Origin of the sequence: Amycolatopsis sp. lyj-23 (assembly GCF_046549135.1) — a bacterium.
In the GTDB taxonomy this organism is placed as follows: Bacteria; Actinomycetota; Actinomycetes; order Mycobacteriales; family Pseudonocardiaceae; genus Amycolatopsis.
Window position 1 is genome coordinate 334241 of the sequence record NZ_JAJPWN010000001.1, and the last position, 230686, is coordinate 564926.

The 230686-nt window shown below is 73.9% G+C and carries 117 protein-coding genes and 4 pseudogenes (2 of these 121 cut by a window edge); 46 read left to right on the forward strand and 75 right to left on the reverse strand.

What is annotated here, in order from left to right; genetic code table 11:
• From ACLJPY_RS01570 to ACLJPY_RS01580, 3 genes are all read left to right on the forward strand, one after another.
• Positions 1-134, forward strand: partial view of an alpha/beta hydrolase gene (locus ACLJPY_RS01570; protein ID WP_410586153.1) — the end only. It extends 775 nt beyond the left edge of the window; the window shows 134 of its 909 coding nt (coding positions 776-909); the start codon falls outside the window, past its left edge; the stop codon is at positions 132-134.
• Between the two features lie 11 nt (positions 135-145).
• The gene (locus ACLJPY_RS01575) at positions 146-1105 is read left to right on the forward strand and encodes an AraC family transcriptional regulator (RefSeq protein WP_410586154.1); all 960 of its coding nucleotides are present in this window, start codon (positions 146-148) and stop codon (positions 1103-1105) included.
• Positions 1106-1187: 82 nt separating this feature from the next.
• Positions 1188-2030, forward strand: a complete 843-nt coding sequence (locus ACLJPY_RS01580; protein ID WP_410586155.1) for an NAD(P)H-binding protein — start codon at positions 1188-1190, stop codon at positions 2028-2030.
• 68 nt (positions 2031-2098) lie between these two features.
• On the opposite strand, the gene ACLJPY_RS01585 is transcribed toward ACLJPY_RS01580, so the two are convergent.
• Together ACLJPY_RS01585 and ACLJPY_RS01590 are read right to left on the reverse strand one after the other, a co-directional pair.
• Positions 2099-4957 (reverse strand): AAA family ATPase, encoded by a 2859-nt coding sequence (locus ACLJPY_RS01585; protein WP_410586156.1) that lies wholly within the window; start codon positions 4955-4957, stop codon positions 2099-2101.
• Between the two features lie 75 nt (positions 4958-5032).
• Positions 5033-5659 (reverse strand): response regulator transcription factor, encoded by a 627-nt coding sequence (locus ACLJPY_RS01590; protein ID WP_410586157.1) that lies wholly within the window; start codon positions 5657-5659, stop codon positions 5033-5035.
• Positions 5660-5958: 299 nt separating this feature from the next.
• On the opposite strand from ACLJPY_RS01590, the gene ACLJPY_RS01595 reads away from it, so the two are divergent.
• Both ACLJPY_RS01595 and ACLJPY_RS01600 read left to right on the forward strand, forming a co-directional pair.
• Positions 5959-9303, forward strand: a complete 3345-nt coding sequence (locus ACLJPY_RS01595; protein WP_410586158.1) for a hypothetical protein — start codon at positions 5959-5961, stop codon at positions 9301-9303.
• Positions 9304-9323: 20 nt separating this feature from the next.
• Entirely contained in the window at positions 9324-10439 is a 1116-nt protein-coding gene (locus tag ACLJPY_RS01600) for a lytic murein transglycosylase (RefSeq protein ID WP_410586159.1), read from the forward strand.
• Between the two features lie 144 nt (positions 10440-10583).
• Here the strand turns inward: ACLJPY_RS01600 and ACLJPY_RS01605 are convergent, their stop codons facing one another.
• Together ACLJPY_RS01605 and ACLJPY_RS01610 are read right to left on the reverse strand one after the other, a co-directional pair.
• Entirely contained in the window at positions 10584-10982 is a 399-nt protein-coding gene (locus ACLJPY_RS01605; protein WP_410586160.1) for a PAAR domain-containing protein, read from the reverse strand.
• Positions 10983-10985: 3 nt separating this feature from the next.
• Positions 10986-11597: a Pvc16 family protein gene (locus ACLJPY_RS01610; protein WP_410586161.1), complete on the reverse strand. Its 612-nt coding sequence runs from the start codon at positions 11595-11597 to the stop codon at positions 10986-10988.
• Positions 11598-11737: 140 nt separating this feature from the next.
• Here ACLJPY_RS01610 and ACLJPY_RS01615 point away from each other — a divergent pair, with 140 nt between their 5' ends.
• Positions 11738-13009 (forward strand): hypothetical protein, encoded by a 1272-nt coding sequence (locus ACLJPY_RS01615; protein ID WP_410586162.1) that lies wholly within the window; start codon positions 11738-11740, stop codon positions 13007-13009.
• A gap of 103 nt (positions 13010-13112) precedes the next feature.
• Positions 13113-14077 (forward strand): annotated as a pseudogene (locus ACLJPY_RS01620) (IS481 family transposase).
• Positions 14078-14164: 87 nt separating this feature from the next.
• Here the strand turns inward: ACLJPY_RS01620 and ACLJPY_RS01625 are convergent.
• Genes ACLJPY_RS01625 through ACLJPY_RS01685 form a run of 13 tightly spaced genes read right to left on the reverse strand, consistent with a single transcriptional unit; the run spans position 14165 to position 27398 of the window.
• Positions 14165-14689: a phage tail protein I gene (locus ACLJPY_RS01625; RefSeq protein WP_410586163.1), complete on the reverse strand. Its 525-nt coding sequence runs from the start codon at positions 14687-14689 to the stop codon at positions 14165-14167.
• A gap of 16 nt (positions 14690-14705) precedes the next feature.
• Entirely contained in the window at positions 14706-16127 is a 1422-nt protein-coding gene (locus tag ACLJPY_RS01630) for an NADase-type glycan-binding domain-containing protein (RefSeq protein ID WP_410586164.1), read from the reverse strand.
• 17 nt (positions 16128-16144) lie between these two features.
• The gene (locus ACLJPY_RS01635; protein ID WP_410586165.1) at positions 16145-18100 is read right to left on the reverse strand and encodes a putative baseplate assembly protein; all 1956 of its coding nucleotides are present in this window, start codon (positions 18098-18100) and stop codon (positions 16145-16147) included.
• 2 nt (positions 18101-18102) lie between these two features.
• Positions 18103-18507, reverse strand: a complete 405-nt coding sequence (locus ACLJPY_RS01640; protein WP_410586166.1) for a GPW/gp25 family protein — start codon at positions 18505-18507, stop codon at positions 18103-18105.
• Between the two features lie 11 nt (positions 18508-18518).
• Positions 18519-20324, reverse strand: a complete 1806-nt coding sequence (locus tag ACLJPY_RS01645) for a VgrG-related protein (protein ID WP_410586167.1) — start codon at positions 20322-20324, stop codon at positions 18519-18521.
• Positions 20321-21427, reverse strand: a complete 1107-nt coding sequence (locus ACLJPY_RS01650) for a phage tail protein (RefSeq protein WP_410586168.1) — start codon at positions 21425-21427, stop codon at positions 20321-20323. The genes ACLJPY_RS01645 and ACLJPY_RS01650 overlap by 4 nt, the downstream gene beginning before the upstream one ends.
• Before the next feature lie 3 nt (positions 21428-21430).
• Positions 21431-21910, reverse strand: a complete 480-nt coding sequence (locus tag ACLJPY_RS01655; RefSeq protein ID WP_410586169.1) for a phage tail protein — start codon at positions 21908-21910, stop codon at positions 21431-21433.
• A gap of 13 nt (positions 21911-21923) precedes the next feature.
• On the reverse strand, positions 21924-24257 hold the full coding sequence (locus ACLJPY_RS01660) for a DUF4157 domain-containing protein (protein WP_410586170.1): 2334 nt from the start codon (positions 24255-24257) through the stop codon (positions 21924-21926).
• Positions 24258-24267: 10 nt separating this feature from the next.
• Positions 24268-24456, reverse strand: coding sequence for a DUF6760 family protein (locus tag ACLJPY_RS01665; protein WP_410586438.1), 189 nt, complete (start codon positions 24454-24456; stop codon positions 24268-24270).
• Positions 24450-24878 (reverse strand): phage tail assembly protein, encoded by a 429-nt coding sequence (locus ACLJPY_RS01670; RefSeq protein ID WP_410586171.1) that lies wholly within the window; start codon positions 24876-24878, stop codon positions 24450-24452. Before ACLJPY_RS01670 ends, ACLJPY_RS01665 begins: the two co-directional genes overlap by 7 nt.
• 34 nt (positions 24879-24912) lie before the next feature.
• Positions 24913-25380 (reverse strand): phage tail protein, encoded by a 468-nt coding sequence (locus ACLJPY_RS01675; protein ID WP_410586172.1) that lies wholly within the window; start codon positions 25378-25380, stop codon positions 24913-24915.
• 25 nt (positions 25381-25405) lie between these two features.
• Positions 25406-25843 carry a phage tail protein gene (locus tag ACLJPY_RS01680; RefSeq protein WP_410586173.1) on the reverse strand — a complete coding sequence of 146 codons (438 nt, stop codon included), beginning with the start codon at positions 25841-25843 and terminating at the stop codon, positions 25406-25408.
• A 10-nt stretch (positions 25844-25853) separates the two neighbouring features.
• A complete protein-coding gene (locus tag ACLJPY_RS01685) occupies positions 25854-27398 on the reverse strand; it encodes a phage tail sheath family protein (protein ID WP_410586174.1) in 1545 nt (514 codons plus the stop codon).
• Between the two features lie 310 nt (positions 27399-27708).
• On the opposite strand from ACLJPY_RS01685, the gene ACLJPY_RS01690 reads away from it, so the two are divergent.
• The 4 genes from ACLJPY_RS01690 (at position 27709) to ACLJPY_RS01705 (ending at position 32232) form a co-directional block, all read left to right on the forward strand.
• Complete coding sequence (locus tag ACLJPY_RS01690; protein ID WP_410586175.1) at positions 27709-28854, forward strand: peptidoglycan-binding domain-containing protein; 1146 nt, start codon at positions 27709-27711, stop codon at positions 28852-28854.
• A 35-nt stretch (positions 28855-28889) separates the two neighbouring features.
• Complete coding sequence (locus tag ACLJPY_RS01695) at positions 28890-29255, forward strand: hypothetical protein (protein WP_410586176.1); 366 nt, start codon at positions 28890-28892, stop codon at positions 29253-29255.
• A gap of 21 nt (positions 29256-29276) precedes the next feature.
• Entirely contained in the window at positions 29277-31742 is a 2466-nt protein-coding gene (locus tag ACLJPY_RS01700; RefSeq protein ID WP_410586177.1) for a hypothetical protein, read from the forward strand.
• Positions 31743-31953: 211 nt separating this feature from the next.
• Positions 31954-32232: a TetR/AcrR family transcriptional regulator gene (locus tag ACLJPY_RS01705; protein WP_410586178.1), complete on the forward strand. Its 279-nt coding sequence runs from the start codon at positions 31954-31956 to the stop codon at positions 32230-32232.
• A 20-nt stretch (positions 32233-32252) separates the two neighbouring features.
• Here the strand turns inward: ACLJPY_RS01705 and ACLJPY_RS01710 are convergent, their stop codons facing one another.
• A complete protein-coding gene (locus ACLJPY_RS01710; RefSeq protein WP_410586179.1) occupies positions 32253-32831 on the reverse strand; it encodes a TetR/AcrR family transcriptional regulator in 579 nt (192 codons plus the stop codon).
• Positions 32832-32893: 62 nt separating this feature from the next.
• On the opposite strand from ACLJPY_RS01710, the gene ACLJPY_RS01715 reads away from it, so the two are divergent.
• Together ACLJPY_RS01715 and ACLJPY_RS01720 are read left to right on the forward strand one after the other, a co-directional pair.
• Complete coding sequence (locus tag ACLJPY_RS01715) at positions 32894-33775, forward strand: oxidoreductase (protein ID WP_410586180.1); 882 nt, start codon at positions 32894-32896, stop codon at positions 33773-33775.
• Between the two features lie 260 nt (positions 33776-34035).
• Positions 34036-35478, forward strand: a complete 1443-nt coding sequence (locus ACLJPY_RS01720; protein WP_410586181.1) for an FAD-dependent oxidoreductase — start codon at positions 34036-34038, stop codon at positions 35476-35478.
• Here ACLJPY_RS01720 and ACLJPY_RS01725 read toward each other — a convergent pair.
• The 3 genes and pseudogenes from ACLJPY_RS01725 to ACLJPY_RS01735 form a co-directional block, all read right to left on the reverse strand.
• Positions 35432-35581, reverse strand: a pseudogene (locus tag ACLJPY_RS01725) (acyl carrier protein); the annotation flags it as partial. The gene ACLJPY_RS01720 and the pseudogene ACLJPY_RS01725 sit on opposite strands and share 47 nt — an antisense overlap.
• Entirely contained in the window at positions 35553-35696 is a 144-nt protein-coding gene (locus ACLJPY_RS01730) for a hypothetical protein (protein WP_410586182.1), read from the reverse strand. The gene ACLJPY_RS01730 and the pseudogene ACLJPY_RS01725, both read right to left, overlap by 29 nt.
• Before the next feature lie 108 nt (positions 35697-35804).
• Positions 35805-36668 (reverse strand): LysR family transcriptional regulator, encoded by an 864-nt coding sequence (locus ACLJPY_RS01735; RefSeq protein WP_410586183.1) that lies wholly within the window; start codon positions 36666-36668, stop codon positions 35805-35807.
• Between the two features lie 141 nt (positions 36669-36809).
• On the opposite strand from ACLJPY_RS01735, the gene ACLJPY_RS01740 reads away from it, so the two are divergent.
• Positions 36810-37667 (forward strand): NAD-dependent epimerase/dehydratase family protein, encoded by an 858-nt coding sequence (locus tag ACLJPY_RS01740; RefSeq protein ID WP_410586184.1) that lies wholly within the window; start codon positions 36810-36812, stop codon positions 37665-37667.
• Positions 37668-37681: 14 nt separating this feature from the next.
• Positions 37682-38308 carry an alpha/beta hydrolase gene (locus ACLJPY_RS01745; RefSeq protein ID WP_410586185.1) on the forward strand — a complete coding sequence of 209 codons (627 nt, stop codon included), beginning with the start codon at positions 37682-37684 and terminating at the stop codon, positions 38306-38308.
• 51 nt (positions 38309-38359) lie between these two features.
• Here ACLJPY_RS01745 and ACLJPY_RS01750 read toward each other — a convergent pair whose 3' ends face one another.
• The 10 genes from ACLJPY_RS01750 to ACLJPY_RS01795 are packed head-to-tail and all read right to left on the reverse strand — an operon-like array spanning position 38360 to position 49374.
• Positions 38360-39979: a class I adenylate-forming enzyme family protein gene (locus tag ACLJPY_RS01750; RefSeq protein WP_410586186.1), complete on the reverse strand. Its 1620-nt coding sequence runs from the start codon at positions 39977-39979 to the stop codon at positions 38360-38362.
• The gene (locus tag ACLJPY_RS01755; RefSeq protein WP_410586187.1) at positions 39976-41538 is read right to left on the reverse strand and encodes a CoA transferase; all 1563 of its coding nucleotides are present in this window, start codon (positions 41536-41538) and stop codon (positions 39976-39978) included. The genes ACLJPY_RS01750 and ACLJPY_RS01755 overlap by 4 nt, the downstream gene beginning before the upstream one ends.
• Positions 41535-41684, reverse strand: a complete 150-nt coding sequence (locus tag ACLJPY_RS01760) for a hypothetical protein (protein ID WP_410586188.1) — start codon at positions 41682-41684, stop codon at positions 41535-41537. The genes ACLJPY_RS01755 and ACLJPY_RS01760 overlap by 4 nt, the downstream gene beginning before the upstream one ends.
• Complete coding sequence (locus ACLJPY_RS01765) at positions 41681-42466, reverse strand: class I SAM-dependent methyltransferase (RefSeq protein ID WP_410586189.1); 786 nt, start codon at positions 42464-42466, stop codon at positions 41681-41683. The genes ACLJPY_RS01760 and ACLJPY_RS01765 overlap by 4 nt, the downstream gene beginning before the upstream one ends.
• Positions 42467-42476: 10 nt before the next feature.
• Positions 42477-44033: a class I adenylate-forming enzyme family protein gene (locus tag ACLJPY_RS01770; protein ID WP_410586439.1), complete on the reverse strand. Its 1557-nt coding sequence runs from the start codon at positions 44031-44033 to the stop codon at positions 42477-42479.
• 11 nt (positions 44034-44044) lie between these two features.
• A complete protein-coding gene (locus ACLJPY_RS01775) occupies positions 44045-45406 on the reverse strand; it encodes a protoporphyrinogen/coproporphyrinogen oxidase (protein ID WP_410586190.1) in 1362 nt (453 codons plus the stop codon).
• Entirely contained in the window at positions 45403-46359 is a 957-nt protein-coding gene (locus tag ACLJPY_RS01780; RefSeq protein ID WP_410586191.1) for a UbiA family prenyltransferase, read from the reverse strand. Before ACLJPY_RS01780 ends, ACLJPY_RS01775 begins: the two co-directional genes overlap by 4 nt.
• Positions 46356-47027, reverse strand: a complete 672-nt coding sequence (locus tag ACLJPY_RS01785; protein ID WP_410586192.1) for a class I SAM-dependent methyltransferase — start codon at positions 47025-47027, stop codon at positions 46356-46358. The genes ACLJPY_RS01780 and ACLJPY_RS01785 overlap by 4 nt, the downstream gene beginning before the upstream one ends.
• Before the next feature lie 5 nt (positions 47028-47032).
• Complete coding sequence (locus ACLJPY_RS01790; RefSeq protein ID WP_410586193.1) at positions 47033-48172, reverse strand: DegT/DnrJ/EryC1/StrS family aminotransferase; 1140 nt, start codon at positions 48170-48172, stop codon at positions 47033-47035.
• Positions 48169-49374, reverse strand: a complete 1206-nt coding sequence (locus ACLJPY_RS01795) for a DegT/DnrJ/EryC1/StrS family aminotransferase (protein ID WP_410586194.1) — start codon at positions 49372-49374, stop codon at positions 48169-48171. The genes ACLJPY_RS01790 and ACLJPY_RS01795 overlap by 4 nt, the downstream gene beginning before the upstream one ends.
• A 254-nt stretch (positions 49375-49628) precedes the next feature.
• On the opposite strand from ACLJPY_RS01795, the gene ACLJPY_RS01800 reads away from it, so the two are divergent.
• Genes ACLJPY_RS01800 through ACLJPY_RS01825 form a run of 6 tightly spaced genes read left to right on the forward strand, consistent with a single transcriptional unit; the run spans position 49629 to position 55087 of the window.
• Positions 49629-50615 (forward strand): hypothetical protein, encoded by a 987-nt coding sequence (locus tag ACLJPY_RS01800; protein ID WP_410586195.1) that lies wholly within the window; start codon positions 49629-49631, stop codon positions 50613-50615.
• Positions 50605-51459: a sugar phosphate isomerase/epimerase family protein gene (locus ACLJPY_RS01805; RefSeq protein WP_410586196.1), complete on the forward strand. Its 855-nt coding sequence runs from the start codon at positions 50605-50607 to the stop codon at positions 51457-51459. Before ACLJPY_RS01800 ends, ACLJPY_RS01805 begins: the two co-directional genes overlap by 11 nt.
• A complete protein-coding gene (locus ACLJPY_RS01810) occupies positions 51453-52721 on the forward strand; it encodes a M20/M25/M40 family metallo-hydrolase (protein ID WP_410586197.1) in 1269 nt (422 codons plus the stop codon). Before ACLJPY_RS01805 ends, ACLJPY_RS01810 begins: the two co-directional genes overlap by 7 nt.
• Entirely contained in the window at positions 52702-53793 is a 1092-nt protein-coding gene (locus tag ACLJPY_RS01815; RefSeq protein ID WP_410586198.1) for an Ldh family oxidoreductase, read from the forward strand. Before ACLJPY_RS01810 ends, ACLJPY_RS01815 begins: the two co-directional genes overlap by 20 nt.
• Positions 53790-54686 (forward strand): Gfo/Idh/MocA family protein, encoded by an 897-nt coding sequence (locus ACLJPY_RS01820; protein WP_410586199.1) that lies wholly within the window; start codon positions 53790-53792, stop codon positions 54684-54686. The genes ACLJPY_RS01815 and ACLJPY_RS01820 overlap by 4 nt, the downstream gene beginning before the upstream one ends.
• Complete coding sequence (locus ACLJPY_RS01825; RefSeq protein WP_410586200.1) at positions 54683-55087, forward strand: DUF6917 domain-containing protein; 405 nt, start codon at positions 54683-54685, stop codon at positions 55085-55087. Before ACLJPY_RS01820 ends, ACLJPY_RS01825 begins: the two co-directional genes overlap by 4 nt.
• Positions 55088-55144: 57 nt before the next feature.
• Here the strand turns inward: ACLJPY_RS01825 and ACLJPY_RS01830 are convergent, their stop codons facing one another.
• From ACLJPY_RS01830 to ACLJPY_RS01845, 4 genes are all read right to left on the reverse strand, one after another.
• Positions 55145-55678 carry an EF-hand domain-containing protein gene (locus tag ACLJPY_RS01830; protein ID WP_410586201.1) on the reverse strand — a complete coding sequence of 178 codons (534 nt, stop codon included), beginning with the start codon at positions 55676-55678 and terminating at the stop codon, positions 55145-55147.
• A gap of 79 nt (positions 55679-55757) precedes the next feature.
• A complete protein-coding gene (locus ACLJPY_RS01835; RefSeq protein WP_410586202.1) occupies positions 55758-57011 on the reverse strand; it encodes a nucleotide sugar dehydrogenase in 1254 nt (417 codons plus the stop codon).
• Entirely contained in the window at positions 57008-57325 is a 318-nt protein-coding gene (locus tag ACLJPY_RS01840; RefSeq protein WP_410586203.1) for a hypothetical protein, read from the reverse strand. The genes ACLJPY_RS01835 and ACLJPY_RS01840 overlap by 4 nt, the downstream gene beginning before the upstream one ends.
• 496 nt (positions 57326-57821) lie before the next feature.
• Positions 57822-58271, reverse strand: a complete 450-nt coding sequence (locus tag ACLJPY_RS01845) for a hypothetical protein (protein WP_410586204.1) — start codon at positions 58269-58271, stop codon at positions 57822-57824.
• A gap of 141 nt (positions 58272-58412) precedes the next feature.
• On the opposite strand from ACLJPY_RS01845, the gene ACLJPY_RS01850 reads away from it, so the two are divergent.
• On the forward strand, positions 58413-59582 hold the full coding sequence (locus tag ACLJPY_RS01850; RefSeq protein WP_410586205.1) for a sensor histidine kinase: 1170 nt from the start codon (positions 58413-58415) through the stop codon (positions 59580-59582).
• A 21-nt stretch (positions 59583-59603) separates the two neighbouring features.
• Complete coding sequence (locus ACLJPY_RS01855) at positions 59604-60248, forward strand: response regulator (protein ID WP_410586206.1); 645 nt, start codon at positions 59604-59606, stop codon at positions 60246-60248.
• On the opposite strand, the gene ACLJPY_RS01860 is transcribed toward ACLJPY_RS01855, so the two are convergent.
• The 5 genes from ACLJPY_RS01860 to ACLJPY_RS01880 all read right to left on the reverse strand — a co-directional run bounded on the left by ACLJPY_RS01860 (position 60129) and on the right by ACLJPY_RS01880 (position 65273).
• Entirely contained in the window at positions 60129-60704 is a 576-nt protein-coding gene (locus tag ACLJPY_RS01860) for an RDD family protein (RefSeq protein WP_410586207.1), read from the reverse strand. The two genes, ACLJPY_RS01855 and ACLJPY_RS01860, sit on opposite strands and share 120 nt — an antisense overlap.
• An 80-nt stretch (positions 60705-60784) precedes the next feature.
• Positions 60785-62125, reverse strand: coding sequence for a GH1 family beta-glucosidase (locus ACLJPY_RS01865; RefSeq protein ID WP_410586208.1), 1341 nt, complete (start codon positions 62123-62125; stop codon positions 60785-60787).
• A 33-nt stretch (positions 62126-62158) separates the two neighbouring features.
• Positions 62159-62998 carry a carbohydrate ABC transporter permease gene (locus ACLJPY_RS01870; protein ID WP_410586209.1) on the reverse strand — a complete coding sequence of 280 codons (840 nt, stop codon included), beginning with the start codon at positions 62996-62998 and terminating at the stop codon, positions 62159-62161.
• Positions 62991-63950: a carbohydrate ABC transporter permease gene (locus ACLJPY_RS01875; protein ID WP_410586210.1), complete on the reverse strand. Its 960-nt coding sequence runs from the start codon at positions 63948-63950 to the stop codon at positions 62991-62993. The genes ACLJPY_RS01870 and ACLJPY_RS01875 overlap by 8 nt, the downstream gene beginning before the upstream one ends.
• A 6-nt stretch (positions 63951-63956) precedes the next feature.
• The gene (locus tag ACLJPY_RS01880) at positions 63957-65273 is read right to left on the reverse strand and encodes an ABC transporter substrate-binding protein (protein WP_410586211.1); all 1317 of its coding nucleotides are present in this window, start codon (positions 65271-65273) and stop codon (positions 63957-63959) included.
• 162 nt (positions 65274-65435) lie between these two features.
• Here ACLJPY_RS01880 and ACLJPY_RS01885 point away from each other — a divergent pair, with 162 nt between their 5' ends.
• The 3 genes from ACLJPY_RS01885 to ACLJPY_RS01895 all read left to right on the forward strand — a co-directional run bounded on the left by ACLJPY_RS01885 (position 65436) and on the right by ACLJPY_RS01895 (position 68506).
• A complete protein-coding gene (locus ACLJPY_RS01885) occupies positions 65436-66605 on the forward strand; it encodes an ROK family protein (protein WP_410586212.1) in 1170 nt (389 codons plus the stop codon).
• 28 nt (positions 66606-66633) lie between these two features.
• Positions 66634-67584 (forward strand): Leg1-related protein, encoded by a 951-nt coding sequence (locus ACLJPY_RS01890; protein WP_410586213.1) that lies wholly within the window; start codon positions 66634-66636, stop codon positions 67582-67584.
• A gap of 121 nt (positions 67585-67705) precedes the next feature.
• On the forward strand, positions 67706-68506 hold the full coding sequence (locus ACLJPY_RS01895; protein ID WP_410586214.1) for a methyltransferase domain-containing protein: 801 nt from the start codon (positions 67706-67708) through the stop codon (positions 68504-68506).
• A 133-nt stretch (positions 68507-68639) separates the two neighbouring features.
• On the opposite strand, the gene ACLJPY_RS01900 is transcribed toward ACLJPY_RS01895, so the two are convergent.
• Positions 68640-69152 (reverse strand): hypothetical protein, encoded by a 513-nt coding sequence (locus tag ACLJPY_RS01900; protein ID WP_410586215.1) that lies wholly within the window; start codon positions 69150-69152, stop codon positions 68640-68642.
• Positions 69153-69385: 233 nt separating this feature from the next.
• Positions 69386-70114: an SDR family NAD(P)-dependent oxidoreductase gene (locus ACLJPY_RS01905; RefSeq protein ID WP_410586216.1), complete on the reverse strand. Its 729-nt coding sequence runs from the start codon at positions 70112-70114 to the stop codon at positions 69386-69388.
• Positions 70115-70200: 86 nt separating this feature from the next.
• Here ACLJPY_RS01905 and ACLJPY_RS01910 point away from each other — a divergent pair, with 86 nt between their 5' ends.
• Entirely contained in the window at positions 70201-70803 is a 603-nt protein-coding gene (locus ACLJPY_RS01910; protein WP_410586217.1) for a TetR/AcrR family transcriptional regulator, read from the forward strand.
• On the opposite strand, the gene ACLJPY_RS01915 is transcribed toward ACLJPY_RS01910, so the two are convergent.
• On the reverse strand, positions 70800-71708 hold the full coding sequence (locus ACLJPY_RS01915) for a LysR family transcriptional regulator (RefSeq protein ID WP_410586218.1): 909 nt from the start codon (positions 71706-71708) through the stop codon (positions 70800-70802). The two genes, ACLJPY_RS01910 and ACLJPY_RS01915, sit on opposite strands and share 4 nt — an antisense overlap.
• Positions 71709-71791: 83 nt before the next feature.
• Between ACLJPY_RS01915 and ACLJPY_RS01920 the strand changes: the two genes are divergently transcribed.
• The 3 genes from ACLJPY_RS01920 to ACLJPY_RS01930 are packed head-to-tail and all read left to right on the forward strand — an operon-like array spanning position 71792 to position 73811.
• Entirely contained in the window at positions 71792-72400 is a 609-nt protein-coding gene (locus ACLJPY_RS01920; RefSeq protein ID WP_410586219.1) for a nuclear transport factor 2 family protein, read from the forward strand.
• Between the two features lie 41 nt (positions 72401-72441).
• Positions 72442-73419 carry an alpha/beta fold hydrolase gene (locus tag ACLJPY_RS01925; protein WP_410586220.1) on the forward strand — a complete coding sequence of 326 codons (978 nt, stop codon included), beginning with the start codon at positions 72442-72444 and terminating at the stop codon, positions 73417-73419.
• Positions 73420-73469: 50 nt separating this feature from the next.
• A complete protein-coding gene (locus ACLJPY_RS01930; RefSeq protein ID WP_410586221.1) occupies positions 73470-73811 on the forward strand; it encodes an SDR family NAD(P)-dependent oxidoreductase in 342 nt (113 codons plus the stop codon).
• Positions 73812-73881: 70 nt separating this feature from the next.
• Here ACLJPY_RS01930 and ACLJPY_RS01935 read toward each other — a convergent pair whose 3' ends face one another.
• From ACLJPY_RS01935 to ACLJPY_RS01975, 9 genes are all read right to left on the reverse strand, one after another.
• The gene (locus ACLJPY_RS01935) at positions 73882-74223 is read right to left on the reverse strand and encodes a hypothetical protein (protein WP_410586222.1); all 342 of its coding nucleotides are present in this window, start codon (positions 74221-74223) and stop codon (positions 73882-73884) included.
• A gap of 174 nt (positions 74224-74397) precedes the next feature.
• A complete protein-coding gene (locus ACLJPY_RS01940; protein WP_410586223.1) occupies positions 74398-74970 on the reverse strand; it encodes an alkaline shock response membrane anchor protein AmaP in 573 nt (190 codons plus the stop codon).
• Positions 74967-75494 carry a DUF6286 domain-containing protein gene (locus ACLJPY_RS01945; protein ID WP_410586224.1) on the reverse strand — a complete coding sequence of 176 codons (528 nt, stop codon included), beginning with the start codon at positions 75492-75494 and terminating at the stop codon, positions 74967-74969. The genes ACLJPY_RS01940 and ACLJPY_RS01945 overlap by 4 nt, the downstream gene beginning before the upstream one ends.
• Positions 75491-75865, reverse strand: a complete 375-nt coding sequence (locus ACLJPY_RS01950; RefSeq protein WP_410586440.1) for an Asp23/Gls24 family envelope stress response protein — start codon at positions 75863-75865, stop codon at positions 75491-75493. Before ACLJPY_RS01950 ends, ACLJPY_RS01945 begins: the two co-directional genes overlap by 4 nt.
• The gene (locus tag ACLJPY_RS01955; RefSeq protein WP_410586225.1) at positions 75862-76038 is read right to left on the reverse strand and encodes a hypothetical protein; all 177 of its coding nucleotides are present in this window, start codon (positions 76036-76038) and stop codon (positions 75862-75864) included. Before ACLJPY_RS01955 ends, ACLJPY_RS01950 begins: the two co-directional genes overlap by 4 nt.
• Positions 76035-76343, reverse strand: coding sequence for a hypothetical protein (locus ACLJPY_RS01960; RefSeq protein ID WP_410586226.1), 309 nt, complete (start codon positions 76341-76343; stop codon positions 76035-76037). Before ACLJPY_RS01960 ends, ACLJPY_RS01955 begins: the two co-directional genes overlap by 4 nt.
• Positions 76340-76810, reverse strand: a complete 471-nt coding sequence (locus tag ACLJPY_RS01965; RefSeq protein WP_410586227.1) for an Asp23/Gls24 family envelope stress response protein — start codon at positions 76808-76810, stop codon at positions 76340-76342. The genes ACLJPY_RS01960 and ACLJPY_RS01965 overlap by 4 nt, the downstream gene beginning before the upstream one ends.
• A gap of 142 nt (positions 76811-76952) precedes the next feature.
• Positions 76953-77816 (reverse strand): oxygenase MpaB family protein, encoded by an 864-nt coding sequence (locus tag ACLJPY_RS01970; protein WP_410586228.1) that lies wholly within the window; start codon positions 77814-77816, stop codon positions 76953-76955.
• Positions 77817-78037: 221 nt separating this feature from the next.
• A complete protein-coding gene (locus ACLJPY_RS01975; protein WP_410586229.1) occupies positions 78038-79408 on the reverse strand; it encodes a glycosyltransferase in 1371 nt (456 codons plus the stop codon).
• Positions 79409-79464: 56 nt separating this feature from the next.
• On the opposite strand from ACLJPY_RS01975, the gene ACLJPY_RS01980 reads away from it, so the two are divergent.
• Together ACLJPY_RS01980 and ACLJPY_RS01985 are read left to right on the forward strand one after the other, a co-directional pair.
• The gene (locus tag ACLJPY_RS01980) at positions 79465-81516 is read left to right on the forward strand and encodes a glycosyltransferase (protein WP_410586230.1); all 2052 of its coding nucleotides are present in this window, start codon (positions 79465-79467) and stop codon (positions 81514-81516) included.
• Positions 81513-82892, forward strand: coding sequence for a DUF2867 domain-containing protein (locus ACLJPY_RS01985; RefSeq protein ID WP_410586231.1), 1380 nt, complete (start codon positions 81513-81515; stop codon positions 82890-82892). The genes ACLJPY_RS01980 and ACLJPY_RS01985 overlap by 4 nt, the downstream gene beginning before the upstream one ends.
• A gap of 45 nt (positions 82893-82937) precedes the next feature.
• Here the strand turns inward: ACLJPY_RS01985 and ACLJPY_RS01990 are convergent, their stop codons facing one another.
• Complete coding sequence (locus ACLJPY_RS01990; RefSeq protein ID WP_410586232.1) at positions 82938-83348, reverse strand: response regulator; 411 nt, start codon at positions 83346-83348, stop codon at positions 82938-82940.
• Positions 83345-85072: a PP2C family protein-serine/threonine phosphatase gene (locus ACLJPY_RS01995; RefSeq protein WP_410586233.1), complete on the reverse strand. Its 1728-nt coding sequence runs from the start codon at positions 85070-85072 to the stop codon at positions 83345-83347. The genes ACLJPY_RS01990 and ACLJPY_RS01995 overlap by 4 nt, the downstream gene beginning before the upstream one ends.
• A gap of 100 nt (positions 85073-85172) precedes the next feature.
• On the opposite strand from ACLJPY_RS01995, the gene ACLJPY_RS02000 reads away from it, so the two are divergent.
• Together ACLJPY_RS02000 and ACLJPY_RS02005 are read left to right on the forward strand one after the other, a co-directional pair.
• The gene (locus ACLJPY_RS02000; protein ID WP_410586234.1) at positions 85173-87437 is read left to right on the forward strand and encodes an ATP-binding protein; all 2265 of its coding nucleotides are present in this window, start codon (positions 85173-85175) and stop codon (positions 87435-87437) included.
• Positions 87438-87916: 479 nt separating this feature from the next.
• Positions 87917-88678 (forward strand): DeoR/GlpR family DNA-binding transcription regulator, encoded by a 762-nt coding sequence (locus tag ACLJPY_RS02005; RefSeq protein WP_410586235.1) that lies wholly within the window; start codon positions 87917-87919, stop codon positions 88676-88678.
• A 138-nt stretch (positions 88679-88816) separates the two neighbouring features.
• Here the strand turns inward: ACLJPY_RS02005 and ACLJPY_RS02010 are convergent, their stop codons facing one another.
• Positions 88817-89596: a DeoR/GlpR family DNA-binding transcription regulator gene (locus tag ACLJPY_RS02010; RefSeq protein WP_410586236.1), complete on the reverse strand. Its 780-nt coding sequence runs from the start codon at positions 89594-89596 to the stop codon at positions 88817-88819.
• A 205-nt stretch (positions 89597-89801) separates the two neighbouring features.
• Between ACLJPY_RS02010 and ACLJPY_RS02015 the strand changes: the two genes are divergently transcribed.
• Positions 89802-90992: a macrolide family glycosyltransferase gene (locus tag ACLJPY_RS02015; RefSeq protein WP_410586237.1), complete on the forward strand. Its 1191-nt coding sequence runs from the start codon at positions 89802-89804 to the stop codon at positions 90990-90992.
• Between the two features lie 27 nt (positions 90993-91019).
• Here ACLJPY_RS02015 and ACLJPY_RS02020 read toward each other — a convergent pair whose 3' ends face one another.
• Both ACLJPY_RS02020 and ACLJPY_RS02025 read right to left on the reverse strand, forming a co-directional pair.
• Positions 91020-91811, reverse strand: coding sequence for a PIG-L deacetylase family protein (locus ACLJPY_RS02020; protein ID WP_410586238.1), 792 nt, complete (start codon positions 91809-91811; stop codon positions 91020-91022).
• An 8-nt stretch (positions 91812-91819) separates the two neighbouring features.
• Entirely contained in the window at positions 91820-93016 is a 1197-nt protein-coding gene (locus ACLJPY_RS02025) for a cytochrome P450 (protein ID WP_410586239.1), read from the reverse strand.
• 145 nt (positions 93017-93161) lie between these two features.
• Between ACLJPY_RS02025 and ACLJPY_RS02030 the strand changes: the two genes are divergently transcribed.
• Both ACLJPY_RS02030 and ACLJPY_RS02035 read left to right on the forward strand, forming a co-directional pair.
• Positions 93162-94988: an ABC transporter ATP-binding protein gene (locus ACLJPY_RS02030; RefSeq protein ID WP_410586240.1), complete on the forward strand. Its 1827-nt coding sequence runs from the start codon at positions 93162-93164 to the stop codon at positions 94986-94988.
• Entirely contained in the window at positions 94985-96868 is a 1884-nt protein-coding gene (locus ACLJPY_RS02035; protein WP_410586241.1) for an ABC transporter ATP-binding protein, read from the forward strand. The genes ACLJPY_RS02030 and ACLJPY_RS02035 overlap by 4 nt, the downstream gene beginning before the upstream one ends.
• Positions 96869-97289: 421 nt before the next feature.
• Here ACLJPY_RS02035 and ACLJPY_RS02040 read toward each other — a convergent pair whose 3' ends face one another.
• The 5 genes and pseudogenes from ACLJPY_RS02040 to ACLJPY_RS02060 all read right to left on the reverse strand — a co-directional run bounded on the left by ACLJPY_RS02040 (position 97290) and on the right by ACLJPY_RS02060 (position 169703).
• Entirely contained in the window at positions 97290-113378 is a 16089-nt protein-coding gene (locus ACLJPY_RS02040; protein WP_410586441.1) for an SDR family NAD(P)-dependent oxidoreductase, read from the reverse strand.
• Positions 113352-113432, reverse strand: a pseudogene (locus ACLJPY_RS02045) (polyketide synthase docking domain-containing protein); the annotation flags it as partial. The pseudogene ACLJPY_RS02045 and the gene ACLJPY_RS02040, both read right to left, overlap by 27 nt.
• Before the next feature lie 116 nt (positions 113433-113548).
• Positions 113549-119017: an SDR family NAD(P)-dependent oxidoreductase gene (locus ACLJPY_RS02050; protein ID WP_410586242.1), complete on the reverse strand. Its 5469-nt coding sequence runs from the start codon at positions 119015-119017 to the stop codon at positions 113549-113551.
• Between the two features lie 20 nt (positions 119018-119037).
• Positions 119038-146091 (reverse strand): type I polyketide synthase, encoded by a 27054-nt coding sequence (locus ACLJPY_RS02055; protein ID WP_410586243.1) that lies wholly within the window; start codon positions 146089-146091, stop codon positions 119038-119040.
• 74 nt (positions 146092-146165) lie between these two features.
• Positions 146166-169703, reverse strand: coding sequence for an SDR family NAD(P)-dependent oxidoreductase (locus ACLJPY_RS02060; protein WP_410586244.1), 23538 nt, complete (start codon positions 169701-169703; stop codon positions 146166-146168).
• A 218-nt stretch (positions 169704-169921) separates the two neighbouring features.
• Between ACLJPY_RS02060 and ACLJPY_RS02065 the strand changes: the two genes are divergently transcribed.
• The 6 genes from ACLJPY_RS02065 to ACLJPY_RS02090 are packed head-to-tail and all read left to right on the forward strand — an operon-like array spanning position 169922 to position 175262.
• Positions 169922-171301, forward strand: coding sequence for a glycosyltransferase (locus ACLJPY_RS02065; protein ID WP_410586245.1), 1380 nt, complete (start codon positions 169922-169924; stop codon positions 171299-171301).
• Between the two features lie 32 nt (positions 171302-171333).
• Positions 171334-172371: a DegT/DnrJ/EryC1/StrS family aminotransferase gene (locus tag ACLJPY_RS02070; RefSeq protein WP_410586246.1), complete on the forward strand. Its 1038-nt coding sequence runs from the start codon at positions 171334-171336 to the stop codon at positions 172369-172371.
• Positions 172372-172405: 34 nt separating this feature from the next.
• Positions 172406-173626 (forward strand): cytochrome P450, encoded by a 1221-nt coding sequence (locus tag ACLJPY_RS02075; protein ID WP_410586247.1) that lies wholly within the window; start codon positions 172406-172408, stop codon positions 173624-173626.
• On the forward strand, positions 173616-173828 hold the full coding sequence (locus ACLJPY_RS02080) for a hypothetical protein (protein WP_410586248.1): 213 nt from the start codon (positions 173616-173618) through the stop codon (positions 173826-173828). Before ACLJPY_RS02075 ends, ACLJPY_RS02080 begins: the two co-directional genes overlap by 11 nt.
• A 29-nt stretch (positions 173829-173857) precedes the next feature.
• Positions 173858-174046, forward strand: a complete 189-nt coding sequence (locus tag ACLJPY_RS02085) for a ferredoxin (protein ID WP_410586249.1) — start codon at positions 173858-173860, stop codon at positions 174044-174046.
• A 37-nt stretch (positions 174047-174083) separates the two neighbouring features.
• Positions 174084-175262: a cytochrome P450 gene (locus ACLJPY_RS02090; protein ID WP_410586250.1), complete on the forward strand. Its 1179-nt coding sequence runs from the start codon at positions 174084-174086 to the stop codon at positions 175260-175262.
• A gap of 307 nt (positions 175263-175569) precedes the next feature.
• Here ACLJPY_RS02090 and ACLJPY_RS02095 read toward each other — a convergent pair.
• The 6 genes and pseudogenes from ACLJPY_RS02095 to ACLJPY_RS02120 all read right to left on the reverse strand — a co-directional run.
• Positions 175570-181947 (reverse strand): annotated as a pseudogene (locus ACLJPY_RS02095) (SDR family NAD(P)-dependent oxidoreductase); the annotation flags it as partial.
• A gap of 40 nt (positions 181948-181987) precedes the next feature.
• Positions 181988-194341, reverse strand: a complete 12354-nt coding sequence (locus ACLJPY_RS02100; RefSeq protein ID WP_410586251.1) for an SDR family NAD(P)-dependent oxidoreductase — start codon at positions 194339-194341, stop codon at positions 181988-181990.
• An 11-nt stretch (positions 194342-194352) separates the two neighbouring features.
• A complete protein-coding gene (locus ACLJPY_RS02105; protein ID WP_410586252.1) occupies positions 194353-217347 on the reverse strand; it encodes a type I polyketide synthase in 22995 nt (7664 codons plus the stop codon).
• Between the two features lie 156 nt (positions 217348-217503).
• Entirely contained in the window at positions 217504-218538 is a 1035-nt protein-coding gene (locus tag ACLJPY_RS02110; protein ID WP_410586253.1) for a GDP-mannose 4,6-dehydratase, read from the reverse strand.
• A gap of 109 nt (positions 218539-218647) precedes the next feature.
• Positions 218648-219808 carry a hypothetical protein gene (locus tag ACLJPY_RS02115; protein WP_410586254.1) on the reverse strand — a complete coding sequence of 387 codons (1161 nt, stop codon included), beginning with the start codon at positions 219806-219808 and terminating at the stop codon, positions 218648-218650.
• Positions 219809-219833: 25 nt separating this feature from the next.
• A complete protein-coding gene (locus ACLJPY_RS02120) occupies positions 219834-222809 on the reverse strand; it encodes an amino acid adenylation domain-containing protein (protein ID WP_410586255.1) in 2976 nt (991 codons plus the stop codon).
• 176 nt (positions 222810-222985) lie between these two features.
• Here ACLJPY_RS02120 and ACLJPY_RS02125 point away from each other — a divergent pair, with 176 nt between their 5' ends.
• Both ACLJPY_RS02125 and ACLJPY_RS02130 read left to right on the forward strand, forming a co-directional pair.
• On the forward strand, positions 222986-223765 hold the full coding sequence (locus ACLJPY_RS02125) for a thioesterase II family protein (protein WP_410586256.1): 780 nt from the start codon (positions 222986-222988) through the stop codon (positions 223763-223765).
• 50 nt (positions 223766-223815) lie between these two features.
• On the forward strand, positions 223816-224028 hold the full coding sequence (locus tag ACLJPY_RS02130; protein ID WP_410586257.1) for a DUF5988 family protein: 213 nt from the start codon (positions 223816-223818) through the stop codon (positions 224026-224028).
• Positions 224029-224171: 143 nt separating this feature from the next.
• On the opposite strand, the gene ACLJPY_RS02135 is transcribed toward ACLJPY_RS02130, so the two are convergent.
• The gene (locus ACLJPY_RS02135; protein WP_410586258.1) at positions 224172-224771 is read right to left on the reverse strand and encodes a LuxR C-terminal-related transcriptional regulator; all 600 of its coding nucleotides are present in this window, start codon (positions 224769-224771) and stop codon (positions 224172-224174) included.
• An 894-nt stretch (positions 224772-225665) separates the two neighbouring features.
• Between ACLJPY_RS02135 and ACLJPY_RS02140 the strand changes: the two genes are divergently transcribed.
• Positions 225666-226427 (forward strand): DeoR/GlpR family DNA-binding transcription regulator, encoded by a 762-nt coding sequence (locus ACLJPY_RS02140; protein WP_410586259.1) that lies wholly within the window; start codon positions 225666-225668, stop codon positions 226425-226427.
• Positions 226428-226777: 350 nt separating this feature from the next.
• Here the strand turns inward: ACLJPY_RS02140 and ACLJPY_RS02145 are convergent, their stop codons facing one another.
• The 6 genes in view from ACLJPY_RS02145 to mtlA are tightly spaced (at most 57 nt apart) and all read right to left on the reverse strand, a layout consistent with a single transcriptional unit that may run on beyond the window.
• Positions 226778-227062, reverse strand: a complete 285-nt coding sequence (locus ACLJPY_RS02145; protein WP_410586260.1) for an HPr family phosphocarrier protein — start codon at positions 227060-227062, stop codon at positions 226778-226780.
• A gap of 57 nt (positions 227063-227119) precedes the next feature.
• The gene (ptsP, locus tag ACLJPY_RS02150; RefSeq protein ID WP_410586261.1) at positions 227120-228787 is read right to left on the reverse strand and encodes a phosphoenolpyruvate--protein phosphotransferase; all 1668 of its coding nucleotides are present in this window, start codon (positions 228785-228787) and stop codon (positions 227120-227122) included.
• A 33-nt stretch (positions 228788-228820) separates the two neighbouring features.
• Positions 228821-229879, reverse strand: a complete 1059-nt coding sequence (locus ACLJPY_RS02155) for a zinc-dependent dehydrogenase (RefSeq protein WP_410586262.1) — start codon at positions 229877-229879, stop codon at positions 228821-228823.
• The gene (locus tag ACLJPY_RS02160) at positions 229876-230331 is read right to left on the reverse strand and encodes a PTS sugar transporter subunit IIA (protein ID WP_410586263.1); all 456 of its coding nucleotides are present in this window, start codon (positions 230329-230331) and stop codon (positions 229876-229878) included. The genes ACLJPY_RS02155 and ACLJPY_RS02160 overlap by 4 nt, the downstream gene beginning before the upstream one ends.
• A complete protein-coding gene (locus tag ACLJPY_RS02165; RefSeq protein WP_020638014.1) occupies positions 230321-230629 on the reverse strand; it encodes a hypothetical protein in 309 nt (102 codons plus the stop codon). Before ACLJPY_RS02165 ends, ACLJPY_RS02160 begins: the two co-directional genes overlap by 11 nt.
• 47 nt (positions 230630-230676) lie before the next feature.
• On the reverse strand, positions 230677-230686 hold the final stretch of the coding sequence (gene mtlA, locus ACLJPY_RS02170) for a mannitol-specific PTS transporter subunit IIC (RefSeq protein WP_410586264.1). 1100 nt of this gene lie beyond the right edge of the window; the window shows 10 of its 1110 coding nt (coding positions 1101-1110); the start codon falls outside the window, past its right edge; the stop codon is at positions 230677-230679.

Consider the following 230686-nt stretch of genomic DNA (forward strand, 5'->3'; position numbering starts at 1 on the left):
GGTTCCAGGACGCGGCACCTGAACCCAAGGAGCTCGTCGTCGTGGACGGCGGGCACTACGACCTCTACCCGGCCGGCGATGCCTTCGACCAGGCAATGGACGTGACGACGCGATGGTTCACCAAGCACCTCTGACCCGTCCGCCGGTGCCGCCCCAGGACCGGGCGGCCGACCCGTACGAGGAGCTCATCGCGCTGATGCACCTGCGGACCGTGATGTGGAAGCGGGTCGAGGGCCGCGGCCGGTGGGCGCTTCGCTTCCGCGGCACCGGCCACGTCAAGTTCGGCGTCGTCGCGGCCGGAACGTGTGTCCTGACCGGCGTCGGGCCGCCGCGCGAACTCGCACCGGGTGACTTCCTCCTGCTCGCCGCACCACCGGAGGACGCGTTCGTGGGCACCGCGGACGTCGAGGCGGCCGGGCGCGACGAAGTCCCGTCCCACGCGTCCGGCACCGTGCTCACGCTGGGCACGGGCGGCGGCGAGCCGGCGCAGCTTCTCTGCGGCCACGTGGAACTCGCCACGGCCAACGCGAACCTCCTGCTCGACCTCATGCCCGACGTCATCCACCTGCGCGCGGCGGACCGCGCGGCCGAGCGGCCCACGCGGCTGATCCACCTGCTGAAGGACGAAGCACTCGCCGAGCGGCCGGGCAGCGGGCTCGTCCAGGAACGGCTGGCCGAGGTGCTGCTCGTCGAGGCGCTGCGCAGCGGGCAGCCGGCGGCGGGGCCGATCGCGCCGGGGCTCCTGCGCGGGCTCGCCGACCCGCAGACAGCCGCGGCGCTCACCGCGTTGCACGCCGACGTCCGCCACCCGTGGACGGTCACCGAGCTGGCGGCCAGGGCGCACCTGTCCCGGTCGACGTTCTGCCGGCGGTTCCTGGATCTGGTCGGCACCCCGCCGATCGACTACCTGGTGGCGTGGCGGATGGCGCTGGCCAAGGACGCCCTCGTCCGCGGCGCGACCGCGGCCCAGGTCGCCGCCGCCGTCGGGTACGGATCGGCGAGCGCCTTCAGCTCCGCCTTCCACCGGCACGTCGGGATCCGCCCCGGCCGCTTCGCCCGCACGGACGAACGCCGGGACCTCGCCGCGGCGGTGCGCTCCGCGTAAGGCCACCGGGCAGTCGATGACCACTTCGGACACACGAACCATTCGACGGGCGCCGCGCCTGAGCGCCACTTGGGAGAACATCATGATCTTGATCACCGGTGCGACGGGAACGGTCGGGCGCGCGGCGACCAGGCTGCTGCTGGAGCAGGGGCAAGCGGTGGCGGCGGTGACGCGCGACCCCGCGCGGGCCTCGGTCCCCGAGGGTGCGCACGTCGTCGCGGGCGACCCGGCGCACCCCGCATCGCTCACCGACGCCCTTGCGGGTGCCGAGGCGATCCTGTTGAGCCCGCGCGCCGCCGCCGGTGCCGCGCCGGAGCTCCTGGCCCGCGCGTCCGAGCGCGGGGTGAAACGCGTGGTGGTGCTGTCGGCGACCACCGTCGAACACCCGGCGGGAGAGCCGCGGTTCGCCCAGGAGTTCGCGGCGGCCGAGGCGGCCGCCCGGGCGTCCGGTCTGGAGTGGACGGTCCTGCGGTGCGCGGACTTCGCCGCGAACAGCCTCGCGTGGGCTCCGCAGATCCGTTCGGCCCGGGTCGTGCGCGGCGCCTACGGTCAGGCGGCGACCTCGCCGATCCACGAGCGGGACATCGCCGCGGTCGCGGTCCGCGCACTGGTCGATCCCGCCCACGCCGGGCGCTGCTACCTGCTCACCGGCCCGGAATCGCTGACCCAGTACGACAAGGTCCGGCTGATCGGCGCGGCGATCGGCGCGGACGTGCGCTTCGTCGAGCTCCCGCCGGCGCAGGTTCGCCAGGGGATGCTGGCCGCCGGCCTGCCCGAGGACGTCCCCGACCGGCTGCTCGGCTCCCTCGCCGACTACGCGCGGCGCCCCGGCCCGACGTCACAGGTCGTCGAGCAGCTGCTCGGCCGGCCGGCGCTGACCTTCGCGGACTGGGTCGCCGGCCACGCCGGTGCGTTCGGTGGCTGAGCGGGCACGACCCGGCGGCGACCCGGAGCACGATGTCCACAAAGGACTTCCTCAGAGGGCCGCCGCCTTCACGCCGAGGGGCTGTGCGGGAACCCGCTGTCGGGGCCGCGCAGCACCGACCCCATTCCGCGGAGCTGGCGGCGGGAGGAGATGCCGAGCTTCGCGAACACCTTGCCCAGGTGGTACTCCACCGTCTTCTCGCTGACGAACAGCGTGGCGGCTATCTGGTTGTTGGTGAGGTTCTCACAGACCAGGGCGGCCACCTGGCGCTCCCGTTCGGTCAGTTCGGTGTGGCGCAAGAGCGGCGCCCGGGTGATCGTCATCAGTGCCTGGTCGCAGCGCTCCACGAACGGCACCGCGTCCAGCCGCACCAGCCGTTGGCGGGCCCGGCGCAGCCAGACCGACGCCGTGCGGTCTTCGCCGCGGCCGTGCCGCATCAGCCCGTAGGCCAGTTCGGCTTGCCCGCGGCTGAGGGAACCGGCGACCTGCTGGGTGAGGGCCTGTTCGTAGAACCAGCGGGCCTGCTGCTGGTCGCCGGCGCGTTCGGCCAGCCGGCCGGACAGCCACAGCTGGGTGAGCCGCAGGTACCCGGCTTCCTCCGCGAGCTGCCCCAGCCGCACCAGCTCGTCGCGGGCCTGCTCGGGCTCACCCGCCTCGACCACGGCCTCGGCCAGCAGGGGCCGCCAGAACTGCTCGGCCACCCACGGCAACCGGGACTCACCGGAAACCAGCCCCGCCGTCTCGGCGAAAGCGGCGATCACGAGCGGGTGGTCACCGCGCGCCCACGCCACCGCGGCCCGCGCCAGGGCCAGGTACCGCTGGCGCTGCTCGGGACGCACGTCCGGGGCCCGCTCGATGCGGGCGATGTGGTGTGCGGCCCGCTTCCACCGCCCGCACACCGCCGCCAGCCGGGTGGCCTGCACCAGCGCGGCCGGGACGGCGGCGGCGGGCAGGCCGCCGTCCTCGGCCATCCGCAACGCGATCTCGCCCGCCTCGTTCGCCCGTGCCCAGGCGCCGAGCTGGTAGCGCGCTTCGGCGAGCACGAGCGCGGCACCGTGGTGGACGGTGTCCCCCGCCGGGTGACCGGTCACCTCCAGCGCGGCTTCGGCCAGGCCGGCGGCCTCGGCGAGCTTGCCGGTCAGCAGCAGCAGCGTGGCGCGGTCGAAGTCGAACGCCGGCTCCGCCCCGATCCGGCCCACCTGACGCAGTTCCGCTTCGGCGTGCCCCAGCACGGCCAGCGCGGTGCCCGGCCCGTCCCGGTGGAGCACCGCGCAGATCAGGGTCCGCACCGTGCGCACCGGCACCGAGCGATCGGTCTGAGCGGCGTGGTCGAGCACCAGCCGGGCGTGCCGCACCGCCTCGTCGGGCCGGCCGAGCGGCACCTGCACCTGCGCGAAGACCGCGGTGACGAGCAGGGCCAGCCAGTCGGGCACGTCCGAGCCGTCGGCCAGGGCCGGCAGGGCCGCCCGCAGCAACGCGTCGGCCTCCGCCTGCCCGTCGGCCTGCCGGCTGCGGAGCACGCCGAGCGCGGCGTCCCGCAACGGCGCCGGATCGGTGCCGAGGACGGTCCGCTCGACCTCTTCGAGGTCGCCGCGTCCCCACCACACGTCGAGCACGGCCGCGGCCAGCACGGCACGCTGGTGCTCGGCCCGGGTCGCCCCCAGGTCCGCGGCCCAGCGCAGGTACTCGACGGCCTGTTCGACCCGGCCGTCGAGGACCGCGGTACTCGCCTGCGCTGCCAGCTCGGCGGCCAGCGCCGGGCTCGCCCCGACCGCCGCGGCCCGCCGGTGCCGCCACCGCCGGGTGTCCGCGACGAGCTCGGCGGCCGCGGAGTGCAGGTCGCGCCGGCGCGGTGGGCTGAGCAGCTGGTAGACGCCGTCGGCCAGCAGGGGGTCCGGGATCTCGAGCACGGCGGGCAGGTCCCGCGGCGACCAGGTGAGCAGCCCCCGGCCCAGCAGGACGTCCAGCGACGCCACGTGATCGGCGGACCCGGCGAGCTGGGCCACCTGGGCGATGCGGGCGGGGCCGCCCAGTACCGCCAGTGCGTCCAGCATGTCCCGCGCGTGCGCGGGCAGCGAGTCCAGCCGGGCGGCCAGCGCGGCCAGCAGCGACGGCGGCAGCACCGGGCCGCTCGCGCCGTGGTCGGCTTCGGCCCCGTCGATCAGCAGCCTCGCCAGCCGGGGGTTGCCCCCGGAAAAGCGGGTCAGCCGCTCGGCCAGGCGCTCGTCCACCGGACGCCCCGCGGCTGCCCCGGCCAGGGTGAGGACGTCCTCGGCGGGCAGCGCTTTCAGCCGCACCGTCACCGTGTCCAGTGTGGCCGGATCCAGGTGCCGCCGCACCGGGTCGCCGGGCGGCGGCGCGGCGCCCGCGGCCGCCAGCACCGAGCGCCCGCGGGCGGCCCGGGTGGCGATCAGCAGCACCCGCCCGACGCGCAGCCGTCGCACCAGGAACCCGAACCCGGCCAGGGATTGCTCGTCGCACCAGTGCGCGTCGTCCAGCACGATGGTGGTGGGGTGCACCCGCTGGACGCGGTCCAGCAAGGCCAGCAGGCACCGGCCGGTCGCGGCGGGGTTCGGCTCCGGCACGTCGACCGGGGGGATGGCGACCCCGCGGGTGGTGGCCATCCGGCGCAGGCCGGAGATGGCCTGGGCGGTCACGCCGAACGGGTTGTCCCGTTCGGACTCGTGGCAGGCGATCCACAGCACGAGGAACCCGGGCAGGCGGTCCACCGCCGCCCGGGCCACGGCGGTGCGGCCCATGCCCGGCTCGCCCTCGAGGTGCGCGAGGGCCGGTTGCCCGCTGAGCGCCGCCTTGGCGGCTTGCGCGATGGTGCCGAGTTCGCCGTCCCGGCCGGTGAGTCCGGAGTGGACGTCCCAGTGATCTTCCGGCCAGTCGCCGGGGCCGAAGGAATCGCCGTCCGCGGTCACGGCCGTACCCGGACGCCGTGCCGACCCCCCGCAAGCCGGTTCGGCCGTTGTCTGCCGTTCATCGCCGTCCTTCGGTCAGATCAGCCCTTCGCGCATGGCGTAGGCCACCGCGTGCGACCGGTTGCGCAGGCAGAACCGGGTGGTGACGGCGTGCAGGACGTTCTTCACGGTGCGGGAGGAGTAGGCCAGCCGGGCCGCGATCTCGTCGGTGTCCAGCCCGTCGGCGACCAGGCGCAGCACCTGCGTTTCGCGGGTGGTCAGCCCGGCGAACGGCAGGGCACGCCGTGGGACGCTGTTGTGCTCGTGGTCGGACACCTGCTGGAACAGGCGGGTCAGCAGGGTGGTCGGCAGCTCCGACTCGCCGCGGGTGGCTTTGACGACGAGCTGCTCGAGCCGGCTCGGCGTCGCGTGCCTGCGTTCGACCACCGCGCAGACCCCGATCGCCACCGCGGCGCGCAGCTGCTCGTCGTCGAGGGCCGCGGTGACCAGGATGAAGCGGCTGCACCCGGTGTGCCCGAGCTCGCGGGCGCGGTGCACGATGCGGTCGTCGATCCGGTCGACCACGAGCACGACCACCGTGTCCGGCGTGATCGCGTCCCGGCCGACCAGGGTCAGCTCGGCCGACTGACCTAATTGGGCCGTCACCCCGAAGCTGAGCACGGGGTCATCCGCCTCAGTCCAGACTGTGATTCTCTCGCCCATGTGGGTGCTCCTCCCGACCCGGCCCGCGTCTCCCGTGCGGACTCCGCCGCTTAGCTTGCCCCCGGCCCCGACGGGCAGCCCTGGGGAACAGCCCCTAGTCCCTTCCCTAGCTTCACGAGTCCAGTAACGCGCACCCCTAGGGCGAGGTTGCGCGCTTTCCGGGGAGTCACGCGAACGGCGGCGGGCGCCCGATGGCGCAGGCGGTGTGCCCGATCCCTTGTCTCCGAGGCGTACGCACCGGCCCACCGGCGGGAGCAGACTGCCGCCGACGGCTCCGCGAGCGAGGAACGGGGATGGCTATGGGAAGTCCTGCGTCCGCGACGACGTACCGGGTCCGGCCGGTCCGCGGCCGCCGGGGTCCGGTCCGGTGGCGCGGACGGCGGTGGGTGCGGGTACTGGCCGCCGCTGGGGCGGCGGCGCTGGCCGGCGCCGTGCTCCCGCTGGCGGGCGACGGCGGCCCGGTGGCACTGGCCGCGTCGCAGGGCAAGTTCGACTGCACCACCGGCGGCGGCAGCTACCTGGTCCCCGCGGGCACCACCCACCTGCTGGTCCGGCTGGCCGGGAGCAAGGGCGCCGACGCCGACGGTGGCGGCGGTGGCACCGGGGCGGTCGTCTCGGCCGTCGTCCCGGTCTCGGGCGGCCAGGCCATCACCGTCTACGTGGGATGCGGCCAGAGCGGGTACCACCGCGGCGGGGCCGCCGGATCCGCCGGGAGCGGGCCGGGCTGCTCGCGGAGCGTCCGAAGTGGCGCGGGCGGAGGCGGTAGCAGCGCACTGATCCGCGGGTCGGCCACCCTCGTCGAAGCCGCGGGTGGCGGCGGCGGCGGCGGTGTCGGCGGCTGCAACGACGACGGCGGGGGCGGCGGCGCCGGCAGCGAGCACGGCAGCGCGGGCGGCAACGGCGGCGACCACCTGGCCGGCCAGCACGGCGGCAGCGGGGGCGCGGCCGCCGTCACCGCGGGCCCCGGCGGCGACGGCGGGGGCGGCGGGTCCTACGGCGGCGGAGGCGGCGGCGGAGGCGGCGGCTGCGCGGGTGGTGCGGGCGCCGGCGGCGGCAGCGGCTCCGGTGGCGGCGGGGGCGGCGGCGGGGGCGGCAGCTCGTGCAGCAGCTCGGCCGACACCGTCTACGAGACGTCCGGCAACGACGGCGGCGGGTCGGTCACCATCGACCCCATCGCGCTGGCCGTCGCCAAGACCGCCTCGGCGGTGATCGACGACAACGCCGACGGCGTCCAGGACGCCGGCGACACCATCCAGTACACCGTCACCGTCCGCAACGACAGCAGCGTGGCGATCAGCGACACCGGCGTGGTCGACACGATGACCGCGCCGTCCGGGGTGCCGGTCGACCTGTCGTGTCTGCCTCTGCAACCGCCCACCACCCTGCAGCCGGGCGACACGATGACCTGTTCGGGCCGGTACACCCTGGTCGCCGCCGATCTCGACCGTGGCTCGGTGACCAACGGGGTCACCGTGACCGGACGGCTCCCGGCCCTGCCCGGCGCCGGCACCGGCCTGCCCGTGACCGGCACGGCCGCGGTGACGAGCTCGCTGACCGACAGCCCCAAGCTGGTCCTCACCAACTCCGTGTCCGGCATCGACGACACCAACGGCAACGGGCTCAACGACGCCGGAGACGTGATCAACTACCGGGTCGAGGCGACCAACGCGGGGAACTCCACCCTGGCCGGCGCCACGGTCACCGAGCAGGTGACCGGGAGCGCCGGGCACCCGGTGACCCTCACCTGCGACCCCGCGGTGCCCGGCCGGATCGTCGTCCACGGCACGATGACCTGCACCGGCACGTACACGATCACCGCGGCGGACGTGGACACCGCGGGCGGCACGATCACCGCCTCGGCGAGCGCGAGCGCCACGACCCGGAACGGCGCGGGGGCGACGACCGCCGCCGGCCCGGTGGAGGTCAAGACCCGGCTCACCCAGCACCCGGACCTGACCGTGCAGCTGATCGCAGCCGCGCCCGCCGACACCAACGGCGACGGCCGGACGGACACCGGGGATTCGATCACCTACTCGGCCACCGTCACCAACAGCGGCAGCGTCACGCTGACCGACGTCGGCGTCACCGTGGCCATGACCGCGCCCGCCGCGCCGGCGCCCACCCTGACCTGCACCCCGGGCGCCGGGTCGACGCTCGCGCCCGGCGCCCGGCTCTCCTGCACCGGCACGTACTCGATCACCCAGGCCGACCTGGACCAGGGCGAGGTGGTCGCCGCGGCGACGGCGACCGGGAACTCCGGCGGCACCGCCGTGACCTCGCCGTCGAGCACCGCGACCACCCCGCTGAAGCGGACGTCGGGGCTCACCGTGAGCAAGTCGGTCTCCGGCATCACCGACGTCAACGGCAACGGCGACCTCGACGTCGGCGACACGATCAAGTACGCGATCGCCGTCACCAACTCCGGCTCCGTGTCGCTGACCGGCGTGTCGGTGGTCGACCAGATGGCTTCCCCGGCCGGCCCCGACCCGGCCCTGGCCTGCACGCCGAAGCAGCCGGCCACGCTGGCCGCCGGCGCCGTGCTGACCTGCACCGCCGCGTACACGGTCACCCAGGCCGATGTGGACAGCGGCGGCGTGACCAACACCGCCACGGCCACCGGGGCCGGTCCGGGCGGCGACTCGGTCAGTTCGGAGCCGGCCACCGTCACCGAGCCGATCACCGGTGCTCCCGCGCTGGCCGTCAGCAAGACCGTCACCGGGATCTCCGACGAGAACCACAACTCGGTCACCGACGCCGGCGACGTCATCAGCTACTCCGTCGTGGCCACCGACACCGGCGCGACGACGCTCGGCGCGGTGGCGATCAGCGACCAGCTGACCGCGCCCGCCGGTCCCGCCCTCGCCCTGCAGTGCTCGGCCGACGCGCCGGTGACGCTGCAGCCGGGCGAAAAGCTGTCCTGCACCGCGCAGTACAAGATCACGCAGGCCGATGTGGACAAGGGCAGCGTGGTCAACACGGCCGTGGCGAACGCGAAGGCTCCGGGCGGCCGCGCTGTCACCTCCGGGCCCGGCCAGGCGACGACGCCGCTGGCGGACAAGGCCGCGCTGAGCGTGGTCAGCGCGGTGACGTCGATCGAGGACCGCAACAGCGACGCCGTCACCGACCAGGGCGACGTGCTGGTCTACGCGGTCACCGTGACGAACACCGGCAGCGTGTCCGTCTCGGGCGTGGCCGCGGCGCTGACGCTGGCCGCCCCCGCCTCCGGCGCGCCGCACCTGACCTGCGATCCCACCGCGCCCGCCGCGCTGGCGCCGTCCGCGAAGATGACCTGCACCGCCTCCTACCCGATCACCGCCGCGGACGTGCGCAAGGGCACGGTCGCCGCCACCGCCTCCGCGGCGGGCACCACCGCGGCCGGCGCCGCTGTCACCGCGGCGCCGAGCGTGGTCAGCACGCCGGTGCAGGCGAGCCCGGCGGGCGCGGGCACCGGGGGCAGCTCCGCCGCCCCGCCGGCCGGGGCCACCGGCGGACCTCCCGGGGGCACCCGCTCGCCGGGCACCGCGGGACGGCTCGCCTACACCGGCGTGGACGCGGGTCCGCTGGTGGGCGCCGGCGTTCTGCTGGTCGCCGCCGGGGCCGCCCTGGTGCTGACCGCGGCCCGCCGGCGGCGGAGCCGGCCCTGATCCGATTCCGAGGAGACACCGTGCACACGATCGGCGAGGTACGGGCCCGGCTGGCGGCCGCCACCCGGGCCCGGGACACCGCACTGGTCGCCACCGCGACCGCGCTCACCACGTGCCTGTGGACGGCCACCGTGCTGGTCGTGACCGGTCAGCCCGTGCGGAGCGTGCCGGTGGCCGAGACGAGCGCGGCCGCGCCGTCCGGCCGGACCGGCCCGGTCGTCACGGTGCCCGACCAGCCGGTCGAGCTGCCGGTGGCGTTGCTCCCGCTCGCGGTCCCACCGGTCCCGCTGGCGGCGCCGGACCCCACGGCGGACCAGGCGCTGGCCGCGGGCCTGTCGGCCGGCGGCATCCCCCAGGTCGCGCTGAGCGCCTACCAGCACGCGGCGGCGACGCTGAGCGGCAGCCGTCCCTCCTGCCACCTCGACTGGCCGCTGATCGCCGCGCTGGGCCGGGTGGAGAGCAACCACGGCCGCTTCGGCTGGGCGGTGCTGACCGTCTCCGGGCGCAGTGCACCGCCCATCCGCGGTCCCCGGCTCGACGGCGGCCGGTTCGCGCTGGTCCGCGACACCGACGGCGGCCGCCTGGACGGCGACCCGGCGTTCGACCGCGCGGTCGGACCGCTGCAGTTCCTCCCGCAGACCTGGCGGGCGATCGGCGCGGACGGCGACGGGGACGGCACGGCCGACCCGGACGACATCGGCGACGCCGCGTTGGGCGCCGGAAGTTACCTGTGCAGCGGCGGGGCGGACCTCGCCGACCCGGTCGCTGTGCGGGCGGCGGTGTACCGCTACAACCACTCGGACAGCTACGTGTCACTCGTGCTGTCGCTGGCCGAGCGGTACCGGACCGGCGTCACGGTCTCCGCCTCCGGTGGAGCGGACGGCGTGACCGCGTCCGGACCCGGCACAGCGGCCGTGGGCTCCGGCGCCGCGCCGGTCCCGGGTACGCCAGCGTTGGCTTCGCCGGCCCCGCAGCCGCCGGCGCGGACGACCCTTCCGCCGACCAGCGCGCCCGCCCCGACCAGCAGCACGGTCCCGAGCACCTCGCCCGGCGTTCCCGCACCGGCTCCCCCGGCCCCGGCCACGCCGACGTCCAGCGCCGGTTGTGTGCCCGTGCTCGGGCTGCTCTGCCTCTGAACACCCGGTCGGGCGGACCGGACGCCGCGCATCCGGCCCCCGCACACCGGCCGCGGGTTCCGGCGCCGCGCCGGAACCCGGTACGCCGGCCCCGAGGCGTTCCCCCACCGGCTCCCTCTTCGACCACCCGGGGCGGACGCGCGGTCACGGTCCGATGTGGACGGTTCCGGTCCCCACGATGGTGCCGTTGGGAGCGGGCACCGGGTCGGCGCAGGTGAGCACCTTGTCGCCGACCCGGGCGGCGGGCTTGCCGCCGATCAGCACGGTCGGGCTGCCGGCGAGCACGGTGCCGCGGTTGTCCGGTGGCCGGGGGAACGAGCCCGGTGCCGGTGGGATGTGCGGCGGCACGTTGAGCGCCACCGAGCCCGCGGTCGCCGCCGGGCGGCCTTCGACCAGCACGGTCGGGCAGCAGCCCTGGGCAATCCGGCCGGTGAACGGGAGCGGGGTGGGCGTGGGCACCGGACCGCCCGGGGACGGCACCAGCACGACGTGCGTGTCCACGCCGGTCACCTGGTCGCCTTGCTTCGCCGCCGGTTTTCCCACGGCTCACTCCCGGATCCGCCGGGCCGGCGGGACGGCTGCCGCCTCGGGCACCGGCTGCGGTGGCGGCCCACCGGCCACCCCGAGGTCCACAGTGGACGGCGCCGCGGGCAGCGGCCCGAGCGCGGCCGGGGTCATCGTCACGGTCAGCACCACGTCCAGGCCGGTCCGCGGCGGCACGCCGAACGAAGTCCACAGGTCGGCGGCCACCCCCGGGAGGTCCGGGTGCGCCACGTCCAGGCCGACCGCGGGCCCGGCGCGCAGCGGGGCCGGCAGATACTCGCCCGGCACGTGCAGGAGCGGCGCCATCGCGGCCAGCACCGCACCGAGGCGGGCGTGCTCGGCCTCGCGGGCGGGCGCCCACGCGGTGATCAGGTAGCAGAACCGGTAGCGACGCGGCGGCAGCACCCGGGCGACCACCCGGCCCTGCTCGTCGAGCTCGTCGCTCCACGCGGCCGCCCGCGCGGTGAGGTCCTCGACCACCCGGTGCAGGAACACGCTGAGCACTTCGCCGTCGCCGCCCAGGTCCGGTCCGGGCGGGTCGGGCCGCAGGGTCACCCCCGGCGGCACCGCGGCCCGCACCAGCGCGGTCAGGGCGGCGTCGACGTGTTCCAGCACCCGTCCAGTGTCCGCTCCGGCGGACGGTCCGGCCCCGGCCGGACGGACAAGCGTGCGCGCACACCACGGCGGGCGAGTCTGCGCGATCGGCTGGCTGCGGGCGTGTTCTCCTGCGCCGCGGCGGGGTCGAAGCTGGAACCATGACCGCCTTCACGCTGCTCGGAAACCCGGCCCTGCCCGTCGAGGCCGGCGAGGAGACCACGTGCGAGGTGCTGGTGCGCAACGAAGGCGCCGTGGTGGACCAGTTCGGCATCGACGTCGTCGGCGACACCCGGGAGTGGACCACCGCGAGCCCCGAGGTCGTCAACCTGATGCCGGGCGGGGAAGCGACGGTGACCGTCCACTTCGCACCGCCGCGCGGTCCCGGAGTGACGGCCGGCTCGCACGCGTTCGGGGTGCGCATGCGGTCGCGGGAGTACCCGGAGCTCTCCGCGGTGGTCGAAGGCCACGTCGAGGTGGTCCCGTTCCTCGCGCTGGACGCCGAGCTGCTGCCCGCCAAACGCCGTGGCAGCCGCAAGGCCAAGTACCGTCTCGCGGTCGAGAACGCCGGCAACACGCCGGTCCGGATCGAGGTCGAGCCGTTCGACCCCGAGGACGACCAGCTGCGGATCCGGCTGGACCGGTCGCTGTTCACCGTGCCGCCGGGAACGGTGGCGCTGCTGCGGGTGCTGGTCCGGCCGTACGAGCGGTTCCTGCGCGGCGACCCGCAGCCGCACCCGTTCGAGCTGAAGCTGATCCACGAGTCGGTGGACGGCACCCTGCTCGGCGACCCGCTGACCGTCAAGGGCCTGCTGACCCAGGAGCGGATGCTGCCCAAGTGGGTGCTGCCCGCGCTGGCGCTGCTGTCCGCGCTGGCCATCGTGCTGACCACGCTGTGGTTCGCGGTCCTCGCCCCCAACGTCAAGGAGATCGCGAGCTCCGAAGTGGCCGGCCAGGTGAGCGCGGCGAGCAGCGCGGCGGAGGCGGCCAACGCAGCGGCCGCCAAAGCGAACACCGCCCAGGAGGACGCGCACGCCCAGCTCAGCGCCGCGGCGGCCGCGAACGCGGCGAACACGCCGACGTCCCTGGACTTCCGCATCGCGACCTTCGCCGGCCCGGTGACCGACAGCTCCTTCCAGCAGTTCAGCTACTCCGCGCCGCCGGGACGGGCCATGGACATCTTCGCCATCACGCTGCAGAACCCCCGGCAGGACAAGGGGTTCATCCGGGTCTCGGTGGGCACCAGCGTGCTGCTGGAGTCCGGGCTGGCCAACTTCACCGACCAGCCCTACAGCTACGCCAAGGGGTTGCACGTCCCCAAGGACGTGCCGGTCACGGTGTCGGTCGACTGCGTCACGCCCGGCGCGGGCTCGGTGCGCTGCACCCCGTCGGCTTCCTTCTCCGCCCAGGTGCTGCCGGCCGGCGCCGCCTAGGTGTACTTGGCCAGGACGTTGGTGGCGGCAGGTCGTGGTTGACGTGGGGAGAGCCTCCGGTTGAGGTGTGGCTTGTCTAGGACCCACGTCGACCGGAGCTCTCGTGTCTCACCGTAATGCCCGGACCACTTTTCTGGGCAGGTTGCTGATCGTCCAGCGTCACCAGGCCGGATGGCCGCAAGCGCACATCGCGTCCGCGATGGGGATCTCCCGCAAGTGCGTGAAGACCTGGCTGGACCGCTACGCCAGCGAGGGCGAGTCCGGCCTGCGTGACCGGTCCTCGCGACCGCATACCTCACCCCGGCGGACCGCTGCCCAGCTTGAGCAGCAGATCATCGCGTCGCGGCAGCGTGAACGCCGCGGACCGGCCTGGCTGGGCTGCGAGCTGGGTGTCCCGGCGCGCACGGTGTCGCGGGTACTGGCCCGCCACCAGATCCCCCGGCTGGCTGCACTGGATCCGATCACCGGAGAGGTGATCCGGGCTAGCAAGACCACAGCAGTGCGCTACGAACGAGAACGGCCAGGCGAACTGGTCCACATGGACGTCAAGAAGATCGGCCGCATCCCCGATGGCGGAGGCTGGCGAGCCCACGGCCGGGCGCAGCGGGAAGCGACCCGCGACCGCGGCACCAAGATCGGCTATGACTACGTCCACTCCGTGGTCGACGACCACTCCCGCCTGGCCTACTCCGAGATCCACCCGGACGAGAAGGGGCCGACCTGCGTCGCCTTCCTCGCCCGCGCGATCACCTACTTCGCCGGCCATGGCATCACCCGGATCGAACGGCTGATGACCGACAACGCCTGGGCCTACCGCTGGTCCCTACGTCAGGTCTGCGCCGAGCACGGCATCCGGCAGAAGTTCATTAAACCCCACTGCCCCTGGCAGAACGGAAGGTCGAACGCCTCAACCGCACCCTGCAAACCGAATGGGCATACCGCCAACCCTTCACCAGCAACACCGAACGCACCACAGCCCTTGCGCCCTGGCTCGAGCACTACAACACTCAACGCCGCCACAGCGCACTCGGCGGCCACCCACCCACCAGCCGACTGCCAGCAACCTGATGGCCAAGTACACCTAGGGCGTCTGCCGGGTCACGGCCCGCCCGAACGCTCCCGATCGTGGGCAAAAGTCCACGACCGCCCGTGAAATCAGTCGACCAGCTCGATGCGGTGCGGGACGTGGGCGGGCTTGGCCCAGGCCACCAGCTCGCGCACCGCCGCCAGCTCCGCGTCCGGCACACTGCCCCGCCGGATTCGCACCACCAGCGACGGCTCCTCCGACGGCGGCGGGGTGCCCGGCGTCCGCGACCAGTGCACGCCGCCGCTTTCGACGACCTCCGCCTGGCCCCGGGTGGCCAGCTCGAGCTGCCACCGCAAGCCGCGGACGGTGCCTCGCACGCCGTGCAGTTCGACCGCGTGCCGGATCACCTCGCGCTGCTGGTCGTCAGTCCAGTTCTCGTCCAGGGTGACGCCCAGCCACGCGGCGAGCCGCGCCAGGAAGTCGGCCGGCGCGAGGCTGGGGTCCCAGTAGGCGTCCAGGCAGTCGAGCACGGCGTAGGCCGGGGCGAGCACCTCGTCCAGGCCCGCGGTGAGCCCGGCCAGCACCGGGTCCTCCTGCAGCACCGCGGGCAGCAGGTCGATCATCGGCCGGGGGGTGCGCACCCCCGGGGTCATCCCGCGCATGGTCCCCCTACCCGACGCCGAAGAACTGGAACTCGGTCACGGCGACGTCCTTGGCCCCCGGTGACTCCTTCACCTGCAGGACCTGCACCTGGACCAGCTTGGCGGCGAGACCGTTGCGCAGGGTGAACGTCTGCGGGCTCTTGGAGTCCTGGAGCGTCAGCGTGTCCGACTTCTCGTTGGAGTAGCTGAACACGATGATCGACGGCCGGTCGTGCCCGACGAAGTCGTCACTGGCGCCACCGGTGATCACGACCTTCGCCAGCGCGGTCGGCTTGCCCAGGTCGACGGTCACCTGCGGGGGCTTGCCGTTCGCCGCCCACGGCGCGGCCCAGTAGGTGTTGGTGAACCCGTCGAACGCCGCGGTGGCCGGGTGGCCGGGCAGCTGGGTGTCGGTGCCCTGCACCGCGGTCGGCCGCACCGGGCTGACCGTGGCGTCGCCGGCCAGCCCGGTGGCCCAGGACTTGAGGTGGTCGGCTTGCCGCACGACGTAGGTGCGCAGCGGCGGGTAGAGCCCGGCCAGCAGCCCGAAGCCGAGCACCGCGACGAACGTGTAGCGGCGGACGCCGGTCACCACCCGGCGGCCGACGCGCCGGTTGCCGCCGCGGCCGGCGGTCTTGGGTCGTTTCGCCGCGGCCACCAGCTTCGGGCCGCCCCGCCGGCGGAGGCGTTGCCACCACGGCGCGCGCTGCACGACCGCGCTCGTGAGCGCCTCACCGCAGCGGCTGCAGAACTTGCGGGTCGGCGGGTTGCCCTCACCGCACTCGCCGCAGATCCGGTCGCCGGGCCGGATCTTGCGGGTGGACGGCGCCCGGTGGGCGGGCGTGGCCGCCGGAGCCACCTCCTGCGGCAGCACCTCGGCCGGCTCGCCGCCGCCCGGCGCCGGTTCGACCGGTGCCACCAGGTCGTGCCCGCCCGAGGACTCCTCGGCCGCGCGATGCCGGCCGCGGTCGGGCTCCGGGGCGGGAGGTGGTGGCGGCGGGTCACCGAACGAAGGCGGTGGAGGCGGCGGGTCACCGAACGAGGGCGGCGGGGGTGGCGGGTCACCGAACGAGGGCGGCGGGGGCGGCGCACCGGACGAAGGCGGCGGCGGTGGGGGCGGCGGAGGCGGCGGCGCGGCCGCCGATGGCGGTGGAGGCGGCGGAGGCAGCGCTGGCGCTCCGCCGGGGGGAGGCGGCGGGACCGGTCCGGGTGGGACGTCCCCGGCTTCGGGCACCGGCTTGCCGTCGATCGTCGTGAGCGGCCCGACGATCGCCGAAGCCACCCGCCGCAGCAGGCCGGCCTTGCCCGGCGCCTCGGCCTCCACCGCGACCACGGGCGGCGCGGCGGCCGGCGCCGTCTTCTGCCCCGTCCACTCCAGGAAGCCGCCACAGGAGCCGCAGAACGTGTCGGTGTCCCGATTGGACTGACTGCATTCCTTGCAGACGATCATCGCGAGTACCTCCCGGCTCAACCGGCTTCGACGCGGACGTGGTGGTCGAACGAGAACACCAGGCTGTTGGCGTCCAGGTCGACCCGGCCGGTCTCCCCGCCGCGCTCGCCCGTCACCGGGTTGGCGCTGAACAGCCGGACGTCCTCGACCGTCTCCACGCCCGCCACCCGTTGCAGCAGCGCGTGGATCTCCCCCACCCGCACCGCGCGGCCGAACGGCCAGCCGGTGCCGTCCGGGCCGCCGCCGGGCAGCGGGCTGAGGTAGCCGGCCAGCGCCCGCAGCGCTTCCTCCCGCACCGCCGCGGGGCGGCGGCGGGGCCGGGCCACCAGCCGCGCCACCACGGTGACCCCGCGGTAGCGCGGCGGCTCGACCAGCACAGTGGTCCCGATCAGGCGCACCGTGTCCAGGTGCCCGGCCAGCCGGGCGAGCAGTTCGTCCCCCGGCACCAGGTCGGCCAGCCGCACCCGGCCGTCCTCGTCGGCGGGCGCGTCCGGCACGACCAGCACCCGGACCGCGGCAGACGGCACCCCGGCTTCGCCGGCGGCGATGCAGCGGATCCGGGCCGCTTCCGGCACCGCTTCGCGGGCCAGTGCCTCGTAGTCCTCGGCGGTGACCGCCCGGCCCCGGGTGCGCAGGGCGAGCCCGCCGCGGTCGCGGGCCTGCGCCAGGGTTTCCGCGTCGGTGCCGCCCCGCGCGCCGGCCGCGTTGCCCACCGCGGAGACGAACGGGATCGACGAGCGCAGCGTGCTCAGGGTGCCGGCGGCGACGTTGCCCGCCGCGCCGCCCCCGATCGCGTAGTGCCGGATCCGCACGGCCGCACCCGGTTCGGGCACGGCGCCGTGCTGCTCGGTGCCGCCGTCGGCGAGCCGCACCACCGGGCCGAACACGACCTCGCCCGCGTGGCCGTCGAGGACGAAGTGGCGATCGGCCGCGGTGCTGCCGGCGAAGTCGGGCACCGCGGTCCAGTCCAGCCAGCCGTCGTCCGAACTGGTTTGCACCACCGGGGTACCGAGGCCGGCCAGCACGGGGGCGGCGGCCGTCCGGAACACCTGGCCCGGCGAGCCGTCGGCGGTGCCGAGCTGCTCGACGTCGACCAGCTCGGCGTGCACCGCCGGTCCGCTCACCCCGACGGTGCAGGCGCCGGCCCGCGCGATCGTCGGCGCGGCGTGGTAGCCGGGCTGCCCCTGCGCCGGGTCGGCCACCCGGGCCCGCAGCCAGGCCGCGCGCAGGCCGTCGAGCAACGCCACCCGGTGTTCGGCGGGCACGTCGAGCACCACCGCACCGGCGCTGTTGAGGCCGCCGGTCTCGTCGCGCAGCACGCGGCAGCCGAGCCAGCTTTCGCCGGTGTAGGCCTCCCAGACCAGCGGCGGGTGCCGCGGGTCGACACCGACGCCGTCGATGCGGCTGTCGAGGTCGAGCTGCACCGCACCGCGCGGCACGGCCACGTCCAGGCCGAACAGCACCGCGTCACCGGCCCGCGGCTCGGCGGAGAACACCGGCACCGGGCCGGCGCGCAGCTCGGTGGTGCGGTCGACGGCGAGTTCGGCGTCCGCCGCCCGGGTGCGGACCGCGACCAGCTCACAGGGCAGCGCCACGGCATCCGCTTCGGTGCTGAACACCACCGGGTCGACGGCTTCGGCGTGCTGGGTGCCCACTTCGGTGCCGGCCGGGATGACCAGCGGGGTGGTGGCGGGCGCCGACAGCCAGAACGTCACGTCGGTCCGCGCCGGCGTGGGCGGGTGGAGCCGGACCCCGATCAGGTCGAGGAACTTGACGTGCAAGCGGTCCGGCACCTGGTTGAGCCGGCCGATCAGCTGGTCGACCAGGAACGCGAAGGCTTCGATCAGCGTGGTGCCGGGGTCGGACGGCTGGTGGTCCGTCCACCCGGGACAGTGCCGGCGGACCAGGCCGGTGGCGTCGGCCACCAGGTCGGCGAAGCGCCGGTCGTCGAGGTTCGGTGCGGGCAGGGCCATCGCTACTCCTCCTCGCCGCCGGGCACGGTGTAGAACGGGAACACGAGGTTCCGCTCGTCGCCGGTGCCCACCAGCCGGTAGCCGATTTCGATGTGGAGGAGGCTCGGCTCCTCCGGGTCCGGCAGCGTGACCACCTCGGTGATCTCCGCCCGCGGCTCCCAGCGGGTGAGCGCCCGCCGCACCTCCGCCGACAGCTCGGTCGCGGTGTCCAGCGAGACCGCGGCGAAGACGTAGTCGCGCAGGCGGGAGCCGAACTCCGGGCGCATCGGCCGTTCACCGGGGTAGGTGGTGAGGATCAGCCGCATCGACTGCTCCAGCTTGCGGACGCCGCGCGCCAGGTCGAAGCCGCCGCTCGGGGTGTACCCGAGCGGGAACGCCCACCCCACGCCGATCGGGTCGGTCGACATCGTCACTCCCGCTAGTTGAGCTTGATCGGGTTTCCCTTGATCTCCACCGGTCCCCGGCTCTCGATCTTGATCGAGACCTCGGCGGTCAGGTTGAGCTGGGCGCCGCCACCGACGTTGACCACCCCGCCCCGCCCGGCCTGGACGTCGATCTTGCCGCCGTCCGCGCACTTCACCGTCACGGTGCCGGCGATCTGGTCGATGACCAGTGCGACGTCCCCGCGCTGCGTGCCCAGGACGATCTCCCCCTTGGTCGGCGTCGGCTTGGCCCCCGGCGTCCGCTCGTCGTGGAAGGCCAGCCGGTTCCCGTTGGGGGACACCAGGCCCCGCCAGGCCACCGTGGACGTGTGCCCCCGGGTCAGCACCGGTTTGCCGCCGAGGTCCGGCTTGCTCTTCCCGGTCAGCAGCCCACCGAGGACGTACGGGCGACGCGGGTCGCCGAACTCGAACGCCACCAGCACCTGGTCACCGACTTCGGGCAGGAACACCGCCGCCGCGGCGGCGCCCGCACCGGCCAGCGCGACCGGCGCCCAGTCGGTGACGAACACCGGCGACAGCCACGGCAGCACCACCTGGACCCGGTTCAGGCCGTCGGGATCGCCGATGTCGCTGACCACTCCGCACACGACCCCCGGGATGGCCGGCGCCGGGGCCGGGCGCGCGCCGGCCGCCAGCCCCAGGATGGACCGCTCCTGCCGCCCGGTCACCTCGAACGTCGTGGCGTAGCCGTCCACGTCGTAGGTGTGCACCGCGCGGGTGACCAGCCAGCGGCCGTCGAAGGCCGGACCGATCCCGCCGACCTCCACGACCGTCCCGGCCCGCAGGCGCGGGTCGCCGACCGCCTCGCCGTCGGCTTCGGCGACCGTGCTGCCCAGCCGCTCGGCCGCCCCGGCCACGGCTTCCCGGGCCGCGGCGTCGATCCCGCTGCCGGTGCCCACGGGTGCGGTGGTCACCGCGAACGCGTTCGGCCGGGGTGCCGGCCCCAGCTCGCCGAGGGCCGGGTCGGCGGCCCCCTCCGGGGCGGGCCGCGGCCGGAACGGCTCGGTGAGCGTGGCCGGGTCCGCGCCGGGCAGCTGGACCGACGCGGTCCGCGTCGGGGCGGTGGCGGCCTTCGCCTGCCGGGCCGCCGGGTCCCACACCCGCACCTCGGTGGTGGCCGCCAGGTTGCCCGCCGTGATCCGCGGCCGGAACGCCCGCAGGCCGATCGGGAACTCCAGGGCCAGATCCGCCTTCCCGCGGCGCACGTCGACGGGCCGGGTGAAGCAGAACTTGCCGTCGACGACGCCGACGTCGTAACCGAGCGCGTCGGCCCGGCCGCGCAGGAACTCCCAGTCGGTCTGGTTCACCTGCCCGATGTGGGCGTGCACGGTCCGGGTCTGGTGGATCGTCCCGAGCGGCAGCTCGTACTCGCGGACCACGTCGCGGACCACGGCGGAATCCTTGCGGTTGCGGAAGGAACGGCTCCGCCGGGACCGCTGGAGCCGGTGGTCCTGGGTGTAGCCGCGCACGACCGTGCGGCTGACCCGGCCGTAGGAACCCTCGATCGCGGTGATTTCGCCCGTGATCAGCCGGACCTCACGGCCGCCGGCCACCGATCCCGAGCTGACGTCGACCGCGGTGCCGATGGACAGCACGGACGAGCGGGCCACGGTCAGGTCCCGGTCCAGGAAGGTGATCTCGAACATGTCCGGCCAGAGCCGGTGGGTGTCGACGACCACCCGCTGGATGCGATCGGCCAGTTCCGCCGGCAGCGGACGGCCACCGGCTCGCACCCGTGGGAGCACCCTCGTCCGGTCGCCGATGTCGTAATGGGCGGTCACAGCTCGGCCGCCTCGGTTTCCTTCCGCTCGACCACGAGGAGGGTCAGCGTGACCACGGCCCGGCACGGCACCCCGGACGCGGTGAACCGGCTGTAGGACACCTTGGCCGTCTTGATCACGACCTGCTCGTCGAACCCCCGCCCGACGCCGGCGCCCATCTTCAGCGCCACCCGCTTGGGCGCCCCGTTCTCGAGTTCCGTCCAGTCCCACAGCTTGCCGCAACTGTCCGCCACCTCGGTCACCCCCTCGATCTGCAGGGCGGAGAGGGTCAGCTTCCGGCGGTCGTAGATCAGCTCCTCGCCGTTGATGGTGAGGGTCTGGCCGTCCTTCTCGGTGCCGACGCGGGTCGTCCGCTCTTCACCGACCTCTTTCGGGTTGAACTGGAAGACCAGGTCCTTCTGGCCGTAAGAGAGCTTGAGCTGGCCCTGGCCCTCGCTGGGCAGCGGGGCCGAGCCGGTTCCGGCGGCGGCCGTGGCGAGGAAACCGCGGTGCACCAGCACGAGTTTCTCGGTCGCCACGCCGCCACCGGAGGCCGACAACGCCGGTCCCGACCACGACACCGGGATCGCGTCGGTCAAGTGCCACTCGGCCACCACGCGCCCGGAACTCCCGGCCGGAGCGGTCCCGTCGCCGGACAGCGCCGAAAAGAGCGTGACGTCCACGGTGGTGCCCTTGAACGACGGCCCCGGGGACGTGCCACCGCTCTCCCTCTGCACCTGGCCCGCGCCGCCCTCCGCGCCGCTGATCCACTGGCGGGCGACGCGTTCGAGCCACTTCCGGACCTGGGCGGCGGACCTCTCGTCCATCGCCCGCTCCAGGGTCACGTTCGGGTAGGTGAGCTGCTTGGGCGTCAGGTAGGGCGCCAGGTACTGCCCGCCCGCCCACACCGGTTCGGTCTCCAGGTTGACCGCCAGGCCCGAGCAGCCCGACCAGTGGCCGAGGTCCTTGACGTCGCCGCCCGGGTCGGTGACCTTCACGCCGAACCACATGGTCATGCCGTAGCGCGGCGGCGCGGTCACCGGGTCACGGGCCGGCAGCGAGGTACGCACGCCCGCCGCGCTGAGCGCGCCCATCGGAGCCTGCAGGAGGTTGGGGATCGTCACGGGTCACGACCTCTTCTCGTCGTCGAGGAACCCGGTGTGCGCGAGCTCCAGTGTCTCGATCGCCGGACGGCCGCTGGTGGAGTCGAAGTCCGAAATGGACCAGCCGACCGGGAAGAACTGCTTGAGCTCCCACGTGATCACCGGCACACCGAGGTAGTCGAGCATGTGGATGCCGCCGCTGAGCACCGTGTGGCTGCGGGAGGTCCGCTTCAGCCACTCCTGCACGTTGGCCGACTTCGAGCTGGCCGCCCGGCTGAGCTTGATCGTCGGGTATTCGACGTTGCCCGGGAAGATCAGCTCGTCGTTGTTGTCGCCGGGCCGGTACTTGTGCTTGCTCCAGGTGACCTGCAGCCCGGCCACCTTGGTCCAGGTGCCGAGGTCGTACTCCTCCAGGTCGATCTGCACCACGAACCGGTGCGTCATGGCCACCTGGTCGAAGAGGAACTCCGACAGCTTCGTGTTGAGCTTGCCCACGCCTACCACGTCCGAACTCCTCTCACCACAGGTCCGCCAGCGTTCCCGCGCGTTCGCGGTCGACGATCAGTTCCGCCCGCAGCCGGGCGCGGACGTGCCGGTAGAGCCGGCCGGCGAGGTCGTTGAGATCGAACGCCGGTGGCGGTTCCGGCTCCCGGTCGCGCAGCTCGAGCAGCGACGCCCGCAGGTCGGCGATCTGGTCGAAGGCCATGGCCACCGCCGTTCCCGGCCCGGTCGACGGCGCGGAGCTGCCCGGCGCCGGCGGTGCCCCGGCGGCCGGCGGCCGGTCGGTGAACCCCGTCTCCCACGACCAGGAGACGGCGGCGGGCGCCGCGGGCTCGTCCGGCGACGCGTGCGGCGCGGCGACGGCGGCTTCGGCGGTCTGGACGATCGAGCCGGGCGGGCGGCCGGGGTCCGGGTGACCCGGGTCCGGCCGAGCGGGGGCGGCCCGGTGCAGCAGGGCCGGCGGCCGCGGCCCGGCCCCGGCCACCCAGTGCTCGACGAGGCCCGCCGCGGCTTCCAGCTCGCGGCCCTCGGCGGACTCGGCCGAGGGCTGGGTGTCGCCGAGCACCCGCTGCTGGACGGCGTGGGTGAGCTCGTGAGCGAGCAGCGCGCGCACCGGCCGCTCGGCCAGGTCGCCGGCGTGGTGCGGCAGGAACACCTGCCCGGCCTGCGCGTAGGCCCGCGCGCCAAGCTGCCGCGCGCGGACCCCGGCGGCCCGGCCGCGGTGGACCGGCACCGAGCTGACGTCCACGCCCAGCTCCCGGGAGAACAGGGTGACCAGCTCGCCGGGCACCGGTATGACGAGGGTGTCCGGCAGGGCGGCACTGTCGGCGGCCGCCGGCGGTGGGAGGCCTTCGTCGAGCACGGCCCGGTACACCGGTCCGGCCGGCTCCGGCGGCTCCACGAGGGGCTCCCGAGGCGACGCCGGCGGGGTGACCGGCTCGGGCGGGGGTTCGTCCGGGCCGGGTGGCTGCTGCGGGACCGGCGGCTCCGGCCGCGCGGGTGATTGGCGACGGGTCGACGGCTCCGGCCGGGCCGGTGGCTCCGGCCGGGCCGGCGGCTCCTGTCGCGCGGGTGATTCGGGCCGGGTGCGGGTCGGCGACTCGTGCCGGGCCGGCGGGTCCTGCCACGCGGGCGGTTCGTGCCGGGCCGGCGGCTCCTGCGGCGCACGGGTTTCCGGCGCAACGGCCGCGCTGTCTTGCGGAGCCTTGCCGGCTCGTGGGAGTTCCGCCGCGGGCGCGCTGCGACGGTGGGCCGGCCGGGGCCACAACGGCGCCAGCGGGGTTCGCGGCCGCACCGGGACGTTGCGGGATGCCCGGCTGCCCGGCGTCGCCGGGGACCGGGGGCCGGGTCCCGCCGGGACGTCCGGAACCGTCGCGGGATCCGCGACGGACCGGCCGAGCGCCCCCGCGGTCGACAGCCCGGCAGGCTCGGCGGACGCTGCCGGTGCCACGGGATCGGCGGGACCGGCGGGCTCGACCGGCGGAGCAGCTCCGCGACGCGCTGACTCCGGCGTTCCCTCGGCCGAGGCGGGAACCGGCGGGCCGGGCCGTGCCTCCGCACCGGCCTCGTCGCGGCCTTCCCGTTCCCGGTCCAGCTCCGGCACATCGTCCATTTCGGACGGTCGCGGCCCGTCCGGTTCGGCGCTCGCCACGTTGAGCCCGCGCCGCCGGCTCTCGGCCAGGTTCGGCCGCCGCAGGACCGGCCGCCCGGGCGCGCCGCCCGCGGTGGCCGGCGCCGGAGCCGGTGGCGCGGCCACGGGCAGCGGGTCGCCGAGCCCGCCGAGCAAGCTCATCGCCTCGGCCACGCCGAGCTGCTCGTACTGCGCGGCCAGCCGGTCGAACTCGGTCATCCCCCGGAACGGCGTCTCCGGTTCGACCGGCTCGGACACGTACTCCGGGCTCGCCTCGGTGAGCGGCCCGGCCGGCGTGGGTGCGGGCCGCACCGGCAGCCGCGGCACCGGCACCGGGAATTCGCCGGCCGCGTCCGGCTCGGCCGGGCCGGCCAGCGCGACCGCGCCGTCGTCCGACCAGACCGCGCGCACCGGGCTCGCGTCCGGCCGGCTCACCTCGATCGGCTCCGCCGGGCGCACCGAGACCACCCCGGACATCCGGCCGGGCGCGACGCCCGGCGCCGGTACCCGGCGGGGCCGCCGGTGCTGCAGCGGCGGCAGGTCGCGGACCAGCCGCCGGGTGCCGGCCACCCGCGGCAGCGTGAACAGCGGCGTCAGCGCCGGCGCGCGGACGGCCAGCGTCAACCGCAGCGGCGGCAGGGTCCGCCAGTGCCGCGCGGCGCCCGGCCGGTCCCCGCGGGCCGGCTCTCGCCCGTGCCGCCTCCGGAACGGCCACCACATCGTGCCTCCACTAGATCGGGTCTGAACCGGCCGGCGGGCTGTCACCGGTGTTGAGCTGCTCGTTGATCCGGCCGACCTCCGCGATCACCCGCGTGCGCGAGTGGTGGTCGAGGCCGGCGAGCTCGCCGAACGGCCAGTGCAGGTAGTAGGCGAGGTACGTGATCTCCTCCCACAGCCGGGAGACCCCGTACGTCAGGATTCCCCCGGGGCATCACCGGCGATGTCCACCGCGAACTCGTGGCCGCAGGCGGGGCAGGCGACCTCGGCTTCGGTGTGCCCCTGCTGGTTGATCCGCCGGTACAGGTCCTGCAGGAAAGCCAGGTCCGAGGAGAACAGGCCCTCGATCACCGGAGCGTCCACGGTGGACAGCTCGCCCAGCCGGACCACCGTGCGTTCCAGCAGCAGCACCGTCAGGTACGCGGGGTTCTGCCGGACCCGCGGATCGACCTGCGTGCTGATCTCGTCCCGGGCCGTGGACAACCGCATGGCCCCTTCGCGGTGCACGCGGCCGTGCTCGTCGACGAAACCGCGGGGCAGCACGAACGGGAACTCGGTCCGCAGACCGGCGTCGGCGCTCGCCGCCGCCGGCACGGCGGCGAACGAGGTTTCGGCGGGAAACATCGGCGGGGCACCCCTTCCGTCGGGATCCGGGCGATCAGCTGGTGGCCGGCGGGGTCACCACGATGCTCTCGCAGGTGACCTTGCACTCGATGGTGGCGACCGCCGAGTCACCGGCCTTCATGCCGCTGACCACCAGTTCCGAACACCAGGCGTGGTGCAGCGTGTAGACGATCTGCCCCTTGCCCTGTGCGTCCATGATGGTCAGCGTGCCGTCGCCGCGGGCGGTGGGATCGCCGTTGCGCGCCAGTGCGTGCCAGGCCATCAGCTTGGCGTTGCCGGACGCGTCCAGACCGCGCTTGAGGGTGATCGTCGGCGGTTCGGTCTTGCCGAACTGCTTGGTGTGGACGGTGTTGCCCTTGTCGTCGTTGTAGATGTACTCCTGGGAGCCCACCTTCGACGTGATGCCCTGCAGCTCGGAAAACGCGATGGTGCCGAGGTTGCTGAAGCTCAGGTAGAACCTGGCGGCGGAGATCACCTGGGCCTGGGTGGTCGCGGAGGTCATCGGGAACCGGTCCTTTCGGCGGCGGCTAGATCAGCAGCACCGCGTCGCATTCGATCGTCGTCTTCATCATCACCACGTTGGACGACCCGGCCGTGGCCGGATCGAGGTCCAGCTTCGCGCACCAGGCGTTCTCCAGCAGGACGTTGGCGGTCACCGTGCCGGCGGCGTCCATGATGGTGAAGGTGGCGGGCACCTTCGCCAGCGGCGAGTTCACCCGGGCCAGGGCGTGCCAGGCGAACAGCTGCCCGAACCCCGTCGCGTCCAGTGCCCGTTTCAGCGTGACGGACGGCGGTTTCGGCCGGCCGAACTGCTTGGTGTGGATGTTCCCGAGCTTGCCGTTGTAGGAGTACTCCTGGTGTTCGACCGTCGAGCTGAACCCCGCCAGTTCGGAGAAGCCCAGCCCGGCCGCCCAGCCTTCGCAGGTGATGAGGAACCGCGCGGCGCTGACGTACTGCCCGGTCATCGCCCGTCCTTCACTCCTGCAGCGCGGTGCCCTCGGCGTACTGGGACAGCCGGAACACCACGAACTCGGCCGGTTTCACCGGGGCGATGCCGATGTCCACGGTCAGCACGCCGGCGTCCCGGTTCTCCGGCGGGTTGTTCTCCGCGTCGCACTTGACGTAGAACGCCTGCTCGGGTGTGTCGCCGAACAGCGCGCCGCTGCGCCAGACGCGGCGCAGGAACATGTTGATGGTCCGGTGCACCGAGCTCCACAGGTACTGGTCGTTCGGTTCGAAGACCACCCAGTTCGTGCCGTTGAGGATCGACTTCTCGACGTAGTTGAACAACCGCCGCACGTTCAGGTACCGCCATTCCGGGTCGCTGGAGAGCGTGCGGGCCCCCCAGATCCGGATGCCCTGGCCGGGGAACGACCGGATGCAGTTGACGCCGACCGGGTTCAGCGTGTCGTGTTCCCGGCGGGTCAGCCCGGACGGCAGGTCGAGCACGCCGCGCAGCACCTCGTTGGCCGGGGCCTTGTGCACTCCGCGCGTGTCGTCGTTGCGGGCCCAGACCCCGGCCACGTGGCCGCACGGCGGCACGGTCATCGGCCGCCCGTCCTGCCCCATGATGGTCAGCCACGGCCAGTACAGCGTCGCGTACTTCGAGTCGTAGCCGGCGTCGTTCATCCGCCAGTCCTTCAGCCGCTGCGGCCGGAGGTCCGGCAGCGGGTCGAGGATGGCGACCCGGTCCGACATCAGCTCGCAGTGCGCGATCATGGCCAGCTGCACCGCCTTGACGCCGTCGGCGTCGAGGATGCCCCGCTGGTAGGCGCTCATGAGGTCGGGCACGCACAGCATGGTGATGTCGTCGATCGCCTCCAGCCCGGCGAACCCGGTGCGGTCCCCGGCGTCGCCCACGTAGTCGTCGGGACCGACCGGGACCGGCTCGGCCGCCTCTCCTCCGCTGAGCGTCACCGCGGTGCCCTTCGCCGGCACCGCGAGCGTCCCCGCCTTGGTCTCCTCGATGGTGATCAGCTTGGACTGCCGGACGGCGGTGGCCACGTTGGCCGGACCACGCCGCACGGTCACGTTGTCGTAGATCTCCTCCACCCCGTGCGCGCGGACCACGAGCTTGAAGGTGTCCTCCCCCGGCTCGGAGGCGTCCTGCACGTCGACGACGACCTTGTTGCCCGCCGGGCCCGGTTCGCGGGCGCGCACGACCAGCGGCCGCCCACCGGCCCCGGCGAGTTCCGCGGCCGCCGCGCGCCCGGCTTCCAGCCGTGGCGGCCCGGCACCGTCCGCGCCGGCTTCGCCGTCCGCGCCGATCCGGACCACGTAGGCCGCGCCGCCGCCGTTGAGGAAGAAGCCGTACACGGAGTGGGCCAGGTAACCGCCGTCGACGAAGCCGCCGAACGTCTGGCCGAACTGGGTCCAGTTGGTGACCAGCACCGGCTCGTCGACCGGCCCCCGCTCGGCGAACCCGACGAACCCGGCGACCGCGGTGCCCACGCCCTCGATCGGCTTCGAGCCGGAGGACAGTTCCTCGGTGTAGACGCCAGGCGACAGGTAGTTGGGCATCGCGGCCTCCCGTGGGGTTTCGATGGTGTCCACTGTGGCCGCGGACCCGGGTGATCGCGCAGAAGCCGACGGGCCATCCATCGCGCACCCCGGTGCGCGAACGCGCAGGCCCCTCCAGGCAAACCCGCTCGCCCGGACGCCCGTGCCCGAACGGGAACCCCTGCTCGCCTTCTTACCCCGGCAGCCGTCGCCCCGGCCGGGCACGGACGCCCAGGATGACGTGAACCCAACCGGGCTCGTGCCGAGGTGGCGCACCTGGACGTGCCCCGTTCGCCGCGAGGACGGCCCACAAGCGAGGAGTGGTTGTCACATGGACAAAAGCATGCTCGACCGGGTGATGACGGCGTTGTCCTCGGTGGAGGAGAACACCTGCCGGAAGTGGCTCGCCCTGGTCCGCGCGGATCTCGCCGACGTCCTCGACTGGACCGAGTTCAAGAGCGACACCGTGCCGACGGCAGGCAGTGACGCCGGCCTGAGCGACGCGGCCGGTGCCGCGTTCGTCCAGGCCCTCGAGAACAGCTCCTCGGATCCGCTCGCGGAACTGGAGTCGATGTTCTCCCAGTGGTCCGACGACCAGCTGGTGGCGGCCCGCCGGCCGGCCGGCGGGGCGGCACGGTTCGCCGGGGAGGTGCTGAGCCGCATCCCGGAGTGGTTCACCGGCTCACCGGAGCACTGGGCCACGTTGCGCCCGTGGCTGCTCGACGCGGCCGGGCGGGCCGGGCTCGCCGTCGAGGCGAGCCGCTTCGCCGGGGAGGTCGACGCCGCCGCGGACAAGCGGGCGGTGTTCGCCGGGTACGGCGTCGTCCTCGCGGGTGGCGCACCCGCGGACCCGGGCGCCGGCCGGACCGAGGACGTGCCCGGGTTCACCCGTGCGGTGCTGAGCCAGGTCCCCGGCGGTTTCACCGGTTCGGCGGAGCACTGGGAAAGGTTGCGGCCGTGGTTGCTGGACACGGCGGCGCGCGCCGGGTTCACCGCCGAGGCGGCCCGGTTCGCCGGAGAGGTCGACGCCGCGGCCGACAAGCCCGCGGTGTTCACCGAGTACGGCGTCACGCTCGCCGGCGCGCCCGCACCCGCGCTCGCCGGGACAGCCGCACCCGCCGGGGCACCCGCCGAGCAGAGCACCGAGCCGGAGTCGCTGGCGGACCTGCTGGCCGACGTCGAGAACGATCCCGACCTCGCGCCGGAGACCCCGGCCGAGACGGAGCAGCGGCTCGCCGCCGCGGAAGCCGCCGACGTGGACGCGGCCGGCCGGCCGGTGCTGGACGACACCGACCTGGACGGCGACCTGTCGGAGAAGGTGCGGCTGGCGCAGGAGCAGCTCGGGCTCGTCCCCGACGGCGTGGTCGGCGAGAAGACCTGGGCGGCGTTCATCGCGAAGGTCGGCACGGACTTCGCCGACGAGATCGGCGAAGACGAGGAAGCCGACGCCGAGGCCAGCGAAGAAGTCTCCGTCTGATCCGACCGACTACAGGAACACCGAGGTGATTTGACGTGTCCGAACCCACGAGCAACGAGGGAAGCGCCGCGGCCGGCGAGCCCGAAGAACTGGCGCAGCAGTGGCTGGACCACGAACTGAGCGCTTATCAGGACGCTCAGGCCGGCAACCTGGACAGCGCCATCGAGAAGTGGAACGCCATCCTCGCCGACGACCGGCAGCGGACGTTCTTCGCCGAAGGCGGCGACGGCGGCACCCCCGACGGCCCGCTGCAGGAGATCGCCGCCGGCCTCGCCGACGCGTACCTGCGCAAGGCCGGTCAGGACGGCGACGACGGCAGCCGGGCCAAGGCCATGGCCCTGGTCGACGAGTACCACCTCGAGCTGACCCCGGCCGGCGACAACGCCGGGCCGAACCTCTGATGCCCGCAGGAGAGTGAGCCCATGTCCCAACCCGTCGCGACGCAGCAGCAGTCCTGGTGGGCCGATCTGAGTGCGCAGCAGTTCCGGCTCATCGTGGAGAGCGCGGTCGCCATCCCCGGCATCGACGACATCCTGCCGACCGACGACGTGTCGGTCGGGCGGGTGCTCCCCGACCGCGTCCCGGACGACGTGGCCACGGTGTTTTCGGCGAGCATGCGGCCCGAGGCGTTCCGGCACGCGTACTGGAACGCGTTCCGCGCCTACGTGGCCGCGCACCCGGAAGCCGGCGACGACGGCAAGCGGGGTGTCGTCAAACGATGGCCGCTGCTGACCAACCTGGAACCGCAATCCGACCGGCAGACCGCCGCCCGCAAGCAGCTGCTGACGAACCTCGGTCCGCGGTACAAGAACTTCCGGCGCGAGCTGATCAAGCTGTGCACCAAGATCGGCAAGGTCGTCAACGACGAGAGCGTCACCGGGGAGCGCAAGCCGGGCCGCGTCTGGCTGCGCCACCAGGGAATCGACCCGCTGGTCAAGGTCGGCGGGAAGAAGGTCTACCGCACCGCCGAGGGTTACCTGGCCCACAAGCGCGGGCCGGTGCAGCTCACCTCCGGGGGCCGGGGCCGGGAGGACTGGATGATCATGATCGACCGGGCCACCCGGCACGTGCAGACCATGGAAGCCACCGAGGACGCCGTCAAGGGACTGCTGGGCAAGTACGGCGACGAGGACGGCAACTTCGAACCGGCCGAGGCCTGGAACGTCATCACCGAGGTGCGCGACATGATGCTCGCCATGAAGGCCGCGAGCCTCGACGAGACGTTCCGCGGCGCTGTGGCCAACGCGTACGAGGTGTGGTTCAAGGCGGCGGACAAGGCGCACGGCAAGTTCGCCGAGATCCCCCGGTACGCGGCCGGCCGGATCGAAGGCACCATGGTGATCCTCCGGTCGAAATCGGCCGGTGTCACCGAGTTCTGCGCCACCACGTTCCCGAAGTTCGCCGACGCGCACAAGGCGGAGATCCAGGGCGGGAAGTTCACCGACCTGGACGCGTACGAGGAGTTCCTGGTCGACGCGGCGAGCGTGCTGCAGCAGTACCTGAACGCCTTCCAGAGCGTTTACGACGCCATTGTGGACGGTGGGCAGCAGTTCTACGACTGGCTGTGCGCGTGGACCAAGGAGCAGAAGGAGAAGGGGCTCCGCACCGAGCACGTGTGGGTCTGGGCCTGTTGCGAAGCGGCGAAGCTGACCCTGCAGGCCGCGTCCCTCGCCGCGGGGCTCACGTTCACGGTGCTCAGCATGGGCACGGCGGCCGTGATCAGCGCCCCGCTGTTCGTCGGCGCCGACGTCCTGTGCGAGAAGCTGACGGACAAGATCAAGCAACGCTTCATCGACGAGGACATCGAAGCGCTGGACAAGCGGGCACGAGCCGCCGAGTACCTCGGCGAGGAGTACCGCACCGCCGGAGAACGGGTGCTGGGCAAGGCGTACGGCGTGTACGAGAAGGTGGCGAAGGGCGGCAAGGCGCTCGAAACGCTGGACGAGTGGCGCGAGCGGGCGGCGGTGGCCGTGGAGGTGACCGGCGCGATCGCCGAGAAGATCCAGGAAGCCATCGACGCCGAAGGGCTGGAAAAGCTCAAGGAGGGCCAGGAGCTCCTGGAGAAGATCACCGACCCGGCGAAGGCCCTGGGCACCCAGGCGGACATCATCACCGGCGGCGTGGTCGGCGGCCTGAAGCTCGGCATCGCCGTGGTGGGCGACACGATCACGCTCGTGTGCCCGCCGAAGCTGACGAAGGTGGTCGGCGACGCGGGGGTCAAGGTCCTGGAGCGCGCCCTCGACCACGCGCTCGACGCGATGAGCGAGGAAGAACGTCAGACGCTGAAGGGCGAACTGCGCAAGAACAAGGCGCGGGAGGCGATGATCGTCAAGAAGGACCGGGACTTCACCCTCACCATCACCTTGCCCGACGGCACGCCGTGGCAGCCTAACGTGCGTCTGGACGAGAAGGGCCACACGGTCTGGGAGACGGGCGAGACCCTGGCGATCGTCCTCACGAGGAGCGCACCCCGCGCGATGGCCGCGCGGCTTCCGGGAGGCTGGGCACCGGACTTCGCCCAGTACATCTACGCCGTGCACAAGGACAGCACGGTGGCCGGCGACGACTACGACCCCGCCGACGCCGACCAGGCGGCCATCGTCCGGTTCGGCTTCACGGACTTCTGGGACGCGGCCGACGACAACGGCACGATCGAGAAGCAGGTGTACGTGGTGCACTCCGTGCAGGGCCAGCCGCTCAAGAAGGACGGCAGCCCGTGGGGTTCGGCGCAGTCGTACCAGGAAGTGCAGGTGACGGTCGAGGGCAAGGTCAGCTACGTCGGCCCCACCCGGGCTTCGGTGAAGCACCGCCCGCGGACCAAGATCCGGCGCAAGGGCGTCAAGCAGGTGACGAAGCTCGTCGACGTGGTGCTGACGTCGGGCAACTGACCGGAGAGCGCTGCCGTCCCGGCCGGTACCGGGACGGCAGCCACCGCGTCCGGCGCCTCTTCGGCGGCGAGTGCAGACAGACCCGACCCTGTCTTCGATGTGGGACCGGCCGCTTTGAGTTCCGATCGGTGCAGAACACTATTCGCAGACTGCAACGTTCGGCCGCCCCAGGGAGTTCGACGTCGAAGAGGCGCTCGAGCGCGCCACGCAGGTGTTCTGGGCTCGGGGGTACGACGGCAGGAGCCTGACGGATCTGACCGGGGCCATGGGGATCACCAAGTCGAGCATGTATGCCGCGTTCGGCGACAAGGAGCAGCTCTTCCGCAAGGCCGTGAAGCGCTACGCCGAAGGGCCGGCCTCCTACGCCACGCGCGCCCTGCGCGAACGGCACGAGGGGCGGCCGAGGCGTTCCTCCGCGGAGCCGTCCGGACCACGACAACGCCCGGCGCCCCGGCCGGCTGCCTGTCCGTCCAGGGCGCACTGGCGCTGAGCAAGCAGGGCCGTCCTGCGTCAGCTTCCGGAGAAGATCGCGACGACGTCGCGCAGCAGATCCTTGGCTGTCGCTTCGGCTATCCGCCCGGAAGTGGCGAACGCGGCGATTCCGTGCAGCATCGCGACGAACAGCATCTGCAGGCGTTCCGGATCGCCCTTCGGCAGCGTGCCGTCCCGCTGCGCGGCCTCGATGATCTCCCGCGTGGTGCCGAACAGCCGATCGGACGCCTCGATCAGCCCCGGTGACGGCTCGCTCTTCCGCGTCGTGAACATCAGGTCCAGCAACGCCGCATCGCGGAGGGCGAACTCCAGGTAGCCCGAAGCGACCGCGTGCAGCCTGGCTTCGCTGTCGTCTTCGCTGCGGTCGAGCACCGCGCGGGCCTCGGTGGCCAGCCGGTCGAAGCCGGCCTCGGCCAGTGCGTCCAGCAGCGCCCGCCGGTCGGGGAAGTGCCAGCGAGGGGCGGCGTGGCTCACCCCGGCTTCGCGGGCCAGGTCGCGGAGGGACAGGCCGTCGACGCCCTTTTCGCGCAGGACGCGCTGAGCTTCGTCGAGGAGCACGGTCCGCAGCCGGCCGTGGTGGTAGGAGCGCTCGGGCACGACCGGCAGCCTAACAGTAACTAGTCGTTGACTAGTTACTAGCCACTGACTAGTTTGGCGGCATGATCGATTTTTCTGTGTCCCACCTCCCCGATCTCACCGGCCGGCGCGTGATCGTGACCGGCGCCACCAGCGGCATCGGCCGGGCCACGGCTCGGGCGCTGGCCGGCGCGGGAGCCCGGGTGGTCCTCGCGGTGCGGAACCGTGCCAAGGGGGAAGCCGTCGCGACGAGGATGCCGGGCGCCGTCGAGGTGCGGGAGCTGGATCTGGGCGACCTCGCGTCGGTACGGGAATTCGCCGCGGGCTGGCGGGGTGACATCGACCTGCTGATCAACAACGCCGGCGTCGCGGCCCCCACCCTGCAGCGGACCGCGCAGGGGTTCGAGGCTGACTTCGGGGTCAACCACCTCGGCCACTTCGCCTTGACCCTGCTCTTGCTGGAGCACCTGACCGGCCGGGTCGTGACGGTCGCGTCGCAGGCCGAGCGCATGGGGCGGCTCGACTTCGACGACCTCGGCTGGGAGCGGCGGCCCTACCGGAAGTCGCGTGCGTACAACGACTCCAAGCTGGCGAACCTCCTGTTCACCGCCGAGCTGCACCGCCGGCTGGAGGCTGCGGGATCGGCGGTCGCGGCGCACGCGGCTCATCCGGGCCTCGTGGCGACCGACATCTACCACCGGCCCGGACCGCGCCGGGTATCCGGCGTCGTCACCGATCTCGTCGTCCGCATGCTCGCCCAGGACGCGGAACAAGGGGCGTTGCCGACGCTGTACGCGGCGGTCGCCGACATCCCGCCCGGCAGCTTCGCCGGTCCGGCGCGGTTCGCCCACATGCGCGGCGCACCGGAACTGATCAGCCGTTCGAGTGCTGCGCGCGACCCGGAACTGGCCGGCCACCTGTGGCGGGCGTCCGAGCGGCTCGTGGGTGTTCCGGCCCCGCTTTGACGAGCTCGTTCTTCCATCTCCTAAGCGACGTCCCGCTTCCGGCGATGAGCGTTGGGGCAGCGCGGTTGACCGAAAATCCCTTCGCCGGAACGCGATCGCAACCACGACCCGGAGCCGAGGGCTACTGTGCCCAGGTCGTGTTCCTCGACGGAACGCGAGCGGGCTCGGATCTTGTGGGGAGAGGTTCCGGTCATGGTCTTCGCTGTCATCGACGCCGCCGTCACCGCGGCCGGCCCGCGCTCGGCGGCGGGAGCCCGGTAGTGGCCGCGACAACGCCGGAGCCGTCCCGGGTGGAGCGGACGACGTGCTGCATCGTCGGCGGTGGCCCGGCCGGACTGGTGCTGGGCCTGCTGCTCGCCCGGGCCGGGGTGGACGTGACCGTGCTGGAGAAGCACGGCGACTTCCTGGATGACTTCCGCGGGGACACCGTCCACCCCGCCACCCGCGACCTGCTCGACGACCTCGGGCTGGGCGAGCGGTTCGCGAAGCTGCCCCAGTCGAAGGTCACCGAAGTGGTGCTTCCCGACGCCCGCGGGCGCACCCGGCGGATCGGGGACTTCGGAGCACTGCGGCGGTGGGGTGTGCGGCACCCGTACGTCACCATCGTCCCGCAGTGGGACCTGCTGACGTTGTTCGCCGACGCGGCTCGCGAAGAGCCGGGGTTCCGGTTGTGCACCGGCGTCACCGCGACCTCGTTGCTGACCGAAGACGACCGGGTGACCGGGGTCCGGCACCGCACGGTGAACGCCGACGGCGAGTTCGCCGACGGCGAGATCCGCGCGGACCTGACCGTGGCGTGCGACGGACGTGACTCCGTCCTGCGCGCCGCGTCCGGTCTCGAGGTGGCGGAGTCCGCCGTCCCGTTCGACACCTGGTGGTTCCGGCTCTCCCGCCGCGACGGCGAGCAGATCGGCGAGCTGACCCGCCGGCCGGGGCGGGGCCGGTTCGCCGTCGTCATCCCCCGGGAAAGCTACTTCCAGATCGGGTACGTCGCGCCCAAAGGCACCGACGCCCAGCTGCGCGTCCGGGGCATCGAGGCGTTCCGGGCCGACGTCGCGGAACTGCTGCCGGAGTACGCCGACCGGATCGGCGAACTCGTCACGATGGCCGACGTCAAGCACCTCGACGTGCGGCTCGACCGGCTGCGCCGGTGGCACGTCGAAGGGCTGCTGTGCCTCGGCGACGCCGCGCACGCGATGTCTCCGGTCGGCGGAATGGGGATCAACCTGGCCGTGCAGGACGCCGTGGCCGCGGCACGCATCCTGGCCGGACCGTTGCGCCGGGGTGACGTGCGCGGCACGGACCTGGACCGGGTCCGGCGCCGCCGCCTCCTGCCGACCGTGCTGGTCCAGGCCCTGCAGCGGGTCATGCACGCTGACCTCGCCCGGTCCTTGCGCGCCGGGAAGAGCGGCGGATCGGCGGGCCCGCTCCTCTGGGCCGCCCGGTGGCTGCCCTTCGTTCGCCTGGCGGCGACGTACCTGGTCGGCGTGGGGTTCCGGGTGGAGCGGGCGCCCGCTTTCGCCCGCCGTTCCCCGGGAAGTGGCGCGACGACGGGGGTACCGCTCGTCCAGGAATTCAACGCGCCGCCATCGCGCCGAGGTAGCGCGTCAGCGCCGCCGGTGTGGGATGGGTCCACAGGACGCTGGCGGGTAGCTCGATCCCGGTGCTCTGCTGCAGCTTCCCGCGGACGGCGATGCCCATGACCGAGTCCAGGCCGATTTCCGAAAACGGCCGTTCGGGCTCGATCCGGTGCTCCGGCTTCCGTCGCCACAACGCTCTAGTGTTCGAACAGCGCGCGGCGGCCACCCGGCGGCGTGGTCGGCTTGACCACCAGCGCGTAGCCGTCATCGGTGGTGTGCAGGCAGTCGCACACCCGCAGCGCCTCGGACGGCGTGATGTCCCCGAAGCCCGGGGCCTCCATGCTCTGGAGTCCGTTCGCACGCAAAGAGCGACCTCGTGCGCATCAACCGGGCCAATCCAACGGCCCAGCCACAAAGTGTTGTGCCCGTTCGGCGCGAATTGCCGAGAACTAAGGCACGAGGCTGGCCGCGGCGTCGAGGAAAGCGTCGATCAGCGGTGACCGGCGCGTCGCGAGCCAAGCCAGGCAAACGTGGTTCGGCCCGATGTCCTCGACCGGGATGCCGATCACGTCCGAGCGGGTGTAGAACGCCGCCGTCGACAGTGGGATGACGCTGATGCCCGCTCCGGCGGCCACCAGTTCCAGTTTCTCTTCGACGCTGTGGATGCGCGGGACTTCGGGGCGGTCCGGCTTGCGCAGTTCGAGGGCGATGTCCCGCCACTCCGGGACGGCGTCGGGGTCCTGCAGCAGGTGCTCGTCGGCGAGTTCGGTGACCGACACGGACTCCTTGCCGGCCAGCCGGTGCCCCGCGGGCACCATCACGACGCGGGGTTCGGTGAACAGCGGCCGGACGGTCAGGCCGCGCTGGTCGACCGGCAGCCTGATGATGCTGACGTCCACCCGGCCGTCGTGGACGACCTCGACCTGGTCGTGCCAGCTGGTGCGCAGCAGCCGGACGCTGACGTCCGGCCGCCGCCGGGCCAGTGCCTGCACTGCCGGGGTGACCACGATGCCCGGCATGAACCCGACCGTGAGCACCGGCTTCGCCTCGGCCGCGGCCGCGACCCTCCGGTGCACGGCCTCGGCCGCCGCCAGCAGGTCCCGGGCGTCGGCGAGGAGCTGTTCGCCCGCCGCGGTGAGGACCGTCGTCCGGCGGTCGCGGACGAACAGCGGCGTCTTCAGCTCGTCCTCGAGGGCGCGGATCTGCCGCGACAACGCCGGCTGGGCGATGTGCAGCCGCGCCGCCGCCCGCCCGAAGTGCAGCTCTTCGGCGACCGCGACGAAGTACCGCAGCTTCCGCAGGTCGAAGTCCACGTCGGCGCACCTCCCGTCACCCCCATCATCGCAGGTCCGTGATGCCGTCGCGGCATCACAGCGCGCGGAACGGGTCTTGGACGCGCCGCGGGTGCCCGGGTCACCGTGGAGGAGGAACGGAACACGAGTGATGGGACAGCGATGAAGATCTTCCTCACGGGCGGCTCGGGCTACATCGGCCGCGCGACGATCGGCGAGCTGGTGCGGCACGGGCACACCGTCGAGGCGCTCGCGCGCAGCGAGCGCGCCGAGGCGGCCGTGGTCGCCGCCGGGGCGAGCGCGGTCCGTGGTGGCCTCACCGACCTCGACGTGCTCAACCAGGCGGCGGCGCGGGCGGAAGCCGTGATCCACCTCGCTCAGGCCACCAGCGGCGAGGAGGACCTGGCGGCGGCCACCGCGATGCAGGACGGCGTCGGAGGCGGCACCTACGTGCACACCGGCGGCAGCTGGGTCTACGGCGACACCGACGGGGTCCAGGACGAGACCGCGCCGTGGAACCCGCCGGCGGTGGTGGCCTGGCGCAAAGCCGTCGAAGACGCGGTGCTCGCCCGGGCCGCCGACGGCGGACGGCCGGTCGTCGTCCAGCCCGGCCTCCTCTACGGCGGTGACAACCGCCTGATCGACATCTTCTTCGTCCAGCCGGGCAAGCAAAGCGGCGCGATCCCGTACATCGGCGACGGCACCAACCACTGGGCTTTGATCCACCTCGACGACCTCGCCCGGCTCTACGTGGCGGCGGTGTCCGCGCCGGCGGGCTCGGTGTACCTCGGCGTGGGCGGGGTCAACCCGACGGCCAAGGAGGTCGCCGAGGCCTGCGCCCACGCCGCCGGGCTCGACGGGAAGACCGTCTCCCTCGGCCTCGAGCAGGCCCGCGAGCAGATGGGCCCGATCGCCGACGCCTTCGCGCTCGACCAGCAGCTGACCTCGGCCAAGGCGCAGCGCGAGCTGGGGTGGACTCCCGTGCACACCGACCCGCTGAACGAGTTCGCCGCGGGATGAACCGGGAACCAGGCATGGACCGCGAAGCGGTGCTGTGGTCCGAAGAGGAGCGTGCACGCAGGTCACGGCCGTTGCTGGTGATGCTGCACGGCTGGAGCTACGACGAGACGCACCTGCACCGGCTGATCACGCCGCGCCTGCCGGACGAGGTCGTGGTCGCCTCGGTACGGGCGCGGATTCCCGAAGCCGGCGGGTACGCGTGGTTCCCCAGTGCGGGCAACCCGATCGGTGATCCTCGGCCGGCAGTGGCGAACGCCGCGGCGCTGGACGTGCTCTCGTGGCTGGAGACCATCGAGGCGCCGTCGATCGGGCTGCTCGGTTTTTCGCAGGGCGCCGCCATGGCGCACCAGCTCATGCGGTGGGCGCCGCACCGGTTCGCCTACTGCGTGAACCTGGCGGGGTTCGTCGTACGCGACGAGCAGCCCGGCGACGAATCGCTGAGCGTCACGCGGCCGCCCGTCTATTGGGGACGGGGCCGGGAGGACCGGGTCATCCCGGCCGGCGCGCTCGCGCGGACCGAGCGGTGGCTGGCTCGCCACGCCACCGCCGAGGTGCGCGTCCACCCCGGACTGGGCCACGACGTCCGCGGTCCGGAGATCGACGACGTCGCCGGCTTCGTCGGCAAGCAGATCCGCCAGTGAGTTGCCGAGGAGAATGATCATCGAGTCGACGCCGAAGGAGCCACGACTGGGTCAGCGGCGATCTGCCTCTGGCGAGTCTCTCGATGAGCCGCGCCTCATCGCCTCGGCCGGGCGCCGACTGTCGCAGGTGGCGAGCCGGATGAGGGTGGGCCGGCAGATCTTGCCGGTCGGGCCCAAAGGCAGGCTCGGAAGGACGATCAGGCTCTCCGGGAGCTTCACCGGTTCGAGGTCGTGGTGGGTGCGGAGGTAGTCGGTCAGCTCGGCCAGGTCGGGTTGAGGGTGGTCCCGGTGCGGCACGATGCAAGCGCACAGGCGCTCGCCGAGGTCCGGGTCCGGGAGGCCTACGCAGGTGACCTCGGCCAGGGCGGGATGGCCGGCGAGGCACAGCTCGACTTCGGCCGGGCTGATCGTGCGGCCGCCGCGGAGGATGATCTGGCTGGTGCGGCCCGTTACGTGCAGTGCGCCCTGCTCGTCGAGGAAGCCTTGGTCGCCGGTGCGGACCCAGCCGGTGAAGGTGCGGTGCCGTGCGTTCAGCTCCTGATCGGCCACATAGGACAGTGGTGTCATCGGGCCGCGCGCGTGGATTTCGCCGGTCGTGCCGGGTGGGAGGGGCCGGCCGGCTTCGTCGGCGATGGTGATTGCGGCGACGGCCGGGGCGGGGCGGCCGTCGAGTGCGTTGTGGCAGTTCACGCCGTCGGTTGAGCCGTAGACGAGGATGACCCGGGTGTGGAAGCAGGCGCGGATCCGGCGTTCGGCTGGAGGCGGCATGGGCGCTCCGCTGGACACCAGCGCGCGGAGGCCCCGCGGGCGGCGGCCGGGGTGGCGTTCGGCGAGGCGGCTCAGCATCGTGGGTACGCCGAACACGTGGGTCGGCTCGTGTTCGGCGATCGCGCGCAGGGCGGTATCCGGGTCGAACCGGCGCTGCACGATGAGTGTCGCGCCGAGGGCCGCCACCGTGACCGGGATCCCGCACGAGCCGAACGACGACGACAGCGGCACCAGCACCAGGTTGCGCATCGGGGCGTCGTCGCCGTGGAGCGCGCGCACGTAGTTCGCGCGCCCACCGAGGAACGCGTCGTGCGAGTAGGCGACCATCTTCGGTTCGGTCTCCGAGCCGGAGGAGACGAGGATGCGCGCCGGGTCGCCGGAAACCACCTCGGGCGTGGGACGAGCGGCCGCCGCGGAGGTGGCGAAGTCCTCGGGGGCAAGGGTCGCCCGCAGCCAGGGCAGCGTCGGCAAGTCGGCGCCGGTTCCCCGGTCGACGAGCAGACCGGTCGCCCTGGCCCGGCCCAGGAGACTGAGCGCGTCCTTGCTGCCCCGCCCGGCGGGGAACGGCAGGGACACCGCGCCGATGGCGGCCACCGCCAGCTCGGCCGCGACCGCGTGCCTGCTGTTGACCATCCGGATGCCGATGACGTCGCGACGGCCGAGCCCGGCGGCGAGCAACCCGGCCGCGGTGGCCGAGACGACGTGGTCGAGTTCGGCGTAGGTGACCGGGCCGGCGTCGTCGATCACCGCCTGCCGATCCGGGTGCGCATCCACGTGCCCGGTGAACGACCGGTAGATGTCCGTGCCGGGACACAGCCCTTGCCGCACCCACGCGCGCCGCAGCTCCTCGGGTACGAGGTCCGGGATCGGGACGCCCGCCGTCGACGTCCAGACCGCGCTCACCGGAATTCCCACGGTGGCCGGTTCAGGGCGGCGGCGAAGCGGGGATCCACGCTCAGCGCGCCGAGGTCGGTCGTCACGGCCACTGCGGGCACACCGGCCGCGCGGAGCCGGGTCAGCAACTCCTCGGACGTCCATTGTGGAGTGTCCTTGTGTGTGGCGGACACGGCGACGTAGCCGTCCGCGGTCCGCACCGGACGGCGGAACTCGCTTCGGGTACGGGGAACCGCGCTCGCCGCGGACAGCAGCGACGTGTCGGCCCGGCAACCGGCGCCAGTGCGTTCCCGGCGGCCGAGCCCGGCGAGCACACCGACCGCGCAGACCAGTCCGCCGAGCACGTCGGTGATCGTCATCAGGGACGGGGCGGGTGGCTCGCCCGGCGGACGCAGCGCCGCAGCGAGCCCGCTGTGCGCCTGCACGACGTAGTCCGTGCCGAGCGGTGGACGCCGGCCGAGGTGCGGGCCCCAGCCCGACGCCGCCGCGTACACCAGCCCGGGACGCACCGCCGCCAGGTCCGGCGCGTCCAGGCCCCACGCCGCGGCCTTGCCCGGCGCCCAGTTGTGCAGGAACACGTCCGCGCGGGCGACCAGTTCCTTCGCCGCTGCTCGCCCGGCCGGCTGCGTGAGGTCCAGTTCCACCGCGTCTTTGCCCGCGTTCAACGCCGCGAACCGCGCGGACACGCCGCCGGCCAGCGGAGGTACCCCGCGCGCCGGGTCGCCGCCCGGCGGCTCGATCCGCAGCACGTCCGCGCCGAGCAGCCTCAGCACGTGTCCCGCCAGCGGTCCCTGGACGCGCCGCGCCGACTCGACCACTCGTGTCCCCCGCAGCGGCGTGTCGAGGCCGGGGTCGGCCCCCGATTGCGGAGCGCCGCCCGGCAACGGCGTGAAGGTCCACACCGGTACCGGCGGCGCGGTACCGATGGGCACGACGCTCACCTCGCACGCGGTACCGGCGCGGTGGATGTCGGTGAACGAGTGCGCGGACAGCACGTCGTGCAAGGCAGCGGGCAACGGGCAGGTCGCGGTCGCGAACCGGTGCTGGAACGGCGGCCAGCCCCGGCGCAGCGCCGGTTCCGCGGCCCCCATTGTCCGCCAGAACCGTTGCCAGTCCTCGGCCCGGAGGGTTTCGATCTCGAAGCGGACGCCGTCGCCGGACACGAACGGCGGCGGAACGCCGACGGCGTGGGGCGTGTCGTCCGGCCAGCACGCGAGGTACTGGCCCACCGACAGCAGCGCGGCTTCGGCGACGGAGGTGCGCACGGCCGACACCTGCACCCCACGGGCGCGGGCGAATTCCGCGGCGAGCATTCCGGCCGCGGCGAGCACGCCGGCCACCGCGGTCGCGTAGTCGACGGCCAGCGGCTCGGGGGCGCCGCGGGCCCGGCCGTGGACGTGCATGATCCCGCAGGCCGCCTGGACGAGCACCTCGTCGGTGAGCGGCAGGTCGACCGGACCGGCCCAGTCGACGACCGGCTCGACCGCGCCGCTACTCGCGCCGAGCGTGGCGAGGTGGCCACCGGCGAGCCGTGCCGCCGGGTGGGCGGTCGAAAGGGCCGCGGTCATGCTGGCCGCCGCCCACGGAAAGTGCCGAACACGCATAAATACGCGCCGACGACCGGCTCGACCGCGCCGACACTCACGCCGAGCACCGCGAGGTGACCACCGGCGAGCCGCACCGCCGGGCGCGCGATCGACAGAGCCGCGGTCATGCCGGCCGCCGACCGCGCACGGTGTAGAACACGCACGAGCACGCGCGGAAGTCCTCGTGCGTCATGACGTCTCGCACGCGGGCGAGGTCGTCGTCGGAGAAGCCGACCGCGAGGAACTTGTCCCGTAGGTGGCGGGTGTGGTGGACCAGCAGCTGCAGGCCGGCGGAGTCGCGGTCCCACAGGGTCACGTGCGGCCGCGCCTCCATCTGCTCCAGACCGGCCGACGTCATGGCCGCGCCCGCCGAACTCCCCCACGTGCCCAGCGCGCCCGCTTGCCGCATCAGCTCGGCCTTGGCGTCGAGGAACCGTTCGTACACTTCGGTTTCCGGGCCGGCCAGCGCCGGTCCGTAGGCGATGTCGAACTCGTCGAGCTGCAGCCAGCCGCCCGGTTTCAACGCCCGCACCAGCTTGCCGAGCACGGCGATGCGCTCGGGCAGGTGCAGCAGGACGAGCCGGGCGTGGATCAGGTCGAACCGCTGCTCCGGCAGGGCGTCCCGGACGATGTCGTGCCGTTCGGACGTGAGGCCGGGAGCCGGGCGGATGTGCCGGGGGTTGATGTCGGTGGCCAGGACCCGGCCCGTGGGAGCGACCCGTCCGGCGAGCCAGTGCGCGATGCTGCCCCCGCCCGCGCCGACCTCGAGGCACTGCCATCCCGGGCCCACGCCGGTCGCGGCGAGCGATTCCGTGGTGGCGGGGTCGTAGGCCGCGGCCAGGCAGCGGTGCTGCTCGTCGCTGTGGGTGCTGTCGTTGTCGAAGACGTAGCGCCGGTCGGCGAGGGTCATCGTGCTCCCTTCAGGTCCAGCGACCGGAACCCGCGGTTGCGGCGTTCCCGGTGAGCGCGGCGAGCAACGCGGTACGGCGGACCTTCCCGGTCCCGGTGCGGGGTACGTCGTGCCACGGCAGCACCACGGGAGCGGCCAGGCGCGGCAGGTCCGCGACCGCGGCCGACCAGGCCGCCTGGTCCAGCGTGCCGTCGGCCGTGACGACCACCGGCAGCGGCGGGGCGTCCGACCGGCCGAGCACGACGCACTCGACCACGGTGTCCAGGCGGTCCTCGACCACGTCTTCCACGGCGAGGCAGCTCATCCCCGGCACGGTGTCCACCTCGCGGTCCAGCAGGCGCACGGATCCGGTCCGGGTCAGCACCCCGACGTCGCCGGTGTTCCACCACCCGCCCGCGCACTTGCTCCGGAACCGCTCGGCCTCGCCGACGTACCCCAGGCAGCGCGCCGGCGTGCGGACCTGCACGACACCCGGACGGCCGCGCGGAACCGGGTCGAGTGTCGCCGGGTCGACGACGCGCAGCCGCGTGCGCAGGGGAATGGGGCGGCCGGCGTTCCGCCAGGCAGCCGACTTGCGGCCCAGGAAGCGGAACGTGATCGGGCCGGTTTCGCTCTGCCCCCAGCCGTGCATCCACAGTGGACGCCGGCGAGCCGACGCGGCGAGGTAGCCGCGGACGGTCGGCGGGTGCACGGCGTCGTAGGTGCTCGCGAACAACCGGACGTCGCGGAAGGCGTTGTCCAGCCGTGTGGTCAGTGGTTGCAGCCGCACGTAACCCGCGGGCAGGGCCTCGATCACCGTCGGCGGGTGGGCGCGCAGCACGGGGTCGGCCCGGTCCGGGTCGGTGTCGGTCAGCACCACGATCTTCCTCGGGGCGAGGCAGAGCACGCTCGCCGTCCAGCAGAACGTCCGGCCGTGCGCGTACGAGCTGACGTTTGCCACCGTGTCACCGCGGCGCACGCCGGCCACCGGCAGGCGGCCGGCCTCCAGCCGGGCGAGGGCGCCGATGATCGTGCGGGTGGAGTGCGTGACCAGCTTGGGGAGGCCGGTCGTACCCGAAGTGTGCATGATCACCAGTGGCTCGTCTTCGCGTGGCCGGACCGGTGGCGGAGGGACGGCGTGGCGGAATTCGCCGACGTGGGCCGCGCGCGGGTGGCCGCGGTCGACGGTCACCGTCACCCGGCAGGCGGCGGTCAGGTCGACCCCGGCCGAATCGGCCGCGGTCAGCACCTCGGCCGTGGTGACCAGGACGGCCGGGGAGAGCCGGCCGAGCAGGACGGCGAGGGACTCGGGCGCCAGGTGCCCGGACAGCTTCGCCGGCACGGCACCGATCCGCACGGCCGCGCAGGCGAGCAGGTCGTAGTCCCAGTGGTTGTCCTTGACGATCGCGACGCGGTCGCCGCGCCGGGCCCCGGCCACGGCCAGCCAGCCCGCGGCCGTCCGCACCAGCTGGGCGAGTGCGGGCACGTAGTGGGTTGTACCGGCGTCGGGCGCGATGTCGAACGGCCGGTCGAGGTGCACCACAGTCGGCACGCCGCGGTCGGCGCACTCGTCGAACAACAGACCCATGTCGTACGGCTTCACACCAGCTCCTTCGCACGAACCGGCGCCCGGAGATACGCGAGCACCCGCGACACGGCGCGGGCCGCGGAGCGCACCGCGCCCTCGCTGCTCGGACGCAGGAACTCCCAGTCGCCCGCGTAGTCCACCGGATACCGGCCGCTGCGGGCGGCGAACCCCGCCCGCAGGCGCAATGCCTCCGGGGTGGCCTCCGGCAGTCCGTGGCGGAACCGGTGGGTGAACGTCGTCGTGACGGCGTCGGCCAAGCCGGGTACGTACCGCGTCGCCGGCTCGACGAGGGCGGCGGCGACGGTGTCGTCCGGGGCATCCAGGAGCCCGGGGATCGCCGTGGGGTTGGTCATCAGGGTGAGCAGTCCGCGGCCCGCCGGCGCGCGGCCACGGTGTTTGACGTGGTCGAAGATGATCCCGGCCAGGACCGGTTCCTCGGCGGCGGGGGTCAGCAGCGTGTAGAGCGCCTTGCGGCTGTGGAGGGCCAGTGGGCGGTCGAGCAGGCAGCTGACCTTCAGCGTGGGGGTGAACGTGCACGCGTCCACGAACCGGCGTACGGGTTCGCGCCCGTCGGTGTGCAGCTGCGCGGCGGCGGGTGCGGGAACGCAGAGCAGGGCGACGCCGGCGGTGACCGGGCCGCGGTCGGTGGTGAGCACGGCGATCCCAGTCTCGGCAGCCACCTGCGTGACGGTGGTCCCGGTACGCACGTCGAGGTGCCCGGCGAGCTGGCGGGCGAGGGTGTCCATGCCGTCGCGGTAGGTGCGCCACGTCGAGGGCGGGCCGACGTCGAGCATGAGGCTCACGAACGGCGCGGCGGCCGAACGTTCCGGCTGCCAGCCGAAGAAGCTGCCGACCACGGGCTGGAACAGGTAGTCGTGGAGGTCGGGGTGGTACCGGCGGGCGAGCGCCGCGACGGTCGTGTCCCCCAGCGGACTCGACTCGGGCACGTCGGGGTCGAACCGAGGCCGGTGCCGGGCCGCCCAGGCCAGGAACCGGGCCAGGTCGACGCGGGCCCGCCCGCCCAGGCCGGCCCCGCTGACGAGCCCGCGGGGGTCGGACACCCCGCTGTGCGCGGCGCCGTCGCGCCACATCGCGATGGGGCCGCCGATCCGCGGTACATCCGCCTCGGCCAGCGCGGTGCGGCGCAGCAGCTCCCACGTCGCGCGGTACCCGCTCGACGGGATCTGTTCCGCGCCCTCGTCCATCGTGTAGCCCACGTGGCGGTGGCTCGCCATGCGGCCGCCGACGCGGGGGCGCGTCTCGAACACCCGCACCGCGAGGCCCGCCCGAGCCAGTTCGTGCGCCGCGGTGAGCCCGGCGATCCCGGCTCCGACCACGGCGACGTCGACGTCCGTCGCCCGTCCTCCGGTCATTGCGTGACCGCCAGGATGAGGTTCGCGGCCACGAGCAGCGCGGCGCCCACCCGGTGGGCGGTGAACCCGATCGCCCGGGCGCGCAGGATGTCGCCGCGTGGGCCGAACCCGGTGCCGAACTGGCGGATGCGCAGGACGGTGACGGGCAGCATGAGCAGGACGAACCACCACGGGGCCACGCCGGTCGCCGACGCCACCGCGCCGAGGAGGAACTCCCCCAGTGACACGGCCGCGACGAACCGCCGGTTGCCGCGAGGGGTCGTCAGCGCGGCCACCGTCGGCCGGCCGACCGCGCGGTCACCGGCGATGTCGTTGGTGTTGGAGTACACGCCGAACAGCAGCGGCCCGAGCCCGAACAGCAGCGCCTGGACGAGCACGAAACCGTCGGAACGGCCGGTGATCAGGCCGTAGGGCGCGAGCACCATGACCCAGCCCAGTGCGGCGATGTACGCCTCCTGGAAGCCGTGGTAGCTGATCTTCAGCCCGTACGAATACTGGATTCCGACGACGAAGTTGGCCACGATCAGCCAGATCGTCCACTGTGGAGCGTGCGGGGCGGTCACCACCGCGACGGCGAAGACGGCGGCGCCGGCGATGGCCGTCAGCCAGCCGAAGCACACGACCTCGGGTTCGGTCAGCGCCCCGGTCACCAGGGGTTTGCGCCGGGCGCGGCGCAAGGTCGGGTTGGCGCGGTAGTTGGCCGTGTCGCTGCCGTCGCGGTATCCGGTGAGGTCGTCGAACGCCACCAGCGAGGCGGTCATGAGGACGGCGCCGAGCCCGAACAGGCCGAGCGTCACCAGCGCCGCGACGTCGAAGTCACCGATCGGCAGCAGGACCGCGGACAGGACGACCGGCAGGCTCAGGTAGTAGTCGAACACGTCGAGTTTCGCGAGCCTCGCGTAGGTGACGGCCTTGGACTCGCGCGCGGTGGACGGCAGTGCCCGGACGGTCATCGGCCGGCCTGCCCGCCGAGGGCGATGAGCGCGGCGAACGAGCGGTCGCCGCCGTAGTCGACCATCCGCTCGTCGACGACTTCGGCTCCCGGCAGCAGCCGGACGTACTCCTCGAGCGAGCGCAGGCGCGACCACTTGCTCACTGGGACACTCGCGTGTTCGTACTCGATGAGCGTGAGGTACCGGGTGGATTCCGCGATCACCCGGCAGGTGTCGGCGAGCCGGCTTTCGTCGAGCACGTGCATCAGGACCCACACGCACACCGCGGCGTCGTACCGTTCGGGTGGTGGCCGCAGGCGGTCGGCCCGGACGCAGGCGAACTCGACGGCGGGCAGGTGGCGGCAGGTATCCCGGGCCTGGTCCAGCATCGCCGGTGTCATGTCGATGGCGTGTACCCGCTCGGCGTGGGCGGCGATGGTCGGCGTGAGCCGTCCGATGCCGCACCCGATTTCCAGGGCCTGCCGCGGACGCCGGCCGAGGCGCTCCGCGACGAGCGTGAGCTGGTGGGCCACGACACCACGGGTCTGTTCGGTCACGCCGGCGTTCAGGCTGTCCGGTTGCGAGCACCGCATGACCCGGCGCAGGCCGGTCCGCCGCGCGCGCTCCCGCCACTCCTCGGCGATCTCGTCCTCGGTCGCTTCCCGGGTGCCGCCTGCCGCACTCGTCATCGTGTTCACGGTCTCGGGTCCTTCCGGTCGGCGAACCGGCACACCGCGGCGGCGATGTGCTCGACCTGTGCGTCAGTCAGGTGGGGGTAGACGGGCAGCGCCAGGATGGTCTCGCTGGCGGCCGTCGCGTTCGGCCACTCCGCTCCCGGTGGGGCGTATCCCGCGAACGCGGGCTGGGCGGGCAGCGGGGCCGGGTAGTACACGTGCGTGCCGATGCCGAGCGCGGCGAGGTGCGCCGCCAGCTCGTCCCGGCGATCGGCCCGCAGGCAGTAGACGTAGTAGCAGCGTCCGTCCCGGCCGGCCAGTGGTGGCGTGATGCCGCGGTCGGCCAGTGGCGTGAACTGCCGGGTGTAGTACTCGGCGATGTCGGCGCGGCGCGCGAGCCGGGCGGCGAGGCCGGGGAGCCGTCGCAGCTGGAAGGCGGCCTGCACCTCGTCGAACCGGCTGTTGTACCCGACGCGGTGGTGGACGAACCGCCGCTGCCCGTCCTGCCCGTGGTTGCGCAGCATCCGGACGGTCCGGGCCAGGCCGGGGTTCCGGGTGACCACCACGCCGCCCTCGCCCGGCATCCCGAACGACTTCACCTGGACGAAGGAGAAAACTCCCGCGTCTCCCCACGTTCCCGCCGGCCTGCCGCGCAGGGTGGCGCCTTGGGCGACCGCGGAATCCTCGACGAGACGCAGTCCGCGGCGGGCGGCGATGTCCTCGAACGCCGGCATGTCGGCCATGACCGAGAACTGGTGGGCGGGCATGATCGCCTTGGTACGCGGGGTGATCGCCGCTTCGGCGAGCTCAGGGTCCAGCGTCATGGTGTCGGGCCGTACGTCGGCGAACACCGGGGTGGCGCCCGCGGTGACCACGGTCGCGGCGAGCGGCGCGCAGCCGAAGGCCGGCACCACGACTTCGTCGCCGGGGCCGACGTCCAGTGCGGCGAGCACGAGCGACAAGGCGGACGTGCCGCTGCCGCAGGCCACCACGTCGGCGCCGGCGACCGTGTCGCGCAGCGCCTCCTCGAAGCGTGCCGTGTGGTCGCCGAGGATGAACCGCTGCGCGGGGGCGGTGCCGAGGTCGTGGACGATCCCGATCAGCGCGGCGCGGTCGGCCTCGAACAGGTCCGGCGGGAAGAACGGCAGCGTCGCGGTCATGACGCACTTCCCGTGTAGTGGCGGCGGATCTCCGCACACACGCGATCGACCTCGGCGAGCGTGAGATCCGGGTAGAGCGGCAGCGCGATCGTGCGGCGGCAAGCGTCCTCCGCGTGCGGGAAGTCGCCCGGCCGGTGGCCGAGGCCGGCGAAGCACGGCTGCAGGTGCAGCGGCACCGGGTAGTAGACCTCGGTGCCGATCCCCGTGGCGGCCAAGGCGCTCGCCAAGCCGTCCCGGTCGTCGACCTCGGCCACGTAGACGTAGCAGACGTCGCGATCGTCCCCGCCGCCGGTGACCGGACCCGGCACCCGGCGCACGCCGGGGGTGCCGGCCAGGCGCTCGGTGTAGGCGGCGGCGAGCTCCGCCCGCCGGGCGATGTCCTGCTCCAAAGCAGACAGTTTCGCGAGGAGCACGGCGGCCTGGACGTCGTCCATCTTGCTGTTCACCCCGGCCAGTTCGCTGCCGGTCCTGATGGCGGGGAAATCGCCGAGCGTGGCGCCCGGGCGCCCGTGGTGCCGCAGCGCGGCGACCTTCGCGGCGATCCCCGCGTCATCGGTGAGCACCGCACCCGCGTCACCGAGGGCGCCGAGTGTCTTGCTGGGAAAGAACGACAGCACGCCACCTGCACCGTGCAGCCCCGCGTGCTTGCCCTGTCGGCGCATGCCGATCGCCTCCGCGCTGTCCTCCAGCAGCGTGAGCCCGTGCCGGACCGCGAGCGTGGCGAACGCGGCGACGTCGGCCATCCGGTCGAAGAGGTGCACCGGCATGACCGCACGCGTGCGGGCCGTGATCGCCCGCGCCGCCGCTTCGGGGCACATCTGGTACGTCACCGGATCGATGTCGGTGAACTGGGGCCGTCCGCCCGCGTGGACGACCGAAGTCGCGGTCGCCACGAACGTGAACGCCGGGACGAGCACCCCCGCGCCGTCGCCCAGCCCGCACGCGCGCAGCAGCAGGACCAGTGCGTCGGTGCCGCTGTTGACGCCGACGACGTGGGCCGCGCCGGTGTACTCGGCCAACCGGCGCTCCAGCCGGGCCACTTGGGCACCATGGGAGAACTTCCCGCTGTCGACCACTTCGTGCAGCCGCGCCTCGATCTCCGGCCACAGCCGCCGGAAACCGGCCGCCTGCGTGAAGAACGGGACCGGCGCGGATCCGGCAGCGGGGTGCTTTCCCTTGTGGGGCAGGGAGGTTACGGACATGGCTCCTCGTCGGTCGCGGATGGACGCCCTTCGAACGTAGCCCGCCACGGGCGAGTGCGGCGAGGGATTCAGCCCGGAATCATCCGGTCGAGGCGCGGGCGTGCCTCAATGGATCAACGCCCGGCGACGCAGTGCGAAGGCGGACAACCGGTCGCGGCGGCCGGACTGTCGCAACGGACCGGACACAGCGCTACGGTCGGTCGTGTTCCCGTTGCCGCACATGGCGAATCCCACGTCACGACGAAAGGACGGCGATGCCGCACACCGTGGTCGCAGGGCTCGGGCGTTCGGGCGCGGGCCTGCACGTGCCGGTACTGCGGCGCTTGCGCGCGAAATTCCCGGAACTGCTCGGATCTCAGCCGATCGTGGGTTTCGATCCCGCGGCCGGAATGGCTCTGCGTGACGGCGGCGTGGACATCGTCGCCGACTCGCTCGACCGGCTCACCGCGTTCGTCCCGCCGGACGACACCGTCGTGCACGTGTGCACTCCGCCCGCCACCCGGGTCGACGTGCTCACATCGCTTGCCGCGCAGGGGTTTCGGCGGCTGGTGGTCGAGAAGCCGGTCGCCGGGGACCTCGACGCGCTCGCGTCGATCGAGCGGCTCCGCACCGGGCACGGCCTCGACGTGGTCGTCGTGACGCAGTGGCTCGCCTCCGCGCTCACCCGGCGGCTCGCACGGCTGGCGCGGGCCGGGAACCACGGTCCGCTCGCGTCGATCACCGTGCGCCAGGACAAGCCGAGGTTCGCCCGTGCGAAAGACCCGGCGCACACCGATGCGTTCGACGTGGAGGTTCCGCACGCCCTGGCGGTGGCGCTCACCATCGCCGGACCGGCCGAGCTGACCGGCGCCGGGTGGACCGACCCGCACGCCGGACCGCTGGCCGGCGCCTGGTTGTCGGTGCAGCACCACGGTGGCCCGCGCACGACCATCCACTCCGACCTCACGTCCCCGGTCCGCCGTCGCGAAATCACCTTGCGCCTGCGGGACACGACCGTGGTGGGGCACTACCCGGTCTCCGCCGACGACCACCACGCGCAGCTGCGGGTCGGGGCCGGTCCGCGGGCGGTGTTCGAAGACGAAGCACTCGGCGCCTTCCTGCTCGCGGCCTACCGGTACTTCTCCGGCGCCGCGGCCGCGCCGCCCGGCGAGTTCGCCGTGCACGCGGCCGTGGTGCGGTTGCTGGCCGCGGCCCGCGACGCCGCCCGTTCGCCCCGGATGGAGCCCGTCCGTGCGCGCTGAGACCTGGCCGGCCGGTGGACTGGCCGGAATCGGTGACGAAGCGGCCCCGGACCTCGACGGCCAGCTCGCCGCCGTGCGGACCCTCGGCTGGGACGCGCTGGAACTGCGGACCGTCGACGGGCACGCCGTCGCCGACCTCGACCGGGCCGGGCGCGACCGGCTGGTCCGGGCGGTGCACGCGGCCGAGCTCACCGTGGTGTGCCTCGACTCCCGGATCGGCGGCTGGGCCGGTTCCGTGCTCGACCCGCTCGACCGGGACACCGCGGAACTGTCGGCACTGGCCGGGCTGGGCGCCGAGCTGGGCACGCCCTTCGTGCGCATCATGTCGTATCCGAACGCCGGGCTGCCGGAGGACGCCTGGCGGCGGGCGGTCGTCGAGCGGATCCGCGTCCTCGCCGACCTGGCGGCCGAAGCCGGGATCACCCTCCTGCACGAGAACTGCGCGGGCTGGGCCGCGACCAGCGCCGAACGCGGCCTCGAACTGCTCGACGCGGTCGGCAGCCCGGCGCTGCGGCTGCTGTTCGACGTCGGCAACGGGGTCGCCCACGGCTACGACGCGCCGGCCCTGCTGGCCGAGCTGCTCCCGTTCGTGGCGCACGTCCACGTCAAGGACGCCGTCGACGGCGAGGCCGGCCCGGTCTACACGCTGCCGGGCGACGGCCGGGCCAGGGTGGCCGATTGCCTGCGGCTGCTGCGCTCCGGCGGGTACACCGGCGCGCTGTCCCTCGAGCCGCACCTGGTTACGCGCCCGCACGAGGGCCGGTGGGCCGACTCGGCGGGCGCGTCGCCGTTCGTCGCCGCCGGACGCCGGCTGGCGAAGCTGGTCGAGGCGACGCCGTGCTGAGCCCCGCCGACCACGACCTGCTCCTCGAGCTGCTGCGCATTCCCACGGTCAACCCGCTCGAGGGTGCGGGCGAGGACAGCGACCTGCCGGCGGCGCAGCGGGTCTTCGCCGCTGCCGCCGCGGCGGCCGGGCTCACCGCCGTCCACCACACCGCGCCGGATCCGGCCGTCCTCGACCGGGACGACGTGCCCCTGACCGTGCGGGAACGCGCCGGAGACGCGAGGTTCCTCGCGGCGCAGCCGAGCCTCGTGCTGCGCCGCGGACCGGCCGGCGCGCCGGCCGTGATGTTCAACGTGCACCTCGACACCGTCGCCGGGATCGAGCCCGCCGGCTTCGACGGCGTCCGGTTCACCGGCCGCGGGGCCATCGACGCCAAGGGCCCGGCGGTGGCGATGCTCGCCGGGGTGCGGGCCGCGCTGCCCGTCCTCGGCGACCGGGTCGCGGTCCTGGTGCAGGCCGTCGCCGGAGAGGAAGGCGGCGCCATGGGCGTCTACGGCACCCGCCCGCTCGTCGAGGCGGGGCACGTCGGGCGGCTCAACGTGTTCTGCGAACCCACCGGCCTGCGCTACCTGACCAGGTCGACCGCGGCGATGACGGCCTGCGTGACCGTCGACGGCACCGGCAGCATCGACGACGAGCCCGGCGCCGGGCACAACGCGACCGTGCTGCTCGGTTTCCTGGCCCAGCACTTCGCCACCGCACTGGACGGCGCGGAACCGGGTGGGCGGGTGTGCGTCGCCGGGCTGCACACCGGCACGGCCCACAACCGCGTGTACGGCACCGGCCGCCTGCTGCTCAACCTGTCCTACCCGACGGCCGCCGCGGGCCGCCGCCTCGAGGAGCGGGTCGCCCGCGCGCTGCGGTCCGGGCTCACCCAGTTCCGCTACCGCTTCCACGCGACCCGGGAGCTGCGCCGGACCGCCGAGGACGCCGCGAAGATCGTCTCCCTGCGGTGGCACAAACGGGGCCTGCCCGCCCTGGACTGCCGTGACCGGTGGGCGACCGGGCTGCTCGACGCGGCGGGCGTCGCCGCCTGGCCGCCGGCCGAACCCGGCTTCACCTGCGACGCCATCTGGATGCACGACGTGCCCGGTACGGCCACCGTCGTCCTCGGGCCCGGCGAGCTCGCGGGCAACAACGCCCACGCCACCGGCGAGTTCGCCGAACTGGCCCAGCTCGACGCCTTCGCCGCCACCGTCACCCGCGTGCTCACCGAGTTCGCGGCGCGCCACGAGGAGGACCATGTCCCTGACCCTGCCTGACACCGGCATCCGCGTGCCGTACGCGGACCTGCTGTCGTTCACCACCGGGTTGTTCCACGACCGCGGCGTGCCCCCTGCACGAGCGGAGACCGCCGCCACGGCCCTGCTGTACGGCGACCTGCACGGGCTCGGGTCCCACGGCCTCGCCAACCTGCGCCGGCTGTACCTCCCACTGTTCGACGCCGGCCGGTGCGACCCCGCAGCCGAACCGGAAGTGGTCCGCGACACCGGCCCGGCCGCGGTGGTCGACGCCGGCACCGCGCTCGGGCTGTGGGCGGCCACCGAAGCCGTGGAGCTCGCCGCGGACAAGGCGCGCGAGCACGGCGTCGGGCTCGTGTCGGTGCGCGGGGGCACGCACTTCGGCTGCGCCGGGCACCACGCGGCCGTCGCCGCCGCACGCGGCATGATCGGGGTGGTCGCGAGCAACTGCGGTGGCCAGCGGATCGCGCGGCCACCCGGAGGAGCGGTGGCGATGCTGGGCACCAATCCGCTGAGCGTCGCGGCACCGGCCCGCCCCGGCCGCCCGTTCGTCCTGGACATGAGCACGACCGTCGTGCCGACCGGCCGCGTCCGGGCCGCCGCGCGAGCGGGCGAGGCGATCCCCGGCGGCTGGCTCGCCGACGAGCAGGGGCGCCCCGTCACCGACCCAGCGGCGTTCGACCGCGGCCAGGCCCACCTGCGGTGGCTGGGCGGTGTTCCGGAAACCGGTGCCTACAAGGGTTTCGGCCTCGCTCTCGCGGTGGAGCTGCTCGCCGCGGCGCTGTCCGGCGCCGCCCTCGGGCCGGGCCCCGCGGCACTCGGCGGCGACGGCGGACCGCACGGTGTGGACGACGACATCGGCTACCTGGTGCTCGTCATCGCCCCGGAGACGCTGCGGCCCGGTGGCGGGTTCGCCGGCAGCGTCCGCACGATGTTCGGCACGCTGCTGGACTGCCCGCCCGCGGCGGACGCGGACGCGGTGCGCTACCCCGGGTGGCTGGAGGCGGAGCGGGCCGCCCGGCACCGGGCAGAGGGCGTGCCCCTCGCCCGGGACGTCCACGAAGACCTCCTCGCGCTCGGACTGCCGCGGTGATCCGGGTCGGTTTGGTCGGTCTGGGCGTGATCGGGGCGTTCTACCGGGCGGCGATCGCGGCGCGGCGCGACCTCGGCCTCGCCGCGGTGTGCGACCTGCGGCCGGAACTGCTCGACGATCTCCTCGCCTGCTACACCGACCACCGCCGGATGTTCGCCGAAGCCGGCTTGGACGCGGTCGTGGTCACCGTGCCGAACGACGCGCACGCCGCCGTCTGCCGGGACGCGCTCGCCGCCGGTCTCGCGGTGTGCGTCGAGAAACCGCTGGCGACCACGCTGTCCGACGCCGTCGACCTCGAGCGCCTGGCGCAGGCGGTGGGACGGCCGTTGTTCACCGCGTTCCACCGCCGGTACAACGACAACCTGCTTGCGCTGCGGGCCGCCGTGGAGGTCCCGGTCCGGCACGTGACCGTGCGCTACTTCGAACGGATCGAGGACCACGTCGGGGTGGACGCGTGGTACCTCGACCCGGTGCGGTGCGGCGGCGGCTGCGTGGCCGACAACGGGCCGAACGCGTTCGACCTCGTCCGGCTGTTCCTCGGCGACGTCACGGTCACCGACGTCGAAATCGAGCGGGACGGCGGAGTGGACCGGCGGGCCGTGGTCGCCTTGCGCGCGTCCTGCGGGGCGACCGCGCGGGTGGAGCTGGACTGGTCGTTCCCCGGCGAGGTGAAGGACGTGCGGGTCGTGTCGGCGGACGGCACCGTCCGGTACGCGGACCTGCTCGCCGGCCACCCGGGTTTCAAGCAGTCGCTGAACCACGAATACCGGGGTGTGGTCGCCGAGTTCGCCCGGCTCCTGCGGACCGGCGCCGTCGTCGCGGGCGATGGCCTCGCGGCGCTCGAACTCGTGGAGTCCTGCTACCGCGCGGAAAGCCGGGTGAGCCGAGCGTGACGGACGAGAACGGTGCCAAACGCACGGTCCGCGGTGCGCTGGTGAAGGTGTTGCTGCACCGGCGCGACGAGCGCGGCATGACCCTCGAGCCGCACGCGAGCCGGTGCGTGCGCGAGGGCGAGGTGCACGAACTCGTGACCACCGATCACGCCGAAACCGCACCGGGTGCGCGGATCGACCGGGTGGGCTTCCTGGGGTTCGCCGAGCTGCACAACGCGGGCGTGATCGACCGCGGCGACGAGGTGCGGATCGGTGGCCGGCTGGTCGGGACCGTGCACGGGTTCGACGCCTGTCACTTCCCCAACCACTACAACATCCTCATCGCGGTCCCGGTGCCGGTCTCCGGTGGTGACCTCGCGCTCGCGCCCGAACTGCCGGTGACTTTCGGGCCGGTGGGCTGAGCGGCCCGCGGGCGGGACGGCCCCCGACAGGGCCGCCCCGCTCCGCGTCACGGCTGCTCAGCCCAGCAGGGGCACGTCGAGCTTGCCGTAGTGGAAGTTCCGCACCGCCGCGAGCAGTTCGTCGACGGTCAGCTCACCGCTGTTGTCGGTGTCGATCTGGCGGAACGCCTCCTGTGCGGCGGACTGGTCCACCCCGACACCCCGGAGGTAGGTGAGGAACTCCTGCCGGTCGATCACGCCGTCGTCGTTGCGGTCGCAGAGCCCGACGATGGCCTGCATCACCGGCCGCAGGACCCGGTTGAAGCTCGCCTCCCCCTCGGAGAACATGAGCCTCTCGTTGATCCGGATGAACTGGTCCTCGGTGACCGACCCGTTCGGCGGAACGCCCGCCTCCCGGGCGTGGAAGTCGAACAGGTTGCGGAAGGCGTCCCGCAGGGCGCGGGCCTCCTTCGACTCGGGCTGGGCGCCGAACGCGCCCGCGACGCGCTCGGCCTCGCGCTCGAAATCGGTGCGTTCGAGCGTGCCGTTGCCGTCGACGTCCCACTTGGCGAACCGCTGACGGAGCCGGTCGGCGGAGATTGCGGTGGTCATGGCAGGGGAATCCTTTCGCTGGTTTGACGCAGTCGGTCGTTGACGCATCCGCCCGGGCCGGTACCTGGACCCGGGACGATCACAAAACCCTGACGCGGCACCCGGCGGCTTTTCCCCGGGTGTCCAGCAGGAGCCGGGCCGAGTTCACGAGCGCGGCGAGGTCGTACTTCCGGTGGTCCTGCAGCAGAATCGTCAGGTCGGCGGCCGCCGCGGCGGCGCACGCGTCGGTTTCCTCGCGCAGCGACCGGCCGGCCACCTCGAACCCGGACGCGTACGGGTCGTGGTAGGCGACCTCCGCGCCCCGGGCGAGCAACTGCGCCGCGATCGGCCGGGCCGGCGACTCACGCACGTCGGGCACGTCCGCCTTGTAGGTCACGCCCAGGAGCAACACGGAGGCGCCCCGCAGGTCGCCCAGCAGCGTCTCCGCCCGGTCCACCACCCGTACAGGCAGGCCTTCGTTCACCTGCGCGGCCGCCTCCACCAGGGAGAAGGTGAAGCCGTCCTGGCCGGCACGGGTGGTCAGGTACACCGGGTCGACGGGAATGCAGTGCCCGCCCACGCCGGGGCCCGGCGTGAACGACGCGAAGCCGAACGGCTTGGTCCCCGCGCAGTGCACCACGTCCCACACGTCGATCCCGGTCGTGGCGCAGTACCCGGCGAACTCGTTGACCAGCGCGATGTTCACGAACCGGTAGGTGTTCTCCAGCAGCTTGGCCAGCTCGGCCTCCCGCGTCCCCCTGGCCACGACGACCGAGTCGACGAACCGGCTGTAGAACGTGGCGCAGTACTTGGCGCACAGCGGCGTGTACCCGCCGATCACCTTCGGTGTGTCCGCGAGCCCGAACCGCGTGTTGCCCGGATCGATCCGTTCCGGCGCGAACGCCAGGTAGAAGTCTTCGCCGGCCCGCAGCCCGCTGCGCCGCTCGAGGATCGGCAGCACGACCTCCTCGGTCGTGCCGGGGAAACTGGTCGACTCGAGCACGACCAGCGTGCCCGGCCGCAACCGGTCGCCGAGGGTCGCACACGCCGCGCGCAGCGGTCCGAGATCCGGCACGCGATCGGCGGTCAGGCCGGTCGGCACGCAGATCACGACGGTGTCCGCGGCGCCGAGCCGGGCCGGATCGGCGCTGGCGGTGAACCCGGAGTCCAGCATGGCGGCCACGTCGGCGTCGGACACCCCCGCCACGTGCGACCGGCCCGCCGCCAGCGTCGCGACAACGGCGTCGTCGACGTCGAACCCCCTGGTGCGAAGGCCCGACCGGCAGGCCGCCTCGGCGAGCGGCAGGCCGGCGTAGCCCAGCCCGATCACCGCCAGGTCCCGGCCCGGACTCACCCGCCGACCGAGAACGAGCCAGTGCCCGGGGCCACGTGCGTGCCGTACCCCGGCTGCACCGCAACGCTCGGCGTCGCGCAGAAGGGGTCGACGTAGGTGTTGACGACTTCGTCGGTCTCGTTGACGAGCACGTGCGCGGCGGCCGGCAGCCGCTGGCAGCCGGCCGGGTCGTCCCACTTGTCGAGCGCTTGTGCTTCCGTGGAGAACACGACGACCCGGCCGCCGTCCGCAGGATCGGCCGACGCGCTCGGCCCCACGGCGAACACGAGCGCGAAGAACACGATTACCGCGCCCGACGCCAGTACTTTTTTCATCATTACCTCCACCAATTGCGCAGCTCTCCGGCCGAATTTAGCAATGGTGGAGCGACGCGTCAGGAGGTTCGACGGCAATCGCCCGGAAAGGGTGGAAGCCACGGTGACAGCGCCCCGAAGACGAACACTCTGCGTTGTTTCTGAGGCGGTTCCCACTCGCAGGTCGAGTACTCAGGGCGAGTTCGGACGTGCACACGGTAGCCGGATCTTCGCCGTGGCCGCAGATCCGATCCGCGGATCAGCAGCTCGGCCCCGGGTCGCCGCCGGCGTTCCGCAACTGCAGCCGGGGTAGCCGATGTGACACTCCGTAGCGGTGACGTACCGCCCACCCAATAAACTCGCATAAAGTCGAACGGCCCGCAGAAAAGTTCCGGTGAGCAGTGACAATGGGGCCGGTATCGGGCTCGTGCCGCCGACCGGCGTCCGGAGAACCAGCGATTTCCGCCCGCCGCCGTCGCCGGGATCGGATCGCGGCGGCTCACGCGGGGCAGCGTCGTCACGTCTGCCGGTTGACGACCCGCAGGATGAGCCACTGGTCGAACCAGGCGCCGGCGGTGGTCACGACGAGCATCACGAGGCCGAGGATCAGGTGCGTGTAGCTGTGCAGCGGCGCGGCGCTGTCGGTCAGCTTCGCCAGCCCGAACTGCAGGCCCAGCCGCAGCGCGAACAGCACGGCGACGAGCGCCAGTGCCTGCTTGCTGCGCCAGACCGCGCGCAGGTACTTGCGGCGCCGCGACAGCAGCGTGAACCACAGCGTCAGGTGCACCGCGACGAGCACGAGCGGCAGGAAGACCACCCAGCTGTACCGGTCGCTGAACTGGAGGCTCAGGTCGTTGCTCGCGACCAGCAGCCCGACGAGCACGAAGTACCAGCCCGGCAGCCCCTCGATCTTCTCCGGCCGGGTTCCGGCCACCGCCGTGTCCTCTCGCGTCAAAAATCGATCCATGCTCGTCAGCTTCGCGGAACCGGCCGCGGGAGCGATCAACCGGCGGTACGAAGTTGCCGTCGCCGGCTCATACCCAGGTACGAACTCCGGTCCCGGTCCCGGACGCGACGCCGGGCCGCCCGGTGCGGCACCATCGGGCAGGTGACCGACCGCATCCCGTGGACCGGCCGCCGCGGCCCGCTGGTGGCCGAGGCGGCCGTGCTCGGCGTGCTGGTCGTGCTCGACCTGGTCTTCGCGGCCCGCGCGGTGCCGGGCCGGGGTGAGCTCACCACCGTCGCGATCGAGTTCGCGCCGGGGGCCGGCCCGGTCGTCGCGGTGCTCGCCGTGCTCCGCCGCCGCTTCCCCGACCACGTCGCCGGGCTGGCCAGCGCCGTCTCCGGGCTTTCCCTGCTGGGCTCGGCGATCGCGGCGGCGGTGGCCGTCGCGGGCACGCGGCTCCCACCGCAACCCGGCGCCGCCGAAACCCTCGCGATCGCCCTGCTGGTCGGCGCCTCCTGCCACCGGCTCTCCCCGCGCGCGGCCACCGTCCAGGCCGTGCTCGGCGGCTGCGCGGCGACGCTCGCCCCGATCCTGCGCTACGGCACCGGCTCCCCCGCCGCGCTCTACGCCGCCGGCGCCGCGGTGATCTGGGGCGGCGCGCTGGCCGGCGGCCTGGTGCTGCGCGACGCCGACGTCCGCCACCGCGTCGACGTCCTCGAACTCCGCTCCGCCGAACGGCTCAAGCTGGCCCGCGAGCTGCACGACCTCGTCGCGCACCAGATCACCGGCATCGTCGTGCGCGTGCAGGCCGCGCACCGCGTCGCCGAGCGCACCGGCGGTGACACGGCGACGTTCGCCGAGCTGGAGACCGCGGGTGCCACGGCGCTGTCGGCGATGCGCCGGCTGGTCGGCGCGCTGCGGACCGGCGACGAAGACCTCTTCGTGCCGCCCGCCGACCTCGCCACCGCCGTGGATCGCGCGGTGCCGGACGACGACCGCATCCACCTCGACGTCAGCCCGGACCTCGGCGAGCTCGCCGTCGCGCCGGAGGTCGTGACCACCGCGCACCGGCTGCTCACCGAGTCGCTCACCAACGTCCGGCGGCACGCGCCCGACGCCGCCGAAGTGCGGGTGCTCGTCCACCACGAGCCGCCGGGCGAGGTCCGCGTCGAGGTGGTCAACGACGGCGCCGCACGGCCCGCGCGCCGGGGCGGCTACGGCCTGCTCGGGATGGCGGAGCGGGTCGCGGCGGTGGGCGGTACGGTGCACGCGGGACCGGAGGACGGCCGGCGCTGGCGGGTGGTCGCGCGGCTGCCGCTGCGGCCGGACTGACCGCGGCGGAGGGGAGAGCGGGTGCCGACGCGAGTGTTGATCGCCGACGACCAGACGATGGTCCGCGCGGGGTTCCGGCTGATCCTCGAAGGCGAGCCGGACATCGAGGTCGTCGGCGAGGCCGCCGACGGCGACCAGGCGGTGCGGCTGGCCCGCGAGCTGCGCCCCGACGTCACGTTGATGGACATCCGGATGCCCGGCGTGGACGGGCTGCGCGCGACCGAGCTGCTGGCCGGCCCGGACGTCCCGGACCCGCTGCACGTGGTGATGGTGACGACGTTCGGGCTCGACGAGAACGTGCACGCGGCCCTGCGCGCCGGGGCCTGCGGGTTCCTGCTGAAGGACGCCGGGCCGAACCTGCTCGTCGAAGCCGTGCACGCGGCCGCCCACGGCGAGGCGCTCGTCTCCCCCGCGATCACCACGCGGCTGCTCGCGCACTTCACGCGCGGAACGTCCCGGCCCGCGCCGGAAACCCCGCTCACGCCCCGGGAACTGGACGTCGTGCAAGCCGTGGCGCGCGGCGCGACCAACGACGAGATCTGCCGCTCACTGGTGGTTTCGCTGCCCACGGTCAAAACGCACATCGGCGCCGTCAAACGCAAGCTGGGGGCCCGCAACCGCACCGAAATCGCCATCTGGGCGTGGGAAAGCGGCCTCGTCCGCTGACTCTTCGGTCCGGCGCTTCGGGACGCGCTCGACGACCGTGCGCGCCACGACGTCGCCGAACCGCTGCCGGCGGCGCGTCACGAGCATCACCACGGTGCCGGCGAGGCCCCAGGCGAACCCGTCGACCACCATCAGCAGCTCGCGGACGAGGAACGCACCCAGCGTCGGGTGGCCGCCCTCGAGGGTCCGGACCCGCAGGCGCAGCCAGCGCATCGCCGGCGTCTGCCCGCCGTGCCGGTGGGGCCACCACACAGTGACGAACATGAGCCCCGCGAAGTCCAACGCCAGCATCGCGTAGACGACGACCTTCAGGAACGTCAGCAGGCCCGGGCCGTGCGGGTGGAACAGCCAGACCACCGCGATCGCGAGCAGCAGCACCGGGACGAAGACGAGCAGCTCGTCGAGCAGGAACTGCACCAGGCGGCGGCCGACAACACCGATTCCCGGACGGGTCATCCGCCCATGATCCCACCCCCGCGCGCCGGCGCGCGCTGAGCGGGCTCATCCCCGGGGCCGGGGCCGCCACGACGCCGGTGTCAACGGCGGCCCCGGTGCTCGGCGATCAGATCGGCGTAGAAGTGGCCGCTGGCTTTGACGGTCCGCAGCTGCGTGCCGTAGTCGACCCGGACGAGGCCGAACCGCTTGTCGAGGCCGTTGTCCCACTCGAAGTTGTCCAGCAGGGACCAGGCGAAGTACCCCTTGACCGGGGCGCCCGCCTCGACGGCCGACGCGACCGCCGTGAGGTGCTCCTCGAAGTAGGCGATGCGGTCGTCGTCCCGGACGGAGCCGTCCTCGGCGACCTTGTCGTCGAACGCGGCACCGTTCTCCGTGATGTAGATGGCTTCCGCGCCGTAGTCGTCGTGCAGCCGGTGGATCAGGTCGGCCAGCCCCGGACCGTGGATTTCCCAGCCCATGGCGGTGGTACCCGCGCCCTCCGCCGGCACCTGCCTGGCGAAGGGCGCGGGGCCGGTGGGATCGTCCTCGACGATCTGGCGGAAGTAGTAGTTGAGGCCGTGGTAGTCCGTGGGCGCCGCGATGACGTCGAGGTCGTTGCCGAGCACGGGCGGCTCGACACCGTAGACCTCGAGCATGTCGGCCGGGTAGCCGCGCCCGTTGGCCGGGTCGAGCCACCACCGGTTGACGTGCCCGTCCATCCGCTTCGCCGCGGCGACGTCTTCGTCGCGGTCCGAGGCGGCTTCGATGCCCGACAGGTTGCAGACGAGGCCGATGCTCGCGGGGCGGGCGGCGTGCGCCCGGACCGCTTCCACACCGAGCCCGTGGGCCAGCAGCAGGTGGTGCGAGGCGGCCACGGCCTGCTTCAGATCCTTGACCCCGGGCGCGAACCGGCCCTCGAGGTAGCCGAGCCAGGCGGCACAGAGCGGTTCGTTGATGGTGCTCCAGTCCCGCACCCGGTCGCCGAGCCGGGCGGCGACGACCGCGGCGTACTCCGCGTAGGCGTAGGCGGTGTCCCGCTCGGGCCACCCGCCCGCGGCCTGCAGCGCCGACGGCAGGTCCCAGTGGTAGAGGGTGACGAACGGGCGGATCCCGGCTTCGCACAAGGCGTCGACGAACCGGTCGTAGTGGTCGAGGCCCCGGGGGTTGACCTCGCCGCGGCCGGTGGGGATCACCCGGGGCCAGGCGATGGAGAAGCGGTAGGCGTCGAGACCCAGCTGCTTCATGATCGCCAGGTCTTCGGGCCAGCGCCGGTAGTGGTCGCACACGACGTCACCGGTGTCGCCGTTGTCGATGGCCCCGGGTACCCGGCAGAAGTCGTCCCAGATGGACGGCAGGCGGCCGTCGACGTCGACGGCGCCCTCGACCTGGTACGCGGCGGTGGCCGCACCCCAGAGGAACTCCGCGGGGAGAGAAAGCTTCAAGGCAGGACCTCATTCAGGGAGTGCGTGGGTGGGCTACTTGACGGCGCCGGCGGTGAGCCCGGAAACCAGGTAGCGCTGGAAGAGGAGGAACCCGGCGACGATCGGCACCGAGACGATCAGGCTCGCGGCCATGACCTGGTTCCAGTACACCTGCACCTGGGTCGAGTACTCCTGGAGGCCGACGGCGAGTGTCCTGGTGTCCGAGTCCGTCATGACGGAGGCGAACAGCACCTCGCCCCAGGCCGTCATGAAGGAGTAGATCGACACGGCGACGATGCCGGGGACCGCGGCGGGGATGACGACGCGGATCAGTGCCCCCACCGGCCCGTTGCCGTCGACCATCGCGGCTTCGTCGAGCTCCTTCGGGATGGAGTCGAAGTAGCCCGCGAGCATCCAGATCGCGAAGGGCAGCGAGAAGGTCAGGTAGGTCAGGGTCAGGCCGAGGCGGGAACCGTACAGGACGATACCGGTGGTGTTGCCGATGCTGACGAAGATCAGGAACAGCGGCAGCAGGAACAGGATGCCGGGGAACATCTGGGTCGACAGGACGGTCATGGCGAAGAAGTTCCGGCCGCGGAACTTGTACCGGTTGATGGCGTAGGCCGCGAAGATGGCGATCAGCACCGAGCAGATGGTGGCCGCGCCGGAGATGACCAGGCTGTTCAGGAAGTACTTGGCCAGCGGGATGGTCTTCCAGATGTCGAGGAACGGCTGGATCGTCAACGTCGTCGGAATCCACTGCCACGCGCCTTGGACGTCCCCGAGCGGCTTCAGCGACGTGGACACCATCACGTAGAGCGGCAGCAGGGTGAACAGCGCGAGGAAGCCGAGGACGATGCGGCGGGCCCACGGGACCCAACGGGGCTCAGACACTGGCCGTCCTCCTCCGGCGGGCGGTCAACGCGAGGTACCCGGCGCTGACCAGCATCAGGAACAGCAGCAACAGCACCGACATGGCGGAGCCGAGGCCGAAGTTCCAGGTCACGAACGAACTCTGGTAGATGTGGATGGAGATCAGCGACGCCTCGCGCGGGGCGGACTTCCCGAACAGGACGTACGGGGTGTTGAAGTCGTTGAACGTCCACAGGAACAGCACGAGCAGCAGCACCTGGTTGACCGGCCGCAGCATGGGCTGCGTGATCGCCCGGAACTGGGTCCACCAGCCGGCACCGTCGATCGAGGCGGCTTCGTAGAGCTCGCCCGGGATGTTCTGCAGCCCCGCCATGACGATGAGGAAGGCGAACGGCCAGTTCCGCCACACCGAAACGGTGACGAGCGACCAGAAGCTGTTGTCCCCGATCAGCCAGAACGAGTGGGTGCCGAGCAGGCTGTTCACCAGGCCGGTGTCGCGTTGGAACATGAACGACCAGGTGATGACGGCGGCGTACATCGGCAGCGCGTACGGAACGAGGAACAACGTCCGCAGCAGCCCGCGCCCGCGGAAGCTGCGCTGCATCAGGACCGCGGCGGACGTGCCGAACAGCCAGCAGAACCCCACCGACAGCACCGTGTACTCGACGGTGATCCCGAACGAGTGCGCCAGCGCCTTGCCCGTGGCGGTGTCGAAGTCGAGGACGAACTTGTAGTTGTCGAGGCCGGCGCCCGGGGCCGCCGACCAGTTGCGGATGTAGTACTGGGTCAGCTTGACGAAGCTCATCACGACGCCGACGAGCATCGGGATGACGTGGATGAGCAGTTCGAGCAGCAGTGCGGGCAGCAGCAGGAGGTACGGGAGGGCCGGGCGGCGGCGCTTGCGCCGCGGGCTGCCGGGCCGGGGGGCTCCGGCCGCCTCAGCGGCCGGAGCCCCCCGAACAGCGGTCGTCATTCCGGGTCAGCTCCCGGCCGCGATCTGCTGGTCGGCCTGGGCCAGCTGGTCCTTGATCTTGCCGGCCTCGACCGTCCGGCCCGCCGCGACGTCGGCGAACATCGTCTTCATCGCGGTGCCGATGAGCGTCTCGAACTGCGACTCCTGGGGCACCTGCGGCATGGGCTCGGCGGTGGTGCTCAGGACGGACTGGAACACCTTGACGTCCTCGGTCTGGAAAGCCGGGTCACTGTAGGCGTCCTGGACGGTGGGCAGTGAGCCGTAGGTCTTGTTCAGCTGTGCCTGTTCGGGTGCCGACACCATGAACTTCACGAAGTCCAGTGCGGCTTGCTGGTTCTTGGTGCTCTTGAACACCGACAGGTTGATGCCCGCGACGAAGCTGGTGACCTTCCGGCTGTTCGCGGGCGGGCTGGCCGGCAGCGGGATCGGCGCGACGCCGATGTTGGCCAGGTCCGCCCCGATGTTCTTGAACGAACCGGCGGACGCCTGGTTCATGAACATCGCGGCTTTGCCGTCCGCCAGGTCCTTGAGGGACTTGGCCGTGTCGGCGTACTCCGCGTTCGACGGGTTGACGATCTTGTCCTTCTGCATGAGGTCGACGTACTGCTGGACGGCCGCGACCGCCGGGTCCGACGCCAGCTGCGGCTTGCCGTCCGGGGTGAAGAAGCTCGCCCCGTGCTGGGCGCCGAGGATGGCGGCGTGGTGGCTGTTTTCGGTCACCTGGCCCGCCTGCAGCGACAGTCCCCACTGCCCCTTCTGCGGGTCGGTGAGCTTCTTGCCGTCCGCGACGAGCTCTTCCCACGTCGCCGGGGGCGCGGTGATACCGGCGTCGGAGAACAGCTTCTTGTTGTAGTAGAGACCGTAGGCCTGACCGTAGAGCGGAACGCCCACCGGGGGCTGGCCGTTCGCGCCGGTCGCGGCCAGCGAGGGCCCGAGGAACCGGGACTTGCCACCGACCTTGTCGAGGGTGGCGTCGTCGAACGGCAGGAAAGCGCCGGTCGCCTGGAGCGACGCCGACCACGTGTTGCCGATGTTGAGGACGTCGGGCCCTTGGCCGGAGGTCGTGGCGGCCAGGATCCGGTTGAGCAGGTCCGACCAGGGCACGACCTCGAGCTTGACCTTGACGCCGGTGGCCTTCTCGAACTTGTCGAGCTCGGGCTGCAGGACCGCTTTGTCGTTGTCGAGGCTCGTGCCCTGGTTGGAGGCCCAGTAGGTGAGTTCCTTGGGGCCGTCGGCCGATGTGGAGTCGCCGCCACCACAGGCGGCGGTGGTGGCGGCGGCCAGCGCCAGGACGAGCGCTGACGCGGTGGTTCTCATTCGCATCTGAAGTCCTCGGGGTGCGTGGACGAGCCACGAAGGGTCTCTGTGACTCAGGACACAGCTTAATTCGCGCCTTGATTTAACTCGTGTGAACAAGAAGAGTCAAGGGTGTGAACCCGCTTCGTTCACGCCGTAGAAGAAGTGGTCACCGGGAGAATCCAAGCCATGACGCAGCGCCAACCGAACACCGTGGGCGCTGTCGGCCGGGACAACCGCTCGCTGCTGCTGCGCGCGCTGTACTTCAGCGCTCCGGCCAGCCGGCACGCGCTGGGAGCGGCCACCGGGCTGAGCGCGGCCTCGGTCGGCAAAGTGGTGCGCGAGCTGGTCGGCGAAGGCGTCGTGATCGAGGCCGGCTCGCTCGACTCCGACGGTGGCCGGCCGCGAAAGCTGTTGCGCATCGCTCCCGGCTACGGCTTCGTGGCCGGCGTGGACGTCGGCGAAACGAAGATCCGGATCGGGCTGTTCGACCTGGCCATGACCGAGCTCGCCGGAGCCGGCCGTTTCATCGACCTCCGCCGAGACAGTCCGGAAACGGTCGCTTCGCACATTCTCGCGGGCTTGACGACCGTGCTGGCGAAGAGCGCCGTTCCCCCCGACGCGGTCATCGGAGTCGGCGTGAGCCTGCCCGGCGGTGTACGGCGGATGCCCGGGATGACCGGCGACCCGCAGAGCCCCGGCTGGGACCCGGTTCTCCTCGAGGAGCTGCTGGGCAAGGGAACGGACCTGCCGCTGCACTTCGGCAGTCGCGCCGGCACCGCGGGACGGGCCGAGCTGTGGTTCGGCGGCGGCCGGGAAACGCCCGGCACGGTGGTCGCATGGCTGGGGTCGAACGTGGAAGCCGGTCTCGTTTCCGAAGGCCCCACCGCCCACGCCACCCCGGCGGGCGAGTTCGGGCACACCGTCCTCGTCGCCGGCGGGCGTCCTTGCCGGTGTGGCAGCAAAGGCTGCCTCGAGGCCTACGTCGGCGCGGAGGCGATCCTCGACCGTTTCCGCGAAGCGGGCGGGATCATCGCCGAAGACGCCGGCCTCGAACCAGCCCTCGCCGCCATCGTCCACGACGACCAGGGAACCGGAGTACTGGCCGAGACCCACCGCTACCTCGGCGCGAGCATCGGCGGCCTGATCAACCTGCTCAACCCCGCCCGCGTCGTGCTCGGCGGCTGGGCCGGCCTGCTCCTCGGCGAGCGCCATCTCGACGCCATCCGCGACGCTGCCCGCCGCCATTCGCTGAAGCACTCGTTCGCCACGGCCGAAATCGACCTGAGCAGCCTCGGCCCTGACGCCGCGACACGCGGTGCCGCCACCCTCCCCCTCGAGCACTTCCTGAACGGCTGAGGCAGGTCAACCGCGCTACATTCTGCGGATGACCTCAGCCCATCCGCGGGAGCTGGCCGACCTCGACCTGTACGCGGTCTGGGTCTCCGCGGCGGAGTTGACGGACCGGTTCGACCCGTTCCGGTTCGAACACCGGATGGCGGCCTACCGGCGCCTGATCGACGTCACGAACGCGAGCGGGCTGTTCGGGGCCGACAACCGGGACAACCCCCTGTGGGCCTGGACGTTCCAGCTCCAGTGGCAGTGCCGCACGGGGCGGCTGGGCGCCACCACCCGCGCCGACGGGACGATCGACCCGGACGCGCCCTGGGCCTACGGCAACTACACGCTGAGCGTGATCCCGTGGCTGGGCGCGGAGCGGGCCGGTGTGGTCGCTCCGCTCGAAATCGCCGACGCCCCCGGCACGGCCCGGTTCCGGTACGTGCGGGGCGGCGTGGTCCCGGCCGAGCTGGAGCCCAGCGTCGAGCAGTGGCGGCGCTACTTCGCGATGGTCACCGGCACCCGGGCCACGGCCGACTCCGAACCGCTCCGGATCGCGCTGTGGAAGGCGCACAAGACCTGTCTCGACGTCGTGGTCACGACGATCGCGGACATCGACCCGGCTCCGTATGCGCCGCTCGAACTGACGTTCCTGCGCGGCTGGTGCCGGATGGTCGACTACCTCGGGGCGGCGGCCTGGCGGACCGACTTCGGCTTCATGACCGAGCACGGCCTGGACGTGCTGCCGGAAATGCTGCTCGAACAGCGTTCCGACCTGCGCACGCTGCCGGACCGCGTCCGGCGCAACGTCGCCAACGTCATCCGCCTGGCCACCACCCCGCCCCGCCGCCACGCGCTGAACCTGTGGCTGTGGCGGCGGATCATGCGCACCCGGGCCGCCCGGGACGAGGTGCTGACCCTGCTCGACGCGGTGTTCGACCCCCGGCGGGACAACGCCACCGCCCGCCGGCGGCTGCTCGGCCACCTGCTGCGTCCTTGACCCAGGCGGGTTCCCCGTACTTCACCCGCCGTCCGCGGCACTCCATTGCCCGGAAACGGCGACCGGAGTAGCGTTCATCATGCGGACACATCGTCTCAATATCTGAGAACAGGAGTGGGCCATGGCCGGGAAGGACGTCTACACCCACGGCCACGCCAAGGTCGTCGTGGCGAGCCACGCGGCGCGCACCGCGGCCAGTTCGGCGGCCTACCTCCTGCCGCTGCTCCGCCCGGGCCTTGACCTGCTCGACGTCGGTTGCGGGCCGGGCAGCATCACGGCCGACCTCGCCGAAGCCGTCGCCCCCGGACGGGTGCGCGGGGTCGAGATCACCGAAGACCCGCTCCCCGCCGCCCGGGCGAACGCCGCTCGGCGCGGGGTGTCGGTCGAGTTCGCCGTCGACGACGCGTACTCGCTCTCCGACCCCGACGACAGCTACGACGTCACCCACGCCCACCAGGTGCTCCAGCACCTGTCCGACCCCGTCGCCGCACTCCGCGAGATGCGGCGGGTGACCCGCCCCGGCGGAGTCGTCGCGGTGCGCGACGCCGACTACGGCGCGTTCCGCTGGTGGCCCGAGGATCCACGGCTCGACGACTGGCAAAACCTGTACCGGGCCGTGGCCCGCGGCAACGACGCCGAGCCCGACGCCGGCCGGCGGCTGCTCGCGTGGGCCCACGAAGCCGGGTTCACCGAGGTCACGCCGTCCGCATCGGTGTGGTGCTACGCGACCCCGGAGGAACGCACTACGTGGGGCGACATGTGGGCCGAGCGGATCCACTCCTCCGTCGGCCGGATGGCCCTCGACCGCGGACTGGCCACGCAAGCCGACCTCGACGCCATCGCCGGGGCGTGGCAGAACTGGGCGGCACACCCCGACGGCTGGCTGATGATCCCGCACGGAGAAGTGCTCGCCCGCGCCTGACCGCGTCGGTCATTTCGAAGCAACGAAGCCGGATCAGCCCGGCCGCGGGGTACCGGACATTCTTCAGACCGGCGTGTCGGACGGCCACGTCGTGCCGGTCGCACAGCATGGTCTGCCACGTTCGTACGGCTGCCTATCCGCCGTGCCACCAAGGCACATCCGACTCGCCGAAGAGCAGCACGAACGTGGACACCGGGAAGCGCCCGTCCGGCGGGTGGAAGTCCACGGTTGCCTCGATTTCTTCGGCGCTGAGCAAGGTCAGCCCCGCTTCCCGAAGCATCTCGATGATCCGGTTCTCTTCCGCAGGCCTGTTCTCGGCGGAACCGGTGACCACGTCGGCACGCGCCAACGGCGTATCCGGATCTTCGCCGTAGGCCAGGAACGCGTACGGCCCCACGGCCGACAGCCACAGCAGCCAGGCCGACCGGCTCCGGCGATGCGGCGTCAGAACGTACGAGAAACTCACGTCGTCCGTCCGATCGGTCCACTCCTCGACGCTGAGGAATTCCGCGAACCGGCGCAGGAGTGACTTCCACGGGTCGTTCTCCTGAGCGTCGGCGAAGAATCCGTAGTACGGATTCCGAAGATCCCCGTAGGCACGGCGGGCATGCTCGAGGAACTCCCCCGACCGGTCTTCGTTCCCCATGGCGGACCGTGCATTCCTTTCCCGGACTGGGTGCTGACCCGGCGCCGACGACGGCCTCACCCCAACGATCCCGCCAGTGACGCGCGCGAAGCAAATGATTTGCAGCGCGTGCGAATTCTCGGGACGCTCACGACAAACCGGGGGGCCCATGAGATAGGCGCCCACGGTCCCTCCGCCGACGAGCAAGACATTGCCGGCAGGACGCGTCCGGCACACTCACCCCGAGGAGTCCGTCACCCGGCCAGTGCGGCGAGGTCGAACGCCTGCGGTGCACCGGCGAGGGTCGCTTTCGCGTCGGCGCCGATGCGGTCCAGGATTTCGATCTCGCCCGCTTCGAGTCCGTCGAGCGCCGATCGGGCGATGTCGGCCGGGTCGATCATGACCTCCTCCGGAAGCTCGAGCCCGGCCGCCCGCACGTAGTCGCGCAGGGTCTCGGTCGCGATCAGGCCGGGGACGAGCGCGGCCACCAGGGTGCCCTGCGGCTCGAGCTCCACGCGGACACCGTTGGTCAACCCCCACTGGGCGGACTTCGCGGCGGCGTAAGACGTGTTGCCGTCGACCGTCGTCCACGCCGTCGCGGACAGGACGTTGAGGATGGCGCCGCCGCCGTTGCGAGCGAGGATCGGGGCGAACGCCCGGATCATGGCCAGGGTGCCGTAGTAGTTCGAGTCCATCACCTGCCGGATCGCCCCGAGGTCGCCGGTCGTGAGGTTGCCCCCGGCCGTGAAGGCCGCGTTGTTGATCAGGACGTCCACATCCGGGGCGGCCGACGCCGCCGCGTCCACGCTCGCCTGGTCGGTGATGTCGAGGCGCAGCACTTCGGCGCCCGGGAGGTCGACGAGCTCGGGACGGCGTGCGGTGGCATAGACCTTGGCGCCCCGCCGCAGCAGTTCCTTCGCGAGGTGGTGGCCGAGTCCGCGGTTCGCACCGGTGACGAGCGCGGTCGCGCCGTGCAGCTTCATGATCTCCTCCATAACATGACCGTCTGGTCAACTTAAGCCGAAGCTACACCTAAAATGACCAGGGGGTCAACTTGCTAGAGTGAGGCATGCCGTCAACCGCCCGTCGCCTGCGCTCCGACGCGATGCGCAACCGTGAACGCGTCCTGGCCGCGGCCGAGGAAGAGTTCGCCGAGCACGGCATCGAGGCGTCCGTCTCGGACATCGCCCGGCGCGCCGGGGTCGCCAAGGGGACCGTGTTCAGCCACTTCGCGACCAAGGAGGAGCTGATCGTCGCGGTCGTGGCGAACCACCTGGCGGAACTGAAGGACGTCGCGGAGCGGCTGACGGAAGCCCCGGACCCCGGCGCGGCGCTGCTGGAATTCCTGACGGTGGCCGGAAACCGCCGCCGGCAACGCGACCTGACGTTCCTCATGTCGGCCAGCGCCGACGACGCCACGGTCACGGAGATCAGGAACAGCCTGCACGCGGACGTGACCGCGCTGGTCGACCGGGCGCGCGCCGGCGGGGCCATCCGCCCCGACGTCACGGGCACCGACGTGTTCCTGCTGATCTGCGCCCCGGTGCACGTCGTCGAATACCTGCCCGGAGCCCCTGCGGACCTGTGGCTGCGCTACCTCACGATCATCTTCGACGGCCTCCGGCCGGAGGGCGCCAGCCCGCTCCCCCGTCCGGCACCGGACTGGACCTAGGGCCCCGAGCTGGGCACTCGGGAACGTTCCTCCGGCACCTCGAGCGCTCTCAGGTAGGCAAGAACGGGTCCCAGCGTCTCGCCTCGCCGGGAGACGACGATCAGGTCGGGACCGCTGACGTCGGCGATGGGCCGGTGGACGAGCCCGGGGATCGGGACCGGTTCGAGGTCCAGCGGGACTACCGCCGCCCCGATACCCGCGGCGGCCAGGGTGAGCACCCCGAGAGTGGACGGCACGAATCGCACGGGGCCGCTGTGCCCGGGCGGGCGGAGCTTGTCGAGGAGCAGGTTGCCGTCGTCTTGCGGGCTCGCCGGGAGAATCAGGGTCTCGTCGATCAGATCGGCGCTGGTGACAACGGGGTTTCGAGCCAGCGGGTGTTCTTCGAAAAGACCGGCGCTGAGTTTGATGGCGCGCCGGAAAGTGGAGACCGTGTCGTCGTCCGGAGTGAGGTCGAGGTTCGGGGTGTAGCCGAGCTCGATGCTGCCGGCGTGCAGTTGTTCGAGGACAGCGGCGGGCGACAACTCGACGACGTCGAGCGCCACGGCCGGGTGCCTTCGGCGGAACGCGCGCATGTCGAGGGAAAGCACTCCGCTGAACGCGGCAACACCCGCGAACCCGATGCGCAACGAGCCCGCCTCGCCCAGGACGAGCTGCCGCGCGACGTGCACGGCGCGGTCGGCTTGGTCCAGGATCCGGCGCGCTTCGGCATCGAACACGCGGCCGGATTCGGTGAGCTCGACCGACCGGCTCGACCTGATCAGCAGCGGGCCGCCGATCTCGGCCTCGAGCTGGCGTATCTGCGCGCTCAAGGTGGACTGCGTGACGTACAGCCGAGCCGCCGCGCGGCTGAAGTGCCGCTCGTCCACCACCGCGGTGAAGTACCGGAGATGGCGAAGTTCGACCATGCTGCTCCTAGCATCGTTGCGAGCGATTGGTTGATCGTATCCATCGGTTGGACCGATTGTCGAGGACGCGCCAGGCTGAAGGCATGACGCACTCAGGGACGGCGGCGGGCCTCCAGGACGAGCACGACATCGCCGCGTTGATGACCGGCTGGATCCACCGCGACGTCGGCGACTGGAACGCCCTCGCCGGCCTCTTCCACCCCGGAGCGACGATCAGCCTGAGCTGGTTCACCGGGACGTCGAGCGAGTTCATCGCCGGCTCGGCCCGCATGGCGGACACCGACCTGCGGACCAAGCACGTCGTCGCGTCGCCGGTGATTCGCTTCGATCCGGCCGGAAACCGTGCGGTCACCGAGACCAACGCCATCGTGGTCGCGGAAAACACCGCCATGCAGCTCGGGGCGGTCGCCCACACCCGGTTCCTCGACCGCGTCGAACGCCGCAACGGTCGGTGGGCGATCAACGAGCGGTCGGCCTTGTACGACTTCAGCTACTTCACCTTCCCGGCCGGCCCGGTGCCCGTCGCGTCCGACCAGCTGAGCCGGTACCGCCCGGAGTGCGCCGCGTTGGCCTATGTGCTGGAGCGAAGCGGCTTCCCGGTGACGGAGACCTTCGTCGTACGCGGCAGTACCACCGAACGAGATCTCAAGAGCGCAGCGGCCATGTGGCTCGATGCGGCCAGCGCCCGCTGACCGGAATCAGTTCGCCCCCTTTTCTCGGCAGGAGAACCATCATGAGCTACCTCGAGGCAGCAGACCACGCCGACATCTTCGTCGAGCACCGGTTTGCCGAACACACCGTCGACCTCGGCGAAATCCGCATGAACTACGCCGTCGCGGGAGACTCCGGCAAGCCGGCTGTGCTCCTGATCCCGGCCCAAACCGAATCGTGGTGGGGCTACGAGGAAGTCATGGCCGTGCTTTCGCAGGACTACCAGGTCTTCGCCGTCGACCTGCGCGGGCAAGGCCGCTCCACCTGGACCCCCGGCCGGTACAGTCTCGACCTGTTCGGCACCGATCTCGTTCGCTTCATCGACACGGTCATCGGCCGCCCCGTCATCGTGTCAGGCCTGTCGTCCGGTGGCACGATTTCCGCCTGGCTGTCGGCTTTCGCCCCGCCCGGACAGGTCATGGCGGCTGTCTACGAGGACTCGCCTCTCTTCGCCTCCGAAGCCAGTCCCGCGGTCGGCCCATCCGTCCACCAGGCCATGGCGCCCGTGTTCCGGCTCTGGCACAAGTGGCTCGGCCCGCAGTGGAGCATCGGCGACTACGCCGGCCTGCAAGCCGCGCTCCCCCGGGAACTCCCCGGCTGGATGCTCGCCGCGTTCTCCCGCATGTCCGGCCGGTCCGGCCCGCCGAGCCCGCAGATCCCCCAGACGATGCGCGAATACGACCCGGAATGGGGCGATGCGTTCGCGTCCGGCCGCGCCACCGCCGGCTGCGACCACGAAAACCTGCTGCGCCACGTGAAGGTGCCCGTCCTGTTCACCCACCACTTCCACCACATCGACCCCGGCACCGGGAATCTGCTCGGCGCACTGACCGACCTGCAGGTCGCCCGGGTGCGCGAACTGGTCGAAGAGGCGGGCAACAGCTTCACCTACCGCGCCTTCCCCACGATGCCGCACTCGATGCACGAAGCCGACCCGGCCACCTACGTCGCCACGGTCACCGAATGGCTGAGCACCCTCGACCTCCCACCCGCCCCCTGACAGCGGTCTTCTCGCCGACACACCGGAACCTCGAGATCAGGAGTCCCCTCATGGAACTGACCGGACGAACCGTCTTCATCGCCGGCGCCACCTACAGCGCCACCAAGGCGGCCGTGCACTCGTTCACCGAGAGCCTGCGCGCGCAGCTGGCGGGGACGTCCGTCGAGGTCGTCGAGCTGATCCCACCGGCCATCCGCACCACGTTGATGAACCAGCAAGATGATGAGCGCGCCCTGCCGCTGGACCAATTCGTCGACGAGGCACTGGCGATCCTCGGCCAGGACGGCACTACCGAAGTCCTGGTGCCAGCGGTGATGCGGCTGCGCAACGCGACCGTCGACGGCAGTTACGACGCCACCTTCGCCGCGCTGTCGAGCTACACCCCGCAGTGACCCTGCGGTCGGTGCTTCGCCGTACTTTCGGTCGCACAGGAAGCCGCGCCGGAAGGCGCTCTGCGCAGTGCTAGTTCCGGTCGAGGTTTCCGACGACGGATTTGGCCATTTTCGCGACTCCGCCGCAGCGGTCGCCGGCCCAGTAGTTGCCGGGCAGGTCCTTCCCGGTGATCTCGAAGGTGAGCATCGCGTTCACATCGCCGATGGGGTCGGCCACGAGGGCGGCGACCTGGTCTTTCGTCAGCAGACTGCACGGGTCGGCGTCGAACTTGGCCAGGTCAAAGGGGTTTGTCGACCTGATCGAGTGGCAGTGGCGCACCGGTCTGGGCCGGGGCGCGGCACAGCCGAGGGCTCGTGTCCTCATGCCGGAGCCGCGGTGGGTTCGATTTCGCCATTGCTTCTCGTTGTCCATTCCGGCTTGCTGCTGCATAAACCGCAACTCCCGCCCGGGTGCAGTCATGACAGCATCACGAAGCAACGCATTCGTCCCCCTACTCCAGGTCCCGCCAACGTGACGGAAACTGCCCACCCGGCACCCTACTGTGCGACCAGTCCGGCGCTCGCGGGCCGTGACCTCGGGGCCCTTTCAGGCGAGGCTGCGCCCGCTCGCGGAGGCGAACCGGAACTCCACGCTCACCGGCAGAGCCTCCAAGTCAAGCGCCTGTTGCAACCGGGGCAGCGGCTCCGCCGCCAGGTGTTCCTGGAACTCCTGCGGGTCAGCGTCGTGGTTCAGGGTGATCACCAGGGCGAGTGCCGGAGCTTCACGTGATCCCGCCAGTGTGGCGCGCGCCTGGTGGACGCCGGGATGGGCGCGCAGTTCCTCGGTGAACGGGACGACGGCGGTGCCTGCGGCCAGTTCGGTGCGGCCGCGGTCCGGTTCGGTGTCGAAGCGCCACGTCCGGGCCGACGGCCGGCGGGTCAGCTGGGCGAGGATCCACCGCAGGGCCGGCAATCCCAGCAGCACCGCGGCCGCGGTGGCGGCGTACCAGCCCCACGTCGGCGGTGCGGCCGTGCCGGGCACCAGCGTTGCCGCCGGGTCGAGGACGTGCAGGCGCCCGAAGTGCGTCGCCAGCGCGAATCCGCCTGCCGCCAGCAGGAGCAGCCCGAGCAGGGCCAAGACCGTGCGGTTGAGCCGGGCCGGTCGGTTGAGGTCGGTCATGTCGTCCTCCTCGGGGCGCGGACCCGCACCTTCACCGCGGGACTGGTGGCCGGGCCGATCCGGTCCAGCCGGTCGGCGACCGCCGTGCGGACGGTCTCGGCCAGGCCGTCGGGACGGGTGCGGGTGGTGTCGATGCGGACCTTGATCCGCCGCCGGCCGAGCCTCACCCGGGCCGTGGAGACGCCGTCGACGCCGGCTGCCGCGGTGCGCAGGGCCGTGCGGTAGCCGCCGCGGGCGACGCCGGAATCGAATCGCCCGGCCAACGGCAGCACCGTGGCCGTCCCGGGCACGATCGCGGCGAGCAGCAGCACCACGCCGGCCAACGCGAGCAGGCTTCCGGCGACGGCCGTCGCGAGGTCGGTCCAGTGCAGATTGTGCAAGGTGGCAGCGACGGTGTCGTAGTCGATCCAGGCGCGTTCGCCGAGGATGCGCTGGATGGCGCTCACCGCGACGAGCACGCAGGCGGCCAGCAGCACGAGCGCGCTCAACAGGGCCGGGACGCTGCGGCGTGGACGGCGTTTCATTCGACCCTCCGGGACCTGGCGGCGGCGCTGTGCAGGGCGGTGACGGTGATGTCGACGCGGGTGACGGTGAGGCCGGTCAGCTCCTCCGTGCGGCGCTCGAGGTGACGGCGGGCCCGCTCGGTCGTCCGGGTCACCGAGGCGGGGTAGGCGATCGAGAGGCGCACGTCCAGTGTCACCTCGCCGCCGGTGACGTGGGCGGTGACCTTGGCGGACCGGTCCGGGTCCTCGGCACCGAGGCTGACGCCGAGGACCCGGCCCGCGGCGCCCCCGACATCGTCGACTTCCCGCAGCGCGTGGGCGGCCAGGCGTTGCACGGCCTGTTCGGCGATGGTGAGGGCGCCGCGTTCGAGGGTGGCGGTCACGGTGCTCAGCCCCGGTCGCGCCCGGACAGCCGGGACAGGTCGAGCTTGCCGTCGAGGACGCGGCCGGCCAGGAACCCGATCGCGCCGAGGACGGCGACGGCGGCGAACGCCCCGAACCCGCCGAACGCGACGGCCAGGCCGAGCACGAGGCCGGTCAGCAGGCCGAGCTGGGTGGAATTCACGACACCTTCTCCTTCGCTTGTTGCTCCACAGTGGACTGTTCGACGAGGTCCGCCAGGATGACGTGCACGGCCCGCCCGCGGACGCCCGCCGCGGCCCGCACGGCCGCGGCGAGCTCGGCGGCCACCACCGGAAAGCGTGCGGTGACGGCGATGGTGACGTCCTCCTCGCGAACCCGGACGCCCGCCACCCGCCGCGCCGGGCCGAGGGTGGCGACCTCTCCGAACCGGCCGCCGTGCAGGCCGGCCACGCCGGGCACGGCCAGCACGGCGGCGGCGATCCGGGCGGCGTCGGGCTCGGCGGTCACTGCACCCGGCCGGTGTCGGTGTGCTCGCCCTCGTCGTCATCCGAGGGCAGGTGCAGGTCGCCGACGTGGATGTTCACCTCGACCACCTCCAGGCCGGTCATCTGCTCGACCGCGCCGATGACGTTGCGGCGCACCGAACGCGCGAGGTCGGCGACGGAGACGCCGTACTCGACGACCAGCTGCAGGTCGACGGCGGCCTGCTTCTCCCCCACCTCGACCGACACGCCCTGGCCGGCCGAGGCGGTCGCGCCCGGGATCCGCTCCCGGATCGCCGAGAACGCCCTCGCGGCACCCCCGCCGAGGGCGTGCACGCCCGGGATTTCGCGGGTGGCAAGGCCGGCGATCTTCTGCACCACGACATCGGAGATCGACGTCGAGCCCTGAGCGCTCACGAGCGCACCTTCGGTCTTCACGGCGGGCTGGGCGGAGGTGGTCTGCGCGGGAACCTTGGCGGCAGCAGCGGTCATCGTGGCGTCTCCTTCGCACGGGTCTGATGTTTGTGTCGGCGGAGGAACCGGCTTCGGTTTTCTCCACACAGGACAGACACCCGTGCGGGAGGATCGTCACGACCGAATCGTGTGAACCACGCCACTTCGCGGCGATGGCTGTTCAGGCCTCGGTCATCGCCCAGCGCACGACCTTCACCAGGCTGTGCCCGGCGAGCCGGACGACGGTCGCTTCGGCGACCGGCAGCCGCGGGAGGCGCAGGTGCGGGCGCGTCCACGCCGGCAGCGTCGCCACCGCCGAGGCCGCCAGTGCCGCATAGGGAAGCCGCGCCGGCCACGGAACCGGCGGGGTGAGCAGCAGGAACCGGGCGGCTTGCCGGGCTTCCGGGGTGCCGCGCAGCTCGGGCCGGTACGCGGCCAGCGCCAGGTCGAGCCCGGCCCGGGTCACCGGCGGGTCGGGCACCCCGAGCGCCCGGGCGATCACGGCTGTCTCGGCGACGTAGGAGTCGCAGCCCGCCTCGTCGAGGGGCTGCGCGCCGTACCGCTGGTGGGCACGCAGGAAGCTGTCGACCTCGGCGATGTGCACCCACGCCAGCAGCCGCGGGTCGTCGGCCCGGTAGGGCCGCCCGTCCGGGGCCACTCCCCGCACCCGCCGGTGGACCGCACGCACGGTCTCGACCGCGCGCCCGGCGTCCTCGGCCGTGCCGAACGTCGTCACGGCGAGGAACGTGCTCGTGCGCTGCAGCCGGCCCCACGGATCGCCGCGGTAGCCCGAGTGCGCCGCCACCGCCGCCATCGCCAGCGGGTGCAGCGACTGCAGCAGCAGTGCGCGCAGGCCGCCCACGAACATGGCCGTGTCCCCGTGCACCCGCCGGATCGCGCTGTCCGGCGCGAACCAGCGTTCTCCTGGGGCGCCGTGGATGCGGGCGCGGTTGCGCGGCCCGTCGGGCCCCGCCACCCGGGCGAAAAGTGCGTCGCGCATCCGCGCACGGACCAGCGAAACCCCCGGCGGGAAGTTCGGCGGCATGGCACCTCCACTGCGTGGCGTCGAGCCGTCACCGGAAAACGCGATGCAAATCCGATGCAGGTTCGAGCCCATCTCTAGAGTCGGGCGGCCTCCACGGCGGGTCGCCCAACCCTGACTCTACCTGCCTTTATCCCGTTCAGCGCGCGAACAGACGGCCAGCAGCGCCACGGGCTCCGAGCGGACGACAGCCTCTCTCGTTAGGCAGTCACGGTCGCGACGACTTAGGTTTGCACCGATACTGCATCGATAGGGGAAGGACGTCGCATGACCGACAGCAGCCCGCGCGCCGCGTGGTGTGGTCCTCGTCCCGCGAGCAGCCGGTGTGCGGCGTCCCGGATCTCATGAGCCCTCGCCAGCACGTCGGTGACCGCGTGGACCACCGCCTGCGGGGTCAGCCGGTGCGGGTCGAGCACGCTGCCGGTTCCGCTGCGTTCGAGGTCGTGGGCCACCGCGAACTGGTCGCTGGAGAACGGCAGGGCGACCGCGGGCACCCCCGCGGCCAGGCATTCGGTGAACGAGTTGTTGCCGGCGTGGTGCACGACCGCCGACGTCCGCGGCAGCAGCGCCCGCTGCGGCACCTGGTCGGCGACCTCGACGCGGGGCTCGGCGGCGAACGCCGCCCGCACGCTCGCCGTGCGGTTCCCCGCGGCCACCAGCACCGCTACGCCGGGTACCTCGACCAGCCCCCGGACGACGGTGCTCAGCACGTCGTCGCGGGCGGAGAGGAAGGTGCCGAAGGACACCAGCACGAGCCGGCGCCGTCCGCCGCCGGTCAGCCGGTCGACCCGGCCGGCCCACTCCTCGGGCAGCCGCGCGTCGCCGACGTCGCTGCAGTGCCCGGCGAAGAGCCGGGCCGGCGCCGGTGGCAGCGGGGGCAGCCAGCGCAGGTCCGGGTAGTTGAACAGCACCGCCTCCGGCGAGGTCAGGCCGAAGGCGCTGCGCGGCACCGGACGGCCGGGTGCGTGCTCGGCCAGGAACCGGGCGAACAGCTCGGTGAAGAGCCGGTCGTTCGCTTCGACCTCGGCCCGCAAGCCGGCCAGGTCTTCTTCGGCAGGCCGGAGGGCGCGCGGCCAGTACGGTGGCAGCCCGAAGAACCGGCCGGGACCGTCGATGACGTAGCCGGGGTGCCCCGGGCAGTAAGCCGCCCAGCGGCGGCCGAGCGCGTGCACGGCCAGCGTCACGGCGTAGGCGAGCTGGTCGACCAGGTACCAGTCCGGGCGAAGGCGGTCGTCGAGCGCCCGGACCGACGCCAGGACGCCTTCGGGGTCGGGCAGCATGTCCGCCCGCCGGTGCCGGGCCTGCGCCAGCAGCGCCGGTACGGCACCGGCGCGAGTCGCGTCGAGGAACTCCGCCAGCCGTCGCGCGCCGGCCGCCTCCTGGCGGGTGCGCTCGGCGATCCCCGTGTTCGCGTTGTCCCCGAAAGCGAAGGGCTCGAAGGGCAGCCCGTGTTCGAGGGCGAGTTCCGCGAACGCCGGGGCGCAGGCGAACGTGACGTCCGCGCCTTCCGCCGCGAGCGCTGCGGCAACCGTCGCCATCGGCCGCGCGTGCGACGCGAACGGCGGACTCACCACCACGACCCGCGATCCCACCACACCGAACTCCTTCCCGAGCCCCGCCGACCCTACGGCCCGACTGCCGGAGCAGCACAGTGACCATTCCGAACCTCGGCACCGCCGTCCCGGCCGACCCGCTGGCGGCTCTTCGGGACTGGCCGAGCACCCCCGATCCCGCCGCGCTCAACGAGATCCGCCGGGCCTTCCACCCGGACTTCGCGGGCCTCGCCCTCGTCGAGTACGCCGGCGAGCGGCCCGCACCGGACGACCCGGACGCGCAGGTGGCCGCGTTCCGGGCGATGGCTCGCGAAGCGCGCCGCCCCAGCCCCGGCGAGGTGCTCGAGGCCGTTCCGGCGACCGGCACCGGCCTGCCGGGCGAGCTGGCCGCATCGATCGCCGTCGACCTCTTCGCCGCCGCGGTCGCCGCACACGGTCCGCTCGCCGCCGCGGCCGCGATCCGGGTGGCCTTCGAGCACGCCACGCCGAGCCGGGCCGCCCTCCTGCTGGAGCTGGCCGAACGGCACGGTCTCCGCTGCCTGCCGGCCGGCGCCGTGCTCGCCGGCCGGCTCGACGACCGCCGGTACCGGCACGCCGCCTGGCGCTACCTGTCCCAGTGCGGCGGGCAGCCGGCGGCGACGGACGCGCTGGCCTCGGCCCACGAGCGGGCCGAAGACCCCTACGAGCACGCTCTGACCGCGGTTTGCCTGGCCCGGCAGGACGAAACCGCGGCGAACAGTCCTTTGTGGACCTGCCCGCCGGCGGACCGGCCCGGGCTGACCGTCGCGCAGTCGATGCTGCTGGGTTCGTTCGACCAGCCCGGCGCCGGGGCCAGCGGCGGCCTCACCGTCCTCTTGCGACACCTGGGGAACGCCCTGCCCCGCCACGCGGGAATCGCCCGGGTCGTCACGGTGACGCTGCTCGGCCACGACCGGCTGCGCGAGCGCACCACGCTGCTGGACGCCGGCGGTGACGGGCACGTGGTGCTGCGGCTGCCGGTCGACGCGCCCGGCCAGCCGGCGCAGGCAGAGCTGTCCCGGCTCCGGCCGTCGATCACGTTCCTCGCCCGGCACCTGCTGCGCCTGGCGGGCTGCACTCCCGACGTGGTCCACGTGCGCTACGCCGACGACGGGTCCGTCGCCATCGCGGACGCGGCCCGGGCGATGGGCGCGCGGACGGTGTTCACCCTCACCGCCGATCCGCACCGCTCGCTGGCCGAACGGCACCGGCCCGGCCCCGCCGGCGACCGGGCCGCCGCCCGGTTCGACCTGCACCGGCTCTACGCCGCGGACCGGCTGGTCGCGGCCGCCGACACGGTCCTGGGCCTGCCCGGGCGGCCGGACGGCGAACTCGTGAAGTACTTCCCGCAGCTACGCGGACGCGAGGAGCCGGAATCCCCGGCCGAAGGCATCCCCCGGCTGTTCCCGACGGCCACGGCCGAAGCGCGCCAGCAGCAGCTCACCGCCTCGCTGTTCGCCCCCGGCGCCGGGCTGCCCCGGCTCACCGAGGCCGCCCGGGCGCTCCCGATCGTGCTGTGCGTGGGCCGGCTGCACCCGGTCAAGCAGCAGGACCTGCTGGTCGAGGCCTGGCTCACCCGCGGCCTGTGGCAGCACACCGCACTCGTGCTCGTCGGCGGGGACACCACGAACCCGACCGGCGAGGAAAAGCAGCTCCTCGACCGGATCCTGGACCTGTACCGGGGGTACCCGGACGCCGCCGGCCGGCTCGCGATGCTGGCCGCGCTGGACAACGACGACGTCCGCCTGCTCGAACACGGCCTCACGCACCGGCTCCCGGCGCCGACGCCGCACCTCTACGTCTGCCCCAGCCGCAAGGAGGAGTTCGGCATCGCGGTGGTCGAAGCCATGGATGCGGGCCTGCCGGTGCTCGGGCCGCGCCGCGGCGGTCTGCGCCACTACATCGAGCACGGGCGCAACGGCCTGCTCGCCGACACCTCGGGCCTCACCCCGTTCGGGGACGCGCTCACCGCGTTCGTGCGCGGGGCCGCCGACGACCCGGCGCGGGCCCGCGCGATGGCCGCCGCCGGGCGCGACACCGTCGCCGGCCGCTTCGGCATCCACGAGGTCGCGGGGCGGTTCGCCGCGGTCTACCGGCGCACCGCAGGCCGGCCGGTCCGGGACTCGCGATGACGTCGGCTCCGCACGCACCCCGCTGCGCGGTGCTGGGCGCGACCGGGTTCGTCGGCCGCGCGCTCGTCGCCGACCTCGCCGCCGCGGGGCACCCGGTCCGGGTCCTCTCCCGCACGGCGGAGCACGGCTTCCCGCACCGGATCGGCGTGACGCTCGGGGACGCCGCGGACCCGCGCGCGCTCGAGACCGCGTGCGCCGGCGCGGACGTGGTCTTCCACCTCGTGCACTCGCTGGCCCACGCGGACTTCGCCGGCCGCGACCGCGTCATCGCGCAGCGCCTCGCCGCCGCGGCCGCGGCCGCCGGGGTCCGCCAGCTCGTCTACCTTGGCGGGCCACGGCCGGCGGACACGACGTCGCCGCACCTGGCGTCCCGCTCCGAGGTGGCCGGCATCCTGCTCGACGGCGAGGTCCCGGCGATCGCGCTGCAGGCGTCGATGATCCTCGGCCGCGGATCGGCCGGCGTCGAGTTGCTGTCGCGCACCGCCCGGCTGCCGGTCCGGCCGCGGCCCCCGTGGACGGCCCGCCGCAGCCGCCCGGTCGCACTCGCCGACGTCCGCCACTACCTGCAGGCCGCGGCCGGCCACCCACCGCTGCGGGGCCGGTTCGACGTCAGCGGGCCGGAAACGATCAGCTACGACGACCTGGTGCGGCGGTGCGCCCGCCTCTTGCGGCGGCCCGCCGCGCTCGCCCTGCCGTCGCCGTTCTGGTCCCACGGAACCGCCGCGCGGATCGCCGGGCTGACCTCTCCCGTGCCCGCCGCCGTCGCGGGCCCGTTGTTCGCGTCGCTGGAGCACGACCTGCTCCCGGCCGACACCCCGGTCGAAGCCGTTCTGCCGCCACCGCCCGGCGGACCGGCCAGCCTCGACAACGCCCTGCGCGCCGCCCTCGGCGTTCCGGTGCCGGAGGCCCCCGCCGGTCCGGCGTACCAGGAGGAGCACACCCGGCTCGCGAACGCCGGCCGGCATCGGCTGTGGCAGGCGATCACCGCCCTCGGCGGCGACCACGGCCGCTTCCCGCCCGCACTGCCGTGGGCCCTGCGCGGCCTGCTCGACGGGCTGCTCGGCGGTCCGGGGGCCTACCGCGGACGCCCCGACCGGCCGGTGGCCGGGGACGTCGTCGACTTCTGGACCGTCCGCCGCCGCGACGACACCCGGTGCGAGCTGGTGCTGACCGCCGACATGCGCCTGCCCGGCGACGCCGAGCTGACCCTGCGCGCGGACCAGGCCGGCTCCGGGAGCCTGCTGCGCCAGCGAGTGCGGTTCACCCCAGCCTCACCGCTGGGCCACGCCTACTGGCACCTCCAAAAACCGGCACACGACCAGGTGTTCGCGTGGCTCGCCCGCTCGATCGTCCAAGACGCCGAACGCCGAACCTGACAAGCCCGCTCGGCTCGCCCCAGAGCGGTCACCCGGGGCGAAACCTCACGTGTGCTGGGACTGCCAGTAGTCCATGGCGCCTTGCAGCACCGTGCGGAACAGGTGGAAGTTCACCGGCTTGAAGACGTAGCTGTCCGCGCCGAGCCGGTAGCAGCGGTCGATCTCCGCCGGGCTCGTGGACGAGGTGAACACGATGATCGTCACCGCGGCCAGGTCCGGGTCGGCGCGCAGGTCGGCCAGGACCTGGTGCCCGTCCCGGCCCGGCAGGTTCAGGTCGAGCAGCACCAGCGCCGGCCGGTCGGCGCCGGCCTCGGTGAGCCGGGCGATCGCCGCGTCGCCGTCGCCGGCGAACTCCAGCTCCAGCTCCGGGTGGCTGCGGGCCAGCGCCCGCCGGATCGCCTCCTGGTCTTCGGCGCTGTCCTCGACCACCAGGACCAGCCGCTCGTTCGGCGTCACGCGACCGCTCCCGTGTGCCGGATCGCCAGTACCGCGGCGTCGTCCCCGACCAGGTACCGGCCGCCGCCCGCGACCAGCGCCTCCAGCAGGTCCGGCAGCTCCAGGCCGGACAGGCCCGCCAGGGTCGGCGCGAGGTCGGTCTCGAAGAACCGGCCCTCGGGGTCGCGGGCTTCGGTCAGCCCGTCGGTGTAGAGCACGAGGGTGTCCCCGGGACCGAGCCGGGCGGCAGCCGGGCGCAACCGCAGCTCCGGCAGCACTCCGACGAGCCGACCCGAGCAGGCCGGCTCGTCGACGGTTCCGTCGCGGCGCAGCACCAGCGGGGGTGGGTGGCCCGCGGCGAGCAGGGTCACCGCGACCCCCGTCGCCTCCACCGGGCGGAACGTCGCCGTCGCCAACGTGAGGAAGCGGGTCACGTCGTGGCGAAGCAGCTTCGCGTTCAGCCCCACCAGCGCGTGCTCGGCCGAGCCGCCTTCTTCCAGCGTCGTCTCCAGCGTGTGCCGGGCCAGGCCGGTCAGCGCGGCGGCCGGCGCGCCCCGCCCGCAGACGTCGCCGATCAGGGCGGTCACCGTCCCGTCGGAATGCGGCACCACCCCGTAGAAGTCGCCCCCGACCTCCAGGCTGTGGTCGGCGACGTTGTACGTGGCGGCCAGCTGCAGCCCCGGCACCGACGGCAGCACCGCGGGCAGCAGGTGCTGCTGCAGGGAAAGTACGTCGCGACGACGGCGGTCGTACAAGGTCGCGTTGTCGATCGCCAGCGCCGCCCGCCCGGCCAGGTTGCGCAGGAACGAAAGGTCGGGGCGCCGCCGGGAGCGCGCGCCGTGGAAGAAGCTCAGCAGGCCGACATCGCGGCCGTGCGCCCGCAGCGCGCTGATCGTCACCAACGGCAGCCGGATGTCCGCCGGCAGCCCGGAGGGCCGCGGCAGCTCGTCCCACGGCGCCGCATCCGTGCCGTCCACCACCTTCTCGCCCGCCCAGCGCCCGGCGCGCACCGCACCGGCCAGAGCCTGTTCGCGGTGGGCGTCGACGTGGGCGACCGCGATCGGCACCATCCGCCCGTCCCGGCGGACGTGGATCACCGCGCCGTCGGCGAGGCCGGGCACGGCGATCCGGACCACCGCGCGCAGGGTGTCGTCGATGTCGAGCGACGCGCTCATCCGCAGTGAGGCTTCCGCGAGGATGGCGTCACGGGCCTGGCGATCGTCGAGCTCGCGCAGCCGGCTGGAGTGCTCGTCGGTCGCCACGATCACGTCCACGACCTGGTGCAGCGCGGCCACCAGGGACTCGGCCACCGGCAGCTCCGCGGCCGTGCCGAGCGCGAGCACCCCCCGCTCCCCCTCCGCGATCGCGAAATCCACCACCACCAGCCCGGTGGCCCCGGCTCCGGCCAGCCGCCCGGCCAGCGCGGGCGTGACCACGGCGACCTCGGCCGACGACAGCTGTGCGATCGCGCGCTCGGCCGGCGAGGGTCGTCCGGCCACCCAGTCGAGCACTTCGGCGGCCAGGCCGGGCGGCTGCGTGCGCAGCCCGGTCCCGTCGGCCCAGCGGGTCACCAGCACCGTCCCGTCGGCGCCGAGCCGGGCGCCGAGGACGGCGCGGGCCCCGGGCAGCGTGAGCAGCCCCGAGTACAGCTCGTCGGACAACCCTTTCGTGTTGACTGCTTCGAACGCGGCACGCCACAGTGCGTGCAACCGGACCGTCCACGAGTCGTCGGGATGGGTGGACACGTCGGCGGCTCCGCTCCTTCGAGGTGCCGCGACTGCGGCGAGCCCACTGTAGAGTTCCGCCACGGTCGCGGCCGCACGCCACGGCCGGACGAGGAGCGAGATGGACGACACGGCGGGGCCCGAGCCGACCGAGCGGGAACGGGCCGCCGAAGCCGCGTTCGACCTGTCCGTGTGCGTGAACGAGCCGATCCACCGGCTCGGCGGGATCCAGTCGTACGGAGCGCTGCTGGCCGTCGACGACGGCGGGCGCATCGAGGTCGCCAGCTCCACCACCACCCGGCTGCTCGGCCGCGCGCCCGGCGAGCTGATCGGCACGCGACTCGCGGAGCTGCTCGGCGGCGACGGCGTCGCCGCCGTCGAACAGACGCTCGCCGCCCCGACCGGCGACCGTGGTCTGCTGCCGCTGCGCGTCCCCGCCACCGGGCCGGAGTTCGACGTCACGGTCTACCGGGCCGACGGGCGCCTCGTCCTGGAGCTGGAGCCTCCGGCCGCCGAGCGTCCCTTCCGGTTCTCGCAGTTCTACCCGTCCGTGCGCGCCGCGCTGACGCGGCTGCAGCACGAACGCACCGTGGTCGACGTCTGCGCGGCCGCCGTCGCCGAGATCCGGGCGCTGACCGGGTACGACCGGGTCGTCGCCTACCGGTTCGAGGGCCGGTCCGGGCCCGGCGAAGTGATCGCCGAGGCCGTCGCCGACGGCTTGGAGCCGTGGGCCGGGCTGTGGTTCCCGGCCAGTGACATCCCACCCCAGGCCCGCCGGCTCTACGAACGCAACTGGATCCGGGTGATCCACGACGTCGACGACGACACCGCCGCGCTGCAGCCGCCGGTCCTGCCCGGTGGCAGCGTCCCGCTGGACCTCTCCGACTCGACGCTGCGCACGGTGTCTTCGTTCCACCTGGAGTACCTGCGCAACATCGGCGTGGCGTCGTCGATGTCGGTGTCGCTGCTGCACGAAGGATCCCTGTGGGGGCTCATCGCCTGCCACGGGCTCCTCCCGCGCCGGCTCGACGCCGAGGTCCGGGCGGCGTGCGAGTTCTTCGGCGTCACGTTGTCCCTGCAGCTGGCCGCGCTCCAGGAAGCCGAAAACGCCCGGGCCCGCCAGGCGGCCCGGACCGCGCTGACCGAGCTGATCCCCGCGCTCGAAGCGGAACCCGCGCTGTCGCTGCCCGGCAACGGCGGGCTGCTGGCCGCGCTGGTCCCCGCCGACGCCGTCGTGGTCCGCCTCGGCGACCGCGCTTCGGTCGTGCACGGCGACCTCGCCGCGGCTGCCCTCGATGCGCTGTGGTCCGCGCTGCCCGGCCTCGCCGCCGGGGAGCTCTGGGCGTCCGAGTGCCTCGGCGAGCACGCTCCCGCGCACGCCGAGGCCGTGAGCGGGGTGCTCGTCCTGGCGCTGGGCAACGGCGACCTGATCGCCTGGACCCGGCGCGAGCGGCGCGCCGGCCGCACCTGGGCCGCCGACCCCGCCGCACCCGTGCGGCTCGGACCGCACGGCGAACGGCTCACCCCGCGGGGCTCCTCCGCCGTCCACCAGGCGGTGATCCGCGGCCGGAGCCTGCCGTGGACGGCCGCGGACCGGGCCGTCGCGACCGACCTCGGCCGGGCGTTCACCACGATCGCCCTGCGGCAGGCCGCCCGCCTCACCGAGCTGAACGCCCAGCTGCGCCGGGCCAACCGGGACCTCGACACCTTCGCCCACGCGGCCGCGCACGAGATGAAGGAACCCCTGCGCGGGATCGCCGCCAGTGTCGCGTTCATCGGCGAAGACGCCGGCGAAACCCTCGACGCGACCACCCTGCGCCGGCTGGAGACGGTGGAGAGCCTCGCCAACCGCATGGACGAGCTGGTCAACTCGCTGCTGCACTTCGCCCAGCTCGGGCAGGCCGAGCTGCAGCGGGAACCGGTCGGCCTCCGTGCCGCGGCCGGCCGGGCCGTCGAGATCGCCGGCCCCCGGCTCGCGGAGAACGACGTCGAGCTCACCCTGCCCGCCGCCGAAGCCGTGGTGTCCGCCGACCCCGCCCGCCTGGAAGAGATCCTGATCAACCTGCTCGTCAACGCGGCGAAGTACGCCCGCGCCGAGCACCCGCGCAGCGTCGAAATCGGGCTGGCCGCCGAGCCGGGACGGGCGCCGGCGGTGTTCGTGCGCGACAACGGGATCGGCATCCCCGAGGTCCACCACGACGACGTCCTCAAGCTGTTCCGCCGGCTGCACGCCAAGGACGCCTACGGCGGCGGCCACGGCGCCGGGCTCGCGATCGTCGACCGGATCGTCGACCGCCACGGCGGACGGCTGTGGCTCGACTCGGCGCCCGGACGAGGCACCACCGTGTGGTTCACCCTGCAGCCGGAACCCGAAGTCCTGAGCTGACCGGGCCGGCGTTTTCCGACCGGAGCAAATACCGGACCGGCGAAGACCCATCACTGGAAGCCGTTCGGACGACGGACCGGGGCGAACTGCGCGGAGACCGTGAGGGGCCCGCGCTCATGACCTGCGCGTGTGCCCAGCTTCCGCGCGTGAGTGCGGTGAGCAACACGGAGTGCACGCGAAGGGGCGGGAACGACCTGGGCTTCAACGGTGGGTGGCCAAGACACTCCCATCGCGCCGACCGGCCGGCGAGCACTGGCGACCTACCGGGTGGCGAGCCGGGAATTCCCGAGACATTGCCGTGCCGGCACCGCAGCGAACCGCGGCAACCGGACAATTGCGCCCCGGTGAACCACCGAACCGCGGCTCGTGCCCGCCGGAGCGATGTTTTCCCGCGTTTCCCCGGGAAACCGGGGACGCCCGCTGCCGGTCCCCTTAAGCTGCGGCATCGGCACGCTCGCGAGGGGAACGAGGAAACGGCGTTGTACGCGGAAGAGCGGCAAAGGATCATCGTGGAACGGTTGCGCGTGCACGGCCGGGTGGAAGTCGTTCCGCTGGCGGCGGAATTCGCCGTGACCGCCGAAACCATCCGCCGGGACCTGACCGCCCTGGAACGGATGGGGCACGCCCGCCGCGTGCACGGTGGCGCGATTTCCCTGGACCGGCTGTCCTTCGAACCCGCGGTGGGCGCGCGGCGGGCGGTGATGACCGCGGAGAAGACGCGGATCGCGCGCGCCGCGCTGGGTGAACTGCCCGAAGTGGGCACCATCCTCATCGACGCCGGCACCACGACCGAATGCCTGGCCGCGGAACTGCCGGCGGACCGGGAACTGACCGTGGTGACGAACTCGGTGAACGTGGCGCTGTCGCTGCACGCGCGGCCCAACCTGCAGGTGGTGCTGGTCGGCGGCCGGCTGCGCAGCACGACACTGGCCACTGTGGATGACTGGGCGCTGCGGGCCCTGCGGGACACGTTCGTGGAGGTCGCCTTCATCGCCACCAACGGCGTCTCCGTCGAGCGCGGGTTGACCACACCGGACCTCGACGAAGCGCTGGTGAAGCGGGCCTCGATCGACTGCGCCCGCCGCCGCGTCCTGCTCGCCGACCACTCCAAGGTGGACAACGTCTTCCTGACGCGGTTCGCCGACCTGTCGGACATCGACACCTTCATCACCGATGCCGGGATCGACCCGAAGACGCGGTCGGACATCGCCGCCGCCGGACCGCGGGTCATCGCCGTCTGATTTGCGGCCGGCGCATTCGCGCGCGCCATTACTCCGTTCGGCGTCGCCAATTCCGCGAAATCGTCGAATTCCCCGGATTTCCCGGCGACGCACCCGGGGCAATGGCCGCGCTTTTCACCGACCTGAATCCAGGCCGGTTCAGACCACGAGCACGCGCGGTCCGGCGGCGGCGATCGCGCCGACGCACTGCGGGTCGGCGTGGTCGTCGGTGATCAGGGTGTCGACCTCGCCCAGCGCGCCGAAGCGGGCCAGCCGGTCCTGGTCGAGCTTCGTGTGGTCGGCCAGCAGCACGGTTCGCTGCGCGGCCACCATGGCCGCGCGTTTCACCATCGCCACCGCCCCGTTGCGCACGGTCATCCCGTGCCGCACGGACACCCCGTCGGCACTGAGGAAGGCGACGTCGACGCGGGTGTCGGCCAGCGTGCGCAGCGCCCAGCTGTCCACCAGGGCCAGCGAGCCGCCGCGGACCCGGCCGCCGACCAGCATCAGGTTCAGGTCCGGGCGCGCGCTCAACGCCACGGCCACGGCCACCGACTGCGTGACGATGGTCAGGTCGCGGCCGGACGGCAGCAGCCCGACCAGCTGCGCCACCGTGCTGCCGGCGTCCAACAGTATCGAGCCGCCGTCGGGCACCTCGCCGACCGCGGCCTTCGCGATCCGTTCCTTCTCCGCGTGCATCTCGCACAGCGAGCCCCACTCGCCGGGCGCGTCCGGGGTGCCCGCGCCCGGCCGCACCGGCACGACGGGGATCGCGCCGTCGGGCACCCGGCGCAGGGTGCCCTCGTGTTCCAGAGCCGTCAGGTCGGACCAGACGGCCTCGGTGCTGACGCCGTGCTGCTCGGCGAACTCCGGGACGGTGAGCCCACCGTACTCGCGCACCCAGCGCGCGATCGTCCGACGACGTTGCTCCCCGTCCACTCTCACCACCCCGTTGTTGCTGAGACCTGCGTGATCGTAAGTCAAAAACCGGTGGGGGCAACCCGTGCGGCGGCACAGTTGCACGCGCGTACCGATCCGGTGGGCCCGATGGCCACTGTTCCGGTCTGGGGGAAGCCCTACACCCTCCCGGCCGATAATCCCGGTACCGCTCGACGCGACCACGAACGCGAGGGGAAGCACCCGCATGCACGTCCTGTTCGTCACCGTTCCCGCGCTGGGTCACCTCCGGCCGACGCTGCCGCTGGCCCGCGAACTGCGGGACCGCGGCCACCGGGTCACCTACGCCGCCCACGACAAGTTCCGCGCGGACGTCGAGGCGTCCGGAGCCGCCCTGCTGCCGATCCCGGTGGCGCTGCCGCCGCGCTCGGCCACGCCCAGCGCCCGGCACACGGTGGCGACCGCGGAGGCGCTGCTGGCGATGACCAAGGTCAGCGGGCGGCTGCTCAACGAGCTGTTCGAGAACGACCGGCCGGACGTGCTGTGCTACGACGCCCAGGCGGCGCCGGCGACCATGGTGGCCGAGCGGTTCCACGTGCCCTGCGTCGCCCTCCACCCGACCTACGCCAGCAACGCCCACTTTTCGCTGGACGAACTGCTGGCCGAGGGCACGGACATGTCCGACCCCCGAGCCGTCGAAATCTTCACCGAGATCTTCCGGAGCCAGCTGAGCACCGCGGCCGAGTTCGGCCTGACGCCCCTGCACGAGCGGGAGAACTGCGCCCCGCTGAACCTGGTGTTCCTGCCGCGCTCGTTCCAGCCCGCCGCGGACACCTTCGACGAACGGTTCCACTTCGTCGGCCCGGCACTGGGTGGCTGGGCCGACGACAGCGCCTGGCGGAAGACCGGCGACCGCCCGCTCCTGTTCGTTTCGATGGGCAGCTTCCTGGACGGCACCACCGGCTTCTTCCGGCAGTGCTTCGAAGCCTTCGGCGACACCGGCTGGCAGGTGGCGATGGCCATCGGGGAACACGTGGACCCGGCGGAGCTGGGCCCGGTGCCGGCCAACACCGAGGTGCGGCCGTACTTCCCGCAGCTGTCGGTGCTGCGGCACGCCGAAGCCTTCGTCTCCCACGCCGGGATGAATTCCGTGCTGGAGTCGCTGACGGCGGGGGTACCGCTGGTCACCGTGCCGCAGCAACGCGAAGAGCTGCGAACCGCGCGCACCGTCGCCGACCAGGGCCTCGGCGTGCTGCTGGAACCGGAGACGCTGACCGCGCAGGGGCTGCGGGAGGCGGTGGAGACAGTGCACACCAGCGACCGGATCCGCGCCGCCGTGACCGCCCTGCGGGACGAGCTCCGCGCCGCCGTCGCGGCCGCGACGCGGTCGGCCGACCTGATCGAGCACCACCTGGCCGCCCTCAGCCGGACAGTGTGACCCCAGCGGGCACCCCTCCCCGCCGGGTCAGGCGGCGGGGAGGCTCCAGTAGCGTTCGGCCGGCTCGCCGTCCGCCAGGGACTCGGCGTACATCGTGAGCCACTTCGGCAGTTCGGTGTTGCCGCCGAGGAGGATGGGGGCCTGCGAGGCGTAGCAGCCGATCCCCCGCAGCTTGGCCTGCCACTGCCGCCGGGTGAGCCGGACGGTCCGGGGGTCGGTGTGCGACTCGTCGAACGGCTCGAGCAGGTCCTTCGGGAAGATCACGTACGGCGCGTCCTCGTACCACCAGATGGTGTCGGGGTCGCGGTCGAGCAGGCGGGCCGCAGCGCGGGTGATCCGGTGGTCGATGTGGTTGCCGATGGCCAGCGGGGCCAGGACCAGCTCGGCGTCGCGCACCGACGGCTCGGCGGCCAGGGCGGCGGCCAGCCCGGTGATCAGCTCGGTCTCCGCCGCCAGCTCGGCCCGCGAGAGCTCGTCGTCCCGCGGATACCGCGGGTGGCCCGCGGAATCCTTGCGGTACAAGGCGTCCGGCACCCCCAGTCGAACGGGAGCGGCCCCCACCACGGTCAGGGCGCGGTCGTCTTCCGCCGCCCGGCACGCGATGGCGTCGGCGTCACCGAGGCCGCACGCCCGGTGGAACTTCCGGGCCGCGGCCGACAGCGGGGGTTCGGGCGCACCGGAGAACACCGTGACGACCGTGCCCGGCGTGCCCGCTTCGGCGCAGGCCGCGAGCAGCCCGCCGCACGAGAGGACGCCGTCGTCGTAGTGGGCCGACAGCACGGTGGGCGCTCGCCCGGCCAGCGCTTCGAGTGCACCCACGGCTCGGCTCACCACGCGACGGGGAGCGCGCTGATGGACGCCGCGAGCCGGTCGGTCCCGTCTTCGCCGTCGACGCGGTTCAGCTTCTCCAGCGTGGTGGTCAGGGTCAGGCCGGGGAACTTCGCCAGCAGGGCGGTGAACACCGCGTTGAGCTCCAGCCGGGCCAGCGGGGCCCCGACGCAGTGCCAGGCACCGTGGGCGAAGGTGAGGTGCTGGTTGGGCTTGCGGCCGAAGTCGATCCGGTCCGGGTCTGTGAACGACCGCTCGTCGAAGTTGGCGATGGCGAAGTCCGGCAGCACCAGGTCCCCGGCCCGGATGGTGACGCCGCAGATCTCGATGTCCTCGTGCGCGTAGTGCGGCTGGGCGCCGCCGCCGAAGTTGGCCGTGCGCAGCAGCTCCTCCACGGCACCGGCCATCGCCGCCGGGTGCGAGCGCACCTCGGCCAGCAGGTCCGGCCGGGTCAGCAGCCGGGCGACGCCGTTGCCGATGTGCGTGGCCACGCTCTCGTGCCCGGCGAACAGCAGCATGCAGATGATGTTGGTGACGTCCGAGTCCTTCAGGCCGGCCTGGCAGATCCCGGAAATCACGTCGTCGCCGGGGTTCTCCCGCTTGCGCGCGGCCAGCCCCATCAGGTAGCCGATGAACTCGGCCTGGCCGGCGTTGGCGTCTTCGCCGATGCCGTGGACGTGGTCGAGCAGCTCCCCCAGCCGGTCGCGTTCGTCCTCGGGTACGCCCATCAGCTCGCACAGCACCTTCAGCGAAACCGGGAGCGAGAAAGCGGTCTGGAGGTCGACGGGCGGGGTGAGCGCGGCCAGCTCGTCCACCATGCCGCGCACGATGCCCTCGACCCGCGGTTTGAGGGACTGCATCTTCTTGTGGGAGAAGTGCGGGATCAGCAGGGCGCGGAACGCGGCGTGCAGCTCGTGCTCGTCCCGGCCGGCCGCGACCCCGACGATCATCGAAAAGATCGGGTTGTCGGCCAGCTGCGCGGCCTCGGCGGGCTTCGGGTGCGTGCGGCCGATGCGCTTGTCCAGCATCAGTTCCTTGATCTCCGGGTACCCCACCACCAGCCAGCCTTCGTCACCCGTGTCGGTGCGCACCCGCCAGATCGGCCGCTCCGCCTGCAGCTTGCGCAGGTACGGGTTGTCGCCCAAGACGGGCGAACGCAGCGAGGCGAGCGTCGGCAGCTCTTCGGATGTCGTCATGGCCGGTTCCTCTCCGAGGTTCGTGCGGGGCGCACCCGGTGCCGAGTGTCATCGCGGCGCCGCCCGGAATTCCCTAGATTCCCCGGCCACCGCGGGAATTTCCTCTAGGCCCTTCCCTACCGGCCGCTCCGTAGGGTCCGTCGGTATGGCGCAGAACGCGGACCCGGCCGGCGAGCACGGAGACGAGCGCGGGGTGCGCCCGCGCCGGAAGGCGCCACCGGTCCTGCGGGCATTGCTGAGCGAGCGGCTTCGCCCCTACCGCGGCCGCATCCTGGTCCAGGCCGGGCTCCAATTCGCGCAAACCGTCGGCATGCTGCTGCTGCCGACGCTGAACGCCGCCATCGTGAACCAGGGCATCGTCGCCGGCGACACCGGGGCGATCCTGCGGCTGGGCGGCATCATGATCGCCGTTTCCGTGGCCCAGCTGGCCACCGCGATCGTCGCCGAGCTGATGGCCGCGCACACCGCCGCCGACGTCGGCCGCGACCTGCGCTCCCTCGTTTTCCGCAAGGTACAGGGATTTTCCCCGTACCAGGTGGCGCGGTTCGGCACGCCGTCGCTGACCAACCGCACCCTCAACGACGTGCAGCAGCTGCAGACGCTGGTGATCTCCACGCTGACCTCGCTGCTGACCGCGCCCATCATCTGCGTCACCAGCCTCGTCATGGCGGTGCGGCAGGATCCGCCGTTGTCGGTGCTGACCGTGCTGACGATCCCGGTCACCGCGCTCGTGGTGCTGGTGATGCTGGCCCGGCTGAGCCCGCTGTACGAGCGGATCCAGGCCTCGCTGGACCGGCTCAACCGGATCCTGCGCGAACAGATCTCCGGCGTGCGGGTGATCCGCGCGTTCGTCCGGGACGACCACGAGAAGCAGCGCTTCGCCGAGGCCAACCGCGGCATGTTCGCGGCGTCGGTGCGCGCCGGGCGGCTCGGCGCCACGCTGTTCCCCGTCGTGGTGTTGATCAGCAACGTGTTCTCGATCGCGCTGGTGTGGTTCGGCGGACGGCGGATCGCCGGCGGCGGGATGCCGGTCGGCGCGCTGAGCGCGTTCCTCGGCTACCAGGTGCAGATGCTGACGGCGCTGGTCATCGCGTTGTACGTCTGCCTGACCGTCCCGCGCGCGCGGGTGTCGGCGCGACGCGTCCACGAGGTGCTGAGCACCGAGCCCGAGCTGACCGCACCCGCGCGGCCGGTCACTCCCCCGAGCCGCCGCGGCCACCTGGAGCTGCGTGCGGTGGAGTACCGCCATCCCGGCGCCCGGGAGGCGTTCCTGTCCGGCGTGAGCCTGTCCGCCCAGCCCGGCCGCACCACGGCCCTGGTCGGCAGCACCGGCAGCGGCAAGACCACCGTGCTGAACCTGGTGCTGCGGCTGGCCGACGTGACCGCCGGCTCGGTGACGATCGACGGCGTGGACGTCCGGCAGCTCGCCCCCGCCCGGCTGGCCGGAACGGTCGGCCTGGTGCCGCAGACTCCGTACCTGTTCACCGGCACGGTGGCCGAGAACCTGCGGTACGGCGATCCGGACGCGACCGACGCGCAGCTGTGGCACGCGCTGGAGACCGCGCAGGCCGCCGACTTCGTGCGGAAGATGCCGGGCGGGCTGGCCGCGCCGATCGGGCCGGGCGGCGGCACGGTCTCCGGTGGCCAGCGGCAGCGGCTGGCGATCGCGCGCACCCTGCTGCGGCGACCGGCGATCTACCTGTTCGACGACTGCTTTTCCGCGCTGGACTACGCGACCCGCGCCCGGTTGCGGGCGGCGCTCGCCGTCGAGACGGCGGGCTCGGCCGTGGTGACCGTGGCGCAGGAAGTGCGCCTGGTCGAGGACGCGGACACCATCGTCGTGCTGGACCAGGGCCGGGTGGCCGGCTCCGGCACGCACCGGGAACTGTTGCGCGACAACGAGGTCTACCGGGAGATCGCCGGCTCGCAGCAGAGCGAGCCGGCGCGGGAGCTGAAGCAGGAGGCGGTGTGAGCAACGGCGAGGCAGGCGCCCCGCGTGGCACGACGCGCCGGTTGTTCGGACTGCTCGAGCCGTACCGCGGCCAGGCGGCCCTGGTCCTCGCCGCCGGAACCGTGTCGATCCTGATGAACGTGTTCGGGCCGTTGCTGCTGGGCAAGGCGACCAACCTGATCTTCGGTGGCCTGATCAGCGCCGGGCTGCCGGCCGGGTCGAGCCGGGACGAGGCCGTCGCCCGGCTGCACGCCGAAGGCAAGGACGCGCTGGCCACCGGGCTCGGTGCGGCCGACGTCGTGCCCGGCGAGGGCATCGACTTCCGGAAGATCGGCCTGCTGCTGGCGGCGGTCGCGGCGCTCTACCTCGCGGGCACGGTCTTTTCCCTGGTGCAGGAGCGGCTGGCCGCCACCGTGGTGCAGAAGGTGGTGCTGCGGCTGCGCGGCGACGTCATGGCCAAGCTGTCCCGGCTGCCCCTGCGTTACTTCGACGACCGTCCCCGCGGCGAGCTGCTCAGCCGCGTCACCAACGACATCGACAACATCCAGAACACGTTGCAGCGCACGCTGAGCAAGCTGGTCACCGCCACGATGTCCGCGCTCGGCTCGCTCATCCTCATGTTCGCCATCTCGCCGCTGCTGGCCTGTGTGCTGCTGGTGGTGCTGCCGATGGCGGGGGTGGTCGCGGCCCGGATCGGCAAGAAGGCGCAGCCGCAGTTCGTCGAGCAGTGGACCGCCACCGGCGCGCTGAACGCGCACATCGAAGAGATGTACAGCGGGCACGCCCTGATCACCGTGTTCGGCCGGCAGGAGCAGGCCGCGCGGATCTTCGACGAGCACAACGAGGCCGTGCGCCGGGCCACCGGCAAGGCCAACGCGCTGTCCGGCGTCATCGAGCCGAGCACCAACCTGGTCACCGACCTGGTGTACATCCTGGTGGCGGTGGTCGGCGCACTGCGCGTCGCCGCCGGCGCGCTCTCGCTCGGCGACGTGCAGGCGTTCATCCAGTACACGGCGTACTTCGGCGGCCAGGCCGCCCAGATCGGCAGCATCACCGGCGACCTGCAGTCCGGCGTCGCCTCCGCCAAGCGCGTGTTCGAGCTGCTGGACGCGGCCGAACTGGCCACTGTGGAGCGTCCGGCGCGGCCACCGGCCCGGCTGCGCGGCCGGATCGACTTCGAGCACGTGAGCTTCCGGTACGAACCGGAGACACCGCTGATCGACGACCTGTCCTTCAGCGTCCTTCCCGGGCAGACGGTGGCGATCGTGGGTCCGACCGGAGCGGGCAAGACGACGCTGGGCAACCTGCTGATGCGCTTCTACGAGCCCGACGGCGGCCGCATCCGGCTGGACGGCGTGGACATCGCCACGATGACCCGCGAGGACGTGCGCCGGCAGACCGCGCTGGTGCTGCAGGACACGTGGCTCTTCGACGGCACCATCGAGGAAAACATCAGGTACGGCAACCCGCACGCCACTCCGGCGGACGTCCGCCGCGCAGCCGAGGCGACCCGGGTCGATCACCTGGTGAGCACCCTGCCGGACGGCTACGAAACGGTCCTCGGCGAAACCGGCGGGATCAGCGCGGGCGAACGCCAGCTGATCGCCATCACCCGCGCGTTCCTGGCCGACCCGGCGATCCTGATCCTCGACGAGGCGACCAGTTCGGTCGACACCCGCAGCGAGGTGCTGGTCCAGCGGGCGATGCAGTCGCTGCGCGAGAACCGGACCAGTTTCGTGATCGCCCACCGGCTGTCCACGATCCGCCACGCGGACCTGATCCTGGTGATGGACGCGGGCCGCATCGTGGAGCGGGGCACACACCTCGAGCTGATGGCGAGCCAGGGCGCCTACGCCCGGCTGCACGCGGCCCAGTTCGCCGGTCCGGTCGCGGCTTCCTGACCTCTCGGCTGCACCCCGCTGCGCTTTTCGGCGCACCTTCGCAGCCATTGCCGCGAGCCGGGATCGCCGGTCCCGTCACGGCCTTCTGCCCACGACCGCGACCTCGGGGCTTCCGTAAGCACACGCCCGCAGGGCCCCGCAGCCGTCGCCGCGAGCCGGAGCGCCGGTTCGGTGACCGCCTCCTACCCGACAACCGGTTGGGACCTTCCCCGCACACCGCCCAGCAGCCGTCGCCGCGAGCCGGAGCGCCGGTTCGGTGACCGCCTCCCACCCCACAACCGGTTGGGACCTTCCCCGCACACCGCCCGGCAGCCGTCGCCGCGAGCCGGAGTTTCCTGCTCGCCCCTACCCCTCGCGCTGGCTGCGTAGTTGGAGCCCGCCCGGCGCCGCGAGCGAGTCCGTCGCGACGCCAGGCGGGTGGTCAGTGGCCGAGCTGCTGGTCCAGCAGGGAGAACAGCTCGTCGTCGGAGGCCGTGTCGTAGTCGAGAGCCTCGGCTTCGTCCGACTGGCGGCCGGACCAGCGGGTCTTGAGCACGTCCAAGCGGCCGGCGACCTTCTGGTGCAGGACCTCGTCGGCGGCCAGGCCCGCCAGCAGCTCCTGCAGCCGGTCCAGCTCGGCCAGTACCGCTTCCGCGCTGTCCGCTTCGGCCGGGGCCAGCAGGCCGAGCAGGTAGCCGGCCAGCTCGGCCGGGGTGGGCCGGTCGAACACCAGCGAGGCCGGCAGTTTCAGGTCGGCGGCGGCGCCCAGGCGGTTGCGGAACTCGACCGCGGTCAGCGAGTCGAAGCCGAGGTCGCGGAACTGCCGGTCCGGCTCGATGCCGTCCGGGTCCGGGTGGCTGAGCACCAGCGCAGCCTGGCCGCGGACCAGCTCGAGCACGACCTCGTACCGTTGCTCGGCGGTCTTGCCCGCCAGCGTCTCCCGCAGCGGGGCGGCCGGTTCCGGCGCCGGTCCGGCGGCGTGCCGCACCGGCGGGCCGGCCAACCCGCGCAACAGCGGCGGGATCACGCCCTTGGCGCGGATCCCCGGCAGGTCCAGCGAAACCGGGACCAGCAGCGGCTCGGGCCGGGCCAGCGCGGCGTCGAACAACGCGACGCCCTGCTCGGCCGTCAGCGGGATCGCTCCCGAGCGGCGGATCCGGTCCAGGCCGGCCGCGTCGAGCGTGCCCGTCATGCCGCCCGCCGGCTCCCACGGGCCCCACGCCAGCGCGGTGGCCGGCAGCCCGGCCGCGTGCCGGTGCGCGGCCAGCGCGTCGACGTAGGCGTTCGCCGCGGCGTAATTGCCCTGCCCGGCGCCGCCGAAGACCCCCGCGACCGAGGAGAACAGCACGAACGCCGTCAGCTCGCGGTCCCGGGTGAGCTCGTGCAGGTGCCGGGCGGCGTCCGCCTTGACGCGCAGCACGGTGTCCAGGCGCTCGGGGGTGAGCGTGTCGATGGTGCCGTCGTCGAGCACCCCGGCGGCGTGCAGCACCGCCGTGACCGGGTGCTCGGCCAGCACCGCGGCCAGCGCGGCGCGGTCGGCGACGTCGCAGGCCAGCACGGTCGGCTCCGCGCCGGCCGCGGTGAGGTCGGCCACCAGACCGGCCGCGCCCTCGGCGGCCGGGCCGCGGCGGCTGAGCAGCAGCAGCTTGCGGACGCCGTGCTCGGTGACCAGGTGCCGGGCCAGGATGCCGCCGAGCCCCCCGGTCCCGCCGGTGATCAGCACGGTTCCGGTCGGGTCCCACGGCGAACCGGCGGTCGCGGGGACGTCCGCGCGGGCCAGCCGGGCGGCCCGCAGCTCGCCGTCGCGCAGGGCCAGTTGCGGCTCGTCGGTCGCGAGGGCGTCGGCCAGGGTGGCCGGCGCGGGGCCGTCCAGGTCGAGCAGCCGGAACCGGCCGGGCTGTTCGGACTGGGCGGTGCGGACCAGCCCCCAGGACGCGGCCGCGGCCGGGTCGCCCCCGCTGGCGGCGTGCCGGGTGACCAGGACGAGCCGGGCCCCGTCGAGCCGGTCCAGCGCCAGCCAGTCCCGCACCAGGGCGAGGGTGGCCGCGGTCCGCTCGTGCACGGCGGCCGGGTCATCGGTGACGGCGGTGGCCAGTACCAGGTCCGGGAAGGCGGTCTCGTCGGTGGCCAGTGCGGCCAGGTCGGAGTGGGTGGTCACGGGAACCCCTTGGGCGGTCAGCGTTTCCGCCAGGCCGAAGGGGTCGGCGCCGAGCACGGCGACCGAGCCGGGCGCGGTGGTGCCGGCGGGTACGGACGGCCAGTCGAGCCGGAACAGCGCATCACGCGGGGTCGGGCCGGAGCCGGCCAGTGCCTCGGCGGCCAGCGCCCGGACACGCAGGGCGCGGATGTCGGCGACCGGGCCGCCGGCCGGGTCGGCCAGCGCGAGGGACATCGTCCCGTCCTGCTCGTCGCGGGTGAGGCGGACGCGCAGAGCGCCGGCCCCGGCGGCGTGCAGCCGCACACCCTCCCAGGAGAACGGCAACCGGACGGCTTCGTCCGCGCCGGTGAGCATCGAGGCGTGCAGGGCGGCGTCCAGCAGGGCGGGGTGCAGGCCGTAGTCCGCGGGCCGCAGCTCGGCACCGGTCTCCTGCGGCGCGACCTCGGCGAACACCTCGCCGTCGCGCCGCCAGACGCGACGCAGGTTCCGGAACGCGGGTCCGTAGCCGAAACCGGCTTCGGCGAAGGCCGGGTAGCAGTCCGCGACCGGCACCTCCACCGCGCCCGGCGGCGGCCACTCCCCCACCGCGAACCCGTTGTTGGTCAACGGGTCGCCCGGCAGCAGGGTGCCGGTCGCGTGTTGGGTCCAGGCCGCGTCGCCGGTGTCCGGGCGGGCGTGCACGGTGACGGTGCGGACGCCCGCCTCCCCGGCCGGGCCGGCCCGCAGCTGCACCTGGACCGCCCCCTGTTCGGGCAGCACCAGCGGCGCGCCCAGGACCAGCTCCGCCACCTCGGCGCAGCCGCAGTCCTGGCCGGCGCGCAGCGCCAGCTCGACGAACACGGCGCCGGGCACCAGGATCCGGCCGAAGACGGCGTGGTCGGCGAGCCACGGGTGGGTGCCGACGGACAGCCTGCCGGTGAACAGCACCCCGTCGTCCTCGGCGAAGCGGGCGGCCGCGCCCAGCAGCGGGTGCCCGGCGGTGCTGAGGCCGGCGGCGGTGACGTCGCCGCGCCGGCCGGTCACCGGCGGCCAGTAGTGCTCGTGCTGGAAGGCGTAGGTGGGCAGCTCGGCCGGGCGCGCGCCGGGGAACAACGCCGGCCAGTCCACGGTCGCCCCGGCCTGGTGCAGGCGGGCCAGCGCGGTCAGCGCGGCGGTGACCTCGTCCTGACCGGCGCGTTGCAGCGGCAGCACCAGGGCGGCCGGCTCGTCGAGGCACTCGGTGGCCAGTGCGGCGAGCACGGCGTCCGGGCCGATCTCCAGGAAGATCCCGGCGCCGGCGGCGCGCAGCGCGGCGACCGAGCCGGCGAACCGCACCGGACGGCGCACGTGGTCGACCCAGTAGCCGGGTTCGCGCATCCGGGCCGTGTCGGTCAGTGACCCGGTTTCGTTGCACACCAGGGGAATGCCCGGCTCGGCGATGGTGATGCCGTCGATCTCCGCGGCGAAGGCGGCCAGCATCGGCTCCATCAGCGCGGAGTGGAATGCGTGCGAAACCGCCAGCCGCTTGGTCTTGTGCCCTCGCTCGGCCAGCCGGGCGGCGACGGCCAGCACGGCCGCTTCGGCGCCGGCCAGCACGACCGTGCCGGGCGCGTTGTACGCGGCGATGTCGACCGGCCCGGACAGCAGCGGCGTGACCTCGTCCTCGGTGGCCCGGACCGACACCATCGCGCCCCCGGCGGGCAGCGCCTGCATCAGCCGGGCCCGGGCGGCCACCAGCCGGCAGGCGTCGGGCAGGGTGAACATCCCGGCCACGTGCGCGGCGGCGATCTCGCCGACGGAGTGCCCGGCCAGGTGGTGCGGGGTGATGCCCCAGGACACCACCAGCCGGTAGAGGGCGACTTCGACCGCGAACAGCGCGGGCTGGGTCCAGCCGGTCCGGTCCAGCAGCTCGGCGTCCGTGCCCCAGACGACCTCGGTGAGCCGGCCGTCGAGGTGCCGGTCGAGCTCGGCCACCACCTCGTCGAAGGCGGCGGCGAACACCGGGAAGCGGGCGTGCAGCTCGCGGCCCATGCCCAGGCGCTGCGCGCCCTGGCCGGAGAACAGGAACGCGGTGCGGCCCTCGGCCGTCCCGGAGCGCACCACGGCGGCGTCGGGTTCGCCCGCGGCCAGCGCGCCCAGGGCGCGGACGGCTTCGGCCCGGTCGGCGGCCAGCACGGTGGCGCGGTGCCGGAACCGCGAGCGGGTGGTGGCCAGCGCCAGGCCGACCCCGGCCAGCCCCGGTCCGGCGGTGCGCAGGTGGGTGCGCAGGCGAGCGGCCTGCGCCCGCAGGGCGGTCTCGGACTTGGCCGAGAGCACCAGCGGCACGAGCCCGGATTCCACCGGTGCGGGCCGGTCGGGAACGGGAGCGGGTGCTTCCAGGATGGCGTGCGCGTTGGTGCCGCTGATCCCGAAGGCAGAGACCGCCGCCCGGCGCGGCCGGCCGGTCTCGGGCCAGGCCACCGCTTCCCGCACCAGGTCGACCGCGCCCCCGGCCCAGTCGACCTGGCTGGAGGGCTCGGTGACGTGCAGGGTGCGCGGGACCACGCCGTGCTGCATCGCGGTCACCACCTTGATCACCCCGGCGACCCCCGCGGCCGCCTGGGCGTGCCCGATGTTGGACTTGATCGACCCCAGCAGCAACGGGGTCTCGCGGTCCTCGCCGTAGGTCGCCAGCAGCGCCTGCGCCTCGATCGGATCCCCCAGCGTGGTGCCGGTGCCGTGGCCTTCGACGACGTCGACGTCCGATGTGGACAGTCCGGCCGACGCGAGCGCCTGGCGGATCACCCGCTGCTGCGACGGACCGTTCGGGGCGGTGAGCCCGTTGGACGCCCCGTCGGAGTTGACCGCGGAGCCGCGCAGCACGGCCAGCACCGGGTGCCCGTTGCGCTCGGCGTCGGAGCGGCGCTCCAGCACCAGCATGCCGACGCCTTCGGCCCAGCCGACGCCGTCCGCGCCGTCGGCGAAGGACTTGCAGCGGCCGTCCGGGGCGAGGCCGCCCTGGCGGGAGAACTCGACGAAGGTGCTCGGCCGGGACATCACGGTGGCCCCGCCGGCCAGCGCCAGCGAGCACTCGCCGGCGCGCAGGGCCTGCGCGGCCCAGTGCAGGGCCACCAGCGAGGAGGAGCAGGCGGTGTCCACGGTGACCGCCGGGCCCTCCAGGCCGAAGACGTAGGCCACCCGGCCGGAGGCGACGCTGGCCGCGCTGCCGTTGCCGCGGAACCCTTCGAACTCGGTCCCGTCCAGCAGGCCCGCGTAGTCGCTGTACATGATGCCGGTGAACACGCCGGTCCGGCTGCCGCGCAGCCCGGCCGGGTCCACCCCGGCCCGTTCGAGCGCCTCCCAGGACACCTCCAGCAGCAGCCGCTGCTGGGCGTCGGTGGCGAGGGCTTCGCGACGGCTCATGCCGAAGAACTCCGCGTCGAACTCCGCGGCCTGGTGCAGGAAGCCGCCGGAGCGGGTGTAGGACGTGCCGGGGTGCTCGCGGTCGGGGTGGTAGAGCGCGTCGAGGTCCCAGCCGCGATCGGCCGGGAAGCCGGTGATCGCGTCGGTTTCCCCGGCCACCAGCCGCCACAGGTCCTCCGGGGAGCCGACCCCGCCGGGGTAGCGGCAGCCCATGCCGACGATCACGATCGGGTCGTCGGCGTCGGTGCCGCGCACGGATTCCACGACGACCGCGGCCGGACCGCCGCCACCGAGTTCGGCCAGCAGGTGACCGGCCAGCGCGGCCGCGGACGGGTAGTCGAAGATCAGCGTGGCCGGCAGCCGCAGGCCGGTGGCCGCACCGAGCTGGTTGCGCAGCTCGACCGCGGTGAGCGAGTCGAAGCCCAGATCGCCGAACGAGCGGTCCGGCTCCACGGCGTCCGGGCTGTCGTGGCCCAGCACGGCGGCGACGGCTCGCCGCACCAGCGCGCCGACCTCCTCGGCCGCGTCGACGGCGGGCAGTCCGGCCAGCCGGCGGTCCAGGCCGTCCTCCGCCGCGACGGCCAGGGCGCGGCGGCGCGGGGCGCGGATCAGCCCGCGCAGCAACGGCGGGATGTCGCCCCTGGCCCGGATCACCGGCAGGTCCAGCCGCACCGGCAGCACGGCGGCGGCGTCCACGGCCAGCGCGGCGTCGAAGAGGGCGGTGCCCTGCTCGACGGTGAGCGGCGGCAGGCCGAGCCGGGCCATGCGCTCGCGGTCGGCGTCGGTGAGAGCGGCGGTCATCCCGGTTTGCGGCGCCCAGGCGCCCCAGCCCAGCGAGTGGGCGGGCAGGCCCTGCGCCCGGCGGTGCTCGGCCAAGGCGTCCAGGAAGGCGTTGCCGGCGGCGTAGGCGCCCTGCCCGGCCGAGCCGAACACGCTCGCGGCCGAGGAGAACAGCACGAACGCGGCCAGGTCGAGGTTCCGGGTGGCCTCGTGCAGGTGCCAGGCGGCGTCGGCCTTGGGGCGCAGCACCGCGGCCAGCCGGTCCGGCGTGAGCGTGGTCAGCACGCCGTCGTCCAGGACGCCGGCGGCGTGCACGACGGCGGTGAGCGGGTGTTCCGGGTCGGCGGCCAGCTCGCTGACCAGAGCGTGCACGGCGGGGCCGTCGGCGAGGTCGCAGGCGACCACCCGGGCGTCCGCGCCGAGTTGGGCCACCAGCTCGGCGGCGCCCTCGGCGGCCGGGCCGCGCCGGCCGGCCAGCACCAGGCGCCGGACGCCGTGCCGCTCGGCCAGGTGCCGGGCCAGCACGGTGCCGAGGCCGCCGGTGCCGCCGGTGATCAGCACCGTGCCGTCCGGGTTCCAGCCGGGCGCGGCCTCGCCCGGAGTGCGCCGGCCGAGGCGGGCGGCCAGCACCCGCCCGCCGGCCAGCCGCAGCCGGGGCTCGGTGCTGCGCAGTGCCTGCGGCAGCAGGGCGGGAAGGTCGGCGCCGGCGGCGACCTCGATCAGGCCGATGGTTCCGGGGTGTTCGGACTGGGCCGAGCGGATCAGACCGCTCGCCGTAGCCGACGCCAGATCGTCCCCGGCGAGGAAGACCAGGCGCGCGGGCGGCGGTTCGGCCAGCCAGTCCTGCAGGAGGGCCAGGGTTTCGGCGGCGCGTGCGTGTGCGGCCGCCGGGGTGTTGCCGGGGGTGAGGGGCACCAGCACCACGCCGGTGAGGTGTTCGCGCACCGCGGCCGGGTCGGTGTCGGTGGGGACGTCCGCCGCCGTCCCGTCCGGAACCAGGCCCACCCCGGTGCCGCCGTGCTCGCGAACGGCAGCCAGATCGGTGAGGGTGGGCGCCGCGGCCGGATCGGTGTGGGTGGGCACGTCGAGGCCGGGCACCGGGGCACCCAGCACGGTGACAGAGTCTGCCGCCGTGCCGTCCGGGTCAACGCCCACCCCGGTGCCGCCGTGCTCGCGCACCACAGCCGGGTCGGTGTCGGCGGGGATATCCACCGACGGCCCGTCCTGAGCCCTGCCCACCCCGCGACCGCCGCGCTCGCGCACCGCAGCCAGATCGGGGTAAGCGGGCACGTCGAGGCCAGGCACCGGATCACCCACCACGGCGACCACGTCCACCTCCGGCCCGTCCGGGGTGACCGGGGTCCAGTCCACGCCGAACAGGCTGTCGGCCGAGCCGGTTTCGGCCAAATCGTCGACGGAAACGGCGCGGACCCGCAGCGCGGCCACCGAGGCGACCGGGGTTCCGGCCGGGTCGGCCAGGGCCAGCGCCACGGTGTCGGGACCGTCCGGGCGCAGCCGGACCCGCAGCGCGGTGGCGCCCGCGGCGGAGAACCGGACGTCTTCCCACGAGTACGGCACCCGGCTCTCCCCCGGCCCGGCCAGCGCGAGGCCGTGCAGGGCGGCGTCGAACAGGGCAGGGTGCAGGCCGAAGCCCGCGTCCGCCTGGTCACCTTCGGCGGTCTCCGGCAGGGCTACCTCGGCGTAGAGGTCGCCGCCGCGGCGCCAGCCCGCTCGCAGGCCGCGGAACAGCGGCCCGTAGGCGAGGCCCTGGTCGGCGAGGATCCGGTACAGGTCGGTGACGGCGACCGGCTCCGCGCCGCGGGGCGGCCAGTCGGTGGCGTCGAAGCCCGGGTCGGCCGGTTCGGCGTCCGGGGTCAGCGTGCCGGTGGCGTGCCGGGTCCAGGGTGCGTCCGGCTCGCCGGCCGGGCGGGAGAACACGCCGACCGTGCGGCGGCCGGCCTCGTCCGCAGCGCCCAGCGCGACCTGGATCCGCACCGCCTCGTCGTCGGCGAGCACCAGCGGCGCGGCCAGGGTGAGTTCCTCGATCCGGCCGCAGCCGGCCTCGTCGCCGGCGCGGATGGCCAGCTCGACGAATCCGGTTCCGGGGAACAGGGTCCGGCCGAAGACCACGTGGTCGGCCAGCCAGGGCTGGGTCGCGGTGCCGATGCGGCCGGTGAACAGCAGTTCGCCCCCGGCCGCCTCGACCGCGCCGGTGAGCAGCGGGTGCTCGACCTCGGTGAGGCCGCTGTCGGAGCGGGCGGGGCTCGGCGCCGGCCAGTAGGTGCGGTGCTCGAAGGCGTAGGTGGGCAGGTCGATCCGGCGGCCACCCGGGTACCAGGGGGTCCAGTCCACGGCGGCGCCGTGCACGTGGGCCTCGGCCAGCGCGCGGGCCAGCCGATCCGGACCACCCTCGCCGCGGCGCAGGGTGCCGATCGCCGCGGCCGCCACGCCCGCCGTCTCGCGGATGCCGGCCACCAGCACCGGGTGCGGGCTGACCTCGACGAACAGCTCGTGCCCGGCGTCGGCCAGCGCCCGGACGGCGTCGGTCATCCGCACGGTCTCGCGCATGTTGTCGTACCAGTACTGCGGGCCCATCGTGGTGGTGTCGCACCAGTCGCCGGTCACGGTGGACAGGAACGGCACCTCCGCGGCGCGCGGTGCCAGACCGGCCAGGCCGGCCAGCATCCGTTCGCGAACCCGCTCGACCTGGGCCGAGTGGGAGGGGAAGTCGCCGGCCACCTTCTTGGCTTGGATCCCGTCGGCGGCCAGGGTTTCGGTGAGCTCGTCCAACGCCGCGTACTCGCCGGAGACGACGACCGAGCCGGGCGCGTTCACCGCGGCCACCGACAGCCGGCCGGCCCAGCGGTCCAGCCGCTCGAGCACGTCCTCGTGCGGCAGCGGCACCGAGACCATGCCACCGCGGCGGTACAGCTCCTCGGCGATCAGCTTGCTGCGCAGGGTGACCACCCTGGCACCGTCCTCAAGGGACAGTGCGCCGGCGACGCAGGCCGCGGCCACCTCGCCCTGCGAGTGGCCGAAGACCGCGGCCGGGCGCACGCCGTGGGCGCGCCAGACCTCGGCCAGCGAGACCATCACGGCCCACAGCGCGGGCTGGGCCACGTCGAGCCGGTCCAGGCTGTCCGCTTCGCGCAGCACCGCGGCCAGCGACCAGTCGACGTGCGGGGCCAGCGCCTCGGCGCAGCGCCGCATGCTCGCGGCGAACACCGGCGAGGTGTCCAGGAGCTCGGCCGCCATCCCGGCCCAGTAGGCACCCTGACCGGGGAAGGCGAACACGGTGCTGCCGCCGCCGGCGGTACCGGTGACGGTGCGGGCGGCCGGTTCCCCCGCGGCGAGGGCGCGCAGCCCGGCGGTGAGTTCGGCGGTGCCGGCGCCGAGGACGACGGCCCGGTGTTCCAGCGTGGCCCGGGAGGTGAACAGGGAGTGGCCGACGTCGAGCGGGTCGGCTCCGGCGACCTCGGCCATCTCGGCCAGGCGGGCGGCCTGGCCGCGCAGGGCCGCCGCGGAACGGGCCGAGAGCACCCACGGCACCGGCCCCGCGGGCGCCGCGGGCGCGGGCGGCGCAGCAGCGGGCTCGGCCACCGGACCGGCGGCCTCGAGCGGCGCAGCGGCCGACTCGGTCACCGCAGCAGCCGACTCGGCCACCGGACCAGCGAGATCGGCTGGCGCAGCAACAGACTCGACCACCGCGGCAGCGGGCGCGGCCACCACAGCAGCGGGCTCGGCCACCGGACCGGCGAGATCGGACGGCGCAGCAACGGACTCGGCCACCACAGCAGCAGGCGCGGCCACCACAGCAGCCGACTCGGCCACCACAGCAGCGGGCGCGGCCACCACAGCAGCGAGCTCGGGCGGCGCCTGCTCGATGATCGTGTGCACATTGGTCCCGCTGACACCGAAACTGGACACACCGGCCCGACGCGGGCGCCCGGTTTCCGGCCACGCGACGGCCTCGGTGAGCACCCGGACCGCGCCGGCCGACCAGTCCACATGGGACGAAGGTGACTCGGCGTGCAGGGTTCGCGGGACCACGCCGTGCCGCATCGACTGGACCACCTTGATGATCCCGGCGACGCCGGCGGCGGCCTGCGTGTGGCCGATGTTGGACTTGACCGACCCGAGCAACAGCGGCGTCTCGCGGTCCTGGCCGTAGGTGGCCAGCAGGGCCTGGGCCTCGATCGGGTCGCCCAGCGTCGTTCCAGTCCCGTGCCCCTCCACCACGTCGATGTCCGATGTGGACAGACCGGCGGCCGCCAGTGCGTCGGCGATCACCCGCTGCTGAGAGGGGCCGTTGGGGGCGGTGAGGCCGTTGGACGCGCCGTCGGAGTTGACCGCGCTGCCGCGGACCAGCGCGAGCACCGGGTGGCCGTGGCGGCGGGCGTCCGACAGGCGCTCCACCACGAGCACGCCGACGCCCTCGGCCCAGCCGACGCCGTCCGCGCCGTCGCCGTAGGCCTTGCAGCGGCCGTCCGGGGCCATGCCGCGCTGGCGGGAGAACTCGACGAACACGTGCGGGGTGGACAGCACGGTGACCCCGCCGGCCAGCGCCAGCGAGCATTCGCCGGTGCGCAGCGCCTGCACGGCCAGGTGCAGGGCCACCAGCGAGGACGAGCACGCCGTGTCGACGGTCAGGGCCGGGCCCTCCAGGCCGAACGCATAGGCGACCCGGCCGGAGGCGATACTCGGTGAGCTGCCGTTGCCGCGGAAGCCCTCGAAGCCGCGGCCGCCCAGCAGGCTGGAATAGTCGTTGTACATGACGCCGGCGAACACGCCGGTGCGGCTGCCGTGCAGCGACGTCGGGTCGATGCCGGCTCGCTCGAACGCCTCCCAGGACGCCTCCAGCAGCAGCCGCTGCTGGGCGTCGGTGGCGAGCGCCTCGCGGGGGCTCATCCGGAACAGGGCCGCGTCGAACGCCCCGGCGTCGCGCAGGAAGCCGCCGGAGCGGGTGTAGCTGGTGCCGGGGTGGGCCGGGTCCGGGTGGTAGAGCGCGGCGGTGTCCCAGCCGCGGTCGGCCGGGAAGTCGGAGATCGCGTCGACGCCTTCGCTGACCAGCCGCCACAGGTCTTCCGGGGAGGCCACCCCGCCGGGGTAGCGGCAGCTCATGCCGACGATGGCGATCGGCTCTTCGGTGCTCGCCGCGGTCCGCGCCGGGACGGCGGTGACCGGGCCCGAGTCCAGTAGCTCGGAGAGCAGGTAGCCGCTCAGGGCGTGCGCCGTGGGGTGGTCGAAGACCAGGGTGGCGGGCAGCCGGACGCCGGTCGCGGCGCCCAGCCGGTTGCGCAGGTCGACCGCGGTCAGCGAGTCGAAGCCGAGGTCGCCGAAGGTGCGGGCGGGGTCGACCGCGGCCGCTCCGGCGTAGCCGAGCACGGTCGCGACCGCGCCGCGGACCAGCCGCAGCACGTGTGCGGAACGCTCGTCGGCGGACATCCCGGCCAGCCGCCGGGCCAGCTCTCCCCCGGCCGCCGCCCGGCCTGCCGTCCGCCGTCCGGGGCGCACCAGGCCGCGCAGCAGCGGCGGCACGGTGCCGGCCGCCCGGATCGCGGCCAGGTCCAGCCGGGCCGGCAGCACCACCGGCGCGCCGGTGCCCAGTGCGGCGTCGAACAGGGCCAGGCCCTGCGCCACGGTCATCGGCGGCAGCCCCTGCCGGGCCAGCCGCTCGCGGTCGGCGTCGGTGAGAGTGGCCGTCATCCCGGCCGTGGGTACCCAGGCGCCCCACGCCAGTGCGGCGCCGGGCCGGCCGAGGGCGTGCCGGTGCCGCGCGAGGGCGTCGAGGTAGGCGTTGCCCGCGGCGTAGTTGCCCTGTCCGGCGCCGCCGAAGACACCGGCGACGGAAGAGAACAGCACCAGCGGCGTCGTCTCGGGCAGGGCCTCGTGCAGGTGCCAGGCGGCGTCCACCTTGACCCGCAGCACCCGGTCCAGCTGCTCGGCGGTCAGCGTGGTCAGCACGCCGTCGTCCAGCACGCCGGCGGCGTGCACAACGGTGGCCGGGGCGTGCTCGGCCAGCACCGCCCGCACGGCCTCCCGGTCGGTGACGTCGCAGGTCACCGCGGAGACCGTGACCGGCTCGGGGGCATCGGTGGCCGCCAGCTCGGCGATCAGCTCCGCCACGCCCGGGGTGTCCGGGCCGCGGCGGCCGGCCAGCACCAGCCGCCGGACGCCGTGCGCGGTGACCAGGTGGCGGGCCAGTTCCGCGCCGAGCCCGGTGGTGCCCCCGGTGATCAGCACCGGGCCCTCGACCGGGGCGGTCCGCGACGGCGGGGGCAGCCGGTCGAGGCGGGCCGCGCAGGGCCGGCCGTCCCGCACGGCCAGCTGCGGTTCGTCGCCGGCGGCGGCCCGGGCGGTCAGCTCGGCGGGATCGCCCGCGACGTCGGGATCCAGGTCGAGCAGGACGAAGCGGCCGGGGTGCTCGGTCTGGGCGGTGCGGATCAGGCCCCAGACCGCGGCGGCGGCCAGGTCGCGGCCGTCCACCGCGCCGCGGGTGCGGAACACCAGCGGTCCTTCGGGTGCTTCGGCGGCCAGCCAGTCCTGCGCGGCGGCCAGCGCCCGCGCGACCAGGGCCCGCACCGCGTCGGGGCCCTCCTCGCCGATCAGCTCGACGACGGCGGGACCGGGACCGGCCGCCGGCAGGTCCACCGGGGTCCAGGTCAGGCCGAACAGGGAGTTGCGGTCGGCCCCCGGCGTTTCGCCGGGAATCTCCCGCAGCACGAGCGAATCCACCGAGACGACCGGCGCACCGGCCGGGTCGGCGGCCAGGATCGCCATCGTGCGCGGCTCGGGCCGGGTGACCCGCACGCGCAGCTCGGACGCACCCGCTGCGTGCAGGGTGACGCCGCTCCAGGCGAACGGCATGCTGGCCGCCATCCCGCCGCCCCGCTGCGCCACGCCGGGGGCCTGCACGGCCCCGTCCAGCAGGGCCGGGTGCAGGCCGAAGCCGGCCGGCTCGACGTCTTCGGGCAACGCGATTTCCGCGTACACCGTGTCGCCGTCCTGCCAGGCGGCCCGCACGCCCCGGAACACCGGGCCGTAGTGGAATCCGTGGTCGGCGAACCAGTCGTAGAAGCCCGCGAGTTCGCAGGGCTGCGCGCCCGGCGGCGGCCAAGCCTCCGCGAAACTGGTGTCCACTTCGGACGCTTCGGAGGTCAGCACGCCGGTGGCGTGCGGAGTCCAGGGGGTGTCCGGATCGCCGTCGGGGCGCGAGTGCACGGTGAGCGTGTGGCTGTCGCCGTCCTCGGCCGCGGCCACCACGACCTGCACCTGCACCGCGTCGTGCGCGGGCAGCACCAGCGGCGCGGCCAGGGTCAGCTCGGCCACCCGGTTCCGGCCCACCTCGTCGGCGGCGCGCACGGCCAGTTCGACGAAACCCGTGCCGGGGAACACGATCCGGTCGCCGGCCACGTGGTCGGCCAGCCAGGGGTGGGTGCGCACGGACAGCCGCCCGGTGAAGACGGCGCCGGAGTCGTCGGCCAGCACCACGGCCGCGCCGAGCAGCGGGTGCCCGGTCCGGTCCAGCCCGGCCGCCCCCAGGTCGCCGACGCCGCCCGCCGGTTTCTCCGGCCAGAAGCGCTGGTGCTGGAAGGCGTAGGTGGGCAGCGGGACCGGGCGCGCGCCGGACCCGGCGAACCAGGCTCGCCAGTCCACCGGCACACCTCGCACGTGCAGGGCGGCCAGCGCGGCGCCGGCGGCCTCCGGTTCCGGCCGGTCCTTGCGCAGCAGCGGAACCGCCGTGTGGCCGTCGCCGTCCGGCAGGCAGTCCGCGACCGCCGCGGCCAGCACTCCGGCCGGCCCGAGCTCGACGAACCGGGTCACCCCGGCCTCGTGCAGGACGCGGACCGCGTCGGCGAAGCGGACGGCTTCCCGGACGTGCCGCACCCAGTAGTCCGCGCTGCGCAGGTCGGCCGCGGCCGCCGGTGCCCCGGTCAGGGTGGACACCAGGGGCAGCGTGGGTTCGCCGAACCGCAGCCCCGCCACGGCTTCGGCGAAGCTGTCCAGCATCGGCGCCATCAGCGGCGAGTGGAAGGCGTGGCTCACCCGCAGCCGTTTCACCCGGATTTCCTGTGCCGACAGGGTTTTCTCCGCTTCGGCGACCGCGTCTTCGGCGCCGGAGAGCACCACCGACGCGGGCCCGTTGACCGCGGCCACCGACAACCGGCCGGACAGCAGCGGGGCGACCGTCTCCTCGGTCGCGCGGACCGCGAGCATCGCGCCCCCGGCCGGCAACGCGGCCATCAGGCGGGCCCGGGCCGAAACCAGGGTGGCGGCGTCGGCCAGGTCGAGGACGCCGGCCACGTGGGCGGCGGCGATTTCGCCGATGGAGTGGCCGGCCAGGAAGTCCGGCCGCAGGCCCCAGGATTCCGCCAGCCGGTACAGCGCGACCTGCAGGGCGAACAGGGCGGGCTGGGCCGCGCCGGTGTCCTCCAGCGCGGCCGCGTCCTCGCCCCAGACGATCTCGCGCAGCGGACGGCCGGCGTGCCGGTCGAGTTCCGCGGCCACCTCGTCGAAGGCCTCGGCGAACACGGGGAACCGCGCGTGCAGCTCCCGGCCCATGCCCAGCCGCTGCGATCCCTGTCCGGAGAACAGGAACGCCGTCCGGCCGGCCAGTGCGGTCCCGCTCAGCACGGCCGGATCGGGTTCGCCGCCGGCCAGCGCGCGCAGGGCGGCGGCGCGGTCCGGGCCGAGCACCGCGACCCGGTGTTCGAACGCGGTCCGGGTGGTGGCCAGGGAGAAGGCGAGGTCCAGGTCGGAACCGGCGGCGTCTTCGGCGAGCCGGGCCGCCTGCGCGCGCAACGCTTCCGGGCTGCGGGCGGACAGCAGCCACGGGACGACCGGCGGCGCGATCCGCACGGGCTCCGGGATGTCCTCGGGCTCCGGGGCCTGCTCCAGGATGATGTGGGCGTTGGTGCCGCTGATGCCGAAGGACGACACCCCGGCGCGGCGCCGGTGGTCGGACTCCGGCCACGGGACCGCCTCGGACAGCACCTGCACCGCGCCGGAGGACCAGTCCACCTGGGTCGAGGGCCGGTCCACGTGCAGCGTGCGCGGCACCCGACCGTGCCGCATGGCCAGCAGCATCTTGATCACGCCCGCCACGCCGGCGGCGGCCTGGGTGTGGCCGATGTTCGACTTGACCGAGCCGAGCAGCAGCGGCCGTCCGGCCGGGCGCTGCCGTCCGTAGGTGGCCAGCAGGGCCTGGGCTTCGATGGGGTCGCCGAGGGTGGTGCCGGTCCCGTGGCCCTCGACCGCGTCCACGGTGTCCGCGGCGACCCGGGCGTTTTCCAGCGCCGCCTGGATGACCCGTTGCTGGGAGGGGCCGTTGGGGGCGGTGAGGCCGCTGGAGGCGCCGTCGGAGTTGACCGCGGAGCCGCGGACCAGCCCGAGCACCTGGTGGCCGTGGCGGACGGCGTCGGAGAGCCGCTCGACCAGCAGCACGCCGACCCCCTCGCCCCACACCATGCCGTCGGCAGCGTCGGCGAAGGCCTTGCACCGGGCGTCCGGGGACATGCCGCGCTGCCGGGAGAACTCGACGAACACGGCCGGGTTGGGCATGACGGTGACCCCGGCGGCCAGCGCCAGCGAGCACTCGCCACCGCGCAGGGCCTGGGCGGCCAGGTGCAGGGCGACCAGCGACGACGAGCACGCGGTGTCGACCGTGACGGCGGGGCCCTGCAGGCCGAGCAGGTAAGCCACCCGGCCGGAGATCACGCTCGAGGTGGTTCCGGTCAGCCGGTGGCCTTCGGCCTCCGGCGGCAGCGGGATCCCGGTGCCGTAGTTGAGGTGCACGGCGCCGACGAACGTGCCGGTGTCGGTGCCGTGCAGGTCGGCCGGGTCGATCCCGGCCCGTTCGACGGCCTCCCAGGCGACCTCGAGCAGGAGCCGCTGCTGCGGATCCATGGCCAGTGCCTCGCGCGGCGAGATGCCGAAGAAGCCCGCGTCGAACCCGGCGGCCTCGCGCAGGAAGCCGCCCTCGCGCACGTAGGTGGTGCCGGGGTGGTCGGGATCCGGGTGGTACAGGCCTTCGACGTCCCAGCCGCGATCGGCGGGGAACGGCCCGATGGTGTCCTCGCCGGCGTCGAGGGCCCGCCAGAGGTCCTCCGGCGAGTCGATGCCACCCGCGTACCGGCAGGCCATGCCGACCACGGCGATGGGTTCGTGGTCGCGGGCCTCGGCGGCCTTCAGCCGTTGCCGGGCCTGCCGCAGGTCGTTGGTGACCAGCTTGAGGTAGTCACGGAGCTTGTCCTCGTTGCTCGTCATGGGTCCAGAGTTGCCTGCCGGCAACCAGGAAGCTGCTAATTCTCCGGGCGCACCGGTGAACGCGAAACCGCCCGTGGCCGGGAGCCACGGGCGGTTTCGGCGGTCTGCCGCGGTGCTCAGTCGAGGCCGAGCTCGGAGTTGATCAGCGCGAACATCTCGGCGTCGGTCGCCGCGTCGAGCGAGCCGGCGTCGCCGGAGCCCGCTTCCGGGGTGTCGGTGACGCCGTCCTCCAGCCGCCACTGCAGGGCGGCCAGCCGCTTGAGCAGGCGAGCCCGGGTCTCCCGGTCGAACTCCGAGGTGAACAGGGTCGCTTCCAGGTGGTCCAGGTCGGCCAGGATGGCCGGGCCGTCCCCGTCGAGCCCGAGTTCCCCGCGCAGGTGCGCGGCCAGCACGGACGGTGTGGTGAAGTCGAAGATCATCGACGTCGGCAGCCGCAGCCCGGTCTCGGCGGCGAGCCGGTTGCGCAGCTCCACCCCGGTCAGCGACGTCATGCCGAGCTCGAGGAAGCCGCGGTTGCGGTCGATCACCTCGTCCGGGCCGTGGCCCAGCACGGCCGCGGCGCCCCGGCACACCAAGTTGACCAGCAGGTTGTCCTGCTCCCCCGCGCTGAGCCCGGCCAGCCGTTCGGCCAGGCCCGGACCGTCGCTCGCGCCCGCGGGGTTGCCGGCGGCCCGGCGCCCGGCCGGGACCAGGTCGCGCAGCAGTGGCGGCACCGCGCGGCCGGCCATCGTGCGCAGGTTCAGCGGGGCGGGCACCAGCAGCGGCCCGGCCAGGCCGGCGGCGGCGTCCAGCAGGTCCATCCCGGTCCCGGTGCCGATCGGCACGATTCCTTCGCGGCGCAGCCGGGCGACGTCGGCCTCGGCCAGCGCGCCGGTCATGCCGCCGCGCTGTTCCCACAGGCTCCACGCCAGTGCCGTGCCGGGCAGGCCGAGCGCGCGCCGGTGCTGGGCCAGTGCGTCCAGGAAGGTGTTGGCCGCGGCGTAGGCGGCCTGCCCGCCGTTGCCGAGGATGCCGGCGAAGCCGGAGAACAGCAGGAAGGCGTCGAGCTCCGCGTCCTGCGTGAGTTCGTGCAGGTTGACCGCGGCGGCCACCTTGGGCCGCAGCACGGCGGCGAGCCGGTCCTCGGTGAGGCCGGTGAGCACGCCGTCGTCCAGCACGCCGGCCAGGTGCACCACCCCGCGCAGCGGGTGCGCTGCCGGGACGCCGGCCAGCAGGGCGGCCAGCTGGTCCCGGTCGGCGGCGTCGCAGGCGGCCACGGTGACGTCGGCCCCCAGCCCGGCCAGCTCCGCGCGGAGCTCCTCGGCGCCGGGGGCGTCCGGGCCGCGGCGGCTGGTCAGCAGCAGGTGCCGTACGCCGTGCGTGGTGACCAGGTGCCGGGCCAGCACGCCACCGAGGGTGCCGGTGCCGCCGGTGATCAGCACGGTGCCGGTGCCGCTCCAGGTCCAGCCGGGCCGCCCGGCCGGTCCGGGGCGGGCCAGGCGCGGCACCCGCACGACGCCTTCGCGCACCGCGAGCTGCGGTTCGCCCAGCCGCAGGGCCGCGGCCAGCACCGCGGGGTCGGGTTCGCCGTCGGTGTCGATCAGGGTCAACTGGCCGGGGTTTTCGGTCTGGGCCGAGCGCAGCAGGCCCCAGATCCCGGCGCCGGCCAGGCCGTCGAGCGGTTCGCCGGGCCGGGTGCCGATGGCCCCGCGGGTGAGCAGCACCAGCCGGGAGCCGTCCGGGTAGCCGGCCGCGAGCCAGGCTTGGACTTCGCGCAGCGCCCGGGAGACGGCGTGGCGCGCCGACTCGGCCAGCCCGCCGTCGGTGGTCTCGCAGCCGATCGGCAGCAGCACCACAGCAGGCGGCTGGGTGGCGTCCAAGTCGGCCACGCCGCCGGGGTGGGCCGGGAGGCCGCCGAGCGGTTCGTCGCCGAGCACGACCCAGCCTTCGGTGTCCGGCGCACCGCCGGGCAACGCCGGTTCGATCCAGTCCACGGTGAACAGTGCGTCCCGGTGCCCGCGCTCGGCGGTGGCGAAGAAATCGGCTGGGAATGCTTGCCACGAAACAGAATCCACCTCGGCCACCGGGGCGCCGTCGGCGTCCAGGGCGAGCAGCGAGACGGCGTCCGGGCCCACCGGCGTGACGTGCACCCGCAGCGCGGTCGCTCCCTCGGCGTACACCGACACCCCCTCCCAGCGGGCCGGCACCACCGGGCCGTCGACCGGGGCGAGCCCGGACAGGCCCAGCGCGGCGGCGGCCTGGGTCAGGGCCGGGTGCAGGGCGTAGCCCGCGACCTGCTCGGCCTCGGCGGGCAGAGTGAGTTCGGCACACAGCCCGGTGCGGGTGCGCCAGACTGCGGTGAGCGCGGCGAAACCGGGGCCGTGCTGCAGGCCGGTCCGGTCCAGCGCCTGGTAGAGCTCTTCGACGTCGGCTTCGGTGGCGTGGGCGGGCGGCCACTCGGCCGGCGCCTCGGGCAGCGGGCGGTGGGCGGCCAGCGTGCCGGCGGCGTGCTCCCGCCAGGCTTCGCCGTCGCCGGTGCGGCTGTGCACGGTGACCGGGCGCGTCCCCTCCTCGCCGGGCACGCCCAGCGTGACCTGGATCTGCACGGCTTCGTCCTCGGCCAGGACCAGCGGCCGGGTGACGGCGAGGTGGGCGACGGTGCCGCAGCCGGCCCGGTCGCCTGCCTGCCCGGCCCACTCCAGGAACACCGCGTCGGGCACGGTGATCGCGCCGAGCACGCGGTGCTCGGCCAGCCACGGCCGGGTGGCCGCGGACAGCCGCCCGGTGAGCACCGTGCCGCCGGAGCCGGCCAGCTCGAGGCCGGCCCCCAGCAGCGGGTGCCCGGCCGGGCTCAGCCCTAGGCCGGCCGCGTCGGCGACGCGGTCGCCGGGCTCGATCCAGTAGCGCTCCCGCTGGAAGGCGTAGGTGGGCAGGTCGACGCGGCGGCCGGGCGCGCAGCACGCGGTCCAGTCCACCGGCACCCCGCGCACGTGGGCCTCGGCCAGCGAGGTGAGCAGCCGGGTGCGGCCGCCGTCGTCGCGGCGCAGGGTGCCGAGCACGCCGGCGTCGGCGCCGGCGGCCTCGATGGTGTCCTGGATGCTCATGGCCAGCACCGGGTGCGGGCTGACCTCGATGAACACGTCGTTGCCGTGCGCCAGCAGCTCGCGCACGGCCGGTTCGAGCCGGACCGGGTGGCGCAGGTTGTCGTACCAGTAGCCGGCGTCCAGCGTGCCGGGCTCCACCCAGCGGCCGGTCAGCGTGGACAGGAACGGGATCTCCGGGGTGCCCGGGGAAACCGCGGCCAGCGCGGACAGCAGCTCCTGGTGGATCTTCTCGACGTGGGCGGAGTGCGAGGCGTAGTCCACCGGCACGGTCTTGGCCCGCAGGCCGTCCTCGGCGCAGGCGGCCGCGAACTCGTCCAGCGCGTCCACGTCGCCGGAGACCACGACGCTGCCGGGCCCGTTGACGGCGGCCACGGACACCCGGCCGGACCAGCGCTCCAGCCGGGCTTCGACATCGGTCTCGGACGCGGTGACCGAGACCATGCCGCCGTACCCGGCCAGGTGCTCGGCGATCGCCTTGCTGCGCAACGCGACCACCCGGGCACCGTCCTCGAGGGACAGGGCGCCGGCGACGCAGACGGCGGCGATCTCGCCCTGCGAGTGGCCGACCACGGCGGCCGGCTGCACGCCGTGCGCGCGCCAGACCTCGGCCAGCGACACCAGCACGGCCCACAGCACCGGCTGGACCACCTCGACCCGGTCCAAGGCCGCCGGCCCGCCCCGCAGCACGTCGGTGACGGAAAACTCGGTGAACGGCCGCAGGGCCGCCTCGCACTCGGCGATCCGGCGCGCGAAAACCGGCGACTGCGTCAGCAGTTCCGCGCCCATCCCGGCCCACTGCGAGCCCTGCCCCGGGAAGACGAACACGACGCCCCGCCCGCCGCCGCTGCCGGGCCGGCCGATGACCACGCCCGGGCCGGGGGTGCCTTCGCGCACCGAGCGCACGCCGGCCAGCAGCTCGGTCGGTTCCGTGCCGACGACGACCGCCCGGCAGTCCAGCGTGGTGCGGGTGGTGACCAGCGAGAACGCCACGTCGGCCGGATCCGCCTCGCGGGTGGCCGGCGCGTGCTCAAGCGCGGCGGCCTGGTCACGCAGGGCGGCCTCGGTCCGGCCGGACAGCACCCACGGCACGGCGACCGGATCACCGGCCGCGGCCGGCTCCGGCTCGGCCGGCACGGGCGGGGCCTCTTCGACGATCAGGTGGGCGTTGGTGCCGCTCATGCCGAACGAAGACACCCCGGCCCGGCGCGGCCTGCCGGTGCGCGGCCACGGCGTGGCCTCGGTGCACAGCGCGACCGAACCCGCCGTCCAGTCCACATGGGACGACGGCTGCTCGGCGTGGAGGCTGCGCGGGAGCAGGTTCTCCCGCATCGCCAGCACGACCTTGATCACGCCGGCCACCCCGGCGGCGGCCTGCGTGTGGCCGAAGTTCGACTTGACCGAGCCCAGCCGCAGGGGGGTCTCGCGGTCCTGGCCGTAGGTGGCGAGCAGCGCCTGGGCTTCGATCGGGTCGCCCAGCGTGGTGCCGGTGCCGTGCCCCTCGACGACGTCGACGTCCGATGTGGACAGCCCGGACGCGGCCAGCGCGGCCCGGATGACCCGCTGCTGTGCCGGTCCGTTGGGGGCGGTGAGCCCGTTGGACGCGCCGTCGGAGTTGATCGCGCTGCCGCGCAGCAGGGCCAGCACCGGGTGACCGTGGCGGCGGGCGTCGGACAGCCGCTCCAGCACCAGCACGCCGGCGCCCTCGGACCAGCCGGTGCCGTCCGCGGTCTCGGCGTAGGCCTTGCAGCGGCCGTCCGCGGACAGCCCGCCCTGCTGGGTGAACTCGATGAACGGGTTGGGCGTGCAGAGCGCGGTCACGCCGCCGGCCAGAGCCAGCGAGCATTCGTCGTTGCGCAGGGCGGTGGCGGCCAGGTGCAGCGCGACCAGCGAAGAGGAGCAGGCGGTGTCCACGGTCAGTGCGGGGCCGGCCAGGCCGAGCGCGTAGGACAGCCGGCCGGAGAGCACGCTGGCGGCGGTGCCGGTGCTGGCCAGCACGCGCTGGTCGGCGCGGCCGGCGATGACGAGGTTGGCGTAGTCCTGGCCGGTGGTGCCGACGAACACGCCGGTCCGGCTGCCCTTGAGCGTGGCCGGGTCCAGCCCGGCGCGTTCGATCGCCTCCCAGGTGGTCTCCAGCAGGATGCGCTGCTGCGGGTCCATGGTGACCGCCTCGCGCGGCGAGATCCGGAAGAAGCCGGCGTCGAACTCGCCGAGTCCGTCGAGGAACCCGCCGCCGTCGGTGGCGCTGGCGCCCGCGCCGAGCGCGGCCAGGTCCCAGCCGCGGTCGGCCGGGAACCCGGCGATCACGTCCCGGCCCTCGGCCAGCACGGACCAGAACTCCTCCGGGGTGCCGACCCCGCCGGGGTAGCGGCAGCCGATGCCGACCACCGCGATCGGCTCGTCGGCCGAGGCCGCGAGCAGCTCTTCGTTCTGCCGGCGCAGTCTCTCGTTTTCCTTCAACGAGGATCGCAGCGCCTCGATGTACTGGCTCTCCGAGTTGGTCATCGTCTCGCTCCCGATCGCCGTCAGTTGATCTGGGCGCTTTCGCGCACCATCCGCAGCAGGTCTTCGCCGTCCATCTCGTCCAGCGAGCTGCCGCCGTCCGGGCGGGCGTCGCCGTCTTCGCCGCTCCCCTCGCCGTCCTCGGCCAGCCGGGTCAGCATGTCCAGCAGGCCGCTCCGGCGGAGCCGGGCCGGCGGGATCGCCGCCAGCAGCTCCTGGTACCGCGCCGCCTCGGCGCCGCCGTCCCCGGCCGGACCGCCCGCGGGAAGCAGCTCGGCCAGCAGGTACCGGGCCAGCACCGCCGGGCTGGGCTGGTCGAAGACCAGGGAGGCCGGCAGGGCCAGACCGGTCGCGCCGACCAGGGCTTTGCGCAGCTCGACCGCGGTGAGCGAGTCGACGCCCAGTTCGGCGAACGGCCGGTCGGACGGGATGGCCGCCGGTCCGGTGTGGCCGAGGACGCGGGCCGCCGCGGCGCGGACCAGCTTGACCAGCTCGCGCTCACGCTCGGCGGCGGGCGCACCGGCCAGGCGTCCGCGCAGTTCGGCCACCCGGTCCGCGGCCGGTTCGGCCGCGGCCGCGGTGGTCAGCGCGGCCCGCACCTCGGGCAGGTCGCCCAGCAGCGGGCTGGGCCGCTGCACGGTGAACCGGGGCGCGAAGGTGGCCCAGTCCACGTCGGCCACGGTCAGCAGGGTCTCGTCGTCGTCGAGGGCCTGCTGCAGCGCGGCCACGGCGTACGCGGGACGCATCGGGGTGATCCCCATGCTCCGGAGGACGTCGAGGTCGGCCGAGCCGGCCAGCATCCCCGCCTCGGCCCAGGCGCCCCAGGCCACCGACGTGGCCGGGAGGCCGTCGGCGCGGCGGGACTGGGCCAGCGCGTCCAGGTAGGTGTTGGCGGCGCAGTAGCCGGGCTGGCTGTGGCTGCCCCAGACCGCCGCGATCGAGGAGAACAGCACGAAGGCGTCCAGTTCGGCGTCGCGGGTCAGTTCGGCCAGGTACCGGGCCGAGGTGACCTTGGCCCGCAGCGTGGTGTCGAGGCTGTCCGGCCCGAGTTCGGCGATCGGCTGGTGGTCCGCCACGCCGGTGGCGTGGAACACCGCCCGCAGCGGGTGCTGTGCGCCGATTTCCGCGAGCAGCGCGGCCAGCTGCTCCTTCTCGGCGACGTCGCAGGCGGCCACGGTGACCCGGGCGCCGTGCGCGGCCAGTTCCTCCCGCAGCTCGGCCGCGCCCGGCGCGTCCGGGCCCCGGCGGCTGGCCAGGACGAGGTGTTCGGCGCCGTTCTTCGCGGCCCAGCGGGCGATGGCCGCCCCGAGGCCGCCGGTGCCGCCGGTGATCAGCACCGTGCCGCGCGGCCGCCACTGGCGGCGGGCACTGCCCTGGACACGGCGGGCGCGGACCACCCGGCGGGCGTAGCTGCCGGACTCGCGGATGGCGACCTGGTCTTCGCCGCCGGCCCCGGACAGGGTCGCGGCCAGCCGGCGGGCGGTCCTCTCGGCCAGTTCGGCCGGCAGGTCGACGAGACCGCCCCACTGCCGCGGGTACTCCAGCGCGGCGGCGCGCCCGAGGCCCCAGATCGTCGCCTGGAGCGGGTGGGGCACCGGCTCGCCGTCCTCGACACCGACCGCGCCGGAGGTGGCGCACCACACCGGAGCGGTGATTCCGCCGTCGGCCAGCGCCTTGAGCAGCTCGGCCGTGCCGGCCAGCCCGGCGGGCACCGAGCCGAATCCGGCGCACGCCTGTTCGGCGACGCCGAGCAGCGACAGCACCCCGGCGATCGGTTCGTCCACCGGCAGCTGGTCCACTGTGGACCTCAAAACGGTCAGGCCCTGGCCGGTCAGGGCGGTTTCGACGCTGTCGACCCATTCGTGGTGCGCTCGGTCGCCGGGCTCGACGAGCAGCCAGGTACCCGGTCGCACCTCCTCCGGTTCGGGCAGCGGGGTCCAGGTGGTCCGGTAGCGCCACGGGTCGACCACGCTCTGCTCGCGCGAGCGGGTCCGCCACGACGCGAGAGCGGGCAGGACGGTGTCCAGCGAGGCGTCGTCGAGGCCCAGCTCGCCGGCCAGGGTCCGGCTGTCCTCGCGTTCGACCGCGGCCCAGAACTCGTCGTCCACCGGGTCGGCCTGGGCGGCCACCTTCGGGATCGGCCAATAGGTCCGGTGCTGGAAGGCGTAGGTGGGCAGCGTCGCCCGGCGGGGCTCGAGTGGCGCGAAGTAGGCGTCCCAGTCGACGTCGACGCCTTGGACGTGGAGCCCGGCCAGGGCGCGGAGCAAGGTCTCGGGTTCGGGTTTGTCCTTGCGCAGCGCCGGGATTCCGGTGGCCTCGGCCAGGTCGGCGGTGTGCGTGGTCAGGGTGCTGTCGGGGCCGAGTTCCAGGAACGTGCGGACGCCTTCGCCGTGGAGCGTGGTCAGGCCGTCGGCGAACCGGACGGTGTCGCGGACGTGCCGGACCCAGTAGTCGATGCTCCCCTGGTCACTGAGCCCACCGGTCACATTGGACACCACCGGAATCGTGGGCGCGTGGAACGTCATGCCGTCCAGGGCGCGGGCGAACTCGGCCAGCACGGGTTCCATCAGGCTGGAGTGGAACGCGTGCGACACCGGCAAGCGTTTCGCCCGGTCCGCCCTGATCCCGCTGATCGCCTCCTCGGTGCCCGACAGCACGACCGCGTTCGGTCCGTTGACCGCCGCGATCGACACCTCGGTCCACCGCGATGCTTCTTCCTCGGTGGCCCGCACAGCCAGCATCGCCCCACCCGGGGGCAGGGCCTGCATCAACCGGCCGCGAGCGGCCACCAACGCACATGCGTCCGCCAGGGAGAACACGCCGGCCACGTAGGCCGCCGTGATCTCGCCGATGGAGTGACCGGCCACGTAGTCGGGCTTGACACCCCAGGACTCCACCAGCCGGAACAACGCCACCTCGACCGCGAACAACGCCGGTTGGGTGTGTTCGGTCCGGTCCAGCCCCTCGCCGGACCACATCACCTCACGGAGGTTCTCGATACCCAGCTCGGCCAGTACCTCGTCGAGTGCCTCGGCGAACACCGGATACCGGGCGTGGAGCTCACGGCCCATGCCCGCGCGCTGGGCGCCTTGACCGGAGAAGAGGACGGCCAGCTTGCCCCGGACCCGCTCGCCGCTGAGCATGTTCGCGTGGACGCCGTCGGCGGCCCAGGACCGCAGGCTCGCCACGGCGTTGGCGTCGGCCAGCACCACGGCCCGGTGGTCGAAGGTGGCCCGGGTGGTGGCCAGGGCCCAGCCGACGTCCACGGTGTCCTGGTCGCCGATCCCCTCGGCCAGGGTCCGGGCCTGATCGCGCAGGGCTTCCGGCGTGCGGCCGGAGAGCACCCAAGGCACCGGCACGTCGTCCCGGACCACCTCCGGTGCGGCCGGAACGGGCTCGGGCGCTTCGATGATGGTGTGTGCGTTGGTTCCGCTGATGCCGAACGACGAAACGGCAGCCCGGCGAGGGCGGTCCACCTCGGGCCAATCCCGGCTTTCGCTGAGGAGCGAGACCGCGCCGGACGCCCAGTCGACGTGCGAGGACGGGTCGTTCGAGTGCAGGGATCGCGGCAGCACGCCGTGGCGCATGGCCATGACCATCTTGATGATGCTCGCGACCCCGGCCGCGGCCTGGGTGTGGCCGATGTTCGACTTCACGGAACCGAGCCACAGCGGCGTTTCCCGGTCCTGGCCGTAGGTGGCCAGCAGCGCCTGCGCCTCGATCGGGTCACCCAACCTGGTGCCGGTGCCGTGGCCCTCGACCACGTCGACGTCCGATGTGGACAGACCGGCCGACGCCAGCGCCTGGCGGATCACCCGCTGCTGCGACGGGCCGTTCGGCGCGGTCAGGCCGTTCGATGCGCCGTCCTGGTTGATGGCGCTGCCGCGCACGACGGCCAGGACTTCGTGGCCGTTGCGGCGGGCGTCGGACAGGCGTTCCAAGACCAGCATTCCGGCGCCTTCGGACCAGCCCACGCCATCGGCGCCGTCACCGTAGGACTTGCACCGGCCGTCCTCCGACAACCCTCGCTGCCGGGAGAACTGGATGAACGTGTTCGGCGTCGCCATCACGGTGACCCCGCCGGCCAGCGCCAGCGAGCACTCCCCGGCGCGCAGCGCCTGGACGGCCCAGTGCAGGGCGACCAGGGACGACGAGCAGGCGGTGTCGACGCTGACGGCCGGACCTTCCAGGCCCAGGGTGTAGGACACGCGGCCGGACAGGACGCTCGGCGCGCTGCCCATCCCCTGATATGCCTCGAATTCGCTGCCCTGCAGCAGTTTGGCGTAGTCGCTGTACATCACCCCGGCGAACACGCCGGTGTCGCTGCCCCGCAGGGAGACCGGGTCGATGCCAGCGCGCTCGAGCGCTTCCCACGACGTTTCCAGGAGCTGACGCTGCTGGGAGTCCGTCGCCATGGCTTCACGCGGGGACATCCCGAAGAATTCAGCGTCGAACTCACCGGCCTCGTGCAGGAAGCCACCGCGCTTGGTGTAGGAGGTCCCGGTGTGCTCCGGGTCCGGGTGGTACAGGGAGTCCAGGTCCCAGCCGCGACCGGTGGGGAACTCGGTGATCGCGTCGACCCCGTCGGCCACCAGCCGCCACAGGTCTTCCGGCGAACTCACGCCGCCGGGATAGCGGCACCCCATGCCGACGATGACGATCGGGTCGTCACCCACCGGCCGCGTCACGGCGGTGACCGGCACGGGCCGACCGGCCTCGCCGCCCAGCCGTTCGAGCAGGTAGCCGGTCAACGCGCCGATCGTCGGGTAGTCGAAGACCAGGGTCGTCGGCAGCCGCAGGTCCGTGGCCGCGTCGAGGCCGTTGCGCAGTTCGACCGCCGTCAACGAGTCGAAACCCAGCTCCTGGAACGTCTTCTCCGCGTCGAACACCGTGCCGGTCGCGTGCCCGAGGACGGCCGCGACCCGGCCGCCGATCACCTCGGCCACGGCTTCGGCCTGCTCGGCCGGGCTCAGCGCGGCCAGGCGCCGGGTCAGGTCGGCCGCAGCGGGCGCGTCGGCCCGGGAGACCCGGCGACGGACGCCGCCGGCGATGTCCCGCAGGGCGCCGGGCAGCACCGCCCGCTCGCGCAGCGCGGCCACGTCCAGTCCGGTCGCCACGATCCGGCCGTCGACGGTCAGGGCGGCGTCCAGCAGGGCCAGCGCCCGGTCGGCGGGCAGCGGCGGCACCCCGGCGCGGGCCATCCGCTCCCGATCGGCCTCCGACAGCTCGCCCACCAGACCGTCGGCCAACGCCCACGGCCCCCACGCCACCGACAACGTCGGACGGCCTTCAGCCGTGCGCACCTCGGCCAGCGCATCGAGGAACGAGTTCGCCGCAGCGTAGTTGGCCTGACCGGCGGTGCCGAGCACGCCGGCCACCGAAGAGAACAGCACCAACCGCGTGTCCGGGTGCCGTTCCAAGGCCCGGTGCAGGTGCCAGGCGGCGTCCACCTTGGGGGCGAGGACGGCGTCGAGCGAGTCCGGGGTCAGTGATCCGACCACCCCGTCGGCCAGCACCCCGGCCGCGTGGATCACCAGGTCGAGACCGTGTTCCACGGCCACGGCGTCGACCAGCGCCGACACCGATCCGGCGTCGCTGACGTCGCAGGTGCGCACCTCGACCGGACCGTCCAGTTCGGACAGCCAGTCCGCGGCGCCCCGGCGGCTGGCCAGCACCACCCGCTCGGCGCCCAGCTCCAGGAGGTGCTTGGTCAGCACCCGGCCCACGCCGCCCGTACCGCCGGTGATCAGCACGGTCCCGGAACACGTCCAGGATTCGGCCGCGGTGGCCCGGCGCAGCCGGGGAGCGAACACGGCGTCGCCGGTCAAGCGAAGCTCGGGCTCGTCGCAGGTCAGGGCTTCGATGAGGAGCCCCGCGTCCGGTTTGTCCGCCAGGTCCAGCAGGGCGAAGCGGCCGGGGTTCTCGGCGAGCGCGCTGCGGACCAGGCCCCAGGCGGCGGCGGTCCGCACGCCGGCTTGCCGGGTCAGCAGCACGAGCCGCGAACCGGCGAAGGCCGCCTCGGCCAGCCAGCGCTGGACCAGGTCCAGCACCTCGGCGGTCAGGCTGTGCACGCCGGCGGGCACGTCACCCGACGGCGGCGCGACCTCGGCCAACACGACCCGCGGTACGTCCGCGCCGGCCAGCGCGGCCAGGTCGGGAGCCGTCTGCACGGGCAGCCCCGCGCCGAGCAGGAGGTCGGCGACGTCCTCGGCGCCGACGACGGCAACGCGGGACAGGCCGGTCCGGGAGGTGCCGGTGACCGGGGCCCAGCCGACGTCGAACAGGCCCTCCCGGCGCACGGCGACCGGTGCGGACCCGGCCGAGCGGAGGGTCAGCGAGCCCACGGTCACCACCGGCACGCCGTCGTGGTCGGTGGCGGCGAGGGCGATGGTGTCCTCGCCCGAGCGGGTCAGCCGGACCCGCAGCCGGGTGGCGCCGGTGGCGTGCAGCTCGACGTCGTGCCAGGCGAACGGCACGACCGCCCCGCCGGGCTCTCCGGAACGCAGGTAGCGGATGCCGTGCAAGGCGGCGTCCAGCAGGGCCGGGTGCACGCCGAAGCCGTCGGCCTCCGCGTCCAGCGCCACCTCGGCGAACCACTCGTTCCCGGTGCCCTTCCAGACCGACTCGACGCCGCGGAACCGGGGCCCGTAGGCCAGGCCCAGCGCTTCAAGTTCGGCGTAGAAGGTGTCGATGTCGACCGGGGTCGCGGCCGGGGGCCAGGTTTCCAGGCCGGTGGCCCCGGTCGCGGCGACGCCGGGCCGGAGGGTGCCGGTGGCGTGCTGGATCCAGTCGTGGCCGGAGCCGGACCGGGAGTGGACGGCGAGACCGCGGGTGCCGTCGGCCTGTTCGGCCGTCACCCGCACCTGCACCTGGACCGGCTCGCGGGCCGGCAGGACCAGCGGCGCGAGCAGGGTCAGCTCGTCCAGCCGGCCGCAGCCGGCCTCGTCGCCGGCCCGGATGGCCAGCTCCACGAACCCGGTGCCCGGGAACAGCACCTGCCCGTTGACGACGTGCTCGGCCAGCCACGGCTGGGTGCGCACGGACAGGGAACCGGTGAGCACCACCCCGGAGGCGTCGGCCATGGCGACCGCGGCGCCCAGCAGCGGGTGCCCGGTCGCGGCCAGGCCGAACCCGGTCGCGTCACCGGCGTGGGCCCGCGCCTTCGGCCAGAACGCCCGGTGCTGGAAGGGGTAGGTGGGCAGGTCGACCCGCCGTGGTTCGAGCGGCGCGAAGAAGGCGTCCCAGTCGATGGCGATGCCCTGGATGTACAGCAGCGACAGCGCCCGGACGAGCGATTCGGGTTCGGGTTTGTCCTTGCGCAGGGCCGGAATCCCGGTGACGCCGGCCAGCTCGGCCACGTGGGTGGTCAAGGCGGCATCGGGGCCGAGTTCCAGGAACGTGCGGACGCCTTCGCCGTGGAGGGTGTCCAGGCCGTCGGCGAACCGGACGGTGTCGCGGACGTGCCGGACCCAGTACTCGATGCTGCCCTGATCGCTGATTTCACCGGTGACGTTCGAGACCACCGGAATCGTGGGCTCCTCGAATGTGATCCCATCCAGCGCGCGAGCGAATTCCGCCAGCATCGGTTCCATCAGGCTGGAGTGGAACGCGTGGGACACCGGCAACCGCTTGGCCCGGTCCGCCTCGATCCGCTCGATCGCCTCTTCCGTGCCCGACAGCACCACCGCGTTCGGTCCGTTGACTGCGGCGATGGAGACGTCGGTCCAGCGCCGTGCTTCTTCCTCAGTGGCTCGCACCGCGAGCATCGCTCCACCCGAGGGCAGCGCCTGCATCAACCGGCCTCGAGCCGCCACTAGCGCACACGCATCCGCCAGCGAAAGCACACCCGCAACGTGCGCCGCGGTGATCTCCCCGATGCTGTGCCCGGCCACGAAGTCCGGCTGGACACCCCAGGACTCCACCAGCCGGAACAACGCGGTCTCCACCGCGAACAACGCAGGCTGGGTGTACTCGGTCCGGTCCAACCCCTCCCCGGACCACATCACCTCACGGAGGTTCTCGATCTCCAGCTCGGCCAGCACCTCGTCCAGCGCCTGCGCGAACACCGGATACCGGGCATAAAGCTCACGGCCCATCCCGGCACGCTGCGCGCCTTGGCCGGAGAACACGATCGCCAGCTTGCCCCGCACCCGCGCACCGGAGAGGACATCCCCGTTCCGCAGGGAGGTCAACGCCGTTTCGGTGTCGGAAGCCAGCACCACCGCGCGGTGGTCGAAGCCGGAGCGCGTCCGGGCCAGCGACCAGGCCACGTCCACCGCCGCTTCACCGGCGACCCGGTCCGGCAGGGCAGCGGCCTGAGCCGTCAGCGCATCCGGGGACTTGGCCGACAGCACCCACGGCACCAGCACGGCTTCCGGCCTGGCCTCGACGACCGGAGCCGGCTCGTCCGGCTGTTCGAGGATGGTGTGGGCGTTCGTGCCGCTGATCCCGAACGACGACACAGCCGCGCGACGCGGACGCTGCACCTCCGGCCAGTTCCGCGGCTCGGTGAGCAGGCTGACCGCGCCGGACTCCCAGTCCACATGCGACGACGGCTCGTCGACGTGCAACGTCTGCGGCAGCACACCGTGCCGCATGGCCATGACCATTTTGATGATCCCGGCAACACCAGCCGCCGCTTGCGTGTGGCCGATGTTCGACTTCACCGAACCCAGCCACAGCGGCGTCTCCCGCTCCTGACCGTAGGTCGCCAGCAGCGCCTGGGCCTCGATGGGGTCGCCCAGCTTCGTGCCGGTGCCGTGGCCTTCCACCACATCGATGTCCGATGTGGACAGTCCGGTCGACGCCAGCGCCTGCCGGATCACCCGCTGCTGCGACGGCCCGTTCGGCGCCGTCAACCCGTTCGAGGCGCCATCCTGGTTGACCGCCGAACCCCGGACGACGGCCAGCACGTCGTGGCCGTTGCGGCGCGCGTCCGACAGTCGTTCCACGACCAGCATGCCGACGCCCTCGGCCCAGCCGGTGCCGTCGGCCCCGTCGGCGTAGGCCTTGCACCGGCCGTCGACGGCCAGACCGCCCTGCCGCGAGAACTCCACGAACAGCGAGGGGCTGGACAGGATGGTGGCCCCGCCGGTGAGCGCGAGCGAGCACTCGCCGCTACGCATGGCCTGGACCGCCCAGTGCAGCGCGACCAGCGACGACGAACACGCGGTGTCGACCGTGACCGCCGGGCCTTCCAGGCCCAGCGTGTAGGCCAAGCGGCCGGACATCACGCTCGGCGTGTTGCCGGTCAGCGTCAGCCCCTCAGCCTCGGCCGAGCCGGCCGACAACGCGGAATACCCGCTGGAAGACGCGCCGATGAAGACACCGGCCGGGGTTCCGCGCAGGGTCGCCGGGTCGATCCCGGACCGTTCCAGCGCCTCCCACGCGGTCTCCAGCAACTGCCGCTGCTGCGGGTCCATGGCCAGCGCCTCGCGCGGGGCGATGCCGAAGAACTCGGCGTCGAACCCGGCCACGTCGGTCAGGAAGCCGCCGCGGTGGGTGTCGCTGTGGCCCGGGCCGTCGCCGGTCAGCGCGGCCAGGTCCCAGCCGCGGTCTTCGGGGAACTCGGCGATGGCGTCCCCACCGGACGCGACCAGCTGCCAGAGGTCTTCGGGCGAGCGGACGCCGTGGGGGAAGCGGCAGGCCATGCCGACGATGACGATCGGGTCGTCGTCGTGCACGAGCGTGCCCGGCACCGCCACCGTGGTCTCGGCCTGCGGATCGAGCTGGTCCAGCAGGTGCGCGGCGAGCTGCTCGGGAGTCGGGTGGTCGAACACCAGCGTCGAGGACAGCCGCAGGCCGGTGGCCTGGCCGAGCCGGTTGCGCAGCTCGACCGCGGTCAAGGAGTCGAAGCCGAGTTCGCGGAACTCCCGTTCGAAGGCGACGTCCGACGCGTCGGCGTGACCCAGCACCAACGCCGCCTGCGCACCGACCAACGCGAGCACCCGCTCCCGCTGCTGCACCGGCGTCAGACCCGCCAACTCCCCAGCAAAGCCGCCATCGCCCCCAGCCGACGCACTGGCCGCCGAACGACGGACCGGCCGCACCGGCCCCGCCAACGCCCGCAGCATCGGCGGCACCTCGGCCCGGGCCCGCAACGCGGCGGCGTCGAAGCCGGTGGCCACGACGTGCGCGGCGTCGGTGGCGGTGGCGGCGTCGAACAGGGCCAGGCCGTCGGCGTGGCTCAACGGCGGGAACCCGGTACGCCGCATCCGGGCGACGTCCTGTTCGGACAGTGACGCCGTCATGCCGCCGGTCGGCTCCCAGCCACCCCAGGCGATCGACAGCCCGGGCCGGCCTTCGGCCCGGCGCTGCTCCATCAGCGCGTCCAGGAAGGTGTTGCCGGCCGCGTAGTTGGCCTGGCCTGCTGTGCCCAGGACCCCGGCGATCGAGGAGAACACCACCAGCGGGGCGTCCGGCACGGCCTGGTGCAGGTTCCAGGCGGCGTCGACCTTGGCCGCCAGGACCCGGTCCAGCCGCTCGGGGGTCATCGACTCCACCAGGCCGTCGTCCAGCACCCCGGCCGAGTGGACGACCGCGGACAGCGGAGCCAGGTCGTCGACCAGCGCTGCCGTCGCCACGGCGTCGGTGAGGTCGCAGGCGCGGACCTCGACCCGAGCGCCGGCCGACTCGAGTTCGGTCACCAGCTCGCCGATGCCGTCGGCGGCCGGGCCGCGACGACTCGTCAGCACCAGATGCCCGAAACCCCGCTCGACCAGGTGCCGGGCCACCAACTGGCCCAGGCCCCCCGTTCCGCCGGTGATCAGCACCGGGCGGGCGGGGTCCCACGCCCGCGGGATGGTGAAGACGATCTTGCCGACGTGCTTGGCCTGACTCATCCACCGCATCGCTTCCGGTGCCCGCCGGACGTCGAAGGTGCGAGCGGGCAGGGCCTGCACGATCCCGTCGTCGACCAGGGCCAGGAGCTGGCGCAGCAGTTCCTGCGTGCGGTCCGGCCCGGCGTCGATGATGTCGAAGGCCCGGTAACCGGGCATGTCCGTGCGGATGTCGGTCTTGCCCATCTCCGCGAACCGGCCACCCTCGGCCAGCAACCGCAGAGACGCGTCGGTGAACTCACCGGCCAGCGAATTCAGCACCACGTCCATGCCGTGACCGCCGCTGACCGCGCGGAACTGCTCCTCGAAATCCAGGGTCCGCGACGACGCGATGTGGTCGTCGGCGATCCCGAGTTCCCGCAGCACCGGCCACTTCGGCTCGCTGGCGGTAGCGAAGACTTCCGCGCCCAGCCAGCGGGCCACCTGGATCGCCGCCATCCCGACCCCACCGGCACCGGCGTGGATCAGCACGCGCTCGCCGGCGCGGAGGCCGGCGATGTCCTGGAGACCGTACAGCGCGGTCAGGTAGGCCACCGGCGCGCCGGCCGCGTCCACATCGGACCAGCAGGACGGCACCGGGGCGAGGAACCGCTCGTCGACGACGGCGAACGGGCCGAAGCCGCCGCCGATGCGACCGAGCACGCGGTCGCCGACCCGCAGGCCGGCCGCCTCGGGCCCGAGCTCGGTGACCACGCCCACCGCTTCGGCGCCGAGCAGCCCGGCGTCGCCCGGGTACATGCCCAGTGCGTTGAGCACGTCCCGGAAGTTGAGCCCGGCCGCGCGCACCGCGACCCGGACCTGACGGCCGGTCAGCTCGGCTTCGGCCGCGTCGCAGGGTTCCAGCGCGAGGCCGTCGAGGCTGCCCTGCGCGACCATGCCGAGCCGCCAGCCCGCGCTGTCCGCCGGCACCGCCAGGGCCGGCCGCACGGCGGTCAGGGCGCCGGTCAGCACGGCGCCGTCACGCAGCCGCACCTCGCGCTCGCCGCCGGCCAGCGCGGCGACGAGCAACGCACCGTCCAGCTCGCCCGCCGGGTCGAGGTCCAGCAGCCCGAACCGGTCCGGGTGCTCCGAACGCGCGCTGCGGATCAGGCCGAGCACCGGCGCGGTCACCACCTCGGCACCGCGGGTCAGCACGACCAGCCGCGAACCGGCGAACGCCGCTTCAGCCAGCCACTGCTGGACCAAGGCCAGCACCGCGCGGCTCGCCGCGTGCGCCCCGGCCACCACGTCCGCGTCCTCCGGCGCCCGGGCCAGGACGATCCGCGGCACCTCCTGGTCCGCCAGCGAAGCCAGGTCGTCCACCGTGACGACGTCCAGTCCGGCGTGCCGCAGAGCCGCGGCGACGTCCTCGGCACCGAGCACGGCGACCCGGGACAGCCCGGTTCGCGCGGTCCCGGTCGACGGGCGCCACCGCAGTTCGAAGAGGCCGTCCACCGAGGCCGCCGGAGGCTCGGCGGCCCGCAGTGTCAACCCGCCGACGCTGAGCACCGGCGTGCCCGCCGGGTCCACCGCCGACAACGTCACCGTGTCGTCGCCCGTGCGCAGCAGCCGCACCCGCAGCGCGGTGGCGCCCGTGGCGTGCAGAGTGACGTCCTGCCAGGCGAACGGCAGCACCGGACCCGCACCGGCGCCCCCGACGCCGGTGAACCCGATGGCGTGCAACGCCGAGTCCAGCAACGCCGGGTGCAGACCGAACCCGGTGGCCGCGTCGTCCAGGGCGACTTCGGCGAACCACTCGTCGTCGCCGCCCTGCCAGACACCGGTGAGGCCCTGGAACCGCGGGCCGTAGTGCAGGCCGAGCCGGGCCAGCCCGGCGTAGAAGTCCTCGGTACCGGCGGGCTGCGCGCCCGGCGGCGGCCAGGTGGTCAGACCGGTGGGGTCCGGCTCGGCCGCGTCGCCGCTGACCAGGCCGGTGGCGTGCTGGGTCCAGTCGCCGCCTTCGGCGCGGGAGTGCACGCCGAGCGCGCGGCGGCCCTGGGCGTCCGGCTCGCCGACGCGGACCTGCACCTGCACCGCACCCTGAGCGGGCAGGACCAGCGGGGCCAGCAGGGTCAGCTCGTCGACCCGGCCGCAGCCCACCTCGTCGCCGGCCCGCACCGCCAGCTCCACGAACCCGGTACCCGGGAACAGGATCCGGTCGCCGACGACGTGGTCGGACAGCCACGGGTGGGAGTGCAATGACAGACGTCCGGTGAGGAGCACGTCTTCGGAGCCGGCCACCGTGAGGATCGCGCCGAGCAGCGGGTGCCCGGTGACTTCCTGACCGAGGCCGGACGCGTCCCCGGCGACCGCCCGGGTGACGGGCCAGTACGTGCGGTGCTGGAAGGCGTAGGTCGGCAGGGTGGCCCGGCGCGGCTCGAGCGGCGCGAAGAAGGCGTCCCAGTCGACGTCGATGCCCTGCACGTGGAGGGCGCCCAGGGCGCGGAGCAGGGTTTCGGGTTCGGGCTTGTCCTTGCGCAGCGCCGGAATCCCGGTGACGCCGTCCAGGCTTGCCGTGTGTGTGGTCAGGGTGGCGTCCGGCCCCAGCTCCAAGAAGGTGCGGACGCCTTCGCCGTGGAGGGTGTTCAGGCCATCGGCGAACCGCACGGTGTCGCGGACGTGCCGGACCCAGTAGTCGATGCTGCCCTGTTCGCTGATCTCGCCGGTGACATTCGAGACCACCGGGATGGCGGGCTCGTGGAACGTGATCCCGTCCAGGGCCCTGGCGAACTCGGCCAGCATCGGTTCCATCAAACTGGAGTGGAACGCGTGGCTGACCGGCAACCGCTTGGCTCGGTCCGCCTCGATTCGGCTGATCGCCTCTTCTGTGCCGGACAGCACCACCGCGTTCGGGCCGTTGACCGCCGCGATGGACACGTCAGGCCACTGCCGTGCTTCTTCCTCGGTGGCCCGGACCGCGAGCATCGCTCCACCCGGGGGCAGGGCCTGCATCAACCGGCCGCGGGCAGCCACCAGCGCACACGCGTCCGCCAGCGACAGCACACCCGCAACGTGCGCTGCGGTGATTTCGCCGATGCTGTGCCCGGCCACGAAGTCCGGCTTGACACCCCAGGACTCCACCAGCCGGTACAACGCGGTTTCCACCGCGAACAACGCAGGCTGCGTGTACCGGGTCTCGTCCAGGCCGTCGCCGGACCACATCACTTCACGCAGGTTCTCGATCTCCAGCTCGGCCAGCACTTCGTCCAAGGCGTGGGCGAACACCGGATACCGGGCATATAGCTCCCGGCCCATTCCCACCCGCTGCGCGCCCTGCCCCGAGAACAAGATCGCCAGCTTGCCCCGCACCCGGGTACCGGACAGGACATCCCCGTTCCGCAGAGAGCTCAACGCCGTCTCGGTATCCGGTGCCAAGACCACCGCACGGTGCTCGAAGGCCGTCCGCGAGGTCGCCAGCGACCAGCCGACGTCCACGGTGTCCTGGTCGCCGAGCACCTCGGCCAGGGTCCGGGCCTGGGCGTCCAGGGCTTCCGGCGTGCGGCCGGACAGCACCCACGGCACCAGCACGTCGTCCCGGACCACCACCGGCGTGTCCGGAGTGGGCTCGGGGGCCTCGATGATCGTGTGCGCGTTCGTCCCGCTGATCCCGAACGACGAGATCCCGGCCCGGCGCGGACGCCCGGCCTCGGGCCAGTCGCGCGCCTCGGTCAGGAGGCTGACCGCACCGGCTTCCCAGTCCACGTGCGAGGACGGCAGGTCCGCGTGGAGAGACCGCGGGAGCAGGCCGTGGCGCATGGCCATGACCATCTTGATGATCCCGGCGACCCCGGCCGCGGCCTGGGTGTGCCCGATGTTCGACTTCAACGAACCCAGCCACAGCGGGGCTTCGCGGTCCTGGCCCTGGCCGTAGGTGGCCAGCAGCGCCTGCGCCTCGATCGGGTCACCCAACCTGGTGCCGGTGCCATGGCCTTCCACCACGTCGACGTCCGATGTGGACAGACCGGCCGACGCCAGCGCCTGCCGGATCACCCGCTGCTGCGACGGGCCGTTCGGCGCCGTCAGGCCGTTCGATGCGCCATCCTGGTTCACCGCGGAACCGCGGATGATCGCCAAGACTTCGTGACCGTTGCGGCGCGCGTCGGACAGGCGTTCCAGCACCAGCATTCCGGCGCCCTCGGACCAGCCGACCCCATCAGCGCCGTCACCATAGGACTTGCACCGGCCGTCCTCGGACAACCCTCGTTGCCGGGAGAACTGGATGAACGTGTTCGGCGTCGCCATCACCGTCACCCCACCGGCCAAAGCCAGCGAGCACTCCCCCGCCCGCAGCGCCTGCACCGCCCAGTGCAACGCCACCAGCGACGACGAACACGCCGTGTCGACACTCACCGCCGGACCTTCCAGTCCCAGCGTGTAGGACACCCGGCCGGACAGGACGCTCGGCGCGCTGCCCATTCCCTGGTACGCCTCGAACTCGCTGCCCTGCAACAACTTGCCGTAGTCGCTGTACATCACCCCGGCGAACACACCCGTGTCACTGCCCCGCAGCGACACCGGGTCGATCCCGGCCCGCTCCAACGCCTCCCACGACGTTTCCAGCAACTGACGCTGCTGCGAGTCCGTCGCCATCGCCTCGCGGGGAGACATCCCGAAGAACTCGGCGTCGAACTCACCGGCCTCGTGCAGGAAACCACCGCGCTTGGTGTACGAGGTACCGGCGCGCTCGGGATCGGGGTCGTAGATCGAATCCAGGTCCCAGCCACGACCGGTGGGGAACTCGGTGATCGCGTCCACGCCGTCGGCCACCAGCCGCCACAGGTCTTCCGGCGAACTCACACCGCCGGGATAACGGCACCCCATGCCGACGATGACGACCGGATCGTCACTCACCGGCCGGACGACTTCGGCGACCTGCGCCGGCTGACCGGCGCCGCCGCCCAGCCGTTCGAGCAGGTACTCGGTCAACGCGCCGATCGTCGGGTAGTCGAAGACCAACGTCGTCGGTAGCCGCAAGTCCGTGGCCGCGTCCAGACCGTTGCGCAGCTCCACCGCCGTCAGGGAGTCGAAACCCAGCTCCTGGAACGTCTTTTCCGCGTCGAACACCGTGCCGGTCGCGTGCCCGAGCACCGCGGCCACCCGGCCCCGGACGACCTCGGCGACCAGGCCGGCCTGCTCGGCGGGTGGGCGTCCGGCGAGCCGGGACGCCAGCGCACCGGAACCCGAGACCGGGCCGCGGGCGGAAACCCGGCGGCGCGGGCCGCCGGCCAGGTCGCGCAGCACACCGGGAACGGACGGCCGTTCGCGCAGCGCGGGCAGGTCGAGTCCGGTGGCGATGACCTGGCCGGTCGCGCCCATGACCGTGTCGAACAGGCTCAGGCCTTGGATTTCGGTCAGCGGCGGCACACCGGCGCGGGCCATCCGCTCCCGATCGGCCTCCGACAGCTCACCCACCAGACCATCGGCCAACGCCCACGGACCCCACGCCACCGACAACGTCGGATGGCCCTCGGCCGTCCGAGCTTCGGCCAGCGCATCCAGGAACGCGTTCGCCGCAGCGTAGTTGCCCTGCCCCGCCGCACCCAGCACGCCGGCCACCGAGGAAAACAGCACCAACCGGGTGTCCGGGTGCCGCTCGAGCGCGCGGTGCAGGTGCCAAGCGGCGTCGACCTTCGGGGCGAACACGGCATCGAACGAGTCCGGGGTCAGGGAGCCCACCACACCGTCGGCCAGCACCCCGGCCGCGTGGATCACCAGGTCGAGGCCATGTTCCGCGGCCACGGCGTCGACCAGCGCCGACACCGAACCGGCGTCGCTGACGTCGCACGCCCGCGCCTCGACCCGATCGTCCAGCTCGGACAGCCAGTCCGCGGCGCCCCGGCGGCTGGCCAGCACGACGCGCTCGGCGCCCAGCTCCAGGAGGTGCTTGGTCAGCACCCGGCCCACGCCGCCGGTGCCGCCGGTGATCAGCACGGTTCCCGTGGCGGTCCACGGGCGTTCGTCGGCGGTTCGGCGCAGCCGCGGTGATTCGACGGTTCCGGCTGTCAGCCGGGTCTCCGCCTCGCCGCAGGTGAGCGCCTCGAGCAGCGACGGGGCATCCGGTTCACCGGCCAGGTCCAGCAGGGCGAACCGGTCCGGGTTTTCGGTGCGGGCGCTGCGGACCAGCCCCTTAACCGCGGCAGTAGCCGGCCCGTTGTCCCGGGTTATGAGGACCAGCCGCGAGCCCGCGCAAGCGTCCTCGGCGAGCCACGCCTGCACGAGCGCAAGCACGTCGGCCGCGGCCCGCCGAGCGGCGGCGGCCGGGTCATCGGGATCGGTGGGCGGGACGGTGACCAGCACCACCCGCGGCACGGCCAGCTCAGCGGCGGTCCCGGCCTCCACACCACCACCGCGCACCAGATCACTCGGCTCTGCCAGCTCGGCGGCGGCACCGCGGGCCGGCTCGGCCGGCTCAGCAGCGGTCCCGGCCTCCACACCGCCCCCGCGGACCAGATCACGCGGCTCGGCGGCGGTCTCGGCTTCCACACCACTTCTGCGAGTCGGATCACCCGGCTCGCCCGGCTCGGCGGCGGCACCCCGGGCCAGATCGGCCAGCTCGGCGCCGTTTCCAGCCTCCACACCACTACCGCGGACCGAAGCACCCAGCTCGGCGGCGGCACCTAGAGCCAGATCACCCGGCTCGGCAGCCGTCCTCACCTCCACACCCGCGCCGCGAAGCAGCTCGGCCAGACCGAGCGGATCCGCGCCCAGCACCGCCGCCCGAGCCAGGCCCGTGCGGCTGGTGGCCGAGACCGGCGCCCACTCGAGGCGGAGCAGTTCCGCTCCACCGCGAACCGCCTGCGGCCCGGTGCCGATGGCGCGCAACGAAAGCGCACCCACCGTCAGCACCGGCGCACCATCCTGGTCGACCGCCGCGAGAGCCACCGTGTCCTCGCCCTGACGCGTCAAGCGGACCCGCAGCCGGGTGGCGCCCTCGGCGTGCAGGGTCACGTCACGCCAAGCGAACGGCACCCGGGCGCCACCGCCGTCGCCTCCGTACCGGAGGCTGTGCAAGGTCGCGTCCAACAGCGCCGGGTGCAGCCCGAACTTCTCGGTGCCAGCGTCCAGCGCGACCTCGGCGAACCACTCGCCCGGGCCGCCCCGCCAGACGGCTTCGAGGCCCCGGAACAACGGCCCGTAGGTCAGGCCGAGCTCGGCCAGCTCGGTGTAGCAGTCAGCGATGTCGACCGGCGTCCCCGACGGCGGCCACGTCTCCAACCCGGTGCGGTCCGGCTCGGCCGGGGTGGCGCTCAGGATGCCGGTGGCGTGCTGGGTCCAGCCGGTCTGCTCGGTGCGGGAATGCACCGTGAGGGTGCGCCGCCCCTGGGCGTCGGGCTCGGTCACCCAGACCTGCAGCTGCACGGCGGCGCGCTCGGGGATGGCAAGGGGGGCGAGCAGGGTGAGCTCGTCCACGACGCCGCAGCCGACCTCGTCGCCGGCGCGGATGGCCAGCTCCACGAAACCGGTGCCCGGGAACAGCACCTGCCCGTTGACGACGTGCTCGGCCAGCCACGGGTGGGTGCGCAACGCCAGGCTGCCGGTCAGCACCGCGTCGAGGCCGGCTCCGTCGGGACGCACCGCGGCGGCGGCCAGCAGCGGGTGGTGGGTGGCCGTCAGGCCCAGGCCGGCCGCGTCCGCGCGGGCCAGTCGCGGCGTCGGCCAGAACGTCCGGTGCTGGAAGGGGTACGTGGGCAGGTCGATCCGCCGTGGCTTGAGGGGCGCGAAGAAGGCGTCCCAATCGACGGCGGCACCCTCGATGTGCAGCCGCGACAACGCCCGGAGCAGGGACTCGTCCTCGGGCTTGTCCCTGCGCAGCGCCGGAATCCCGGTGGCACTCTCCAGAGTGGCGGTGTGGGTGGTCAAGGTGCTGTCCGGGCCGAGTTCCAGGAACGTCCGGACTCCCTCGCCGTGCAGCGTGGTGAGGCCGTCGGCGAAGCGGACCGTGTCGCGGACGTGCCGGACCCAGTACTCGATGCTCCCCTGGTCGCCGAACCCACCGGTCACATTGGACACCACCGGGATCGTGGGCTCGTGGAACGTGATCCCGTCCAACGCTCGGGCGAACTCCGCCAGCATCGGCTCCATCAGGCCGGAGTGGAACGCGTGCGACACCGGGAGCCGCTTCGCGCGCTCGACTTCGAGGGCGTCGATCGACTCCGCCGGCCCGGCCAGCACCACGGCCTCGGGGCCGTTGACCGCCGCGATGGCCAGGTCCGTGCCGTCGATCCACGCGAGGGCCTCGGCCTCGGTGGCCGGGACCGCCAGCATCGCCCCGCCGTCCGGCAGCGCCTGCATCAACCGGCCGCGCGCGGCCACCAGCGAGCAGGCGTCCGCCAGCGAGAACACGCCCGCCACGTGGGCCGCCGTGATTTCCCCGATGCTGTGTCCCGCAACGAAGTCCGGCTTGACACCCCAGGACTCCATCAGCCGGAACAACGCCACCTCGACGGCGAACAGCGCCGGCTGGGTGTACTCGGTGCGGTCCAGGCCGTCGCCGGACCACATGACCTCGCGCAGGTTCTCGATGCCCAGCTCACCCAGGACCTCGTCCAAGGCCGCCGCGAACACCGGGTGGCGCGCGTACAGCTCACGGCCCATCCCCGCGCGCTGGGCGCCTTGGCCGGAGAACAGGACGGCCAGCTTGCCGCGACCGCGCGTGCCGGACAGCACGTCCCCGTCCCGCAACGACGACAGCGCGGTTTCCGTGTCGGGGGCCAGGACCACCGCACGGTGTTCGAAGGCCGTCCGGGTGGCGGCCAGCGACCAGCCGACGTCCACGCTGTCCCGGCCGCCGGCTCGCTCGAGCAAGGCCGCGGCCTGGGCCTGCAGCGCGTCCGGCGACTTGGCTGACAGCAGCCAGGGCACGAGAGCGGTCTCCCGTTTGGGCTCGGCCGGTGTCTCGGCGGGCACGCTCTCGAGGATGGTGTGGGCGTTGGTGCCGCTGATCCCGAACGACGAAATCGCCGCGCGACGCGGACGGTTCTGCTCCGGCCAGTCCCGCGGCTCGGTGAGCAGGCTGACCGCACCCGACTCCCAGTCCACATGCGACGACGGTTCGTCCACGTGCAACGTCCGCGGCAGCACACCGTGCCGCATGGCCATGACCATCTTGATGATCCCGGCAACACCAGCCGCCGCCTGGGTGTGGCCGATGTTCGACTTCACCGAACCCAGCCACAACGGCGTCTCCCGGCCCTGGCCGTAGGTCGCCAGCAGCGCCTGGGCCTCGATGGGGTCGCCCAGCTTCGTGCCGGTGCCGTGGCCTTCCACCACGTCAATGTCCGATGCGGACAAACCGGCCGACGCCAGCGCCTGCCGGATCACCCGCTGCTGCGAAGGACCATTTGGAGCCGTCAAACCATTCGACGCGCCATCCTGGTTGACGGCGCTGCCGCGGACGGCCGCGAGCACCTGGTGGCCGTGACGACGGGCGTCGGACAGCCGCTCGGCCACGAGGACACCGACGCCCTCGGCCCAGCCGGTGCCGTCGGCCCCGTCGGCGTAGGCCTTGCACCGCCCGTCGACGGCCAGGCCGCCCTGCCTCGAAAACTCCACGAACAGCGACGGTCCGGAAAGGATGGTGGCGCCGCCGACCACGGCCAGCGAGCATTCGCCCTGCCGCAGCGATTGCGCGGCCAGGTGCAGCGCGACCAGGGACGACGAACAAGCCGTGTCCACCGTGACCGCCGGCCCCTCCAGGCCCAGCGTGTAAGCCAGGCGGCCGGACATCACGCTCGGCGTGTTGCCGGTCAGCGTCAGCCCCTCGGCCTCCGCCGAACCGGCCGACAACGCGGAATAGCCGCTGGCCGAGGAGCCGATGAACACCCCGGCGGGGGTACCGCGCAACGCGGCCGGGTCGATCCCGGACCGCTCGAGCGCCTCCCAGGTCGTCTCCAGCAGGTGCCGCTGCTGCGGGTCCATGGCCAGCGCCTCGCGCGGGGCGATGCCGAAGAACTCGGCGTCGAACCCGGCCACGTCACGGAGGAAGCCGCCGGACCCGGTGGCACTGCTGCCGGTGCCGCCGCCGAGCAGTGTTTCCAGATCCCAGCCGCGGTCGCCGGGGAAGGGTGTGGTGGTCTCGCGGCCCTCGGCGACGACGTCCCAAAGCTGTTCGGGGGTGGTGATGCCGTCGGGGAAGCGGCAGGCCATGCCGACGATGACGATCGGGTCGTCGTCCGCGGCCACGGTCCCGGTGACGACCGGGGTCTCGGCGGCCTGCGGATCGAGCTGGTCCAGCAGGTGCGCGGCGAGCTGCTCGGGAGTCGGGTGGTCGAACACCAATGTCGAAGACAGCCGCAAACCCGTGGCCTGGCCGAGCCGGTTGCGCAGCTCGACCGCGGTCAAGGAGTCGAAGCCCAGCTCACGGAACTCCCGTTCGGAGGCGACCTCCGACGCGTCGCCGTGGCCCAGCACCAAAGCGGCCTGCGCACCGATCAACGCCAGCACCCGCTCCCGCTGCTGCACCGGCGTCAGACCCGCCAGCTCAGCCGCGAAACCACCCTTGTCCGCACCGGACACCGTGGCCGCCGAACGGCGGACCGGCCGCGCCGGACCCGCCAACGCCCGCAACATCGGCGGCACCTCGGCCCGGGCCCGCAACGCGGCACCATCGAACCCGGTCGCGACCACGGCCGCCAGGTCCGAGGTCAGCGCCTTGTCGAACAGGACCAGGCCGTCGGCGTGGCTCAGCGGCGGAAAGCCGGTGCGCCGCATCCGGGCCACGTCCTGTTCGGACAGCGACGCCGTCATGCCCCCGGTCGGCTCCCAGCCACCCCAAGCAATCGACAACCCCGGCAGCCCTTCGGCCCGCCGCTGCTCCATCAAAGCGTCCAGGAAGGCGTTGCCGGCCGCGTAGTTCGCCTGGCCCGCCGTCCCCAGCACCCCGGCGATGGAGGAAAAAACCACCAGCGGCGTGGCACCGATCGCGCGGTGCAGGTGGAAGGCCGCGTCGACCTTGGCCGCCAGGACCCGGTCCAGCCGCTCCGGGGTCAGCGACTCCACCAGGCCGTCGTCCAGCACCCCGGCCGAGTGCACCACACCCGCGAGCGGCCCCAACTCCTCGACCAGGGCCGCCGTCGCCGCGGCGTCGCTGAGGTCGCACGCGCGGACCTCGACCCGCGCCCCGGCCGACTCCAGGTCCGTCACCAGCTCGCCGATGCCTTCGGCGGCCGGGCCGCGACGACTCGTCAGCACCAGATGCCCGAAACCCCGCTCGACCAGATGACGAGCCACCAACCGGCCCAGCCCGCCGGTCCCCCCGGTGATCAGCACCGGGCGGGTGCGCTCCCACGCCTGCGGGATGGTCAGCACCAGCTTGCCGACGTGCTTGGCCTGGCTCATCCACCGCATCGCCTCCGGCGCCCGCCGCACGTCGAACGTGCGGACCGGCAGCGCGGTGGCGGCGCCTTCTTCCACCAGGGTCAGCAGCCGGCGCAGCAGTTCCTGCGTGCGGTCCGGCCCGGCCTCAACGATGTCGAAGGCCCGGTAACCGGGCACGCCCGTGCGGATGTCGGTCTTGCCCATCTCGGCGAACCGGCCACCTTCGGCCAGCAACCGCAGAGAAGCATCCGTGAACTCACCGGCCAGCGAATTCAGCACCACGTCCATGCCGTGACCGCCGCTGACCGCCCGGAACTTGTCCTCGAAATCCAGGGTCCGCGACGACGCGATGTGGTCATCGGCGACTCCGAGCTCCCGCAGCACCGGCCACTTCGCTTCGCTGGCCGTGGCGAAAACCTCCGCCCCCAGCCACTGCGCAACCTGGATCGCCGCCATGCCCACCCCACCGGCACCGGCGTGGATCAGCACACGCTCGCCGGCACGGAGGCCGGCCACGTCGATCAGGCCGTACAGCGCGGTCACGTAGACCACCGGAGCGCCCGCGGCCTCGGCGTCCAACCAGACGGCGGGCACCGGGACCAGGTAGCGCTCGTCCACGACGGCGAACGGACCGACACCGCCGGCGAAGCGACCCATGACGCGGTCGCCCACGGTCAGGCCGGTCACCTCAGCACCGGCCTCGGCGACCACCCCCATCGCCTCGGCGCCCAGCGGGCCGGCGTCACCCGGGTACATGCCCAGGACGGTCAGCACGTCCCGGAAGTTCAGCCCGGCCGCGCGCACCGCCACCCGGACCTCGCGCGGGCCCAGCTCGGCCCGGTCGGCGTCGCACGGCTCCAGTGAAACGCCGTCGACGGAACCCTGCTGCACCATGGTCAGCCGCCACGCGGGCGTGCCCGGCAGCGGCAGGCCGGCGTCCGCACCGTGCAGCGCGCCGGTGAGCACGACGCCGTCACGCAACCGCACCTCGCTCGAGCCGCTGCCCAGGGCGGCGACCAGCAACCCACCGTCCACTTCGGCCGCCGGGTCGAGGTCCAGCAGCCCGAACCGATCCGGGTGCTCCGAACGCGCACTGCGCACCAGACCGAGCACCGGCGCGGTCACCACCTCGGCACCGCGGGTCAGCACGACCAGCCGCGAACCGGCGAACGCCTCCTCGGCCAGCCACCGCCGCACCAGGTCCAGCACCGCCCGGCTCGCCGCGTGCGCCCCGGCCACGACGTCGGCGCCGTCCGGCACCGGCACCCGCGCCAGCACGACCCGCGGAACGTCCGGTCCCGCCAGCGAAGCCAGGTCGTCGGCCGTGGTGACCTCCACCCCGGTGGTCCGCAGGGCCGCGGCGACGTCTTCGGCACCGAGCACGGCCACCCGGGACACTCCGGTGAGCGCCGTCCCGGTCACCGGGCTCCACCGCACCTCGAACAACCCGTCGGCCGCAGCCGCCGACAGGTCGGCGGCCCGCAGCGTCAACCCGCCGACGCTGATCACCGGCGCACCCGCCGGGTCCACCGCCGACAGCGTCACGCTGTCATCCGCGTTGCGCACCAGCCGCACCCGCAGGGCGGTGGCGCCACTGGCGTGCAGGCTCACGTCCTGCCAGGCGAACGGCAGTGCGGGGCCGCGCCCGTCGCCGCCCGCCCCGGTGAGGCCGATGGCGTGCAGCGCCGAGTCCAGCAGCGCCGGGTGCACGCCGAACCCGTCCGTGCCGGTCTCCGCCGGCAGGGTGACCTCGGCGAACCACTCGCCCGCACTCCCCTGCCAGACCGCCCGCACGCCCTGGAAGACAGGGCCGTAGTGCAGGCCGCGGCCGGCCAGTCCGGCGTAGAAGTCCGTCACTTCGGCCGGGCGCGCCCCGGTCGGCGGCCAGACCGCGAACGGGCCGGGATCCGGCTCGGCCGCGTCCGCCGCGAGGGTGCCGGCGGCGTGCTGCGTCCACTCGCCGCCCTCCACGCGGGAGTACACGGTGATCGTGCGGCGGCCGTCGTCGGCGGCCGCGTCCACCCGGACCTGCACCTGCACGCCGTCCTGGGCGGGCACGACCAGCGGGGCCAGCAGGGTCAGCTCCTCGACCCGGCCGCAGCCGACCTCGTCCCCGGCGCGCACCGCCAGCTCCACGAACCCGGTGCCCGGGAACAGGATCCGGTCGCCGACGACGTGGTCGGACAGCCACGGGTGCGAGTGCCGGGAGAGCCGCCCGGTCAGCACAACTCCGGAGGCGTCGGCCATCGGGACGGCCGCGGCCAGCAGCGGGTGCCCGGTGACCTGCTGCCCCAGGCCCGACGCGTCGCCGACCACGGCCCGGGTCGCCGGCCAGTAGGTGCGGTGCTGGAAGGCGTAGGTGGGCAGGTCCGTCCGGCGCGGCTCGAGCGGGCCGAACAACGCCGTCCAGTCCACGGCCACCCCGTGCAGGTGCAGCTGGGCCGCGGCTCGGACGAAGGAGTCGGCTTCGGGCTTCTCCTTGCGCAGTGCGGGGATCGCCACGACGCCGTCGAGCACGGCCGTGTGCGTGGTGAGCGTGGCGTCCGGGCCCAGTTCCAGGAACGTGCGGGTGTCGTGGTCGTAGAGACAGCGCAGGGTGTCGGCGAAGCGGACGGTCCCGCGCACGTGCCGCAGCCAGTAGCCGGCGTCGAACTGGGTCTCGAACCGCCCGCTGAGGTTGGAGACCACGGGAATCTCCGGACGGTGGAACTCCATCCCCTCCAGGACCTGGGCGAACTCGGCCAGCATCGGGTCCATCAGGCCGGAGTGGAACGCGTGCGAAACCGGCAGCCGCTTGGCCCGGCGGCCCTCGGCCAGGGCCAGCACCTCGTCTTCCGGCCCGGCGAGCACGACCGCGTCGGGCCCGTTGACGGCGGCGACGGCCACCCGGGTGCCCTTGATCCAGTCCGTGGCCTCGGCTTCGGTGGCCTGCACGGCCAGCATCGCGCCCCCGGCGGGCAGCGCCTGCATCAACCGGCCCCGAGCCGCCACCAACCGGCACGCGTCGGCCAACGACAGCACCCCGGCCACGTGCGCCGCCGAAATCTCGCCGATGCTGTGCCCGGCCACGTAGTCCGGCTTGACGCCCCACGACTCGGCCAGCCGGAACAACGCCACCTCGACCGCGAACAACGCCGGCTGCGTGAACTCGGTCCGCTCCAGGCCGTCGCCGGACCACATCGCCTCGCGCAGCCCGCCGATATCCAAAGTGGATAGAATTTCCTCCAGGGCCGCCGCGAACACCGGGAACCGCTCGGCCAGCTCACGGCCCATCCCCGCCCGCTGCGCGCCCTGACCCGAGAACAACACCGCGACCTTGCCGCGGCTGAGGACCCCGGCGCTGACGTCCGGGTGCGCGCCCTCGGCCAGCCAGGTGCGCAACGCCTCGGCGCCGCTCTCGCGGTCCTCGGCCAGGACCACGGCGCGGTGTTCGAAAGCGGAGCGAGAGGAGACGAGGGACCAGCCGACGTCGACCGCGTCGGCGTCGAGGGTGGCCAGCCGGTCGGCCAGGACGGCGGCTTGGCCGCGCAGCGCCTCGGCGGTGCGGCCCGCGAGCAGCCACGGCACCCGCACCGGCTCGCGCGCGGGTGCGGGCGCGGGCTCCTCGACCGTTTCGGCCTGCTCGATGATGGTGTGGGCGTTGGTGCCGCTGATCCCGAACGACGACACCGCCGCCCGGCGCGGCCGATCCACCGCGGGCCAGTCGCGCGTCTCGGTCAGCAGGTTCACCGCGCCGGCGTTCCAGTCCACGTGGGAAGACGGCGCGTCGACGTGCAACGTGCGCGGCAGCACACCGTGCCGCATCGCCATGACCATCTTGATCACCCCGGCCACCCCGGCCGCGGCCTGGGTGTGGCCGATGTTCGACTTCAGCGAACCCAGCCACAGCGGCGTTTCCCGGCCCTGGCCGTAGGTCGCCAGCAGCGCCTGGGCCTCGATCGGGTCGCCCAGCGTGGTGCCGGTGCCGTGGCCTTCCACCACGTCGATGTCGTGAGTGGACAGACCGGCCGACGCCAGCGCCTGGCGGATCACCCGCTGCTGCGAAGGACCGTTCGGTGCCGTCAGGCCGTTCGAAGCGCCGTCCTGGTTGATGGCGCTGCCGCGCACAACGGCCAGCACCTGGTGGCCGTTGCGGCGGGCGTCGGACAACCGTTCGAGCACCAGCACGCCGACGCCCTCGGCCCAGCCGACGCCGTCGGCGGACTCCGCGTAGGACTTGCAGCGGCCGTCCTCGGACAGGCCACGCTGGCGGGACATGTCGAGGAAGGTGCGCGGGGTGGACATCACGGTGACGCCGCCGGCCAGGGCCAGCGTGCACTCGTCGTTGCGCAGCGCCTGCGCCGCGATGTGCAGGGCGACCAGCGAAGACGAGCAGGCCGTGTCCACGCTGACCGAGGGCCCCTCCAGGCCCAGCGTGTAGGAGACGCGACCGGAGAGCACGCTGGGCGCGCTGCCGGTGCCTTGGTAGCCCTCGTATTCGCTGCCGCCGATGAGGCGGTTGTAGTCGTTGTACATGACGCCGGCGAACACGCCGGTGCGGCTGCCGCGCAGGGAAAGCGGGTCGATGCCGGCCCGCTCCAGCGCTTCCCACGACGTTTCCAGCAACTGACGTTGCTGAGAGTCGGTGGCCAGTGCCTCGCGCGGGGACATGCCGAAGAAGCCGGCGTCGAACTCGCCGGCCTCGTGCAGGAAGCCGCCGGACCGGGTGTAGGTCTTGCCGGGCTGTTCCGGGTCCGGGTCGTAGATGCCCTCGACGTCCCAGCCGCGGTTGGCCGGGAAGCCGGAGATGGCGTCGACGCCGTCGGCGACCAGCCGCCACAGGTCTTCGGGCGACCGCACCCCGCCGGGGTAGCGGCAGCCCATGCCGACGATCGCGATGGGCTCGCGGTCGCGGTTCTCCAGCTCCCGGACCCGCTGCTGCGCCTGCCGGAGGTCGACAGTCACGCGCCTCAGGTACTCGACAACCTTGTCCTGCTGCTCCTGCATCCTTCAACCCCAACCGTGCCGGCGAAAACCGTTCAGTCCTGTCCGGAACCGAAACCCTGGTCGATGATCGAGAACAGCTCGTCGACGGAGACGGTGCTGAGGTCGTCATCGGTCCGGCCTTCATTCTTGGCCGGTTGGGAGTAGGACAATTGCCGGACTCGTGCGGTCAGGCCTTCCAGCCGGTGCAGGATCCGCTCGCCGTCCCGGCCCTTCGCGGTCTTCGGGTCGAGCAGGGCTTCCAGCCGGTCGAGCTCGTCGACCAGGGACCCGGATGGGGCCTGGTTCATCGGCGCCAGCTTGCCCAGCAGGTACTCGGCCAGCAGCGACGTCGTCGGGTAGTCGAAGACCAGGGTGGCCGGCAGCTTGAGCCCGGTGGCGGCGGTGAGGCCGTTGCGCAGCTCGACGGCGGTCAGCGAGTCGAACCCGAGGTCCTTGAAGCTCTCCGTGGCGCCGACGGACCCGGCGTCGCCGTGCCCGAGCACCCGGGCGACTTGGGTGCGCACCGCGCCGAGCACCGTGTCCTGCTGTTCGTTCCGCGACAGGCCGGCCAGCCGGTCGCCCAGCGCGGCCACCGGCTGGGTGCTCCGGGCGGCGGCCCGGCGCTGCGGCCCGCGGACGAGCCCGCGCAGCAGCTCCGGCAGCTCGTCCCGGGCCCGCAGCGCGGCCGCGTCGAACCCGGTCGCCACGACCAGCGCGCGATCGGCGCCCCGGGCGGCGTCGAAGAGGGCCAGCCCGGTCGCGGCGGGCAGCGGCGGGAAGCCGGACCGCCGCATCCGCTCCAGGTCGGCGGCCGGCAGCGTGGCCGTCATGCCGCCGGTGGGCTCCCAGGACCCCCAGGCGATGGACTGCCCGGGCAGGCCCTGGGCGCGGCGGTGGGCGGCCAGCGCGTCGAGGAAGGCGTTGCCGGCCGCGTAGTTGCCCTGTCCGCGGCCGCCGAGCACGCCGGCCAGCGACGAGAAGGTGACGAACCCGGCCAGCGGCCGGTGCCGGGTGGCCTCGTGCAGGTGCCAGGCCGCGTCGGCCTTGGCCGCCAGCACGGGGTGCAGGCGGTCCGGGGTGAGCGAGGTGACCAGCCCGTCGTCCAGCACCCCGGCGGCGTGCACCACGGCGGTCAGGTCGCCACAGCGGGCGACGAGGTCGGCGGTGGCGGCGGGATCGGTGAGGTCGCAGGCGAGCACCTGGGTTTGCGTGCCGGTGGCGGCCAGTTCGGCGACGAGTGCGTCGATGCCCTCGGCCGCCGGTCCGCGGCGGGAGGTGAGCACCAGGTGCCGGAATCCCTGGGCGGCCAGGTGGCGGGCCAGCAGGCGGCCGAGACCGCCGGTCCCGCCGGTGATCAGCACGGGCCGGGTGGGGTCCCAGGGCTCGGTTTGTGCTGGGTCGGTTGACAGTGGCTGGGCGGGTTGTCCGGTCACCGCCGGATCGGCGGCGTGCTCGCCGAGGGAACCGCCCGCTGGCGCTGGCCGCTGCGCAGCTTGAGCCGCGGCCGCCAGGTCGGCGGAGGTCTCGCCGACGGATCCACCGGCCGGCACCGGGCGCCCGGCATCCCCGTTCGCTTGATCGGCGGCGGTCTCGCCGACGAACCCGCCGCGCGGCACCGAACGCTCAAGGTCTCCGGCACCGGCGTTTCCCAAGCCGGCGGCAGGAGTCTCGCCGTTGGATCCACCGGCCGGCACCGGCCGCCCGGCAGCCTCGGCATTCCCGGGCTCGGGAGCGCCGGTGGCCGCGCGGACGAAACGGCCGGCCAATACTTCACCGTCCCGGATCAACACCTCGCTGTCGTCGCCAACCACCGCCCGGGCCAGTGCGGCCGGGTCGAGGTCGCCGGTGTCGAGGTCCACCAAGCCGAAGCGGCCGGGGTTTTCCGACCGGGCGCTGCGCACCAGGCCCCACACCGGGGCCGCGGCCGGGCAGTCGGCGTGGGCACCGCGGGTCAGCACCACCAGCCGGGATGCGGACGCGGAGTCGGTCACCGCCAGCCACTCCCGGGCCAGTTCGAGCGCGTGGCCGGCGGCCGTGTGCGCGGCCCGCGGCAGCTCTCCCGTGGCGTCCACGCTCACCAGCACCACCCCGGGCGGGGCGCCCAGCGCGGCCAAGCCGGGTGCGGTGCGCACGTCGATGCCGCGGCCGCGCAGTGCGTCCGCGACCTGCCAGGGATCGGCTCCGGCCACGGCCACCTCGGTGACTTCGGCCGTGGCCGTCACCGGCGTCCAGTCGATGCCGAACAGGCCGTCGCGGGTGCTCGGCGTGGTCTCGGCCGGGATGGCCCGAAGCGCCAGCGCACCGACCGTGATCACCGGTGCTCCGGTGGCGTCGGCCGCGGTCAGCACCACGGAGTCGTCTTCGGCGCGGTGCAGCCGGACCCGCAGCGTGCCGGCGCCCTGCGCGGACAGCTCGACGTCGCGCCAGGCGAACGGCAATGCCGGGCCCGCATCCTGGTCGCGGTCTTCCGAACGCACGAAGCGGATGGCGTGCAGGGCGGCGTCCAGCAGCGCCGGGTGCAGGCCCAGGCCGCCCTGGTGGGCGTCCTCGGGCAGCTCGACTTCGGCGTACCAGTCGCCGTCGTCGCCCCGCCAGATCGCGCGCAAGCCCTGGAACACCGGGCCGTAGTGCAGGCCGAGGGCGGCCAAGTCCGCGTAGAACCCGGCGGTGTCGACCGCCACGGCGCCCGGGGGCGGCCAAGCGGTGAAGCCGTCGGCCGGCGATGCGGCCGCCGGAGCCAGCGTTCCGGTGGCGTGCCGGGTCCACTCGCCGCCGTCCGGACGGGCGTGGATGTCCAGGGCGCGCAGGCCCGCCGCGTCCGGCTCGGCCACCCAGACCTGGACGTCCACGGCGCCCTGCTCGGGGATGACCAGCGGGGCCAGCAGGGTCAGGTCTTCGATCCGGCCGCAGCCGGCCTCGTCGCCGGCGCGGATCGCCAGCTCGACGAATCCGGTGCCGGGGAACAGGATCCGCTCGCCGACGACGTGATCGGCCAGCCACGGGTGGGTCCGCACGGACAGCCGTCCGGTCAGGGCCACGTCCGCACCGCCCGCGCGGGCGGTCACGGCGGTGAGCAGCGGGTGCCGGGTGCCGTCCGCACCGGCCACGCCCGGGGTGGGCCAGAAGCGCCGGTGGCGGAAGGCGTAGGTGGGCAGGTCGACCCGCCGCGGTTCGAGCGGGGCGAAGAAGGCGTCCCAATCGACGGCGACCCCGCGCACGTGCACCGCGCCCAACGCCCGGAGGAGGCACTCGTCCTCCGGTTTGTCCTTGCGCAGGGCCGCGATCCCGGTCACGTCGGCCAGTGCGGCCACGTGGGTGGTCAGCGTCGCGTCCGGCCCCAGCTCCAGGAAGGTGCGGATTCCGTTGGCGTGCAACGTCTCCAGTGTGTCGGCGAACCGCACGGTGTCGCGGACGTGCCGGACCCAGTAGCCGGTGCCGAACTCGGTCACCAGGTCACCGGTCACGTTCGAAACCACCGGAATTTCTGGCGCGTGGAACGTGATGCCGTCCAGGGCCCGGGCGAACTCGTCCAGCATCGGTTCCATCAGGCTGGAGTGGAAGGCGTGCGACACCGCCAACCGCTTGGCCCGGTCCGCCTTGATCCTGCTGATCGCTTCTTCCGTGCCGGACAGCACGACCGCGTGCGGACCGTTGACCGCCGCGATCGACACCTCGGTCCACTGCCGCGCTTCCTCCTCGGTGGCCTGGACCGCCAGCATCGCTCCACCCGAAGGCAGGGCCTGCATCAACCGGCCACGCGCCTCGACGAGCACACACGCGTCCGCCAGCGACAACACACCGGCCACGTGCGCCGCCGTGATTTCCCCGACGCTGTGCCCGGCCACGAAATCAGGCTTGATGCCCCAGGACTCGACCAGCCGGAACAACGCCGTCTCGACCGCGAACAACGCCGGCTGCGTGAACCGGGTCTGGTCCAGCCCCTCGCCGGACCACATAACCTCCCGCAGCCCCTCGATCCCCAGCTGTTCCAGCACCTCGTCCAGCGCTGCGGCGAACACCGGGTACCGGGCATACAGCTCCCGGCCCATCCCCGCCCGCTGCGCGCCTTGACCGGAGAACAGGATCGCCAAGCGGCCGTCCCCGGTGCCGGTCTCGCTCAGCTCGCGCAGAGCGGCGAGGCCGGATGCCCGGTCCGCGGCCAGCACCACGGCCCGGTGGTCGAGCGCGGCCCGGGTGGTGGCCAGCGACCAGCCGATGTCCACGGTGCTGCCGTCGGGGAGGTGGTCGGCCAGTTGCGCGGCCTGCGCCGGGAGCGCGTCGGCGGTCTTGGCCGAAAGTACCCACGGCACCAGCACGTCCCGTGCTTCCCGCTCAGCCGCTGCGACCGGCTCGGGGGCCTCGATGATGGTGTGCGCGTTGGTGCCACTGATCCCGAACGACGACACGCCGAACCGGCGCGGCCGGTCGGTTTCCGGCCACGGCGTCGGTTCGGTCAGCACCTCAACGGCACCGGCGGACCAATCGACCTGCGTCGACGGCTCATCCACGTGCAAGCTCGGCGGCAGCACACCGTGCCGCATCGCCATCACCATCTTGATGATCCCGGCGACACCAGCCGCCGCCTGGGTGTGGCCGATGTTCGACTTCACCGAACCCAGCCACAACGGCGTCTCGCGCTCCTGGCCGTACGTCGCCAGCAGGGCGTGCGCTTCGATCGGGTCACCGAGCTTCGTGCCGGTGCCGTGCCCCTCGACCGCGTCGACGTCCTGAGTGGACAAACCCGCCGACGCCAACGCCTGGCGGATCACCCGCTGCTGCGAAGGACCATTCGGTGCCGTCAACCCGTTCGACGCACCGTCCTGGTTCACCGCCGAACCCCGGACGAGCGCCAGGACCTCGTGCCCGTGGCGCCGGGCGTCGGAAAGGCGCTCCAGCACCAGCACGCCGACACCCTCGGACCAGCCCGTGCCATCAGCGCTGTCCGCGTACGCCTTGCAGCGACCGTCCGGAGCGAGACCGCCTTGGCGGGTGAACTTCACGAACCCGTTGGCCGAGGCCATCACCGTCACGCCGCCGGCCAACGCCAGCGAACACTCCCCCGCCCGCAACGCCTGACCCGCCCAGTGCAAGGCCACCAGCGACGACGAACACGCCGTGTCGACACTCACCGCCGGACCTTCCAGCCCCAGCAGGTACGACACCCGCCCGGACAGCACACTGGCCGAAACCCCGGTCAGGGAGTGCCCGGCCAGGTCTTCCTCGGCCCCGTCGACCACCGAGCCGTAGCTCTGGCCGTTGGTGCCGACGAACACGCCGGTGGCGCTGCCGCGCAGCCCGGCCGGGTCGATCCCGGCCCGTTCCAGCGCTTCCCACGACACCTCGAGCAGTTGACGTTGTTGCGGATCCATCGCCAGCGCTTCGCGGGGTGAAACCCCGAAGAAGGCGTTGTCGAACCCGGCCGCGTCGGCCAGGAAGCCGCCGTACTGCGTGTCGCTGCGGCGGGGGCCGTCGCCGGCCAGCGCGGCCAGGTCCCAGCCACGGTCCGCCGGGAAGGGCCGCACGGCGTCCTCGCCGCCGATCACCAGCCGCCACAGGTCCTCCGGGGAGGCCACCCCGGCCGGGAACCGGCAGGCCATGCCGACGATCGCGATCGGGTCGCCGGACACGTCCCGGGTTTCCACCACGGGTGCCTCCGGGCGGCTCTCGCCCAGCAGCGTGGTCAGCAGGAACCCGGTCAGCACGTCGGGGGTCGGGTAGTCGTAGACGAGCGACACCGGCAGCGACAGCCCGGTGATCGTGCCCAGCCGGTTGCGCAGCTCCACCGACATCAGCGAGTCGAAGCCGAGTTCGCGGAACTCCCGCCCGGCCGGCACCTCCGTGGCCGACGAGTGGCCGAGCACCTCGGCGACGACCGTGCGGACGTCGTTCAGCACCCGGTTCCGGGCCTGGGCGCGGGTCAGCTCGGCGAGTTCGGCGGCGAAGCCCCCGGCGGCCGGCTGGAGCGCGGTGGCGGCGGCGCGGCGGGCCGGGACCAGCTCGTGCCACAGCGGGGCCAGGCCGGTGCGGGCCCGCAGCGCGGTGTGGTCCGGACGCAGGGCCAGCAGCAGGGCGTCCGGCGCGGACACCGCCGCGTCGAAGAGAGCCAGGCCGTCCGCCAGGCTGAGCGGCGGCAGGCCGTCGCGGCGCATCCGCGTGAGGTCGGCCGGGCGCAGCCGGGAGGCCATGCCCACCTCGGGTGACCAGGCGCCCCAGGCGACGGACACCGCGGGCCGCCCTTGGCCGTGGCGGTGCAGCGCCAGGCCGTCGAGGAACGTGTTGGCGGCGGCGTAGTTGCCCTGCCCGGCGGACCCCAGGGTGCCGGCGATCGAGGAGAACAGCACGAACCCGGCCAGGTCGTGGTCCAACGTGGCGTGGTGCAGGTTCCACGCGGCGTCGGCCTTGGCCCGCAGCACGTCGTGGATTCGTTGCGGGGTCAGGGAATCGATGACGCCGTCGTCCAGTACTCCGGCTGCGTTGATTACCGCCGTCAACGGCGGCTCGATGTTTTCGACCAGCTCCCGGACCGCCTCGGCGTCGGCCACATCGCAGGCCCGGACCTCGGCCCGGCAGCCCAGCCCGGCCAGTTCCGCGACCAGTTCGTCGACGCCGTCGGCGGCCGGACCCGATCGGCTGACCAACGCGAGATGTCCGAAGCCCTGCTCGGCCAGGTGCCGGGCCAGCACCCGGCCGACCCCGCCGGTGCCGCCGGTGATCAAGACCGTGCCGTCCCGATCCCAGCCGGACTCCGCCCGCGGCAAGCGAACCGGCCGCAGCCGGGCCGCACGCACGTCACCCGCACCGACCCGCAGCTGCGGCTCGTCCGACCCCAGCGCGGCGGCCAGGTCGGCCGGACCGGCGGTGGTGTCGAGGTCGATCAGGCGGATGCGGCCGGGGTTTTCCGACTGCGCCGAGCGCAGCAGGCCCCAGACGGCGGCCGCGGCCAGGTCCGTGCCGGACCAGACGCCACGGGTCAGCACGACCAGCTCCACCCCGCGGCAGCGAGGTTCGGCCAGCCACTCCTGGACCAGCGCCAGCGCGCGAACCGTGGCCTGGTGGGCGGAGCCGTCGCCGTCCAGCGCGGCCAGCACCCGCTGTTCGTCCCCGGCCAGCGCGGCCGGGGTCTCGATCGAGCCGAGGCCCTCGGCCAGGCCGAACGGGTCGGTGCCCAGAAGGACGGTCCGGCCGGCGGGTCCCGCGGGGGCCGTGACGGGCAGCCACTCCACCCGGTACAGGGTCTCGGCGGTCACGTCGCGAGTGGCCGGCTCCCCGAAGCGGATCCGCTCGGCGGTCAGCACCGGCTCACCGGCCGGGTCGACCGCGGTGAGGGACGCGGTTCCGTCGGCCACGATCAGCCGGACGCGCAGCGCGGTGGCACGGGACGCCCGCAGGCTTACGCCGGTCCAGGAGCGCGGGACCCCGGTTACGCCGGCCTCGGCCAGCACCGCGGGCGAAAGCACGGCCTCCAGGAGGGCTGGGTGCAGACCGTAGCCGCCGGGCTCGGCGACTTCGGCCGCGAGGAACAGTTCCGTGCCCCGCCGCCAGGCTCCGGTCAGGCCGGGCAGGTCGAGCAGTTCGGCTTCTTCCGGCGGCCACGTCATCGCGGCGGTCGGGGTGGGGAGGCGCGCCTCGGTGGATCCGGTGGCGTGCTCGGTCCACGACACGTCCGGCGCGGCGGCCTCGCCCGGCGCCGCTGCCACCGCGGCGGCCGGGGCGGTGCCGCCTGCCTCGAGGAACCCAGTGGCGCCCTCGGCCCGCAACGCGCCCGGCACCTCCGCCTCGTCCGGCGCCCCTGCCAGCGCGGCCGGGGCGCGCCCGCCCGCCTCGAGGGCTTCTCCTAGCGCCCCTGCCAACGCCGCGGCAGGGCCACCAGCCCCACCGGCCTCAAGGAACCCGGTGGCGTGCTCGGTCCACGGCACATCCAGTACTTCAGCCGGACGCGAGTGCACGGTGACAACGCGGCGGCCGCCGTCGTTCGCGCCCACCCGGACCTGCACCGCGAGCGCGTCCCGACCCGGCAGTACCAGCGGCGCACCGAGGTCCAGCTCGGCCAGCCGCCCGCAGCCGACTTCGTCGCCGGCCCGGATCACCAGGTCGAGCAGGGCCGCGCCGGGTACCACGCCGTCCGGCGGCCACGGGTGGGTGCGCGCCGACAACCGGCCGGTGAGCAGCACGCCGGCCCCCGCCGGGAGCACCACCGCGGCCGCGGCCAGCGGGTGCCCGGTCGCCTGCTGGCCCAGGCCGGACGCGTCACCTGTGCCGGTGACCGGGTCCGGCCAGAACCGGCGGTGCCGGAACGGGTAGGTGGGCAGGTCGACGACCTTCGGCTTCAGCGGCGCGTAGAACGCCGCCCAGTCGACCGGCACGCCCCGCACGTGCAGCGCGGCCAGCGCGTGCACCAGGCACTCCTCCTCGCCGCGGTCGCGGCGCAGGGCCGGGATCGCGGCCACGCCGTCGCGGGCGGCCACGTGCGTGGTGAGCGTCGCGTCCGGCCCGAGTTCGAGGACCGTGCCGACACCGCTTTCGTGCAACGCAGACACGGTGTCGGCGAACCGGACGGTCTCCCGCACGTGCCGCACCCAGTAACCGATGTCGGCCAGCTCGTCCCCAGCAAGGCCGGCGACGACCGGAATCCGCAGGGTGTGGAAGGCGATGCCGTCCAAGGCGTGCGCGAATTGCGCGAGCATCGGTTCCATCAACGGCGAATGGAAGGCGTGCGAGACGGCCAGCCGGGTCCGGCGGTGGCCCTCGGCCTGCCGTTCGATCGCGGCGATGACGTCCTCGGCGCCGGCCAGCACCACCGCGGTGGGGCCGTTGACCGCGGCCAGCGAAGCTCGATCCTCGTGGCCGGCGAGCCACCGGCGGGCCTGCTCTTCGGTGGCCTGCACCGCGAGCATCGCGCCGCCCGCCGGCAGCGTCTGCATGAGCCGGCCGCGCGCGGCGACCAGCGCGCAGGCGTCCGGCAGGGAAAAGAGCCCGGCCACGTACGCGGCGGTGATCTCGCCGATGCTGTGCCCGGCCACGAAATCGGGCCGGACGCCCCACGACTCGACCAGCCGGAACAACGCGACCTCGACGGCGAACAGGGCGGGCTGGGTGTAGCGGGTCTGGTCCAGGTCCGTGCCGGACCACATCACCTCGCGCAAGTCTCCCAGGCTCTGCTCGGCCAGCTCGGCGAGCACCTCGTCGAGGGCACGGGCGAACTCCGGGAAGCGGGCGTGCAGTTCCCGGCCCATCCCGGCGCGCTGCGCGCCCTGGCCGGAGAACACCACGGCCAGCCGGCCGTCGTGCCGCTCGCCCCGGGCCAGCGGGCGGCCCGCCTGCAGCGACCGGTGGTCGGCGTAGGCGGCCCGGTGGTCGAAGCCGGTCCGGGCGGTCAACAGGGACCACGTCACGTCCACCGGGTCGGCCTCGGCCGCGAGCCCGGCCAAGGCGGCGGCCTGGGCCTGCAGCGCCTCGGGCGACTTGGCCGACAGCACCCAGGGCACCACGACGTCGGGCCGGGACACCGGCGGCTCGGCCACCGGTTCCGGCTGCTCGAGGATGACGTGGGCGTTGGTGCCGCTGATCCCGAACGAGGAGACACCGGCCCGGCGCGGGCGGCCGGATTCGGGCCAGCCGACGTTCTCGGTGAGCACGCTGACCGCGCCCGCGGTCCAGTCGACGTGGCCGGAGGGCCGTCCGACGTGCAGCGTCTTCGGCAGGACGCCGTGGTGCATGGCCAGCACCATCTTCATCACCCCGGCGACACCCGCCGCGGCCTGTGTGTGCCCGATGTTGGACTTGACGGAACCGAGCAGGAGCGGGGTTTCCCGGTCCTGGCCGTAGGTGGCCAGCAGCGCCTGGGCCTCGATCGGGTCACCCAGCTTCGTGCCGGTGCCGTGCCCCTCCACGGCGTCCACATCGGACGGAGCCAGCCGGGCGGCGGCCAGTGCCTGCCGGATCACCCGCTGCTGCGCGGGGCCGCTCGGCGCGGTCAGGCCGTTGGACGCGCCGTCGGAGTTGACCGCGCTGCCGCGCAGCAGGGCCAGAACCCGGTGCCCGTGGCGGCGGGCGTCCGACAGCCGCTCCACGACCAGCACGCCGACGCCTTCGGCCCAGCCGGTGCCGTCCGCGCCGTCGGCGTAGGCCTTGCACCGGCCGTCCTCGGCCAGGCCGCCCTGCTTGGAGAACTCCACGAACAGCGTGGGACCGGCCATGATGGTCGCGCCACCGGCCAGCGCGAGCGAACATTCGCCGGAGCGCAGCGCCTGCGCCGCCAGGTGCAGGGCCACCAGCGACGATGAACAAGCCGTGTCCACCGTGAGCGCCGGGCCCTCCACGCCGAGCGTGTAGGCCACGCGGCCGGACAGGACGCTGGGGATCGTGCCGGTCATCCGCAGCCCCCGGGTGTCCGGGTGGCCGGTCAGCATGCCCGGGTAGTCGCTGCTGGACGCGCCGAGGAAGATCCCGGCCCGGCCGCCGCGCAGGCCGGCCGGGTCGATCCCGGAGCGCTCCAGCGCCTCCCAGGAGGTTTCCAGCACCAGCCGCTGCTTCGGGTCCATCGCCAGCGCCTCGCGCGGGGCGATGCCGAAGAACTCGGCGTCGAACCCGCCGGCGTCGCGCAGGAAGCTGCCGAACCGCGTGGCGCTGCGGCCGGGGGCGTCCGGGTCGTCGGCGCACAGCGCGTCGAGGTCCCAGCCGCGGTCCTCGGGGAACGGCGTGATGGTGTCCCGGCCGCCGGCCACGACCTCCCACAGCCGTTCCGGCGTGTCGATCCCGTCCGGGAAGCGGCAGGCCATGCCGACGATCGCGATCGGGTCGTCGTCCGGCGCGGCGGAAACGACCGCGGCCGGGGCCGGGGCGGGGGCGGGGGCGGGGGCCGGGGCGACCTGGTCGAGCAGGTGCCCGGCGAGCTGCTCCGGCGTGGGGTGGTCGAACACGAGGGTGGCCGACAGCCGCAGGCCGGTGGCCTGGCCGAGCCGGTTGCGCAGCTCGACCGCGGTCAGCGAGTCGAAGCCCAGCTCGCGGAACTCCCGGTCCGGGCGGATGACTCCGGCGTCCGCGTGCCCGAGCACCAGCGCGGCCTGCGCCCGGACCAGGGCCAGGGCGTCCTGACGGCGCTGGGTGTCGCTCCGGCCGGCCAGTTCGGCGGCCCAGCCGCCCCGCTCGGTGGCGGCGGCCTCGCCCGGCCCGGCGCGGCGCAACGCCACGCGCTTCGGACCGGCCAGCCCGCGCAGCAGGTGTGGCAGCGCGTCACGGGCGGCCAGCTGCCGGGGATCTACGTCGACGGCGACCACGAGCGGTTCGACCGCACCGACGGCCCGGTCGAACAGGGCCAGCCCGTCTTCGGCACGCAGCGGCGGCAGGCCCTTGCGGCGCATCCGGCTCATGTCCTGTTCGGACAGGGTCGCGGTCATCCCGCCCGCCGGTTCCCAGGCGCCCCAGGCGATCGACACGCCGGGCAGGCCCAGTGACCGGCGGTAGGCCAGCAGGCCGTCCAGGAAGGTGTTGCCCGCCGCGTAGTTGCCCTGCCCGGCGGACCCGAAGATCCCGGCGACGGAGGAGAACGCCACGAACCCGCCGACCGGCCGGTGGCGGGTGGCCTCGTGCAGGTACCAGGCGCTGTCGGCCTTGGCCGCCAGCACCCGGCCGAGCCGGTCGGCGGTGAGCGATTCGACCAGCCCGTCGTCCAGCACCCCGGCGGCGTGCACGATGCCGGACAGCGCCGGGTACGCGGTGACCAGGCCGGTGGTCGCGACCGGATCGGTCAGGTCGCAGGTCCGCAAGTCCACCCGGGCGCCCGCGGCGGCCAGCTCGGTGACCAGCTCGTCGATGCCCTCGGCGCGGGCGCCGCGGCGCGAGCTGAGCACCAGGTGCCGGAAGCCCTGCCCGGCCAGGTGCCGGGCCAGCAGGCGGCCGAGACCGCCGGTGCCGCCGGTGATCAGCACCGGCAGGGCGCGGTCCCAGGCCCGCGGCATGGTCAACACGAGTTTGCCGACGTGCTTGGCCTGGCTCATCATCCGCATCGCGTCGGCGGCCCGGCGGACGTCGAACGCGCGGGCCGGCAGGGCGCGGAGGGTGCCGTCGGCGACCAGCTCGGTCAGTAGGCGCAGCAGTTCGCGGGTCCGGTCCGGGCCGGCTTCGGCGATGTCGAAGGCCCGGTAGCCGGGGATGTCGGTGCGCGGGTCGGTCTTGCCCATCTCGGCGAACCGGCCACCCTCGGCCAGCAGCCGCACCGAGGCGTCCAGGAACTCACCCGCCAGCGAGTTCAGCACCACGTCCATGCCGTGGCCGCCCGACACCGCGCGGAAGTCCTCCTCGAAGTCCAGGGCGCGGGAGGACGCGATGTGGTCCGCGGCGACGCCGAGTTCGCGCAGCACCGGCCACTTCGGCTCGCTAGCCGTGGCGAACACCTCCGCGCCCAGCCACTGCGCGACCTGGATCGCGGCCATGCCGACCCCGCCGGCGCCGGCGTGGATCAGCACCCGGTCACCGGGCCGGACCGCGGCCACGTCGATCAGGCCGTAGAGCGCGGTGAGGAACGCGACCGGCGCCCCGGCGGCCTCCTCGTCCGACCACCGGTCCGGCACGGCGGTCAGGTACCGCTCGTCCACGACGGCGGCCGGGCCGAAGCCGCCGGTGACCCGGCCCATCACCCGGTCACCGACGCGCAGGTCGGCGGTGTCCGGGCCGGTCGCGGTGACCACGCCCATCGCCTCGGCACCCAGCAGCGGCACTTCGCCCGGGTACATGCCCAGCGTGTTGAGCACGTCCCGGAAGTTCAGCCCGGCCGCACGGACCTCGATCCGCACCTCGCGCCCGCGCGGTTCCGGCAGCTCGCACGGCACCAGGCCCAGGCCGTCCAGGCTGCCCTGCTCGACCATGGCCAGCCGCCACGTCGTGGCGCCGTCCGGCACGGCGAGGCCGGTGTCGGCGGCGACGAGGGTGCCGGTCAGCACCCGGCCGTCGCGGACGAGCACCTCGGGCTCGCCGCCGGCCAGCGCCCCGGCCAGCAGGGCCCCGTCGGCCTCGGCGGCCGGGTCCAGGTCCAGCAGCGCGAAGCGGTCCGGGTTTTCGGTGAGCGCGGCCCGCACGAGCCCCCACACCGGGGCGGCGACCACGCCGTTCACCTCCGACGGCGACTGGGCTCCGCGGGTCACGAAGACCAGCCGGGACCGGGCGAACGCGGCCTCGGCCAGCCACTGCTGGACCAGCCCGAGCACGACGGTGGTGACCGCGTGGGTGGCGGCGGGCACGCCGACGACGTCGTCCGGCACGCTGAGCGGGGCCAGCACCAGGCCGGGCGCGGGCACGGCGGCACCGTCGCGGGTGATCAGGTCCGGCAGTTCGGCGACCTGCCGGACCGGCACGTCGACGCGGTCGAGGGCGTCCCGCACGCCGAAGGAGTCCGCGCCGACCAGGGCGACCTCGGGCAGCCGGGCGTCGACCGGTCCGGCCGGGGTCCAGCGGATCGTGTGCAGCGCACCGCGGCGACGGGCCGGCGAAGCGCCGGAGACCACGCGGTCGCGCAGGGAGTCGATGGTGATGACCGGGCGGCCCGTGCCGTCCACGGCGGTGATGGCCATCGCGTCGCCGCCGAGGTCGGTCAGCCGGACCCGCAGCCGGGTCGCGCCGGCCGCGTGCACGGTCACGCCCTGCCACGCGAACGGCAGCCGCTGCTCGTCCCCGACCGGGCGGGCCACCAGCAGCGTGTGCAGCACGGCGTCCAGCAGGGCCGGGTGCAGGTCGAACCGGGCCGCGGCGGCCACCGCCTGCTCCGGCAGCTCGACCTCGGTGAAGTACTCGCTGCCGCGGCGCCACACCGCGATCAGGCCCTGGAAGACCGGGCCGTAGCCGTAGCCGGAGGCGGCGAAGCCGCGGTAGCAGCCGGTGACGTCGATCGGCTCCGCGCCCGGCGGCGGCCACGCGTCGAACCCGGTGACCGGCTCGGCGGGGGCCGCGGCGGTGAGTTCGCCGGTGGCGTGCCGGGTCCAGACGCCGCCCTCGGGGCGGGCGTGGACAGCCAGCGCGCCGTCGCCGTCGACCCGGACCTGGAGCTGCACGGCTTCCCGCTCGGGGATGACCAGCGGGACCAGCAGCGTCAGCTCTTCGATCCGGCCCAGGCCCGTCTCGATCCCGGCGCAGGTGGCCAGTTCGACGAACCCGGTGCCGGGGAACAGCACCTGCCCGCCGACGACGTGGTCGGCCAGCCAGGGGTGGGTGCGCAGCGACAGCCGTCCGGTGAGGACCAGGCCGGTGTCGTCGGCCATCGGCACCATGGCGCTGATCAGGGGGTGGCCGGTGGTCTCCAGGCCGTGCCCGGCGGCGTCGCCCGTGGCGCGCGGCGTGGGCCAGTACTGCTCGTGCTGGAAGGCGTAGGTGGGCAGGTCGGTCCGCCGCGGTTCGAGGGGGGCGAAGAAGGCGTCCCAGTCGACGGTGACGCCCTGCACGTGCACCGCGCCCAAGGCGCGGAGCAGGCATTCGGTCTCGGGTTTGTCCTTGCGCAGGGCCGGAATCCCGGTCACGTCGGCCAGTGCGGCCACGTGCGTGGTCAGCGTGGCGTCCGGGCCGAGCTCCAGGAACGTCCGGACCCCTTCGCGGTGGAGGGTGGTCAGGCCGTCGGCGAAGCGCACGGTGTCCCGGACGTGCCGGACCCAGTATTCGACGCCGCCCGGCTCGGTGCCCTCACCGGTCACAGTGGACACCAGCGGGATCGTGGGTTCGTTGAAGGTCAAGCCGTCCAGGGCGCGCGCGAAGTCCGCCAGCATCGGTTCCATGAGGCCGGAGTGGAAGGCGTGGCTGACCGGCAACCGCTTGGCCCGCTCGGCCGTGATGGCGTCGATCGCCTCCGCGGGCCCCGACAACACCACGGCGTCCGGGCCGTTGACCGCCGCGATGGACAGGTTGGTGCCCTCGATCCACGCCAGGGCCTCGGCTTCGGTGGCACGCACCGCCAGCATCGCCCCACCCGGCGGCAGCTCCTGCATCAACCGGCCACGAGCCTCGACGAGCGCACACGCGTCCGCCAGCGACAACACACCCGAGACGTGCGCCGCCGTGATCTCCCCGACGCTGTGCCCGGCCACGAAATCAGGCTTGATGCCCCAGGACTCGACCAGCCGGAACAACGCCGTCTCGACCGCGAACAACGCCGGCTGCGTGTACCGGGTCTCATCGAGCCCGTCGCCGGACCACATCACCTCCCGCAGGCCTTCGACCGGGAGCTCGGCCAGCACTTCGTCCAAGGCGCGGGCGAACACCGGGTACCGGGCGTACAGCTCCCGCCCCATCCCCGCCCGCTGCGCGCCCTGACCGGAGAACAGGATCGCGAACTTGCCGTGCGTTCGTTCCCCCACTTCGCTCAGCCTGCGCAAGGCGGCGACGCCGGACTCGCGGTCCGCGGCCAAGACCACCGCCCGGTGGTCGAACGCCGTCCGGGTCGTGGCCAGCGACCAGCCGACATCGACCGCGTCGCCGTCGGGAAGCGCTTCGGCCAGCCGGAGGGCCTGCGCCCGCACCGCTTCGGGCGACTTGGCCGAGAGCACCCACGGCACCAGCACGTCCCGCTCGACCACTTCGGCCGGGGCGACCGGCTCCGGCGCCTCGATGATGGTGTGGGCGTTCGTGCCGCTGATCCCGAACGACGACACGCCGAACCGGCGCGGCCGATCGGTTTCCGGCCACGGCGTGGCTTCGGTCAGCACCCGCACCGCACCGGCGGACCAGTCCACCTGCGTCGAAGGGGCATCGACGTGCAAGCTCGGCGGCAAGATCCCGTGCTGCATCGCCTGCACCATCTTGATGATCCCGGCGACACCGGCCGCGGCCTGGGTGTGGCCGAGATTCGACTTCACCGAACCCAGCCACAACGGCGCTTCCCGGTCCTGGCCGTACGTCGCCAACAGGGCGTGCGCTTCGATCGGATCGCCGAGTTTCGTGCCGGTGCCGTGACCTTCCACCGCGTCGACGTCCTGAGTGGACAGAGCGGCCGACGCCAACGCCTGCCGGATCACCCGTTGCTGCGCCGGACCGTTCGGCGCCGTCAACCCATTGGACGCGCCGTCCTGGTTCACCGCACTGCCCCGCACCACCGCCAGCACCCGGTGGCCGTTGCGCTGCGCATCCGCCAGCCGCTCCAGCACCAGCACGCCGACACCCTCGGACCAGCCCGTGCCGTCCGCACCGTCGGCGTACGCCTTGCACCGGCCGTCCGCGGCGAGACCGCCTTGGCGGGTGAACTTCACGAACCCGTTCGGCGACGACATCACCGTCACCCCACCGGCGAGGGCCAAGGAGCACTCCCCCGCGCGCAGCGCCTGCCCCGCCCAGTGCAACGCCACCAGCGACGACGAACACGCCGTGTCGACGCTCACCGCCGGGCCTTCCAGCCCGAGGGTGTAGGCGACCCGGCCAGACATGACGCTGGCCGAAACCCCGGTGAGGGTGTGGCCGACTAGGTCTTCCTCGGCGCCCTCGACCACCGAGCCGTAACTTTGGCCGTTCGTCCCGACGAACACGCCGGTGGCGCTGCCGCGCAGCCCCGCCGGGTCGATCCCGGCCCGTTCCAGCGCTTCCCACGACACCTCGAGCAGCTGCCGCTGCTGCGGATCCATCGCCAGCGCCTCACGCGGCGAAACCCCGAAGAAGGCGCCATCGAACCCGGCGATGTCGGCGAGGAACCCGCCGCGCTGGGTGTCGCTGCGGCCGGGGCCGTCCCCGGCCAGCGCGGCCAGGTCCCAGCCACGATCGGCGGGGAAGTCCCCGATGCCGTCGCGGCCGGCCACGACCAGCTCCCACAGCTGCTCGGGCGAGGTCACGCCGGCCGGGAACCGGCAGGCCATCCCGACGATCGCGATCGGCTCACCGGACACGTCCCCGGCCTCGGCCACCGCGGTGCCGGCCCGCTCGCCGAGCAGCATGGCCGCCAGGTAGCCGGCCAGCACCTCGGGCGTCGGGTAGTCGTAGACGAGCGACACGGGCAGGGCCAGCTGCGTCGCCGCGGCCAGCTGGTTGCGCAGCTCCACCGACATCAGCGAGTCGAAGCCGAGTTCGCGGAATTCCCGCCCGGCCGAGACTTCCGCAGCCGACGCGTGCCCGAGCACCTCGGCGGCGACGGCGCAGACGGTGGTCAGCACCTGTTCGCGCACCTGGGCCCGGCTGAGCCCGGCGAAGGCGCCGGCGGCGGCGGTCGTGCCGGTGGCCGCGGTGGCCCGCCGGGCGCCCGCCAGCTCGTGCCAGAGCGGGGTGAGGTCGGTCCGGGCCCGCAGGGCGGCGTGGCCGAGGCGCAGCGGGACCAGCAGCGGGTCCTCGGCCGCGACCGCGATGTCGAACAACGTGAGGCCCAGCTCGACCGACAACGGCGGGAGGCCCTCGCGGTGCATGCGGGCGATGTCGACGTCGCGCAGCCGCGAAGCCATGCCCACCTCGGGCGACCAGGCGCCCCAGGCGACCGAAACCGCGGGCAGCCCAAGCCCCCGCCGGTGCAGCGCCAGGCCGTCAAGGAACGTGTTGGCGGCGGCGTAATTGCCTTGCCCGGCAACGCCGAGGCTGCCGGCGATCGAGGAGAACAGCACGAACCCGGCCAGGTCGTGGTCCAAAGTGGCCTGATGCAGGTTCCACGCGGCGTCGGCCTTGGCCCGCAGCACGTCGTGGATTCGCTGCGGGGTCAGGGAATCGATCACACCGTCGTCCAGCACCCCGGCCGCGTTCACCACCGCCGTCAACGGCGGCTCGATGTTTCCGACCAGCTCCCGCACCGCCTCGGCGTCGGCCACATCGCAGGCCCGGACATCGACCCGGCAACCCAGCCCGGCCAGCTCCGCGACCAGCTCGTCGACGCCGTCCGCCGCCGGACCCGACCGGCTGACCAACGCGAGGTGCCGGAAGCCCTGCCCGGCCAAGTGCCGGGCCAGCACCCGGCCCAGCCCGCCGGTGCCGCCGGTGATCAAGACCGTGCCGTCCCAGTCCCAGCCGGACTCCGCGCGCGGCAGCCGGACCGGCCGCAGCCGGGCCGCACGCACGTCACCTGCGCCGAGCCGCAGCTGCGGCTCGGCAGAACCGAGCGCGGCGGCCAGGTCGGCCGGACCCGCAGCGGGGTCCAGGTCGACCAGGCGGAACCGGCCCGGGTGTTCCGACTGCGCCACCCGCAGCAGGCCCCACACCGCCGACGCAGCCACGTCCGCACCGGACCACACACCACGGGTCACGACGGTCAGCGTGGCGCCGCCGAAGCGCGGCTCCGCCAGCCATTCCTGGGCCACGGCGAGCGCACGGCAGCTCAGGTCGTGCGCGGAGCCGCACTCGTCGCCCTCTCCGGAGAACGCAACCACCACGGGCGCCGAGCCGTCGGGGACCTCGGCGAGACCGGCCACCGAATGTCCGGTTTCGAGACCGAACGGGTCGGCGCCGACCAGGATCGGCGGCCGCGGGGACACTTCGGCCGACGTCGGCAGCCAGTCGATGCGGTAGAGGGTCCGGCGGTCGGCGCCGTCCGGCTGGACCGGCTCGGCGGCCAGCTCCAGTTCGGCGGTGAGGACGGGAGCGCCGTCCGGGTCGACGGCGACGAGGTCGGTACCGGCCAGCCGGACCCGCAGCACGGTGGCGCCGGTGGCGTGCAGGGTGGTGCGGCGCCAGCGGTGGGCGAACCCACCGGCGGACCCGCCCGAGGCCAGCGCGTGCAGTGCGCTGTCCAGGAGCGCAGGGTGCAGGCCCCAGCCGTCCGCGGCGGGGCCTTCGACCTCCGCGAAGACTTCCGAGCCGCGCTTCCAGACGCCGGGTCCGGCGGTGGACACGACGTCGGCGTCGGCGGGCGGCCACGCCAAAGCGGTGCCCGCGGCAGCGGTAGGCCGGACGAGGTGGCCGGTGGCGTGCTCGGTCCAGTCGTCCGCGCCGGTGCGCGAGCGCAGCACGAACCGGCGATCGCCGTCCCGCTCGGCGCCCACGTGCACCTGGATCTGCACCGCGTCCTGCTCGGGCAGCACCAGGGGCGAGCGCACGACCAGCTCGCCGAGCGCGCCGCAGCCCAGCTCGTCGCCGGCGCGGATCACCAGTTCGGGGAACCCGTTGGCCGGGAACGTGATCCGGCCGTCCAGCCGGTGCTCGGCCAGCCACGGGTGGGTGCGCACGGACAGCTGCCCGGTCAGCACCACGCCCGCGGCGTCCGGGAGGGCGACGGCGGCGCTGAGCACCGGGTGCCCGGTCGCCTGCTGGCCCAGGCCGGAGGCGTCCGAGACGACCGGCTTGGGCGTGGGCCAGTAGCGCTCGTGCTGGAAGGCGTACGTGGGCAACGGGACCGTGCGCGGGCGGTACGGCGCGAAGAAGGCCGCCCAGTCGATCCGGACGCCCCGCGCGTGCATCGCGCCCAGCGCCCGCAGCAGGCATTCCTCTTCGGGGTGGCCCTTGCGCAGGGCCGCGATCCCGGTCACGTCGGCGAGCCCGGCCACGTGCGCGGTCAACGTCGCATCCGGGCCGAGTTCGACGAACGTCCGCACCCCCTGGTCCCGCAACGTGGCCAGCCCGTCGGCGAACCGGACGGTCTCCCGCACGTGCCGGACCCAGTAATCGGCGTCGAACGCACGGACCAGCTCGCCGGTCAGGTTGGAGACCACCGGGATCCGCGGGAGGTGGAACTCCATCCCCTGAACGACTTCGGCGAACTCGGCCAGCATCGGGTCCATCAGGCCGGAGTGGAACGCGTGCGACACCGGCAGCCGCTTGGCCCGGCGGCCCTCCGCGAGCGCCATCACCGCCGCCTCCGGCCCGGCCAGCACCACCGCGTCCGGGCCGTTCACCGCGGCGATCGAGACGTCGGTGCCCTCGATCCACGCCCGCGCCTCGGCCTCGGTGGCCCGCACGGCCAGCATCGCGCCCCCGGCGGGCAGCGCCTGCATCAACCGGCCCCGAGCCGCCACCAGGCGGCACGCGTCAGCCAGCGACAGCACCCCGGCCACGTGCGCCGCCGAAATCTCACCGATACTGTGCCCAGCCACATAATCCGGCCTGACGCCCCACGACTCGGCCAGCCGGAACAACGCCACCTCAACCGCGAACAACGCCGGCTGCGTGTACTCCGTCCGCTCCAGGCCGTCGCCGGACCACATCGCCTCGCGTAGCCCGCTTATGTCCAAAGTGGATAGTATTTCCTCCAGGGCCGCCGCGAACACCGGGAACCGCTCGGCCAGCTCACGGCCCATCCCCGCCCGCTGGGCGCCCTGACCGGAGAACAACACCGCGACTTTGCCGCGGACGCGGACGCCGGTCGCGGCCGGGCGGCCGGCCCGCAGCGACTCGCGGTCGGTGAACACCGCGGCGTGGTCGAACGCCGTCCGGGAGGCCACCAGCGACCAGGCCACGTCCACCGGGTGCGGCTCGTGCACGTCGAGGTGCGCGGCGAGCGCGGCGGCCTGGTCCCGCAGCGCGTCCGGCGTCTTGGCCGACACCACGAACGGCACCGGCGCCTCGGGCGGTTCCGGCTGCGTTTCGGCCGGCTCGGGGGCTTCGAGGACGACGTGGGCGTTGGTGCCGCTGATCCCGAAGGAGGACACCCCCGCCCGGCGCGGCCGGCCGGTCGCGGGCCAGGCCGCCTGCTCGGTAAGCAGGCGGATGGCGCCCGCTTGCCAGTCCACCCGGGACGACGGCGTCCCGGCGTGCAGGGTCGGCGGCAGCACCCCGTGCCGCATCGCCAGCACCATCTTGATCACCCCGGCCACCCCGGCCGCGGCCTGGGCGTGCCCGATGTTGGACTTCAGCGAGCCCAGCCACAGCGGGGTTTCCCGGTCCTGGCCGTACGTCGCCAAGAGCGCCTGGGCCTCGATCGGGTCACCCAGTTTCGTGCCGGTGCCGTGCCCTTCGACCACGTCGACGTCCTGAGTGGACAGACCGGCCGAAGCCAGCGCCTGCCGGATCACTCGCTGCTGTGCCGGACCGTTCGGCGCGGTCAGGCCGTTCGACGCGCCGTCCTGGTTAACCGCACTGCCCCGGACCACCGCGAGCACCTCGTGACCGTGGCGCCGGGCGTCGGACAGCCGCTCGAGCACCAGCACGCCTACGCCTTCGGCCCAGCCGACACCGTCGGCGTCGTCGCCGTAGGACTTGCAGCGGCCGTCCGAGGACAGGCCGCCCTGGCGGGCGAACTCGGCGAACTTGTGCGGGGTGGCCATCACGGTCACCCCGCCGGCCAGCGCCAGGCCGCACTCCCCGTTGCGCAGGGCCTGCGCGGCGAGGTGCAGGGAAACCAGTGACGACGAGCAGGCGGTGTCCACGCTCACCGCGGGCCCCTCCAGGCCCAGGGTGTAGGACACCCGGCCGGACAGCACGCTGGCGGCCAGGCCGGTGCCGGTGTGGCCCTGGAGGTCCTCGGCGGCGTTGCCGGCGACGGTGGCGTAGCTCTGGCCGTTCGTCCCGACGAACACGCCAGTGGCGCTGCCGCGCAGCCCGGCCGGGTCGATGCCCGCCTGTTCCAGCGCTTCCCACGACACCTCGAGCAGCTGCCGCTGCTGCGGGTCCATGGCCAGCGCCTCCCGCGGCGCGATGCCGAAGAAGCCGGCGTCGAACCCGGCGGCGTCGGTGAGGAAACCGCCGCGGGCGTGCCCGCCGTCGAGCTGCCAGCCGCGGTCGGCCGGGAACTCCGTGGTGGCGTCGACCCCGCCGGCGACCAATTCCCAGAGGTCGTCCGGGGAGCGCACCCCGGCGGGCAGGCGGCAGGCCATGCCGACGATGGCGATCGGATCGTCGGAGAACGGCCGCGGCGCGGGCGTGGCCCGCTCGTCGCGCCCGGTGCCGAGGAGGGCGCCGGCGAGGAATTCGGCCAGTCCGGTGGGTGTCGGGTAGTCGAAGGCCAGGGACGCGGGCAGGGCGAGCCCGGTGGCGTCGGCCAGCCGGTCCCGCAGCCGCACCACGCGCAGCGAGTCGAAGCCGAGTTCGGCGAAGTCGCGGTCCGGGGCGAGGTCGTTTTCGGTACCGACGCCGTCGGCGGCCAGCAGCGCGGCCGCCTCACGGGCGACCAGCTCGATCAGGTGCGGCACCCGGTCGGCGGGAGGCAGTCCGGTCAGTGCACGGGCCAGTGGGTTGTCCGGGGCGACCGGGGTCTCGGCCGCCGCCGGGACCTCCGCCACCGAGGCCGCCGCGGCCTGGGCGGCCGGGGTCTCGGCCACCGCACCTGGCATCCCGGCCACCGCGCCCGGCATTTCGGCCACCGCCGACGGGCTCTCCGCCACCACGGCCGGGATCCCGGCCACCGCCGCCGGGGTCTCCGCCGGCGCGCCCGCCTTGACCGGGGTCTCGACCGCGGCGGGCGCGCCGACGGGGAGCGGGAGCCGGCGGGCGGGGCGGTCGGCGAAGAACGCGGCCCAGTCCGGGCCGGCCCCGTGCACGTGCAGCTCGGCCAGCGCGGTCACCAGCGCGCGCTCCTCGTCCTGCCCGGTGCGCAGCGCGGCCACCGCCACTCCGGACAGGGATTCGGCGACCTGGGCGGCGAGCACCGCGTCGGCGCTCAGCTCGAGCACCGCGGTCACGCCGAGCTCGCGCAGGGTGGCAACGGCGTCGGCGAAGCGGACCGTGCCGCGGGCCTGGCGCACCCAGTACTCCGGGCTGGTCCAGTCCTCCTCGGTCACCTGCACACCGGTCAGGGTGGACACCGCGGCGAGCCGCACGTCTCGGTAGGTCAGAGAGTCCGCGACTTCCCGCAGCCCGGCCAGTGCGGGCTCGACCAGCGGGGAGTGGAAGGCCCGGTTGACCACCAACCTGCGCGTGCGGTGACCCTGCTCCCGCAGCCGCTGCTGCGCCGACAGGACAGCCTCGGTCGCGCCGGAGAGCACCACCGAGCCCGGAGCGTTCACCGCGCCGACGCACAGCTCGTGCTCGTGCCCGGCCAGCAGCGGGCGCACCTGCTCTTCGGTGGCCGCCACGGCGACCATGGCGCCGCCGTCCGGCAGCTCTTCCATCAGCCGGCCGCGGTGGGCGGCCAGCCGGGCGGCGTCGGGCAGCGACCACACCCCGCCGACGTGGGCGGCGGCCAGCTCGCCGATCGAGTGCCCGGTCAGCACGTCCGGGCGCAGGCCCCAGGACGCCAGCAACCGGAACAGCGCCACCTGGAACGCGAACAGCGCGGGCTGGGTGTAGCGGGTGTGGTCGAGCAGCTCCGCCTCCGCGGCGCCGGGCTCGGCCCACACCACAGTCTTCAGTGGACGGTCGAGGTGCCGGTCGAGTTCCACGCAGGCCGCGTCGAAGGCCGCCGCGAACACCGGGAACCGGGCGTGCAGCTGCCGGCCCATGCCGAGCCGCTGCGCGCCCTGGCCGGAAAACACGAACGCCAGGCCGCCGTGCCCGGCTTCCCCGCGCACGGCGCCGTCGAGACCGGTCAGCCCGGCCAGCAGCTCCGCCCGGTCCGCGCCCACCACCGCGGCGCGGTACCGCAGACCGGCCGGGCCGGTGGCCGCGGAGAACGCGACGTCCCGCACGGCCGCCCCGGACTCCAGCACGGCCCGCCAGGCCGCGGCCTGCTGGGCCAGCGCGCCGGGCTCCGATGCGGACAGCAGCACCGGCAGGTACCCCGCCCGGCCACCACGGGCCGCCGGATCACCGCCGGCGGCCTGGTTCGCTGCTGCACTGCCCATCACTCGACCACCTCGAACGTCGTAGGTCTTGCCACGGCTTCGATCGGCGACTGTATGAGCGGCCCGACTGTACTTTTTCCCAAAGGCCGCCCGAGCAGCCGGTATTCCGGCCAGAGCTGGGGTTTTCCCTGGGCGTACCGGCGCACACTTCGGACTGACCCCGCCACAGCAGGACGACCGGCACAGCAGGACGACCGCGACAAGGGAAGGCAGTTCCCATGGACACCGCCCAGCGCCCCATTCTCTTCGTCGGCCTACCGGAGAGCGGGCTGTTGAACCCGCTGCTGGTGCTGGCGGGCGAGCTGGCCGCCCGCGGCACCGAAGACCTCTGGTTCGCCACCGACGAACACCGGCGGGCGGAGGTCACCGCGCTGTCCGGCCGCAGCGAGGTGCGGTTCGCCTCGCTCGGCGACCCGGTGCCGGAGCTGTCCGCGGTCACCTGGGACGACGAGGTGTACGCGGCGGTGACCCAGCGCTCGCGGTTCAAGGCCACCAAGGCGCTGATCGAGCACTCCTACGACCCCAGCCTGCAGGTGGACAAGTACCGACGGCTCGAGGCCGTCGTGGCGCAGGTGCGGCCCGCGCTGATGGTGATCGACGTGATGTGCACGTTCGCGCTCAACCTGGCCATCACCAAGGGCATCCCGTTCGTGCCGACCGTACCGTTCCTGCCCAGCAACGTGCTGACCGGCAACATCCCGTTCAGCAAGTCCTACACGCCACGGGGCTTCCCGGTGCCGCGCTCGGGTCTGCCGTACCCGATGAGCGCGGTTCAGCAGCTGGCCAACCGGCTGTTCAAGCTGCGCACCGTCCTCATGTTCGCCAACCCCCGGATGTCCAAAGTGCTCAAGCAGGGCGGCGAGATCCGCAAGCAGCTCGGCATCGCGCCGGCGGCCGCCAAGGCGATGGCCCGGATCGACCTCGCCGATCTGGTGCTGTGCTTCTCCGTGGCGGAACTGGACTACCCCTTCACGCTGCCGGACAAGGTGAAACTGGTCGGCGCGCTCGTCCCGGACCTGCCGCAGGCACCCGGCGACCGCAGCATCACCGACTGGCTGGACGCCCAGGACTCCGTGGTGTACATGGGTTTCGGCACGATCACCCGGCTGACCCGGGACGAGGTGCACGCGCTGGTCGAGGTGGCCCGGCGGCTGAGCGCGCACCAGTTCCTCTGGAAGCTGCCCGCCGAGCAGCAGCACCTGCTGCCGCCGGCCGGATCGCTGCCGGCCAACCTGCGGATCGAAAGCTGGCTGCCGTCCCAGCTCGACGTGCTGGCCCACCCCAAGGTCCGGGTGTTCTTCAACCACGCCGGCGGGAACGCCTACCACGAAGGCCTCTACTTCGGGAAGCCGCTGGTGTCCCGGCCGCTGTGGGTGGACTGCTACGACCAGGCGGTGCGCGCCGAGAGCTTCGGTGTCGGCCTCACGGTGGACCGGCCGTACACAGTGGACCCGGACGACGTCGTGGACAAGCTGACCCGCGTGCTGACCGAACCCGCGTTCACCGAGCGGGCCGCCCACACGTCCGCGCTGCTGCAGGCCGCGGGCGGGCGGCGCACCGCCGCCGATCTGCTGATGAAGCTGCCCGCGCTGGCCTGAGGAGCGACGAAACCGTGGCCTACACCTATTCCGTGTCCCGCCCCAGCCTGACCGGCCGGGAACTCGAGTACGTCACCGAAGGGATCAGCGACGGCTGGATCTCCTCGCAGGGACCGCACGTGCGCCGCTTCGAACGCGCTTTCGCCGACTACAACGGCGTCGCGCACGGCGTCGCCTGTTCCTCCGGCACCACCGCGCTCACCCTCGCCCTGCGCGCGCTCGGCGTCGGCCCGGGCGACGAGGTGATCGTGCCGGAGTTCACCATGATCGCCAGCGCCTGGGCGGTCACCTACACCGGCGCGACGCCGGTGTTCGTCGACTGCGGGGACGACCTGAACCTCGACGTCGCCCGGATCGAGGAGAAGATCACCCCGCGCACCAAGGTGCTCATGCCGGTGCACATCTACGGCCGCCGCTGCGACATGGACCCGATCATGCGGCTGGCCCACGAGTACAACCTGTTCGTCGTGGAGGACTCGGCCGAGGCGCACGGCGTCCGCCCGGTCGGCGACATCGCGTGCTTCTCGCTCTACGCCAACAAGATCATCACCGCCGGCGAAGGCGGCATCTGCGTGACCGACGACGCCCGGCTGGCCGGCCAGATGGCGCACCTGCGGGGCATGGCCTTTTCCGATGACCACTCGTTCCTGCACAAGAAGCTGGCCTACAACTTCCGGATGACCGACATGCAGGCCGCGGTGGCGCTGGCCCAGACCGAGCGGCTGGACGACCTGCTGGCCGCGCGCAAGGAGATCGAGCGGCGCTACGACGAGGGCCTGGCCGGGATCGACGGCATCACGCTGATGCCGCCCCGCGACGTGCTGTGGATGTACGACGTGCGGGCCGAGCGCCGCGACGAACTGCGGGACCACCTGGCCGCCGAGGGCATCGAGACCCGGCTGTTCTTCAAGCCGATGAGCCGCCAGCCCGGCTACCTCGACCCGTCGTGGCCCGCGCTCAACGCCTCCCGGTTCGCCGCGGACGGCTTCTACCTGCCCACCTACGTCGGGCTGAGCGCGAGCGACCAGGAGTTCATCACCGGAAAGGTGCGGGAGTTCTACACCGCCTGACCGGCCCGTTTCCCGTCTGCCTACGGAAAGTGCGATGACGAGCACCGACACCCCCATGGTCGAGTTCCCGGTGCGGCGACCGGGCGAACCCTTCCCGCCCGACGCCTACGCGGGCTACCGCGAGCGGCCCGGCCTGGTCCGCACCACCCTGGCCACCGGCCAGCCGGTCTGGCTGGTCTCCCGGCACGAGGACGTGCGGGCCGTGCTGACCGACCGCCGGATCAGCGCGAACCCGGAGAACGCGGGCTTCCCCAAGGTCGGCCGGACCGGCGGGGTCCCGACGCAGGAGGAGATCCCCGGCTGGTTCGTCGGCCTCGACCCGCCCGAGCACGACCGGTTCCGCAAGGCGCTGATCCCGGAGTTCTCGGTCCGCCGCATCCGGGCGTGGCAGCCGTTGATCCAGCGCACGGTGGACGAGTGCGTGGACGCGCTGCTGGCCAAGGGCGGCCGGGCCGACCTGGTCGAGGACTTCGCGCTGGCGGTGCCCTCCCTGGTGATCTCGACCATGCTGGGCGTACCCCACGACGACCGGCCCTTCTTCGAGGCCAAGACCAAGATCCTGGTCAACCTGCAGCGCAGCACAGAGCAGGAGCGCGCGGACGCGGTCCGGCAGCTGCTGCGCTACATCACCCGGCTGATCGGCATCAAGCAGAAGTGGCCGGGCGACGACCTGATCACCCGGATCCTCGCCACCGGGGCGATCACGCCCCAGGAGATGTCCGGCGTGGTCATGCTGCTGCTGATCGCCGGGCACGAGACCACGGCCAACAACATCTCGCTCGGCGTGGTCACGCTGCTGGCCAACCCGGCGTGGATCGGGGACGAGCGGGTGGTGGAGGAGCTGGTCCGGTACCACTCCGTGGCCGACCTGGTCGCCATGCGCACCGCCGTCGAGGACGTCGAGATCGGCGGCCAGCTGATCCGCGCGGGCGAAGGCCTGATCCCGCTGATCGCCGCGGCCAACCACGACACGGCCGCGTTCGCCTGCCCGCACGAGTTCAAGCCGGACCGCCCGGCCCGCAACCACGTCGCGTTCGGCTTCGGCGTGCACCAGTGCCTGGGCCAGAACCTGGTCCGGGCCGAGATGGCCGCGGTCTACAAAACGCTGTTCGAACGGGTGCCGACGCTCCGGATCGACGCTCCCCTCGAGGAGCTGCCCTTCAAGTACGACGGCACGCTGTTCGGCCTGCACGCGCTGCCCGTGCGCTGGCAACCCACCCCCGGACCGGACGAGGAGGCGCGGCATGAGCGGTGAGCGGCACCCGCTGGTCCGCTGGTTTTCGGCGTTGGGATCGGCGCTTTCGGGTCACCGGCTCGACCACTCGCACCCGGAGGCGGTCGAGCTGACCGGGCCGTGCTACCCCGCCTGGTGCGTCGCCTTCGCCGGCAGCACGTGGAACGGCGTCGGCGCTCCCCCGCCCGGACCGTGCGGCTCGCACTGCGCGCAGCGCCGCTGAACCCGGCCCCGCGACCCGAGGAGGAAACCGTGCGGATCACCGTCGACACCGGACGCTGCATCGGCGCGGGCCAGTGCGTGCTGACCGCGCCGGAGGTGTTCGACCAGAACGACAGCGGCATCGTCACGGTGCTGCGGCCGGCCCCGTCCGGTGGTGACGCGGCCGCCGCGCGCGAGGCCGCGCTGGTGTGCCCGTCCGCGACGATCACCGTCGAATAGCGCTGCCGCGGCACCGGCCGCCGAAAGGGAGGAACCGATGACCACGACGGAGGAACGGGTGCTGCTGGCGTCCGACGAGCCCTTCGTGCAACGGCTGTGCCCGCACCTGCGGGAGCCGTACGACGGTCCGCCGGTCCGGCGGATCGTCACCCCGGCCGGCGACCCGGCGTGGCTGGTGTCCCGGTACGCCGAGATCAAGGGGCTGCTGCGGGACGACCGGCTCGGGCGGTCGCACCCGGACCCGGGCCGCAAGCCGCAGTACGCCGGCAACCCCACCTACGACCTGGCCACCGCCACCGACCACGGGGCCGGCGACAAGTTCCACCACGACCTGCGCAAGGTGCTGCAGCCGCACTTCGCGGCCCGGCACATGCTGCATCTGCGGCCGAAGGTGGAGGAGCTGACCGCGGGCCTGGTCGAGGCGTTCGCCGCCCGGCCGCGCCCGGCCGACCTGCACGCCGGCCTGTCGGCCCCGCTGACGCTGCTGGTGATCTGCGAGCTGCTGGGCGTGCCCGCGGACGAACGCGAGCAGTGCGCGGCCCTGGTGTCCCGGATGGGCGGCGTGGCCGACGAGGAGGGTGACGGCACGGCCGCGTTCTTCGGTTACCTGCGCGACCTGGCCGCCCGCAAGCGGGCGGCGCCGGCAGACGACGTCATGTCCCGCCTGGTGACCGGCAACGACGTGACCGACGAGCAGGTCGGCGAGATCGCCATGCTGCTGCTGTTCGCCGGCATCGGCTCGACGGTCAAGCAGATCGACTACGGTTTCCTGTTGCTGGCCAACGATCCGGCGCAGCGCGACGCGGTGGCGGCCGATCCGGACCTGGTGCCGCGGGCCGTCGAAGAGATGCTGCGGGTGTCCGGCAGCCTCAGCCTGCCGCGGTACGCCCGCGAGGACATCGAGATCGGCGGCGTGACCATCGGCAAGGACGAGCTGGTGCTGCTGGACCTGGCCCGGGCCAACATGGACGTCGACGCCTTCGACTGCCCGGCCGAATTCGACGTCGGCCGCGCGCCCAACCGGCACCTGACCTTCGCGCACGGCGCGTGGGCCTGCATGGGCGCTCCGCTGGCCCGGATCCTGATGCAGGTGCTGTTCACCCGCCTGCTGAGCCGCCTGCCCGGCCTGCGGCCGCTGGTCCCCGCGGCCGAGGTGGCCACCACGGACGCCCCGCTGGGCGGCGGCCTCACCGACGAACTGCTCGTCACCTGGTAAGTCCCCGTCCGCCAGGGCCGTCACCTTCCGGTGGCGGCCCTTTCGCGTGATCGCCCGCCCGTTTGGGGCGGAAATCGCTGCGGCAAAAGGGAAGGCCGCGCGCCCCGGCGGCCGGCCGGGGCGCGCGGCCCTTCGGGGCCTGTCCGCTCGACCTCTTGCGACCCCGGCGCTCGCCGATCCGCCGTCTGGTAGGGAAGGCAAGCCGCGGCGCCGACCCCGACAAGAACCGCCGCGTGGTCGCGCCTGTCGCGCAAGGGAAAGCCGCGCGCCCCGGCGGCCGGCCGGGGCGCGCGGCTGTTCACAAACCTCAGGGCGCCGGGGCCAGCGCCGGGAGCTGCTCCAGCCACTCGCCGATGATCGCGGCCGTCAGCGGGGCGTGTTCCTGGGACAGGGCGAAGTGGTTGGACTGGACCGTGCGGATCGTGTCGGTGCCGTCCACCAGTGCCCGCTGCTCGGGTGGGGCCTCGCTGCCCTCCTCGCCGCAGCGGACCAGGATCTTCGGCACCGTCGTCCGGTAGTCCGCCATCGCCGGCAGCTTGTTCAGCCAGGACGCCATGCCCGACAGGCGGGCCGCTTCGATCGTGGTGGTCTCCGAGCGGATGGTGGTCATCATGTCTTCGGCCATGCCCATGTAGTCGGTCGAGTCGTCGCCGGCGTGGCGGAGGCTGAGCGTGTCCAGCATGACGACGCCCGCCGCGCGGATGCCCCACGTGTTCTCGAGCAGGCCGGCCGCGGCGAGGGCGAGCACGCCGCCGGAAGAGTGGCCGACGATCACGAACGGCTGGCCGTCCGCGGCCTCCAGCACGCTCTCCGCGACCACCCGGGCCGCGGCCGAAGCGGTGGCGGGCAACGGCTCGCCCTGGGCGAACCCGATCAGCGGCAGCGACCGCACGGTCCGGACGCCCTGGAACTGCGCGGCGATCCGGGCGTACTGGTGCACGCCGCCGACCACGACCGGGGAGCTGATGCAGATCAGCCGCGGCCCGGCCGGGCCTTCGGACAGGGTGAGCGGCGCGGGCAGCTCCTCCAGTTCGGCCGGGGCGTCGAAGGTGGGCCGGACGGCGGCGACCGCCTTGAGCATGTCCATGCCGGCCTGCAGCTTCCCGGCCCGCAGGGACTCGAAGAACAGGTGCCCGACCGTGTCGTGCACGGGCGCGCCGCCGAGGCCGCCCCCGGCAAACGCGCCGCCGGCCGCCAGTTCGGCCGCGAGCCAGCCGGCCAGCCGGGCCGGGGTCGGGTTCTCGAAGATCACCGTGGCCGGCAGCCGCAGCCCGGCCGCCTCGGCCAGGCTGTTGCGCAGCTGCACGGCGATGAGCGAGTCGAAGCCGGCGTCCATGAACTGCGTGTCGACGTCGACCGCGGCCGGGTCCGTGTGCCCGAGCGCGCGGGCCGCGTGCTCGACCACCACCGAGCGCAGCAGCGCCACCCGGTCGTCCGGTTCGAGCCCGCGCAGCCGGTCGGTCAGGCTCGGCCCGGTGGCGGCCGCGCCGGCGGCGGCTGCGGACCGGCGCGGCGCAGGCACCAGGGCGCGCAGCACCGAGGGCACCGGGCCCTGGGCCCGTGCGGTGCCGGCGGGCAGCGCCACGAGCAGCGGCTCGATGGTGGCGACGGCCGCGTCGAACAGGGCCATGCCCTGTTCGGGGTCGATCATCGAGGCGGCGCCGGCCGCGGCCCGCCTGCGGTCCGCCGCGCTCAGCGTGCTGGTCATGCCGCTCGCGGCCCACGGGCCCCAGGCGATCGAGGTCGTCGGGAGGCCCTGCTGCCGGCGGTAGGCGGCCAAGGCGTCCAGGAACGTGTTGGCGGCCGCGTAGTTGCTCTGCCCGCTGCCCCCGAGGATCCCGGCGATCGAGGAGTAGAGCACGAACGCGGCCAGCGGCCGGCCTTCGGTCGCCCGGTGCAGGTTCCACGCGGCATCCGCCTTCGGCGCGAGCACGGTGCCGAGCCGCTCGGAGGTCATCGATTCCAGGACGCCGTCGTCGAGCACCCCCGCGGCGTGCACGACAGCGGTCAACCGCACGCCGGACACCAGCTTGCGCACGGCTTCGAAGTCGCTGACGTCGCAGGCGGCGAACGACACCGCGTCACCCAGCTCCGCCCGCAACTCCCCCGCCCCGACGGCCGCGTCACCACGCCGGCTCACCAGCAGCACGTGCCGCTGCCCCTGAGCCACCAGGTGCCGCGCCAGGTGCGCGGCCAGACCACCGGTGCCGCCGGTGACCAGCACCGTCGCCTCCCGGTCCCACAGCGGCGGCAGGGTGAACACGGCGTAGTCGTGCCGGGCGAGGGCCTCCGGCGCCTGCCGGAGGTCGAAGAGGGGCGCGCCCACGCGCAGGGCGCCGGCGTCGGTGACACCCGGCGCCACCGGCGCCAGCGAAGAGGCAGCCACCACCAGCGGTGCGGTGCCGATCTCGCCGGACACCGTGGTCGTGACCCGGTCGCCGACGGCCACCCCGGAGACCTCGGCCCCGGCTTCGGTCACCACGCCGGTGACCTTGACCGGGCCGGAGCGGCCCAGCGCGGCCGCGGTGAGCCGCAGCCGGACTTCCCGCTCCCCCGTCGGTTCCTCGGCCGGGGCGGGCACCGCCCGCAGCTCGCCGTCGGCTCGTTCGACCACCCACGGTCCGGCCGGCGGCACCAGTGAAGGCGCTTCGGCGAGCCGGGCCAGGCGAGCCACCCTGGCCACGCCGCCGCGCACCGCCACCTGCGGCTCGTCCGCGAGGAGGGCACCCAGGCCGGGCAGCGCGGCGATCGTCTCGGGCCGGTCGTCGATGTCGAGGAGCACGAACCGGTCGGGGTGCTCGGACTGCGCGGTGCGGACCAGCCCCCAGACGGCCGAGGCGGCCAGGTCGGCGAGCGTCGAACCGGGCACGGCGACCGCGCCGCGGGTGACCACGACCAGCCGGGTCCCGGCCAGGTCCGGCCGCGAGACCCAGTCCTGGAGGACTTCCAGGACCTGCGCGGTCACCTCGTGCACCGCGGCCGTCCCGCCGCCGACCTGGAACACCGCCCAGTCGGGCCGGGAGACGGCCAGCAGGGCGGCCGTGTCCGCGGTGGGCGCCCCGAGCGCGGCGGCCAGGCCGAAGACGTCGTCGCGCAGCACCGACCAGCGGTGCCCGGTGGCGGCCGGAACCGGCTGCTCCGGCCAGCCGAGGTGCAGGAGGCCGTCCCGGGCGCCGGTGGCCGCCGGTGCGGTGGCGGAGCGCAGCAGGAGCGAGCGCACCGAGAGCACCGGCTGGCCCGCCACGTCGGTGGCGGCCAGGGTGACGGTCTCCCCGTCCTGGTGCCAGTGCGCTCGCAGCTGCCGGGCGCCGCTCGCGTGCAGGCTCACGCCGGTCCAGGAGAACGGCAGCCGGCCACCGCTGCGTTCCGGCGACACGTTCGCCTGCAGCGCCGCGTCCAGCAGCGCTGGGTGGATCCCGAATTCCCCGTCCGCCGCGCTGTCCACGGGCAGCTCCACGTCGGCATAGACGTCGTCGCCGGCGCGCCAGACCGAGCGCAGACCCTGGAAGGCCGGGCCGTAGACCAGGCCGGTGGCGGCCATCCGGGCGTAGAAGTCGGTGAAGTCGACCGGTTCGGCGCCGGGCGGCGGCCACGGCGTGGCCGCCGGGGCGGCGGCCACCGGTTCCGGGGCGAGCACCCCGCTCGCGTGCTCGGTCCACGCCCGGGTGGCGTCACCGGCCGGGCGGGAGCAGATCCGCACGTCCCGGTGGCCGGCGCCGTCCGCGCGGCCCACCACGACCTGCAGCGACACCGTGTCCGTGCGGCCGAGCACCAGCGGCACGGACAGCGTCAGCTCCTCGACCCGCGCGCAGCCGACCTGGTCGGCGGCCCGGATCGCGAGCTCGAGGAAGCCGGTGCCGGGGAACAGCACGGTGCCGCCGACCTGGTGGTCGGCCAGCCACGGGTGGGTGGCCGTCGAGACGCTCCCGGTCAGCAGCACGCCGTGGTCGTCGGCCAGGCCGACCGAGGCGCGCAGCAGCGGGTGCCCGGCGCCGATCAGGCCCCAGTCGGCCGCGTCGCCGGTGCGGGCGGACGGCGACGGCCAGAACCGCCGGTGCTGGAACGGGTAGGTCGGCAGCGGCACGGTCCTTCCGCCGAGGTCGGCGTAGCAGCGGTCCAGGTCCACTTCGGCGCCGGCCGCCCAGGCCTGGCCCAGCGCGGTGACCGCGGCGGCCTCCTCCGGGGCCTCGCGCAGCGCGGGCACGACGGTGGCCGCGCGGCCGGTGTCGGCCAGGGTCTGGCTCATCATCGAGGTGAGGGTGTGGCCGGGGCCGATCTCCAGCAACGTGCCCACCCCGGCGTCGAGCAGGGCGAGGACGCCGTCGGCGAAGCGCACCGGCTCACGCACGTGCCGCACCCAGTACTCGACGTCGCCCACCTCGCCGGTCACCGCGCGCCCGGTCAGGGTGGAGACGAGCGGGACGGCCGGCTCGTGCAGGTCGATCCCGGCCAGCGCGGACCGGAACTCCGCGAGCATCGGCTCCACCAGGGGCGAGTGGAAGGCGTGGGACACCGGCAGCCGCTTGGTCCGGCGGCCCCACGCCTCGACCTGCCCGGCCACGGCGGTCACGGCCGCCTCGGTCCCGGCGACGACCACCGCGCCCGGCGCGTTCAGCGCCGCGATGGCCACTTGGCCGCCGTGCGGCACGAGCAGCGGCGCGACCTCGGCCTCGGTGGCCGGCAACGCCACCATCGCCCCGCCGGCGGGCAGCGCCTGCATCAGGCGGGCCCGGGCGGCCACCATCCGGGCGGCGTCGGCCAGGGAGAGCACACCGGCGACGTGCGCGGCGGCGATCTCGCCGACGCTGTGCCCGGCCACCGCGGCCGGTTTCAGTCCCCAGGACTCCCACAGCCGGAACAGGGCGACTTCGACGGCGAACAGCGCCGGCTGGGCCCAGCCGGTCTCGTTCAGCGCGGCCTCGTCCCCGCCCCACAGCACGTCCTTGAGCGGTCCGGGCAGCAGCGGGTCGAGGTGGCCGCAGATCTCGGCCAGGGCTTCGGCGAAGACCGGGAAGGCGGCGGCGAGTTCCCGGCCCATGCCGAGCCGCTGCGCCCCCTGCCCGGAGAACACCACGCCCACGCCCGCGTTGCCGGCCACGCCGGTGGCGACCTCGGGCCGGTCGGTGGTGTCCGGGCGGGCCAGCAGCACGGCCCGGTGCTCCAGCGCGGAGCGGGCGGCCAGGGAGCGGCCGATGTCCACCGCCGAGCCGGTGCACTCCCGCACCCGGTCGATCTGGGCCCGCAGCGCGGCTTCCGACTTGGCCGACACCGGCCAGGGCAGCGCCGTCGCGGTGCGCCGCGGGGTGGCGGACACCTCGGCCGGCTCGTCCGCTTGTTCCAGGATGACGTGCGCGTTGGTGCCGCTGACGCCGAAGGAGGACACCCCGGCCCGGCGCGGCCGGCCGGTGTCCGGCCAGGCGACGGCTTCGGTGAGGAGTTCGGCCCGGCCGGCGGTCCAGTCCACGTGCGAGGACGGCTTGTCCACGTTGAGGGTCTTGGGCGCGAGGCCGTGGCGCATGGCCAGCACCATCTTGATCACGCCGGCCACGCCCGCGGCGGCCTGGGTGTGCCCCAGGTTGGACTTGACCGAGCCCAGCAGCACCGGCGTTTCCCGGTCCCGGCCGTAGGTGGCCAGCAGGGCCTGGGCTTCGATCGGGTCGCCGAGGGTCGTCCCGGTGCCGTGCGCTTCGACCACGTCGATGTCCGATGTGGACAGTCCGGCACTGGCCAGCGCCTGCGTGATGACCCGCTGCTGGGACGGGCCGTTGGGGGCGGTGAAGCCGTTGGACGCGCCGTCGGAGTTGACCGCCGAGCCGCGCAGCACGGCCAGGACGTGGTGCCCGTTGCGCCGCGCGTCGGACAGTTTCTCCAGCACCAGCACGCCGATGCCCTCGGACCAGCCGGTGCCGTCGGCGGCGTCGGCGAAGGCCTTGCAGCGGCCGTCGGCGGCCAAGGCGCCCTGCCGGGTGAAGCCGGCGAAGCGCAGCGCGGTGGACATCACGGTGACGCCACCGGCCAACGCCAGCGTGCACTCGCCGGACCGCAGCGCCTGCGCGGCCAGGTGCATCGCCACGAGCGCCGAAGAGCAGGCGGTGTCCACGGTGACGGCCGGGCCCTCCAGACCCAGGGTGTAGTTGACGCGGCCGGCCAGCGCGCTGGCGGCCAGGCCGGTACCGGCGTGCCCGTCCACGTCCTCGGCCGAGCGCAGCACGAGGTTGCCGTAGTCCTGGCCGTCGGTCCCGGCGAACACCCCGGTCCGGCTGCCCCGCAGGGCCAGCGGGTCGATCCCGGCTCGCTCGAACGCTTCCCACGACAGCTCCAGCAGCAGCCGCTGCTGCGGGTCCATGGCGACGGCCTCGCGCGGCGACACCCCGAAGAACGCGGCGTCGAAACCGCCGACGTCGTGCAGGAACCCGCCCTCCAGGGTCGCGCTCGCGCCCCGGCCCTCGCCGGCCAGCGCGGCCACGTCCCAGCCGCGGTCCTCCGGGAACGGGCCGATCGCGTCCTGCCCGGCCTCGACCAGCCGCCACAGGTCCTCGGGGCTGTCGATGCCGCCGGGGAACCGGCAGGCCAGGCCGACGATGGCGACGGGCTCGTGGCGGCCGGCTTCGGCTTCCTCCAGCCGCCGCCGGGTCTCGTGCAGATCCGCGGTGACCCACTTGAGGTAGTCGACGAGCTTCTTGTCGTCCGGCATCGGGCGTCCTTTCTGCTGCGCGTGCGGTGGGTCAGCGGTTCTTCAGCCGGCCGAGTTCGTTGTCGATGAAGGCGAAGACGTCGTCGGTGCTGGCGGACTCGATGAGTTCGGCCACCCCGTCCCCGGCTCCGGTGTCGTGGTCGCTCGTGCCCCACTGCGCCAGCAGCGCGCGCAGCCGGCCGGCGACGCCGGTGCGGGTCACCTCGTCCGGTGCACCGGCCGCCATCGCGGCTTCCAGCCGGTCCAGCTCGGCCAGCACCGACGGCCCGCTGTCGAGGCCGGTGCCGTCGGCCAGCTCGGCCAGCAGGTGCGCGGCCAGCGCCCGCGGCGTGGCGTAGTCGAACACCAGCGTCGCGGACAGCCGCAGCCCGGTGGCGGCGGTCAGCCGGTTGCGCAGCTCGACGGCGGTCAGCGAGTTGACGCCGAGTTCCTGGAATTCGCGGTCGGCCTTGACCGCGTCGGGCGACGGCAGGGCCAGCACCGCGGCGGCTTCGCCGCGCACGAGGTCGAGCAGCAGGGTGAGCCGGTCGTCCTCGGGCAACGCGGTCAGCTTCTCCACCAGCCCGGCCTGCGAGGCGGCCGCGCCGACGGCCGTCCGCCGGGCGGCGCGAACCAGGTTGCGCAGCAGCGGCGGCACGTCGGCCGGCGCGGCGGCCCCGGCCGGGTTCGTCGCGGTGGCGACGACCAGCGGCTCGTCCGTGCCGACGGCGGCCTCGAACATGGCCATGCCGTGCGCCACCTCGATTTCGGCCACGCCGCCCGCTTTGGTGCGCCGGCGGTCGGCTTCGCCGAGCGTGCTGGTCATACCGCTGGAGGCCGCCCACGGGCCCCAGGCGATCGAGGTCGCCGGGAGCCCCTGCTGCCGGCGGTAGGCGGCCAAGGCGTCCAGCGTGGTGTTGGCCGCCGCGTAGTTGCCCTGCCCGCCGGCCCCGAACACGCCGGCCACCGAGGAATAGAGCACGAACGCGGCCAGCGGCCGGTCTTCGGTCGCCCGGTGCAGGTTCCACGCGGCATCCGCCTTCGGCGCGAGCACGGCGTCCAGCCGCTCGGGAGTCATCGACTCCAGCACCCCGTCGTCGAGCACCCCCGCGGCGTGCACCACGGCCGTCAGCCGAAGGTCCGACACGAGTTCGCGCACGGCTTCGAAGTCGCTGACGTCGCACGCGGCGAACGACACCGCGTCGCCGAGCTCCGCCCGCAACTCGGCCGCCCCCGGGGCCGCGTCACCACGACGGCCCACCAGCAGCACGTGCCGCTGCCCCTGAGCCACCAGATGCCGGGCCAAGTGCGCGGCCAGACCACCGGTGCCGCCGGTGACCAGCACCGTCGCCTCCCGGTCCCAGACCGGCGGCATGGTCAGCACCAGCTTGCCGATGTGCTTGGCCTGCTGCATGTGACGGAACGCGCCGCGGGCCCGGCGGACGTCCCAGGCGCGGACCGGCAGCGGCTTGATCGCGTCCTTGGCGAACAGCCGGAGCAGCTCGGCCAGCATTTCGCCCATCCGGTCCGGTCCGGCCTCGGACAGGTCGAACGCCCGGTACCGCACGCCCGGCGGGTTCTCCCGGACGTCGGTCTTGCCCATCTCCAGGAAGTGCCCACCCGGCTTCAGCAGGCGCAGCGAAGCGTCGATGAACTCACCGGTCAGCGAGTTCAGCACGACATCCAGGCCGTCACCGGTCAGCGGCGCGAACGCCGCTTCGAAGTCCGTCGTGCGCGAGGAAGCGATGTGGTCACCGGGAATTCCCATGGCCCGCAGGGTCTCCTGCTTGGCCGGGCTCGCGGTGGCGAAAACTTCCGCACCCAGGTGCTTCGCCAGCTGGACGGCGGCCATGCCGACCCCGCCGGTTCCCGCGTGCACCAGCACCTTCTGCCCGGCCCGCAGGCCGGCCAGGTCGGTGAAGGCGTAGAACGCGGTGAGGAACACCAGCGGCACCGAAGCCGCGGTCTCGTCGGTCCAGTCGTCCGGCACGCGGGTGAGGATGCGCTCGTCGAGGGTGAGCGGCGCGGTGCGGATGCTGCCGGGCACGATGCCCATGGCCCGGTCGCCGACGGCCAGCCCGGTCACGTCCGGGCCGACCGCGGTGACCACGCCGGCGCCCTCGGCGCCGAGCGGCCCCGCCTGGCCCGGGTAGAGGCCCAGTGCGTTGAGCACGTCCCGGAAGTTCATGCCCGCGGCGGTCATCCGCAGCCGGACCTCCCGGCCCCGCAGCGGCCGCGCGGGTTCGTCGACCGGAGCGAGGTACAGGTCGGCCAGGCTGCCGGAGTGCTTGCTGTCCAGGCACCACTGCGCCGACGGCGGCACCAGCGAGGGCGACGTGGTCAACCGGGCCAGCCGGGCCACCCGCACCTCGCGGTCGCGCACCGCGATCTGCGGCTCCTCCCGGAGGACGGAGGCGAGCCCGGGCAGCACGTCGGCGCTCCCGGCGTCGAGGTCGAGCAGCACGAACCGGCCGGGGTGCTCGGACTGGGCCGTGCGCACCAGCCCCCACACCGCGGCCGCCGCCGGATCGGTCACCTCGTCGACCGCACCCCGCGTCACCACGACCAGCCTCGACTGCTCCAGTTCGGGCCGGGCCAACCAGTCCTGCAGCACACCCAGCACGCGCGCCGCGGCCTCGTGCGCCGCGGACGGCCCGGCCGCGACGCCGCCGCCGTCGATCTCCAGCACCGCCCAGTCCGGCACCGCGCCGGACTCGGCCAGCTCGCCGGGCGAACCGGCGCCGTATGCGTCCACAATGGACTTGAGGGCAAAGGGGTCGTCGCCGAGGACCGCCCAGCGCTGCCCGGCCGCCGAGGCGGTGGGTTCCACGGTCTCCCACTCCAGCCGCAGCAGGGCGTCCCGGACGTCGGCGGCCGGCGCGACGGCCCCGGCGGTGGTGGCCGAGCGCAGCAGCAGCGACTCGACCGAGAGCACCGGGTGACCGGCCACGTCGGTGGCGGCCAGCGACACGGCGTCGCCGTGGCGCCGCCAGCGCACCCGCAGCACCGTGGCGCCGCCGGCGTGCAGGCTGACACCGCTCCACGAGAAGGGCAGCAGGCCCTGCCCCGAGCCGTCGTCGAACAGTTCGCCGCTGACCTGGAGGGCGGCGTCCAGCAGGGCCGGGTGCAGGCCGAACCCGGCCGCGTCGGAGACCGCCGGTTCGGGCAGCGCCACCTCGGCGTACAGGTCCTCACCGTCACGCCAGGCACCCTGCAGGCCCTGGAAGACCGGGCCGTACACCAGGCCGGATTCCGCCAGGCCGGCGTAGAAGGTGTCCAGGCCGACCGCCTCGGCCCCGGCGGGCGGCCACTGCGCGGGCACCCACTCGGTGCGGCTCTCGCCGGGGGCGAGCACGCCGGTGGCGTGGTGGGTCCACGTGCCGTCCGAGGCGGCGGCCCGGGAGTGGATGCGCAGGTCGCGGCGGCCGGTCTCGTCCGGGGCCCCGACCGTCACCCGCACGGCGACCGCCTCGCCGCGGGCCAGCACCATCGGCACGGCCAGGGTCAGCTCCTGCACCTGACGGCACTCCACGTGGTCCGCGGCCCGCACGGCCAGTTCGAGGAAACCGGTGCCCGGGAACAGGATCGCGGTGCCGACCTGGTGGTCGGCCAGCCACGGGTGGGTGGTGGTGGACAGCCGGCCGGTGAGCACGACCCCTTCGTCGTCGGGCAGGCCGACCGCCGCGCCGAGCAGCGGGTGCCGCGCGGAGACCAGGCCCCAGTCGGCGGCGCTGCCGGTGCGGCCGGTGGCCTTGGGCCAGAACCGCGTCTCCTGGAACGGGTAGGTCGGCAGGTCGATCCGGCGGCCACCCAGCCCGGCGAAGAACCCGGGCCAGTCGACGTCGACCCCGGCGACGAAAGCCGCGCCCAGCGCCGTCACCGCCGACCGCTCCTCCGACGCCTCTCGCAACGCCGGGATCACCGCCACCGCGGGGTCGTCGGCGATCTCGTGCACCATCGACGCCAGGCTCGTGCCCGGCCCCAGCTCCACGAACGCCGAAGTCCCCGCCGCACGCATCGCGGTCACCCCGTCGGCGAACCGCACCGGCTCGCGCACGTGCCGCACCCAGTACTCCGGGTCGCACACCTCACCGCTCACCAACGTCCCGGTCAGGTTCGAGACCAGCGGAATCGTCGGCTCGGCGAGCTTCACCCCGGCCAGCACCGACCGGAACTCCGCCAGCATCGGCTCCATCAACGGCGAATGAAACGCATGCGACACCGACAGCCGCTTCACCCGCTTCCCCTGCTCTCGCAACATCTCGGCGAGCTCCAGCACCACGTGCTCAACCCCGGCCAGCACCACCGACCGCGGCCCGTTCACCGCCGCGATCGACACCTCACCCTCGCGTCCGGACAGCAACGGCAACACCACATCTTCGGAGGCACCCACCGCCACCATCGCGCCCCCGGCGGGCAGCGCCTGCATCAACCGTGCCCGCGCCGACACGACCGCGCACGCGTCGGCCAGCGACAGCACGCCCGCGACGTGCGCCGCGGCGATCTCGCCCACCGAGTGACCCGCGACCGAGCCGAACCGCACGCCCCACGACTCCCACAGCCGGTAGAGCGCGACCTCGACCGCGAACAACGCGGGCTGGGTGAACCGGGTCTGGTCCAGGCCCTCCCCCGACCACATCACCTCGCGCAACCCGACAATGTCCAGAGTGGACAAAACCTTGTCGAAAGCCTCAGCGAACACCGGGAACCGGGCCGCCAGCTCACGGCCCATCCCGGCCCGCTGCGCGCCCTGACCGGAGAACACCGCTCCGGCCGAAACCTCACCGGCCTCACCGGAAGCCACCGGAACACCGTCCAGCAGCACCGCCCGGTGCTCGAACACCGACCGCGTCGTCGCCAGCGAAAACCCGACGTCCACCGGATCACCCGCGAAGCCACGCATCCGCTCGACCTGCTCCGCCAGCGCCTCCTCGCTCTTGGCCGAAACCACCCACGGCACCACACCCGGCTCGACCGGCCGGGGTTCGACCACCACCGGCTCGGCCGGCGCCTGCTCCAGGATCACGTGCGCGTTCGTGCCGCTGACCCCGAAGGCCGAGACCCCGGCCCGGCGCGGCCGGTCCACCGACGGCCACGCGGCCGGTTCGGTGACCAGGGAAACCGCCCCGGAATCCCAGTCCACGTGCGTCGAGGGCGCGTCGACGTTGAGGGTCCGCGGGACGACGCCGTGTTCGAGCGCCTGCACCACCTTGATCACCCCGGCCACCCCGGCCGCGGCCTGGGTGTGCCCGAGGTTGGACTTGACCGATCCCAGCAACAGCGGGGTTTCGCGCTCCCGACCGTAGGTGGCCAGCAGGGCTTGCGCCTCGATCGGGTCACCCAGCCGCGTGCCCGTGCCGTGGCCCTCGACGACGTCGACGTCCGAAGTGGACAGACCGGCCGACGCCAGCGCCCGGCGGATCACCCGCTGCTGCGACGGCCCGTTGGGCGCGGTGAAGCCGTTGGACGCGCCGTCGGAGTTGACCGCCGAGCCCGCGACCACGGCCAGCACGCGGTGGCCGTGGCGGCGGGCGTCGGACAGCCGTTCCAGCACCAGCACGCCGGCGCCCTCGGACCAGCCGGTGCCGTCCGCGCTGTCGGCGTAGGCCTTGCACCGCCCGTCCGGGGCCAGGCCGCCCTGGCGGCCGAACTCGGCGAAGGGCACCGGGGACGACATCACGGTCACGCCACCGGCCAGTGCCAGCGAGCAGTCGCCGTTGCGCAGCGCCTGCGCCGCCAGGTGCAGCGCGACCAGGGACGAGGAGCAGGCGGTGTCGATCGACACCGACGGGCCCTCCAGGCCGAAGGTGTAGGACAGCCGGCCGGAGATCACGCTGACCGTGGTGCCGGTCATCACGAACCCTTCGGCCGCTGGGTCGCCGAACAGCAGGCCGGCGTAGTCGGCGTCGGAGGCGCCGATGTAGACGCCGGTGGGCGTGCCGGCCAGCGACAGCGGGTCGATGCCGGCCCGCTCGATCGCCTCCCACGCGGTCTTCAGCAGCACCCGCTGCTGCGGGTCCATCGCGATGGCCTCACGCGGCGAGATGCCGAAGAACGCCGGGTCGAACTGGGCGGCGTCGGTGAGGAACCCGCCGACCGGGGACAGCGACACGGTGTTGCCCTCCGGCGTGTACCGGCTCGCGTCCTCCCAGCCGCGGTCGCCCGGGAAGCCGGAAATCACGTCCCGGCCGGCCACGACGAGCTGCCACAGGTCTTCCGGCGAGTGGATCCCGCCCGGGTAGTGGCAGCTCATGCCGACGACGGCGATCCGGTCGTCGTCCGGCGCCGGGCCGGTGGTCACCGCGGGCCCGCCGGTTCCGGCGGCGGGACCGGTCTCGCCGAGCACCTCGGTGAGCAGGAACGTGGCCAGCCGGACCGGCGTCGGGTAGTCGAACACCAGGGTCGCGGGCAGCCGCTGCCCGGTGGCGGCGGCCAGCCGGTTGCGCAGCTCGACCGAGCTGAGCGAGTCGAACCCGAGCTCCCGGAACTCCTGCTTCGCGCCGACGAGGTCCATCGACGGGTGGCCGAGCACGGCGGCCGCCTCGCCGCGGATGATGCCCAGCAGGTGCTGGTGCCGGTCGCCCTCCCGCAGGCCGGACAGTTCCGCGGCCAGGCCGCCCGGGGCGAGCGGGCCGGCCGCGGCGGCGGTGCGGCGGGCGCCGCGGACCAGGTCGCGCAGGATGGGCGGGACCGGGCCCCCGGGCGCGGCCGCGCCGCCCGCGGTGGCCATCAGCACCGGCTCGCCGGTGCTGATGGCCGTTTCGAACATGGCCATGCCCGGGCCGGCTTCGATGCCGGTCAAGCCGGCGGCAGCGGTCCGGCGGCGGTCGGTTTCGGTCAGGGCGGCGGTCATGCCGCTCGAGGCGGCCCACGGACCCCAGGCCACCGAGGTGGCCGGCAGGCCGAGCCGGTGCCGGTAGCCGGCCAGCGCGTCCATGGCCACGTTGGCGGCGGCGTAGCTGCCCTGGCCGGGGCTGCCGACCAGGCCGGCGGCGGACGAGTAGAGCACGAACGCGGCCAGCGGCTGGTCGAGGGTGGCCTGGTGCAGGTGCCAGGCGGCGTCCACCTTGGGCGCCAGCACGGTGTCCAGCCGCTCCGGGGTGATCGAGCCGAGCACCCCGTCGGCGACCACGCCCGCCGCGTGCACCACCGCCGTGATGGTCCGGCCGTCGACCAGCGCGCGCACGGCGGCCGGGTCGCTGACGTCGCAGGCCGCGAACGACACCGCGTCGCCGAGTTCGGCTCGCAGTTCCGCGGCACCCGGTGCGGTGTCGCCACGGCGGCCCACCAGGAGCAGGTGCCGCTGGCCCTGGGCGACGAGGTGCCGGGCCAGGTGCGCGGCCAGCCCGCCGGTGCCGCCGGTGATCAGCACGGTCGCGTCGCGGTCCCAGACCAGCGGCATGGTCAGCACGAGCTTGCCGATGTGCTTGGCCTGCGCCATGAACCGGAAGGCGTCCCGGCAGCGGCGGATGTCCCAGGCGGTGATCGGCAGCGGCGCCAGCACGCCCCGCGCGAACAGCCCGAGCAGCGCGGTCAGCATCTCGCCGATCCGGTCCGGGCCGGCCTCGCCGAGGTCGAAGGCGCGGTACCGGACGCCCGGCGGGTTCTCCCGGAGGTCGGTCTTGCCCATTTCGAGGAAGTGCCCGCCGGGCTTGAGCAGGCGCAGCGAAGCGTCGATGAACTCGCCGGTCAACGAGTTCAGCACCACGTCCAGGCCGTCGCCGGTCAGCGGCGCGAACGCCGCCTCGAAGTCCGTCGTGCGGGAGGAAGCGATGTGGTCGTCGGGGATGCCCAGCCCGCGCAGCGTGTCCTGCTTGGCCGGGCTCGCGGTGGCGAACACCTCCGCACCCAGGTGCTTCGCCAGCTGGATGGCGGCCATGCCGACCCCGCCGGCGCCGGCGTGCACCAGCACCTTCTGCCCCGGCCGCAAGGCGGAAAGATCCGTGAAGGCGTAGAACGCGGTGAGGAACGCCAGCGGCACCGAGGCCGCGGTCTCGTCGGTCCAGCCGTCCGGAACCCGGTGCACGATCCGTTCGTCGACCACCACCGGGGCCGAGCCGATGCCGCCGGGCGAGATGCCCATGACCCGGTCGCCGACGGCCAGGCCGGTCACGTCCGGGCCGAGCTCGGTGACCACCCCGGCGACCTCGGAGCCCAGCGGGCCGGCCGGGCCCGGGTACAGCCCGAGCGCGTTGAGCACGTCCCGGAAGTTGATGCCGGTCGCGGTGATCCGCAGCCGGACCTCCCGGTCGCGCAGGGACCGCGGTTCCTCGGTGACCGGAGCGAGGTACAGGTCGTCCAGGCTGCCGGAGTGCTTGCTGTCCAGCCGCCACTGCCCCGGCGGCGGCACCAGCGAGGGCGACGTGGCCAGGCGGCCCAGCCGGGCCACCTGCACGACCCCGTCCCGCACGGCCACCTGCGGCTCGTCCGCGAACACCGACGCGGCCAGCCGCGGCAGCAGGGCGGCGACACCGGCGTCGAGGTCGAGCAGCACGAACCGGCCGGGGTGCTCGGACTGGGCACTGCGCACCAGCCCCCACACCACCGCCGCAGCCGGATCGGTCACCTCGTCGACCGCACCGCGGGTCACCACGATCAGCCTCGACTGCTCAAGCTCGGGCCGGGACAGCCAGTCCTGCAGCACACCCAGCACCCGGGCCGCGACTTCGTGCGCCACGGACGGCCCGGCCGCCACGTCCCCGCCGGTGACCTGGATCAGGGCCCAGTCCGGTACCACCCCGGACTCGGCCAGCTCGCCCGGCGAACCGGCGGGCCGTCCGTCCACAACGGACCGAAGACCGAAGGTGTCCGGTCCGACGACCGCCCAGCTGCCGACAGGGACCTCGGCCGTCTCCGGCAGAGACAGCGGCGCGAAATGCAGCCGCAGCAACGCGTCCTGCGCGGCGGGCGCGGCCGAGATCCGCCCGGCGGGCGCACGCAGGATGAGGGATTCGACCGACAGCACCGGGTTGTCCGCCACGTCGGTGGCCGACAGGGTGAACGAGTCGCCGTCCCGCTGCCAGCGCACCCGCAGCACGGTGGCGCCGGCGGCGTGCAGGCTGACGCCGTTCCAGGAGAACGGCATCAGGTTCTTGCCCGCGTTGGCCGCGAAGAACGAGCTGGCCTGCAGGGCCGCGTCCAGCAGCGCCGGGTGGAGGCCGTAGGCGGCCGCGTCCTGGGCCGCCTGCGGGAACTCCACTTCGGCGTACAGGTCTTCGCCCTGCCGCCACAGCGCGCGCAGCCCTTCGAACGACGGTCCGTAGACCAGGCCGCCGGCCGCCATCCGGGCGTAGAAGTCGTCGATGGCCACGGGTTCCGCCCCGGCCGGGGGCCACTGCGCGGGTGCCCAGCCGCCGCGGGTCTCCGCGGGCGCGAGCACGCCGGTGGCGTGGTGGGTCCACGTGCCGTCCGAGGCGGCGCGCCGGGAGTGGATCCGCAGGTCGCGGCGCCCGTCCGGGTCGGGCGCGCCCACCACGACCTGGACGTCGACCGCTTCGCCCGCCCCCAGCACCATCGGGACGGCCAAGGTGAGCTCCTGCACCTGACGGCAGCCGACCTGGTCGGCCGCGCGGACGGCCAGCTCCAGGAAGCCGGTGCCCGGGAACACCACGGCGTCGCCGAGCACGTGGTCGCCGATCCAGGGGTGGGTGGCCACCGAGAGCCGGCCGGTCAGCACCGCGCCCTGGTCGTCGGCCAGCGGCACGGCCGCGCCGAGCAGCGGGTGCCCGGCAGGCACCAAGCCCCAGTCGGCCACCTTGCCGGCCCGGGTGGTGTTCTTCGGCCAGAACCGCGTCTCCTGGAACGGGTAGGTCGGCAGGTCGATCCGGCGGCCGCCCAGCCCGGCGAAGAACGCCGGCCAGTCGATCGCCACCCCGGCGACGAACGCCGCACCGAGGGCCGTGACGACCGAGCGCTCCTCCGGCGCCTCCCGCAGCGCCGGGATCACCGCCACCGCGGGGTCGTCGACGATCTCGTGGACCATCGACGCCAGGCCGGTTCCCGGTCCCAGTTCGACGAAGACGGACACGCCGGCGTCCCGCATCGCGGCCACTCCGGCCGCGAACCACACCGGCTCACGCACGTGCCGCACCCAGTACTCCGGGTCGCACACCTCACCGGTCACCAACGCCCCGGTCAGGTTCGACACCAGCGGAATCCGCGGCTCGGAAAGCTTCACCCCCGCCACCACCGACCGGAACTCCGCCAGCATCGGCTCCATCAACGGCGAATGAAACGCATGCGACACCGCCAGCCGCTTGACCCGCTTTCCCTGCTCTCGCAACACCTCCGCAATCTCCAGCACCACCGGCTCAACCCCGGCCAGCACCACCGACCGCGGCCCGTTCACCGCCGCGATCGACACCTCGTCCGCACGACCGGCCAGCAACGGCAAGACGACGTCTTCGCCTGCCCCGACGGCCACCATCGCCCCACCGGACGGCAACGCCTGCATCAGGCGGCCACGGGCCGCGACCAGCGCGCAGGCGTCCGGCAGCGAGAACACCCCGGCCACGTGGGCCGCCGCGATCTCCCCGACGGAGTGCCCGGCCAGGCAAGCAGGCTTGACCCTCCACGACTCGAAGAGCCGGAACAGCGCGACCTCGACGGCGAACAACGCGGGCTGGGTGAACCGGGTCTGCTCGAGGTTCTCACCGGTCCACATGACCTCGCGCAGCCCCTCGACGGCGAGCTCGGCGAGCACCTCGTCCAGCGCACGGGCGAACACCGGGAACCGGGCCGCCAGCTCCCGGCCCATCCCGGCGCGCTGCGCACCCTGACCCGAAAAGACCATGCCCACCAAGGCATCGGTGGCCTCGCCGGAGGCCACAACAGCGGTCCCCTCGGCATCGGCCAGCAGCACCGCCCGGTGCTCGAACACCGACCGCGTCGTCGCCAGCGAGAACCCGACGTCCACCGGGTCGCCGGCCCGTTCGCGGATCCGGGCGACCTGCTTGGCCAGTGCGCCCTCGGTCTTCGCCGAAACCACCCACGGCACCACACCCGGCTCGACCGACCGGGACTCGGCCACCACCGGCTCCGGCGGTACTTCCTCGAGGATCACGTGCGCGTTCGTGCCGCTGGCCCCGAACGACGACACCGCGGCCCGGCGCGGCCGGTCCACCGGCGGCCACGCGGCCGGTTCGGTGAGCAGCTCCAGCGCCCCGGAGGACCAGTCGACGTGCGACGACGGCTCGGTCACGTGCAAGGTCCGCGGGACCACGCCGTGGCGCAGGGCGAGCACCATCTTCATGACGCCGGCGACGCCGGACGCGGCCTGGGTGTGCCCGATGTTGGACTTGACCGAACCCAGCAGCAGCGGGTGTTCCCGCTCGGTCCGGCCGTAGGTCGCGAGCAGCGAGCGGGCTTCGATCGGGTCACCGAGCTTGGTGCCGGTGCCGTGGGCTTCCAGGACGTCGACTTCGTCCGGACCCAGTCCGGCGGCGGCCAGGGCCGCGCGGATCACCTTCTGCTGGGCGCCGCCGCTGGGCGCGGTCAAGCCGTTGGAGGTGCCGTCCTGGTTGACGGCCAGGCCACGCACCACGGCCAGCACCGGGTGCCCGAGCCGCCGCGCGTCGGACAGCCGCTCGACCAGCAGCATCCCCGCGCCCTCGGCCCAGCCGGTGCCGTCGGCGCTGTCGGAGAACGCCTTGCAGCGGCCGTCCGGGGACAGGGCTCCCTGCGCCGAGAACTCGGTGAACCCAGCGGGGGTGGACATCACCATCACGCCACCGGCCAGCGCGATCGAGCACTCGCCGGCCCGCAGCGCCTGCACGGCCAGGTGCAGCGAGACCAGCGAGGACGAGCACCCGGTGTCCACGGACATGGTCGGGCCCTGCAGGCCGAAGGTGTAGGCCAGCCGGCCGGAGAGCAGGCTGGCCGACTGCGCGGTCTGCCAGTCCACGTGCCCGTGGGGCATCCGGTAGTCGCCGCTGCCGCCGCCCACGAACACGCCGGTGTCGCTGCCCCGCAGCGAAAGCGGGTCGATGCCGGCCCGTTCCACGGCCTCCCAGGCGGTGGTCAGCACCAGCCGCTGCTGCGGGTCCATCACCATCGCCTCGTTGGGCGAGATGCGGAAGAACCCGGGGTCGAAGTCCGCCACGTTTTCCAGGAAGCCGCCTTGGCGGGTGACGCTCTCGCCGGTGCCGTCGGGGCCGCCGTGGTAGAGCGCGTCCAGGTCCCAGCCGCGGTCCGCCGGCATCTCGCCGATGGCGTCGCCGCCCTCGGCGACCAGCCGCCACAGGTCCTCCGGCGAGCGCACCCCGCCCGGGTAGCGGCACGCCATGCCCACGATGGCGATGGGCTCCCTGGCCGCCGCCTGCAGCTGCCGGTTCTGCCGGCGCAGCCGATCGGTCTCCTTCATCGCCGCGCGCAGTGCTTCGACGACCTTGTCGCCGGATGTCGCCATGGTGATCTCCTTCAGTCGCGCGTCAGGTCGCCGGACCGGCCGTTCAACGCGGCCTGCACCAGGTCGTCGAGATCCATCTCGTCGATGGCGCCGTCGTCGTCGGGTTCCAGCTCGTCGTGGCCGTGGCCGTGGCCGGGCCCCGGGTGGTCGGGCCCAGCGTGGCCGTCGGCCAGCCGCAGCAGCTGTTCCAGCACCCCGATGTCCCGCAGCCGCTGCAGCGGCACCGAATTCAGCAGGGCTCGCAGCTGGGACTCGTCCGCGTCGCCGAGGCCGGTGTCCGGCAGCAGCTCGCCCAGCACGTGCTCGGCGAGCGCGGCCGAGGTCGGGTGGTCGAAGGCCAGGGTGACCGGCAGGTCCAGCCCGGTCGTGCCGCTCAGCCGGGTCCGCAGGTCCATCGCGGTCAGCGAGTCGAACCCGAGGTCCTTGAAGGGCCGGTCGGCCTCGATCCGCTGGGTCCCGGCGTGCCCCAGCACCACCGCGACCTCGCCGCGCACCAGGCCGAGCACGTGGCCGAGGCGGTCCGCGGCCGACAGGTCCAGCAGGGTGCGCCGCAGTTCCCCGGCCACCTCGGCCGGGTCCACCCGGTCGCGCCGGGCCGCGTCCAGCGCGGTCCGGGCCTCCGGGACGCCGGTCAGCAGGCGGCTGGGCCGCTTCGCCGTGAACGCCGGGGCGAACTGGTCCCAGGTCACGTCGGCCAGCACGGTTTCCGCCGCGGCCGAGCCGATCGCCCGGCCCAGCGCGGCCGGCACGAGCTCCGGGTCCATCGGCGGCAGGCCGCTGAGCCGCAGGTGGTTGGCCAGTTCCGGTTCGGCGTCGGTCCACGCGGCCAGCGCCACGGACCGGCCGCCGCGCCGCCGGGCCAGCGCCGCCAGGTAGGCGTCGACGGCCGCCTGGTCGCCGCGGCCGAGCACCCCCCAGGCGCCCGCGACGGACCCGATCGCCACGAACAGCGGGTCCCGCCCGGCCAGCAGGCGGTCCAGCTCGTCGAGCTCACGCGCAGCTTCGGCCACGTCGCTCGCCGCCGAGGGCGCCACCAGCACCGCGCTCAGGTCCTCGGGCACGTCCACCGGTGTGGCCGGGTCCCAGGTGAGGACCCGCTCGGCGCCGTTTTCGGTGAGCCAGCCCGCCAGCCCGGCCACGGCCGCGGTGACCAGCACGGTGCCGCGGGGCCGCCACGGCCCGGCGTCCGGACCGGTGGCCCGGGCCAGCCTGCGGGCGAGCAGCTGCCCGCCTCGCAGGGCCAGCTGGTCCTCGCCAGCGGCCACTGCGGCCGGCAAGGCCGCCAGTGTCGCGGGGTCGAGGGTGGCCGGCAGGTCGAGCAGGCCGCCCCAGCGGTCCGGGTGCTCCAGCGCGGTGACACGGCCCCGGCCCCACAGCGCGGCCTGGCCCGGTGCGGGCACCTCGTCCTGCACGGCCACCGCCTGCCGGGTGACGCACCACAGCGGTACGTCCACTTCGGACAGTTCGGCCGGCCAGCCCGCAGTCAGGGCCGTCGGATCATCGGCGACGCCCAGCAGGGACAGCACCCCGGCGTACCCGCCGCCGATGTCGTCCAATGTGGACACCACGTCGGCGCCGGGGAGCGCGGCGGCCACCGCACCGAGCCAGGGGTCCGCCGCCCAGCCGTCGGGGGCCAGCACCAGCCAGCGTCCGGCCGGTTCGGCCGCGGGCCGCACCGGCACCCAGTCCACCTGGTAGCGCCACCCGCCGGTCGCGGTCCGCTCGTGCCGGTCGCGCCGCCACTTCGCCAGCGCCGGCAGCACCGGGCCCAGCGATTCGCCGTCCAGGTCCAGGGTGGCGGCCAGCGAGGCCACGTCGGCGGTGTCCACCGCGGTCCAGAACTCGGCGTCCAGCGGATCGGCGGCGGCCGGGCCGGTGGTCGTCTCCGGCCAGTAGCGCTCGCGCTGGAACGGGTAGGTCGGCAGGTCGGCCAGCGGCGTCCCGGCGAAGTAGGCGGTCCAGTCCACCGCCACCCCGCACACGTGCAGCCGGGCCAGCGCCGCGGCCAGCGCGTGCTCCTCGCCGGTGGCGCGCAGCGTCGGCAGGGCCACCGGTTCCGGGCTCAGGCCGGCGAAGCAGTGCCCGGCCATGGCCGAGCAGGTGCCGTCCGGGCCGAGCTCCACGAAGGTCCGCACGCCCGCCTCGGCCAGGGTCCGCACGCCGTCGGCGAAGCGCACCGCCTCCCGCGCGTGCCGCACCCAGTACTCCGGCGTCCGCAGCTCGTCGCCCGCCACCGCTCCGGTCACCGTGGACACCAGCGGGATCCGCGGCTCGTGGTAGGTCAGCTCCCGCGCCACCGCCGCGAACTCGTCCAGCATCGGGTCCATCAGCGGCGAGTGGAACGCGTGGCTGACCCGCAGCCGGCGGACCCGGTGGCCGGCGGCCGCCAGCCCGTCGGCCGCCGCGAGCACCGCGTCCTCGGCCCCGGCCAGCACCACCGACGCGGGCCCGTTGACCGCCGCGACCGCGACGTCCTCGCCGAGGTACCCGGCCACGTCGGCCTCCGAGCCGCGCACCGAAACCATGGCCCCGCCGGGCGGCAGCGCCTGCATCAGCGCACCCCGCGCGGCCACCAGCGCACAGGCGTCGGCCAGCGACAACACCCCGGCCACGTGCGCCGCGGCGATCTCCCCGATCGAATGCCCGGCCACGTAGTCCGGCGTCACCCCCCACGACTCCAGCTGCCGGAACAGCGCCACCTCGATCGCGAACAGCGCCGGCTGGGTGTGCCCGGTCTCGTGGAGCGCTTCGGCGACCTCCGGGTCCTCGGTCCACATGATCTTGCGCAGGGCCGGGTCGAAGTGCCCCAGCACCTCGTCCAGCGCGTCGGCGAACACCGGGTGGCGCTCGTACAGCTCGCGGCCCATCCCGGCCCGCTGGCTGCCCTGCCCGGCGAACAGGAACGCCGTCCGCCCGGTCCCGGCCGGGCCCGTGGCCAGCTCGACCACGCCGTCTTCGGTGGCCAGCAACGCGGCCCGGTGACCGAACGCGGCCCGGCCGGTGGCGAGGGTCCGGCCGGCCGCGGCGCGATCGACGCCGGACAGCGCGCGCAGCGCCGCCACCTGCTCGCGCAGGGCTTCGGGCGTGCGGGCGGAAACCGGCCACGGCACCACCGCGGCGTCTTCGGTGGTGGCCACCGCGACGGACTCTGTGGCGGCCGGGGCCTGTTCGATGATCACGTGGGCGTTGGTGCCGCTGACCCCGAAGGCCGAGACGCCGGCCCGGCGGGGCCGCCCGGTGTCCGGCCAGTCGCGGGGCTGCTGCACCAGCTCGACCGAACCGTCCCAGCTCACGTGCGGAGAGGGCGCGGCGGCGTGCAGGGTGGCCGGCAGCACGCCGTGCCGCATGGCCAGCACCATCTTGATCACCCCGGCCACGCCGGCCGCGCCCTGGGTGTGGCCCAGGTTCGACTTGACCGAGCCCAGCAGCAGCGGGTGCGCCCGGTCCCGGCCGTAGCCAGCCATCAAGGCGTGCGCCTCGACCGGGTCGCCCAGCGCCGTGCCGGTGCCGTGCGCCTCGACCGCGTCGACCTCGGCCGGCCGCAGCCCGGCGTCGGCCAGCGCGGCCCGGATGACCCGCTGCTGCGCGGGCCCGTTGGGGGCGGTCAGGCCGTTGGACGCGCCGTCGGAGTTGACCGCGGTCCCGCGGACCACCGCCCACACGGTGTGGCCGTTGCGCTCGGCGTCGGACAGGCGTTCCAGCACCAGGATGCCCGCGCCTTCGGACCACGCCGTGCCGTCGGCGCCGTCGCCGAACGCCTTGCAGCGGCCGTCGGCGGCCAGGCCGCCCTGGCGGCTGAACTCCACGAACGAGCCGGGGCCGGACATCACCGAGACGCCACCGGCGAGCGCCAGCGAGCACTCGCCGGCGCGCAGCGCGCGGCCGGCCCAGTGCAGGGCGACCAGGGACGCCGAGCAGGCGGTGTCCACGGTGACCGCCGGGCCTTCCAGGCCCAGCGTGTAGGACAGCCGGCCGGACATCACGCTGGCCGTGTTGCCGGTGGCCACGTGGCCGCCCAGGTCCTCGGTGGCCCGGCGCAGCACGGACACGTAGTCCTGCCCGTTGGTGCCGACGAACACGCCGGTGTCGCTGCCCCGCAACCCGGACGGGTCGATGCCGGACCGCTCCAGCGCCTCCCACGACGTCTCCAGCAGCAACCGCTGCTGCGGGTCCATGGCCAGCGCCTCACGCGGTGAGATGCCGAAGAAGTCGGCGTCGAAGCCCGCGATGTCCGGCAGGAAGCCGCCCCGGCCGGTGGCCGAGCGCCGCTCCAGCTCGGCCAGGTCCCAGCCGCGGTCGGCGGGGAAGGGCACGATGCCCTCGCCGCCGTCGGCCAGCAGCCGCCACAGGTCCTCGGGCGAAGAGACACCGCCGGGGAGGCGGCAGCCCATGCCGACGATGACGATCGGGTCGTCGGCGACCGCACGCGGCCCGGCGGCCACCGAGGTGGTCTCGGCGCGGCCGCCGGACAGCTCGGCGTGCAGGTGCTCGGCCAGGTCGCGCGGGGTCGGGTAGTCGTAGACGAGCGAAGCGGGCAGGATCAGCCCGGTCGCCGCGGCGACGCTGTTGCGCAGCTCCAGGGTGGTCAGCGAGTCGAAGCCGAGGTCGCGGAAGGCCCGGTCGGCATCCACTCCGGCCGGGTCGCTGTGCCCGAGCACGGCCGCGATCCGGACCCGCAGCAGGTCCAGCAGCCCGGCGGGATCCGCCGGGACGTCCGGGGCCGCCGCGGTGTCGGCGGCGGGAGTCACCAGCGCCCGCACCTCGGGCAGACCGGTCAGCAGCGGCGCCGGGCGCAGCGCGGTGATCGCGGGCGCGAACCGGCCCCAGTCCACGTCGGCGACGACCAGCTCGGCGTCCCCGTGCTCGATGGCCTGGCGCAGCGCCGCCAGCGCCGGTTCCGGGCGCAGCGGCCGGAAGCCGCCCCGCCGGACCCGGTTCTCCACCGATTCGGCCTCGGCCACCATGCCCGACCCGGCCCACGGGCCCCAGGCGATCGAGGTGGCGGGCAGGCCGTCGGCCCGCCGCTGCCCCGCCAGCGCGTCCAGGTAGGCGTTGGCGGCGGCGTAATTGGCCTGGCCGGCGGCGCCGATGGCGCCGCTGGTCGAGGAGTACAGGACGAACGCGTCCAGCTCGAGCCCCGCGGTCTGCTCGTGCAGCACCCGGGCCGCGGTCGCCTTGGCCCGCAGCACGTCGGCGAACATCTCCGGCGTGAGCGAGGCCAGCACGCCGTCCCGCAGCACGCCGGCGGTGTGGAAGACGGCGGTGACCGGGTGGTCGGCCAGCAGCGCGGCGACCGCGCTCGCGTCGGCGACGTCGCAGGCCACGACGACGGCCCGCGCCCCCAGCTCCGCGGCCAGTTCCGCGGCACCGGGCGCCGCCGGGCCGCGCCGGCTCGCCAGCACCACCCGCTCGGCTCCGGCGTCGAGCAGCCAGCGGGCCAGGTGCCCGCCCAGGCCGCCGGTGCCGCCGGTGACCAGCACGGTGCCCCGCGGGGTGTAGGCGCGGGCCTCGCCGGTGGCCGGCGCGTGCTCCAGGCGGCGGCCGAACACCCCGGCGGCCCGGATGGCCACCTGGTCCTCGGCGTGGCCGGTGGCCAGCACGGACCGCAGCCGGCGCACGGTGGTGTGGTCGAACGCGGCGGGCAGGTCGACCAGCCCGCCCCAGCGCTCCGGGTGTTCCATGGCCGCGACCCGGCCCAGTCCCCACAGGGCGGCCTGCGCGGGGTCCGGCCGCTCGGTGCGATTCACCGCGACCGCGCCGCGGGTGACGCTCCACAGCCGCGTCCGGCCCAGGTCCCGCAGCGCGTTCGCGGTGCGGGTCAGCAGGGTGCCGGGGTCGTCGGAGGCCTCGGCGAGGGCCAGCAGCGAAAGCACGCCGTCGGCCTCGACGCCGCTGAGGTCGGTGTCGTCCCCGACCACCGCGGTCGCGGCGCCGGGCAGGACGTCCTCGACCCAGTCCGGCCTTTCCAGCCCGGCGGGCAGCAGCACCAGCCACCGGCCCGACGGCGTCCCCGAGAGCCCGCCGACCGGCGTGAACACCGGGCGGTAGCGCAGGTTGTCCAGGGCCGACCGCTCGGTCCGGCGGCGGTGCCAGGTGCTCAGCGCCGGCACCATCGCGGCCACGGTCTCCCGGTCGAGGCCGAGCCCCTCGGCCAGCGTCCCGGTGTCGGCGTTGCCGACCGCCGTCCAGAACTCGTCGTCCTCCGTGGCGGCCGAGGCGGCGGCCGGCGCGGCGACCGGCCAGAACCGCTCGTGCTGGAACGGGTAGGTGGGCAGCTCGACCGTCCGGGTGCCGCCGTCGAAGACCGCCGTCCAGTCCAGCCGGCCGCCGTGGGCGTGCACCCCGGCCACCCCGGACAGCAGGGCGGCCACCTCGGGCCGGTCGGCGCGCTGCAGCGGCAGCGAGACCGCGTCGGCGAGGACGTCCCGCACCGCGGCGGACAGCACGCCGGCCGGGCCGATCTCGACGAACACGCGCACGTCCCGGTCGGCCAGCGCACGCACGCCGTCGGCGAAGCGCACCGCCTCCCGCGCGTGCCGCACCCAGTACTCCGGCGTCCGCAACTCGTCGCCCGCCACCGCGCCGGTCACCGTGGACACCAGCGGGATCCGCGGCTCCTCATACGTCAGACCGCGGGCGACCTCGGCGAACTCGTCCAGCATCGGATCCATCAACGGCGAATGGAACGCATGACTGGTACGCAACCGCTTGGTGCGCCGGTCCAGCTTCGCGGCGACGGCGAGCACGGCCTCCTCGGCACCGGAGACGACCACCGACCGCGGCCCGTTGACCGCGGCGATCGACACGCCACCGGTCAGCAGCGGGATGACCTCGTCTTCGGTGGCCTCCACCGCCACCATGGCCCCGCCGGGCGGCAGCGCCTGCATCAGCGCACCCCGCGCGGCGACCAACTTGCAGGCGTCGGCCAGCGACAGCACTCCGGCCACGTGCGCCGCGGCGAGCTCGCCGATCGAATGCCCGGCCAGGTAATCCGGCGTCACACCCCAGGACTCCAGGAGCCGGAACAACGCCACCTCGAAGGCGAACAACGCCGGCTGGGTGTAGCCGGTCTCGTCGAGGGCGGTGGCGTCGTCGTCCCACATCACCTCCCGCAGCACGCGGGGCAGGTCGAAGCAGGCCAGCACGTCGTCCAGCGCGTCGGCGAACACCGGGTAGCGCTCGTACAGTTCCCGGCCCATACCGGCCCGCTGCGCGCCCTGGCCGGTGAAGAGGAACGCCGTGCGGCCGCGGGTCACGGTGCCCCGCACCACGCCGCCGTCCGGCCGGTCCCCGGCCAGCGCGGCCAGGCCGCGCCGCAGTTCGCCGTGGTCCCCGGCCAGCAGCACGGCACGGTGTTCGAAGGCCGACCGCGTGGTGGCCAGCGAGTACCCGAGCACGGCCGGGGAGACGCCGTCGTCCAGGGTGTCCAGCAGCGCCGCGGCCTGGGCGCGCAGCGCTGCGTCCGTCCGGCCGGACAGCGGGACCGGCACCAGGCCGGGCTCCGGCTCGGGGGCGGCTTCGACGGGGAGTTCCGGGGCCTGTTCGAGGATGGTGTGCACGTTGGTGCCGCTCAACCCGAAGGACGAGATGCCGGCCCGGCGCGGCCGCCCGCTCTCCGGCCACGGCACGTTTTCGGCGGGCAGCTCGATCGAGCCGGCGCTCCAGTCGACGTGGGTGGAGGGCTCGTCCACGTGCAGCGTCCTGGGCACCAATCCGTGCCGCAGCGCCTGCACCACCTTGATCACCCCGGCCACGCCGGAGGCCATCTGGGTGTGGCCGATGTTGGACTTCACCGAACCGAGCAGCAGCGGCCGTTCCCGGTCCTGGCCGTAGGTGGCCAGCAGGGCCTGGGCCTCGATCGGGTCGCCCAGCGCGGTGCCGGTGCCGTGCCCCTCGATGACGTCCACTTCGGACGCCGTGAGCCGCGCGTTGGCCAGCGCCTGCCGGATCACCCGCTGCTGGGACGGTCCGCTGGGCGCGGTCATGCCGTTGGACGCGCCGTCCTGGTTGGTCGCCGAACCCCGGACCACGGCCAGGATGCGGTGCCCGTTGCGCTGCGCGTCGGAAAGCTTTTCCAGCAGCACCAAGCCGACGCCCTCGCCGAGGGTCATGCCGTCGGCCCGGTCCGAGTAGGCCTTGCAGCGGCCGTCCGCGGCCAGCGCGCGCTGGCGCGAGAAGCCGACGAACGCGCCCGGTGTCGCCATCACGCTCACCCCGCCGGCCAGCGCGAGGCTGCTCTCCCCCGACCGCAGCGACTGCGCGGCCAGGTGGATGGCGACGAGCGACGACGAGCAGGCGGTGTCCAGGGTGACCGCCGGGCCCTCCAGGCCGAACAGGTAGGAGAGCCGGCCGGACAGGATGCTGCCCAGCGAGCCGGTGATCATGTGGCCGTCGGCGTTGTCGACCGCGCCGGACACGGCCGCGGTGTAGTCCTGGTAGCTGGCCCCGATGAACGTGCCGGTGCCGCTGCCCCGCAACGTGTGCGGGTCGATGCCGGCCCGCTCGAACGCCTCCCACGCCGTCTCCAGCAGCAGCCGCTGCTGCGGGTCCATCGACAAGGCCTCCCGCGGCGAGATGCCGAAGAACCCCGGGTCGAACTCGGCGGCCTCGTGCAGGAAGCCGCCCCGCACCGAGTAGGTCTTGCCGCCGGCGTCCGGGTCCGGGTCGTAGATCGCGTCGGTCGGCCAGTTGCGGTCGGCCGGGAAGCCGGAGATGGCGTCCACGCCGCCCACGACCAGGTCCCACAACCGCTCCGGGGTGTCCGCGCCACCCGGGTAGCGGCAGGCCATCCCGATGATGGCGACGGGCTCGCCGGTGTCCACGCCGGCCACGGCCGGGGCCTGCTCGACGGTGTCCGAGCCGGTGATCGTGGCGGCCAGGAACGCGGCCAGCTGCCTCGGCGACGGGTGGTCGAACACCATGGTGGCGGGCAGGGTCAGGCCGGTGCCGGCGGCGATCCGGTTGCGCAGGTCGACCGCGGTGACCGAGTCGAAGCCGACGTCGCGGAAGGCGCGGTCCTCGGGCAGCGCGTCGGCCGACGCGTGACCCAGCACCGCGGCGGCCTCGGTCCGGACCAGTTCCAGCAGCAGGTGGGCGCGCTCGGCCTCGGGCAGGGTGCGCAGCCGGGCGGCGAACTCGCCGCCCGCGCCGGTGGCGGCCGTGGCGGCGGCGACCTCGGTCAGCCGCCGCACCTCGGGCAGTTCGTCGAACAGCGGCGTCGGCCGGACGGCCGTGTAGACCGGGTAGTACCGCGCCCAGTCCAGATCGGCCACGGCCAGGGCGGTCTCGTCGTCGTCGAGCGCCCGGCGCAGGCCTTCCAGCGCCAGTTCGGGCGCCATGAACACCAGGCCGCTGCGCACGATCTGCTCCGGGTCGACCCGGCCGAGCTCGCGGTCGTCGGCCCAGATGCCCCACGACAGCGCGGTGGCCCGCAGCCCCCGGGCCCTCCGGTGGGCCGCCAGCGCGTGCAGGTACGCGTTGCCGGCCACGTAGGCGGCGTGCGCGCCGGTGCCCCACAGGCCGGCGGTCGAGGAGTACAGGACGAACGAATCGAGCTCGTCGGTGTCGAGCAGCTCGTCCAGGTTGCGCGCGCCCACCACCTTGGCGTGCACGGTCCGGGAAAACGCGGCCAGGTCGGTCTCGGCCAGCGTGTGCAGCTCGATCACGGCGGCGGTGTGCACGACGTTGCGTACGGTCCGGCCCTCGGCCCGCAACCGCGCCAGCAGGGCGGCCAGCGCCGCCTTGTCGGTGACGTCGCAGGCCACCGCCTCGACGGTCTCACCGAGTTCCGCCACCAGCTGCCGGGCCTTCGGGGCCGCGGCGCCGGTGCGGCTGGTCAGCACGATGTGCTCGGCGCCCTGCCCGGCCAGCCAGCGGGCCAGGTGCGGGGCCAGCGTGCCGGTGCCGCCGGTGATCAGCGTGGTGCCGCGCGGGGTCCAGGTCCGCGCCGGCGCGTGGTCGCCGGCCGGGGCTCGCACCACGCGGCGGCCGAACACCCCGGCGGCGCGGATGGCCAACTGGTCCTCGCCGGTGGCGCCGGACAGGACGGCCGCCAGCCGGTCGCCGCCGCGGCGGTCCAGCTCGGCGGGCAGGTCGATGACGCCGCCCCAGCGCTGCGGGTGCTCCACCGCGGCGGTCCAGCCCAGCCCGAGAACCTGGGCCTGCAGCGGGTGGGTGACGGTGTCGGCGTGGCCGGTGGCCACCGCGCCGCGGGTCAGCAGCCACAGCGGGGCGTCGATCCCGGCCGCGCCCAGCGCCTGGACGAGCTGCACGCTCAGGGCCAGGCCGCGGGCGAGCGCGGGGTGCTCGTCGTGCGGCTCTTCGGCGGTGGCCAGGGTGGAGACGACGCCGCTCAGCTCGGGCAGGTCGGGCAGTTCGCCGTCGAACACCAGCCGCCGCACCTCGGCCCCGTGGCCGGTGAGCACCGCGGCCAGTTCCTCGTCCCCGCGGTCGTCGGCGGTCGCGGTGACCAGCAGCCAGGTGCCGGACAGCGTGGCCGCGGGGGTGGCGCCCAGCGGCGTCCAGGCGACCCGGTAGCGCCAGCCGTCCACGGTGGCACGGTCCTGGCGCTGCTTGCGCCAGGACGACAGCCCGGGCAGCACGGCGGCCAGCGAGTCCCGGTCCACCGCGAGGCCGGCGCTGAGCGCGTCGACGTCGGCCTGCTCGACCGCGTCCCAGAACGCCTGGTCGGCCGGGTCGGCCGCGACCGTCGCGCCGGCGTTGAGCGGCAGCCAGTAGTGCTCGTGCTGGAAGGCGTAGGTCGGCAGGTCGACGGTGGCCGTGCCGCCCGCGAACTCGGCGGCCAGGTCCACCGGCACGCCTCGCACGAAGGCCTCGGCGAAGGACGTGAGCACGCGGGTCCAGCTGTCGTTGTCCCGGCGCAGCGTGCCGACGACGACGGCCCGCTCCCCCGCGTCGTCCACGGTCTCCTGGACGCCGAAGGTCAGCACCGGGTGGGCGCTGGCCTCGATGAACGCCTGGTGGCCCTGGGCCAGCAGCGCCCGCACGGCCGGCTCGAACCCCACGGTCTGGCGCAGGTTCCGGTACCAGTACTCGGCGTCCAGCGGCTGCTCGCCCAGCCAGTCGCCGGTGAGGGTGGAGAAGAACGGCACCTCGGGGGTACGCGGGGCCAGCCCGGCCAGTGCTTCCAGCAGCTCCTCGTGCAGTTCCTCGACCTGGGCCGAGTGCGAGGCGTAGTCCACGTCGATGCGGCGGGCGCGGACGTTCCCGGCGGTGAGCTCGGCGAACAGCTCGTCGACGGCGTCCGGGGTGCCCGAGACGACGACCGAGCGCGGACCGTTCAGCGCGGCCACCGACACCGCGCCGCCGAACCGGGCGATCCGCTCGGTGACCTCGGCGGCGGGCAGCGGCACCGACATCATGGCGCCCCGCCCGGCCAGGCGGCGGGCGATGGCCTGGCTGCGCAGGGCCACGACCCGGCAGCCGTCGGCCAGCGACAGGGCCCCGGCCACCACGGAGGCGGCGATCTCGCCCTGGGAGTGCCCGAGCACGGCCGCCGGGCGCACGCCCCGGGACTGCCAGAGCGCGGCGAGCGACACCATCACGGCGAACGACGCCGGCTGGATCACCTCCACCCGGTCCAGGTCCGCGCCGCTGCGCAGCACGTCCAGCAGGGGGAAGTCGACGAAGGGGGCCAGCGCGGCGGCGCACTCGGCCATCCGCTCGGCGAACACCGGCGAGGCGTCCAGCAGCCGCGCGCCCATCCCGGCCCACTGCGAACCCTGGCCGGGGAAGACGAACACCACCTTGCCGTCCACGTCGGCCTCGCCCTCGACCACGCCCCCGCGGACCCCGCGGGAGTAGGCGTTCAGGTGTTCGGCCAGCTCGGAACCGGCGCCGATGACGACCGCGCGGTGCTCCAGGCGGGCTCGGGAGGCGAGCAGCGAGCGGCCGACCGCGGCCGGGTCGTGCCCGGCGAGGGGCAGCAGCTTCTCGGCCTGCCCGCGCAAGGCGGCCGGGCTGCGGGCAGAAAGCACCCACGGCACCGGCCGGTCCGCCGCGGGCCCGGCGCCGGCCGGCTGCTCCGCCGGCGCCGGGGCCTGCTCCAGCACGGTGTGCGCGTTGGTGCCGCTGACGCCGAACGACGACACGGCGCAGCGACGCGGACGCCCGTCGGTGGCCCAGTCGACCGGCTCGGTCAGCGGCACCACGGTGCCGTCGCTCCAGTCGATGTGCGGCGACGGGTCTTCGGCGTAGAGGGTTCTCGGCAGCACGCCCTCGCGCAGCGCCATCACCATCTTGATCACGCTGGCCACGCCGGCCGCGGACTGGCTGTGCCCGATGTTGGACTTGATCGACCCCAGCCACAGCGGACGCCCGGAGTCCCGGTCCCGGCCGTAGGTGGCCTGCAGCGCCTGCACCTCGATCGGGTCGCCGAGCGGGGTGCCGGTGCCGTGCGCCTCCACCACGTCGATCTCGGTGGACGCGAGGTGCGCGTTGGCCAGCGCCTGGCGGATCACCCGCTGCTGGGCGGGGCCGTTGGGCGCGGTCAGCCCGTTGGACGCGCCGTCCTGGTTGATGGCGCTGCCCCGCACCACGGCCAGCACCGGGTGCCCGTTGGCCCGGGCGTCGGACAGCCGCTCGACCAGCAGGATGCCGACGCCTTCGGCCAGCGCCATGCCGTCGGCCGACGCGGAGAACGCCTTGGACCGGCCGTCCGCGGCCAGGCCGCGCTGGCGGGAGAAGGCGACGAAGGGACCGGGGTTGGTCATCACGGTCGCCCCGCCCGCGATCGCCATCGTGGTCTCGCCGTTGCGCAGCGACTGGCAGGCCAGGTGCAGCGCGACCAGCGAGGACGAGCACGCGGTGTCCACGGTGACCGCCGGGCCCTCCAGCCCGAACACGTAGGCCAGCCGGCCGGAGAGCACGCTGGGGATCTGGCCGGTGACGGCGTGACCCTCCAGTTCGGCGTTGCCCCGGCCGCCGTACTCCTGGTAGCTGGAGCCGATGAAGGTGCCGGTGCCGCTGCCCCGCAGGGTGTGCGGGTCGATGCCGGCCCGCTCGAACGCCTCCCAGGTCGTCTCCAGCAGCAGCCGCTGCTGTGGGTCCATCGACAGGGCTTCCCGCGGGGAGATGCCGAAGAAGCCCGGGTCGAAGTCACCGGCGTCGTGCAGGAACCCGCCCTGGGTGGTCACGGTGCCACCGCCGCGGTCCGGGTCCGGGTCGAAGGTGACGGCGCCTTCCCAGCCGCGGTCGACCGGGAACCCGCTGATCGCGTCCACGCCCCCGAGCACCAGCTCCCACAGCTGCTCCGGGCTCTGCACGCCGCCGGGGAACCGGCAGCTCATCCCGATGATGGCGATCGGCTCGTCGGTCCCGGCCGCGGCGGCGACCGGGGCGGCCGCGGCGACCTCGTCCAGCAGCTGCTCGCGCAGGTACCCGGCCAGGGCGCGCGGAGTCGGGTAGTCGAACACCAGCGTGCTGGGCAGGGCGCAGCCGGTGAGCTTGACCAGCCGCTTGCGCAGCTCGACCGCGGTCAGCGAGTCGAACCCGATGTCCTGGAACGCGCGGCGCTCGGAGACCGCGTCGGCCGAGCCGTGCCCGAGCACCGCCGCCGCCTCGCCGCGGACCAGCTCGGCCAGCAGCCGCTCCTGGTCCTCGGGCGGCTTCCCGGCGAGTTCGGCCGCCCACGCGGAGTTTCCGCCACCCGGCGCGGTCAGCGCCCGCGCCTCCGGCAGGCCGGTCAGCAGGGCGCTGGGCCGGGCCGCGGTGAACACCGGGACGTAGGTCGCCCAGTCCGCGTCGACGACGGTCACCGTCACGTCGTGCTGCACGATCGCGCGGCCCAGCTCGGCCAGCGCGGAGCGCACCGGCAGGAAGGCGAGTCCGCGGCGGGCCAGCGCGCCGGTCCCGGCGTCCTGCGCGGCCATCCCGGAGCCGGCCCAGGGACCCCAGGCGATCGAGGTGGCGGTCAGGCCGCGGGCGTGCCGCTGCCGGGCGAGGGCGTCGAGGGCCGCGTTGGCCGCGCTGTACCCGGTCTGGCCGCCGCTGCCGATCACCCCGGCGATCGAGCCGAACAGCACGAACAGGTCCAGCTCGCGGTCGCCGAGCAGGTGGTCGAGGTGGGCCGCGCCGTCGACCTTCGCCGACACCGTGGCGGCCAGCTCGGCCAAGCCGGCCTCGGCCAGCGGGGCGCGGTCGGCGACGCCGGCGGTGTGCACCACGCCGGTCAGCGGGGTGTCCTCGGGGATGCCGTCCAGCACCGCGCGCAGCGCGGCGAGGTCGGCGACGTCGCAGGCCACGACGTCGACGGCGAGGCCGTGGTCCGCACCGAGCTCGATCAGCTCGGCGCGCAGTTCCGCCGCGCCGGGCGCGTCCGGGCCGCGGCGGCTGGTCAGCACGAGCCGCTGCGCGCCGCGGCGGGCCAGCCAGCGGGCCACCTCGCCACCCAGGCCGCCGGTGCCGCCGGTGACCAGCACGGTGCCGCGGGCGGTGAACTCACCGGCCGGGGCCCGGCCGGTGCCGGGGTGGTGCACCAGCCGGCGGCCGGACACCGCCCGGCCGCGGACCGCGAGCTGGTCTTCGCCGCCCGGCGCGGACAGCACGGCGGCGACCGAGCGGGCGTCGTCGGCGTCGAGCCCGGCGGGCACGTCGATCAGGCCGCCCCAGGTCTGCGGGTGCTCCAGCGCCGCGGTGCGGCCGAGACCCCAGAGCATCGCCTGCCCCGGGTCGGTCTCCGCGTCCCGGGTCACTATCCACAGTGGATATTCGACGGTGCGGGCCAGCGTGACACCGAGCGCGAAGCCCAGCGGCAGTCCGGCAGCGCGGTCCGCGGAGCCGAGGACGGCGAGCACGCCGTCGCACGGGCCGATCCGCTCGGCTAGCCCTACAGCGTCCACATCGGACTCGGTCAGCAGCACCGTGCGCACCTGCGCACCCCGCTCGGCGAGGGCGGCGGCCAGCTCCGGTTCGTCGCCGGTGGTGGCCAGCACCCAGGTGCCGGACAGGGCGGCGGGCTCGATCGACAGCGGCGCCCAGTCCACCCGGTAGCGCCAGGTGTCCAGCCGGGCGCGTTCGGCGCGGTGCTGCCGCCAGTTCGCCAGCGCCGGCAGCACCGAGTCCAGCGCCGCGCGCTGGTCCTCGCCCAGCCCGACGACCTCGGCCAGTTCCCCGGCGTCGCCCCGCGCCACCGCGGCCCACCACCGGTCGTCGGCCGGGTCGGCCGCCGTCCGGGCGGTGGCCTGCGGCCAGAAGGACTCGTACTGGAAGGCGTAGGTGGGCAGGTCGACCCAGCGGGCGTCACGGCCGGCGAAGAAGGCCCGCCAGTCGAGGTCGACGCCCGCGGTGTGGAGGGCGCCGAGCGCGCCGAGCAGCGCGGTCTCCTCGCCCCGGCCGTCCCGCAGCACGGGCACGCAGCCGGCTTCGTCGGCGGACCCGGCCAGGATGTCCTCCACCATGGCCGAAAGCACGCCGTCCGGGCCCAGCTCGGCGAAGGTGGTCACGCCGTCGGCGGCCATGGCGCGGACCGCGTCGGCGAAGCGCACGGTGGCGCGGACGTGCCGCACCCAGTGTTCCGGGTCGCCGAGCTGCTCGGCGGTGGCGGCCTCGCCGGTCAGGGCGGACACGACCGGAATGCGCGGCGGGTGGAAGGTCAGCGTCGCCACCACGGCCCGGAAATCGGCCAGCACGGCGTCCATCCGCGGCGAGTGGAAGGCGTGCGAGACGCGCAGGCGCTTGGTGCGGCGGCCCTGCCCGGCGAAGGTGGCCGCGGCGGCCAGCACCGCGTCCTCGTCGCCGGCCAGCACCACCGAGTGCGGTCCGTTCACGGCCGCGACGTCCACGGTTGCGCCGTCGACCAGCGGGGCCACCTCCTCTTCGGTGGCCTCCACCGCCACCATCGCGCCGCCGGGCGGCAGCGCCTGCATCAGACGGCCGCGCGCGCCGATCAACGTCGCCGCGTCGGCCAGCGAGAGCACCCCGGCCACGTGGGCGGCGGCGATCTCGCCGATCGAATGGCCGGCCAGCCGGTCCGGCTCGACACCCCAGGACTCCAGGAGCCGGAACAGCGACACCTCCAGCGCGAACAGCGCGGGCTGCGCCCAGCCGGTCGTGTCGAGCAGCGCGGCCTCGGCCGAGCCGGGCGCCGCGAACAGCACCTCGGCCAGTGACCGGTCGAGCTGCGGGGCCAGCGCTTCGGCCACCGCGTCGAACGCGGCCGCGAACACCGGGTACCGCTGGTGGAGCTCGTGGCCCATCCCCGGCCGCTGGCTCCCCTGGCCGGCGAAGAGCACCGCCAGGCGGCCGCCGGCCGGCTCCCCGGTGACCAGCGCGGGGTCAGGCCGGTCGGCCGACAGCGCGGTCAGCGCCCGCACCGCGCTCTCGGTGTCCTCGGCCAGGACCGCGGCCCGGTGTTCGAACCGGGAACGGGTGGTGGCCAGCGAGAAGGCCACGTCGGTGGGGTCGAGCCCGGGATCGGCGGCGAGGCGGGCGGCCAGCCGGGCGGCCTGGTCGCGCAGCGCGCCACCGGAGCGCGCGGAAAGCAGCCAGGGCGCGCGCACCGGCGGGCCGGGCTCGGCCGGCACCACGACGGCCGGCTGCTCGAGGATGACGTGGGCGTTGGTGCCGCTGAACCCGAAGGAGGAGACCGCCGCCCGCCGCGGCCGGCCGGCCGCCGGCCACTCGGCCGGCTCGCGCAGCAGGTCCACCGCGCCGGCGGTCCAGTCCACGTGGGACGAGGGCGCGTCGACGTGCAGGGTGCGCGGGACGACGCCGTGGCGCATCGCCTGCACCATCTTGATCACGCCGGCCACCCCGGCCGCGGCCTGGGTGTGCCCGAGGTTGGACTTCACCGACCCCAGCAGCACCGGGGTTTCCCGGTCCCGGCCGTAGGTCGCCAGCACCGCCTGCGCCTCGATCGGGTCGCCCAGCGCGGTGCCGGTGCCGTGCCCCTCGACGACGTCGACGTCCGATGTGGACAGTCCGGCGGACGCCAGCGCCTGGCGGATCACCCGCTGCTGCGACGGCCCGTTGGGCGCGGTCAGACCGTTGGACGCGCCGTCGGAGTTGACCGCCGAGCCCGCGACCACGGCCAGCACGTGGTGACCGTTGCGGATCGCGTCGGACTGCCGTTCCAGCACGAGCACGCCGACGCCCTCGGACCAGGCCACGCCGTCGGCCGCGTCGGAGTAGGCCTTGCACCGGCCGTCCGGGGACAGCCCGCGCTGCCGCGCGAACTCGATGAACGCCCCGGGCGACGCCATCACCGTGACGCCGCCGGCCAGGGCCAGGTCGCAGTCGCCGGCGCGCAGCGCCTGCATCGCCCAGTGCAGCGCGACGAGCGAGGACGAGCACGCGGTGTCGACGGTGACGGCCGGACCCTCCAGCCCCAGGGTGTAGGCCACCCGGCCGGAGACGACGCTGGTGGAGCTGCCGGTGCCGCGGTAGCCCTCGAACTCGGCGTCCGACAGGACCGTGCTGTAGTCGCCGTACATCACCCCGGCGAACACGCCGGTGCGGCTGCCGCGCAGCGTGAGCGGGTCCACGCCGGCCCGCTCAATCGCCGACCAGGACACCTCCAGCAGCAGCCGCTGCTGCGAGTCGGTGGCCAGCGCCTCCCGCGGGCTCATCCCGAAGAACGCCGGGTCGAACTCGCCCGCGTCGTGCAGGAACCCGCCGCTGCGGGTGTAGCAGGTGCCCGGGTGGTCCGGGTCCGGGTCGTAGAGGGCGTCGAGGTCCCAGCCCCGGTTGACCGGGAACCCGGAGATCACGTCGACGCCTTCGGTGACGACCCGCCAGAGGTCCTCCGGCGAGCGCACCCCGCCCGGGTAGCGGCAGTCCATGCCGACGATGACGATCGGGTCGCCGGCGAGGTCGCGGGTGCGGGTGGACCCGGTGTCCGGGGCCTCCGCGCCGAGCAGTTCCTCCAGCAGGTACGCCGCCAGGGCGGTCACCGTGGGGTGGTCGAAGATCAGCGTGGCCGGCGTGCGCAGCCCGGTCGCGGCGCTGAGCTGGTTGCGCAGTTCGACCGCGGTCAGCGAGTCGAACCCGAGTTCGGAGAACGGGCGGTCCGGGTCGACGGAAGCGGCGTCCGCGTGCCCGAGCACCCCGGCGACCCGGGTGCGGACCAGCTCCAGCACGGCCTCCCGGCTGCGCTTGGCGTCCAGCCCGGCGACCAGCGCCGCACCGGCGGCCGCGGTGCGGCGGACCGGACCGCGGACCAGGCCGCGCAGTACCGGGGCGACCTCGCCCGCGGCGCGCAGCACCGGCAGGTCCAGCCGGACCGGCGCGACGACCGGAGCGGCCACCCGCTCGGCGGCGTCGAACAGGGCCAGTCCCTGCGCCACGGACAGCGGCGGCACACCGGTGCGCTGCAACCGCCGGTGCGCGTCCTCGGCGGCCATCCCGGCCTCGGCCCAAGGCCCCCAGGCCAGCGACAGCGCGGGCCGGCCGACGGCCCGCCGGTGGGCGGCCAGCGCGTCCAGGAAGGCGTTGGCCGCCGCGTAGTTGGCCTGCCCGGCCGCCCCGGTCAGCCCGGCGACCGAGGAGAACAGCACGAACTTCGCCACGTCGCCGGTGAGCTCGTGCAGGTTCCAGGCGGCGTCCACCTTGGGCCGCAGCACCGTCGAAAGCCGTTGCGGTGTCAGCGATCCGACCGTTCCGTCGGCCAGCACGCCCGCGGTGTGCACCACCGCCGTGACCGGGTGCCCGGCCGGTACGCCGGCCAGCGCTTCGGCCAGCGCGGCCCGGTCGGCCGCGTCGCACGCCACCGCGGTGACGTCGGCGCCGGCCTCGGCCAGCTCGGTCAGCAGTTCGGCGGCGCCGGGAGCGCCCGCGCCCCGGCGGGACAGCAGGAGCAACCGCCGCACGCCGCGCTCGGTCACCAGGTGCCGGGCCAGCACCGCGCCCAGGCCGCCGGTCCCGCCGGTGATCAGCACGGTCCCGGACTCCGGCCAGGCGACGTCCTCGGTGGTGACGTCGGGCTCCTCGGCGGCACGGGTCAGCCGGGCGGCCAGCAGACCGCCGCCGCGGATGGCCAGCTGCGGCTCGCCGGTGGCCAGCGCCGCCGGGATCATCGCGGCCGACGCGGCGTCGGCTTCGAGGTCGGGGTCGAGGTCGAGCAGGACGAACCGGCCCGGGTGCTCCGCCTGCGCGGCGCGGACCAGGCCCCAGACGGCCGCTCCGGCCAGATCGGCGGGCTCGGGGCCGGCCGCGCCCCGGGTCACGAAGGCCAGCCGGCCGGTAGCGCCGTCGGACAGCCAGTTCTGCAGGTCGGCCAGCACCGCGGCGGTCAGCGCGTGCACCGCCTCGGGACCGGCCTGCCCGGCCACCGGGCGCAGCACCACGGCCGGCGCGGTGTCGGTGGTCCGGAAGTCCAGCCCGAACGGGTCGTCGCCGAGCACGGCGATCGATCCGGTGCTGCCGGCCGCTTCGGCCGGGACGGCGGTCCACTCCAGCCGGTACAGGTCGCGGCCGGTGGCCGCAGCGCCGGCCGCGTCCGGCGCGCGCACGGCCAGCGAACCCACCGAAAGCACCGGTGCCCCGGTGGGGTCGGTGAGCTCCAGCGCGGCCACGCCCTCGCGGACCGGCCGGAGCCGGACCCGCACGGTGGTGGCCCCGGTGGCGTGCAGGCGGACGTCGCTCCAGGCGAACGGCAGGCCGCCCCGGGTGCCACCCAGGTCCGCGAACGGCAGCGCGTGCAGCGCCGCGTCCAGCAGCGCCGGGTGGATGCCGAACGCGCCGGCGTCCCCGGTCACCGCCTCCGGCAGGGTCACCTCGGCGAACACGTCCGTGCCGTGGCGCCAGGCGGCCCGCAGGCCGCGGAAGGCCGGGCCGTAGCCGAAGCCGTCGCCGGCCAGCCGCTCGTACAGGTCTCCGGTGTCGACCGGTTCGGCGTCCGCCGGCCACTCGGCGGGTTCGGGCGCCACGGCCTCTCCGGTGCCGAGCAGCCCGGTGGCGTGCTCGGTCCACGGGTGGTCGTCGGCGTCGTCCGGGCGGCCGTAGACGGTCAGCGCGCGCTGCCCGGTGGCGTCCGGCGCGCCGACCCACACCTGCACCTGCACGCCGCCCTGCTCGGGCAGCACGACGGGCGCGGCCAGGGTCAGCTCGGCCACGTGCCCGCAGCCGACCTCGTCGCCGGCCCGGACGGCCAGCTCCAGCAGCGCGGTCGCGGGCAGCAGCAGGCGGCCGCGGACCACGTGGTCGGCCAGCCACGGCTGGGTCTGCGCGGACAGCCTGCCGGTCAGCAGCCTGCCCTCCGCGCCGGCCAGCACGACCGCGGCGGACAGCAGCGGGTGCCCGGTCGGTCCCAGTCCGGCCGCCCGCAGGTCGCCGGCCGTGCGGGCGACGTCCTTGGGCCAGAACCGCTTGCGCTGGAAGGGGTAGGTGGGCAGGTCGACCGGCCGGGCGCCGGCGCCCGCGAAGTAGTTCTCCCAGCGGACCGGCACGCCCGCGGCGTGCAGCCCGCCGACCGCCGTGGTGAGGGTGGCCTGCTCGTCCCGGCCCGGGCGCAGTGCCGCGAACACCGCGGCGTCGGCCACGGACTCGCGGACCAGCGCGCTGAGCGAGCCGTCGGGGCCGAGCTCGAGGAAGGTGCGCACGCCGTGCTCGTGCAGCCAGGCGGCGGTGTCGGCGAACCGCACCGGACGGCGGACGTGCTCGACCCAGTAGTCGGGTGAGGTCAGTTCGGCCACCGTGGCCGGCTCGCCGGTCAGGTTCGACACCACGGGCAGCAGCGGTTCGCGGGCCGCCAGCCCGGCGACGACCGCGCGGAACTCCGCCAGCATCGGCGCCATCCGCGGCGAGTGGAACGCGTGCGAGACCCGCAGCCGCTTGGCCTTCCCGAAGTGCCCGGCGACTTCCAGCACCGCGTCCTCGTCACCGGAAAGGACAACGGATTCCGGGCCGTTGACCGCGGCCAGCGCGACTTCGTCTTCGCGCCCGGCCAGCAGGGGCAGCACGTCGGCCTCGGCCGCCCGGACCGCGACCATCGCGCCGCCGGACGGCAGCGCCTGCATCAGCCGGCCGCGCGCGGCGACCAGCGTGACCGCGTCGGCCAGCGAGAACACCCCGGCCACGTGCGCGGCGGCCAGCTCGCCGATCGAGTGGCCGGCCAGGAAGTCCGGGCGCACGCCCCAGGATTCGGCCAGCCGGTAGAGCGCGACCTCGATCGCGAACAGCGCCGGCTGCGCGTACTCGGTCCGGTCCAGCAGCTCCGCGTCGTCGCCCCAGACGACCTCGCGCAGCGGGCGGTCCAGGTGGGCGTCGAACTCGGCGCAGACCGCGTCGAACGCCTCGGCGAAGGCACCGAACCGGCCGTGCAGTTCCCGGCCGGCCGCCAGCCGTTGCGCGCCCTGCCCGGTGAACAGGACGGCCAGCTTCGGGCGGCCGCGGGCCGCGCCGCGCACCACTCCGGCGGCCCCGGCCACGTCGTCGCGCACGGCCGACAACCCGGCCACCGCGGCCTCGAGGTCCCCGGCCACCACGACCGCCCGGTGCTCGAACCCGGTCCGCGTGGTCGCCAGCGAGTAGGCGAGATCGCGCAGCTCGGCGGCTCCCCCGGACAGCACCGGCAGCAGCCGCTCGGCCTGCTCCCGCAGCGCCTCCCGGGTCCGCGCGGACAGCACCAGCGGCACCGTCCCCGTGCTGCGCGGCGCGCGCGGCGTGGGTTCCTCGGCCGGGGCCTGCTCGATGATGGTGTGCGCGTTGGTCCCGCTCAGGCCGAACGAGGACACCCCGGCCCGGCGCGGTTCCCCGGTCTCCGGCCACGGTGTGCTTTCGGTCAGCAGGCGGACCGCGCCGCTGCTCCAGTCCACATGGGACGAAGGCCGGTCCACGTGCAGCGTCCGGGGCAGCACGCCGTGCTGCATCGCCATGACCATCTTGATGACGCCGGCCACGCCGGCCGCGGCCTGGGTGTGGCCGAGGTTGGACTTCACCGAGCCCAGCAGCAGCGGCCGCGCGGCCGGGCGGGTGCGGCCGTAGACGGCCAGCAGCGCCTGTGCCTCCACCGGGTCGCCGAGCGTGGTGCCGGTGCCGTGCGCCTCGACCGCGTCCACCTGGTCGGCGGCCAGCCGGGCGCCGGCCAGCGCCTGCTCGATCACCCGCTCCTGCGACGGGCCGTTGGGGGCGGTCAGGCCGTTGGACGCGCCGTCGGAGTTCACCGCGGACCCCCGCACCACGGCCAGGATGCGGTGCCCGTTGCGGCGCGCGTCGGACAGCTTTTCGAGCACCAGCAGGCCGACGCCCTCGGCCCAGCCGGTTCCGTTGGCGGAGTCGGCGAAGGAGCGGCAGTAGCCGTCCGCGGCCAGGCCGCCCTGCTTGCTGAACTCCAGGAAGGTCAGCGGGCTGGGCATCACCGTCACGCCACCGGCGATGGCCAGGGAGCACTCCCCGCCGCGCAGGGCCTGGGTCGCCAGGTGCAGGGCGACCAGCGACGACGAGCACGCGGTGTCCACGGTGACCGTCGGGCCGACCGTGCCGAAGCAGTAGGCCAGCCGGCCGGAGATGACGCTGGTGGTGTTGCCGGTGAGCTGGAAGCCCTCGACGTTGTCCCCCGGGCCGACCCGGTAGTCCTGCGGCATGGCGCCGACGAAGACCCCGGTCGGGGTGCCCTTGAGGGCGGCCGGGTCGATGCGGGCCCGCTCGAAGGCGTCCCACGCCGTCTCCAGCAGCACCCGCTGCTGCGGGTCCATGGCCAGCGCCTCCCGCGGCGAGATGCCGAAGAAGTCGGCGTCGAACCGGCTCGCGTCGGGCAGGAAGCCGCCGGAGAGCGTCGCCGAGGAGCCGAGCTCGTCGAGCTGCCAGCCGCGGTCGCCGGGGAAGGTGGTGATGCCGTCGCGGCCCTCGGCGACCATCCGCCACAGGTCCTCCGGGCTGGTGACGCCGCCGGGGAACCGGCAGCCCATCCCGATGATGGCCACCGGCTCGGAGCTCGCCTCCTCCAGCTCCTGCACCCGCCGGCGGGTGCGCTGCAGATCCGCGCCGGCCCGTTTCAGGTAGTTCCGGAGCTGGTCCTCGTTGCTACTGCCACCGGTCCTGTCAACACCCATGTCAGCTCAACCCATCCGTCGCGGCGAACGCCATGGGAGGAGTCTCACTCGACCGTGGATCGGTAAATCCCTAGTAGTGCCAGCACAAGGCCGGAAACGCGAAGAGCACGAACCCCGCGGGGTTCGTGCTCTTCAACGGAAAACGCGGCGGCGGCGCTACCAGCCCGCCGACACCAGGAGGTCGCCGAAGTCCCGCTCGCGCTCGGCCTGCCGCAGGTCCGACTCCACCATCATCTGCATCAGCTGGGTGAAGTCCACTTCGGGCTCCCAGCCGAGTTCGGTGCGGGCGCGGGTGTTGTCCGCGCACAGCGTCTCCACCTCCGCCGGGCGCACCAGCGCCGGGTCGATCACGACGTGGTCGCGCCAATCCAGGCCGACGCACTCGAAGGCGATCCGCACCGCGTCCCGGACCGAGTGCATCTTCCCGGTGCCCACCACGTAGTCGCCGGCGGCAGGCTGCTGCAGCATCAGGTGCATGGCGCGCACGTAGTCACCGGCGTAACCCCAGTCGCGCACCGCGTCCAGGTTGCCGAGGTGGAGCTTGTCCTGCAGGCCGAGTTTGATCTGCGCCACCGCCAGGGTGATCTTGCGGGTCACGAACTCCGCGCCGCGCCGGGGCGATTCGTGGTTGAACAGCATCCCCGAGACCCCGTACATCCCGAAGGACTCCCGGTAGTTGCGGGTGATGAAGTGCCCGTAGGCCTTGGCGACCCCGTACGGGCTGCGCGGGTGGAACGTGGTCGTCTCGCGCTGCGGGGTCTCGGCCACCTTGCCGAACATCTCCGAGGAGGAGGCCTGGTAGAACCGGATCTGGTTGTCCACGGTCGGGGTGCGGGAACCGCTCAGCCCGCTGACCACCCGGATGGCCTCCAGCATGCGCAGCACGCCCATGCCGTTGACCTCGGTGACGAGTTCCGACTGCTGCCAGGACATCGGCACGAACGAAATCGCCCCGAGGTTGTACACCTCGTGCGGCTGCGCCGCGTCGACCGCGGAGACCAGGCTGGCCTGGTCCATCAGGTCACCGTCCACGAAGGTCACATCGCCCAGCAGGCGGCTCACCCTCGACTTCCGGGGGTTCGCCTGGCCCCGGATGAGCCCCCACACCTGGTATCCCTGCTCGAGCAGGTGTTCGGCCAGGTAGGAGCCATCCTGCCCGGTTATCCCGGTGATCAGTGCGCGCTTGGTCATGCGCCGCACCCCTTTCTTCGCGACGAGCCGGACTGGGAGTTTCCGGGCAGTGGTCCGCCGATCCTTCGATCGGCTCTGGCGGTCAACGGTTTTCGCATGGCGGGGCGCCTCAGCCGGTTTCCTGCGGCACCAGGGCCGCGCCGAGCCGGTCGAGCAGGGCGTCCACCCGCTCGGCCATCCCGGGACCGTCCCACCAGGACAGCGTCAGGTCGGTCCGGCCGTCGCCTTCGGTGGCGACGACGGACAACGCGGCGCCGGGCTCCATCGGGCACAGCACGTACCCGGCCGCCGCGGTGAAGCCGTCCGTGTGGAACCACCCGGGCCGCACCGGCCCCAGGTGGTACACCTCCGCCAGCAGGCTGTGCCGATCGTCGCGGCGCGCGCCGCGGTCGACCCGCCGGACGATGTGCCGCACCAGCGGCAGGGGTGCCTTGAGGATCTCCGCGCCCGGCGCGTCGACCCGGCAGGTCCGGTCCGCGAGCGCGGCGGCCAGCTGCCGGTCCACGTCCGGCCAGGCGTCACCGGCCCGCAGGTCCAGCGAGACGGCCAGCGAGAGGTTGCCCGTCGACCGGATCCCCGGGTGACCGGGGCGCACGTCGACCACGAAGCCGACCGGGGCGACCGCGTGCCCGGACAGCTCCACCAGCGCCGCGGCCAGCCGCGCCTCGAGCGCCGGGACGGTGCCCTCGATCGTGCGCCGCCGCCAGAGCTGCCGCCGCAGGTCCGCCCCGGGCGGAATGCCGAGCAGGGCAGGCATTTCGGCGTCCGACCCGGCTTCGCCCGCCTGCCGGTGGAGCGGATCGTCGAGGTCTTCGATGGTGGCGGCCGACGGGGCACCGGCCGGTTCTTCGCCGCGCAGGACCCGGAACACGTCACGGGCCCACCACAGCAGCCCGCGCGCGTCCATCACGGCGTGCCCGGCCCGGAACACCACCGTCGGCTGCGGTCCCGGGAAGAGCACCACCTCGCACGTGCGGCCCGCTCGCCCGGGCAGCGGCGTGCGCAGCTCGGGTGCGTCGGCCGGAACTCCGTGCGCCACCGTCACCGCGGGCGTGACGCCACTGTCGGCCCACGTGCGGCCGCGGCGGACGAGCCGGGCACCCGGACAGGCGCGGGACGCGATCGCCACCGCACGGCGCAGCTGCCCGAGGTCGACGTGCCCGGTGCCCTCGACGCACAGGTTCAGCGCCGCCGACACCTGGCGAGGGAAGCCGAGGAACCACCACTCGATCGGATCGATCCGGCGCGTGAAACCGGTGCCTTCGCTCATTTCAGTGCCCATTTCGGTGCCCATTTCAGTGCCCCGCCCCGGCCTGCACGGCCAGTTCGGCCACGTGCTCGACGGTCGTCCGGCGGATGATCTCGGGCAGCCGGTTGACGAACGCGCGCTCCCCGTCCGGGCCCTTGGCGTGCCGGGCGACCTGCGCGACCATGGTGATCAGCGACAGCGAGTCGCCGCCGAGCCGGTGGAAGTCGCTGGCGCCGTCCAAGCGGTCGACCTCGACACCCAGCACCTGCGACCAGATCCGCGCCACCGTGTCCTCCATGCCTTCGAGCGCCCCGCCGGCCACCGGCTCCGCGTCCCCGAACGGGTCCGGCAGCAACGCGGCCGCGATCTTGCCGTTCATCGAACGCGGGAACTCGGCGACCGGCACGATCGTCGCCGGCACCATGTAGCCCGGCAGCCGTTCGGCCAGGTAGCCGGTCAGCGCGCCGATGTCGACGGGCCCGGCCTCGGCGGTGACGTACCCGCACAACGTCTTGTCGCGGTGGCCCGGCCGCGTGCGCGCGACTACTACGGCGCCGGAGACGGCCGGGTGCGCTTCCATGGTCCGCGCGATCTCGGCGGGCTCGATGCGGTGGCCGAGCACCTTCAGCTGGTCGTCGATCCGCCCGCAAAACTCCAGGCCGCCGCCGGGCAGCCGGCGCACGATGTCACCCGTGCGGTAGACCCGGCTGCTGTCGGCGAGCCGGACGAACCGCTCGCGCGTCAGGTCGGGACGGCCCCGGTAGCCCCGGGCGAGCTGGCTACCGCCGATGTACAGCTCACCGGGCTCGCCGGGGGCGACGTAGCCGCGGCCGGCGTCGAGCACGTGGTAGGTGACGCCGTCGTACGGCACGCCGATCGGCACGGCCGCGCCCTCGTCGCGGCCGGCGTCGAAGTCGTGGTACCCGACGCCGATGGTGGCCTCGGCCGGTCCGTACATGTTGGTGATCAGGCAGTCCGGCCCGAACACCTCCCGGGCGCGCAGGGCCACCCCGCGGGTGAACTGCTCGCCGATGACCAGCAGCGTCCGCACCGAGCCCGGCCGCAGGTCCAGACGGGTGATGAGGTCGAGGTGCGACGGCGTGAGGGACAGCGTCGTGGCCCCGGCGTCGAGGACCTCCTGCAGGCCGAGGTGGCTGATCTCGTCGCGCAGCAGCTGCAGCGTGCCGCCCACGGTCAGCGGCAGGATCAGGGACAGCTGGGCGAGGTCGAAGGACAGCGAGCAGAGCAGCGGCAGCCGGGTGTCCGGGCCGATGCCGTGCGCCTTCGTCGCGCAGGTCGCGTACGCCGCGATGCTCCGGTGTTCGATTTCGACGCCCTTGGGCCGGCCGGTCGACCCCGAGGTGTAGACGACGTAGGCGAGGTCGCCGGGCGCCGGGGTGGCCGGCTCCAGGTCGGCGTCGCGCGGCAGGTCGTCGAGGACGAGCCCGGCGCAGCCGTCCGGGCGGTGGTCGCGCCGGTCGTGCGGGCGGGTGGCCAGGCAGGCCACGGCCTTCGCGTCGGCCAGGAGGGTCCGGATGCGCGCGTCCGGGTGCTTGGGGTCCATGGGCAGGTACGCGGCGCCGGCCATCAGGGTGCCCCACGCGCCGGCGACGGCGTCCACGGTCTTGTCCGCGAGCAGCCCGACCACGTCGTCGCGGCCGACGCCCAGCTCGCGCAGGGACTTCGCGACACCGCGCATCCGCCGGTCCAGCTCGGCGTAGGTGACTTCGCCGTCCGACCCGCGCACCGCGATGGCGTCCGGACGGCGGCGGACCTGGTCCACGAACCGGTCCACGATGCCCGGGCCCGGGTCCGGCAGCGCCGCGGACGTCAACCGGCCCTGCCCGCGGTGGGCGGCCGGGGCGAGCGCCTCGCCGACGGTGTCGAGCAGGGCGTCCACCCGGTCGGACATGCCGGGGCCGTCCCACCAGGCCACCGTGAGATCGGTGCGGCCGTCGCCCTCGGTCGCCACGACGGAAACCGGCGTGGCCGGCTCCAGCGGCGACACCATGTACGCGCCGGCGGCCTCGAACGTGCCGGTGTGGAACCACTCCGCCGGCACCCGGCCGAGGTTGTTCACGTTCGCCGTGGCGCTGAACCGGTCCTCCCGGCGGGCCGAGCGCTCGGCCCGCCGGATGAAGTACCGCAGCAGCGGGACGGGCGCCTTGAGGATGCTGGGATCCGGGGCGGACACCCGGCCGTCCCGCTCGCTCAGCGCGGCCAGCAGCCGCCGGTAGATCTCTTCCCACGAGTCACCGGCCGCCACGTCCAGGGACAGCACCAGCGACAGGTTGCCGGTGGACCGCAGTTCCGGGTGGAACGGGCGCAGGTCGAGGGGAAAGCGGATCGGCGCGGTGGAACGGCCGGAGAACGCCGTCACCGCGGCGGCCAGCCGGGCGCTCAGCGCCGGGAAGTTCCCGTCGACCGTCCGCCGCCGCCACACCTGCCGCCGGATGTCCGCGCGCGGCGGGATCCCGAGCAGGGACGGCACCTTGGAGGGCGTCTCGGCTTCGCCGGCCTGGCGGTAGAACGGGTTGTCGAGGTCCAGCACGGTTTCGGTGGAGCGCGCACCGGCCGGTTCCTCGCCGCGCAGCGCGCGGAACACGTCCCGCGCCCAGAGGATCAGCCCGCGCCCGTCCATCACCACGTGGCTGGCCCGCAGCACCACGGTCGGCTCGGGACCGTCGAGCAGCAGCACCTCGCAGTTCGCGCCCGAGCGGCCGGGCAGCGGCGAACGCAGTTCGGGCGCGGCGCACGGGTCCGCGACGCCGGAGACCACCTTGACGGCCGGGGCGACACCTCCGTCGACCCAGCGGCGGCCGCGGCGGACGAGCCGGGCGCCCGGGCAGGCTTCGGAAGCGACGGCCACCGCGCGGCGCAGGCTCTCGACGTCCAGCCGGCCGGTGCCCTCGACGCAGAAGTTCGTGACCGGCGACATCTTCGCCGGGAAGCCGAGGAACCACTGCTCGATCGGGCACACCTGCCGCGTGAAGGCGGCGTCTTCCGGTAGACGATCGGTCATCGCCGTGCTCCGTCCCGCTTCAGTCGACTACTCCGGATCGGAGTCTGCATCCCGCGAACGGCCGGTCACAACAAATCGGCGCAGGTCTAGGAAAAGTCCCCGAAGCAGCCGCGCGCCGGGGCCGGACCGCCGCTGTCTAGGGATTTCTCGCCCCGGCCGCGACCTACGCTTCCGAAGTGGACATCTCAGATACCGAAGCCGCACTCTGGATCCGCCGCTTCGACGGCGCGCCGGACGCGCCGGCCCGGCTGGTCTGCTTCCCGCACGCGGGTGGCGCGGCGAGCTTCTTCCAGCCGGTGGCCCGCGCACTGGCGCCCGCCGCGGACGTGATCTCGCTGCAGTACCCGGGGCGGCAGGACCGGCGCCGGGAGCCGGTCATCTCCTCGGTCGAGGAGTACGCCGCGCGGCTGACCGCCGTGCTGAGCGGGCTGCCGCCGAAGCCGACCGTCTACTTCGGACACAGCATGGGCGCGATCCTCGCTTTCGAGGTGGCGCACCGCCTGGCGGCCGGGGGTGGCGACGCACCGGCGTCGCTGGTCGCGTCCGGTCGCCGCGGCCCGGCGACCGTCCGCGAAGAGTTCGTGCACCGGCTCGGCGACGACGGCATCATCGCCGAGGTCCAGGAGCTCGGCGGCACCGACACGGCCCTGCTGGACGACGAAGAGATCCGCCGGATGGCGCTGCCCGCCATCCGGGGCGACTTCACCGCCATCGAAACCTACAGCTGCCCGCCGGATCGGCTGGTGCCCTGCCCGATCACCGTCTTCATCGGCGACACCGACCCCAAGGTGACGGCCGAAGAGGCCCGGACGTGGCAGCAGCACACGACCGGCGCCTTCGCGATGCACGTCTACCGCGGCGGCCACTTCTTCCTGGTGGAGCACTCCGCGGACGTGCTGGCGCGGCTGCGGGCCGAGCTGGCCCGCGTCGCCGCCACCCCCGCCGTCCGGGCCTGACCCACGCCGGGCCCGGTGACCGTCCCCACCGCAACGAGGAGGTATCCGCTGTGCCGGCCAGGAAAGTGACGTTGATCGGCGGGCCCGCCGGCCTGCCCGCGAACGATCGGACCCGCGAGGTGACCACCGGGCTCGAGGAGAAGCTGAAGATCCCGCACGGAGCGGGCTACGAGCACTTCAGCCACGACGGCGAGTTCTCGGTGGTGGACGGGGCCGAGGCGGCCGTCTTCCGCTGGTGCGGGAGCACCCGCGTCGCCGAGTGAAAACCGCGGGTGAGCCGGTGTCCCCCAGCACCGGCTCACCCGCGGTTCACCGGAGCCCACGCGTGCCGCCCGTGCACGGAAAAGTGCCGTGGTGGTACCCCTCGCGAGGGGTACCACCACGGCACTTGTCTTCCGGAGGTCCGTCAGGTCACCACGCCGGGGACGACCCGGGGCGGCCAGCAGTCGGCGGCGAGCAGGCCCATCGAATACGCCCGGGAAACCAGGGCCGGCCGGTTCGACACCCGCAGCTTCCGCAGCATCGAGCCGACGTGGTACTCCACGCCCTGGCGGCTCAGGTACAGGCGGCTGGCCAGCTGCACGGTGGACGCGCCGGCGGCCACCCCTTCCAGGATCCGCCCGTCGAGCTCGGTCAGCAGCGCCTTGCGGGCGCGCGACCGGCGGCGGCCCTGCTCGGGGACTTCGGCCTCCTCGGCGATCACGCCGTCCGGGCAGACCAGCACGACGATCGACGACAGCTCGTCGGTCTCGCCGCGCACCGCCACCGCGGTCAGCTCACCGGAGAACAGGTTGTCGGGCCCGTACATGCCGAGCACGCGCTCGGCGAAGCGGTTGTGGCCGTGTTTCACCAGACCGGCGAAGTGCCGGTCCAGCACGGCCTGGGTGCCCGGGTGCAGCAGCTCGTAGAGCCCGCGTCCGCAGACGTCGGCGGAGCTCCGGCCGAACTGCTCGAAGAACTCGTCGTTGGCCGCCACCACGGTCAGGTCCGGCAGCAGGCTGGCCATGCAGGTCTTGGTGTCGGCACCATCGGACGGGTTCGGCTTCGCGGCGAGACCGGAACCTGGTACCGCAGTCGCACTTTCCATCATCACCATCACCGACTTTCCGGCGGTACCCGACGTGGGACCGCCCTCAACCTGGCTCGCGGCAGCGGTTTCCCCGGCCACCGCGCCCGGCTCGCTCTCAGTGAGACCGTCTTCCTGCGGGCAGCGCCGCAGAAGTCCTGTTTCGTGTCAACGCATGCCCGCCGCGCGGCGGACCGCCGCCCGAACAGCCGTCAGCGCGGCCAGCGGCTCGAGCCCGCGGCCTCGGCGCCGCCGTCGCGGCCGGCCGGCGGGCCGGAACCACTCGCGCCGGCGACGGCGATCTCCCGGAGGAGCTGTATTGCGTCCGCGGTGAGCTCTGTTCTGTTCCGGGCAGGCAAGATCGGCTCCTTCCTCGATCGCGTTCGAAGCTCGCGTGGCGACCACACCGGGGCGTCCGGAACGACGGGACCGGCCGGCACGACGCCGGATCGGCGTCACCGATCGGCGAGCCTCCACCGGTACCGGGCACCTCACTCCCGTGGCGGCCGGACCGCGTTGGTGCCGGCCCGGCGTCGCACGTGACGACGATCTTCTCGACGTTTCGCCTCGTTGATCGCTTGTTTTGGACGCTACTTGGGTTCGTATGGCTTTGGCAAGGCTTCGTGTGACTACGACCGCGATTTACCGACGATGTCAACGTTTTCCCCAGTAAAGTGACCACGAACCCGCATGGAAGGGCCAGAAGTCACAGAAACCGGCATCAAACCAACACAGCGCGTTGGCTTTGTTCTCGCGAACCGTTACGCTGGGCAACAGACCGATTCGGCCCCACCGCGCCGACACACGGAGTCCGCACCACCAAAGGCGATGACGATGTACGCAGAAGAACGGCAGCGCGTGTTCCTGGACCGGGCGCGGACCAACGGCCGCGTCGACGTGGCCGAGCTGGCCGCCGAATTCTCGGTCACCACCGAAACCGTGCGCCGCGACCTCACCGTACTCGAACGGCACGGCCTCCTGCGCCGCGTCCACGGCGGCGCGATCCCCGTCGAGCGCCTCGGCTTCGAACCCGCCCTCGCCACCCGCAACACGCTCATGGCCACCGAAAAGGACCGGATCGCCAAGGCCGCCATCGCCGAAATCCCCGAAGAAGGCGCCATCCTGCTCGACGCCGGCAGCACCACCGCCCGCCTCGCCGAGCACCTCCCCGCGGACCGGGAACTGACCGTCGTCACCAACTCCGTGACCATCGCGATGACGCTGTCCACCCGCCCGCACATCACCCTGATGCTGGTGGGCGGGCGGCTGCGCGGCCGCACCCTCGCCGTCGTCGATTCCTGGGCCCTGCAGGCCCTGCGGGACACCTTCGTCGAGGTCGCCTTCATGGCCACCAACGGACTGTCCCTCGAGCGCGGGCTCACCACCCCCGACAACGCCGAGGCCATGGTCAAACGGGCCTCCATCAGCTGCGCCCGCCGCACCGTCCTGCTCGCCGACCACACGAAGGTCGGCAACGACCACTTCGCGCGCTTCGCCGACCTGTCCGACGTGGACACGTTCATCACCGACGACGGGATCGACAAGCACGTGGCCCGGGACCTGGCCGGCGCCGGTCCGCGCCTGGTCATCGCCTGAGCGCGGCACCACCCGGCCCGTCGCCGCACCGCGGACCGTTCCACCTGTTCCGAGCGTAGATCGATCATCGCCGCGCGCCACCCGAGCCCGGCACTGCTGCCCGATCGACCGGCGGCGGTGCCCGAACGCACCCACCGAAGTCCGGGCATGACGAACGCCGCGGCTCCGCCCGGGGTGGGCGAAGCCGCGGCGAAGTACCCGCGTGGGTTTCCGGTGAGCCGTCCGGACAGTGACCAGAACGGCTCACCGGAAGTCTCTGGGCCGCCGGCGCGCGCCCGGGGTCCGGAGTGGACACCGCGAGCGCCTGGTGGCCCGGCCGGCCTGGGGGTCGCCGGCCGGGCCGCCGGGCATCAGCCGGCCGGTTGCCCGGCCGAGTCGAGGTCGCGCGCCAGCAGCTCGGCGATCTCCGCCACGGCTTCCGCCGCGCCTTCGCCCTCGGCCGTGACCAGCACCTCTTCGCCACCGCGGACGCCGAGAGCCATCACGCCGAGGATGCTGGCCGCGTCCACCAGCTGCTCCTCGCTGCGGCCGATCTTCACCGGCACCGGCTGCCTGGCCGCCGCCTCGACGAGGAGCTTGGCCGGCCGCGCGTGCAGCCCGACGGCCGAACCGATCACCACTTTTTCACTGGGCATACCCGTGTTCCCATCTGGTTTGGAAGCGCGTTGCGCGGCGACGGACCCGACGCCCGCTCAACGGCCCGGCTTGGCGGCGAACTCGGCCGCGACCTGGCGGGCCTTCGGCGCGTCGGGCGCGGAGAGCACCTCGCGGGCGAGGATTTCGCACTGCTCGAGCGTGTAGTCGGTCAACGCGGCGCGGACCGCGGGGACCGCGGACACCGACATCGACAGGCTGGTGATGCCGAGGCCGGCGAACACCGGGGCCAGCCCCGGGTCGCTGGCCGCCTCGCCGCAGATGCCGGCGGGCTTGCCCGCGTCCTTGGCCGCCGCCGCGACGTTCGCGACGAGCGCCAGCAGCGCCGGCTGCCAGGGGTCCAGCAGCTCCCCCAGCTCGCCCAGCATCCGGTCCGCGGCGTAGGTGTACTGCGAGAGGTCGTTGGTGCCGATGCTGACGAAGTCCACCTCCGCCAGGACCTCCGCCGCCCGGATCGCCGCGGCCGGCACCTCGATCATGACGCCGGCCTGGCCGATGCCGTGCTCGCGGGCCAGGTCGCGGAAGGCCGCGGCCTCCGACGGCGTGGCGATCATCGGGGCCATCACCCGCACGTCCGCGTCGTGGTCGGCGGCCGCGAGGCTGATCGCCCGCAGCTGCGCACCGAGCAGCTCCGGGTGGCGGACGCCGACGCGGTAGCCGCGCACGCCGAGGGCGGGGTTGGGTTCGTCCTCGGTGTTGGCGAACGGGATGTACTTGTCGGCCCCCGCGTCCAGCGTCCGGATGACCACCGGGCGGCCGGAGAACCCGCGCAGCACCTCGCCGTACGCCGCGCGCTGCTCCTCGACCGCCGGGGCCTCCGTGCGGTCCAGGAACAGGAACTCGGTGCGGAAGAGCCCGACCCCTTCGGCGTCGGCGGCGGCTTCGGCCGCGGCCCCGCCGACGCTGCCGACGTTGAGCAGGAGCTTGACCGGGTGGCCGTCGGCGGTGGCACCGGGACCGCTGTGCCGGGCCAGTTTCTCCTTCAGCGCATCGGCTTCCGCCCGGACCTGGCGGACGTGCTCGTCCGTCGGGTCCACGACCACCGTGCCCCGCCCGCCGTCGACCGCGACCCGCTGCCCGGCCTCGAGGCCCGCGGCGCCGGCACAGCCGACCACCGCCGGGATCCCGAGCGCCCGGGCGACGATCGCCGTGTGGCTCGTCGGGCCGCCCTTCTCGGTGACGATGCCGAGCACCTTCGCCGGGTCGAGCAGGACCGTGTCGGCCGGGGCGATGTCCTGGCCCACCAGGACGAACACCCCGTCGACGTCGGGGATGCCGGGCGGCTCCAGGCCCAGCGCGGCGGCGATCGCCCGGTCCCGGATGTCGATCAGGTCGGCCGCCCGCTCGCCGATGTAGCCGCCGATGCTCTCCAGCGCGGCGACGTGCTTGCCGAAGGCGTCGGAGATCGCCCACGCCGCCGGCCGCCCGTTGTCCACCGAGGCGCGGATGCCCGCCGTCAGCGAGGCGTCCTTGGCCATCATGATCTGGGTGTCCATGATGGACTTCGACTCGCCGCTGACCGAAGCCGCGCGCTTCTCCAGGTCCGCCACCGCCGCGTCGAGCGCTTCGGTGGCGGCCGCCAGTTCGGCTTCCGGGGCCGCCGGGGCGTCCCAGTGCTCCGGGAGCACCGGGGGCGGGGTCAGCCGCACCACCGGGCCGGCGGCCGCACCCGGGCTCGCCGGGTTGCCGCGCAGTTCGTCAACCAACTCTGGTCGCCTCCTCGTCGTCGCCCGCCCCGCTCACGCGGCGTCGGACGCGCCCGGCTCGATGGTCACCTTGATGGCCTCGCCGCTGCTGACGATGTCGATCGCGCGACGCACCTCCGACAGCGGCAGGTGGTGGGTGATCAGATCGGCGACCGGGACCCGGCCCGAGGAAATCAGCTCCAGCGCCTGGCGGTTGTGCTCGGGGCTCGACCCGTTGGCGCCGTAGATGGTCAGCTCGCGGTAGTGCACGAGGTTCGAATCGCACGCGATGATCGGGTTGTCCTTCGGCAGGCCGCCGAAGAAGCTGATCCGGCCCCGGCGCGCGGTCATCTTGAGCGCGTCCTCCTGGGCCTTGCCCGCCGCCGCCGCCGTGATGACCACGTCGGCGCCGTCGCCCCCGGTGAGCTCCAGGATCTTCGCCACCGGGTCGACCTCGGCGCCGCAGATCGCGGCGTCCGGCTTGACCAGCTCCGCCGCCATGTCCAGCCGGCCGCGGTTCAGCTCGACCAGGTACACCGCGGCCGCGCCCTTGGCGCGGGCGAGCCGCACGTGCAGGCAGCCGATCGGGCCGGCGCCGACGACCACGACGACGTCGCCCTCGCCGACCTGCGCGAAGTTCTGCCCGTTGAGGACGCACGCCAGCGGTTCGGCGACCGAGGCCTCGGCGTAGCTGACGTCGTCGGGGATCCGGTTGACGCCGTCGACCTTGAGCACCTGCTTCGGCACGATCATGTACTCGGCGAACCCGCCGTCGAAGTGGTAGCCCATCGACAGCTGGTTGGGGCAGACCTGCTGCAGGCCCTTGCGGCACTGCTTGCACTCGCCGCACGGGATCGCCGCGATCACCTGGACGCGGTCGCCGGAGCTCCAGCCGGAGACGTTCGCGCCGGTCTCGACGACCTCGCCGGCGATCTCGTGGCCGATCACCCGCGGCGGGTCGATGTGGTGGTGCCCGTGCTTGAAGATCTTCAGGTCCGTGCCGCACGTGGAGGTGTTGTGTACCCGGATCTTGATCTCGTCCGGGCCCGGGTTCGGCTCGTCGGCCTCTTCGACCCGCAGATCGCCTGGCGCGTAGAAACGTGCCACCTTCATTCGGAGAACTCCTCGTCCATCTGGTTCAACAGTCGCAAGATCGTCTCGGCGTCCGGCGCCTCCCGCAGCTGCCGCGCCTGCTCGCCGTCCATCAGGATCCGGGCCAGCGAGGACAGGATGCCGACCTGCTCCGATCCCTTGGCGGCGATGCCGACGCACAGCCGCACGTCGTTGCCGTCCCAGTCGACCCCGCCGGGGAACTGGAGGACCGCGAGCCTGGTCCGCTTCACGAACCGGCGGGACTCGTCGGTGCCGTGCGGGATGGCGACGTTTTCGCCGATGTACGTCGACACCGAGCGTTCGCGCTCGTGCATCGCGTCGAGGTAGCCCGGCTCGACCGCGCCCAGTTCCAGCAGCTTGCGGCCGACCTGGGTGATCGCGTCGGCCTGGTCGGTGGCGGTGCAGCCGACCAGGACGGACTCGGCGCCGAGGATGGGAGCGTCAGTCGGCAAGGGAACCGCCGTCCCGGATCGCCGTCTCGACCTGGTCGAACACCGGGTCGCCCAGGAAGCTTTGGAACCCGAGGATCACCGCCGAGGCGTTGGCCTTGCGGGCCCGCTTGACCAGGGTGCTCTGGCACAGCACGACCTGCGCGTCACCCGGGATGTCGTTGACCGGCGTGTGCTCGACCTTGACCGAGTAGGGCTTCAGCCGCTTGGCGAGCTGGGACGCGACCATCACGCTGCTGCCCATGCCGGCGTCGCAGGCGATGATGACCTTCTTGACTTCCTTGCCTTCGATGCTGCTCACAACCGCACTTCCTTCCTTCGATCGACGATGATCGCCAAGCCTGACCGTCAAGCGACG

Bases quoted from the DNA above. Each gene is read 5' to 3' on its own strand.
- ACLJPY_RS01580 (WP_410586155.1), top strand. From the start codon at position 1,188: ATGATCTTGATCACCGGTGCGACGGGAACGGTCGGGCGCGCGGCGACC.
- ACLJPY_RS01590 (WP_410586157.1), bottom strand. From the start codon at position 5,659: ATGGGCGAGAGAATCACAGTCTGGACTGAGGCGGATGACCCCGTGCTC.
- ACLJPY_RS01595 (WP_410586158.1), top strand. From the start codon at position 5,959: ATGGGAAGTCCTGCGTCCGCGACGACGTACCGGGTCCGGCCGGTCCGC.
- ACLJPY_RS01615 (WP_410586162.1), top strand. From the start codon at position 11,738: ATGACCGCCTTCACGCTGCTCGGAAACCCGGCCCTGCCCGTCGAGGCC.
- ACLJPY_RS01625 (WP_410586163.1), bottom strand. From the start codon at position 14,689: ATGACCCCGGGGGTGCGCACCCCCCGGCCGATGATCGACCTGCTGCCC.
- ACLJPY_RS01630 (WP_410586164.1), bottom strand. From the start codon at position 16,127: ATGATCGTCTGCAAGGAATGCAGTCAGTCCAATCGGGACACCGACACG.
- ACLJPY_RS01635 (WP_410586165.1), bottom strand. From the start codon at position 18,100: ATGGCCCTGCCCGCACCGAACCTCGACGACCGGCGCTTCGCCGACCTG.
- ACLJPY_RS01640 (WP_410586166.1), bottom strand. From the start codon at position 18,507: ATGTCGACCGACCCGATCGGCGTGGGGTGGGCGTTCCCGCTCGGGTAC.
- ACLJPY_RS01660 (WP_410586170.1), bottom strand. From the start codon at position 24,257: ATGTGGTGGCCGTTCCGGAGGCGGCACGGGCGAGAGCCGGCCCGCGGG.
- ACLJPY_RS01670 (WP_410586171.1), bottom strand. From the start codon at position 24,878: ATGTTTCCCGCCGAAACCTCGTTCGCCGCCGTGCCGGCGGCGGCGAGC.
- ACLJPY_RS01675 (WP_410586172.1), bottom strand. From the start codon at position 25,380: ATGACCTCCGCGACCACCCAGGCCCAGGTGATCTCCGCCGCCAGGTTC.
- ACLJPY_RS01680 (WP_410586173.1), bottom strand. From the start codon at position 25,843: ATGACCGGGCAGTACGTCAGCGCCGCGCGGTTCCTCATCACCTGCGAA.
- ACLJPY_RS01685 (WP_410586174.1), bottom strand. From the start codon at position 27,398: ATGCCCAACTACCTGTCGCCTGGCGTCTACACCGAGGAACTGTCCTCC.
- ACLJPY_RS01690 (WP_410586175.1), top strand. From the start codon at position 27,709: ATGGACAAAAGCATGCTCGACCGGGTGATGACGGCGTTGTCCTCGGTG.
- ACLJPY_RS01700 (WP_410586177.1), top strand. From the start codon at position 29,277: ATGTCCCAACCCGTCGCGACGCAGCAGCAGTCCTGGTGGGCCGATCTG.
- ACLJPY_RS01715 (WP_410586180.1), top strand. From the start codon at position 32,894: ATGATCGATTTTTCTGTGTCCCACCTCCCCGATCTCACCGGCCGGCGC.
- ACLJPY_RS01730 (WP_410586182.1), bottom strand. From the start codon at position 35,696: ATGGAGGCCCCGGGCTTCGGGGACATCACGCCGTCCGAGGCGCTGCGG.
- ACLJPY_RS01740 (WP_410586184.1), top strand. From the start codon at position 36,810: ATGAAGATCTTCCTCACGGGCGGCTCGGGCTACATCGGCCGCGCGACG.
- ACLJPY_RS01745 (WP_410586185.1), top strand. From the start codon at position 37,682: ATGGACCGCGAAGCGGTGCTGTGGTCCGAAGAGGAGCGTGCACGCAGG.
- ACLJPY_RS01755 (WP_410586187.1), bottom strand. From the start codon at position 41,538: ATGACCGCGGCCCTTTCGACCGCCCACCCGGCGGCACGGCTCGCCGGT.
- ACLJPY_RS01760 (WP_410586188.1), bottom strand. From the start codon at position 41,684: ATGACCGCGGCTCTGTCGATCGCGCGCCCGGCGGTGCGGCTCGCCGGT.
- ACLJPY_RS01765 (WP_410586189.1), bottom strand. From the start codon at position 42,466: ATGACCCTCGCCGACCGGCGCTACGTCTTCGACAACGACAGCACCCAC.
- ACLJPY_RS01770 (WP_410586439.1), bottom strand. From the start codon at position 44,033: ATGGGTCTGTTGTTCGACGAGTGCGCCGACCGCGGCGTGCCGACTGTG.
- ACLJPY_RS01775 (WP_410586190.1), bottom strand. From the start codon at position 45,406: ATGACCGGAGGACGGGCGACGGACGTCGACGTCGCCGTGGTCGGAGCC.
- ACLJPY_RS01780 (WP_410586191.1), bottom strand. From the start codon at position 46,359: ATGACCGTCCGGGCACTGCCGTCCACCGCGCGCGAGTCCAAGGCCGTC.
- ACLJPY_RS01785 (WP_410586192.1), bottom strand. From the start codon at position 47,027: ATGACGAGTGCGGCAGGCGGCACCCGGGAAGCGACCGAGGACGAGATC.
- ACLJPY_RS01790 (WP_410586193.1), bottom strand. From the start codon at position 48,172: ATGACCGCGACGCTGCCGTTCTTCCCGCCGGACCTGTTCGAGGCCGAC.
- ACLJPY_RS01795 (WP_410586194.1), bottom strand. From the start codon at position 49,374: ATGTCCGTAACCTCCCTGCCCCACAAGGGAAAGCACCCCGCTGCCGGA.
- ACLJPY_RS01800 (WP_410586195.1), top strand. From the start codon at position 49,629: ATGCCGCACACCGTGGTCGCAGGGCTCGGGCGTTCGGGCGCGGGCCTG.
- ACLJPY_RS01815 (WP_410586198.1), top strand. From the start codon at position 52,702: ATGTCCCTGACCCTGCCTGACACCGGCATCCGCGTGCCGTACGCGGAC.
- ACLJPY_RS01830 (WP_410586201.1), bottom strand. From the start codon at position 55,678: ATGACCACCGCAATCTCCGCCGACCGGCTCCGTCAGCGGTTCGCCAAG.
- ACLJPY_RS01840 (WP_410586203.1), bottom strand. From the start codon at position 57,325: ATGAAAAAAGTACTGGCGTCGGGCGCGGTAATCGTGTTCTTCGCGCTC.
- ACLJPY_RS01845 (WP_410586204.1), bottom strand. From the start codon at position 58,271: ATGGATCGATTTTTGACGCGAGAGGACACGGCGGTGGCCGGAACCCGG.
- ACLJPY_RS01860 (WP_410586207.1), bottom strand. From the start codon at position 60,704: ATGACCCGTCCGGGAATCGGTGTTGTCGGCCGCCGCCTGGTGCAGTTC.
- ACLJPY_RS01875 (WP_410586210.1), bottom strand. From the start codon at position 63,950: ATGACGACCGCTGTTCGGGGGGCTCCGGCCGCTGAGGCGGCCGGAGCC.
- ACLJPY_RS01880 (WP_410586211.1), bottom strand. From the start codon at position 65,273: ATGCGAATGAGAACCACCGCGTCAGCGCTCGTCCTGGCGCTGGCCGCC.
- ACLJPY_RS01885 (WP_410586212.1), top strand. From the start codon at position 65,436: ATGACGCAGCGCCAACCGAACACCGTGGGCGCTGTCGGCCGGGACAAC.
- ACLJPY_RS01890 (WP_410586213.1), top strand. From the start codon at position 66,634: ATGACCTCAGCCCATCCGCGGGAGCTGGCCGACCTCGACCTGTACGCG.
- ACLJPY_RS01895 (WP_410586214.1), top strand. From the start codon at position 67,706: ATGGCCGGGAAGGACGTCTACACCCACGGCCACGCCAAGGTCGTCGTG.
- ACLJPY_RS01900 (WP_410586215.1), bottom strand. From the start codon at position 69,152: ATGGGGAACGAAGACCGGTCGGGGGAGTTCCTCGAGCATGCCCGCCGT.
- ACLJPY_RS01905 (WP_410586216.1), bottom strand. From the start codon at position 70,114: ATGAAGCTGCACGGCGCGACCGCGCTCGTCACCGGTGCGAACCGCGGA.
- ACLJPY_RS01910 (WP_410586217.1), top strand. From the start codon at position 70,201: ATGCCGTCAACCGCCCGTCGCCTGCGCTCCGACGCGATGCGCAACCGT.
- ACLJPY_RS01915 (WP_410586218.1), bottom strand. From the start codon at position 71,708: ATGGTCGAACTTCGCCATCTCCGGTACTTCACCGCGGTGGTGGACGAG.
- ACLJPY_RS01920 (WP_410586219.1), top strand. From the start codon at position 71,792: ATGACGCACTCAGGGACGGCGGCGGGCCTCCAGGACGAGCACGACATC.
- ACLJPY_RS01925 (WP_410586220.1), top strand. From the start codon at position 72,442: ATGAGCTACCTCGAGGCAGCAGACCACGCCGACATCTTCGTCGAGCAC.
- ACLJPY_RS01930 (WP_410586221.1), top strand. From the start codon at position 73,470: ATGGAACTGACCGGACGAACCGTCTTCATCGCCGGCGCCACCTACAGC.
- ACLJPY_RS01935 (WP_410586222.1), bottom strand. From the start codon at position 74,223: ATGGACAACGAGAAGCAATGGCGAAATCGAACCCACCGCGGCTCCGGC.
- ACLJPY_RS01940 (WP_410586223.1), bottom strand. From the start codon at position 74,970: ATGACCGACCTCAACCGACCGGCCCGGCTCAACCGCACGGTCTTGGCC.
- ACLJPY_RS01945 (WP_410586224.1), bottom strand. From the start codon at position 75,494: ATGAAACGCCGTCCACGCCGCAGCGTCCCGGCCCTGTTGAGCGCGCTC.
- ACLJPY_RS01965 (WP_410586227.1), bottom strand. From the start codon at position 76,810: ATGACCGCTGCTGCCGCCAAGGTTCCCGCGCAGACCACCTCCGCCCAG.
- ACLJPY_RS01970 (WP_410586228.1), bottom strand. From the start codon at position 77,816: ATGCCGCCGAACTTCCCGCCGGGGGTTTCGCTGGTCCGTGCGCGGATG.
- ACLJPY_RS01985 (WP_410586231.1), top strand. From the start codon at position 81,513: ATGACGTCGGCTCCGCACGCACCCCGCTGCGCGGTGCTGGGCGCGACC.
- ACLJPY_RS02000 (WP_410586234.1), top strand. From the start codon at position 85,173: ATGGACGACACGGCGGGGCCCGAGCCGACCGAGCGGGAACGGGCCGCC.
- ACLJPY_RS02015 (WP_410586237.1), top strand. From the start codon at position 89,802: ATGCACGTCCTGTTCGTCACCGTTCCCGCGCTGGGTCACCTCCGGCCG.
- ACLJPY_RS02025 (WP_410586239.1), bottom strand. From the start codon at position 93,016: ATGACGACATCCGAAGAGCTGCCGACGCTCGCCTCGCTGCGTTCGCCC.
- ACLJPY_RS02030 (WP_410586240.1), top strand. From the start codon at position 93,162: ATGGCGCAGAACGCGGACCCGGCCGGCGAGCACGGAGACGAGCGCGGG.
- ACLJPY_RS02050 (WP_410586242.1), bottom strand. From the start codon at position 119,017: ATGACCAACTCGGAGAGCCAGTACATCGAGGCGCTGCGATCCTCGTTG.
- ACLJPY_RS02060 (WP_410586244.1), bottom strand. From the start codon at position 169,703: ATGGGCAGTGCAGCAGCGAACCAGGCCGCCGGCGGTGATCCGGCGGCC.
- ACLJPY_RS02065 (WP_410586245.1), top strand. From the start codon at position 169,922: ATGGACACCGCCCAGCGCCCCATTCTCTTCGTCGGCCTACCGGAGAGC.
- ACLJPY_RS02075 (WP_410586247.1), top strand. From the start codon at position 172,406: ATGACGAGCACCGACACCCCCATGGTCGAGTTCCCGGTGCGGCGACCG.
- ACLJPY_RS02080 (WP_410586248.1), top strand. From the start codon at position 173,616: ATGAGCGGTGAGCGGCACCCGCTGGTCCGCTGGTTTTCGGCGTTGGGA.
- ACLJPY_RS02090 (WP_410586250.1), top strand. From the start codon at position 174,084: ATGACCACGACGGAGGAACGGGTGCTGCTGGCGTCCGACGAGCCCTTC.
- ACLJPY_RS02100 (WP_410586251.1), bottom strand. From the start codon at position 194,341: ATGGCGACATCCGGCGACAAGGTCGTCGAAGCACTGCGCGCGGCGATG.
- ACLJPY_RS02105 (WP_410586252.1), bottom strand. From the start codon at position 217,347: ATGGGTGTTGACAGGACCGGTGGCAGTAGCAACGAGGACCAGCTCCGG.
- ACLJPY_RS02110 (WP_410586253.1), bottom strand. From the start codon at position 218,538: ATGACCAAGCGCGCACTGATCACCGGGATAACCGGGCAGGATGGCTCC.
- ACLJPY_RS02115 (WP_410586254.1), bottom strand. From the start codon at position 219,808: ATGAGCGAAGGCACCGGTTTCACGCGCCGGATCGATCCGATCGAGTGG.
- ACLJPY_RS02120 (WP_410586255.1), bottom strand. From the start codon at position 222,809: ATGACCGATCGTCTACCGGAAGACGCCGCCTTCACGCGGCAGGTGTGC.
- ACLJPY_RS02135 (WP_410586258.1), bottom strand. From the start codon at position 224,771: ATGGCCAGCCTGCTGCCGGACCTGACCGTGGTGGCGGCCAACGACGAG.
- ACLJPY_RS02140 (WP_410586259.1), top strand. From the start codon at position 225,666: ATGTACGCAGAAGAACGGCAGCGCGTGTTCCTGGACCGGGCGCGGACC.
- ACLJPY_RS02145 (WP_410586260.1), bottom strand. From the start codon at position 227,062: ATGCCCAGTGAAAAAGTGGTGATCGGTTCGGCCGTCGGGCTGCACGCG.
- ACLJPY_RS02155 (WP_410586262.1), bottom strand. From the start codon at position 229,879: ATGAAGGTGGCACGTTTCTACGCGCCAGGCGATCTGCGGGTCGAAGAG.